Here is a 230686-nt window from a genome sequence, read left to right as displayed (position 1 = left end):
CGGTGCTGTCAAGCGCGTGGGCTTGGCATCGCAGGAGAGTCGGCGCCTGCAGGTGCTGCTCAGTGAGATTCTCGCGTTCGCCAAACCGCAATCGCTGCATCGCCATTCGCTGGATCTGGATGCGCTGATTACAGAGGCCCTTCTGCCACTGTCGGAGCTGGCGGAATCCGGCCGCCGGACCATCGATTATCGCTGCCAGGCCGACGCGACTGTCGCGCTCGTCGATCGTGACAAGTTCATCCAGGTACTCACCAACCTGGTGAGCAATGCCTTTCAGGCCACGTCAGATGACCAGTCCGTTGCGGTGACGCTGTGCGCCGAACCCGAACCCGGTTGGATCGCGCTGGAGGTGCGCAATCCTGGGCAAATCGCCGAGCGCGATCTCGACCGATTGACCGAGCCTTTCTTCACGACCCGTGCTCAGGGTACAGGCCTGGGGTTGGCGATCGTCAAGCGCATTATCGATGCGCACGAAGGGCGGCTGGAGATCAGTTCTGATCCGCTGGTCGGGGTTTGCGTGAAGGCATCGTTCCCGGCGGATGTCGGGCCGCTGTCTGCCGAGGCCGGTGATCATTCGGCAGCGGGGCCTAGCAGTCGATAGCACGTGCTTCGTATCGCTATCGACTGAAGCAAGCGAGCCGCACTGTGTGCAGCATGCCAAACAACCACGGCCGTCGGCGCGGTGTAATGCGCACGACGGAGACCAGTCCGGCTTTGCCTGGATGCCGTGCTATCGCGCGCCGTGACCGGTACCGAATCGCACTGGCTGCAACAGTCTCTTCAGCTTGATCAATGCAAGGGTTCGCGGCGGTGGATCAGGGCGACTGTTTCGGTCGTCGCCTCCCGATTGCCCACGAGTTTTTCGAATTCATCGATCGGCATGGGTTTGCCATAGAGATAACCCTGGCCGAAATCGCATCCAATCGCGAGAAGCAGCCTGCGTTGCTCGGCCGTTTCGATACCCTCGGCGATCACCCGTAGCCCCAGTTTGTGGGCCATCACTACGATAGCCTCGCACAATGCCAGGCTATCGTTCTCGGGGCCGAGGTTGCGGGTGAAGCTCTGATCGATCTTCACGTAGTCTATCGAGAACTTCTTGAGGTACGAGAGCGACGAGTAACCGGTGCCGAAATCGTCGACAGCACACTGAACGCCGGCGTCGCGTAGCAGGCGTAGCTGGTCGTCGACAATGTCGTCGCCTTGCAGCAACACGCCTTCGGTGATTTCGATAACGACGGACGGACACGGCGCTTGCTCGCGCAAGAAATCGATCCAACCGGCGCATAGCCTATCCGGGTGGCGGAGCTGCACGGGTGAGATGTTGATGCTGATCTGAAAATCGGGACAGATCAGTGGCTGCAAGACGGCTGCGTTGCGCACCGCTTCGCGAAACACCCAGTCGCCGATATCGTTGATAGTGCCTGTCTCTTCGGCCAGGGGAATGAAAGCACCGGGACTGATCATGCCGTGTTCCGGGTGACGCCAGCGTAGCAGTGCCTCTGCCTTGATGATCCTGCCCGTCTCGAGATCGACGATCGGTTGGTAGTAGATGATGAACTGCTTTTCGTCGATTGCCTGGTGCAGGGCAGAAATCAGGTGCATGCGCACTTGCGACGCCTTTTCCATGGCGGCCGTGTAGTAACAGAAACGGTTTCGCCCCGAACGTTTCGCATTGTACATGGCCTGGTCGGCGCCTTTGAGCAGATCGGTGACGCTATCGGCATCGTCAGGGAAGCAGGCGACCCCAATGCTGGCCGAGACAAAGGCGTCTTCGTCACCGAGCCGGTACGGTTCGGCCAGGGTTCTGAGAATCGCCGTAATGACCGGCTCGATATCCAGCGTCTTGGCGAGCCCGGGAAGCGTCACCGTGAACTCGTCGCCGCCTATGCGGGCAACGGTGTCATCGGTGCGCAGGCAGCGCTGCAGACGTTTCGCCGCCTCCAGCAGCAGCTCGTCGCCCAGGTCATGCCCGAGACAGTCATTGACTTCTTTGAACCGGTCGAGGTCGATGAACAGCACGGCGAGCAAGGAGTTGTCGCGTCGGCAACGATTGATGTCCTGCGCGAGACGGTCGGCGAACAGTCGGCGATTGGGGAGTCGGGTGAGTTGATCGTAGTTGGCTTGCTCCCAGATAAGGGCGTCTGCGCGTTTCTTTTCGGTGATGTCGTGAAACATCGCTACGTAGTGGCGATGTTTCACCGTCTTCATCGCGAACCACGTCAACCGACAGCCAAGCGGCGTATTCTTCGCCATCCTTGCGCTGATGCCAGGTTTCTCCCTCCCAGCGCCCGGTTTGTGCGATGGCTTCATTGATCGCGAGCAGCAGCTCACGGCCGCGTTGATTCGAGAACAATATCCCGGGAGGCCGATGACGGACGTCGTCGAATGCATAGCCGGTGATCGCGGTGAAGGCCGGGTTCACCGCAATGATCCGCAGACGTTCGTCGACAATCGCAATCGCCTGGCCGCTGTTGCGGTAGACTGCGTCGGCCAGGCGCAACGCTTTTTCGGAGGCGATCTGCTCGGTGATGTCGCGGACGACGCCATACAGGGTCGGTCGCTTGCGCGCGCTGGAGGTGCCGATCAACTCTGCCCGAAAATGGACGGTACGCCGTCGTCCGTCGATTGTGTCTATACCCAACTGCAGTTCAACCGGATGGTCCGGTTTCAGTTTTTCCATGGCTGAAAGGAACTCGATGCGTTGCTCGGTGCAGACGAAAGGCAAGAAACCACCCTCGGCGACCACCTGGTCGACCCCGCAACCAAAAATGCCGGGCGCGTCTCCTGCCATCCAGTCGAGGCGGGTCTCGCCGTTGTCGAGTTGCTGTCCGGTAAAAATCAGATCGTTTGCAATCGACGAAATAATGCGGAAGCGTTCTTCACTCTTGCGTAGTTCCTTTGCTGAACGTTCTTTGGCCGATAACAGGCCGCTTAGGTTCTCACGCATCGTGTTGAAGGCATCGTAAAGCACGCCTATCTCATCGCGCCGGGTCGATTTGAGTGAGCGTGACATGTCTCCCTTGGCAACCCGCTCGGCCGATCTTTGCAAAGTCAGCAACGGTTGAACGATGCGTCGCTCGATGAGCAGAAAGATCAGGATCGCAGATAGCAGCAGTTGGCACAGCAGAAGCAGGCCTTGCACCAGCAGCTTATTGCGCAGTGCCTGCTGGATGTTGGTCGAGGTGATTCCCAGACGAAGCGACCCGAGGCGACGCCCATCGAATGTGATATCGAATTGTGCGCTGGTCTGTGAACCGCTCTGTTCGATATCCTCGCCGAGCGCGACGATAATTTCGTCGAACTCGTCTTCGACGATGACTTCTGCAACATCCGGGTCGTTCAATACGGCGGCGGCCAGCTCGTTGGCATAAGGATAGTCAGCGGTCCAGATGGCCAGTGCGATGCCCGATTTCAGGATCTCGGAATACTGCGCCATGCGTGCCCGCACGTGTCGTTCGGTCTCCTGATCGAACTGAACATACGATTCGTACAGCGTGAAAAGCGTCGCGGGAATGAACAGGCCCAGTAGCGCGGCAACCAACAGGGCTTTGCGCAGCGAGGGCTTGCCCATCATCGATTCGCTGCGACGGATGTGGTCGTCGTTGAGATGATCCAGGGCAGCGTGACACCATCGAGTGAGTCGCGCATTGCTTGGTAGCTGCTTTGTCCCATGGCGCGGAAGTCAATCCCGACATAGCCATGCACCAGGCGGTCGTCGAGCAGGCGCTGCATTTCAGGGTCGATGTTGCCTACGCCGACGATGACGTAGGTGTCGCCACGGATCAAGCGGTCTTCGAAAGCCTGTATCGCTTGGCGGTAGCGTAGCGCCTCCACCACCGGCCAATGTCCTACCGACAGCAGGACGTCGACATCCATGGTGGACAGCGTGATCCGCGTTTGCAGCAAGGCGCGATCGATCTGGTCACCGGTATTCCATGGGCAGCGTGGATCCTCGGTCCATCCGCCCTGTCCATCGAGGGGGGTGCCGGTCGGGTAAGCCGGGTCGTTGCTCAACTCACGTCGGATGCCGGCAACCCGCTGTTCGAGGTTGGGGTCGTGTGCGGCCGTCATCAAACAGATTCGCCCGCCGCGGGGGACATGCCGTTTTGCCATCTTTGCCAGGCTTCGACCGAACTCGAAGTTGTCGATGCCGACGTAGATGCGATGCTTGCCGTCTTTTGAGGTTTTGAGTGGCGAGTCGAAGGTAATGACCGGGATCGTTGCTGATTCAAGAACCTGTTCGATCTCTCTTGATGAAGTCACCGACACGGCCAGGGCATCGAATCGTCCCGACTGCAGCGCCTCTCGAAGCGCCTCGGCCTGCAGGTGGACGTTGGCCGGGCCGGGGTTTTGGATGAGTTCGCATTCGTCACCGTTGCGCCTCGCGACGTCGTCGCAGCCCTGGAAGGTCACAACGAAATTGGGGTCGCTGGAGCTCTTGCCGACGATGCCGAATTTTTCGGCTGCGCATGGCTGCAGGATGCTCAACGCAAATACGAAGAGAGTCGTCAGAAAAGTGAATCGGGCGTCATGGGCGTCCCTGTTCGTCAAACCGGCAGCTTTGTTGCAGCGGTTGCAATGACTCGAAAGGGGCGCTTGTGCGTCTCTGTTGTCAGCCGGGTCGTTCAATGTTGAACAACCGGCTTCAGCCCTCGATGCATTTCTCACCTCAATCATGACGTCGACCATCAGTTTTCCATTGTGCCAACTGTTGGGTATACGAAGGCGGAAGGTGGCGGCGGCATCCTTCCGGCCGACGCTTCAAACGCATTGTTGGGCCTTGGCTCAAACGCCTATTCACGGTATCCGGCCTGTATGCGTTTCAACGGTAGTGAATGCCGGGTCGGATCGTCGTCGCCAAGGGCAGGGCAATCCCGGAAAAATGCGCTCTCATAAGCGTTTAGCGTTCAGCCTAGCACCGTCTTTAGGCATGCATGGCGGCGTTCGGTTCAGGACAAAGGTGGGGGCACTCAATACGAAAAAACCCTGTCGGACATACCGGCTCGGTGCGTCGAACGACCCCAGCTGACGCAACGTTAAGACTGGGTTTCGCGGCGTGTGACGTTGGCATTGCTTTTGTCGCTCGGAGCAGCCTCCCGAGCGGGGCTGGCGCTGCTAGTTGCCGGCGTGACGGCCACGCGCCCGGCGGCATTCGGGCGCGGGACTACTGCAGGCGTGTTCTCGCAGAAGGGACACCGCTGGCCGGATGTCCGCATAGGTGGATTGTCGAGCGGGCGGATACGTCGAAAAGCCGGGCACATCGCATGATGCGGCCTCCTGTGGGATTGCAATCCCATCGGGTGTATGTGCCCGCCGAAGATCGTGATCGAAGCGCCGACGTTGTTCCCGGTCGATTGTGTGCATCCCGCCCGGCCGTGTGCGCCCTCGGAAACTACCACCGGGGGGTGTTCGCCATGCGCACTGTGCAGATGGCCTTTGCATCGAGTTCGGGCCATTGTGTTCACGCGCTCTGTACTCAACGCATCGTGATCGAACCGACGGACTACATGTTGTTGCGGTAAAGACATTCACACATTGAGCAGTCACAATAGATGTATGGAAGCGACCAGCAACATCCATCGACGAAATGCCCGCTCGTGATTGAGACGCTGCCCGGAATCAGGAATGCCGTCCGCGCCTTGATCGTGCGCGATTCGCACTTGCTGGCATTGCGCAAGACAGGCGGCGGTCGTGGTGAACGATTCGCCTTGCCCGGTGGTGCGCAGGAACTGGGCGAATCCCTGACCCAGGCGCTCAACCGCGAGTGCATCGAAGAGATCGGGACCGCAGTTGCGGTGGGCGCGATGGTACAGGTGGCGGATTTCTTCAAGCTCAGGAATACCCAGCCTCCAACTCGCCGTCACGTTGTTGAGTTTCTGTTTCGTTGCGAAGTTCCGGACGGCTACCAAGCACGCAACGGTGAGCGTCCGGACAAATACCAAGTGGATGTCGTCTGGGTGCCGCTGGATGAAGTCGATGGTCTGAGCCTGTTACCGGCATTTCTTGCCGACGGCATTCGTCGACAGACTGCGTTTGACGGCAACCACACCTTGTATCTCGGTGCATTCGAAGACGATGCGATTACCAGCGAGCATTAGAGAGAATCTTCGCTTTCTCTGTGTCGAGGTCGATTCGCAGGTGGGTTATCTGCAGAACTACCTGCTTGAGCCCTCGGCCGCGGTCGGTAAACGCGTCCTGGATCGCGGGGGGTACGCCTACAATCTCAAGATGCGCATCCAGAGCAGCTGTGCAGACCAGCTGGCATCGCAGAAACCGAACGATTCAGATCCGCTGGCGCTGCGCAGCATCGAGTTCATCGCAACCAAGCTCGACCAGATTGCGGCTTTGTGTCGCGACTGTATCCGTCAGCTGCGCGATGTCGAAGGTTTGAACCGGATAGCGCCCAAGGCGTATGTGTCGATGCTGCAGCGCGTGCGCCAGGGCATGGAATGGATCGAACCGGCCATTGTGGAAAACGATACGCGACGGGCGCTGAAGATCGGTGAGTTGGAGAGCAAGCTGGATCGGGACTACGCGAAGCTGATGAAGCGTCACATCGCCGGTCTCAAGCGCAAGGGCAATACCGAAGATCTGACGCATGGCTTGCTGGCTGCACACTGTATCGAACAGATGGGCGATGCGTTGTTGGAGATGGGTGAGGCGGTTTTGTCGGTCAACCTCGGTCAGCCGGTGAACCTGGAGCGTTTTCGTTCGATGCAAGCGACGGTAGAGAAACTGGATGTCGCTGAGGACATCAGCGAAGTGCAGATTAAAACTATCGCCCAGACCCGTTCGGGAAGTGCTATCGCAGGTATTGCGTCTTCGCACCGCAAGTCGGACGGGTACGTCGGCATCTTCAAGGACGGTCATAAAGGCAAGCTCAAGGAGGAACGCGCAGGCGTGGAGAGCTGGCACGAGATCTACCCCGGGTTGGCGCCGAAGATACTGTCCTATAAAAAACGCGGCCAGTCGGCTGCGTTGCTGATTGAACACCTGCCGGGGCTGACCATCGAGCAGATCCTGTTGCACGAATCCCCGAAGCTGCTCGCCGAATCGTTAAAACGGCTCGGCAAGACACTCAATTCCGTATGGCGTGAGACGCACACCGAGCAGCCGGTGTCGGCGGGTTTCATGCATCAACTGGAGTGTCGACTGGACGATGTCTATCGCATCCATCCCGAGTTTCGCGAGGACAACAGCCGGATATGCGGGCTGGAAGTGCCGGGCTTCGATTCGCTGGTCAGGCAGGCAAACGATTACGAGGTGGCATTCGCCGCGCCTTTCTCGGTCTACATCCATGGCGATTTCAACGTCGACAACATCATCTATGATCCCATCGAGAAACGTATCAACTTCATCGATCTGCACCGCTCGCGCTACATGGACTACGTGCAGGATGTCTCGGTGTTCATGGTGTCCAACTACCGCTTACAGGTTCTCGATGCGCCGCTGCGCGATCGTATCCTGATGTCGGCGAGGGATTTCTACGGCATGGCAAGGCGATATGCGAAACAACGGGGTGACGAAACCTTCGATCTGCGACTGGCGCTTGGACTGGCGCGCTCGTTCGCCACGTCTACGCGGTTCATCCTCGATGAGTCCTTGGCACAGGGCATGTTTCTGCGTGCGCGATACCTGCTTGAACGGGTGCTGGCTACGCCGCCGCACAAGGCAGCCCGTTTTCGTACCCCGGTGAAGGAGGTCTTTGTTGGCTGATCTGCGCATTGGAGTAATCGGCATACCCGGTGCCTGGTCGACCGAGGCCTTGGCCGATGCCGTCGAGCAACGCACAGGTTTCCGCCTGGTGATCGATATGGGGCGCGTGCAACTCGATCTGGGCGCTGGGCGGCTGCGTTTCGGCGAACACGATCTGGGCGATCTGGATGGTTTGATCGTCAAGAAGATCAGCGCCGTATACAGCCCGAACACCCTCGATCGACTGGAGATGCTGCGCGTTGCCGAACACGCCGGCGTGCGCGTGTTCAGCGGTGCCGAGAACATGTTGCGTCTGATCGATCGCCTGAGCTGCACGGTGACCCTGCGCGGTGCCGCCATTCCGATGCCGGATACCCTGGTCACCGAAGACGTCGACGGTGCATTGGGTGCGGTTCGTGGTTTCGGCCAGGCCGTGTTCAAGCCGCTGTTCTCGACCAAGGCGCGCGGTATGGTGGTGCTGGATGCCGATGAACCGGAACAGCGCGCGCGGACGGCTATCGAAGATTTTCATGCCGACAATCCAATGATGTACATACAACGGAAAGTCGACCTTTCGGGGCGCGATCTGGGCGTGGTGTTTCTCGGTGGCGAGTATCTGTGCACCTATGCGCGGGTATCTGAAGGCGATGCCTGGAACACCACGATCCACAGCGGCGGACGCTACGCTGCCTATTCGCCGTCGCAAGAGATCATCGATCTCGCGACTCGCGCCCAGGCGCCGTTCGGTATGGACTATACGACGGTCGACGTCGCCGAGACGGCTGACGGTCCGATCGTGTTCGAGGTGTCGGCTTTCGGCGGGTTTCGCGGTGCGCTGGAGGGCGCCGGCGTGGATGCCGCAGCGAGCTACGTGGAATATGTTGTTGAGCGGTTGAGGGGCGTATGAACAGTTGCACTGTCTGTGAAGACTTCGCTACCCGGCTTGTCGGCAACGCCGTGCTGAAGGAGCAGGCGTTGTGCCTGCTGCTCGGTGACTGTCGCATACGTGTGCGCAGCAACGCCGACGAACTGATCGAACGGCTGCGCCGCTATTTCGGTTTCGTCGTGACAACCGACGACGGCCACGATATCGATGTGATAGCCGTCGAGCGTGATGCTCCACAACTCGATGTCGAGTTCGTTGACTGGCGACGCGAGCCGGGGAAAACGGGGCGCAAAGACAGTTGCCACGATTTTGCCGGTGGTCGCCTGGTGCGCAAGGTGCGCACTGGTATGGTGTTTCTGCAAAGTGAATCGCGGCGTATTGCTGCCGGCCCGTGCCTGGACAACGACAATCAGGTGATCAACTTCATCATCACGCAATACATGAACTGGTTGCAGGTGCGCGACTGGTTGATCTGTCATGCGGCGGGCGTGGTTCGCAACGGCAGCGCGTGGGGCCTTGCCGGTTTCTCCGGCGGTGGCAAGTCGACGCTGATGCTGCGCCTGCTCGAAGATGACGCCACCCGGTTTCTGAGCAACGACCGATTGTTCGTCTCCCGCCAACCCGGCGGCGTACAGGCCGCGGGGGTGCCCAAGCTTCCGCGAATCAATCCCGGCACCATCGTCAACAACCAGCGTCTGCACCCCTTGATCCCGGAATTAGAACGCGCTGCATTGCTTGAGCTGCCCGCGGATCAGCTCTGGGAACTGGAGCAGAAGTACGACGTGATGATCGATCAACTTTACGGGCCGGGTCGTATCCGGATGCAGGCCCCACTCGATGGATTCCTGGTATTGAACTGGGATCGGCACAGCAATGCGGCAACCCGGCTCGAACGAGTCGATCTACATGAGCAGCGGGCGTTGTTGGGCGCGATCATGAAATCGCCCGGGCCTTTCATGCAATATGCCGATGGCAGTTTTCTCGGCAATCAGTTGACCCCCGACGAGGATGTTTATCTGGTGGCTTTCGCAGATGTGCCCGTCTATGCCGCCAGTGGTGGTGTCGATTTCGACGATCTGGCGCGACAGTTGAAGAGCCTGGTGAGGTAAGCACAGGTGAGCCACGAACTTCTCCTGATGCGTCATGGCAAGGCCGATCCCGAATTCGATGGCGAGGATTTTCGGCGTCCACTGACTGACCGCGGCAAGCGCGCTGCGCAGCGAATCGGCGCGTGGCTCGCGCGTGAACGCCTGGTACCGGATTACATCATCGCGTCTCCAGCCTCACGTGCCCGGGTGACCGCAGAGAATGCCTGCAAGGTGATGGGCATCGGTGCGCAGCAGGTCCACACTGATGAACGGCTGTATCTCGCAGACGAGATCACGTTGAAGGCCGTGCTGGCCGAGGTGCCATCGAACGCACGCCGCGTGATGCTGGTAGGCCACAACCTGGGGCTCGAGCGCCTGCTCGTCGATTTGTCCGCCACACGGCTGCAGCGCAACCGCAAGGGTAGATTGCTACCGACTGCGACCTTGGCGCGGTTGCGGTTGGCGGATGGCTGGCGCGACCTGGCCGCTGGGTCGGCGAGCGTGCTGAATCTGCAATACCCGGCGGACTTGCCCGAAAAATTTCCCTTCCCCGGTCCCGACGGCGAACCCACCCGTGACCGACCCGCCTATTACTACACCCAGTCGGCCGTCATCCCTTACCGCGTGACTGCCGGGCAGGTCGAGATCCTGATCATCCGCTCGAGTCGCAATAAACACTGGGTGGTACCCAAGGGCATCGCCGACGTCGGCCTGAGCATGCGCGAATCTGCCGCCAAGGAGGCGTGGGAAGAGGCGGGCGTGGAAGGCGTCGTCGGCGACGAATCCCTCGGCAGCTATCAGTGCACCAAGTGGGGAGCCAGCTGCACCGTAACGGTGTACCCGATGGCCGTAAGCCGCGAGATCGGTGATGACGAATGGCAAGAACGGCACCGCGGTCGGCGCTGGGTACCGCCGGATCTCGCCGCCGGCCTGCTCAGGCAGCCCGAGTTGCGCCCGATGGTGGAGCGACTCGCGCGGCGTTTGGCGGTGACCGACTGATGGGCAGACTGTTCGTCGCGTTGATCCGCCACGGCGACTACCGCCAATTGCCGGGCACGCCGAGTGCCCATCAGCCTTTCCCGCTCACGGATAGCGGCCGGGCGCAGGCCGCGCAGGCTGTCGAGATGCTGCGCGAAACCTTGCGCAATGAGGCTTGGAAACTCGAACCACTGATCGAATGCTCGAACCTGCTGCGTGCCTGGCAGACCGCGCAGATCATAGCCGATGGTCTGCAGGATGCAGCGGCCGGCGGGGTGCGTCTGCGCGGCACCGATGCGCTCGCGGAGCGCGGTCTGGGCAGCGCGGCCAATCTGACCTTGCAGCAGATCGAGGCGGCTGTCGCCGAAGACCCGCGTTTCTCGCCGCTACCCAGCGATTGGAAATCGAACAGCCGATACCGCCTGCCGTTGATGGGTGCCGAGTCCCTGCTCGAAGCGGGGGAGCGCGTCGCCGCGTATATTCGTCAATGCATGGCGGACATGGCCGTACACGATACGCCGGAAGACCGCCTCAAGCTGTTCGTCGGTCATGGTGCCGCGTTTCGACACGCTGCTTATCACCTAGGGGTGCTGGAGTACGCCGACATCGCCCGCTTGAGCATGTATCACGTGCACCCGGTGTACCTTGAGTGTATCGGCGACGACTGGCGACACGTCGGCGGCGAATGGAAGGTCCGCCATGGTTCCGGATCTTCGCTGGATTAGTTGTACAGCGAGTTGAGCATGTGCCGGGTATAGATCGAAGCAAGCGGGAGACAACCCAACAAGATGTCTGAAAAGCACGGTTCGATCGATCTGCCGAACTATCGCGGCAGCAAGTGGGTACGTGAGGGATTGCCGGTGACCAGCGAGTCGTGGTCGCTCGGCAAACCTTCGCAGAAAGATGCGCGACGCCGCCATCATCATGGCCTGGTCAAGGCACTGAATCATGCGGTTTCTCACACCCCGATACAGTGGCCGAAGCGGCCGATCTATTTCTTCGCCGATCCCCACGCCGATGCGGAAGCGTTCAGCGCCTCGCTGGTCGCATCGGGTGGCGTTCGCCGGACTGGCCCGAAGGTGCGCGACTTCCGCCTGACCAAAGCCGGCCGTGATGCGCTGTTCATCATCGGTGGCGATTTCCTCGATAAGGGGCCGAGCAACCTGCATCTGCTGCAGACGGTGCGCGGCCTGATCGACAGCGGTGCGCGCGTGAAACTGCTCGCCGGCAACCACGATATGCGTTTCTTCATGGCCATACGCGCGTTGCAGCAACCGCGCGATCTGAAGACCGAGCATATGTTCGTTCGCATGGGCCCGAAGGGGGTGCCGTTGCTGCGCGAGGTGCATCGACGATACCTGCGCGGCAAACAGGCGTTGCGCGGCATACCCGACAAGAAAGAATGTCGGCGCAGGCTGTTTCCCTCACCCGGCTGGTTCGACGAGTTTCCGGAGATCGCGCAATGGTTGATGCCGCCCCGCGCGATCGAGCGTGAACTGGTGAGGATGCGCAAGAAGGTGGACGGTTTCGAACAGGCCTGTGCCGATGCCGGCCTGTCGCTGCGCGATGTCTATGCGGCCGCGATGCGCTCTCAACAATTGTTCCTCGAACCCGACGGCGAATTCGGCTGGTTCTTCGGCGACATGCAGCTTGCCCATCGTGCTGGTTCATTCCTGTTCGTCCATGCCGGGCTCGATGATCGGATCGCGACCCTGATCGAAGAGGAGAGCGTCGCCTATCTGAACGAACAGTTTCGCCAACAGATCAGACACGATCTGTTCGAGTTTTATTACGGGCCCCTGGCCAACACGATGCGCACCAAGTACCGCGGGGTGGATATGCCGCTGACCCGGCACGGTGTCGAGCGTGCCTATCGTCAGGGCCTGCACACCGTGGTGCACGGCCATCGCAACCGCACGACCGGTCAGCGTCTGACATTGCGTCGCGGCATGTTGCATATCGAAAGTGATATCACCATGGACCGCAATTCGCGGCGCAAGGAGAACATGGACGGTTACGGTGCCGGCGTCACGATCATCGATCCTGCGGGCTATGTCCTCGGCATCAGCACCGATTATCCACATGCCAAGGTTCTCAGGCCCGACGCCCTGAACAAGGAGTAAGCTGCACACCCATGCGCCAGAGCAAACAGAGCTTCAGACACGAATCCCTGCAGAACCGCAAAACGATTCAGGACATCCTGAAGGCGATCACCAAGGGCCTTGGCAAGGGCAAACTCACCTTCAGCGATGAAGACGGCGAGATCGTGCTGCAGCCGCGCGATCTGCTGAATCTCAAGGTTACGGCGAGTCAGGACGACTCGCGCAACCGGATCACGGTGCGCATCACCGCAAGGAGAACATGGACGGTTACGGTGCCGGCGTCACGATCATCGATCCTGCGGGCTATGTCCTCGGCATCAGCACCGATTATCCACATGCCAAGGTTCTCAGGCCCGACGCCCTGAACAAGGAGTAAGCTGCACACCCATGCGCCAGAGCAAACAGAGCTTCAGACACGAATCCCTGCAGAACCGCAAAACGATTCAGGACATCCTGAAGGCGATCACCAAGGGCCTTGGCAAGGGCAAACTCACCTTCAGCGATGAAGACGGCGAGATCGTGCTGCAGCCGCGCGATCTGCTGAATCTCAAGGTTACGGCGAGTCAGGACGACTCGCGCAACCGGATCACGGTGCGCATCACCTGGCAGGACGAGGACGAGGTGAAGTCGAAGAAACCGCTGGCGGTCGACTAGCCGTCAACTCCGGCTGGGCCGCCCGCTACGGCGCCGCCCGGTGTGGGAAAAAGGATCTTCAAGTCGGCGGGCGGCAGGCCGATGACCCAGGGATGAACTTAATTCTTTCGCAGAATCCGGCCCTGGCCGCAGCGTCACCTGGCGCTGAAGCTGGCCGCAGGCGATGCAGCCTCATATCCCGCATCCGGCTGGGCTGCTTGTATCTGCTGCTGATGGCGATGCTGGCGTCAGCCACGATTGCCGCCGAATCTCCGCGATTCAAGATCGGCGTTTTCGACAACAGCCCGATCGTCTTTCAGCAAGAGCCCGGCAGGTACGCCGGCCTTTCGGTCGAGTTCCTCGATTCGGTCGCAGCCAGCGAATCACTGACGTTCGATTACGTCTACGGCACCTGGAAGGACGTGCTGTCGCAACTCGAGGCGGGCGAGATCGACCTGCTTGTCGGTATCGCGTACACCGCAGAGAGGGCGCAGCAGTTCGATTTCACGACCCAGACACTGATCAACAACTGGGGCGTTGTCTACCGCAATCCATCGGTCTCGATTACCTCGCTGGCGGACCTGCAGGGGAAACGGGTGGCGATGATGGCGCGCAGCATTCACAGCCGCGTGTTCCGTCAGTTGATGGACGAATTCGGATTCGAGTTCGAACCGGTCGAGGTGTCGTCTTACCTCGACGCGCTTGCTGTCACGGAGGCCGGCGACGCCGATGCGGCGGTGATCAACCGCGTCATCAGCCTGTTGAACGGCGCCCAATACGACGTGATCGAAACCGGCGTGATGTTCAATCCCGTGGAAGTCCGTTTTGCTTCGCCGAAGGGCAGGCACGCCGCGCTGCTGGCGACGATCGATCGCCATCTCACGGCCCAGAAGCAGGACCCGGCATCGGCCTACCACCGCTCCCTGGCGAAATGGTTCAGCGCGACGGGACGGGCAGAGCTGCCGATGTGGCTGGTCTACCTGGGCGCGATGATCGCGGGGCTGCTGGTGGTGCTCACGCTGACGAACCACCTGATCCGGCGCAAGGTGGTTCAGCGCACGCAGGAACTGACCGACAGCGAGCTGCGCTTCCGCCAGTTGGCCGAGAACATCAACGAGGTGTTCTGGATCGGCTCGCCCGACTGGAACGCTGTGCACTACGTCAGCCCGGCCTATGAGCGGGTATGGGGGCGCAAGTGCGAAGAGCTGTATGCCGATCCGTTGGCCTGGCTCGAGTCGGTGCATCCCGACGATAAGGAGCAGGTCCGCAGCGATATCGAACGCAAGGTATCCGGTGATCTCTCCGATCCTGCCTTCAGGGAGTATCGCGTAATCTCTGCAGCGGGCGACACGCATTGGATCTTTGCGCGTGCCTATCCGATCGTCGACGAGCAGGGCAAGGTCGTCAAGATCGCGGGCATCGCCGAGGACATCACCAGCCGCAAACGGGCCGAGGAAAAGATCAACTTTATGGCGATGCATGATCCTTTGACCCGCATGCTGAACAGGTTTGCGTTCGAGCGCGAGCTGGTGCAACTGATCAAAGACAAGCCGTCGACGCAGGCCCGGCATGCCTTGCTGTACATAGACCTCGACCAGTTCAAGGTCGTCAACGATACCTGCGGACATACGGCCGGCGACAAGATGCTCATCAGGCTTGCGGGATTGTTGCAGGACGCGGTCGATCCGCACGGTGTGATCGCACGCCTGGGTGGCGACGAGTTCGGCGTGATCTTGCGCAACATCTCGCTGGAACGCGCCGATGCGCTGGCGCAACAGCTGCTGGAATTGATCAAGGGCTTCCGCTTCGTATGGGCGGAACAACGCTTTTCGGTCGGTGCGAGTATCGGCCTGGTGATGCTCGAAGACGATCACCTCAGCGAGCTCGATCTGTTGAGCGCCGCCGATATGGCCTGCTATGCGGCCAAGGAGCGTGGCCGCAACCGGATACACATCTACTCGCACGACGATGTCGAACTGGTGCGTCGGCATGGCGAGATGCAGTGGGTCGGCCGCATCAACCATGCCTTGGAAGAGGATCGTTTCGTCCTGCACAGACAGTGCATCGCGCCGTTGTCCGATGGCTCAGCAGACAGCACATGCCATGAGTACCTGCTGCGCTTGTTCGACGAGCAGGGAGAGCTGATCTATCCGGATGCCTTCCTGCCTGCGGCGGAGCGCTTCGAGTTGATGTCGCGACTGGATCGTTGGGTGGTCGGTCGCGTGTTCGAGTTTCTGCATCAAGACCGCGACGACAGGGCATCCGCTCGTGCCGGCATACTCGCGTTCATCAACCTGTCGGGCCAGGTATTCACCGACGATGGTTTCGTCGACTTCGTGATCGGCGAATCGCGGCGGCACGGCGTCGAACCGGCCAGTATCTGTTTCGAGATCACCGAGACCGTCGCAATCGGCAATATCGAGGTGGCGAACCGCTTCATTCGGCAACTTGCAGAGCGTGGTTTCAAGTTCGCCCTGGATGATTTCGGCACCGGCATGAGTTCGTTTTCCTACCTCAAATCGCTGCAGGTCGATTTCGTAAAGATCGACGGCGTGTTCATCAAGGATCTGTTCGGCGATCCCATGAATGCCGCCATGGTCGAAGCGATCACCCACGTTGCACACACGGCCGACCTCAAGGTGATAGCCGAGTGGGTGGAGACGGCCGACGTCGTCGATCGGCTCAGGGCGATGGGCGTCGACTATGCACAGGGTTATGCCATTGAACGCCCGGCCGCGCTGCCTGATATGCCCGGGTTGGATGCTGTGCGTTCGAACTGATCCGCTGCGTGATTGCCGGACCGAGACATTCGACGACGCTCAGGCGCGAGCTTTGATCTTCTCGCCTCGGCCCGCCAGGCTGATCGCCTGTCGCACGTAGCCCTGGTAGTTGCGCTGCAGTTGATCGACGAAGTCGAGCAACGCCGCCTTGTCGTTCGGATCGCGTACCCGTTCCGAAAGGCGAAATGGCTCGAATACGATTGCCGCGGTGGTCGTCTCGGTCAGCCGTTTATCGAAGTTGGCAACCGCAATGGGCACGATCAGCGGCTCGGGATCGACCGCGGCTGCAAGGCGGAAGGCTCCGGGGCGGAACGTGCCCGGCGATGCCTCTGTGCTGCTGCAACGGCCCTCCGGTGCGATCAGCAGGTTTTTTCCCGATCGCAGATGCTGCGCCGCACGTTCGATGAAACGGCGATTGCGGCTGTCGCGCGTCAGCGCCTGGTCTTGATCTTCCTCGTCGACGTCACCCGGATAGACGTACAGATAGTCCAGCCGATCGAAATACTGCTGATAACCGAACCAGCCCATCTCGGGTTTGCGCACGACCCTGACCGGCGCCTCACCGTAGCACCTGTACAGGATCACACTGGAGACGAAATGGCTGTCGAGGGTGAGGCGAAAGGCATTGGGCAGCATCGTGTCCATGTGGTTTTCCAGATGGTTCATGATCACGATGTTGCCGGGTTGCTCCGGTAGCAGGTCTTCGCCGGCGGTGCGCCACGACAGCGGCTCGAACAGCGCGAGAAACGCCTGCATGCTGCGGGTACGGACCTGTTCCGGCGACAGGTTGGCGGGCGCATTGGCGACGGCCTCGTAGGCGTTTTGCAGTCCCTGGTAGAAATCGAGTTCGCGATGTACGTCCTGCAACACCTCCAGCGAGAGTTCCGCGAGGTTGCGCTCCGTCGGGTCGCCATGTTCGCGGGTCAACTCGAGGGCATGGAAGGCGTCGGACAGGGTCAGGCGGTTTTCCAGCAGGTACGGAATCTTGTGCAGCGGCGAGGTCACCGGCAGCGATTCGGCGGCCTGATCGATGATCGTTCGCATGGCCTGTATCTGCGCGCCGTAGCGTTGGGCCACCATCCTGACCCGGGTGAAGCGCAGGCGAGAGCCGATGGCTTGCAGTATACGTCGCATGATCTGCAGCCCGAGCGCCGGCTCCTGGTCGCACAGCTTTTCGAGGCTATCGCTCGGCAGGGCGACCGCGTGGGTCACATCGATGGCGAATGCCGAGGTCCGGTAGCGGCGCGGATCGACCAGCGCAGACCAGCCGATGGGATCACCCACGCCTTCGAGCGCACGCAGGAAAACGCAGCGTGCACCGCCGTCGTCGCAATACGACATGCCGACCCGGCCATCGACCAGCAGGTACAGGAACTCGGCGATCTCGTGTTGACGGAACAGCTCCATGTTGGGGGCGAAGGTCTTGACGATCGCCTGGTGCGCCAGCCAGTCGAGCATGCGCGGTTCGAGGCCTTCGAACAGCTGTGAATGATTCAGAAAATCGACCATGACCTGCGACGACTGCAGGCTGCTGGGCGTCCACGGCAGGTCGGTCTGAACGATCGGCTCAGGCATGCGCTTGGGCGCCGCCTCCTGCCCGCCGGCCGTTTCGAGCAATCTCGCGCGCTCGGCTTCGAGCCGGCCTGCCAGCGATTGATTCACGCGGCGCAGCAGCGTGAGGCCGCTGGCCGGGTCGTTCGCCAGCAGGTCGTCGACGATGTGGTGCGGGATGCGTAGCAGCCGGCATGCGCCTTCGCAGCGTACATTCGTGGTGTAGCGATACGGTGGCCTGAAGATCGACCAGCCGATGATCAGCCCGGGTTCGCGGCCGACCCCCACCAGCAGGCTGCCGCTGCCTTCGACGTCGATCAGGAACTGCACATGCCCGGACAGCAACAGGAACATCGCGATCGCACGATCGTGCTGCCTGGCGACCAGCGCGTTGTGTTCCGGTTCGACGATGGATGCGGCGTCGGCCAGTGTGCCGAGCACCGACCTGGGCAGGCCGCGAAAGAACTCCAGCTCATTGAGTGTGTCGATCGTCACCATGCCCGGTATCCTCGACGCTGGCTGCCGCTCGTGTCGGCCTGGGGTAGAGTTTAGATCATGCGACGCGCCTTCAAACCGGCCACCACCCGCCCGGAAGATTTCGACATCTTCTGGGAAAGCACGCGCCTGCAGCTATCGCGGGTCGATCCCGCCGTCGAGCGCCGTCATCTGGAATCTGCCGAAGACGGCAGCGTGGATCTGGAAATCGTGTCGTTCCTGTCGCTTGGCGGTGTCCGCATTTTCGCCAATTGGCTGCACTGGAACGACGCTGTTGCTCGGCCGCTGGTCATCTCCAGTCACGGCTACGGTTCGCAATGCCGGCCGCGCTGGGACTGGGCGCGGCGCGGCGTCAATGTGCTGGCTGTCGACATCCGCGGATTCGGTATGTCGCGCGATGCCCTGCCGAATCCGTCGCGCTGGGGTTATGTGCTCACCGGCATCGAGTCGCCGGAGATGTCGGTGATCCGGCTCGCGGTATGCGACTACCTGCAGGCCGCCCGAGTTGGCCGTTTGCTGCACGGCGATCGCCTTACGCGCTGCGTGTTCGAAGGCGTGAGTTTCGCCGGGGGGCTCGCACTGATGGCGCAGGCGGTCGGCCGCGATTCGGACCTGCTGGCGATAGGCGTACCGACGTTCGGATGGGCCGAGGGCCGCAATCTGTTCGTCAAATCGGGGTCGGGCGCCGAGATCAGCAGGTATCTCGCGCAGCGCCCCGATCATGTCGAGGATGCGATGGTCGTTTTGCGCTACTTCGACGCGGTCAACTTCGCCGATCGGGTTTCCTGCCCCGTGCTGCTGGCGCTCGGGCTCGAGGACGACGTGGTTCCGGCCAAGACTGTTTACGGCATCGCCAATCACTTTAATGTCCCTTGCGAGATCATGGAATTTCCGGTCAGCCACAGCGGCGGGCCGGAAGAGGCGCAGTGGGCGCGCTTCGACGATTGTTGGTCGGGCTATGCGCTGAACGGGCTGCCTCCGGGGTTCGGCGAGCGTGACCGCTGATCGGGTGGGTGTCGGTATTCGGTGCCGCGGGTGCGGCCGAAGCGGGCTGCGAAATCTCCGATGGCCCTTGCGAAAGCGGCTCCCTGCGAGAACGGATTCGCGCCGCGGCCGGGAAATATCGATCCGGTCGGGTAGTCGCCTGCTGCCGATTGGCCGATAATTCACCTTCACCCACCGACTGACGCGACCCCGAGGGATTGGCCTTATGTTCGGAGAGCGACACGACCTACACCACGAGTTTCCAGAGCACGCCGAATTGATTCATCGGCTGTTGGGCAGCGATCAGGAATTCGCCGCCCTGTACAAGCAGTACGACGATCTGGATGCCGAAATCCTCGATCTGGAGCAGAAGGGCGAGCCGGTCAGCGACGAGGTGGCCGAGGAGATGAAGTACCGGCGCGTCCAGCTCAAGGACAAGCTGTACGCCATGCTCAAGTCACACGCCGGCTAGGCGCCGGCGAGCTTGAAACCGCCGCCGGCGGCAGGCTCGCGACACCGGCTGCGGTCGCCGCTCGGCATCGTGGCCACGCCCGAGCGCGCCGCTGAATGCCCCCGAATGGTGCGGGCTGCGAAATTCCGCCGCTGCGCGGCCGTCGAGCGGGCCTGGCCGACCTCGAACCGACCCGCCGATTCACCCGGAAACTGCGGATACTTGGGGAAATTTTGGCCAAGTACGTTTATGCTACGCACCCTCAGAATTTTGCATACCCTTTGAGATCATTGAAATGACTGACCTAAGCCTATACCGGAACATCGGCATCTTCGCCCACGTGGACGCGGGCAAGACCACCACCACCGAGCGTATTCTCAAGCTCACAGGTAAGATCCATAAGACCGGTGAGGTGCATGACGGTGAGGCCACCACCGACTTCATGGAGCAGGAAGCCGAGCGTGGTATCACCATTCAATCAGCCGCTACGTCGTGTCAGTGGGACGGTCACCGTTTCAACATCATCGACACCCCCGGACACGTTGACTTCACCATTGAAGTGTACCGCTCGCTGAAAGTACTCGATGGTGGCATCGGCGTGTTCTGCGGCTCGGGCGGTGTTGAGCCGCAGTCGGAGACCAACTGGCGCTACGCGAACGATTCGGAAGTTGCCCGCGTTATCTTCGTCAACAAGCTCGATCGTCTGGGTGCTGATTTCTATCGCGTTGTCGATCAGGTCGAGAACGTGCTGGCGGCCCGCCCGCTGGTCATGGTGCTGCCGATCGGCATCGAAGACGACTTCAAAGGTGTCGTCGATCTGATGAGCATGAAGGCCTATGTCTGGGATGAATCTGGTCTGCCGGAAAACTTCGAGATCACCGATATCCCGGAAGACATGGTCGCCAAGGCCGAGGAATACCGCGAGAAGATGATCGAGACGGCCGTCGAACAAGATGACGACCTGATGGAGGCTTACCTGGAAGGCAACGAGCCGTCGGTCGATGACCTCAAGCGCTGCATCCGCAAGGGCACCATCGCGCTCGACTTCTTCCCGACCTACTGCGGCTCGGCATTCAAGAACAAAGGTATCCAGCTGGTTTTGGATGCGGTTGTCGACTACCTGCCGAGCCCGACCGAAGTCGAGCCTCAGCCCGAGGTAGACCTCGAAGGCAACGAAACCGGTGAGAAGGCGATCGTCGATCCGGACCGGCCGCTGCGCGCCCTGGCGTTCAAGATCATGGACGACAAGTACGGCGCCTTGACCTTCACCCGCATCTATTCGGGCCGCATCAAGAAGGGTGACACGGTACTCAACACCTTCACCGGCAAGACCGAGCGTATCGGCCGTATCGTCGAGATGCATGCCGACCAGCGTGAAGAACTCGATTCAGCGCAGGCCGGCGACATCATCGCCCTGATCGGCATGAAGAACACCCAGACGGGTCACACCCTGTGTGACCCGAACAAGCCGGCTACGCTCGAACCGATGGTGTTCCCGGAACCGGTTATCTCGATTGCGGTCAAGCCGAAAGACAAGGGCTCGGTCGAGAAGATGGGCCTGGCGATCAACAAGATGGTGGCGGAAGATCCATCGTTCCGCGTCGAGACCGACGAGGAAAGCGGCGAGACTATCCTCAAAGGCATGGGCGAACTGCACCTCGATATCAAGGTCGATATCCTCAAGCGTACCCACAAGGTTGAAGTCGAAGTCGGCAAGCCGCAGGTGGCGTACCGCGAGACCATCAGCCAGCGTGTCGAAGACAGCTACACCCACAAGAAGCAGTCGGGTGGTTCGGGTCAGTTCGCGAAGATCGACTACGTCATCGAGCCGGGTGAGCAGAACTCGGGTTATCAGTTCGAATCGGCCGTCACCGGCGGTAACGTGCCGCGTGAATTCTGGCCGGCAGTCGACAAGGGCTTCAAGATGAGCATGCAGCAGGGCACGTTGGCCGGCTTCCCGTTGCTCGACGTGAAAGTCACCCTGGTCGACGGTGGCTTCCACCCGGTTGACTCCTCGGCGATCGCTTACGAAATCGCTGCCAAGGGTGCTTACCGCCAGTCGATTCCGAAGGCTGCTCCGCAATTGCTCGAGCCGATCATGAAGGTCGACGTGTTCACGCCTGACGATCACGTCGGTGACGTCATCGGCGACCTGAACCGTCGTCGTGGCATGATCCAGGGCCAGGAAGCCGGAGCGACCGGTGTGCGCGTCAAGGCGCAGGCGCCGCTCGCTGAAATGTTCGGCTACATCGGTGATCTGCGTACCATGACCTCGGGTCGCGGCCAGTTCTCGATGGAGTTCTCGCACTACGCACCGTGCCCGAACAACGTGGCCGAGCAGGTCATCAAGGAAGTCGAAGAGCGCAAGAAGAAGGGCTGATCCGCTTCTTGATCGCCTCAACGAAACGCCGGCCTCAGGGCCGGCGTTTTTTTTCGTCTTATACGAGTGCGATTCGCGGCAGCGGGCCGGCTCGCCGACAAACCTCAGGCGCGAACCCGATAAAGCAGGCTGTAGAGTACCGGCACCACGCCCAGAGTCAGCAAGGTAGAGAAGATCAGCCCAGCCATGATCGCGATCGCCATCGGCTCCCACATCTCACCGCCCCCCAGATAGAGGGGAATCAGGCCAAGCACGGTCGTTGCGGTCGTCAATAGGATTGGCCGGGCGCGCTGCATCGCCGCCGATATGATGGCTTGCGCGTGCTCCACACCTTCATCGAGTTCCGCTTGGATACGCTCCAACAGCACGATCGCATTGTTGATCACGATGCCGGCCAGCGAGATAACGCCCAGCAAGGTCATGAAGCCGAAGAACGAGTTGGCCAGTAATAAGCCAATGACCACGCCGATCAGTCCGAGCGGTATCGTCATCAGTACGATGAACGATTTTCGCAGGGAATTGAACTGAGCGACCAGCAGGATCAGTATCAGGAAACCGGCGACCGGAAGCTGCTCGCTGATCGAATCGCTGGACTTGCTCGAGGTTTCGATTTCACCGCCGAGTTCATAGCGCACCGCGCCGCCCCATTCGGTTTCCGCGGATGCGAGCCAGGGTTGAAGTTGCCGGAACTTCTCGCTGGCGGTAACCCCTTCCTCGAGTTGTGCGCCTACTGTCACCGTGCGCAGACCGTCGCGCCGATAGATGCGTGAGGCATCCCAGGCCACTTCGATATCCGCGACCTGGCGCAGCGATACCGATTTACCGGTGGCCTGGGCAAATACCGAAAGCGCCTCGAGTCGGCTGATGTCCTCTTGCTTCGACGTGTTCGAACGCAGCAGCACCGGTATCACATCCTCACCTTCGCGATACTCGGTCAGTTGCAGCCCGCTGAGGCCTGCCTGCAACGAGATCGCAATGTCCTGGCTGCTGATGTCGGCGCGCAGCGCTCTTGCCTGGTCGATGCGGATATCGAGTTGTTTGATGCGCTGCCCCCAGTCGTCGCCGATGTTGCGCAGCCCACCGATCTGTTCCATCTCGTCTTTCAAGCTGTCGACGGCGTTGAACAGTGCCGCGCTGTTCTTGCTCGACAGTCGCACCTCTACCGGGTTTTCGATCGCAGGACCGATCTCCATCTTGCGCAGTTTGATATCCAGGTCCGGATGGCGATCGAGCGCGTAGCGTCGAATCTGCGGCATCAGATCCTCAATCGCGGACACCGACGGCATGTTGACGATCAGCAGCGCATAACCCGGACGTGCCGGTTTCGGGTTGTGTGACAGGATGAAACGCGGGCCGGCATAGCCTATATAGCTGACCCAGTTTCCGATCTTGGTGGCCGGATCGGTGTCGGCGGATTGCTGCTCGAGCAGGAAGCGCTCGATATCGGTGACGACCCGGGTCGTCGTCTCGATCGAGGTGCCGGTCGGCATCTCGAGTTCGATTTTGAAATAGGTTCGGTCGGATGGCGGGAAGAACACTTTGGGCAGCAAGCCGAAGCCACCCATGCTGACCGCGAATATCACAGCCGTCAGCAACAGGGTAAGCACGCGCTGCCGAAGCATCACGCCCAGAATGCGGCGATAGGCTGAATACAGCGGCCCGTCGTAGCTCTCGGCTTTCTGTTTCACCTTCAGAAAGGCGACGCACAACATCGGGATCACCGTCAGTGAGATCAGCCATGAGCTGAGCAGCGTGATGGTGACCACCTTGAACAGCGACGCTGTGAACTCACCGACATCGGATTCCGCCAGGTAGATCGGCAGGAAAGCGGCGGCCGTGGTCAGCGATGCGGTCAGCAAAGGTGTACGTAATTCTGCCGCTGCCTCGATCGCAGCAGCCGAAGCATCCTTGCCGCCTTCCATCTGCACCATGATGTTTTCCGACATCACGATACCGTTGTCGACCAGCATGCCGAGCGCGATGATGAGTGCGGCGAGCGAAATCTGATCGAGCCCGATCGAAAATACCGACATCACCAGTACCGCCAGGAGCATGGCGAGCGGGATCAGCAGGGCGACGACCAGTCCGGTACGCAAGCCCAGCGTAAGCAGCATCACAGCCGTGACGACGGCGATCGCCTGCAGCAGGCTGCTGACGAAGTCGCTGACCTTCTGCGCGACCTCTTGCGGTGAAAAGCTCACCAGCTCGAACTCGATACCGTAGGGATAGCGTTGCTCGAAAACCTCGATCTGCCGCGAGACCTGTTCACCCAGCGCGATGTTGTTGCCGCCTTCGCGCATCGATATCGCGATCCCAAGGGCCCGCTGTCCGGTCGAGCGCAGCAACGTGCTGGGTGGGTCCACGTACCCGCGATAGACGTTCGCGATGTCTTTGAGATACACGAGCCGATCACTGCCGGGAATGCGCAGGATGGTCTTGCGAATATCGTCGATCGACTCGAAATTGCCGCTCGGTTCGAGTGTGATCGTTTCCGTACCGAGCGTTACCGAACCGCCGGACAGCACGATGTTGCGGGTCGCTAACGCCTGTGACAGTTGATTGGGGGAGTAATCCAGCTCGGCGAGAACGGCATCGTCGTACTCGACGAACACCCGTTGTTCCTGGTCGCCATGGATCTCCACCTTGGCTGCATCCGGCAGGCGTTGCAGATCGTCGCGAACCGTCTCGGCGATGTCGTTCAGCTCGGCATCGGAGTATCCCTCGCCGGTGATCGTCAGCACGATGCCGAAGACATCACCAAATTCATCGTTCACATACGGGCCGTTCACCCCCTGTGGCAGGTCGCCGGTGGCGCTCTCCATCTTGCGTCGCAGGTTGTCCCAGATCGGGCGCATCTTGTCGAAACTGTCTTTGACGTTGACTGTTACGATCGATACGCCGGTGCGCGATTCGGAGTTGATGAAGTCGACCTCGGGAATCTGCTTGATCGATTCTTCGAGCTTTGACGACACGAGCTGTTCGACACGCTCCGGGCTCGCGCCGGGGAAGTAGGTGATGACCTGCGCTGCACGCACGATATAGCCCGGATCGTAGGCACGCGGCATATTCAGGAACGTGACGATGCCAGTGGCGACGATGGTCAGAACGATCACCAGGGTCAGGCGATCGTTATCGAGGGCCAGACGGGTGATATTCACCGGCCCGCTGCATCCGTGGAGAGCCGGACTTCGAGCCCCGGTCGCATTTTGCTCATCCCCGCGGTCACGATGCGATCGCCTTCGGAGAGCCCGGATGTGATCTCGAGGCCCAGCTGAGAAAGTCGGCCGGTCTCGACTGCGCGGCGCTGTACGACGCTGTGTCCATCCGCAGCGGATTCGACCGTGAACAGATAGCGGCCGTCGTTGTCTTCGAGTACGGCATGTGCCGGCACCTGGAACACACCATCGCTAGCGGCCCTATCCGACGGCGGTTTGCCGCGCACCGTCGCCGACATGCCCGGTAGGATGTTGTACGCGCCATCGTTCTCCATTGAGAAGGTGACTGCGAAGGTGTTGGTATCCTTGTCTGCGCGGGTCGAGACCTCTTTGAGCGTCAGCGGAAAACTCTTGTCCGGTAGCTGGCTGAACTGGGCCCACACGTCGGGGCGGGCACCTTCGCGCACGCGGATCATCAGGCTCTCGGGCACGTTGATTTTGATCAGCAGGTTCGAGGTGTCCTGCAGTGTGTAAACCGGCTGTTTCGCGTTGACCTCTTCGAAATTGTCCACGTGCCGGATCGCGATGCGTCCGTCGAACGGTGCCTCCAGCTGCGTGTATTCGAGGCTTTTGCGGGCAGCGTCGAGGTTCGCCTTGGCGGTGGCGTCCTGCGCCTGGAGTTTGTTGAAATCCGATTTGGAGATGACACCGGTCTTGATCAGCTCGCTGCCACGCCGATAGTCCGCATGCGCCGACGCATATTCGGCCTCCCGGCTTTTGAGTTGAATGCGTACTTCGGCGTCGTCGATTTTGGCGAGCACGTCGTCACGCGACACATCGTCGCCTTCTTTCGCTGACAGGCTTACAAGTTTGCCTGGAATGCGAAAGCTCAAGTCCGCTTTCTTGGCGGCATCGACCACGCCGGGTAGTTCGCGCCAGCTACCCTCGATATCGCTGGAAACGACCATGGTCCGAACGAGCCGGGGCTTTGATTCTGTGGCTGCGGTTTCGTCGACCTGCTGGCAAGCAGTGAGGCTGGCCGACGTCAGGATGCCAAACAGCAGGCGAGCGATCGAATTCGGGGGCATCTGGATTCTCTGCAGCTGGCTTTGATTGTTATTTCATCTTAGCGTGTTACCTATGCAAGTACATGACGAGTCGCGCGCGATCCCCGCTGCTGCACAGCGCGGACTGTTGCCTGACAGGCCTGTGAAAAGCGTTGAATCCGGTCAGGATTGGTGCGCAGCCGCTGCGCAAGGTGGCGAGCTATTGCCGGCGTGCCTGTCATCGCCTTCGGATCCGGCGAACCGTTATACTCAGGCGCTTCGAGTCCAGTTTCGACACTGCCGAGTACGCCAGCGGCCAATTGGTGGGCAACCCGTGCCGCTTGTCGACGCCTTCTTGGACTGGTTCTATTTGGAGGAATGTCCTTGGATGATTTGAATCGATGGCTGGCGCGTGGCATGGCAGCGCTATTGGTCAGCATGTTCGTCGTGTCCGATGCCCTTGCGGATGCGTGGATCTGCACCCAGGGCGAGTTGATACGCGAGGTCACGATCGATTACCGGGCCGCACCTGCACGGTTGCCATGCAGCGTGTATTACACCAAGCGCACCGAGCGTGCCATGCCCCGAGCGGTCTGGAAGGCGAACAGCGAAGAAGGCTTTTGTGAGCGGAAGGCCGAAGAGCTTGTGGCCAAGCTCGAATCCTGGGGCTGGCAGTGCACGACCGACCCGGAAACGGATCGCGCCGAACAGAACAACGAAGCAGCTGACCTTAGGTCGCCGAGCCAGTGACGCGCTGGCCGCATGCCTTGCACGAATGGCGCGCTGTTCGGCCCGTAGGCGACGCTCCGGCACAACAGTGATTTGTTGCCTTTTGCATATTTCAGTATGTTTATTGCCGGCCTGCGAAATCCAGGGGTAGTGCGAGTCTGCTATCGATCAGCGCGACGGTCTGCGATAGGCAACCGATGTGATACGAATCCACGCTGGCCATTGGCGAATAAAACTTGACTGAATAGCAAAGGAGCCTCGATGAGACTGTCCGTATTGTGTTTGGCGTATTGTCTTTTCAGTGCTGTTGCGCATGCGCAAGACGGTGACATCACGTTGGCGGCAGGTGCCTTCGATTATCGGCATACGGGTAGCGCCATGCTCCAGGTCGAGTATCGCCCAGGCATGGATTGGTCCGGGTTCAGGCCGCAGCTGGGCGCCTTTGCAACCAGTGACAGCGCAGCCTATCTCTATGCAGGCATCGGCTACCCGCTGTCGATTACCGACCGCTGGACGTTGCAGCCGAGCATCTCGGCGGGGTTCTATCACGACGGCGCCGATATTGATCTTGGCTACGACCTTGAGTTCTATTCGCAGCTACGCCTGGCCTATCGACTCTCAGACACGACGCAATTGGGCTTGGGTATCGCGCACATATCCAATGCAAGCCTTGGCGATCACAATCCGGGCGCGCAGCTCGCCTACTTCAGCTTCAGTTTCGCTTACTGAGCGCATTCGGCGTGGTACGCCTCGCGATGCTCCACTATCGACGCCGATGGTTGGCTGGGTACATACCCTGACCGGCCGCTACGGCGAGGGCGGTTTCAATCGCTCGCGGTAGGTTGCAGTCCGTTGTGCGCAGCCGAGGCGAAGATTGCGCAGTCCACCCAATTCCTTGATTTGCATTAAGTTTATCCCTCCTATTTGTCGCACACGGTCACATGACCTGCGTCAACAGCCCGGGCAAATCGCCTATCTACACTGATTGTTCAATGCCGTGCAGATCGCAGTGGGATTCGCGCTGCCGGGTGAGCGACAGCTTAGCGCCAGGGATGGAATCACCCTGGACAACGAGGGAGCGTGAGTGCGATGCGATCGATGACCGTGGTCTGGGTGTTGTTCGGTTTTTTTGTCTTGTCACATTCGGCTGCGGCGGCCGAGGGCTGCGTAAGTTGCCACAAAGAGGCGACGCCCGGGGTGGTCGCCGATTGGCAGGCCAGCGAACACAGCAAAGAAGATGTCGGCTGTGCCGATTGCCACGGTAGCGAACATACGACCAAGCACGACATCGACCGGGCCAAGCTACCGATCGTCGAAACCTGTGCCAAATGCCATGAAGACCAGGTGAAGCAATACCGTAGCGGTAAGCACTCGATTGCCTGGGCGGCTTACAAGGCGATGCCGACAACCCATCAGCTCCCCTCTGCATTGACCGATGGTCACAAGGGCTGCGGAGGCTGTCATAAGATCGGTGAGAAGTCTGAAGAAGAGGTGTTGAAGCTCAAGCAGAGCGGCTCGCACTTCGGTCATGCCGCCTGCGATTCGTGCCACACGCGCCACCTGTTCTCGAAAGAAGAGGCTCGCCAGCCGCAGGCATGCCAGACCTGTCATATGGGATTCGATCATCCGCAGTGGGAGATGTACGAAAGCTCGAAACACGGCGTCCGCCACAAACTGAAACAGCTCAGGATCATCCCGGAACATGCGTCGGCGCCGACTTGCCAGACCTGCCATATGCAGGATGGCAATCACGAAGTGCGCACGGCGTGGGGTTTTCTTGCCGTCCGCTTGCCGTTGCCTGAAGACGAACAATGGCAGAAAGACCAGGTGACCATCTTGCAGGCACTCGGTGTGTTGGACCCGGATGGTCAGCCGACCGATCGGCTGGAAGTGGTCAAGGCCGCCGACGTGGCGCGCCTCGATCAGGAGGCGTTCAACAAGGAACGCAACAAGATGATCGGTGCCTGCAGCCAGTGTCACGCCAAGGACTTCGCCGAGGCGGAACTCGCCAAGGGCGACGACATGATTCGTCGCGCCGATCACCTGTTGGCCGAAGCGATCCGCGTGATTGCTGGACTGTATCGCGATGGCGTGCTCAGCAAGCCCGAGGGCTATGCCTATCCGTTCCCCGACCTGTTGACCTTTCACGATGCACCGCGACCGATAGAACAGAAGTTGTTCGTTATGCATCTGAGTCATCGCATGCGGGCATTTCAAGGCGCCTTCCACGGCAACCCCGATTATTCGCTGTGGTACGGCTGGAGCGCTATGGTGCGCGATCTCACGGAGATCAAGGACATGGCAGAGGAGTTGAGGCGCAGACACTCGGGCTGACGGCCGTCTTTGGCCATTGTGCCGGGGCGACTGCGAGCTTGCGTACAAACATGGCTTGAAGCAGTCGACTGCCGAAAGGTAGGGTAACGCCAAGTCGCTTTCGATCCGGGTCAATGCATGCCGCATTGCGTGTTGCGTTTCTATGCAGAACTGAACGTGTTTGTGCCGCACGCTCACCGGCAGGCCGACTGGATGCAGCCGCTTGCGGGGCACCGGTCGATCCTGCACCTGATCGAGGACTGCGGCGTACCGCATACCGAGGTTGCACTGATCTTGCGAAACGGTGCGCGTGCGTCCGGCGAAGAGACGGTCGAAGACGGTGACCGCATCTCGGTTTATCCTGCGTTTGAAGGTATCGCTGCAAGCGGTGGCTTGTCTTTTCATAACAGCGGTCCAAGGCCGCTACGCTTTGTCGCCGATGCCCACCTGGGTGAGCTCGCCCGACGCCTTCGCCTGCTAGGCTTCGACACGCTGTGGTTCAACGATGTTGGCGATCCCGAGCTTGCAAGACTCTCACACCAACAAGAGCGCGTGCTGTTGACGCGCGATCGCAAATTGCTGATGCGGCGCGAGGTAGACCTGGGATGTTATGTCTATCCCAGATCAACGGACGAGCAAATGCGTTACCTGTTGCAGCGCTATCAACTGTGTGACGAGATCAATCCGTTCACGCGCTGCACCGTATGTAACGGGCGGATCGTTGCCGCGAACGCGACGGCGGTTCGCGATATCGTCCCGCCCGGCGTGTTCGCGGTGTTCGATCGTTTTTGGTCCTGTGTCGATTGCGGCAAGGTCTATTGGCAGGGGAGTCATTGGGAGTCGATGTCGCAGTTCGTCGCTGCAGTCTGCCAGGATGCATCCCCGCAGATTGAGCATTAGCGTTCGATCGGTATGGTGACGAAGATCGGCAAGGTGTGAGCCGGGTAAGGCAACGCTCAGCCGGCCTTGTTCGCGTACGGCGGCTGTGCGGATTCGCCAGCCTCGAGCCCTTCGATACCTTTGTTAACGATGTGCAGTTCGGCGACCACCGCGTCGAGCCGGTCGTCGATATCGCCAGCGCCGTTCCTGCATGCTGCTTCGAGGGCAGCGGCAAGGCCCGTCAGGGTTCGTGCGCCGATGCTCGCAGCCATGCCTTTGAGCGAATGCGCAGCGCGTTGCGCTGCGGTCGGGTCGGCGTCGTCCTGCGCCTCGCGGAACTGCGCTTCGAACTCGCGTTTGTCATCGAGAAAGAGGCGCAAGAGTTTTCGATAGAACGCGGGCTTGCCGCGAGCCGTTACCATACCTTGGGTAGTATCGATCCCCGGCAGAGCCGGCGTGGAACCCGGCTTTGCCGGCGCTGCGGCAGACGAGGTCAACACGCTATCCGGCGCTAGCCACTTGGCGAGGGTTGCCAGCATGTGCCGCAGATCGAGCGGCTTGGCGATATGGTCGTTCATGCCTGCTGCCCGGCAGCGTTCACGATCTTCGGCCATGACATTCGCGGTCATGGCAATGACCGGCAACTGTGAGAACTTCGGATTGCGGCGCAGGCGGCGCGTTGCTTCATAGCCATCCAGTACCGGCATCATGCAGTCCATCAACACACCGTCGAACGGTTTGTGTTCGAGCGCGGCGAGGGCCTGCTCGCCATCTTTCGCGATGTCGACCGAGAGACCGAGGGATTCGAGAAGATCAAGCGCCACTTCGAGGTTAAGATCGTTGTCTTCGACTAACAAGACGCGTTTGCCACCGAGTTCGGCCCGATAGGTGGCAAACAACTCCTCTTCGCTCAGCTGCCCGTTTGTACCATCCGACTCGGTATCTTCGCTTGAGCCCTCTGTCAGTCGGACGAAGAATGCGAAGGTGCTGCCCTTGCCTGGCGTGGATTCGACCCAGATGTCGCCATGCATCAGCTCGACGAGCTTTTTCGATATCGCCAACCCCAATCCCGTTCCGCCGTATTTGCGCGTGGTAGAGCTGTCGGCCTGGGTGAACGGGCGAAACAAGGTCTTGGCCTGCTCCGGACTGATGCCTATACCGTCGTCGGCAACAGAAAACTCTACCAGGAACGCGCCGTTGGATCGTTCGCGCAAACGGCAGCCGATCGTTACATGCCCGCCGGGCGAGGTGAATTTGACCGCATTGCTGCCGAGGTTGATCAGGACCTGGCTGAGACGCAAGGCGTCGCCGGTGAAATGGGTGGGGAGGTTATCGGATACCTCGAAGTCGAGGGTCACACCCTTGCTTCGGGCCATCGTGCCCACGATGGTGTCGACCCTGCTGCACAGGGATTTCACGCTGAATCCAGTCTGTTCGATGCTCAGGTGGCCGGATTCGATCTTCGAGAAATCGAGGATGTCGTCGATGATCATGAGCAGACTATCGGCCGCCTCGTGAATCTTGTCGACATAGCCGCGCTGTTGTGGATTCAGGTTGGTGCGACGGGCCAGATGCGACATGCCGATGACGGCATTCATCGGCGTGCGGATTTCGTGGCTCATATTGGCGAGAAACTCGCTTTTCGCCTTGGTCGCAGCCTCGGCCGCACGTTTGGCCTCGTCCAGGCGTACCGACTCTTCGACCTGCTTGGTCACGTCGAGCAGGCTGCCGATAGCCTTGAGCGGTTCGCCGTTGGGGCCGGCCAGGATCTCCGATCGCTCATTGACATAGATGATGCTGTCGTCGGCCATCACCAGTCGGAACTCGAGGTCGAATGGTATGTGTGAGGTGAACAACGTGTTGTGGGCCTGCCTTACTTCCGCTACATCGTCCGGGTGCACGCGGCTGAAGAAGTATTCGAATGTCAGCACGCTGTCGTCTTCCGGCAATTGCAGCATCCGGTACGACTGATCAGACCAGGCGAGCCGCTCATCCGACAGGTCCAGTTCCCAGCTGCCGAGCCCCGCCATTTTCTGTGCCTGCACCAGCAGGCCCTGTTGGCTGCGCTGCAGCAACTCTTCGGCTGTCTTGCGCTCGCTGATATCGCGCACGACACCGGTGAAAAAGGTTTCGCCGCCAATGTTTGCTTCGCGCACGGCAAGGTCCAACGGAAACTCTTCGCCATCTTTGCGCCGACCGACAAACTCGCGAATTCCGCTAAGCACACCGCTCGGAACCGGATTGGCCACATAGCGCGCCAGATGCTGGTCGTGAACGGCAGCGAATGGAGCAGGCATCAGCATGCTGACATTCGAGCCGAGGGTCTCATCTTTGCGGTAGCCAAACATCGATTCCGCCGCGGGGCTGAACTCGTGGATGATGCCCTTGGTATCGATGACGATGATGCCGTCCACGGCGGTGTCGATGACGGCGCGCAGGCGCGCGGTCTGGTCGGTGACGTGGCGCGCCATGTCGTTGAACGAGCGCAGTATCTCGCCCAGTTCATCGTTCGGGATGTCACGTATATAAGGTGCCTGTTCGGTTTCCGGTTCACCGCGGGCCAGCGCAGCCACGGCTGCCTGGAGCCGGTCGAACGGCCTGAACAGCAGGCGATGCTGGCTGGCGAAGTTTACGGTGATGATCAGCGCAAAGATAAACAGAAAGACCTGATGCAGATTCTCGATACTCTCGAAGAGTTCAGCACGCTCAGCGGTCCAATCGATGTCGACTTCAATGCGGCCCAGCTGTGTGCCCGATACCACGAGGGCGTGTGTACGGTGAATCAGTTCAGCATCTGCCGGCGGCGCCGTTTCCTGGTCGGGGAATAGGGGGTAGATCCGTTTGCCGGTATCGTCGTATAGCGCGAGATTGTGCCAACTCTTGCCGAACAGCGAGCGCAAGGTATTCATCGCAGAGAATACGGCAGCGAGATCTCGTTCCAGAAGATGGCCGATAACATCGTTCTGGCCGGCGGCCAGCAATTGATCGCTTTGTTCTACAAATCGTTTCTTCGCCTGTTGGATCTGCAGCGGTTCCCAGTACAGGTGCAAAAATGCCGCCAGCAGCGACATGGCGAGCAACGACGGGAGAAGGATCTTGTATCGCAGTTTCATCGGCTGATCAGCGTTTGACGAAGAACCGATCCAGATGCATCTGCTTGAGCACGAGGTAGTCCTCCAGGCTTGCGATACCGACCCGTTCTATCGGGACTTGAGCCAGCAGGCGTTTTCCCTCGTTGTCCGTGCCCATTCTGAGAAATGCCGCTGCAACCTTGTCGCGAACCGTTTGTGGCACATCCGGCGACACACAGAACGGATGTGGCGGAACCGTTGTGGTGCGGTGAATGATCCTGAGACCATCACGGTACTCTGGTGGCTGGCGGTTCAGAGTGTTCTGCACACCGCCGCCCGCGGCAGTTTCGTTGAGCAGCACGTTGAGATACACCGAGTCATGCGTCTTGACGTACTGTGGCTGAAAGCTGATGCCGAACTTGTCGGTGAGCTCCTGGCGAATCTGCAGCGAGGCGCCAAGTGCATTGGCAGCCGGGAAAGCTATCGCCTTACCGTCGAGGTCGGCCGGCGATTCGATGCGGCTGTCCTTGCGTACCACCAATACACCCTGCAGCCTATGTCCGTGGTCGCGAACCAGGGGTTGATAGCCGGCAAGCCGGTTGGCGACGACGATGTGGTACGGGTTCATGTAGGCGAAGTCGAAACGCCCCGTTTCGAATTCCTCTTCGAAATCCGGGATGCTGGTGGAGCCGCGCAGTTTGAAGCGCTCCCCGGTCTCTTGCTCCAGGCGGTCCAGAATCGGTCGCCAGATGGCGTGCAGCGTGTGCGCGTCGAACTGCGGTACAACACCGACCGTGTAGACTCGTGACTCGCAGTGCGCTGGAGAACTGAGAACCAGCACTATGCAGGCGATCAGCAGGGTCAGGGACCGAGCCGATATAAGCACCAGTTTTGCGTTGAACAGCGTTGTTTTCATCCGTGTGCTTCCCAAGCGCTTGCGAAGGACCGTGAGGCATCCGGGGTCCACATCTGTCCAGCGGCTGAGGATGGCGATTCTTGACTATTCGTTCTTCAATACTGAGAGGGGGAATCGCGTGTGAACGGTATTCCCGGTGCATCAGCCCTTGGTGCCGCCGCATGGTTTGACGATCTTCAATGACGGCCCAGGCAAATTCTTTACAATTTTCCTAGGTTTTGTCCGCATCAGGGAACGCAAATGGAACCGTCAGTCGAGAAAGCGCCGAGACTGCAGCATATGCCTATCTCGTTCTTCGCCGTGGTCATGGGGCTTGCCGGCCTCACCATCGCTTGGGAGAAGGCGCAACACCTCGCCGGCGTCGATCTGCATCTGGATATCCCCTTGGCGGGCATAACGCTGGCCGTGTTTGTCGTGCTCAGCGGATTGTTCGCCGCGAAATGGGTGCGACATCGGCCGGCGGTGATGGCCGAACTGCATCATCCGATCAAGCTCAACTTCTTCCCGACCATCTCGATCAGCCTGTTGCTGCTGGCCATTGTGTTTCTGCCGCTGGCGCGGGAGGCCAGCCATGTCGTGTGGTTCGTGGGGATGGGCATGCACCTGCTGTTCACGTTGTATGTCGTGAACATCTGGATGCATCACGAGCGGTTCGAGGTCCATCACGTGAACCCGGCATGGTTCATTCCGGCGGTCGGCAACGTCCTGGTGCCGGTGGCCGGTGTACCGCTCGGTCATGTCGACATCTCGTGGTTCTTTTTCAGTATCGGCATGCTGTTCTGGGTGCTGCTGATGACGATCATCTTCTACCGCATGCTGTTTCATCACCCGATCGACGAGAAGCTCATGCCGACCCTGTTCATCCTGATCGCACCGCCGGCGGTCGGCTTCATCGCCTATATGCGCCTGGTCGGCGAGCTCGATGCTTTCGCCCGCATTCTCTATTTCAGTGCGCTGTTTCTCACGTTGCTGCTGCTTACGCAGACACCGCGTTTCTTCAAACTGCGTTTCTTTCTGTCTTGGTGGGCCTATTCGTTTCCGCTGGCGGCCATCAGCATCGCCAGCCTGCTGATGTTCGAGAAAACGGCTGCATCGGCTTATGCCTGGATCGGCGGTGTGTTGTTGCTGGTGTTGACGGCAGTCGTCGGTATGCTGATCGCGCTGACCGCAAAGGCGGTCATCGCGCATAAGATCTGCGTGCCCGAACACTGAGCAACAGGCACGGCGGTTTGGCGTCGATGCAGACGTTCAATCGTCATGCGGCAACGCGGGCGGCAACGACTGCCCGTTGGCGATGGCGCTGACGGCGGTTGCCGGGTCGGTCTCCGAGGTGGTGATCACCTTCAGCCCACGCGAGGTAAGACGTTGGCGAAAGTTATCGCCACAACCCGCCGTCACGAGCACGTCGAGCGCAAACAGTGGATGTTCGTCGCCGTGGTATTCGTGCAGGCTCATCGATTTCGGCAGGTCCAAACGTTCCACCTCGCTGAGAGCCTCACCGGCATCGGTCCGGTACACGATGAAGCGCCGTGCCTTTCCGGCATGACCGGTGATCGTTCGAAAATTCTGACTGGTTACGCCGATCAGCATCGCTGTGTCCTCGAGATCTGTGGGTATATCGGCCCGGCCGTGAAAGCCGTATCGCCGATAGCTCATCTAAGAGCAGTAATCGGTTTCGTGCATTGATAGAACGCATCTGGCTGTCACAAGCTGCCTGTGGCGAAAGCCGCGCGGTTGTCTACGGCGCTGAACCGAATTCCCGTTCCGACGTATACGTCTCGAAAGGTTAAAATGGGCGATACCTGCAATCCGGCATAGAAGCCGACAATCAACAACAGGGAAATTCGATGCGCCGTTTTTTCAATCCGCTATTGTCGTTGTTCACTGTGGTCGGCGGGCATGTTCTCAATCGCCGGCTAGACCTCGCGTTGTTATTTTTTACCGCCCTTCTCCTGCTCAGCGTGGGGTCGTTCTACTTTGTTCCGTTGTTCCTGTGGGGTTCGGACGCCGGTGCGATATTGAGCGCCGGTCCTTCGCTGAGAACCATGGCCTACGCACTACTGGCAGTCTTGGCTGTATTCATACTGACAAGCGTTGTCGTCAGTTTCGTCGGGGCCCGGCGGGCAGCGGAGCGGCCTGCGCTGAGCAAGGCCGGTGTGGTCGGCGGTATGTTGGCTTCGCTGATCAGTATTCCGCTCACGTTCTGGATCGGCGTGGCCGACCTCAGCTACCTCGAACTCTCCACGTGGCAGCCTGCCGGCGGCTTCGACGATGTCGAAGCTGACGACAGTGGCGAGCGGGTCAGAACCTACAGCTTTTCCTCCCGGTTCTTTCACCAGACGGTTCGTTTCGGCGGAGAGTGGGTGTCGGCTGCCGACCTCGAGGACCTGCCTGCCGGCGATGCCTATCTCTCTGGTCGGATACTGTTCAATGAGCGTCCCGCAGCCGGCGTTTCGCTGATGCTGATCATCGGCAGCAAGTATGTCTCGGCCTTGTTGATCACCGATGACGATGGTTTGTTTTCAGTCTCGGTGCCGCCAGGGGAATGGGTGCTGAATCGCATCGAGATCGAGGGCTGGAGCGAACGCCCGGCCGATGGCGAGTTCAGTGTTGTCGGCGGGCCGAACCCACCGCTGACCGAGCGGCAGTTCACAGAAGGTCCATCCTTCCAATCAGAGGGTCTGACCGTCGTTGCCACCGCGCGGCCCGTCCCGTTACCTGAATTGCAGCTGGCGATCCGCCCCAACGTGCAAGTTACCTCGCCCGCCGGCGAGCGTGAATCGGCAGATGGGGCGCAGCACACGATCGCCTGGGAGTCCTTCGAATCCGCCAGCCGTTATCAGCTGCAGCTGATGCAGGTTACGCGTGACGGCTCGTCCACAATCTACTCACCGGTGGCCTGGGTCAACACAGACGCACAGCAAGTACCCTTGACTGACTTTGAGATAGTCGACGACGGGGCGGGCGATGATCACGAGTACGCGGTGCAGGTGTTTGCCTTCGACAGCAGCGGAAAGTTGCTGAGTGACAGCGGGGGAGCGTCACGCCGGACAAGTCTGCTATTGAAAGGTAAACGAATCGTCGAAACCGAAACATTGCTGGCCTTGGGTAACTACGCGGACCTGACGCGCGCGAATATGGAAGAGGAACTTGAACTGAGGTATCGCGACAACAAACGTCTGAGTGCTGCCAGAACGTTGCTTGACGATGGCCTTGTCGATGCGGCCCGCACGCTGTTGGAGCGGGTCGAAGCGAGCTCGCTCGAAGAAGAGCGATTGACGGTCTCCGGGATGATTCTCGCCAGCGAGGGGCGTTGCGATGAGGCCAAGGAAGAACTGGATCGGGCGAACTCGCTGCGCGGCACCACGTGTTATCCGCAGATCTACAGCGAGCGCTGCGCCACCCAGTGAACTTTCAAACTGCGCTGATCAGCGCGATGCGCCGTCGTCGAGCTTTAGCTGCGGCGCCGGCCTTGCTTGGTGCCGGCCGGCGCTCGATACACGCTGCATCAGATCATTGGACGATCTGCAACTCGACCTCGGCCAGGGTCTCTGCACGTACCGCGGCGGTAGCCCATAGACGCTGCAGGCGCGCGACCAGGGCCAGGTCCGCATCGGTGAACAGATCCTGCAGGTAGTTCGCGGACAGCGGCTGATAACGCAATGCCGCTTTTATCGTTACCGGTCCATCGGTCTGGATCGGTACCCGGTACACCACCGTATCGCTTCCGTTGTTGAAATCATCATCAGTCATGGCCTCACCGATTACCGCGATGTCATCGGTCGCGACATGTTTGTTGAAGCCGCTGGGCGTCAGGCGGTTGTCTTTGAGATAGGCATTTGCCGAAAGCAGTGTATGAGTCAAAGCCTCGTCGGTATCGCCCATCACGGTTTCATACACCTGCACCTGGCTCGGTTCGCTGATCAGCGTATGATGCGGTTGGTAGGCGACTTGCGTGGCGTCGTCGTCGACACCCTCGATGCGCCCGTCGGCGTGCATCTCGCCCGAGCGGAACACTTGCTGCCCATCGGCATCGACAACCTGGAAGTCGATCCACACCCGGCGCGATGGGTAGCCGGTCGGGAGTTTATGGCCACTCAAGTTGATGACCTCGAGCTCGACATCGAGTATTCCGTCGCTACGTTCAGCGGAAACCAATCGCAGTTCGGCGGAGGTTTTCAGAAAGCCGCGGGCTGTTTCGACCGCGTCGGCAATGCCGGATGTGGTCACGCCCAGTTCGTCGCGGTTCTTGTCGAGCATGTCGAGCACCACGGTGTTTGCGCCAGCGAACAGGTGGCGCTTGAAATCGTCTACCGGCGCCAAGCGGCGCGGCCGGGTCGCCATGCGCACGCCATCGGCAGAGGGCATGTGGCAGTCCTGGCAACTCTGTGGATTGGTGCCGTTGTCGGCGTAATCGCTGTTCTGCCACTCGGTATACACCGCCTGTTCCGGAAACTCGTGGCCGGTCGTCGTGCTGATCACCACGCCGTCGCTGTTCACGACCGGCGTGTTCAGGTTGTGACAGGTGGCGCACATCGCCGAGTCATCCATATGCGCTGCGTGTTGCGCCGTGAATCCCGACTGGCGCTGCATCGTGTCCGTCACCGGTGACTCGTACTGGCCGTAGGAAACGCGTTGCCACTTGTCATCGATGGTCGGAATGTCGAATCCGCCGGAGAACGACGACAACTCGCCGAGCCCGTTGTCCTCGATCTGGTGGCAGGCGGTGCAACCGACACCCTCCATTGCCTGGCTGTGATAGGGATTGTCGGGGTCGAGAATGCCTTCGTCGTCGAGCAGCGTCAGCTGGTTGCCGTCATAGTCGGCGTCGACACCGGCCATCGGCGCGTGACAGCGCAGACATTTCTCGGAGATCACCTCTTCGAGTTCCGGATGACGCTTGATTTCGCTCGCGACCTTGGCCTGGAACACCGGGTCACGTGCAGCATGGGCCATCATCGTGGCAGACCAGTCTCGAACCAGGGAGACGTCTTCACCGTTCCGATCACGTAGATCGTCATGGCACGACGAGCAGTTGGCGGAACCGGAAAAATGCGTCGATTCAAATGCCTCGTCGAAATTCGGCTCGGGAACGATGGATTCGCTATGGGCAGTCGATTCAGCTGTAGGAATATTCGGCGATGCCGGATCGCTATCGGCGCGGGCGTGTGCATGGGTGAAGACTGCGGCAAATAAAACTGAACCGATCAGCGCAGTACGAACAGCAAAAGACATCTCAGGACCTCCCGTCGGCCACTCGAAATACGTGGAAATTGATGGATGCACGCGCTATCGGCGGTCGCTGCGCGAACTGATCGCGACAGACTTCTGACGTGCCTTGAATGTGCGCAGGTTAACGGGATGCGGATTTTGCCGAGAGTGTTTCAACCCCCCAGCGTGGCGCTTTTCACAACGCAAATTTATGTCGCCGGCGGCTGTTTGATTGTGCGCGCTGTGGCCGAAAAACAAACGTCGGGTGTGCTGGTGACGACGAACTCGCGTTCGGCGATGTCGAGCGGCGTGTGGCAACCGGTGGCCGGACCCGCTAAATCAGACGTGTTAACTTAGGCTAAGCTTGAGAGCTATGTGGCGGCCAATCCTGTTGGACTTTGGATTCGTGTACGGCATGTGCCCGTCTGAAACAATAACAAAGAACAACAATGGCCATGAATGCTCATACCAGATCCTCCCTGTTTCTCGTTTTTCTCGTCACGCTTGCTTCACTCAGTGGCTGCAATACTCAGCTGACCCGCGAACAGTCCGACAACTACTATGACGATTGCATGCGCGAAGGAGGTAGTCGCGCCGGCAAGGTGTTTGTCTGCCTGCGCGCGATCCATTCCGGAAATTATTCCGGCACCAATCTGGCCGACCTTTACTTCATGAAGGGCATCCACCAACAAGACGGCGGACAGCACGGCAAGGCGATATCCGATTTTACGGATGCACTGGAGATCAATCCCAACGACGCCGAGGCCTATTTCTATCGCGGTTGGTCGCAGCGCGAGCTGGGTAATCTCGGCGAGGCTCAGGCGGACTTCGATACAGCGTTGCGCTTCGGTCACAACGCAGAGTACGAGCGGGCCGCGCGTGAGACCGCGCAGGAGATCGATGATCAGTATCGATATTACGAAGAGTCGCTACGCCCGCAGCCGACATCCCTGGTGTTGAATGGGATGTGGTGCCCCAGCGTGCAACGCGACAGCGTTTTCTACCCGGCCAACGAGATTCATATCGACGTGGTGGTAACGGATGCCGGCGGTGGTTACCAGAGCACGGCGCTGCCATCGAAGAGCGGTGTCTACAAAGGGATCAAGAAGGGAGCGAAGCGTCGCATCGGCAAGACCGTCTGGCGCGGCGTCGATCAGCCGATCAACGTGCAGGTCGTGATGTGGGAGTATGACGATGGCGGACCGCTGGTTGATAGCCTGACAGAGATCGCTGTTGACTTTGCGCTTACGCGCGGCACCAAGACACTCAGCAAGGCGGCGGTGAGGCAGGGGGTGAATGCGACGGCCGCGCGTACAGGGCGGTATGCGGCGAAGCAGGCGATCGAGCAGTTCGATCTGGGCAGCCAGTTGTCGCGCCGGATCTCGTCGCTTCCCAAGGCCTTGGTCGGCGCAAACAATGACCTGGTGGGCGCTATCGGATTGGCCAACGCGTCATCCGACAGCTACGGGCCGCCTGCGACAGAAGCGAGCTTTCGCTATGATTTCTATACCCGGCTGAGGGGCGGTGGTGCGGATTGTCGTGTCTACTTCGAGTTCGCTGACTAACCTAGTGCCGGCGACTGCCCTGTTGCATCGAGGCAGATGCCTAGCGGAGCGTTGCGACCCATCGAGCCGTTCCCGCTAAACTTGTCGATCTCTGATTTCGAGCGTCTGTTGCCGTGACTGCCCCGTTTCTCGGTCCCTTGTTCATCGTTGGCCTGTCGCGCAGCGGCACCAAGCTGATTCGCGACCTGTTGAATCGTCACCCGCATATTGCGATACCGGTCGCTGAAACCCATTTTTTGCCCCATTTGTTCGAACGGATCATCGGCGACGACGTCGTGCCGACTTCGCCGAAACTGCGGCAGTTCGAAGAGTTGCTGAGCGGCTCGACATTTCTGCGACGTCTACAGCAACGGGGCAGCGTGCCGGACTGGCAGCAACTGAAACAGGCATTTGGCCGACCGACCTGGCTTGAGGTCATCGAGCAGGTACTGCGGCTGTACGCCGGCAGTGCTGACGATGCCAGGGTGATTTGGGGTGACAAGACACCACGCTACCTGGCGCACATGCGATTGCTCAAACACCGGTTTCCACAGGCCCGCTTCCTGCACATCGTGCGCGACCCGCGGGATCGTGCCTTGTCAGTCAGACAGGCATGGGGCGGTAATCTTTATCTTTCGGCAGACGATTGGCGGCAATCTCTGATGCAGGCAGCGCGCGATGCCCAGGCCCTGGGTAGTGACTATAAGACGATACGCTACGAGGATCTGCTCACATACCCGGAACAAACGATGCGCTCCGTGTGCAAGTTTCTCGACATCGATTTCTCGCCCGACACGCTGGTACTGGATCGTCCGGTTGAGAATCTAGGTGATCCCGACGACGTAACGCGCAAGCAATCGACGATCGTCGCGAGCAATGTCGGGCGGTTTCACGACCGCTTGAATACCCGCCAGCGGCGCCGAATCGAGCAGATCGTGTTCCCGATCGCGCGGCAGCTCGGCTCTGCGCCGACGGTCAATGACTTGGATCATCGACCACCACGCTGGTTCGAGCGCGCATGGTGGCTTGTTCCGCATGGCTGGAACAATGTGGCGTTTCACGTTCGTCGCTGGGGCCTGGTGGCGGGTCTGCGCCATGGCTTTCTGCGCATCCAGTCCAAGCGTTGAACGCCGTTGTGCCGTATCTGAATCAGACAGAGTCGACGCAACTCGCATGCAGTGCACCGAACAGGTGTGCAGGCCGCGCGGGTAGGTCCGTTTCGATCGAGCAAACGCAGACGCCATGAACGGTCGCTATACACGTTGGATACGGTATTTGTTGCTGGCGGTGGTGGTCTACCTGCTGGTGCGTCATGTTGTAGGGTCGTCCGACGATTATCAGTTCGTCGCCAACCTCGACTGGCGCTATCTGTTACCCGTTATCGCGTTGAGCGTCGGCAACATTCTGCTGGATGCACTGCGTCACGTGATTACGGCGCAGCACCTGGGCAAGCGTCTGCCGCTGAAGCTGGCCTTTGTCTACCTGGTGGTGGCGCGTTTTCTCAACAAGTTCGTTCCACAGTCCGGTGTGGCCTACAAGGCCCACGTGCTGCGCAAGGCCGGCGGGTTCGGTGCCGGCGAGCTGCTGACCGGGTTTGGCTCGATGGTCTGGGTGCAATTGATGGTGTCCTTGCTGCTCGCACTGATCGTGGTGTGGTCAGTGCGCCCGTCGCTCGCTATCCACGGCGTGTCGATCCTGACGTTGTTGTTGGCTGGCGTTGTTGTGTTGATTGTCTCGACCGTGGGCATTGTGCTGATCGCCGCAAAGATCGAGTCATCGCAGGCACGGCGAGAAACTTGGGGGCGCCGGCTGATGTTGCGCCTGGCGAGGTTGGTGAGATCTCTGTTGCGACTGATCCGCGATCCGGCTTTGTTCACACTGAGTTCGGGGATCATCGTTGTCGCTACGCTGGTGTCGCTGCTGCGGCTCTACCTGTGTTTTCGCATGATCGGTGTCGGGGCGGAACTGGTGTTGTTGGTGTTGTTCGTAACGCTGAACCGGGCGCTGACGATATTCACCATTACACCGGGCAATCTCGGGGTAACCGAATTCCTGTTTGGTCTGTTGGCACAGGGCGTCGGAATCGGCATGGCGCAGGGAGTGATGGCGGCCTTGATTATCAGGTTGGTGACGTTTGCCGTGTTGGCGTTGTTGGGTGCGATCTTCCTCGTGACTGCCAGGCATGCGGTGTTTGGTGACGAGCCCCCCGCGACGAGGTAAGACGGCCGATCGAGATGGCTCGGCCGGCGAGTTGGCAGGGTTGCTTAACGACGTTGCGCGAGCATGTCGTCATAGACCTCGAGATAACGGCGCGCGATCCGGTCGAACGAGAACATCTCTGCAACCTCGCGACACCCAGCGGAAAGATCGGCCAGGCTTTCCCGCCGTGCAAGGACATGGCCGAGTGTCTGTTTGATCGCTGTCGTGTCGGTATCGTCGATCAACCAGCCGCTTTTCCCTTCGTTGATTGCCCGGGGCGAGATCCCGCAACGGGTGGCCGCAACGGGCACGCCTGAGGCCAGAGCCTCGACAATGACGTTGCCGAAGCTCTCGAAGCGCGAGGGCAGGGCAAGTACGTCGCTCATGCGCATGATGGGTGCGATATCTTTTTGCTGTCCGAGATAGACGATGTCGCCATCGGAGCGTGCGACTTCATCGTTCACGCGGTCGAGTAGCGGGCCTTTGCCGGCGATCGCAAGTACGGTGTTGTGGCGATCGCCACGCATCGCCGACCATGCATCGAGCAGTTCCGGCAGCCCTTTGCGTGGCGCCAGTTGGCCACAGAACAGCACCACGGTTCTGCCATCGAGCCCATGCTGTTCACGAATTCGTGCCTTTTCTTCGGCGCTCGCGGGTTGGAAGCGGTCGAGATCGACACCGTTGTCGACGCGAATCAGGCGCTCTTGGGGTATGCCGAGCGGTTCCATGTCCGCTTCGATCAGATCGTCGAGGATCGCGAAGCGGTCGATGCGTTGCGCCGCTTTGCGCAGAATTTTTGCCGCGGGGCTGCGGGTGATGCGGGTGATCTCACCTTCGGCATGGTCGCCGCCGATACTGGGCTTGGCCAGCATGGGCGGGCCGTTTCGCCCGCGGCCCAACGCCACGCCCAGCACCATGGGGGACAGGGCATGGCCGTGGATGATGTCCCAGTCGGCAAGGCGTTTACCGACGCCGATCGATGTCGCGAAGCGGCTCGCGCCGCGCAGGCCGCGGACATCTGAAAAAGGAATCGCGCGAACGCGGATCCCATCCGGCCAGGCGACTGCTGTGCGCTGCTTCCAGGGACAGCTTGTCAGCATCTCGACGTCGACGCCGAGTTGGCCCAGGGCTCGGGTGAGATAGAGCGCCTGCAGCGGCGCGCCAGTCCGATTCAAAGGCGGAAAGGTCTGGCTGACCATCAAGACGCGCAACGGGTCCCCCAATACAGAAACGACATAGTTGTGTTAGCCTCACCAAAATTAACGTCAAATAACACTGAGGGCCAAGATGGAAAACACATCGGTCACTCTGGTCATTGTGCCGCGCGAACGCTTCAGCCTCGCTGCTGAATCTCTCAGCGACGTATTGTCGCAGATACCCGAAGACGTACCCGTCGTCTACGTCGAAGGGAATCCACCTCCCAAGGTGAAAGCAAAACTACACAAGATCGGGGCAGGGCGCGTCCACTTTGTGGCGACTGAAGGGTATGTCGCTCCCAACCAGGCGCGCAACATCGGCTTCCGCCGGGTCTCCAGCAAGTACGTGGTGTTTCTCGACAACGATGTCTGGGTCGAGCCACGCTGGTTGGAGTCGTTGGTCGACTGCGCCGAAGAAACCGCTGCAGAGGTTGTCGGCCCCTTGTACCGACAGGGCAGACGTGAAGATCGCGAAGTGCACATGGCCGGTGGCTTGGCGCACATCGTTGAGCGCGACGGCGTGCGGCGCGTGAAGTCCACGCACGACTACCAGGGGCAGCCCCTGGATGAAGTGCTGCCCAAGGTGCAGCGTGGCGAGACCGAGCTTGCCGAGTTTCATGGTGTGTTGATCCGGTCGGACGTGCTGCGCGACATCGGCGGACTCGACGAAGGCCTGATGTGTACGCGCGAGCACATCGATTTCTGCATGACGGTGCGCAACCGCGGCGGCAAGGTGATGTTCGAGCCCGCCAGCCAGATCACCTACACCCGGCCGCCACCGTTCGCGTGGAGCGACCTGGCCTTCTTCAGCCTGCGTTGGTCGGAAGACTGGTCGCGCAAAACCCTGGAACACTTCTGCGAGAAATGGGACGTGGACCGGGGGCAGATCCCCTACCTGATGATCTGGACCAAGAAACAGCGCTATCGCTTTCTCGATCCCTGGTATACGCGCACCACGCAATGGTTGGCGCGACGGTTCGGCAGGGATCGTGTCGTCAAGGTGATGAACGCGACGATCTATCCGATCGAAGGTGCGTTGAACCGCGCGATGATGCGCCTGATGCGATTGCGCGGTAACTGATCGCCGCTGCAGCGCTCAGCTGCCCAGGCGGCGTCGCACTTTCTTCATCAACACCCGCAGCGCATTCAGCCGACTGCGGGTGCGCGGTCGGATCGTGTATGAACTCTTGCGATCGATGCGCAGCGCTTCGGGTATCTCGGCGTCGCGTTCGGCGGCGTAGGCCTTGGTCAACGCATCCGCCAGGTCTGGGCAACCGAGTTGCTTGGCAATCGCCACCGTTGCCGGCATGGCCTGCGACGCCTTTCTGCCGAACAGCATCCCCAGGTCGAGGTGATCTTCCAGATCGTTGGCCAAGCGCATCAATACAATGTCGGCATCCTGTGATCGGAGTGCGTCGGGATCGCTGTGCATCGCATCGATGGTCTCGCTGTTCCATGGCATGCGCGAATACGCCTGCACCAGTCGGTCGACTGATGCCGACGCATACGCGCGAACCAGCTCGGTACGCTTAGATGTCACACCGATATCCGCATCGCCGAACTGCCCCTGCATATAGCAGGCGTGCAGCAGACCGGCGACGACAACATCGGGTGCGGCGCCGTGTGCGGCCAGGATGCTGGCGGTACCGACAAGGTGTGCGAGAAACGGTTTGCCGTTCGAACGATAACGTCCGCTGAACAACACGATCGCCAGGTCGTAGGCGCGGCGGGTGTCGCCCAGCGACGCTTCCGAATAGCCGAGGGTTCGCAACTGGGTATACAGCTGCAGATTGGTTTGCGCGTATGCGTGTGCGGTATCGACGGCCGACAACGGCGATTCACCTGTTCTCGAGTGCAGGAGTGCGGTCGAGTCTAGCAGGATCGTGTACGGCGCACAGGGCCGCGGCTGTTCGAATCATCCGGGTGGCGGCGCTGAAAGAGCAGACATGCACCGACGTCAGGGCGCTGTTAAGCGCTACCTGACCGGTGCGAGTCGATATGTCTGACGGTGGATGCTGACCGCACCCAAGCGTGAACCGTTCGGATCAGCCACCGATACCCAGCAGGCGGCCGAAAAATCCTTTCTTCTTCGGCTTGAACGTCGCCGCCTCAGCCTGTGCCTTGGTGGTGGCCTTGGCAATGATCTCCGCGAGCACGGCGTCGGCTTCCGCGGCCTGCTGGCGCTGCTCGTCGGTGAAGCGGTGTGCATCCTCGGGCAGGCCCAGGTGCGTCAGTCGTTCAATCCAGAGGCGCAGCGCTTCGCGCGCACCGAGCAGGGCGAATGCAAACGACTTGCTGGGTACCGCCAGTGCCAAGCGCGTACTCAGGCGGGTCTGCTCCTGCAGTTTGGCCAACTTCTCATCCGTAAAGTCGACGCGCTGGCCGCCCATTCGCGAGTTCTCGTTGAACGCGGTTTCGATATCGGGCAAGGACTGATACAGCGAGTAGCAAAGCAGCCCCTCGTCGGTATTGGCGCGTTCAATCGGTGCCTCGGCCCATCCCTGTCCCGGAAACCAGGCAACCAGGGTGCCGCAGGCGCCAAGGCGGTAGTCGGGCAGCTTTTCGGTCTCGCTGTAACCAGCGAGCTCGTGTTTGAGCCAAGCGGTAATGTTCTTTTGTTTGAGTGTGTTGGATAACAACACGGCGCGCGAAAACAGCCCGGCTAGATCACTCTCCGGATCCTCAACGAGCTGGCGCAGTTCTGCGATACTGGACGACATTGTCCGACCCTCCACCCTTCGGCACTTACTTTCTTTTACTTTTATCGGTCGACTTTGCCGCTTCCTGAAGGAAAACGGCACCCAAATTGGGGTTGCGCCGGTCCGAAATTAACCCATGTTGCTTAAAGCCGAATGTCGATCCCGGAGCACCGGGACGGCGCCACGATCCGGGCAACGACTTTCCGCAGGAAGAATAGTCTTCCCAAACGCGGCGGTGTGCAAATTGTTCGCGGCTCGCCGCAGGTGAATGCCGGGAGCCCGGTTCAGCGAGTGTGATCGCGTTCTCGACAAACCGCCGAGCGGGGCGCCGCAAAAATCACCGTCAGCGCTGAAAGCCCAATGCCTGCAGACCGGACTGGACGTCGGGATCCTGCAACAGCGCCACGAATCTCTGCACCACGGGCAGTTCCCAGCGGCTCTCCGGAATCACGAAATCGTAGTGTTCTTCCTGCAGCGGGATGAACTCGAGTTCGTACAGGCGGGCGACGGTATCGATTGCGATACCCCAGTCGGCCCGCCCCTGGGCTACCGCCGTGGCGACCGCGTTGTGCGATTTGGTCTGCACCGCATAGCCGGCCGGCTGGGCGCCGTGCAGTAGCTCATCGATCAGCACGCGGGTTCCGCTGCCGGCATTGCGATTGACCATGACGCAGTCGGCGTCGCCCAGCGCGGCGGCGACCGCCTGCTGGGGTGTGGCGATGCCCTTGAAGCGTGCATCGCCCCGCCGGTAAACAAAGCCCTGCATGCGGCGGTAGCCTTTCAGCAAACGCATGCCGGGTTCGAGGTAAGGCGTGTTGTATTCGCCCGATTCCGGGTCCATCAGGTGAATGCCGGCAATATCGCACTCACCACGCCTGACCGCAGCCAGTCCGCCCTGGCTGCCGACGTGCATGGATTTGGTTGCGAGCCCCTCTTTCTGCAACTGCTGCAGCAGGTAGTCGAGGCCGACGCAATGTGAGCCGATGGTGACCAGATCTGCCGGCGCAAGCGAGCGCGACAACAACTGCACCTCGACCTTGCTGCCGGCCGGCAGCAACTCGGTCTGTGCATCGACCCGAATAAAGCCGTCGGCCTTGCTGAAGGCGGTCACCGCGCCGGAACTCTTGCCCATCGGGTAGGCGGCGAATCCGTCGTCGGTGCGCATCAGGCTGACCATCGAGAACTCGGCACGTCCACGTTCCGAGCTCAGGCGCATCGGTAGCTCGGCGACCACCCGCTCATGCGTCTGCACCGGCATGCCCGCCATCGCGCGCAGCACCGGCGCGACGAACTGATGAAAGGTGAAGATCGCCGAGGTCGGGAATCCCGGCAGGATCACCACGGGCTTGCGCCCGGTCACCGCCAGGCACAATGGCTTGCCCGGTTTGATTGCCACACCATGCACGATGACGCCCGGGTCCGACAGGGTGCTGACGACGTCGTATGACAGATCGCCGGCTCCCTTGGAGGTGCCGCCGGACAAAATGACGGCATCACAGTCGAGCGCATGCCGTAGTGCCTTTTGCTGAGCCTCGTATTCGTCCGGCAGTGCGCCGAGCCTGACCGGCTCACAACCGATCTCGCGCAATGCGGAGGCGACGATCGAGCCGTTCGAATCGTAGACCTGCCCGGCGGCCAACAGTTGCCCCGGTTGTACCAGTTCGTCGCCGGTCGAGATCACCGCGACGTGCGGGCGGCGAAACACCGGCACTTCGGCCAGGCCGATCGCAGCCAACACACCGATCTCGCGTGAGGTCAGCAGCTGGCCTGCCCGCAGTACGGTTTCGCCGCGCCCGACATCGGTGCCGGCGAAAGCGATAAAGGCGCCGGCCGGTAGCGGCTTGCCGATCTGCACCCTCTGGCGGCCGTCGCGCTCGACCAGTTCGGTGTCTTCGATCAGCACCACCGCATCGGCGCCGCGCGGCACCATGCCACCGGTCGCGATCACGCTGGCAAACCCCGCCGTGACCGTGCTGCGCGGCTCGACACCGGGCGTCAGCACATCGTCGGTCAGCGCCAGTACCACCGGCGCATCCTCGCGTGCGCCGACGGTGTCTTGTGCGCGCACGGCAAAGCCGTCCACGTTGGCGCGATCGAAACCGGGCACATCGACCGGCGACTGGATGTCGCTCGCCAGAACGCGGTTGAGTGCGTCGTCGAGGCTGACCGACTCGTCGCCGAGTGGCTGCGGGTCGGCGGCCTGCCAGAAACGCTGCAATGCCTCTTCAGCGGTCGCAACGTCCAGGAACTGGCGTTGGCTGGCGGCGCGCCTGCGTTCGACGAGGGAGCTGGCGTCGGTCATGAAGTTCGGTCTCGCTGGCTGATACGGTCGAGTTTAATAGAGATGGACGGTGACCATCGTTTCCGCAGGATGGCCTTCGCTGTTCTCGGGGATCAGGATGTAGCCGTCGGCAGCAACCAGGGTCGACAGCAGCCGGTTCTCGGCGGTTGCCAAGGGCTCGGCCCCTGCGGCGTCGATTCGCACGCGGCAGATGTCGAGCTGGCCGATAGAGGAAACCACCTTCCGTTTCAGCGGCATTTGCCGGGTGTCATGTGATGCGCCACTGGCGTTGCCGGCGAGATGACGCACCAGGTACGAGCCCAAGCGGTCGTAGGCGCACAGACAGGCAAGCGGTCGTCCCGGCAGCGCCAACACGGGCCTCTCAGCAGCGAAGCCCAGGGCCGTGCTTTCGCCCGGGTTCATCGCCACGCCGTAGATGTCGATGCGGCCGACTTCGGCCAATGTGGCGATGGCGAAATCGTTCACACCCTGGCCGGTACCACCGGCGGTGATGACTGCATCGCTGTCAATCGAGGCCAATGCATTTTTGAGCGCCGCTGCGCTGTCGACTCGTGCCGCGTGCACGACGCGGCCGCCGTCACGCGCGATCGCGGCGGTCAGTGCGGGACCATTGGCGTCATGGGGTACACCACCGACGAGCAGGACCGTGATACGCGGCCGGCTGATCACATCGACCTTGTCGCGTCGGTCGAGCGCCAACCAGGCGATGTCCTGCGGTCGCAACCGGCGACCGGCGCTGAGCAGCAGGGCGCCGGTCTCGAACTCCTCGCCCGCGGCGATCACCCCGCTGCCGGGCGCGACGGTTGCGGAGACTTCCAGCGTGCGGGCGCGTTGCTCGACCTGTTCCTGCTCGATTACCGCATCGGCGTTGTCCGGTAAGGCTTCGCCGTTCGCCAATGGCACGGCTTCTGCCGATTGCAGCGGCGTCGCAGCGTCGGTCTGGCGAAACGGCAATGGACTGTAGTCGCTGGCACCGACCGTGCCGGAAGCTGCCAGGGCGTAGCCATCAAGCGTCGCAATCGTGTTTGATGGACAGGTGTGTTGCGCATGGATATCGCCAGCCAGGCATCGACCCACCGCGTCGTTCAGGGGAACCGATTCAACATCCAACCGCGGGGCCAGGCGATCGATCCAGCCGGTCGCGGTGGAGATCGATTGACGATGGAAGATTGGGGCGCCCGGCATGCTGATCGTGGTGACTGTGCAATTGCACCATCATAGAGAATATGCGGACGGCTGTGGTATCTGCGTGGCCGGTGCGGTGTTTGGCAGTGATCGATTACTGCCTGCAACCGGTCGACGCAGACATCTCTGTGCAGTCGTAGAGTGGCGTCAGCGCCGCCGTGGTCGATGACGGGTCACGCAATGCGCCGCGATACGCTGCGAGCTTGGCTTCGATCTCGCCGCCGACGAAACGCTGGGGATAGGACGCCTCGCGCCGCTCGCGTTGTTCCTTGTCGCTGACCCAGCGTTCTGCAGTGTCGAATGCCGCAACGAAATCGATCTGCGTACCCAGGGCTTGTTTGAAGTAGGCGGTACCGAAATCGGTGAAGTCGCTGGTGGCGCCGCAGCCGAACGATCGGCGGTTGGCGGCGGCCGCGGTGATGATCAGGGTTTGTGGGTTACGCAGTGGTTCGACAAAACCGCCGGAGTAGCAGCTCGATACAACAATAACGCGCCAGCGGATGCCGGCGTCATCGAGCGCCTGCCTGACCTGGCGTGGATTGAGGTCGTCGAGCTTCACCGGCCCGAAGTGCAGTGAGAAGCGGTGATCGTCGCTACCGTGCGAGGTCATGAACAGGAACAGGATGTCTTCGTCGACATCCATGCGATCGGCCATGCCGTTCAACAGTGCTTGCAGATTGTGTCCGTTGGCCAACGGGTATTGCGACGTGGTTTCTACATTGTTGACCAGGATGGCGGAATGTTGCTCGGTGTCGAAACGCTCGTCGAACAGGTCGCGCACGTACTCCACCTCGTTGAGAAACACGTTTTCGAGGCCGTACCCGCCGACTGCCAACAGGTAGAGGTCGGTGACCCCTGGGCGTTGGTCTGCCAACTGTGCGAGCGAATCGTCGACCAGGCGGTACTGATCGTAGAACAGGTCTTCGACGCTGAGTTTGCTCAATGCCTCGTACGGAGAGCTGCGTTCGCTGACGGGTTCATCCGCGTACCACAGCATCGTGTAGGGCAGTACCCACAGGCTGCCGAAGCCGATACCGGTCTGGATGGCGGCGAACAGCATCGACTTGCGAATTCGAAGATCGAGCACGACACGCAGCAGCCGCGTCAGTATGAAGAGTTGCCAAGCGATCGGAGACAGCCAGATTGCCCATGCCTGCAAGTCAGTTTCGGCGACGTACTCCTGCAGGTAGCCCGCGATGTGCAGGTACACCGCGAACAGGGGCGCGCACGCAAGGGTTGCGATGATGAGCTCGCCGGCCGCTTGCAGTTGGGCTTTGGCCAGGCGAACGACGAGCAGGATCGCAACGATGTCGACCGCGTAGACCGCAAGCAGATAGGTCAGGCCGTAGGCCGAGTAGGTCGCCGGTTGTTGCACAAAGGCGTATTCGGCCGCGATCTCGAAGCCGATGGCCGCGGCGATCAGCAGCAGGCTTTGATCCAATGAATAGACAAAGTCATCCCTGCCGATCGGGCGTCCAAAGATCAGTCGCGCACCGGCGGCGAGATTGCGGAACAGGTTATGAAGGGGGTTGTTTACTGCTTGAGCATCCATGGCGATGTACTGATTTCCTTAACTAGGTCTGGTAACGGCTGTCGTCGCGGGGTCTGAAGGCGCACGCTTGGCGAATATCACAGACTGTGCGCTGCGTCCTGGCCGGCCCCCGGAGCCGTCTGTCGGCGGTCAAACGCTGGCTTCACAGCGATTTCAGCCAGAATATCATCGGGTGTTGCGCTTCCTCGGGCTGGTCGATGTCCTTCCAGACGTACTCGGTGGTCAGGTCGGGGCGCGGCTGATAGCCGAAATGTCGCCACACGTCGTCGAGCGGTCGGTAGTCACGCGGCCTGAGCGGGTGACCCGGCGGCCGCACGATGCCGCAAAAGCAGATCGTTTCGAAACCGCCGTGGCGGCGCGCATAGTCTTCCCTGCCGGTGAAAAAGCCTTTGTAGAGGCCCTGCCCGCGATAGTCCGGCAACAATACCGATTCGCCGCAGTAGAACAGCGTCTGCGGGTCGATGCCGGCCGCGGCGAACGGGCGAACGAATTCCTCGGTCTCGCAGCGCATCGGGATGCCCGTCGACGCACCGACCACCTGTTCGCCTGGGTTTCGATCGGTATCGGTGGCCAAGATGGCCATCGCCTCACCCGAACTGACGTAGGTGGCGAGGTACTGTTGCTCGTAGGCCTCCGTACCGTCGTACAGATAGGGGTATTCGCGGAACACGCGGATGCGCAGGCGCGCCAGGTCGGGCAGGCAATCGTCGAGCGCCGCGCCGCTGACGCAGTTCAAAGTCACAGGCATGCAGATCTCCTTCGGCGCCCGCAGGGTCTATTGTTTTCGGGTGAGGCGTCAACCTGACCCGCCGGGGTGTTGTTCCGGCGTGGCGTGGCGGTTTCCGACGGGCCGGGAGATTGGCGCATTTGTTGCCCATCAAACAAACCGCCGAAATCGCTCCCCTGGGGTTGGTGACGCTGTGTAGCCTGAGGTTGAAGGGGGAATGTCGCCACGTGGCAACAGCCCTGTGCGACAGGCTCCAGTCAAGCAAACGGACGAGGAGAGCGTCATTATGAAAAGCGCTTGGATTGTTGTCGCGGACGCCAGTCGCGCCCGCTTCTTTTCGGCAGAACTGCCTGCCTCACCCTTGTGCGAGATCGAGACCCTGAGTAATCCGGAGGCGCGTCTGCACGAAGGTGACCTGATCAGCGACCGCGGCGGTCGCGACCGGGACAGCGGCGGTTCGTCGCATGGTTTTGGCAGCGCCGGTACGGCCAAAGAGGAGATCGCCGACCGGTTTGCGGCGGATGTCAGTGCGCGCCTTGAGAGTGGCCGTGAGCGCAATGCGTTTTACCGCCTGTACGTGCTGGGTTCGCCGAGTTTCCTGGGCATGCTGCGCAAGCATCAATCGCCCAGCCTGCGCCGGCTGGTAGTCGATGAGATCGCCAAGGATATGACGATGCGCACCCCGGAGCAGATCCGAGCTCAGCTACCGGACAGGCTATGAACGATATCTCGACTGACGGCGCACAGCAGGCAGGCGCCGCCAGTCTGGTGCCGTTGGACGCGGATCAGCTGGCCCATGCCTGTGACACCGAGGCCTTGTCGTTTGGCGACACCAGCGAGCTGCCGGCGCACGACGCGCCGTTGGGCCAGGACCGGGTGCTCGAAGCCGTCGAATTCGCCACCGGTATCGACCGCAGCGGGTACAACCTGTTCGTGATGGGGTCAGCGGGCGTCGGCAAGCACCGCCTGCTGAAGTCGTTACTCGACCGCAAGGCCGCACAGCAAGCCGAGGCCGCGGATTGGTGTTACGTCGCCGACTTCTCCAATCCCGATCGCCCCAATGCCCTTGAGCTGCCCGCCGGACGCGGTGTGGAACTGCGCGCCGACATGCGCCAGTTGGTCGACGATCTGCTCAACGCGTTGCCGGCGGCGTTTCAAAGCGACGAGTACCGTCGCCGATCTCAGGAGATTCAGGACGAATTCAGGCGGCGTGAAGACGATGCAGCCAAGGAGATGGGCGAGCACGCCTCACAGCGTGACGTTGCCCTGATGCACACGCCGAACGGCTACACCCTGGCGCCGCTCAAGGACGGCAAGGTGTTGAATTCCACCGAGTTCGAGGCGCTCGAAGACGAAGAACAGAATCGCATTCAGCATGCGATGGAAGAGATGAAGGACGAGCTGCGCACGGTGCTCGGGCATGTGCCCCTGTGGCAGCGCGAGTCGCGCCAGCGCTTTCGTGAGCTGGACGCCGACATCACCTCACTGGCCGTTTCGCAGCTAATGCGCGATCTCGAACGGCACTATTTCGATCTGCCGGAGGTACTCGCCTACCTCAAGGCGGTGGCCGACGACGTGATCGAGAACGGCGAGTTGTTCCGTTCTTTGAGCGAAGAAGACCCTCCCGACGCCAGTGATCCACGCTTTCTGCGTTACCGCGTCAACCTCCTGGTCAGCCGGCCGAACGGCAAGGGTGCGCCGGTGGTGGCGGTCGATAACCCGACCTACCAGAATCTCGTCGGCCGGATCGAGCACATCGCCCATATGGGCACGCTGTCGACCAATTTCACTCTGATCAAACCCGGGCAATTGCACCTTGCCAATGGCGGCTATCTGATCATCGACGCCGACAAGCTGTTGGTCCAGCCGTTCGCATGGAATGCCTTGAAGCGTGCCCTGCACGGCGAAGAGATACGCATCGAGTCGATCGAGCGGTTCATCGGCGCGATGAGTACCGCGACCCTCGAGCCCGAACCCATTCCGCTCAAGGTCAAGGTCGCGCTGACCGGCGACCGCGAACTGTATTACCTGCTCAAGGCCTACGATGCCGATTTCGGTCCACTGTTCAAAGTGGTTGCCGACTTCAGTGAAGACATGCCGCGCGAGGACGGCCAGGAGATGGCGTATTCACACTTGGTAGCGACTTTGCAGCAGCGTGAGGGGCTGCGACCGGTGAGCCGCGACGGTGTCGCGCGGATCATCGATTGGTCGGCGCGACGGGCGCGCGATGGCGAAAAGCTGTCGCTCCACCTCGGCAGCCTCAGCGATCTGTTGCTGGAGGCCGACCATTTCGCCCAGGTCGACGGTTTACAGCGCATTGACGCGCAGCAGGTGCAGACGGCCATCGATGCCCAGGTGAGGCGCAGCGACCAGGCGCGCAGCCGCCTGCATGAAGCGGTGCTGGACAACACGTTGTTGATCGACACCCGCGGTCGGCAGCTCGGCCAGGTGAATGGCTTGGTGGTCATCATGGCGGGTGACTACGCCTTCGGCAGCCCGGTGCGGATCAGTGCCACCGCGCGCATGGGCAGCGGATCGGTGGTCGATATCGAGACCGAGGCCAAGCTCAGCGGGGCGATCCACAGCAAAGGCGTGATGATTCTGTCGGCCTATCTGGCCAGCCGCTATGCCCGCCACCAGCCGCTGTCGCTATCGGCCAGTCTGGTTTTTGAACAATCATACGGGGAGATCGAGGGCGACAGCGCCTCACTCGGTGAACTGTGCGCACTGCTGTCGGCCATCGGCGACCTGTCGATCGACCAGTCGCTGGCGGTGACCGGGTCGGTCAACCAGCATGGCCAGGTCCAGGCCATCGGCGGCGTGAATGAAAAGATCGAAGGTTTCTTCGATATCTGCCGGGCGCGTGGGTTGACCGGCGGGCAGGGGGTGGTGATTCCGGCCGCCAACGTCGGCGACCTGATGCTGCGCGACGATGTGCGCCAAGCGGCCGCCGACGGGCGTTTTTCGGTCTACGCTGCCGATCACGTCGACCAGGTCATCGCCTTGCTGACCGGGCTCGCGGCCGGCAGTCCCGATGCCAATGGCCTGTATCCCGCCGACAGTTGCAACGGCCTTATCCAGCTACGCCTGCTCGAATGGACGGCGGCGCGTCAGCAGTTTTCCGGTGCCTCGGAAGCGGGTGGCTAGCGGATCGGCCCGGCGTCAAGCGCCATGCCTTGGCGTCTGCGATCAGGCCGATACGCAGCGGAAGGTCTGTGGCGCCTGGTAGCCCGACTGGTTGCAGAGCGCTTGCCCGGCGTAGGTTATCTGCACCTTGCGGCCCGAGAAGTTGTTGAATTCAAAGGCGATTGCGTCGCAACTCGTCCCTTCCTTCAGTTCCATGGCCTGTTCCTGCAGCATCGCGATGGCGACCGCTTCGCCGAGAGCGAGCGATTTGGCGTAGTCCGAGCGGTAGTTGACACCTGCGGCCATGCGCCCGATCGCAATGTTGGCCGCCAGCTTGTTGATCTCGCCTTCCACGGTCAACGCCTGCGCATGATCCTCCAGGCGGGTTGAGCCGTCCGGTGCAAGCACTGCCTGTTTCGCGTCTGCAAGCACGAAATCGTTCTTGAAAAACGCCTTCAGCAGGGTGGCGCACGCGCCCGCCACGGTGGCGTGACCTGAGGCGTACGACGGATGCATCGGGGCGCCTTCCGCATAGGCCTGCGGCAGCAGCAGGTTGTCGTTGCGGGCGAGCAGGCGCTCGGCTGCGGTCGATTCGAACACCGCGCCATCGAGCAAGTCGACCACGTCGCCCGTGCGTTGGCGTTCGGCACGTGCCGCCATGGCCTCGGGGCGGAGTCGCCGGTGGACCAGCCATTTCTGGTGCCAGGCGACGCGCAGTGCGCGGGCGCCGACCTCGGCGATGGCGCTCAAAATATGCGGCTTGCCGAACACGCCAAAGCCTTCCTGCGTTGAGGATTCGCGGTACGGGTTGGTGTCGGATAGCGGAGCGGCCATGCCGTCCAGGATCAGTGCGGCATTCATAAAGGCCTGGTGGAACACATCGAAGTGAACGTAGTGCGCCAAGTCGCGCAGGGTGACGATGTGGCGCTGCGGCTGTTGACGATCCTCGAGTTGAGCACGGCTGCGCGCGGTATCGAGGCCGTTCTGCGTGGTCAGCCATGCCTCCCAGGTGTCCAGGTAGTCGGCGCGGTCGGCCAGGCGATGCTGTTTTTGCGCGATCGTATAGGTGCCGTAGGGGATGTCTTGCAGCAGGAACTGCGAGACATAGGGGCCGACGTCGTCACCGGGAGCCGAGCCGCGAAACAGGCGCTGGGTGGTGATGTCGGCAGCCAGCTGGCCGTCGGCGCCGTAGTGTTGCGTAAAACGCTCTTCGCCGAGCCGCGGCTCCGGCGCGTTGAGGCGGTTCAGTTCCTCGGTCGCGGCACCTGCCGACTCACAGCTGTCCCACTGGGCAAACGGCGTGTCGCGCAGCAGTGCCATCCAATACAGCTCGACCAGTTCGGTGCCGGCTTGGCGACTGGCCAGTTGCGGCGCCGGCGGAAGCTTCACGTCGAATGCGTCGACGCCGGTTCCGCCGCCGGCGACTGCAGCCAGCGGATTGACGTAGCGTCGTGCGTCCTGCTTGGGGACGCTCAATGCGCGTCGCACGCTGTCGATGGAAGACAGCGCCTCCGGGTCGGGGAACTCGGTATTGGCGCGGATACCGGTCAGTATCTCGACAAGGTCGAGGTAATCGTAAGGTGTGGCGACCAGACCGGTGTCGGGGGCGTGCTCCAGCCCCTTGGAGAAACTGCCGCCGAAGTGGCTGAGTCGCTCGTCGCCATTGGGCTGTTGCGCCACGTTCTTGTTGTTGACGATGTCGACCCCGGCAAAGGGGCCGTCGCTCAGGCACACGGTGAAATTCTCCGGGGTCCTTCCCAGTGCGTTGATTCTGGTGCGATTGCGCAGGCCGACGTTACCTGAGATCACGTCACGGCGGTTGTTGCGACTGGCAGGCATGAGCATACCCCTTCGGCTGATACGGCATATTTTCTGTCTTTGCCGTGGATTGCAGCAGCAAAGCCGGTGCGTCGATGTGGGAAAACACACGGCTGGGGCATTTTGGTGGCGGGGAAGTCGTGAGCGGCGGCGGTTCGGTGCGTGAGTGTCGCAGTCTGCGAATTACATGCCCTTTACATCCTGCACCATGCGTTCGAGGTCTTCGAGGCTCTTGATGATGTGGCCCTTGGAGTCCCATTCGATCAGACCGATGGACTTCAGGCGGGATAGCTCACGACTGACTGCCTCACGGTGCGTGGCGACGCGATCGGCGATCTCGGTATGTGTCGGCGGATTCGTTATCACTACGGGGCCGGTGGTGCCGCCTTGTTTTCTGGCGAGCCTAAGCAGTTCGGCGTGGATGCGGTTCTGCACACCCAGTGTGCGGTACTCGAAGATCCGGTCGCAGTGGTCACGAATCAGCCGCGACAGGCGCTTCATGGTGTTGGCGGAGACCACCGGGTAGCGACGCATCGTCTCCCAGAATTTCTCCGCGCTGAGTGTGGCGACCTGGGTATCGGTCTTCGCGATCACGTGCGCTGAGCGCGTGCCGCCGTCGATCGCGGCCAGTTCACCGAACATCGTGCCCGGCCCGAGTTCCTCGAAATGCACCTCTTTGCCGGTGTTGGAAAAGCCTGCAGCCAGCGCGGTGCCGCTGATGATAAAGAACACGTCGGACGTGGGATCGTTCTGCGCCAGGATTTCCTGTTTCGCGGTGTACGAGCGAGACCGCATTTCACTGGCGATCTCGTCGAGCTGATGTCGCTCCAGGCCTTCGAAGACACTGATGGAGTGGAGCGTGGAGCTGTTGATTTTCATATGAGATCGCGGACGCCGTCGATACGCAAACCTGGTAAACGAAAACTTGGTACCGGCAGGCGTTCGGCTGCGCTGCAGTTACCGAATGCAGCTATTCGCCAAACGGAGAGCCGGTCGCCAGTGAGCGTCCTTACCCATAAGTGATCCATCGTAACAAGGTTTGTTTGCCAAAGTAGGGACATCTGGCCTTCATCGGCCTGTCCGGGCGCCATTTTATTAAATGACCTAATGGGTGTGGCTCGGCGTTTTATGAATACGCTCGTGATCGAGACGCTGAACCGTTCTCCAGGTTCGCAGAGTGACCGCGCCTTCGCGTGGAAATCAAGGCGATGAGATAGGCCTGTGTCAACGCGATGTGACGAGTACGCGGCAAGGCGAGTTGCAAGGGGCGCTTTAACGGGTCTTGGGTCTAAAAATTGTCGCCTGACTGGTTTATGCTCTCGCACTGCTATCAGGGGGCGCAAAAAGTTGTGACAGGGAGCGCGAGCCGGTGCGTTATTACGTGGCCGACGCGTGTTGACATCATTTCGCAAAGTCAGCGTTGGTGGGTTGGTGTTTTTTCGCGTCGTTGTTTGCGATCCGGAAGACGCTGACCGCGAAGTGCCGGTCTTTGGCGGCTCGTGCGGGCGTCGATGCGGTTGTCGTACGGCGTACTTCGGCCGTGCGAGCAAGGTGGATTGCAGTAAACGCCGTCACTCACGGAGGGTTGGCTGCGCTTCTCAATGTGGGTAATCGAGACAATAGTGGGGGCTCAATGAACTGGGGTCGAATGATGTTGGCCAGAAACGTATCTATTTCGGCATTCGTGCTCGCATTGCTGTTTTCGGTCCCTGCTGTAGTCAGCGCTGAAAACGTGATCCGCTGGGCCAGTCAGGGCGACGCCCTCACACTGGATCCACATGCCACGAACGAAGTCACGACGATATCGACGATACGCAAGATCTACGATTCGTTGGTTTACGCGGATAACGACCTGAAACTCATACCGTGGTTGGCCAAGTCATGGGAGCTGGTCGACCCGACCACATGGCGTTTCGTGCTGCGCGATGACGTCAAATGGCAGGATGGGTCGCCTTTCACTGCCGAGGATGTGAAATTCAGCCTGACCCGGGCGCTGGCGGAGACATCGGATTTCCGCAAGCAGATCGGCAGCATCAAGCAGGTTGAGATCGTCGATGACTACACGGTTCACATCGTTACCGATGGCCCCAACCCGATTCTGCCAAACCAGCTGACGACGATCTTCATGATGTCCGAGGCGTGGAGCGAGCAGCACGGCGTCAGTGAACCGCAGAACTTCGGTGGCAACGAGGAGACCTATGCGGTCCGGCATGCCATGGGAACCGGGCCTTTTGTTCTGCAGACGCGCGACCCGGGCATCCGCACGGTGATGGCAAAGAATGCCGCCTGGTGGGGGCTCGCGGATCACCCGCATGCGGTTGACGAACTGGTCTATACGCCGATCTCCAACCAGGCAACCCGTGTCGCCGCGCTGCTGTCCGGCGAGATCGACCTGCTGTTGGACCCGCCGCTGCAGGATATCGAGCGCATCAAGCGCACCCCTGGGCTCAAGGTGGTGCAGACCGCGCAGGACCGCACGATCTTCCTCGGCCTGGATCAGGCGAGCGACGAACTGCGGACCTCCAACGTCAAAGGCGCCAACCCGTTCAAGGACAAGCGGGTTCGCCTGGCGCTTTACAAAGCGATCGATATCGAAGCGATCCGCGACAAGGTGATGCGTGGCTACGCGGTCCCCGCCGGTATCGTGACCGGCCCGGTGTCGCACGGCTATACTGAGGCGCTCGACCAACGGGCCTCGTATGACGTGGAAACTGCGAAGTGGCTACTCGCCGAAGCGGGTTATCCCGACGGCTTCTCCGTGCGGCTCGATTGCCCGAACGACCGTTACATCAACGACGAGGCAATCTGTCAGGCGGTCACCGGCATGCTCGGCAAGATCGGCATCAACGTCGATTTGTCGGCTCAACCCAAGACGTTGCACTTTCCCAAGATCAAGAATCGCGAGACCGACTTCTATCTGCTCGGTTGGGGCGTGCCCACCCTGGATTCGCACTATGTGTTTTCCTACCTGGCACGTGAGAGCACCTGGAATGCCACCGGGTTCGATGATCCGCAGATCGATAAGCTGATCGATCAGATCGGCGTCGAGGTCGACTTTGCGGCGCGCGATGAGCAGATTGCGCAGGTCTGGCGACGCCTGAAAGACGACGTCGTCTATCTGCCTCTGCATCACCAGACGGTCGTATGGGCAATGAAAGACTGGTTGGATATCCCGGTGCCGGCCGATAATGCCGTTCGATTCGTGTTTGCCGAGATCAAACCGCATTGATGTTCGTCGGGTGATGACTCCGGCGGGCCGGTTCAGCGGCTGACATGGTCGCTTTCTTGGTCAAACGGGCGGCGCAGGGTGTGGTGGCATTGCTCGTTGTCGCTTTCGTCTCGTTTCTGTTGTTCAACTTCGTCGGCGATCCTGTCGACAACATGGTGGGGCAGGATGCGAGCCTGGCAGATCGCCAGGCGATGCGTGACCGGCTCGGGTTGAACGATACGCCGCTGCTGCAATTTGCGCGTTTTGTGAACAACGTGTTGCACGGCGAGTTCGGCATCTCGTACCGCTTGCAACGCCCGGTCGGCACGCTCATTCGCGAACGTCTGCCGGCCACCGTCGAGCTTGTTTGCCTTTCCACTCTCGTCGCCCTGGTGATCGGAATACCGCTCGGCGTGCACACCGGCATCAGGCGCAAATCCTGGTTCAGTCGATTCGTCATGACGATGTCGTTGATTGGTGTCTCGCTGCCGACCTTCGTCATCGGCATTCTTCTGATCTACGTGTTTTCGGTGTCGCTCGGTATGCTGCCGTCGTTTGGCCGCGGTGAGGTCACCGATGTTGGTGGATGGTCGACGGGATTGCTGAGTGTCTCCGGTTGGCAGGCGATCATCCTGCCGGCGGTGACGCTGAGCTTGTTTCAGATGGCGCTGATCCTGCGGCTCGTACGCAGTTCGATGCTCGAGGTGATCTGCTCAGACTTCATCAAGTTCGCACGTGCACGTGGCCTGCCACCGAACGTGGTTCACTACGGTCACGCCCTGAAGAACGCCATGATGCCGGTCATTACGGTGATTGGGCTGAACGTCGGCACCTTGATCGCCTTTTCCGTCGTGACCGAGACGGTCTTCCAGTGGCCCGGGCTGGGCTTCTTGTTCATCCAGGCAGTTCGGTTCGCGGATATCCCGATCATGGCGGCCTATCTGCTGCTGGTGGCCTTGCTGTTCATCAGTATCAATTTCGTCGTTGACCTGTTGTACCTCGCGATTGATCCACGGTTGAGGGGTGCTCGTAGGGTGGCGGAGCGGTAGGCTCGAAGATGGACGAATCACGAGGGGAAAGCCGCTTGGGTGTCGCCGGTGTGGTCTGGGGGCGGCTGCAGAACATCGACTTGTGGCACAGCTTCGTCGGGTCTCCGACGGCGATGGTGGCAGCTGCGGTTACCTTGACGTTTATCGTGGCTGCTGCACTGGCACCCTGGATTGCTCCGCACGAGCCGTTCACTGTTGCGACACTGGACCTCAACGATGCGTTCACGCCGCCCGTGTGGCACGGCGAGCAGGGGACCTGGCGGTATGTGCTGGGCACCGACGGGCAAGGGCGCGATATCCTGTCGACCATTCTGTATGCCGGCCGAATCTCGCTAACGGTCGGCTTTGCGGCGGTGATGCTTGCCATGCTGCTCGGGGTGAGCCTGGGCCTGCTGGCGGGGTATTTCGGCGGATGGTTCGACGCGATCGTTATGCGTCTGGCGGATATCCAATTGACGATTCCATCGATACTTGCCGCGCTGCTGATCGACGGTGTCGCGCGTGCAGTGTTGCCGCTCGAGCAGCAGCAGGTGCTTGCGATCTACGTGTTGATCCTGGCTATCGGTATCTCTGACTGGCCGAGCTACGCACGCGTGACGCGTGGTGTGGTGATGTCGGAGATTACAAAAGACTACGTGTCGGCTGCGCGGGTGATCGGCATTGGGCACCGGTCGATCATGCTGAGGCACATACTGCCAAATGTCGCCGGACCGGTAATGGTATTGGCAACCATCGGGCTCGCATTGGCGATCATGGCCGAGGCGACGCTGTCGTTTCTCGGTGTCGGCGTGCCGCCGACGACACCGTCACTCGGCACCTTGATCCGCATCGGCAACGACTACGTGTTCTCCGGAGAGTGGTGGATCGTTCTCTTTCCGTCGCTGGCCTTGGTCGGGCTCGTGTTGGCGGTGAACGTGTTGGGTGATTGGTTGCGCGATGCATTCGATCCGAAGCTGCGTGGATCCTGAATCGTGGCCTTGCTCGAAGTACAGGGTCTGCGGGTTGAGTTCGCGTTGCGCCGGCAAACACTGGTGGCGCTGGACAATGTCGGTTTCGCGGTGGATGCGGGTGAGATTCTCGGCATCGTCGGCGAAAGCGGTGCGGGTAAATCGTTGACGCTCGATGCTATCGTCGGCCTGATTGAACCACCGGGCAGGCGGGCCAGAGGTGAGATCCATCTCGCCGGAAGGCGTATCGACCACCTGTCAGACGCCGAGCTTCGCAACGTGCGTGGCAAGGAGATAGGTACCGTATTCCAGGACCCGATGACCAGCCTCAATCCGCTGTACACCGTCGGTTACCAGTTGGTACAGACCATCAGGACCCACTTGGATGTCGGTCAGCAAGAGGCCCGCAGCCGCGCCATCGAATTGCTCGCCGAGGTCGGGATACCGGAGCCGAAGAGGCGTTTCGATTTTTATCCTCACCAGTTTTCCGGCGGTATGCGACAGCGTGTCGTTATCGCCCTGGCGTTGTGTGCCGAGCCGAGGCTGATTCTCGCCGACGAACCCACCACCGCACTCGATGTCTCCACCCAGGCTCAGGTATTGGATCTGTTGCGCCGACTGTGCGACGAGTTCGATGTGGGCATGGTGCTGATCAGCCACGACATGGGGGTGATCGCACAAACGGCCGATCGCGTCGCCGTCATGTATGCCGGGCGGATCGTTGAAACCGGCGATGTACAAACCTTGATGCGATCGCCCCTGCATCCTTACACCCAGGCGTTGCTGAGTTCGGTGCCAACGATGGAATGTCGCGGTGAGCGACTCGCGTACATCGATGGCGTGATGCCGCAACTCGCCGAGATGCCCACGGGGTGCGCGTTTCATCCGCGATGCTCACGGCGTAGCGAGCGTTGCGAGTCCGAATATCCCGCTTTCTCATCGATTGAGCCATCGCACAGTGTCGCGTGCTGGTTGGTAGACCAAAGGACCGTCCATGGGTGAGTCGCAGCTGCACGAGCCGGACAGACGCCCTCTGCTCGACGTACGCGGTGTCAGCAAGCATTTCGCCGTATCCGCCGGCTGGTTAAGTCGATTGATCGGCGGCCCCCAGTCGCTGCGTGCCGTGGACGACGTGAGTTTCGCGATCGAAGCAGGCGGAACCCTGGGCCTTGTCGGTGAGTCGGGTTCAGGTAAATCGACCCTGGCGCGGGTACTGGTTGGCCTCGATCGGCCGACAGCGGGGCAGGTGTTGTTCAATGGTAGCGACATCAATGCGATCCAGGATGCCGCGACCCGGGCCGGGCTGAGACGCAACTGGCAGATGGTGTTTCAGGACCCCTATGCGAGTCTCAACCCCCGGTGGCGGGTGAGCGAAATCGTCGGCGAACCGATTCGTGCCTTCGGGTTGGCTGAAAGCCGGGCGGCGAGGAACGCCATTGTCGCGCAGCTGTTGCAGCAGGTGGGATTGTCGGCGCGCGATGCGACGCGTTACCCGCATGAATTCTCCGGCGGCCAGCGGCAGCGTATCGCGATCGCACGGGCCCTGGCCTCAAAGCCGCGATTCATTGTGTGTGATGAACCGACGTCGGCCCTCGATGTGTCGGTGCAGGCGCAGATCCTGAATCTGATGAAAGACATCCAGCGTGATGCCGGGGTGGCCTATCTGTTTATCAGCCACGATCTGGCGGTCGTGCGTTTCATGGCCGATGTCATCGGCGTGATGTATTTGGGGCGATTGTGCGAAATGGCACAGACGAATGAACTGGTAGCCAATCCAATGCACCCATATACCCGCTTGCTGATAGACGTGATGCCGAATCTCGAGGCGTCATCGCATACGCGCGAATCGTCTATCGGTGAGCGGCCGGACCCGATGTCGCCGCCGAGCGGTTGTGCATTTCACCCGCGATGTGCGCACGCCAATGAGCGTTGCCGGCGCGAGCGCCCGCAGATGCTATCGGCAGGCCGGCGGATGGTAGCCTGCCATGCCGTAAATGAAGGGCGGCTGTAAGCACGTGAGCGAGACGGCGGTGGTCGACGCCGGGGCATGTAGCAGATCGCCGTTTGCATCGGGGTGGGCCACATAATTCAGAAGAGCCGGCTCGCTACTGGCCAACTCAATCGAAGAGGAGAGTGACTATGGGCGCTGCGCCGGACTGGACTCCCCGTTATCATGCCGTTTCAGTTGTCATCCGCCCGGACCCGGGAAAGGTTGGCCCGACAACCATCTCGATTCGACACCCTTCCACACCGTGCTGTTTCAAGCTTGAAACCCCCGGTTTCGATATCGTTTCGCAATATCTTCTCCGGCTCAGAACGTTGAGCGATGCCGGCAAGATCCCGAAGATCGGGTTCAGGTTCGTGCCCTGCGGAAGGCCCGCCGACGAAACGCTGACATTTCTCGATCGTGACGATCAGCGAACGTCATGGTGCGCATCCTATGAATTCTTTCGCACGCTGCACAACACGAAGGGAAAGACGGTGGGCAGCGAGCGCACCCTGGTGTTGCTTGCCGCCTTGCATCACGGCGATTACTGCGGCGCCAAGGGCGACGATCCGACCGAACATGATGTGGAGTACCGCGATCGACGGGGCATCCGCGTTGTTGCGCAGGTAGACCAAGCCCGCAAGGAGATACGGGTTACCTCGATGTCGGCTTACCTGATGCCCGGCCGTTCGGTAACCCTGGGTTCTGCGGTCAGTCATCGCGACCACTGCACGACAGACCATGGTGTGCATTGTGATGACCCTGTCGGGAACGGAATCCTCGCTATGCAAGACCCGGCTTCGGCGAAGCCGAAAGGCAGCGATGGTGTCGTGCGCACGCTCAAACAGCGTCGGCCCAGCCGTTCCAGCGAGGTGTTGAATCAATATCTCGATTCCAATGGCGGTCATGCAGCGACCATCGAACGGTGTAAGCGGCTGCGGTGCAAAGGTAAAAAACTGGAATACCTGAACCTGCGGCGTTCGCCGTTCGTGCGCGACGATATCGAGGCGGTCACCGGCAGTGGGCGGTCCGGCGCAATCAAGCCGATTGCCGAGTACATCTTGAAGCCTGTGCCCAAGCAGGCCGAATCGGTGCGCTCGAACGCCGCCGCCCAGATAAAGGCGTATTGCAACACCAACCAGCTGTTCGAGCATCTACTGCATTTCGGCATACACCCGGAACACTACTTCGCGTCTGCAGAGCTGCCGCTTGCAGTGCACTATCGCTCCGGTATGCCCTATGGTCCGGGCAAAGACGGTCAGACCGTGAATGCCGCCGTTCAACCCAGAGACTGGAAACGCCATCAGATCGCCCCAAGTTTTTGTCAGTCACCACCCAGGCTGAACGTTCACTATGCACTGGCCGATCTTTCGCGTCGCGATCGAGAGGCAAAGTGGAGGTCGGACGATTGTGATCCGGGTAGGGCGCCGGCAATACCGCTGAGTATCGCCAACGACCCGCGATGGGTATGGCATGAGATCGGCCATATCCTTTTGGTGGCGACCACTGGCGAGCTCGAGATGCGTTTCTCGCACAGCATTGGCGACGCGTTGGCGGCGATTGCCGGCGACCCGAAGTCGGCCTTCGTACCAGGGATGCCGGTTCGCGGAAAGCTTGCAAAACGCCTGCACAAGAAAGGCTGTGACGATGTCGAAAAACGTAACCGACGTTGGCGCGGGGCGACCTTTCCCTGGGTGTTTCTACCCAGGCGACACGACCGCTGCGTGACGCAGGGTTGGAGCTGGAGCGGTGCTATGCATCGCCCGATCCTCGAACTGCCGGACGAGAAACAGCCGCGCCGCAAAGGCTATCGATCCGAGCAGATATTGTCTACGTCACTGTTTCGCGCCTATCTGTGCTTGGGAGGCGCAACGCCCAACCCCGGTGGTATGGATGCCCGGAAAACGGCATCAGAGTACGCGCTTTACCTGATCATCAAAGCGCTCGGGCTACTCGGCGACGCGCGAGTAGTCCCGGCCAACAGCCCCGATCAATTGGTTTCTGCGTTGATTGATGCCGACATCGGTACCACCAGATTCTTGTCGACGTCGGGAAAGGTGTTGCTCGGGGGGATAGCGCATAAAGCGATCCGCTGGGCGTTCGAGGCGCAGGGCTTATACGGTGATGCGGAGCATTGCGATTCGTACGCCGGTTTGCCTCCGAACGTCGACGTTTTCATTGCCGACAGTCGTCCGCACTATGAGGATTGGGGCGACTGCGCGGTTGAGTATGGTGCCGGTAACTATGTGCCGGTCGCATTGACCAAGCCGAAGAAGTCGGCAATGCGATCGCGACAGCCGCGTTGGATGACGGATCCGAAGAAAGGTGCAGTGAGCGTCACGCTCAAAGGTATCAACGTCGAGGTAGGAAATCGCGGAACGAAAAAAGCGCACGATGTCAGTGTCAGGGTTTTCTACATCGAATGGAAAGGCAAACACCTGCCGAAATGGACGCCCAAGGGGAAGCACCAATGGCACGAAGCCAAGCAAGGGCATAGAGGTAAACCGACGGTGAAGCGCGTCGGCAAACAGCCGGTGGTGTTCGGTCGTTTTGCGTGGGAGACGAAACCAAAGCCGGGTGCGACTTACCTTGTGCTCGCTCAGGCGACGTGTCCTGAGGACCGTGCCAACATCGACACCAAGACGAAGCTGCCATGCAGTCGGGGCCGGGTACCACTGCCGTCGTTGGTCGCGAACGACAACAATATCAGTCTGACCCTGTGGAAGTGTCCTTAGCGCCTCCACTGTCGGAGGCGCCTTGAGATTGGACTAACGTCGTTCCGGCCACTCGGCTTTCGCCCGTTCGATCACCATTTCAAGTGTCGGGCATGTGATGCGTTGCTTGCGCACGATGTCACGCCAAACCCCTCTGGCCAGATGCCTGCCGGCGCTGGAGTCGGACGCGTAGTGAACGCCGATTCGTTCGCGGTTCTTGGCAATCCGTTGAGCCAGCCACAACAGCGGCGAATCGATCTCGCCGCGTCCGTCCAGGTCCTCCGGCTTGGGCTTGCGGCCTTCGCTGCGGTATTTGCCGCAGCTTTTCCGGCGTGATTTCTTGGTCGCCAGATTGAATACGCCGTAGCGCTTGGCCAGTGCCGGGATTTCGAGAAGGAACAGTGCGATCAAATGTCCCTGAGAGGCGTGGCCACTGGGGAATGCCGGGTGAGCCGGTGGGCCGAAAGGCGGTACCAGCCCGGGGCACAAAAACGACGGGCGAACGCGCAGGAATCGATGTTTGTAGTACATGTGCATCACGTGACTGATCGACATGGCACACGCGATCAGTTCGATGGTCCAGGGGTGGCGCGCCCTGTTTGCGCCGAGAAAGTGGATGAAGTAGTCCGCTGTGCCATCTGCCTGTGATTCCGCTTCAGCCAGATAGCGTTGTCGATCATCCTGCATCAGTTGCTGTAGTTGAATGATCTCGGAACAGATCGCGGTGAAAGCTTTGTCCCGCGACTTCTGCGATTTTCGGGCGACCCAACATAGATCCATTTCTTCGAGCCAACCCGATTTCTTCAAACGCCGAAGCGCTTTCTTGCCGCCTTTGCCCCACTTGTCCCAGTCGTGGAACTGACTGCCGAACTCCAATGCCGCCTGCGTCGATATCGCGTTGGCATCGACCGTCTTGAGCCATTCAGTGAGGTTGGGGTCGAACGGCCGCATCCAGAAACGCAGCGCCGGATCACTGTCAGCGGTCTGCCATTTCAGTGGATGGTTCGGGTCGCGATACGGATTGACGATGAAGTCATGAGGGAAGGGAGGGTTGCCGCACTCGTCCGGCGTAACGTCCGCCGCCCATGGTCGATAGCGCAAGTCGGCCGGCGTCGCATAGTAGGCGCGACTCAATGTACCTGCTCCCGCGCCAGCCCCCGCGCCTGCACCGGCTCCTGCACCTGCACCGGCTCCCGCGCCTGCACCGGCGCCAGCCCCCGCTCCGGCGCCAGCACCCGCTCCGGCACCAGCACCCGCTCCGGCACCAGCACCCGCTCCGGCACCAGCACCCGCTCCGGCTCCAGCTCCAGCTCCTGCACCAGCTCCTGCACCAGCTCCTGCGCCGGCTCCTGCACCAGCACCCGCCCCTGCGCCTGTTCCTGTGGCCATGGTCTTATCTCCCCTTTCTCGTTCACCCTGGTTTTGCGTGCGGCACCATCGTTGTCCGACGTGTTACGCAGCCGCCCGCGATCGTTTGTTCGATGCGTCCGTGACGAGTGATTAGAGCGGCAATCCGGCAGCCAACAACCCGTCTTTAAAACGCTTCAAGTCATCGGCTCTCGCAAGCGGATACCATTCGAGCAACTCGTCGACTCGAAACCATGGTTCGGCTTGCATCAGCTCTTCGGCTTTTCTCCGTGCGTCATCTTCTTTGCCGGCCTTTGCCAGCGACGCCGCCAGCATGCGTTGGCAGGCAATGAACCTTGGGTTCGCCCGCTGTGATTTGTGCAGCCACACCACAGCTTCGGGGTACCGACCCGCGACGAATTCGGCAATCCCGGCGACAATCCAGAAATAGAAATTCAATGGGTCGAATGGGCTTAGCTGCCAGACGTTTCTCAGCCGGTCGAGTGCCTCATCGGCTTCACCCAGATAGGCTTTGGTCAGTGCGCTAAGACCCCATGCGAATGCCGAGTTCTCATCGAGTGCCAGTGCGCGGTCGAACAGCTCCAGCGACTCCCTGGCATTGCCGCCAAAGAAACTCTGCAAGTGCCCGGCTACGGCAAGCGCAAAGGCGTCTTCCTGGTCGAGTTCTATCGCACGTTGTGCCAGCTGAATGGCGCGCGCCTTGTCGCGCTTCAGATCCCGTGAGCGGCCTTCGCCGACCTGGAAGTTCAGGCGCCAGGCCGCATACGCATGTGCTTGCGCATAGAAGGGGTCGAGCGCGATCGCCCGCTCGAGCGACTGCCCGGAGCTCTCAAAGCTTTCGTCGGTGAACTGGTAGAGCTGAGACAGCGCCATCAATACGCAGTCGTAGGCGTCGAGGCTTTTGGTCGGGCGTTCCCGAATCCTGGCGACCTCGGCGGCCTGCACGCGTGATTGCAGCGAGCCGACGATGCGCGCGACGATCTGGTCCTGGAACGAGAAAAGGTCGGCATTGTCGCCGTCGAAGCGTTCGGCCCATACGGATCGATTCGCGACGACATCGATCAGCTCAGCATTGATACGCAGGCCAGCCGCCAGTCGGCGCACGCTGCCATCGAGCACGTACCGCACATCCAGTTCGCTGGCGATCTGGCGAAGATCGCGGTGTTTCTGCCGGTAGCGCAGCGTCGATGCTCTGGCGATGACGTAGAACGAACGACTGCGTGACAGGCCGGTGATGATGTCTTCGGTAATGCCCTCACCAAAGTAGTCATCGTCTTCCGCACCGGTGATGCTGCGAAAGGGAAGCACCGCTATCGTCGGTCGCGTCGACCACTGCAAGTAGGGTTGATAGGCAGCGATCTGCTGTTCCGGTTCTTTCCATTCCACCGCGAACACATGCACTGGGCGTGCGATATTCTTGAGCGGCGGGGTGCCCAGGTCGCGGAAGGTGATCGGCAGCCTGTTGATGATCAGATCACGCACGATCGAGGTCACGGCAATGCTGCCCGGCGATGCGGCGTGATGAATGCGCGATGCGATGTTCACGCCATCGGCCTGCAGCGAGCCATCTTCGTCGATCACGTCGTCGACGTTGATGCCGATACGCAGGCTCAGCGTAAACTGGTCCGACGGTTGTTCTCGCTGTTTGGTCGCGCGTTGAACATCGACCGCCCAACGCACCGCATTCACTGCGCTGGGAAACTCGAAAAGCAAAGCATCGCCGGACATCTCGACAAGACGGCCGCCCTGATGATCGGCATAGGGCTCGAGTATCGATTTGCGCAATGTCTTCCAGTTGCGCATCGTTTCGGTCTCGTTGATCGACATCAGGCGCGAGTAGCTGGCCACATCGGCAAATGCGATGGCGGCAAGGCGTCTCGTGATATTGGACGCTTCTTTATTCCCCTTTGTTGTCTCGTTGTCAGTCACTGTTCGCTCATACGTGAAACGTCGCGTTTCGTTCTTGGCAGCTGATGCGCTTTTTCTGTGTCAACGTCACCCATGCATACAGGTGCCCGGCTTACCGCGGCAGCCTGGGCGGGTGCGTCAGTGTCTTCTGGTGTCGTCCGTGGCGCTGGTCAAATCGGGTAGGTCCGACTTCCCGTGCCATCTTATAGGGTTCCTCCGGCGAACAGCGGTTCAAGCCCGTATCCGCTGGGTCGGCGCCGGCCTGGCGCTTCCGTTGTAATGCCGCTGCCGGTGCCTGTCAGTCGGGCGTACGTTCCTCCCATTCTCTACACAGTTCAATGATCACCTCGACCGCCTTGTGCATATCGTATGTCGATATCCACTCGGTTTTCGAATGGAAGTTGTGTTGGCCGGCGAACAGGTTCGGGGTCGGCAGGCCTTTGAAGCAGAGCTGCGAGCCGTCCGTGCCACCGCGCAGCGGTTCGTGACGAACGCGTAATCCGGCGCGTTCGATGGCTCTCTTCGCCCGCTCGACGACTTGCGGTTGGGCATCGAGGATCTCGCACATATTGCGGTAGCCCGGCTGCACCGCGCTTGTCAGCTGTGCGCCCGGATGCTCGGCCATGATATCGCTCGCGATGGCTTCGACCTTTGATGCGATGGTACGCAGGCCGTCGACATCGAAGCTGCGTATCAGGAGGCTGACCTTTGCATGTTCCGCGTTGCCCTCGATATGCGCCGGGTGGGCGAAGCCTTCACGGCCCTCAGTAGCCTCGGGATTGAAATCGGTGGCGGACAGGCGGTGGATGAATTCGGCTGCCAGTTTGACGGCATTGACGAGTTTGCCCTTGGCATAGCCCGGGTGTGCGCTGACCCCGGTGAACTCGATGTGCAGCGTGTCGGCGCAGAATGATTCGGTCTGCAGCTGTCCCAGGCCTTGGCCGTCGATCGTGTAGGCGCGGTATGCACCGAACCGCTCGGTGTCGAAATGCTGTGTACCCCGGCCGAGTTCCTGATCGGGCGTGATGCCGATTCTGATTTTGCCGTGCGCGATCTCGGGATGGCCCAGCAGATATTCGGCAGCAGCGAGTATCTCGGCGATTCCCGCCTTGTCGTCTGCGCCAAGCAGGGTGTCGCCCGATGCAGTGATGATGGTGTTACCGATCTGGTCGCGAAGGTCGGGATTGTCTTGCGCACGGATGCGAATCTCCGGCGCGTTCGGCAAGACGATATCGTCGCCTTGATAATTATGGTGCAGCAGGGGAGTGACCTGCTCGCTGCTGATTCCGGGCGTTGTGTCGGCATGCGCCAGCAACCCGATGCACGGGACGTTACTTTTCTGAGAGGTAGCAGGAATGGTTGCGAACAGGTACCCGTGTCGGTCCAGGTCAACCTCGGCGGCGCCCATCTCACGCAGTTCTTCGGCGAGCATCTGCTGTAAGGTCAGCTGACCCTGCGTGCTGGGAAAGCGTGTGCCGCCTTCCTGCGATTGCGTATTGATCTTCACATATCGCAGGAACCGTTCGACGCACGAAGTTTCGTAACGTGGTGACGACATGGTCCGACCCCAGGGGATGTCATACTGCCTGACAGCTTTGTTGCGGGTTATCGTTTTGTTGCGCCCTAATATACCGCGTTGGATCGTTGAATAGAAAAAGCGACCCTCATGGGATGGGGAAGGGAAAATCATCTCATTCCCTTGCGCCGCTTTGGTGCATTCAGGCGACGCCGGCAAACTGCAGAAAGTCCTCGATCGAACGAATGTCCCGCCCGCCTGGTATCTCGCTGTCGGACGGCGACCAGTTGCGGTTGAGGTACGAGTCATCATTCGAGCGCAGCAGGCCGACGATCGTTTCGACGACGATGTGGCTGCCGATCGGCCCCAGACGGTTGCCTCCTCCCAGGGTTTCGGCCTCTCTGAGCACATAGAACCACAAGGGCGTATGGGCGAGAAGAAGCTCGTTGTCTTTGAGCAGCGCATCCCTCAGTGCAGGCCGCGGGCCTGTGCCGGTGTCATCGAGGAGCTGCGCAGCGGTTAGCGGTGCGATGTCCGCCAGTGCGGCCATTGCCTGCCCGGTCGGCACGCTGAGCAGGAAGCCGCGACGCAGATTGCGTTGCGCGAGGTGCTGCATCAGGTGATGTGCCGCACCGGGTTCTTCGCCAAACGGCTCGTTCGGCAGATGGCTTAGTGGTTCGGCAAGGTAGCTGTCGATCTTTTTCGAGCGGCGCTCGGGGCCGCCGTCGTTGAACCGTCGGTTACAACCGGTCAGGCGTGACCAGTCGGCAATCCAGGTGTCGGGCAAGCGTCTGTTGCCGCCGAGAGCGGCATGCCCGGCAGCATGCGCATTGCCGGTGAGTTCAAGAACCTGTTCAAGTGATGCACGGTCGGCAACAGTGCCGCCGCGGCCGAAGTGCGCGTTGAGGTCGTAGCTTGACCTGACGGTTGCGTGACCGAAACGAAACGCCGCCGCGGTGAATTCGACCGGCATGAAGCCACCGGCAAACTTGTAGCGACTCAATCCCGAGTGGACGACGGCGTCCACGATCTGCGGGTCGGCGACGGTCTTCAGGTAATCGTTTACGACCAACCACTGGTGATGCAGCCGGGTCTGCTCGCGCGCCCGTTCGAAGTCGCCGAGCCTGTCGAGCGCTGCGTTGTGAAACCGCAGCATTGCCAGGTGAAACTGGGCAAGGATCAGGTTCTCGTCATTGCGTTGATCACCGATGATCGCGTGGCCTGAGCCATCGTTCGACCGCGGTAGATCACGGCATGGGTTTGCTCCATTGGTCGGCGTCTCGCCGCCGGCGTCTTGGTTGAGACCCGTGAGAAAGGCGCCAGGGCGCACGTTGCAGCAATGAAACGTTGGATCGCCCGGACAGTACAGCGACGGGTTGCCGCCGGGGCCACCTGCGTACACGCTGTCCAGGTTCAGGGCTTGGCTTCGCAAGTTCGCCAGGCGTTGGCTTACCTGCTGTGGCGCGACCGGGGCAAAGGCATCGGTCGTGATATCGAAGGGGCTGTCGACCGGGTTGCGGTCGGCGTTGAGCGTAATGTCATGATCGATGAACTGTCCCCAAAAAGTGTAGATCGGGGAGAAGTCGGCATCGCCGTTGTTCGGGTCGTTGCGTTCATCGACGACCATCGCAGCACCGAGGGCGTCGAGCGCGGTAATGACGGTAGCCGGGTCGCTTGTCGGAATGCGCTGAGCGCTGTCCGGAGACAGATAATCGAATGCCACGGCATTGAACGTCTTCTCCGGCGACGCGTATGGGAAGTCTCCGTGCGTTAATGATCCGGGAATCCGGAGTCGCTTCATCGACAATTCCTCCATGAACTCACTCATTGGCCAACCGCTGTGTCCCTTGCGACGAGGCGTGCGCGCGTAGATCGGCCGCGGGTTCTGCCCTGAAAATGTTGTGTCACGCATAGGCAGAGACAACAGAGTTGCGTTGAACGCGGTCTGGCAAAATCCGATCGAGTCCCGTGAGCCGGGAGAGGTGTCGGGCATTAGGTTTGATCTGCAAGCTCAGTTCCTTCCACATCTGGATAATCGCATCGTCAAGTAACAGAGTGCCGCGGTTTAAACCCGGCAACAGCATCTCTTACCGCATCTGCTGCGCAATGCAGCAGAACGGCTACCCTGGCGTGTGAGCCTCATTGCGGCGAGCAGTCGAACCTGTGGTTCATCGGGCTGCACCGGAATTTCGGCCGGTTGTTCTTGTTTTCTAGATTGTGTCGAGCGAGTCAACCGGGCGGCGGGCTAGCGGTGAGGACAACGAATGCCCCTGTAAACTGTTGTCCCGCTGCACTGCCCCTGGTGGTCCTTCGTAATCCCGGTTGCGAAAAAAGTTGGGCGTCCCTGCCCTGATGGATCCTTCAATTGCGTTCCCTGCGCACTGCATCCATTGGCAAACATCTCCTTTTTCCGGTCGGCATCCTTGTTGTTGCAACATCCGTGTTGGTGCAACCTCCCTGTTGGTCGGGCGTCCCTGTTCGCTTGGCGTCCTTGTCGGCAAAGCATCCTTGTCACAGCAACTTCCCTGGGCTTGAGTATTCGTCCGCCGCCGACGCCTTTCCACTGCCGGGGCGGGCGCGGTGTGGCATTACCCACAATCCCGGTCGACCGCCCGGGCCTCGACGAGGTAAAAGCCGGGTTTTGGGGGTGTTGTGTGCAGCCGTTGGTCGGGATCGCAACATTGATCCAGCATCGCGCAGGCGGCGCTCCCACCGGATGTTTTGCGATTTGAAGGATCTACGGCGCCGACCGGCGGGGCGGATTCAGGCGAGCAATTGGCGGCTGGGTGCGCTCACGGATGCAGGAGGTCCAGCCAGGACTGACCCAGGATCACCACCAGCGAAGCCAGGGTGCCCAGCGCCGGCACCCAGACCGGCACGCAGAAGATGCCAAGCGGGTGTGGTGCGCTGGTCTTGAGCCGCCACAGGGATAGATTGGTCATCGCAAACACGATCAGCAGCACGTAGCTGGTGGCTTTGGCCAACGACTCCGTGGCGCCCAGCAGCGCCAGTGACATGACGGTTGCAGCGACCAGCAGCGTCGCGAGCACTGGGGTGCGCGAGGCGGGGTGCACGAAGCCGAGCACCTGCGGCAGCCAGCGCCGGTCGGCCATGCCGTAGACCACGCGCGACGCCATGATGATCTGGATCAGCGCGCCGTTGATCACCGCGAACATGCCGATCAACGTGATCACCACCGGTTCGCGACCGGTCAGTGTCTGATAGATCAGTGCGAGTGGGGCCTCCGACGCTGCCAGCTGCGTAGGCGCGACGCTGCCGACGGCCACGAGAGCCACGGCCAGGTACAACACGGTCGAAAGCGCCAGGGCCCAAAGAATGGCGCGCGGAAGATTGCGCTCCGGCTTGCGCACCTCTTCGGCCACGTTGACCATGTCTTCAAAGCCAATGAAGGCATAAAAGGCGAGGAAGGCCCCGGCAAGAATACCTGTCCAGGCGCCCGCAGGCAGGATAGCTGCCTCGTTGATTACTGCGGTCGGTAGCGTCGCGAACGAGGGTGCCCCGACGCCGATAATCAGCGCGAGGCCCAGCATCTCGAATACCGTCAGCAGGGCCGCGACGGTCACGGATTCCTTGATTCCCCATGCCGCGAGCCCGCCGAGTACCGCGGCCAGGACCGGCAGTGCCAGGCCATCGGACACCGGTACGAATACCCGCAGGTAGCCGACGAAGCCGCGCATGATCGTCGCCGACGAAACGCAGCCGGCGGTGACGATCAGGAGGCCGATCACGACCGCCAGGCCGGGTATCTTGAGGCCTTGCTGGACATACACGGCCTCGCCGGCACTCAGCGGGTAGCGCGCGGAGAGCTCGGCATAACTGAAGGCCGTCAGGCAGGCGAGTAACGCCGCGAGGACAAACGACACCGGTGCGAGCACGCCGGCGTGGCCGACCACGTTGCCGATCAGCACATAGATACCTGCGCCGAGAATATTGCCCAGGCCGTAGAAGGTGATCAGCGGCAGCGACAGGGAGCGGCGCAGGCGAGGGCCGGGTTCCAGGTACGGGGGATGGCGCTGGGTTGAGGTCGTCACTGCCGATTCCTCCTCACCCACCATCCTACAACGACTGCAGGTCGCCGACCGCCTCGCCGGGGGGCCGCTCTGCTGGCCGACCGGGCAGACGTTTTGGCTTAAACGTTCTACTCGTCCCGACACTTTTCGAGCGTCGCTTGTGAGAAGGTTGTAGCAGTCGCTGTGCGAGTGCTCCCAGCGGGCCACTCAAGGGGGGCAGCTGCGGTTCGGCAAAGTAGTGGCTATGTGTCGACAAGTGATTGAATAAAAAGAAATTGGTATGGAGTCCATCAACCGGGGCGATGCCGGCGCACAGCCTGCGTGATCAGCCGGGGCGACGGTGCCTGGAAACTGGCATCCAGCGTGCATTCATTGAAGGTGCATGCATAACGATTATGAGGAGACCTACCTTGATCCTGAAGAAAGTTACCGTGCCGTTCGTGTTCGCCTTGTCGCTAGGCGTTGCCTCGGCAGCGTTCGCCGGCGGCAGCGACGTGTACATCAACGGCCAGCAATTGACGGTTCAGCAAAAGAACAATCTGCAAAAGGCGCTCGGCACCTACATCGCGCCGGGTAGCTATCTGGTCGATGCCAATACCGGCTGCTGGTACAACCAGAGTTCCGGCGCGGGCGGATGTCCGTCCGGAAGCAATGCCTACAACTCCCGCTACGGCAGCGGCTCGTACGACAACAGCGGCAACTGGAATCATTGGAGCAACGCAGCCGGCGGCGGTGTCGGTGGTACGTCCGATGGTTGCATCTACACCACCTACGGCTGGTCGAACTGCTGAACGACGTGACGCCCGCTCGCCATGCAACCGCACGGCGAGCAGGCCTCACTCGACGCTCAGGAGTGAGCGCGGCTAGTCGTGGCAGCTGTAGTCGCCGTGCGAGGCATCTCCGACCAGCTTGCGGAAGTCGGCCTGTTTCATGTGGATCAGCTGCTCGTGATCTCCGGCCTCGAAATACACGTCCGGCTGCATCAGCAGCACATCATCGATGATGGTATCCAGGTCGTAGAGTAAACCGGCCGGCGGGATCGCGCCGGTCTCACAGTCGGCGAACACCTTGGCCACTTCGTCTTCGGTCGCCAGGCAGATCGGGCGGTTCATCGAGCGGTGCAGTTCGCCGAGGTGCAAACGGCGGTCGGCCGGCAGCACCATCAACAGGTAGCGTTCGTCATCCTTGAGCAGCAGGCACTTCGCGACACGGTCAGCCGGGTGGTGCGAAGCTTCGGCGGTGTCGCGACTTGATTGGGTATGCGGATGCCGTTCGATGTCATACGGCAGGTGATGATCGTCGAGAAACTCGCGTAGGCTGATTGCGACGGCCATTGCACCCTCCTGCCCGGTGGGGCGTTGCTGGATACATCTGACTATAGTCAAGGAAGATGTCGCCGTTATATTCCCAAGTACCAGCCGTGTTCGGGCGCCCGGCTGACCACGCGATTCCGGACAGCGGTCTCATCCCTGTGCGGGCGCCTTCAGGCAGAGTTCAGGTGCGTACCTTGCCGGGGCGCCGGCACCGGAATTTCGATTCAGTGTGTTTATATGCGGCTGAAAAAAGACTAAACAAAGCTTATGTCGCGCATCATGGGTAAATTCGTCGAAGCATTACGCGGTCGCTTGTCGAGCACCTTGCCGGGTGAGGACGCGCAGTTCGTCATGGCGCCGGCCGCGCGCCTGCGCACGCGCGATGCGTTGCTGACGGCCACCGAACGCTACCAGAGCGCCGTCCTGATCTACCTGTTTCCGCGTGCCGGCGTGTGGACGACGGTGTTGATGAAGCGATCGGCCTACGACGGCGTGCATGCAGGGGAGATCAGTATCCCCGGCGGGCGGCTTGAGGCAGGTGAAGATCACAGCGAGGCGGCACTGCGCGAGTTCGACGAAGAAACCGGTGTTCGGGTGCGTGACAAGCAGGTGATCGGCGCGCTGACCGAACTGTTCATCCCGACCAGTTGTTTCTTCGTCAAGCCGTTCATCGCCTACTCGACCGAATCACCGAGCTATCGACCGGATCCGCTGGAGGTCGAGCAACTGATCGAGTTGCCATTGGATGACCTGCTGAACGAGGCAACGGTCAGGCAGGGTAGTTTCCCGGTCAGCGACGGCCTGCGTATCAGGGCACCCTATTTCGATGTCGACGGACACCGCGTATGGGGCGCGACCGCAATGATACTGAGCGAGTTCAAAACAGTCCTCAGTGACGTCGGCCTGCCTTTGCCGGCGTCGACCGACTGGCTCTGAGGAACAACAGCGGCGCGACGTCGTCGTAGGTGCCGGCGAAATGCACCTTGATCCCTTTGCGGATGTGATCGGGGATCTCGTTGTAGTCACCTTCGTTGTCGGCCGGCAGTATCAGTTCGCGAATGCCGGCGCGCTTGGCGGCGATGACCTTCTCACGGATACCGCCAACCGGAAACACCTCGCCGGTCAGGGTGATCTCGCCGGTCATCGCGATCTTGCGAACCGGTTTGCCGAGCGCCAGGGACAACAGCGCCGAGGTCATCGTGATGCCGGCGGACGGTCCGTCTTTCGGTGTTGCCCCGGCCGGCACGTGCAGATGGATGAAGGCTTCCTTGAAGTATTGCGGGTCGGCGCCCAGTCGTTCGGCGTGTCCGAGCAGGTAACTGTATGCAATCTCGGCGGATTCACGCATCACCTCGCCGAGTTGGCCGGTCAGCTTGAAGCCGCGGTTGAAGCCGTGCGCGCGTGCGGCCTCGATGTTCAACGTCGCGCCGCCCATCGCGGTCCATGCCAAACCGGTAACCACGCCAGGCCCCAGCAATGTGCGCTCGTCGCGGAAGATGCGCGGGCCGAGGTAGTCCTGCAAATCGTCGACATCGACCGTGATCGGCGTTTCGTCGCCATCGAGCACCTTGACCAGGGCCTTGCGCGCGATCTTGCCGAGTTGTTTTTCCAGGCGCCTCACCCCGGCGTCGCGTGCGTAGCCGTCGATGATCGCGCGCAGGGTTGCGGCGGACAGCTTCAATTGTGCGTTCTTCAGGCCGGCGCGTTTGATCTGGCGTGGCAGCAGATAGCGCCGCGCAATCTGCAGCTTTTCTTCGCTGATGTATCCCGATAGCTGGATGATCTCCATGCGGTCGAGGAGCGGCCCGGGGATGGTATCCAGCTGGTTGGCCGTCGCAACGAACAACACCTTCGATAGATCGAAGCGCAGATCGAGATAGTGATCCATGAAGTCAACGTTCTGCTCCGGGTCGAGCACCTCGAGCAGTGCCGATGCCGGATCGCCGTGGAAACTTGCGCCGATCTTATCGATCTCATCGAGCATCACCACCGGGTTCTGCGTGCCGGCGCTCTTCATCGCCTGGATGAACTTGCCCGGCATGGCGCCGATGTAGGTGCGGCGATGGCCTTTGATCTCGGCCTCGTCGCGCATGCCACCGACTGAGAAACGGTAGAACTCGCGGCCGAGTGCATCGGCAATCGATTTACCGATTGAAGTCTTGCCGACACCCGGTGGGCCGACCAGAAGAATTATCGAACCGCCGACTTCACCCTTCATGATGCCGACCGCGAGAAATTCGAGGATGCGCTTCTTGACGTCTTCCAGGCCGTAGTGATCGCGGTCGAGCACCTTGCGCGCACGCGCCAGATCGAGTCGGTCTTGCGAATGCCTGCCCCAGGGCAGCACGGTCAGCCAATCGAGATAGTTGCGGGTAACGGCAAACTCGGGTGAACCGGTCTCGAGCATCGCCAGTTTGTCCATCTCTTCGCCAAGTCGTGTCTTGGCCTCGTCGCTCAGCTGCAGCGATTCGACGCGTTCGCGAAACTTGTCGAGTTCGGCGGTACGGTCGTCTTTTGAGATCCCGAGTTCCTTCTGGATCTCTTTGAGCTGCTCGCGCAGGAAGAACTCGCGCTGTTGCGTCTCCATGCGTTTTTCAACGGCGCTGCGAATCTTGTGCTGCGCCCTGGCAACCTCGAGTTCACGGTGCAGGAGGTCCAGCACGCGTTCCATGCGCGGCAACAGTGCATAGGTTTCGAGTACCGCTTGCAGGTCTTCCTTGTCGGACGTTGTCAGTGCCGCGGCGAAGTCGGCGAGATGCGAGGGATCGTCCGGGCCGAAACGATCGAGGAACATGCGCAGCTCTTCCTGGTAGAGCGGATTGAGCGGCAACAGCTCCTTGATGGTGTTGATCAGGGCGACGGAGTAGGGTTTCAGCGCCGGATCCGGCGTGCCGCCAGGCTCTCGCAGATAGTCGACCTGCGCAGTGAACGGTGCTTCATTCGATAGAAAGCTCTTGATCTCGAAGCGCTCGATACACTCCACGAGAACCTGCAGGTTGTCGCTGGAATGATGTACGCGGTGAATGCGACCGACCGTGCCGACGTGGTAGATATCGTCTACCGTTGCCTCTTCGGCCTCATCCCCCGTGGTCAACACGATACCGATCATGTCGTTGCCGTGTTCGCGTGCGGCGTCGATGGTCGCCTGCCAGTACTCGGCATCCATCACCAGAGGCACACCCTGACCAGGAAAAAACGGGCGCGCAGCGACCGGCAGCAGGTGGATGACGTTGGGTAGCACGTCGTTCGGGCGTGCCAGGGTTCTTGGGGCTTCAATGACTTCGATGTTGTCGTTTGCGTCGTTCATGCTGCGATAGGTTCCACATCCACCTGGTCGGGAAGGCAGGCCAATACTGCGGCGCGTTGGCCAGAACTTTTCAATATGGGGACGACCGATAGGCCGATCAAGACAGGTCGGCCAACCCTTCACGACTGGCGAATTCGAATCAATGGGGTCGGCGGTAGCTGCTGACCCAGTGACCAGCGCCGGTCAGCAGCAGGCCACGCAGGCCATGCTATCGAACAAGGCCGGCTCGCCGGATACAGCGTGCGCGCTGTGGTTACCAGCCGCCACCGCCGCCACCGCCGCCACCACCACCGGACGAACCACCACCGCCTCCGCTGCTGCTGAAGCCGGAACCCGATGAACCGGGCGGTGTCGATGCCGATGAGATGGCGCTCGAGAAACCGCTACCCACGGCGCCGACCAAGCTGGCGGGCGTGGTGAAACGTTTGCCGTGGCCTTGGTACCAGCTCGGCTGTACATGCTTGCCCTGTTTCTCCAGGCGATCGAACAGGCTGGCGAAACGTTCCGCCCACTCGTTCTGCACGCCCAGAGCCAACGCGTAGGGTAGGTAGCGTTCAAACAGCTCAGGCGTCTTTTCCGGGGCGTGCTTCAAGTTGAGTTCGTCCTTTTCCGCAACTTCGAGATACAGTTTGAAACCCTCGAGCTTGTCCAGCAGCTTGCGTCCGGCAAGCGTCGGCGCCTTCAGCAGTTCGGCAAAAATCACCGTAATCAATACGGCGATGACGACCACGATCGCAAACGCAAGCGACGTGAGGTAGATGTACATGCCCAAGGCCATGACCTCGAAGAAGGTAAATGCGATCGCCACGAACATCGGTACGCCACTGCCTTTTGACGAGCTGCCACGGCCACGCCAGTACTCCCTCCACAGAAACAAGGTGGCAGGAGACCAGGCCGACAGCCATACCGTCAGGAAGATGACCGCGGGCCACGCCTCGGATTCTTCGATCTGCACACTGCCGATCACGATCACCGCGATGGTCAGCAGGATGCCGATGAAGAACAGACCGCGATTGGTGGCGAAATAGCGCTTCTCGTAGTCGCGCAGGATGGATTTCTTGTGAGCCGAGATCGCATCGCTAACGCTTTGGTGGTTCTTCTTTTTGAGGTCGACACGCTGTTTGCCGCTGCCGAACAATGCATCGAAGAGTGCTTTTTCGCCGGGCGCAAGCGCCGCCTGGGGCTCTCCCGGGGCTTTCAGCAGTGCATAGGCCCCTCGCTTGTCGTCGATCGTCACATAGCCTTTTACAGCGAGATTGATCACCGCCGAAGCGAACGCGTCATCGTCGTATCCCATCTTCCATATGTAGCGAATCGATGCGGGCGAGTAGCCTTTCGGTGGATCGTATTCGGGGATGATGACGCCTTTCTTGGGATCGCGTCCGTAGAGGTGCCACGCGATGGCGTAGTACGCCAGCAGCACGAGTACGCCGCCAATCATCCATAGCAGGCTTGCGTTGTCGGCCACCAGCCACTGCAAGCGGTCGGCCACAGTTGGTTCGCTGATGATGCCTTTGGACCAACCGACGACGATTGTCAGGCCTTCGCGTGCGGCCAGCGGACGGGTCGTTTCGAACGCGGCAACGCCCGGTCGGTCGGAGGCGCTGCGGTACGCCTGTTCCTTTGAACCCTGTGCGCCGGTATAGGCTTCGAGCTTGAGTCCGCTGCTGTCGATTCCTTCGGGCAGGCGAACGCTGGCACTGGCCTTGAGAATGGGAAAGTCCCAGCCGTTGCCGGTCACGTTCCAATAGAGCTCGTCGTGGTCGTCGAAGAACCCGAGTTGGCGGTTCGTCCGGTAGCGCAGGGTGTATGTGTAGATACCCGGTTGCAGGTAGATGTTCTCGCTACCGACATAGACTCGCCACCCGTTCGATTGCCGCTGCAGATGGTAGGGCTCGTCGCTACCGTCGCGCTCGACACCGACAACTTTGAACATCACCTTGTAGCTGTGGCCGTAGCGGTCTGCGTAGTCGGTCGGAAAGTCGCGATAGATGCCGCGCTTGATGTTGCGCCCCTCGGCTCTTACCTGGATGGTTTCCTCAACCAGCATCGAACCGTCAGGCTCTACGGCGATCTCACTGTGGTACGCGAGAATCTGCTCCGCGGCGCTAACCGGCAGTGCAACCAGCGTCAACAATACGAGCAACAGCCAGTGCGGTTTCATGCGTTTCTCCTACGCTTGTTCGGCGTCGAACTCGAAAAGCTGGGCGTGGCGATAGTTGAACAATCGCGCAACGATCAGGTCGGGGAAAGAATCGATGCGCGTGTTGAGATTGCGTACCGAGCCGTTGTAGTAGCGACGGGCATACTGGATGTGCTCTTCCACCTCGGTGATGTCGCGCTGTAGCTCGACAAAGTGCTGGTCGGCCTTGAGGTCGGGATAGTCTTCGGCGATTGCGATCAGGCTGTGCAGTTTCTCCCCGAGCGCCGATTCCACCGAGGCCAGTTTTTCGGGTTCACTCAGTGCGGCAGCTTGGGTGCGCAGTTCGGTGACGGCGGTCAACGTGGCCTGCTCGTAGGCCGCGTATTGCTTCACGGTATCGACCAGCTTGGGGATCAGGTCGTGGCGCCGTTTGAGCTGAACGTCGATGTCGCTCCACGCCGCGAGGACCCGGTGGCGATCGCGCACCAGTCGGTTGAAGATGAAGATCGCCCAGATCAGCAGGGCAAGGGCAAGGGTGCCGAGTAACAACTCCATTTCGCCAAGTCACGCGTGAAATCCCGGCATCATACCGGTCGTGCGCGGGTGATTCAGCTTTGGCGGCGCTTTTCGTCAGCACGTGGCCGGCGCACAAAGACCGTCAATGGTCGCTTGCTCTGTGATGGCGATGCGGCTTCAGCTGTGGTCGATCGTCGCAACGAAGTCGGTGAAGCGCTCACCCTGGATACGGACATGATCCTTGATGTGCGACTCGGCAGCCTGTTCGTCTCCATTGACGATCGCCGCGACGATCAGCCGATGTTCTTCCAGCGAGGTACTCGCCCGGTTGCGCACCCTGAGCTGCAGTCGTCGATACGGTTTGAGGCGGGTCTGAAGTTGACGCGTCTGCTGGGCGAGAAACTGGTTGTGGCTCGCGCGGTAGATGCAATCGTGGAACTGTTGGTTGATGTAGTAATAGCCGTCGAGGTCGCCCTGTTCTTTGGCCTGCGCACAGTCGTCGAGCAATGACTGCAGTTCAGCGCTTTCCTCTTCGGTGATTCGGCGTGCTGCGAGCCGTGCACACATGCCTTCGAGCTCGGCCATGACTTCGAACATCTCGACCAGCTGCGGCAATCCGACACTGGCGACGAAGGTGCCGCGGTTGGGGACGGTCTCGACCAGTCCGGAGCCGACCAGGTATTTGAAGGCCTCACGAATCGGTGTGCGCGACACGTTGAAGCGTTCAGCCAGCGCGGCTTCATCGAGCCGGTCACCCGGTTTAACCACTCCGTTGACGATCTCTTCTTCCAGTACGTCCCGCAGCTTCGATGCCTGCGAGGTACTGTTTTTAGCATTTGTCTTGGCATCTAAGACGGCAGCCACCGCGGTATCCCACCTTGTCGTTATTGAAGTTGATTTCACACCGTCTGAGGAAACAATAGCATACGTTGTTGACAAAACAATATGCTGCGCTAGGGTTAGTTGCATGCAATAAAAGCCAAGATTGCATACAAAAAGAAATCAGGAGGAGAGTTACTCATGGGCAAATCCGTTTTCAACGCGGGGCTGTTGTGCTGTGCGTCGTTTTTGTGGGCAGGCAGTGTCGCCGCCGACACCGAGCTGAAGGTTTCGCATCAGTGGTCGACGTCCGACGTGCGCCACAAGGTCGCACAGATGGTGGCCGACGAAGTCGCGGCGGCCAATGTCGGCCTGCAACTCAAGATCTATCCATCGAAATCCCTGTTCAAGCCGAAAGAACAGTATCGACCGCTGACTCGCGGGCGTCTCGATATGACCGTGGTGCCGTTGGCCTACGCGGCCGGCCAGCAACCTGCGTATAACCTGACCTTGATGCCGGGCCTGGTGAAGAACCATGACCATGCGGCGCGCCTGGTCAAATCGCCATTCATGCAAGAGCTTGAAAAGATCATGGCGAAAGACGACGTGATGGTTCTCGTGCATGGCTATCTCGCCGGCGGATTCGGCGGTAAGGAAAAGTGCATCACCAAGCCGTCCGACGTCGAGGGTCTGAGCATTCGCGCCGCCGGCAAATCGTTCGAACAGATGATGGCGGCTGCGGGTGCCTCGATCACCTCGATGCCGTCGTCCGAGATCTACAGCGCGATGCAGACAGGTGTTCTCGACGCCGCCAACACCTCGTCGTCGAGCTTCGTCTCCTATCGCCTGTATGAGCAGATCAAGTGCTACACGCCGGCCGGCGATGTGGCGTTGTGGTTCATGTATCAACCGATGCTGATCAATAAGACAACATTCGAAAACCTCACCAAAGAGCAACAGAGTGCTCTGCTCGCCGGTGCCGAGAAAGCGCAGGCCTTCTACCTCGCCGAAGCCAAGAAAGCCGACGAAGCGTCCGCCGCGAAGTTCAAAGAGGCCGGCGTCGAAGTCGTGCAGATGACGGAAGACGACTTCAATGCCTGGCGTGAGATCGCCAAGGCGTCCTCCTACAAGAAGTTCGTCGACGAAACCGAAGGTGGGCAGGCACTGCTCGATATGGCGTTGTCGGTCGAATAACACCGCCGTGGTGCGCCGGCTATCCAGTGCGATGGCCGGCGCCTGAGCTTAGCGACAGTACCGGAGGTTTGTGATGGATCGGCAAGGACGGTCCGCCACGCGACGATGCCAGCAGGCCATCGTTACCAGTGTGGCGGCGGTTTCCAGACTGTGCGGCGTGATCGCTGCACTGATGATCCTGGTGTCGGTGGTGATTACCTGCGAGATGATCTGGGTGCGTTTCGTGCTCGAGGAATCGACGATCTGGCAGACCGAGGCGGTTACCTACCTGATGATCTCGGCGACCCTGATCGGTCTGCCGTATGTGCAGTTGTTGCGTGGTCACGTCAATGTCGACCTTGTGCCGATGATGTTGCCGCCGGCGTGGAGCAAGGCACTCGCGGTGCTGGTGTTGATATTGAGCATCTGCGTCATTGCGATCATGGCGTACTACGGTTTCGAGTTGTTTCATGTCGCGCTCGAGCGCGGCTGGCGATCGGAGAGCGTGTGGGGCGTCAAGCTGTGGATTCCGTACCTGGCGTTGCCGGTGGGGCTGGGGCTGTTCGTGTTGCAGATGCTGGCCGACCTTGTCGCATCGTGGCGTTGTGATGAGCCCGTGCTGCAGCACGGCGATTTGGAAAAGGATTACTGATGGAGCCGTTGACGCTCGGCGCCCTGGTCGCGGTGGTGACGATCCTGGTGTTGTTTTCCGGTGTATCGGTGGCGGTCGGGTTGCTGATCGTTGCGACCGGCTTTCTGCTGGTATTCGATGGGCCGGCTTCGTTCGAGCTGTTGCCTGAACTGTTCTTCGGCAAGCTCGACAATTTTGCGCTGTTGTCGATCCCGATGTTCGTCATCATGGGGGCATCGATATCATCGACGCGGGCAGGCGCGGATTTGTACGAGGCGTTGGAGCGCTGGATGACGCGTGTGCCCGGCGGGCTCGTGGTATCCAACCTCGGTGCCTGCGCCCTGTTCTCGGCGATGTCTGGCTCTTCGCCGGCAACCTGCGCTGCAATCGGCAAAATGGGCATCCCCGAGATGCGCAAGCGTGGCTACCCCGATGGTGTGGCCGCCGGATCGATCGCCGCCGGGGGCACGCTCGGCATTCTCATCCCGCCGTCGGTCACGATGATCGTCTATGGCATCGCTACCGAGACATCGATCGGCCGATTGTTTCTTGCTGGCGTGCTACCGGGGCTGCTGCTGGTGGGGCTGTTCATGCTGTGGTCGATCTATAGCACCTGGCGACAGGGCGGTGGCGACACCGCGCTCGGCGCTACCCGCTACAGCTGGAAACAGAAGATCGAAGTGCTGCCACGGGTGATCCCGTTTCTGCTGATCATCCTCGGCGTGCTGTATGCGCTGTATGGCGGTGTGGCCACACCTTCCGAAACGGCGGCGGTAGGCGCCTTGTTGTGCGTTCTGGCGGCGGTGTTCATCTATCGTCTGTTCCGCTTCAACGCCTTGTGGGCGGTATTGCGTGATTCGACGCGTGAAAGCGTGATGATCCTGTTCATCATCGGCGCCGCCGGGGTGTTCGCCTTCATGCTGTCCAATCTGTTCATCACCCAGGCGATTGCCGAATGGATTGCAGAGCTCGACGTCAACCGCTGGGTATTGATGGGGGCGATCAATCTCTTCTTGCTGGTCGCCGGTTTCTTTCTGCCGCCCGTCGCGGTGATCCTGATGGCCGCACCGATCCTGTTTCCGATCGTGGTGTCTGCAGGTTTCGACCCCTATTGGTTCGCCGTGGTGCTGACGATCAACATGGAGATCGGATTGATCACCCCGCCGGTTGGCCTGAATCTGTACGTGATCAACGGCATCGCGCCGGACATCCCGTTGAAGACGATCCTGCTGGGTTCGATGCCGTTCGTGCTGTGCATGGTGCTGTCGATCGTGATTCTGTCGGTGTTTCCGTCGATCGCGACTTGGTTGCCGGATACCTTGATGGGGCCTGCCCAATGATGGCGTCGTTCGAGTTTTGTCAGAATAGGTAAGCGATCATGCCGGGTATCAAGTGGCTGGAGCGCATTACCAATACCGTCGCCGACCGCGGTCGCGAGTTGCTCGGCCTGCGCGACGACGAAGCGAAAAACTCGTTGTCCGATCTTTGTCGTCGCTTGATCGCCGGACGTGGCGAGGCATCAAATATCGCCTTGGCGCGCGAGATTCTGCGGCTGTTTGAGAATACCGACAAAGACGGCAAGGACGAATTCTTCGCCACGCTTGCCGCGCAGTTCGGTCCCGATCCGCAGGGTATCAGCGAGGCATCGGCCGCCTTTGATCGAGATAAGCCGGCTACGCTGGCGCGGCTGATCGAGGCGGTTGAGCCGCCTCGCCAGGAGTTGTTTCGGCGTCTCAACATGGCGCCGCATGGTACCGCCAGCCTGGTGGCCATGCGTTCTGAACTGCTGGACCGGTTGCGTGCGAATCCCGAACTGAGCAGCGTCGATGCCGATCTTAAGCACCTGCTCGCATCCTGGTTCAACCGCGGTTTTCTACGCCTGCAGCGCATCGATTGGCACAGTCCCGCCGCATTGCTCGAAAAGATCATGCAGTACGAATCGGTGCATTCCATCGACGGCTGGCGTGATCTGCGGCGTCGCCTGGCCGACGACCGGCGTTGCTTCGGCTTCTTCCATCCCGCGTTGCCGGATGAGCCACTGATCTTCGTCGAGGTCGCGCTAACCGGCGAGGTCACCGCCGAGATCGGTTCCTTGATCGACCCCGAGGCGCAACTGACGGATCCCTATGCCGCCGACACGGCGATGTTTTACTCGATCAACAACGCGCTACGCGGACTACGCGGTATCAGCTTCGGCAACTTCCTGTTGAAGCAGGTACTCAGTGACCTGGGCGACGAACTGCCGCAGCTGAAACGGTTCGTTACGCTGTCGCCGATGCCGCGTTTCGCCGAACGGCTGAACATGTTGCTGGCAGGTGACATCGAAGACTGGCCGCGTGAACGACTCGATCCCTTGTTGGAGGATTTCGAACCGGCGTTGGCCGAGCACAGCAACCAGGCCTCGCCAAGCGCTGCGGTATTTGAACTGTTGCAGAACTTCGACCAGCACGCCGCCGCACTGGCCGGGCCTTTGGCGCGTCTTGCTTTGTTGTATATCAGCGCGATGAAGCGTTCGCCCGGGGTTTGCTGCGATCCGGTCGCGGCGTTTCATCTGGCCAATGGCGCGGTTCTCGAACGCATCAATGTCGGCGCCGACAAGTCGGTGAAGGGCATGACGCAGTCGTACGGCGTCATGGTCAATTACCTGTATGACCCGGAACAGGTGGTGGCCAACCACGAGGCCTTCGTACAGGAAGGGCGTATCGCAATGTCGCGCGCACTCAAACGCGAACATGAAAAACATATCGTGGGAAAACGCTGATGGACCTGCCCATGCTGCTGGGTGCCGGCGCAGTTGCTGGCACGCTGGCCGGTCTGCTCGGTATTGGCGGCGGAGTGATCATCGTACCGATCGTTACCCTGTTGTTCGAGCGGCAGGGCATTCCGGCAAACCTGGCGATCAAAATGGCCGTGGGCACCTCCTTGGCGACGATTGTCGTCACGGCGATATCGAGTATCTATACCCATCATCGCAAGGGGGCTGTGGACTGGGGGCTGTTCAAGATCATGGGGCCGAGTGTGTTCGTCGGCTCGCTGGTCGGCGCATGGTTGGCCGACCTGATACCGGGCGAGATTATGTACATCGCCTTTGTCGTGTTTCTTTTCGCTGTCTCGGTGCAGATGGCGATGAGCCGGGTAGCGGCGCACCGGCCCCTACCTTCAACGCCCGGCCTGGCATCGGTCTCCACGTTCGTCGGGATCTCCTCGGCCTTGATGGGGATCGGCGGCGGGGCGATGCATGTGCCGTTCCTCAGCTACTGCGGCATACCGGTGAAACGCGCGATCGCTACCGCTGCCGCGGTCGGCTTGCCACTATCGGCAAGTGCGACGGCGGGTTTCATTATTGGTGGGCTCGACGAGCAAGGCATGCCGGCAGGCAGCCTGGGTTACGTGAACCTGCCGGTGTTCGGCGGCGTCGTCGGGGCCAGCCTGTTGTTTGCGCCGCTCGGCGCGACGCTCGCGCACAAGCTGCCGGATCTGTTGCTTCGGCGTTTGTTTTCCGTCTTCCTTTTTCTATTGGCCACCCGTATGGCTTTCAATCTTTTCTGAAGGATCTCTGAGCGATGAACGACGCGAATCTGTACCGCCTATTCGCAGCCCATTTTCCGACCGAGCCGGACGCTGTTTTTCTCGAGACCGACAGCAACCGGCGGTTGCTGTACGCCGAGGTGCCGCGCCAAACCGCGCTGATTCAGGGTTTGCTGCAGTCGTTCGGTGTGCAGAAGGGCGACCGTGTCGTTGTTCAGGTAGAAAAGTCGATCGAGGCGGTGCTGCTGTATCTTGCCTGCCTGCGCGCCGGTGCCATCTATATACCGCTCAACACCGCGTACACGGCCAACGAGGTGGATTACTTTCTAAAAGACGCCACGCCGCGCGTGTTTGTGTGTGCGCCACAACGTAAGGCGCAGCTCGAGCCGGTGGCCGCCGCGGCCGGCGTACACGCCGTGTTGACGCTCGACGCGGACGGTGGAGGCGAGCTGCGGGCCGCCCTTGAGACTGCAACAGCGATCGATGAGACCGTGCCGGTGGCACCCGAGGACCTGGCGGCCATCTTGTACACCTCCGGAACCACCGGCCGTTCGAAAGGTGCGATGCTCAGTCACGCCAACCTGGCCTCGAATGCGCAGGTGTTACATGACTATTGGCATTGGCAGCAGGCGGATGTGCTGCTGCATGCCTTGCCGATCTTTCATGTGCACGGTCTGTTCGTCGCGCTGCATTGCGCGCTGCTTGGCGGTTCCCGGGTAATTTTTCTGCCCAGGTTCGATGCCGATGCGATGATCGCCCGGCTGCCGGAATCCACGGTCATGATGGGGGTGCCGACCTTTTACACGCGGCTGTTGGATCGCGCCGACTTCAATGCCGGGTTGTGTAGCAACATGCGCCTGTTCATTTCCGGTTCCGCCCCGCTGCGCGCCGAGACACACCGCGAGTTCGAACAGCGAACCGGGCATCGCATACTGGAGCGCTACGGCATGACCGAGGCCGGCATGATCACGTCGAACCCTTACGACGGTGAACGGATTGCCGGCACCGTCGGCTATCCCTTGCCCGGCGTGAAGGCGCGTGTGGCCGATGAGCAGGGAAAGGAGTTGCCGCGAGGCGAGGCCGGCGTGCTGGAGATCAGCGGTCCCAATGTGTTCAGTGGCTACTGGCAGATGCCGGAAAAAACCGCCGAGGAGTTTCGCGACGATGGTTGGTTCATCACCGGGGACGTGGCGGAGATGGCGGAGGACGAGCGCGTAACGATCGTCGGGCGGGCCAAGGATCTCATCATATCGGGCGGATTCAATGTCTATCCCAAAGAGATCGAGTCACAGATCGATGAGCTGCCGGGTGTGAAGGAGTCGGCAGTGATCGGTGTGCCACATCCGGATTTCGGTGAAGGCGTGACCGCGATTGTGGTGCCCGAGGGCGACAGCGGGGTCGACGAACAGACCGTGGTCGATGCGCTGCGTGACCGGCTCGCGCGCTTCAAGCAGCCCAAGCGCGTATATGTCGTCGACGAACTGCCGCGCAATACGATGGGCAAGGTGCAGAAGAACGTCCTGCGCGAAAAGTACAAAGATACCTTCTCTTAACCCCGGCCCGCTCGTCGGGCGTCAATCCAGCCTGGTTCGGTGCACCCGGTTTCCCGCCGGTACGTGCGTCATACCTAAAATATTCCGAGTTCGAACCGATGATAATGACGGTTGATTTCATCGTAGCCGGTTGACTTCGATAGGTGGTTGAAACATGACGCGAGTTAAGGCCTTTGGCATTCATCTGGTCACCAGTGTGCTGGTGTTCGCCGTCGTCTCTGGTCTGTTGATTTTCGTCTGGTACCCCGCACCGCTGTTTGAGTTGGAAGGCGGATGGCAGGGCCTGCAATTGGTCGCGCTTGTCGATATCGTGCTTGGCCCGGCGCTGACGCTGATCGTGTTCAAGCCGGGCAAGCCTGGGCTGAAACTCGATATGACGTTGATTGCGCTGTTCCAGTCCGCTGCATTGGGCTATGGCATGTGGAACCTGTACGTCGCCCGGCCGGTTGTGCTGGTGCATGCCTATGATCATATCCAACCATTGACCCGGGTGGTCTTGGACGAGTGGGACCCCAGTGGAAAAGTGCTCGAACGCTGGGAGAGTACGACGCCTCAGGTCGTGCACGTTGACCTGCCCGATGACCCGGTTGAGTTCGGCAAAGAGCTGACGGCGGCATCCGAAATTCCGGGCGAGTTGCATGGTCTGTTCGACCGCTATCAGGCTTTGGACGAAGGTTGGCGACAGATGCAGCAGGACGCCACCAGGATTGAGCCATACGTAGCTCATAATCCCGCCTGGCAGCAAGCCTACGACGCTTTGTTGCACAAGCTGGACCGACCGGCGGGCGAACTCGTCTTCATCGCGTATATCGGGCGTAAGGATCGGGCGTTTCTTGTTTTCGACGGAAGCAGCAGGCAGATCCTCGATGTGCTGAAGATCCCCTTCGACGTGGCGTTGGTTCGGCCGTTAGTGCCGCGTATGAAGCGCGTTGTCACGCCGTGAATTTTTGGTGCATGTAAGTCGATTGGCGTAGCCGGTTGGACTAGCGCCGCGGAGGTTGCCGGTCGGCGGTTGGCGGTGTGGCGAATAACAGCATCAGGCCGAGCAGCAGGAACACGCTGCTGCCCATCACCGGATACCAGAAGCCGTTCCACGGCAGTGTGTGGCTGACTTCGTTGCGCGTCGGGTCGTCGGCCATATAGGTCACATCGATCTCGCGGCCGACTATCGGTTTGACTTTGAAGCTCCCGCCGACGAGATCATCGATTTGGTAGTAGGTCAGCCGGGTGGACGTCTCGAATGGGCCCTGGGGCGTATCAAACCGCGCAATCAAACGATAGGCGCCGACCGAAGTCGGCAGGTCGGACGCCAGGTTGTACCTGGACCGGCTAATAGACTCGGCGCCATCGGGAGCGGCTGCGACGATCCGCCCGGTGGTGCGTTCTCCCAACAGGCTGAGAACCAGGTGGTGCCTTGCGCCATAGATCATGGCGCCGAAGATCAGCAGCCCGAAGATGATGGACAAGACGGCGAGGGACTTACGTATCACGCCGACGAATTCGCTGGGGTGGGGAGCTTAACGTTCGGCGGCGTGTCTGCCGCATGCCGCCGTGATCCGCCGCGCACCGTCAGACCTTGCATTCACCCATCAATTCGGCGTGACCGTGTTCGTCGATACTTTCGATGCGCACGTCGTAGCCCCACAGTCGGGCGATGTGGCGCAGCATCTCGGGGGTGCTCTCACCCAGCGGACGGCGGTTGTGCATGTCGTGGCGCAGCGTCAGCGAGCGATCGCCGTAGACGTCGACATTCCACACCTGGATGTTCGGTTCGCGGTTGCCGAGGTTGTATTGGTCGGCCAGCATCTGGCGAATCTGGCGGTAGCCGGCATCGTCGTGGATCGCGCTGATCTCGAGCTTGTCGTCATGATCGTCGTCGACCACGGTAAACAGCTTCAGCTCGCGAATCAGTCGTGGTGACAGATACTGTGCGATGAAGCTCTCATCCTTGAAGTTGCGCATCGCAAAATCCAGTGTCTCGAGCCAGTTCGAGCCGGCGATCTCCGGGAACCAGCGGCGGTCTTCATCGGTGGGTTCTTCACAGATGCGCCGGATATCACGAAACATGTTGAAGCCGAGCGCATAAGGGTTGATCCCGCTGTACATCCGGCTGAAGTAAGGCGGTTGAAACACGACGTTGGTATGCGACTGCAGAAACTCCATCATGAAGCCGTCGGTCAGCTTGCCTTCTTCATACAGGTGATTGAGCAGGGTGTAGTGCCAGAAGGTTGCCCAGCCCTCGTTCATGACCTGCGTCTGGCGTTGCGGATAGAAATACTGCGCAATCTTACGCACGATGCGCACGATCTCGCGCTGCCAGGGTTCCAGCCGAGGTGCGTTCTTCTCGATGAAGTACAGCAGGTTTTCCTGCGGATCGGGTGGGAAGCGATTTTCCTTGCGCTTCTTGGCGGTCGCCTCTTTCGGCGGCAGGGTGCGCCACAAGTCGTTGACCTGCGACTGCAGGTAATCGGCGCGCTCGCGCTGTAGTGCCTTTTCCTTGGCCATCGACAGCTTGGCGGGTCGCTTGTAGCGATCGACACCGTGATTCATCAAGGCATGGCACGAGTCGAGGATGTTTTCTACCGCCTCTTCGCCGTAGCGTTCTTCGCACTCGGCAACATAGTTGCGGGCGAACACCAGGTAGTCGAGGATGCCCTCGGCGTCGGTCCAGGTACGGAACAGGTAGTTGCCCTTGAAGAATGAGTTGTGACCGTAGCTGGCGTGCGCAATGACCAGCGCCTGCATGGTCATCGTGTTCTCTTCCATCAGGTAGGCGATGCACGGGCTGGAGTTGATCACGATCTCGTAGGCCAAGCCCATCTGGCCGCGCTTGTAGTGCTTTTGCGTCGACATGAACTGCTTGCCGAACGACCAGTGGCTGTAGCCGACCGGCATACCGACCGACGAATAGGCGTCGATCATCTGCTCCGACGTGATCACTTCGATCTGGTTCGGATAGGTGTCCAGGCCGTAGTGCTGTGCGACGCGGGCGATCTCCCGGTCGTAGGTTTCGAGCAGCTCGAAGGTCCATTCCGAACCCTCGGAGATCGGTTGACGGGTATCGGCTTTGATTGCTTCGGTCACGCCGCCGCCTCCTTCTTGCGGAACAGTTTACGGAACACCGGATAGATGTCCTCGAGGTTGAGGATGCGCTGCATCGCGAAGTGACGATACATGCCCTTTACCGTTTCATATTCGTGCCACAGGGTTTGCGGATGCTCAGCCTTGATCTCGACATAGGCATAGTACTGCACCAGGGGCAGGATGCCGTTGACCAGTATCTCGCGGCAGCGTGGCGAGTCTTCGGCCCAGTTGTCGCCATCGGATGCCTGCGCTGCGTAAATGTTCCATTGGCCCGACGGATAACGTTCGGTCACGATTTCGTGCATCAGGTCGAGCGCGCTGGACACCACGGTGCCGCCGGTTTCGCGCGAGGTGAAGAAGTCGTCTTCATCGACCTCCTTGGCCACCGTGTGGTGACGAATGAACACCACGTCGATGCGCTCGTAGCTGCGTGTCAGGAACAGGTAGAGCAGCATGAAGAAGCGCTTGGCGATGTTCTTGCGTTCTTCGTCCATCGAGCCGGAGACGTCCATCAGGCAGAACATGACGGCCTGACTGGTCGGTTGCGGCTTGTCGACACGGTTGGCGTAGCGCAGATCCCAGGTGTCGATGAAAGGGACCGCCGCGATGCGCGCATTGAGTCGGTTGATCTCTTCGCGCAGCAGTTCGGCGTCTTCGCTGTCGCCTTTGCCCTCGGCCTCGAGTTTCGCCAATGCCTCTTCGGCCTCGCGCAGCGCGCGCCGCGGGCCGGCCCCCATCGCGAGCCGTCGGCCGATGGCCTGTTTCATCGAGCGCACCACGTGCAGGCTGGACGGGTTGCCGTCACTGGTGAAGCCGGCGCGCACGCGCTTGATCTCTGGGGTGGCGGTAAGCTGCTTCTTGACCAGGTCGGGCAGGGCGAGGTCTTCGAAGAAGTAGTTGAGGAACTCGTCTTTGCTTAATTCAAAGACGAACTCGTCCATGCCTTCGCCGTCGGGCGATCCGCCACCGCCGCCCTGGCCGCCACCGCCTTGCGGGCGGTCGATGCGGTCGCCTTTGACGAACTCACGGTTGCCGGGGCTGACGACGTCGCGCCGCCCGCCTTCGCCGTGATGGAATATCGGTTCGTTGAGGTCTTTCGACGGAATGGATATTTCTTCACCGCGTTCGAGATCGGACACCCCACGCTCGGATACCGCTTCGCCCACGGCCTTGCGGATCTGCGCCTTGAACCGCCGCAGGAATCGCTGCCGATTCACTGCGCTGCGGTTCTTGCCTGAAAGTCGGCGGTCTATCAACTGACTCACGATCTCACAACCTTCTCCCCAACGGGAGAAACTGATTGAGGCCGTGCATGGGGTTCGCGCCCATGCCTTGCCTCAGGATGCCTTTCTGGCTCGCAGGTACCACTCGGCCAGCAGGCGCACCTGCTTGTCGGTATAGCCTTTGGCAACCATGCGCTCGACGAACTCCTGGTGCTTCTTCTGTTCCTCGCTCGACGCCTTGGCATTGAACGAGATCACCGGCAGCAGATCCTCAGTGCTCGAGAACATGCGCTTCTCGATCACGGTACGCAGTTTTTCGTAGCTGGTCCATGTCGGGTTCTTGCCGTGGTTTTGCGCGCGCGCACGCAACACGAAGTTGACCACCTCGTGGCGGAAGTCCTTCGGGTTGGCGATACCTGCCGGTTTCTCGATCTTTTCCAGTTCCGCGTTCAGCTGGGCGCGATCGAGTATCTCGCCGGTGTCCGGATCGCGGAACTCCTGGTCCTGGATCCACATATCGGCATAGGTCACGTAGCGGTCGAAGATGTTCTGCCCATACTCCGAGTAGGATTCCAGATACGCGGTCTGCAGTTCTTTTTCGATGAACTCGGCATAACGCGGTGCCAGGTACTCTTTCAGATAGGTGATGTAGCGCTGTTCCATTTCGGGCGGGAACTGTTCCTGTTCGATCTGCTGCTCGAGGACGTACAGCAGGTGCACCGAGTTGGCTGCGACCTCGGTGTGATCGAAGTTGAACACCCGCGACAGGATCTTGAACGCGAAGCGGGTCGAGATGCCGTTCATGCCTTCGTCGACGCCGGCGTAGTCGCGATACTCCTGGAAAGACTTGGCCTTCGGATCGGTGTCTTTTAGATTTTCGCCGTCGTAGATCCGCATCTTCGAGAACACGCTCGAATTTTCCGGTTCCTTGAGGCGCGTCAGTACAGAGAACTGCGCCAGCATCTGCAGCGTGCCCGGGGCGCAGGGCGCCTCGGACAGCGAGCTGTTATGCAGCAGCTTGTCGTAGATCTTCACCTCGTCGGACACGCGCAGGCAGTAGGGCACCTTGACGATGTAGATACGATCGAGGAAGGCCTCGTTGTTCTTGTTGTTGCGGAACGCCTGCCACTCGCTCTCGTTGCTGTGTGCCAGCACGATGCCGTCGAAGGGTATCGCACCGAAGCCCTCCGTACCCTTGTAGTTGCCTTCCTGGGTTGCGGTAAGCAGCGGATGCAGCACCTTGATCGGTGCCTTGAACATTTCCACAAATTCCATCAGGCCCTGGTTGGCCAGGCACAGGCCGCCGGAGTAGCTATAGGCGTCCGGGTCGTCCTGCGAATAACTTTCGAGCTTACGGATGTCGACTTTGCCGACCAGCGACGAGATGTCCTGGTTGTTCTCGTCGCCCGGTTCCGTCTTGGACACGCCGACCTGGCCGAGCACCGACGGCCAGCGTTTGACGACCTTGAACTGGGTGATGTCGCCGTTGTACTCGTGCAGCCGCTTGACCGCCCAGGGCGACAGCGCCTTGTTCAGGTAGCGGCGCGGAATGCCGTATTCCTGCTCGAGTATGTCGCCGTCTTCTTCTGCTGAGAACAGGGCCAAGGGCGAGTCGTTTACCGGAGAGCCCTGGATGGCATAGAAGGGCGCGCGTTCCATCAGGTGCTTGAGCTTTTCAGCGAGCGATGATTTACCGCCGCCGACCGGTCCGAGCAGATAAAGTATCTGTTTCTTTTCTTCCAAACCCTGCGCGGCGTGCCGGAAGTAAGACACGATCTGTTCGATCGTCTCTTCCATGCCGTAAAAGTCTTTGAACGCCGGATAGATCTTGATGACCTTGTTGGAGAAGATGCGCGACAGGCGGGCGTCTTCCCTGGTATCGACCAGTTGCGGATCGCCGATCGCATCGAGCATGCGCTCAGCGGCCGAGGCATAGGCCATGTGGTCTTCTTTACAGATGTTCAGGTATTCCTCGAGAGAGTACTCCTCTTCCTCTCTGCGGTAGCGATCGATGTAGTGGTTAAACAGACTCATATTGCATCCCTCTTGATCAATGCGCTGAACATGCCTAGGCAGCTACGAGGCAATGCTTGTGCCAACAAGTGTCACTGCCTCCGTTTTTCTATACGACAGCAAGGCGCCAACTTGGTGCCGTCGTCTATTTTCTTTTTCTTCGTAAGACGAACCTCTCCGCCGTCCAGCACTGTAATGGAGCGCAAACGCGCGGCTGGGCGGTGTAAAAGATCGGTTCGCCATCATGTTGGTGCAGCATCCCTTGCCGCCGACGGTCGATTCCTGTGAGCGCTGGGCCCTTTGCATAAGCGTAGTCCGTGACGTGCAGTCCGTGGCTGCAAAATGCGTATGAGTGGTCAAAAAATTGGCTCGTATAGCTTGCGTTGCGCGCACTGGTGTCAGCAATCGGGTCACCAACCGAACGGGGATTTGTCGGCTTGAACAGAACAGACGACAGACGTGTCGTTAACAGCCGTCGTGTCGTGCAGCGAGTAGCTTTTTGCCGGTCTCGGGCGTTGTTCTGCTGCGAACGGTCGCCAAGTGTCGAGGCGGCGACTGCAAAAGGCAGTGAACGCCGATCAGGTCATGCTTCGAACGGCCTGCGCTTCGTGCACGATGACGTTGTTCTGTTCGCAGACCTGTGCGAGCTCCGGTGATGTCAGCCGATCCGTGAAGAAATCCGAAACCTGCGAAATGTGACCAATGCGAACCGGCGCTGAGCGCTCCAGTTTCGATTTATCGGCCACCAGGTAGCGATGCCGGGCGTTGTCCAGAATCGCCTGTGCGACCCGCACCTCGCGATAGTCGAAGTCGAGCAAAGAGCCGTCGGCATCCAGGGCCGAGGCACCGATGACCGCGTAATCGACTTTGAACTGGTTGACGAAGCCGACCGTCGCTTCGCCGATGATGCCGCGATCCGCTCGTCGCAGTACGCCACCGGCGATAATCACCTCGCAGGTCGGGTTGTTGATTAAGGTATTGGCAACATTGAGGTTGTTGGTGATCACCAGCAGGTCGCGGTGATGCAGCAGGGCGCGCGCCACGGCCTCGGTCGTCGTCCCCAGGTTGATGAACAGCGAGGTGCTGTTGGGAATCTGTTCGGCACACATCTGGCCGATCAGCCCTTTTTCCTCGGCCGCCAGGATCTGGCGTTGCTCGTACCCCAGGTTGGTTACACCGGAGGCGATCACCGCGCCGCCGTGCACCCGGGTCAGAATCTTGCGCTCGCACAGTTCGTTGAGATCCTTGCGGATGGTCTGCGGCGTCACATCGAACTGGGCGACCAGTTCATCCACGGTGACGCGACCGTTGCGTCGGGCGATTTCGGTGATTTCCTGTTGTCGAAACGAAAGCAGCATTCGAAAAATTGCCGAATCAGCGCATGAATTCGAAACATTATGACGAACTGCGCGGGTTTTGCACTGGCTTCAGGCGTATTTAATGCCTTATCCACCCCCTTTAGCGTCCTTTGGTGTTCGTTTATTCGAACGTACGAAACATCTAATAGCAAGTTAAAACAATTAGTTATCTAGATTGTGTTTCGTTTATCGCGCTATTTCGAAAAAAACCGAAGATATTAATTGACAAAACGAACCTATTCGCCAAAATCGCCAACAGGCAGCGCTCTCTTTCGGGGCATTTTCGGGCCTCTTCGACCTCTTTCGGCGCACGAGAACCAAGCGAATGGCGGACCAGACGATCTACGACATTGCCATCATCGGCGGCGGCGTAAACGGTTGCGGTATTGCGCGCGATGCCGCGGGGCGTGGCCTGAAGGTTTACCTGGCAGAACAAGGTGACTTGGCGCAAGGGACCTCATCGGCCAGCACGAAGCTGATCCACGGTGGATTGCGTTACCTCGAGTATTACGAGTTCCGCCTGGTGCGCGAGGCCTTGATCGAGCGCGAGGTGCTGTTGCGCGCTGCGCCGCACATTATCTGGCCGATGCGCTTTGTGTTGCCGCATCACGCGGGACTGCGATCGGCGTGGTTCCTTCGCCTTGGGTTATTCCTGTACGACCACCTCGGTGGCCGCAAGTTGTTGCCGGGCACACGCACCATCGATCTGCGTACCGATGCTGCCGGTGGGCCGTTGGTCGAACGCTTTGTCAAAGGTTTCGAATATTCCGATTGCTGGGTCGACGACGCCCGGTTGGTCGTACTGAACGCCATGGATGCGGCGCATAAAGGCGCGAGTATCAACCCGCGTCACCGGGTCACCGGTGCTGAGCGTGAAGGGGATCTGTGGCGTATCCGCGTTCAAGACGGTACGGAAAAGCAGGTGCTCGCCCGCGCGCTGGTCAATGCCGCCGGCCCCTGGGTGGAACAGGTGGCGGGTACCACCGGTGTGGCGGCAGAAGAGTCGCACAAACCGGCCGTGCGGCTGGTGCGCGGCAGCCATATCGTGGTGCCGCGCATGTTCGAACATGCGCGCGCCTACATCTTTCAGAACAAGGACGGCCGGATCTTCTTCGCCATACCCTACGAAACGGATTTCACCCTGATTGGAACGACCGACGTCGATCACACCGATGGCCTCGATGCGGTGCACGCCACCGACAGCGAAATCGATTACCTGTGCGACGCATCGAGCGAGTACTTCCGCCAGCCGGTCAAGCGTGAAGACGTGCTCTGGACCTATTCGGGGGTGCGTCCGCTCTACGACGATGGTGCCTCGGCTGCACACCAGGCAACTCGCGACTATGTTTTGAAGATCGAAAAAAGCGAAGGCGAAGCACCGTTGCTGAATGTCTACGGCGGCAAGATCACGACATTTCGGCGTCTGGCAGATGCCGTCCTGCAAAAGCTCGCACAACATATCGATGTGCCGGAATCGGACTGGACCCGCCATGCCGCGTTGCCGGGAGGCGACTTTCCGGTGGCGCAACGCGCCGAGTTGTTCGACCAATGGCGACGGCGTTTCGGCTTCGTGCCGTCGTCAACGATGGAGCGCCTGTTGCGCAGCTACGGTACCCGCATCAATGCCGTGCTGGCGGATGCCGAGAATCTCGAGGCGTTGGGTGAGGACTTCGGCGCCGGCCTGTATGAATGCGAGGTTCGTTACCTGATGCGGTACGAGTGGGCGCAGCAGGCCGACGATCTGCTGTGGCGGCGCAGCAAACTGGGCCTGCGTTTGGACGACGGACAAAAAGAACGGCTGGCGAAATGGATGCAGGCGCATCATGCCGAACATATCACCAACAAGAATGCCGCTGCCTGAGCCGGGGTACCGATGACATTAAGGCTGGAAAACATCGCCAAGGTCGTAGATGCGCAACAACACATCTACCCGACCGACCTGACGCTCGAGACCGGTACCTTGAACGTCTTGTTGGGGCCGACGCTGTCCGGCAAGACGACCCTGATGCGATTGATGGCTGGCCTCGACAAGCCGACAGCGGGGCGCGTTTTGTGGGATGACGTCGATGTTACCTCCCGGCCGGTACAACGGCGTAACGTCGCCATGGTGTACCAGCAGTTCATCAACTACCCGTCGATGTCGGTATACGAAAACATCGCGTCACCGCTGCGGCTGCAGAAGCACGACAAGGCCACTATCGACCGCAAGGTGAAGGAGGTCGCCGAGTTGATGAAGCTCGAGCCGTTGTTGCAGCGTGGGCCGCTCGAACTGTCGGGTGGCCAGCAACAGCGCTGCGCGCTGGCGCGTGCCTTGGTGAAAGATGCCGGTCTGGTGCTGCTGGATGAGCCGCTGGCGAACCTCGACTACAAGCTGCGCGAGGAATTGCGCGCCGAGATCCCGCGATTCTTTCGCGATTCCGGTGCCGTGTTTGTCTACGCGACGACCGAGCCGAGCGAGGCATTGCTGCTCGGTGGCAACACGGCCGCGTTGTGGGAAGGTTCGGTGCGCCAGTTCGGCGCAACACTCGATGTCTATCGCAGCCCGGTCGACGCCACGACTGCCAGCGTGTTTTCCGATCCGCCGATGAACTTCGTGACCGTCGCCAAGGTCGGCGGCAAGCTGATGTTCGGCGAAGGCCAGTCCACGGCGGCGGCCGGCGACCTGAGCGCGTTGCCGGACGGGCGCTACAAGGCCGGTTTTCGCCCGAACCACTTGAGCCTTCGCCGTCAGACGGACAACGCGCTGATGTTCAAGGCGCGGGTGACGGTGACCGAGATCACCGGCTCCGAAACATTCGTGCACCTGCAGCACGGCGAAGATGATCCGTGGGTAGCGCTCGAACACGGTGTGCATGAGCCGCCGATAGGTGACCTCATAGAGGCGTACGTCGACTCGGCAAACATCTATTTCTTCGACGAACAAGAAAGGCTTGTGGCGGCAGCAGCGGCCACCCGGGCGGCGTGAGGTAGACGACAATGGCACAGATCCACCTGCAAGGCCTGGCGCACAGCTATCACTCCAACCCCCAAGGGCCTCAGGATTATGCGCTCAAGCGTATCGATCATGTCTGGGAAGACGGCAAGGCTTACGCATTGCTCGGCCCGTCCGGCTGCGGCAAGACGACGCTGCTGAATATCATTTCCGGATTGCTGCAGCCGAGCGAAGGCGGCGTGCTGTTCGACGACCGGGATGTCACCGCTCTGCCGACCGAGCAACGGCATATCGCCCAGGTATTTCAGTTCCCCGTGATCTACGACACGATGTCGGTTTTCGATAATCTGGCCTTCCCCTTGCGCAATCGCGGCCACGACAAGGACACGATTCGTGAACGGGTTACCCGCATCGCCGAGATGCTCGAACTTACGCCGCTGCTGAAGAAGAAGGCGCGTGGGTTGACCGCCGACCTCAAGCAGACCATATCGCTCGGCCGTGGGCTGGTGCGGGAACATGTCGCCGCGATCCTGTTCGACGAGCCGCTGACCGTGATCGATCCGCACCTGAAATGGAAGCTGCGCATGCAGCTGAAGCGCCTGCATCGCCAGTTCGGCCATACCATGATCTATGTCACGCACGATCAGACCGAGGCGCTGAGCTTCGCCGACCAGGTCGTCGTCATGTACGAAGGCGATGTGGTGCAGATGGGTACGCCGCAGGAGTTGTTCGAGCGCCCGGCACATACCTTTGTCGGCTACTTCATCGGCAGTCCGGGTATGAACGTGTTGAGTGCGACGATCGAGGGGAACAGCGCCTACGTCGACGGGTGCACGATACCGTTGGCCCGCGGTTATCACGCCGTGCGTGGCGACAAGGTCGAGATCGGCATCCGTCCCGAGTTCGCCCGGCTGCTGCGCAAGGAAGACGCCGGTGACGACTGCCTGCCGGTGACGATCCGTCGCATCGAGGACGTCGGGCGCTACAAGATCGCGCGCACCGAGTTCTTCGGTCGCGAGCTCAACGTGATCATCCCTGAGGGTGTGGGTATCAGCGACGGCGCCAATCGGCTCGTGTTCGACCGGCAGCGCATCAATGTCTACGCCGACGGCTGGCTGGTCGAGGGAGAGGCCGCCTGATGAAGACCTGGAACAACAAGGCCTGGTTTCTCGTCGTGCCGGTGGTGGTCCTGGTGGCGTTCAGCGCCGTCATTCCATTGATGACGGTCGTCAACTACTCGGTGCAGGACACCTTCGGCAACAACCAATTCTTCTGGGTCGGTCTCGAATGGTTCAACGAGATCGTCAATTCGCCGCGCTTCCAGGATGCGCTCGGCCGGCAGTTTTTGTTTACTGCATTAATTCTGCTGATTGAGATGCCGCTGGGTGTCTATATCGCGCTGCACATGCCGAGTAAAGGCTGGGGCCGGCCGGTGTCGCTGGTGCTGATGTCGTTGCCGCTACTGATTCCATGGAACGTCGTCGGCACGATCTGGCAGATCTTCGGTCGCTCCGATATCGGTCTGCTCGGTCACACGCTGAGTGTACTGGGCGTCGACTATAACTACGCACAGAATCCGTTCGATGCCTGGGCGACGATTATCGTGATGGACGTGTGGCACTGGACCTCGCTGGTCGCGTTACTTGCCTATGCGGGCCTGCAGTCGATACCCCAGGCGTATTACCAAGCTGCACGTATCGATGGCGCCAGCCGTTGGGCCGTTTTCCGTTACATCCAGTTGCCCAAGATGCGCAGCGTGTTGTTGATCGCCTTTCTGCTGCGCTTTATGGACAGTTTCATGATCTACACCGAGCCGTTCGTCGTTACCGGCGGTGGTCCCGGCAACTCGACGACGCTGTTGTCGATCGATCTGGTCAAGCTGGCGGTCGGTCAGTTCGACCTGGGGCAGGCGGCGGCGTTCTCGCTGGTGTACTTCTTGATCATTCTGTTGCTGAGTTGGGTGTTCTACACCGTCATGACCAACGTCGATAAGCAGGGAGGTTGAGCGTGTCTGCACAGGATACAGTGACGATAGGCAACGCACCCAAGCCCAAGGCGTCGAGCGGTGCGCGCAGCCTTGGCATTTCGCGTTCGGCAGCGGTGATGACGGTCTATCTCACCTTTCTGCTGTTGCCGATCTATTGGCTGGTGATGATGAGCCTCAAGACCAACGACGAGATCACCTCGCGTTTCACCTTGTGGCCGGATCAGCTCACGTTTGCCAACTATGTAACCATCTTCACCGACCCGAGCTGGTATTCCGGTTACATCAACTCAATCACCTACGTCGTCATGAACACCGTGATCTCGGTGTCGGTCGCGCTGCCGGCTGCCTACGCGTTTTCTCGCTACCGCTTCCTCGGCGACAAGCATCTGTTCTTTTGGCTGCTGACCAACCGCATGGCGCCGCCGGCGGTATTTGCCTTGCCGTTCTTCCAGCTTTACAGCTCTATTGGATTGTTCGATACGCACATCGCGGTGGCGTTGGCGCACTGCTTGTTCAACGTACCCCTGGCTGTCTGGATACTGGAAGGCTTTATGTCCGGCGTGCCGAAAGAGATCGACGAAACGGCGTACATCGATGGCTACAGCTTCCCACGGTTCTTCATCAAGATCTTCACGCCGCTGATTGCATCGGGTATCGGCGTGGCCGCGTTTTTCTGCTTCATGTTCTCGTGGGTCGAGTTGTTGCTTGCACGTACGTTGACCTCGGTGGCGGCGAAACCTATCGCAGCGACCATGACGCGCACCGTGTCGGCCTCGGGTATGGATTGGGGCGTGTTGGCGGCGGCCGGCGTGTTGACCATCATTCCGGGCGCGCTGGTGATCTGGTTCGTGCGCAACTATATCGCCAAGGGCTTCGCCCTCGGCCGCGTGTAAGGAGAATGGCGGTGGAGTTCGATCTGAGCTGGATGGCGTGGACGTGGCAGACCGCCGTGTTTTTCGGCGCGATTGCCTCGGCCCTGGTTGTCATGACGGTGTGGACCTCGCTGCGTCCGCCGGTGCCGCGGGTAGGCGTATTGCGCATCGAGACCACGCCGGGCGACAGGCTGTTCATTTCGTTGCTCGGCAGTGCGTTCATCTGCCTGGGTGCCTTGTACTACTTCGGCCCGCCACTTTGGTGGGCACTCGGCGCATGCCTTGTGTATGCGCTGGCTGTGTTTCGCTGGGTCTGAAAGGAAGCGAGCCCTTCGAATAACCGTGTCCGGGCCGAACGACAGCAATAAAGCCCGGAATCGAACAACTGGAGGAGAGTGGAGATGAGAAAGAACCGGATAACGGCAATAGCCGCAGCGTTGACGATGGTGCTCGGCGGCGCATCGTCACCGGCCTTCGCTGACGAAGCGGCGGCGCAGCGCTGGGTCAATGATGAATTCCAGCCATCGACCCTGTCGAAGACTGACCAGATGAAAGAGATGGACTGGTTCATCAAAGCGGCAGCGCCTTTCAAGGGTATGGAGATAAATGTGGTCTCCGAAACCATCACGACCCACGAGTACGAGGCCAAGACCCTGGCCAAGGCGTTCTACGAGATCACCGGCATCAAGGTGAATCACGACCTGATCGGTGAAGGCGACGTGGTCGAGAAGCTGCAGACGCAGATGCAGTCGGGCAAGAACATCTATGACGCCTATATCAACGACTCGGACCTGATCGGTACCCATTGGCGCTATCAACAGGTCCGCAACCTGACCGACTGGATGGCGGGCGAGGGCAAAGACGTCACCAACCCGACGCTGGATGTCGACGACTTCATCGGCAAGAGTTTCACCACTGGCCCGGATGGCAAGTTGTATCAGCTTCCCGATCAGCAGTTCGCGAACCTGTACTGGTTCCGCTACGACTGGTTTACCGATCCGGCTATCAAGTCGAAGTTCAAGGCCAAGTACGGCTACGAACTGGGCGTGCCGGTGAACTGGTCTGCGTACCAGGATATCGCCGAGTTCTTCACCAACGACATCAAGGAGATCAACGGCGAGCGCGTCTACGGTCACATGGACTACGGCAAGAAAGACCCGTCGCTCGGTTGGCGTTTCACCGATGCCTGGCTGTCGATGGCCGGAGCGGGCGATAAGGGTGAACCGAACGGCCTGCCGGTCGACGAGTGGGGCATCCGTGTCGATGAAAACAGTCGCCCGACCGGTTCCTGCGTGGCGCGCGGCGGTGCCACCAACGGGCCAGCAGCCGTCTATTCGGTAGAGAAGTACGTCGACTGGCTGAAGAACTATGCACCGCCGAATGCGGCCGGCATGGTGTTCTCCGAGGCCGGTCCGGTGCCGGCGCAGGGCAATATCGCGCAGCAGATCTTCTGGTACACCGCCTTTACCGCCGACATGGTCAAGGACGGTATCCCGGTGGTGAACGCCGACGGCTCACCGAAGTGGCGTATGGCACCGTCGCCGCACGGGGCTTACTGGGAAGAGGGTCAAAAGCTCGGCTACCAGGATGCCGGCTCATGGACGCTGATGAAATCCACCCCGGTCGAACGCGCCAAGGCGGCCTGGTTGTACGCCCAGTTCGTTGTCTCGAAGACGGTTTCGTTGAAGAAGTCGCATGTCGGTCTGACCTTCATTCGCGAGTCGGATATCAACGACCAGAGCTTCACCGACCGCGCACCCAAGCTCGGCGGGCTGATCGAGTTCTACCGCTCGCCGGCGCGTGTGCAGTGGTCGCCGACCGGTACCAACGTGCCCGACTACCCGAAGTTGGCGCAACTGTGGTGGCAGAACATCGGCGATGCCTCGTCAGGTGCCAAGACCGCCCAGGAGGCGATGGATGCGCTGTGTAAGGCACAAGAGCGTGTACTGTCGCGCCTAGAGCGTGCCGGTGTGCAGGGTGACATCGGGCCGAAACTCAACGAAGAGAAAGACCCGGAGTACTGGTTGTCGCAACCCGGTTCACCGAAGGCCAAGCTGGCCAATGAGAAACCGCAACCGATCACCGTCGACTACGATGAGCTGATCAAGTCCTGGCAGTAAGTCGGGGCAGCTTGGACAGTGCCGGTGCAAGGCCGGCACTGTCTTACGATTTATAAAATTCAGATGCTGATCGGCGTGCGCCAACCGGAGATTGCCTGATGTCCAGCCATATCATCGCCATCGACCAGGGAACCACCTCCACACGATCGATCGTGTTCGACAACAAGCTGCGTCGGGTCGGTGTATCGCAACAGGAGTTTGCCCAGCATTTTCCGCAGTCCGGCTGGGTCGAGCACGATCCGGACGATATCTGGCGCACCGCCGAGCAGACCGTGCGCGGCGCACTGGCCGATGCATCCAAGGTCGCGAGCGACGTTGCGGCCATCGGCATCACCAATCAGCGCGAGACCATCGTGATTTGGGATCGCGAAAGCGGCAGGCCGGTGCATCGCGCCATTGTCTGGCAGGATCGGCGGACTGCCGACAGATGCGCCGCGTTGCTGGCGCAGGGATGCGAGGAACTCGTCCGGCACAAGACGGGCCTGGTGATCGACCCTTATTTCAGTGCCACCAAGATTGCCTGGATGCTGGACAACATCGACGGCCTCAGAACCAGCGCCGAAGCCGGCAGGTTGGCGTTCGGCACCATCGATACCTGGTTGATCTGGAACCTGACCGGCGGCAAGGTGCATGCGACGGACGCCAGCAATGCGGCGCGCACCCTGCTGTTCGATATCCATGCACGCCAGTGGGACGACGAACTGCTCGACTTGTTCGGCGTGCCGCGCGCGATGCTGCCCGAGGTATTGGATTGCGCGGCCGAGTTCGGTACCACCGATCCGGCATTGTTCGGTGCGGCGATCCCGATCCGCGGCGTGGCCGGCGATCAACAGGCGGCGCTGATCGGCCAGGCCTGTTTCGAGCCGGGCATGATCAAGTCGACCTACGGCACCGGCTGCTTCGCGGTGCTGAACACCGGCAGCGAGCCGGTTGTGTCGAACAACCGGCTGTTGACCACGATCGGCTATCAACTCAACGGCAAGCCGACCTACGCGCTCGAAGGCTCGATATTCATCGCCGGCGCGGCGGTGCAGTGGTTGCGCGACGGCCTGAAGATCATCACCCATGCGGGCGACACCCAGGCCATGGCACAGAAGGCGGATCAGGGTCATCACGTGTATTTGGTGCCCGCGTTTGTCGGTCTGGGTGCGCCGCACTGGGACGCCGAGGCGCGTGGGGCGATCTTCGGTCTGACGCGCAACTCGGGTCCGGCCGAACTGGCGCGCGCCGCCCTCGAAAGCGTCGGCTACCAAACGCGTGACCTGCTCGAGGCGATGCGTAAAGACTGGCCGCAGGCCGACACCAAGGTGCTGCGGGTCGATGGTGGGATGACGGCGTCGGACTGGACCATGCAATTCCTGTCGGACATCCTCGGCGTACCGGTCGACCGGCCGAAGATGCTCGAAACCACGGCGTTGGGCGCGGCCTACCTTGCCGGCCTGCAGAGCGATCTCTATCCGCAGCCCGAGCAGTTTGCCGCGATGTGGCAGCTCGACCGACAGTTTCAGCCTTCGATGCCGGAGGAAAGACGTGAGCGCCTCTATACCGGCTGGCTCGACGCCTTGCAGCGCACATTGACGCACCAGGCCACCTAAACAGGTTTTGGCTGCGTTTGTCAGCGTGCGTCGCTGTCGGTTCTAATGCAGCGCATGCAAAGCGGTGATGAACAGGCGCAAGCGGCGCACCAACTACTGGCCGGCACCTATCGTGCCGTGCTGTCGACCCATTCGCTCGATCTCGAGGGTTACCCTTTCGGCTCGGTCGTGCCCTATGCCTGCGGTCGCGACGGCCTGCCGCTGCTGTTACTTAGTCATCTGTCGCAACACACGAAAAACCTCGTTGCCGATGCGCGTTGTGGTTTTACCGTGGTGGAACATGGCGACGGTGATGTGCAGCAGTTCGCTCGCCTGAGCGGTCTCGGGCGCGTCGTCCCTTGTGAAGAGAGCGGCGATGCCGGGCGCTATTTTGCGTACTTCCCGCAATCACGCATGTACTTCGAAGAACTGAACTTTCACTTCTTTCGGTTCGTCCCCGAACGCTTCCATTGGAATGGTGGATTTGCGACTGCGCGTTGGTTCTCGCCGGATCGGATCGTGCGCACTAATCCGTTCGATGCCGCAACCGAGCAACGCATCTGCAGCCACATGAACGAAGATCATGCCGATGCCCTGCGTGGCTACCTCGGTGCCCGGCTCGCGGCGGATGCCGAGGCTGTTGTGATGTGTGGTATCGATAGTGAAGGCATGGACCTGCGCAGCGGCGATAGGCTGTTTCGCGTGCCGTTCGAGCGATCCATCGCGGATGCGAAAGACGCCAGGGAAATACTGGTCGAGATGGCCGGCGGGCACTAAGCGCCGTTTCCAGCTGCGGCGGTTGTCTGCGGCTTGCATTCCGAACAACGCTATCTACATTGCATAATGCTGCGTTATCGAAAGCCGGCGCTTTACCCATCGCACGGATTCTCTTCCTGTGTATTCGTCCCGAGTACCCAGCCTAGTTGTCACTTGCTATTCTTGCCCGCGCACCACGATGTCGGGGAAAGGGATTGCAGCAAACCATCTTGTTGATCGAAGACGAGGCGTCGATTGCCGACATGGTCGTCTACGCCCTCAAGAGCGAGGGCTTTGTCGCGCACTGGTGCCGGCTGGGCGGTGAAGGCGTTGCCTGGTTGAAGGCCAACCCCGAGGTGGCGCTGGTCATACTCGATATCGGCCTGCCGGATGGCAGCGGTTTCGAGTTCTGCAAGGAGATTCGCCGATTCTCCGAGGTGCCGATCGTCTTTCTGACCGCGCGCAATGATGAGGTCGATCGCATTGTCGGCCTGGAGATTGGTGGCGACGATTACATCGGCAAACCGTTCAGTCCGCGCGAGCTGACCGCGCGCGTCAAGGTCATCCTCAAGCGCAGCCGTATGGCGCATGCGCCGGAAGCCGCGGCTGCCGATGCCGACACCACTTTCGAGATCGACAGCGGTCGCTGTCGAATCCGCTATCTCGATACCTGGCTCGATCTTACGCGCTACGAGTATCAGGTGCTGAAGACGCTGCTGCAGCAGCCGGAGCGGGTGTATTCACGCGCGCAGGTTATGGACCAGGCGTGGAATGAACCGGAAGAGAGCCTGGAGCGCGCCGTCGATACCCACATCAAGACCTTGCGTGCCAAGCTGCGCCAGGTCAGCGACCAGGGAAGTCCGATCAAGACCCACCGCGGCCTGGGTTACAGCATCAGCGGCAGCGTGCGTGAATCTTAGCGTCCGCATCTTTCTCGGCTATTTCGTGCTGGTCGGCTTTGCGATCTGGTTCGTGATGCGCACTTTCAGCGCCGAACTGGTGCCGGGCATGCGCCAGTCGCTCGAAGAAGTGCTGGTCGATACCGCCAACTTGCTGGCCGAGCTGGTGGCCGAAGAGGTCGATCAGCGCCGCTTGCAGAGCGGGCACTTTGCCGATGCCATGGCGTCGTTCGCCGAGCGGCGTATCGATGCGCGTATCTGGTTTCTGCGCAAACGCGATCCCAACCTGATCGTCTACATCACGGATGCGAAGGGCATTGTGCTGTACGACTCGCGCGGCCGCGATGTCGGCAAAGACTATTCACAATGGAACGACGTGCTGCTGACCCTGCGCGGCAAGTACGGTGCACGCACCACGCGCGAAGACGAGAAAGACGATTTCAGCAGCGTGATGTATGTCGCTGCGCCGATCTATCGACATGATGAGCTGATCGGGGTTGTGACGGTCGGCAAACCGAGCGTCACCGTGCAGCCGTTCGTCGAGAGTGCCACGCGCAACATCAAGGAAAAGGGTGTGTTGATGATCCTGGCCGCACTGGCCGTCGGTATCATCATCACCTATTGGCTGAGCATGTCGATTCGCAAGCTCACCGCCTATGCGCGCGCGGTGCGCGACGGCGAACGGCCGAGCGTGCCCAGGCTGCGCGAGAAGGAACTGGCACAGTTGGCCGATGCGATGGACGCGATGCGTCGCGAACTCGAGGGCAAGGACTATGTCGAAAACTATCTGCATATCCTGACGCACGAAATGAAGAGCCCGCTGGCGGCGATCCGCGGCACTGCCGAGTTGCTCGATGAAGAGATGCCGCTGGCCGATCGCCAACGCTTCATTGCCAATATCCGCAGTGAGGCGAATCGCCTGCATCAGGTCGTCGAACAACTGCTTCAGCTGGCGGTCGTTGAAAAACAACAAGGCCTGAGCAACCCCGAGAGCGTCGATGTGACGGCGATGATCGAAGAGCTGTGCGAGGCGAGGCAGTGGCGTGCCGAGCAGGATGGGATAAGGTTCGAGCTCGATCTGCGGCAGGGTGTCCGGCTGGTCGCCGAACGGTTCCTGCTGCGCCAGGCGCTGGGAAACCTTATCGACAACGCGATCGACTTCAGTCCCAGGGGCGGCACTATCCGTTTTGCCGATCGCGTGCACGAAGGCGTCTGGAGCCTGTCGATAACGGACCAGGGTCCGGGGGTGCCGGAATATGCGCTCGATCGCGTCTTCGAGCGCTTCTATTCCCTGCCGCGCCCTGCGACCGACGCTCGCAGCAGCGGTCTCGGCCTGAGCTTCGTGCGCGAGGTTGCCCAGGTTCATGGCGGCGAGGTGCAATTGGCCAACGCGCCACGGCAAGGTGCGGTGGCGACCCTGTCGCTGCCGATCAAGCCGAAAAACGACCCTGTCTGAGCACGACGTTCCTGTGTGGATGAATGTGTGCGAGTCGCACACATACGCCACATCATCACCACATGCCCGTTGCGTAACGTTTCATCGACACTTAATGGGAGGTTGTCGATGAAACACACACTGTTGAAGAAAATGCTGGTGATCGGCTTGCTGGTGGGCCTGCTGCTCGTGCCGCTGATGATGATCCAGGATGTTGTCTACGAGCGCAGCGCCTATCGAAACCAGGCGAGCTACAGCATCGCACAGAGCTGGACGGGTTCGCAGAATGTGGTCGGCCCGCTGCTGGTCGTGCCTTACAAGGTTCACCGCAGCGAGAAATATTGGGATGAGAACCTGAAGCGCTACGAGAGGCGACCGGCTACCTACGAGAGCCAGTTCTACATCGCTCCACAGAAACTGACGATCGATGCCGATGTGAAGACCGAGACGCGCAAGCGCGGCATCTACGCGGTCCCCGTCTACCATGGCGATTTCGCCTTTAGCGGCCGCTTTGATCCGGCCGAACTGGACGAATTGATCAAGGCGCGAGACGACGAGCGGTTCGAGCTGCTGCCGGCCTACCTGTCGGTTGCGACCAGTGATGTGCGCGGCATCGAGTCGCAACCGATGCTGAGCTGGGGCGGTAAGACCCACGAGTTCGTTGCCGATGCACACATCAACGGCTTGCGCAGCGGCATGCATGCCAAAGTGGGTAACCTCAAGCCGGGTGACGAAGCGGTCAGTTTCAGCTTTAAGCTCAGCCTGCGCGGTATGGAAAACCTTGGCTTCTCGCCGGTCGGTAAGAGCAATACGGTTACGATGAAGGCCAACTGGCCGTCGCCGAGCTTCATGGGGCGCTACCTGCCGACCACGCGCTCGATCGACGATAAAGGTTTCACCGCAACCTGGAACGTCTCATCGTTCTCGAGCAATGTGCCGAAAATTCTCGACGCCTGCGCGACGAAATCTTGCTCCGGCCTGGCCGACGATTGGTTCGGCGTGAAGCTCTTCAACTCGGTTGACGTGTACCAGAAGAGCGATCGCTCGGTGAAGTACGGCATCCTGTTCATCCTGCTGACCTTCGTTGCGTTCTTCCTGTTCGAGGTCATGAAGGGGTTGCGGTTGCACCCGATGCAGTACCTGCTGGTTGGTCTCGATCTCAGCGTGTTCTATCTGCTGTTGATTTCGTTGTCCGAGCATATGGCCTTCGGCGCGGCCTACCTAATCGCCACGCTGGCTTCGACATCGTTGATCGCGTTCTACGTCAGCAATGTGTTGCGATCGATAAAGCTCGGAGGCGTGATCGGTGGTGCCCTGTTGCTGTTGTACGCGATGCTCTACGCGATTCTCGGCTCGGAGGACAATGCCCTGTTGATGGGAACGCTGCTGATCTTCGGCGTGCTGAGCCTGGTGATGATCGTGACGCGTCGGGTCGACTGGTATGCCATTACCGATAGCATGTCGGGCCTGGTTGCAGCGAGACGCGGCAATGGCGATGAGGTGCCTCGGCACGGCTGAGGCGGTAACTCGGGGTGGTCGGCGGCAGCCGGCCACCCTTTTGTTCGTTCTGATGTGCGGCTAAACGTGTTCCACCCGCAGTGAGTCGAACACTTCCTGTCGGTCGGCGATCAGCCCGAGATGTGCAATGAACGCCTCGCGCCCCGATTGATAGAGCAGGTAGGCATCTTCAATGTCCTTTGCCTTGGTATCGCTGATTTCGGTCAGCAGGCGATACAGCATTTTGAACAGCGTATCGACGCTCATGGCCAACCATTCATCGTTGGTAATCCATTTTTCAACGAATTGGTCGAGTCGGTCGAAGGTGCGTTTCAGTAGCGGAAATTTGGTCTTCGTCTCGCGCAGCGTCTTGAGCTCCAGGTAGGTCTCGTACGATTCGTCGCAATAGCTGCGCGGTTTGCTGATCTCGATCAGGTATTCATCGCGAAACTTGGCGTAGCGCTGATCGAAACCGGCGGCGAAGTCGTCGACGGTTTCGATGTCGAGTAGCGGCGTCAGATTGTCGATGACCACGTCATAGGTCTTGGCAAGTTCGTTGACCATGCGATCAAAGACGTCGTTGAATACCTTGCCCCGTATCTCGCGCTGGACGGTCGACGTGATGGATATCAGTTCGCTCAGCGTCACGCCGATGTTGGCAAGCTCTTTGGTGATGGTGAATTCAACGCCCATCTCGGTCCCCGGTAGCGGTGAAGACCCGGCAACGACAGGTCTGCGGCAGTGGCGCTCAGGCAGCGGCCGTCAGATCGTCGATCTCGGCGACGCAGGCATTGTCTTTGACCGTATGCAGCGCGTTGTCGAAGATCATGCGGTCGTTGTAGAGAACGCTTTTGACCAGCACGTCGCCGGCCGTGTCTTTGATGACGAAGAACGTTTCGCCGCCGGCGACGCGGCCTGCTGCGATCTGGTTGGCCGTCAATGACCCCACGCGCACGTCGTTGATCGCCGCTTCGGCCGATGCCTTTTCCGGGTATTCGGCGCTCAGCAGGATCAGCTCACCTTCGCCGTTGAGGAAGTGAAAGTAGTAGTAGTCCTCATCGTTCTTGCGTAGCTCAAACACCGGTGGCATCGACATATCTCCTCGCAATCGAAAACGTTGTCAGCGAGCGGCTGGCAACCGTATTAACCAGCGATCTAGCAAACGCTGTACCAAGGCTTTTCGGTGCGCAAACACCTGATTAGTGCGACCCGTTTGTCGAATTTCCCACAAACCGGGCCGGATCGATGTGCGGTTTAAGACCTCAGCTCGCCCCGGGGTGAGTCCTCCGGCTGCGCCTACCGATCCCGGCTGGCCGGGCAGGACGCCACGCGATGGTGCAGCGATTCGAACGGTGCTGCGCCAGATTGGCGCCGCGTTCGGAAAGCATGCTGCATGGGAACATCGCCGCCCGTCGCCTGCCCAATACAGGAACGGTGGCGACCCTGCTGGATGGATGCGGGGTTTGGCGGTTCTCGACAGAAAATCGCAAACGTTCCGGATGGTGATCGTTGCGTGGCTGTGGCACCAAGATTGCACCTGAGTTGGCAGTTGACGTGCCGTTCGGGTCGGTAGCCGGTGGGCACGCTGTCAACGTGTTCGCCGGAAGGAGGTCTTCAATGAAAGTGGTGGTGATGGGTAGCGGAGTGCTCGGCACGACCTCGGCTTACTACCTTGCCCGGCAGGGCCACGACGTTGTCGTACTCGACCGCCAACCCGGCGCAGGCATGGAGACCAGCTTCGCCAACGCCGGCCAGGTGTCACCCGGCTACTCGGCGCCCTGGGCCGCGCCCGGTATACCGCTTAAGGCCATCAAGTGGTTGTTCGCCAAACATTCTCCGCTGGTCGTTCGGCCAAGCTGGGATCCTGCGATGTGGCGTTGGGTCGGCATGATGTTGCGCAACTGCACCGAGGAACGCTATCGGGTCAACAAGGCCCGCATGTTGCGCCTGGCGGAGTACAGCAGGATGGCATTGGGCGAGCTGCGCACCCAGACCGGGATCAGCTACGACGAGCGAACGCGTGGCACCCTGCAGCTGTTCCGTACCGGGAAACAGCTCGATGCCGCGGCAACCGACACGGCCGTGCTCGATGCCTGCGGGGTGCCGTACGAATTGCTCGATCGCGACGGTTGCGTCGCGGTCGAACCGGGGATCGGCGGTGTGCGCGAAAAATTTGTCGGCGGACTGCGCCTGCCGCTGGATGAAACCGGAGATTGTTTCCAGTTCACACAAGCGCTTGCCGAAACAGCGAGTGCGATGGGCGTTGAGTTTCGCTTCGGCGTCGATATCCAGGGTCTCGATGTCGAGCATGGCCAGGTCACCGCCGTTAGAACCGGCGAGGGCAGGGTGCGTGGCGACCGGTATGTGATGGCGATGGGCAGCTATTCGACCCGCATGCTGAAGGCGGTTGGGCTGGACATACCGGTTTACCCGGTAAAAGGCTATTCGATCACCGTGGCAATCGACGATCCGGCCTGCGCGCCCGTTTCCACCATCATGGACGAGACGTACAAGGTCGCCGTAACGCGCCTGGGTAACCGTATACGTGCCGCCGGCACGGCGGAACTCGGCGGATTCGATCTGACCTTGCGCGAGTCGCGCCGGCGCACCGTGGCGCACGTGGTGTCGGATCTGTTTCCGACCGGTGGAGACGTCGAGCAGGCCGAATTCTGGACCGGGCTGCGCCCGATGACGCCGGACGGCACGCCGCTGGTCGGCGCTACCCCGATCGACAATCTGTACCTGAATACCGGGCACGGTACGTTGGGTTGGACCATGTCGTGCGGTTCGAGCCGCTTGCTGGCCGACATGATTTCCGGGCAGACGCCCGAGATCAATCCCGAGGGTTTGGATATGGCGCGCTACGCGGGGCGGCAGCAGCGTTCCGCAGCGACCGTCGGAGGCACGCCGGCACGAATCTGATTCCCGGTTGCGCTGTGCGGCGTGGGGATTGCGTCGCGGATGCGACGCTTTGGTTACCGTTGCGCGGTGCTAAGGGTTTTTCCTGATTGCCGGTGGAATTTACTCGGCTAGTTATTTAGCTTGAGAGCCTGCACCCTGTGCAGGCACGTTACGGGAGTAACGATGATGCACACTTACTGTTCTGACGTGGTTATTCATATCGACGAAGATCTGCAAGACGACGCGATCCATGCGCTGGAGAAAGACATCGGCAGCATTCCGGGCGTTTACAGCGCCTGCGTGAACGATCGTGCGCGTCACCTGATGTTGATCGACTACGACCCCGAGGGCATTCACGCCACCGATCTGTTGAGCCAGGTGCGCCAGCGTGGCGTCGGCGCCGAGTTGGTCGGACTTTAAACCCTGAACGCGCGGCCCCATCCGGCCGGAGCCGCGCTCGGCCCACCTACCACGAGAATGGGTGCAATCCCCTGATTTTAAGCGTAAAATCGCCGGCCCTTTGCAGTTGTTGAGCACGATGGCGGGCAAACTATACATTCGCACCTTCGGTTGCCAGATGAACGAGTACGACTCCCAGAAGATGGAGGATGTGCTGCGTGAATCGCATGGCCTGGAATTGACCGAGGATCCCGAGCAGGCAGACGTGTTGCTGCTGAACACCTGTTCGATCCGCGAGAAGGCACAAGAGAAGGTGTTCTCTCAGTTGGGTGTGTGGAAAGACTGGAAACGCGAGCGCCCCGATCTGGTGATCGGCGTGGGCGGTTGCGTGGCGAGCCAGGAAGGCGAGGCGATTCGCGAACGCGCACCTTACGTCGACCTCGTGTTCGGCCCGCAGACCCTGCATCGCCTGCCCGCCATGCTCGACCGAGCGCGCCGGCAACACCTGCCCAGTGTCGATGTCAGCTTTCCCGAGATCGAGAAATTCGACCGCCTGCCCGAGCCGCGTGCCGAAGGCCCAACCGCTTTCGTCTCGATCATGGAAGGTTGTTCGAAATACTGCACCTTCTGTGTCGTGCCTTACACGCGCGGCGAAGAGATCAGTCGTCCGTTCGATGATGTGATCGCCGAGGTTGCGCAGCTTGCCGCGCAAGGTGTGCGCGAGGTCAACCTGCTCGGCCAGAACGTCAACGCCTACCGCGGCCGCATGCACGATGGCGAGATCGCCGACCTGGCCCTGGTGATCCGCTATGTCGCTGCGATCGACGGCATCGAACGTATCCGTTACACCACCTCGCATCCGGTCGAGTTTTCCGACGCACTGATCGAGGCCTATGCTGACGTGCCCGAGTTGGTTAGTCATCTGCACCTGCCGGTGCAATCCGGATCGGATCGCATCCTGCTCGCGATGAAGCGCGGTCACAGCGCGTTTGACTACAAGCAGAAGATCAAGAAGCTGCGCACCCTCCGGCCCGATATCAGCATGTCGTCGGACTTCATCATCGGTTTCCCCGGTGAGACCGACCAGGATTTCGAACACACCATGAAACTGATTGACGAGATCGGCTTCGATCATTCATTCAGTTTCATCTACAGCCGCCGACCGGGCACGCCGGCCGCCGACCTGCCGGACGATGTGACGATGGAAACCAAGCAGGCGCGCCTGGCGCGTTTGCAGCATGTCATCAATGACAATGCGCAGCGCATCAGCCGCAGCATGGTCGGTACGATTCAACGTGTACTGGTCGACCGGCCGTCGCGCAAGAACCCCAACGAGATCGCCGGGCGCACCGAGAACAATCGTGTCGTGAATTTTGAAGGGCCGGCGTCGTTGATCGGACAGTTCGTCGATGTGCAGATCACCGCGGCCAATCCGAATTCGCTGCGCGGCGAGCTGCTGGCGGAACCCCGGGCCGAGGTGGCAAGCGCTTGATGAAAGGCTCGCATCACGTGCCCTTGCGTGAACTCACCGTTGCGGATGTATCGCATGTCTGACCTTCCTGAATCTGTCGATCTAGTCTTGGAGCCGGAAGACAACGAGCGCCTGCGCAATGTCTGCGGCCAGCTGGACGAGCATTTGCGCCAGGTGGAGACGCGCCTGGGTATTGAGATCAACAACCGTGGCAACTCCTTTCGTCTGCTCGGCGAGCCGCAGGCGATCGAGGCCGGCCGCGAGGTGTTGCAGGGACTGTACAAGGCCAGTGCGGAAGAGGCGTTGAGCCCGGCGCGCGTGCACCTCTTTCTGCAAGAGTCTGGTGTCGATGCCTTGCTCGATAAGGCTGACGAGGTACCGGAGACGGTCATCAAGACGCGTCGCGGCATGGTGCGTCCCCGTGGGCCGAATCAGGCGCAGTACGTGCACAAGGTGCTGACCCACGATATCAACTTCGGCGTCGGCCCGGCCGGTACCGGCAAGACCTATCTCGCGGTAGCGTGCGCGGTCGATGCACTCGAACGTGACCAGATTCGCCGCATCCTGCTGGTGCGCCCTGCGGTCGAGGCGGGCGAGCGTTTGGGTTTTCTGCCCGGCGACCTGGCGCAGAAGATCGACCCCTATCTGCGTCCGCTGTACGACGCGCTGTACGAGATGCTCGGTTTCGAGCGTGTGCACAAACTGATCGAGCGCAATGTGATCGAAGTGGCGCCGTTGGCCTACATGCGCGGGCGTACCTTGAACGAGGCGTTCATCATCCTCGACGAGGCGCAGAACACTACCACCGAACAGATGAAGATGTTTCTGACCCGCTTGGGTTTCGGCTCGACCGCGGTCATCACCGGTGACGTCACCCAGGTCGACTTGCCGCGCGGCCAGAAGTCCGGCCTGCGCCAGGCGGTCGAGATCCTGCGCGAGGTCGAGGGCATCAGTTTCACCTTCTTCAGCGCGCGCGACGTCGTGCGCCACAACCTAGTGCAGAAAGTCGTGCAGGCCTACGACCGCTTCGACCGTTCACGCGAGGGCGACGATGGCGCTGGCCGTTGAGGTGCAATGCGTCGTTGAAGACGACAGTGTTCCGTCAGCGGAGCAGGTCGCCGATTGGGTGCATGCCGCGTGGCAGGATGCAGACCCTGTCGAGGCCGAGGTCGTTGTGCGGATTACCGACGAGTCGGAAAGCCGGCAACTCAACCACGATTTTCGCGGCAAGGACAAACCGACCAACGTGTTGTCGTTTCCCTACGACCCGGTTCCGGAACTCGACCTGCACCATATCGGCGACCTGGTGATCTGTGCGTCCGTGGTCGAACGCGAGGCGGCCGAGCAATCGAAATCGGCCGAGGCACATTGGGCGCATATGGTGGTGCACGGTATGCTGCACCTGCAGGGTTTTGACCACGAGAACGATGCCGACGCCGTTCGCATGGAAGCCCGCGAGACCGAGATTCTCGCCGGGTTGGGTTACCCGGCTCCTTACGCAGATGATGAAACAACATGAACGAAGACCGATCTAGCAGCGGTTCACTCACGGCTCGCTGGTTGGAACGCCTGTTCCCCGGTGTCGTAGGTGAACCCAGGGACCGCAAGGATTTGATCGCCTTGCTGCAGCAGGCCAGGGATCGCGCACTGTTCGACAGTGAAGCGTTGGGCATGATCGAAGGGGTATTGCAGGTTTCCGATCTGCAGGTGCGCGACATCATGATTCCGCGTGCACAGATGGTGGTGATCGGGCGCGATCAGGACCTTAACCAGATCCTCCCTGTCGTCGTGAACTCGGCGCACTCCCGATTCCCGGTCATCGACGATGATCGCGCCGAAGTCATCGGCATCCTGTTGGCCAAGGACCTGCTGCAGTACTGCGGCGAAAGCGCACCGCGCTTCAAGCTGCGCGACATCGTACGCTCGGCGGTGTTCGTACCGGAAAGCAAACGTCTGAACGTGTTGTTGCGCGAGTTTCGTGCCAGCCGCAATCACATGGCCATCGTGATCGACGAATACGGCAATGCCGCCGGACTGGTGACGATCGAAGACGTGCTCGAACAGATCGTCGGCGAGATCGAAGACGAGTACGACTTCGACGAAGGCGCGTTCATCCTCAAGCGCGGTCCGAACAACTACATGATCAAGGCGCATACGACGATCGAAGACTTCAACGAGCATTTTGAAGTCGAGTTCGATGACAGCGACTACGACACGATCGGTGGATTGACGGTCAATGCCTTCGGTCACCTCCCGGTGCGCGGTGAGTCCGTGGTCGTTGGAGGTTTTCGTTTCACCGTGGTGCGCGCCGATAGTCGAAAGGTGCGCCTGCTCAACGTCGAACGTATCGAAGACAGCGATACTCCCCCCATGGAATCGCCGGACGAGAACACCTCACCGAGCAACTGATCGTGTCGTTCAATCCTGCCCACTGGCCGTTGCCCGGCCAGCTTCTGCTCGCGTTCATGCTGGGCGCCCTTGGCGTGCTTGCCTATGCGCCTTTCGGTTTCGGATTGGTCATGTTGCCGGCGATCGCGTTGCTGCTCCATCTGTGGCGCCATAGCGCCACGCCGGGCGCGAACTTCTGGCTCGGGTATGCCTTCGGTCTGGGGCTGATGGGCTTCGGCGTATTCTGGATTCGGATCAGTATCTCGCAGTTCGGTGGCGTGCCGATGGCGCTGGCGGTCGTCATCACGCTGTTGTTCGTCGCGTTCATGGCGCTGTACTACGGCCTGGCCGGATGGCTCGTCGGCAGGCTGCGCTCACGCAACCCGGTGCTGTGGTTTGTGCTGCTGGCCCCGGCGGCGTGGGTGTTGGTCGAATGGCTGCGCGGTTGGTTGTTTACCGGGTTTCCGTGGCTGGCGCTGGGTTACAGCCAGATCGATCTGCCGCTGAACGGCTTCGGCCCGGTGCTGGGTTCCTATGGCATCACCTTGGTCCTGGTGGCATCGGCGGGGCTGCTCAACCTGCTGCCGCGAGTCGGCGCCATCGCAGCGCTGGCCGTGCTGTGGGCGGCGGGTTTCGGCTTGCAGCAATGGACCTGGACGACGCCCGCGGCAGAGCCGATCCGGGTGAGCCTGCTGCAAGGCAATATCGAGCAGGCGCAAAAGTGGCAACAATCCATGCGGCAGATCACGCTGCAACGCTATCTCGACATGACCGAGTCCGTGCCCGACAGCAAGATCGTCATCTGGCCGGAAACCGCTGTACCCGCCTTTGCCGACGAGGCTGAAGCAAAGCTGCTGGCGCCGCTGCACGAACGACTGACGACGCAGGGGCGCGACGTGTTGCTCGGTATCGTTGCCGGTGACCGCCAGGGCGATTACTACAACGCTATGCTGAGTCTCGGCATCAGTGGCCGCGACCATTACCACAAGCGCCACCTGGTGCCGTTCGGCGAATACCTGCCGTTCGATGAGTGGACACGGCCGGTGCTCGACTTCATGCAGATACCGATGTCGAACTTCGCCGCGGGCGGCAACGGTAAACCGCTTGTAACACTCGCCGGACAACCGGTGGGCGTCGATATCTGTTACGAGGACGCCTATGGCGAGGAGATCATCCGCGCCCTGCCGGAGGCCACGCTGTTGGTCAATGCCAGCAACGATGCATGGTTCGGCGATTCGCTCGCGCCGCACCAGCACTTGGAGATCGCGCGCATGCGATCACTGGAAACGGGACGTTACATGATGCGTTCTACCAATACCGGAGTGTCGGCGATCATCGACGACAAGGGCCACATCGTGTCGACCTCGCCGCAGTTCAAGCAGCACGTGCTGACCGATGATGTCGTGCCGATGCGCGGCACGACACCTTTCGTTTATTGGGGCAACTGGGGAGTTGTCACGCTGGCAATCCTGCTGCTGTTGCCGGGGCTGTTCGCTCAGCGCTCGGACTGACCTTTACCGAGCAGTTCGTCGATCTGCTTTTCTTGCAGGTTGCGTTCTTCGATCGTGTGCTTGAGCGCTTCGGCCTCTTGAATGGCCTCGAGGTACTGATTGGGCACGGGCTCTTTGGCTGCCTGCTCGGGCGGTGGTTGCGAGTCGCAGGCGCCCAGCGCCAAGGTCAGGATCAGGCCCGGCAACAGGCTGGGCAGGGCAATCGGCTTTCGATAAAGTGCGTTCATGGTATTCGTCCGGTGACCGGCGTGAAACGAAATCATGCAGGGTTTATCGACCCGTGTCGCGCAAAAGTTGAATGGCGATCGGCTGCTCACCGTGCCACGATCCACAGGTTTTCACTTTGAGTTGTCAGGAGTTCCTTGCCCATGTCCCGCGAAATCATCAAGACCGACCAGGCGCCGCAGGCGATCGGAACTTATTCCCAGGCCGTCAAGGTCGGGACGACCGTTTACATGTCGGGGCAGATCGCACTCGATCCGCAAACCATGACGATGGTCGACGGCAACACCGAGAACGAGATCCGTCGCGTTCTGGATAATCTGCAGGCGGTCGCCCGTGCGGCTGGCGGCAGCCTGGACGACGTCGTCAAACTGAACGTGTTCCTGGTCGACCTGGCCAATTTCTCGCTGGTCAACGAGATCATGAGCGAGTATTTCCAGGAACCCTATCCGGCGCGTGCGGCGATCGGTGTCGCTTCACTGCCGCGCAACGCCAACGTGGAAATGGATGCCATCCTCGAACTCGGCGCATAGTCCCGCGTTCATCGACCGGGCGCGCAAGTCGTTCGGTTGGTGGCTGCTGGTTGCCGCGATGGTCGTGCTGTCGTGGCAGCTCGGCAGTATCCAGCAGCAATCCCTGCTGGACGAACTCGAGGTGAAGGGCCGACAGGAACTCGACCTGTACGTCTCGCACTTGGCCGGGCAGATCGAGCAGTTCTCGTTTCTGCCGGCTTTGCTGGGCGATGATCAACGGCTGCGCACCCTGCTGTTGCTGCCGGACGATCGACCGCTGCGCGAAGAGGTCAACCAGTTTCTCCGCCACGTCAACCAGATAACCGGTTCGCTGGACGTCTACCTGATGGACCAGCGCGGCGTCACGATCGCCGCCAGCAATTGGCAGGACGAGATCACCTTCATCGGTCGCAACTTCGCGTTTCGGCCTTATTTCAAAGAGGCGATGCAGGGCCGGCCAGGCCGCTACTACGCGCTGGGGACGACGTCCGGACGGCGCGGCTATTACTTTTCCTACCCGGTCGGGGCCAAGGGCGACACGCTCGGGGTCATCGTCGTCAAGATTCAGATCGATACCTTGGAAAACGATTGGGGCAGCAGCGATACCCAGCTGCTGGTTACCGACCCCGACGGCGTGATCTTTATCGCCACCCAGCCGGAATGGCGCTACCGCACGATTCGACCGCTCGGCGATGAGGGGACGGCGCGTGTGCGCGCGTCGCGGCGTTATCCGGACGCCGAGCTGCGGCCGATCAGTTATCAGACCGACGTGACCCGGCCGTCGGGCAGCGTGTTGGTCACCGTGGGCGAGCAGGATGGCGAAAAATACCTGAGCCTGACGCGCGACATGCCCAAGGCCGGCTGGCGCATCCACCTGCTGGTGTCGCAGGCGGTGATTTCACCGCAGGTGGTACAGACCCGCTTGTTTGCGATGAGTACCCTGCTGTTGCTGGTAACCGGCGCGCGGCTGTATACCGCACGCGACCGACGGCGACGTGAGCGCGAGACCGAACGCCGCGCCGCGATGCAGGAGGCTTTGGACGAACTCGAGCAACGCGTCGGCCGCCGCACCAAGGATCTGACCGAGGCCAACCGGCTGCTGCGCCAGGAGATCGAAGAACACGAGCACACCCGCGACGAACTGATCCAGGCCGCCAAGCTGGCGGCGCTCGGCCAGATGTCGGCGGGTATCAACCATGAACTGAACCAGCCGCTCGCGGCGATGCGGACCTATGCCGACAACGCGCGAACCTACCTGGCGCGTGAAAACCTCGAACAGGCTGCCTGGAACCTGCAACAGATCAGCGAGCTGACTGGCCGCATGGCGCAGATCAGCGGCCAGCTCAAGGTGTTCTCGCGCAAGGCCAGCGGCCAGCGCATTCGCGTATCCCTGCGCGCCTGCCTGGATGGCGCCCGACGTATCGTCATGACGCGTGTGCAGCATGTCGGTGCCGAGCTGTCGATCGAGCTGCCGGCCGACGATCTGTTCGTCGCGGCAGACCCGGTACAACTCGAACAGGTGTTGGTGAACCTGATCGGCAACGCCTGTGACGTGTTGCAGCAACAGCCGCGCAAACATATCCAGGTATGCGGCGAAGAACACGACGGGCTGGTCGTGGTTACTGTCAGCGACACCGGCCCGGGTATCGCGCCGGAGAATCTCGAACGCGTCTTCGACCCGTTCTTTACGACCACCGAGAGTGGCTTGGGCTTGGGGCTATCAATTTCACATACGATCGTGCAGCGCCTCGGCGGCACGCTGACGGTCGACAATGGCCACGAGGGCGGGGCGGTGTTCCGCCTGGTCCTGGCGGCATGGCAGGATGAGCAGGCGGATCGGGCAGCCGGTGGCGGCGTCATGCTGTCATAACGCCGCCATACCGATTGTTAGTCGGCGCCGATTTTCTGCATCAGGCCGAAGCTCTTGACGAACGGTCCGGCCATGCGCGGATCCTTGATCATCGATTTGAAGTCGCCGTGAACAAATTTCAGTTTGCCCATCGCAAAGGCTGTGCCCATGCCGGCCATGCCCAGACCTTTTTCGACCCATTTCATCCAGTCGTTGCGTGAGGCGCGCATATCCCAATCCGGGGCCTCACCGGCATAGTCGCCGGCACGCACGCATTCGCCGTTCTCGACGACGAACACACCGCGCGGCTGGTCTTCATCTTTGAAACCGCAGGTGATGGTCGAGCTGAAACCGATGTCAGCCAGTTTGCCGCGCACCTCCGGTTCTGCGTTCCACGCATCCTTGAGTTGATTCATCCAGTCGGCTGAAAACAATTCGGCCATGTTCATTTCCCCTCTGAGTTGTATTGTGATTGCAAAACGAAGCAACCCGCATGGCTCGCGAAGACGCACGGGAAGACAACACACGGGCAAGCCGGGCGCGCGCATGGAGGGCGTACTGCAACCCTCGGATGGAAAAGTGCGATGTCGTGATCGGTTGTGCAAAGTCTCCGGCGGAAGCATCGCGCGGCCATCCTTCGGGCAGCCCTGACTGCGCCGCTCTGGCTGATCGCGCGCCCCGCTTTCGGAGACGGCGCATGCACCGATCTCTTAGTGCGATATGCGAGTTGAACAACCGGCTCAGAATACCACTACCGTCGACCGAGTTTTGCGCAATTACATGATCAGTATCAAACGACACCACAGGTGATTCTGTTGCGTTCGCACAGTAAGCTCGCCCTATGAAGAAAAGTGACGCCCTGCCGGTCATGTTGATCGACGACGAAGAGCACATCCGCGTGGCGGCGAGCCAGGCGCTCGACCTCGCCGGCTACCAGGTACATGCCTTTGAAACGGCCGACCAGGCCCTGGCAAAGCTGGATGCCGATTGGCCGGGAGCGATCATCAGCGACATCCGCATGCCCGGTACCGACGGCATGCAGTTTCTGCAGCAGGCCCGATCGATCGATAGCGACCTGCCGGTGATTCTGATCACCGGCCATGGCGATGTCAGTATGGCGGTCGAGGCGATGCGCGCCGGGGCCTATGACTTCATCGAAAAGCCGTTCGCGGTCGAAGACCTGGTCGACACGGTGGGCCGCGCGCTCGACAAGCGCCGGTTGACGATGGAAAACCGCCGGCTGAAGAATGAACTGGCGGTGCAGAGCAAGCCGGGGCCGCGGATCATCGGCAACACGCCGGCCGTGCAGCGTCTGCGCCTGACCCTCGGGCAGATCGCCGACACCGATGCCGATGTGCTGGTCAACGGCGAGACCGGCACCGGCAAGGAACTGGTCGCGCGCGCCCTGCACGAGAACAGCCGCCGGCGCGACCGTAACTTCGTCGCGGTCAACTGCGGTGCCGTACCGGAGCACCTGATCGAGAGCGAACTGTTCGGTCACGAGAAAGGCGCCTTTACCGATGCGCGTTCACGACGCATCGGCAAGTTCGAGCATGCCAATGGCGGTACCTTGTTTCTCGACGAGATCGAAAGCATGCCCTTGAAGGTGCAGGTTCACCTGCTGAGGGTGCTGCAGGAGCGCGCCGTCGAACGTTTGGGCTCGAACGAGGTGATACCGCTCGACCTGCGCGTCGTCGCCGCAAGCAAGGTTGATCTGCGCGAGGCCGCCGCGCGTGGCGAGTTTCGCGAAGACCTGTATTACCGCCTGAGCGTTGTGATGATCGATATCCCGCCGCTGCGCGAGCGCCGCGAAGACATTCCCTTGCTGTTCCAGCACTTTGTGCTGGTAGCCGGTGCGCGTTACCAGCGAGAGCCTCCGCCGCCACATCCCGATCTGCTCAACCGCCTGATGATGGAAGAATGGCCGGGCAATGTGCGTGAACTGCGCAACGCCGCGGAGCGCTATGTGCTGTTGGGCGACTCTTGCGGTTACGACATCGAGGCACTGTTGAACGGCAGCGCAGACCGACCGGCGATGACCTTGCCGGAACAGGTCGAGTGCTTCGAGCGCGGTCTGATCGAACAGCATCTCAAGGCCAACAACGGCAGTATCAAGGCGACGATGGAGGCCTTGGGGCTGCCGCGCAAAACGCTTTACGACAAGATGAAGAAGTACGGTTTGGAACGTGACGACTATAAGTGAAGGGACGTCCTTTACCCCTTACTCATGGGGGTTCGGCCGATCGAAACTGGTCGGAGCACAAGGTTTGCCAAAGTAGTAACCTTGGGCGAAGCCGCAGTTCCATTCGCGCAAGGCGTCGATCTGATCGCGTGTCTCGACGCCTTCAGCCACAACCTCCAATTCCAATGCCTGGGCCATGCGGACTGCCGCTCTGACCAACTCGCGGTCATTGTTGTCGGTGCTCATGTCGCGGACGAATTCACGATCGATCTTGAGCATGTCGAACGGGTAGCGCCGCAGATAGGCGAGTGATGCATAGCCTGTACCGAAGTCGTCCAGTGCGAGCCTTACCTGCAAGCGATGTAACGCGTCGAGGATATCATCGACCTGCGGGTTGCCACTGAGTAGCACACCCTCCGTCACCTCGAGGACCAGTGCACTGGGCGGTAATTGCGCGCGCAACAGCGCGCTTTCGACATAGCATGCGAATTCGGCGTCTCTGAACTGCGATGGTGATGCATTGACGGAGATATGGAAGGGCGTGCCGAATCGCTGTCGGAACACGGTACATTGGGCCACCGCCTCTTCGAGCACGAAGGCGCCGAGTTCTTCGATCATGCCGGTTTGCTCGGCGACCGGAATGAATTCGTCCGGTGGCATTTGGCCGAGTTCGGCATCATGCCAACGCATCAGGGCTTCGGCCCCGATCAGGCGATCGCCATCCAAGCTGACTATTGGCTGGTAGTGCACCTGGATATCGCCGCGCCGCAGGGCATGGCGCAGACGCGCCTCGATGTGCAGGCGGCGTTCGATCTCTTCGTTCATCGACGATGCGAAGTATTGGTAGGTATTCGCGCCGAAGCGCTTGGCCTGGTACATGGCGATGTCGGCGCTGCGCAACAGGCTCGATGTAGTTTCTCCATCGTTCGGAAACAGTGCGATACCGATACTCACGGTCACGACGATCTCGTGTCCGTTCAGCAGAAACGGTGCCCGGAACTTGTCGAGCAGGTGCTCGGCGATCGTGCTCGCTGAATCGTCTCTCGTCGACGTACCGAGAATCACCAGAAACTCGTCTCCACCCAGTCGCGATACCGTGTCCTGATCTCTGATCGCACCGCTCAGTCGCCTTGAAGCCTCGACAAGCAGCTGGTCGCCGACCTCGTGGCCGAAGGTGTCGTTGATCTTCTTGAAATCGTCCAGGTCAAGGAACATGGCCACGACGTGATCACTGTCCCGCGCCGCCTTTTTGATGAGCTGACCGAGCCGGTCCATGGCCAGCAGCCGGTTGGGTAGACCAGTCAGGAAATCGTAGTGCGCCTGTTGAACGATCTTCTGTTCCTGCTCTTTGTACTGCGTGATGTCTTCGTCGATGCGCAACAGGTGGCAAAGTTGTTTGTTGGTATCGCAGACCGGCGCGATATGAGTCCGCACCCAGTAGCGGCTGCCGTCGCTCCGCTGGTTGTGCATCTCACCGTGCCAGCTGTGCCCGGCCTCCAGCATTCGTCGGATCTCGTCATCGGTCTGCGGGAGGTCGTTGTCGCTGCGTAGAAAGCTGGGGTCTCTGCCGACAACGTCGCCGGCCGTGTAGCCAGACACCGCTTCAAACTTGGCGTTGACGAATTCGATCATCCCTTGCGGATCGGTGATGATGACCGATACCGGACTCTGCTCGACGGCCTGCGAGAGTATGCGAATCCGTTGCTCGGCGTCTTTGTTGGCACTGATATCGACGAAACTGACGACCAGGCCGCTCACTTGCTCGTCCTGCATCATCGGTTGTATGCGGATATCGGCGGGACGCTTGTCTCCATCGCGGGTTACGATCAGTCCATCATCGAGGTGCACGCCGCAGCCGGATTCGATCACGCTGTCGACCAGGCTTCGCCGGCCTGCCGGCGCTGAGTCGGGCGTGTGATTGAGCCGCGCGATATGTTGTCTGATGTCGTTGCCCAGCATCTGTGCTTCGTCGCTGTAGGCGAGCAATGACAGGCCGGCGAAATTGGCGAATACGCAGTTGCCGTACCTGTCGGTACCGATGATGCCTTCTGCGGTCGAATCCAGCAGCAGTTCCATTCTGGAACTCGACCTGGCCAGTTCAGCGGTACGCACTGCGACCTGTTCTTCGAGATGGTCGCGATAGCGGCGCAACTGCTTGACGTGGGCGCGTTCGTGCTGAGCTTCGCGCGCGACCAACCATGCGCTGACGGCGGCAGTCACCAAGGCGACGGCGATGAACCAGATCAGGCTTGGTTGGCCGACGATATCGGCGATTGTCAGCGGCGGGTAGCGGGCAACGATCGTCCAGTAGTACTCGTTGGGTGGCACGTCGGTATGGCTGCGCCCGAAGAGATTGTTCGAGCCCGCGCTTGAATGCAAGCCCTCCCACAGCGGGTGGATACGGGCATAGATGTAGCGCGCATCCGAGGTGTCGAGGCTGCCCGCATAGTCCGCGTTGAGTCGGGCCCAGAGCGCGGCTTCGCGCGTTTTGAGTTGATCGTCTTGCCGCCCCTTGATCATGAAGCCCCAGGTATCTTCCTTATTTGGGCTTGACAGAAAATAGCCTTCTTTATTTAGCAGGTAGAGTTGGCCTTGGTCGCTGGCAAACAACGTTTGGAACCCGTCCAGTATGTTTTTCGCCAGGTAATTCAGGATGACCACGCCGGCCTTGTTACCGTTGGTGTCGAACACCGCGATTCCGAAGCGGATCGTGGGTTTCAGCGGCTGTTCGATCTTGCCGTGTTCGACATTGAGATCCAGGGGGGAGACGAATACCTGGCCTTCGGCCAGCGCCAGGGAGTCAGTGAAGTAATAGCGGTGTTTCTTGTTTTGCAGCGTATGCCTTGAAGCTTCGCGGGCTAGACCATTGTTGTAGTCGACACGGATCTGTTCATCGCCAAACTTGTCGATGAACCGGATCTGATCGTATGACGCGGCGCTCACGGCAAAATTGCGCATATCCCGGCCCAGCGCCGAACGCGATCCGGGGGCGTTGCGTAGAAGGCGATGCAGGGAATCGGCGCCGGCGAGAAATCTTAGATCGGATACCACCGCGCGAAACTGCAATTCGATATCTTTCGCGGCGAGCACGATGCGCTCTTCGGCCTTGGTGTCGCGCAGTTGCTGTTGATGCTCAAGCTCCGCCGCCGCCATGAAGTAGCCGATCGCCAGGATCGCCGCGGCAAACGGCAGAAACCAGCGAAGAAAACCCGGCACGACCAGTTGCCAGGACACGCATCGCTGCTTGAGCGAAGCGACCCCTTGCGGGGTAGCATCGACGCCATCAGCTTGTCCGATCCCGTCTTCGGGTACCACCACGGCATGACCTCTCGAGCGGTAGGCGTTGTTCGTGCCGGCCCGGGATGATCCGTGATCAGGCAGGTCTTGCCGGCGGTCTTGCTGTTCGTCCCGATTCACTGCAATCAGCGCCCATGCCCGGCGGTGCGGATAACGGTATACGACAGACTATCCAGCACGGTGGCAACGCATCGGTGCAACTGAGCGTATGAACGGCATTCTTCCTCGTTCGGTGACGGTCTATCCGGGTAACCCTACTGTGCAAGTGTAGGCGCTAATCGGCTGAGTGGTGCTGCTTGATTGGGCGGGTGAGAGCGGCGGTACTTCAGCGTACGAGGCGCCGACATGCTCGTCGGAAGACGGCGTTTATGTCGAGCTGTCGAAACCGGATTGGCTTCAGTCCAAGATGCCGTTTCTGGCGAATATCTCGAGCAAACGGGAAGTGTTCAACGCCAACAGCTCCTGCAGTTGCTCATTGTCGGTGCCGGCAATCGGCAGCTGCAGTTTGCCGCTTTGCACATCGTCGCCTAGACACGTAAGCAGGGCCGCTTGATCTTGTTTTCCATCAAGGTGCGACAGCAAACAACGGGTGAAGTCGTCGATGTCCAGGGAGTGATGCCAAACCGTGGGGATGTGTTGCCAGGCGAAGCCGAGCAGCACCTGCGCGAGCCGCCCTGTCTGCGGTAGTTCGTGTTGGGGGCTGTCGAACCGGTGTGGCTCGCTGGTCAATATCACGAGGTTGTTTGCGAACAGGCTGAAGATCTCGGTCCGCCAGGCATCGCGCTCTTCGGCGTCAGCGTGTTTCGCGATGACCTCCGCGGCCAGTTGGGCCATCGGCACGGTGCTTGGAAAGCATTGGTACAGGATACGCAACATGGCCGCGGCCAGTGGATCCCCGACCTCAACGGGCTTGCCGTTTGCGGTGTGGAAAATGGCTTTTTCATTGTCGCCCTGATCGGTCGACGACTGCGGCCGCAGATCCGACGCGCAGTGAAGGTGGTCGAGCAACTCGAGGTCGATCTCGAAATTCGGTTCGATCTGCTCGTGAACGACAAGGCTCTGGCGAAAGGTTCGTTGGCTGAAGAAGTCCAGGTACTGCTCGTGTGCGATATCACTGTCGACCGTGTCGAGAAAGTGTTCACCGGTGGTGCTGATATTGCTACCGAACATGGTGTGCAGGCGGCTGTCGCACAGATAACGCAGGCCATGTTCGGTTAGTTGGCGACGAAACTCGTCGAATGTGAAGCTGCGGTTGTTCGTCTCGAGGTACTCGTGAAAAAGGTAGCTGGGGTGGGCGTCGTCGAGCGAATGGATTTCGGCCAGTAAGGCCTGCGCCGCCGGTGTGTCGTTCGAGGCGTAGATCTCCTTGAGAAGGCCAAGAAAATCGCGGGCACGATTGAGCCGTGTAACCGGGTCTTCGAGGTCGCGCGTGTGGTAAAGGAGCATATCGCGCAGTGCGCTGCGGGCATGCCAGCCGGGGCTTACATTGAAGCTGATATAGCCGATGCCCTCGGGCCCGAGGCGATGTTGGAACAGCCTGAACAACGCCTGCTGAACGTCGGAAGGCACCCAGGACAAGACGCCATGCGCAATAATGTAGTCGAATTGACCAAAACTGTTGTCCAACTGGCGGATGTCGGCCTGGACCAGGCGGACGTTCTCAAGCCCCAACTCGCCGATGATTGCGTTGCCGGTATCGATTTGGCCCGCAGAAAGATCGATGCCGACGAACTCACTGCCGCGCAGATGCCAGGCCATAGGGATCAGGTTGCCGCCGGTGGCGCAGCCCAGTTCCAATACGCGACAACGCGTTGCCGATGCGGCATCGATACCGAACAGCCTGCCGAGCATGTTCAGTGCCGTTGGGTGGGTATCCGGAAACGGGATGCTCTCGTACGGCAGGGTGTCGTAGTGATCCACGGTGACTCCACGCAAGCAAACTCAGTGAAGCGGGTTGCTTCGAATCGCAGGCGCGCTGTGGGCGGCCGACAACCTTAGATACTCCGAGCAGCGCGTGATCGGCAAGCTTTTTCTGTCCGCGGTGGGTGGGCTCAGCACCCGCTGAAGCCATCGAGCGCCTGCCGGTGTATCGGCAAAGCCCGGGACGCGGGCCGGTTGTCGTCTACACCGATTTCCACCAGCGGTGGGCGTAGTCGTGTCGCTCATCGACAACCGGGAGCGCGCTGAACCCCAACCGCTCGAAGAATGCTTCAGCATCGCGCTGTGCCTTGACCAGGATGCCCTGAACGCCGGCCTGACGAGCGGCCTGTGCGCAGCATTCCACCAAACGTGAACCGATACCGCAGCGCTGATAGTGCGGCGCGACGTAGAGTCCATGTAACAGCAGCCCCGACTGCTTGGGCACAAGGTCGGCATCGTCAGCCGTTTCCCATGCCGCGACGCCGGCAAGCTTGCGGCTGCCTTGAACAAGCGCCGTCGCAAAGGTCAGGTGATCGACATCGGCCTCGGTATAGCGGTAACTCGGTGCGACCAGGCGTTTGACCCGGTCGGGCAGGTCCCAGGTTGCCACGCACTGCTCGACGACCGGGTTGATCAGGGACAGGTCCGGGGCGTTGTCGATCGACAGGGTGATTGCGCAGTCGCTCATTGTCGGGGGAGTGTCACGTACGGTAGATAACCGGGGCGAACGCATCGCCCCGGTGACTGTCTTCAGCTGGCGTCTTTCCACTCGACACCGCTGTCCACCACGTGATGGGTCTCGGGTTCGGGTTCCGGTGTCTTCATCGTCACCAGTTCCTCGGCGCTGACCGGGTGGATCGCGATCGTGCTGTCGAAGTCTGCCTTGGTGGCGCCCATCTTCACTGCCACGGCGAAGCCCTGCAGCATCTCGTCGACGTTGTCGCCGATCAGGTGGATGCCGACCACCTGCTGGTTCTCGCCGGCGCATACCAGCTTCATTGCGGTCGTCACACCGTGCTCCGACAGCGCGTGGCGCATCGGTGTGAAGTCGGTCTGGTAGATCGTGACCTTGGCGTGGCGCTCGCGCGCCTGTGCTTCGGTCAGGCCGACCGTGCCTACCGGCGGATGCGCAAACACCACGCTCGGGATGTTGTCGTAGTCGACGCGGCTCTCGGCTTCGCCGTTGAACAGTCGTGCTGCCAGGCGACGGCCAGCCGCGATCGCGACCGGCGTCAGCGGCGTGCGGCCGGTGATATCTCCGATGGCATAGATGCCGGGTACGTTCGTGTTCTGGAACTCGTCGGTCGGCACGACCCCGTTGGCGCGGGTTTCGACGCCGGCGACATTCAACGCCAGTTCACGCGTGTTGGGTGCACGGCCAACCGCCCAGATCACACTGTCGAAGCCGTCCAGGCGTTCGCCGTTGCTGGCATCCAGCGCAATGCCGTCATCGGTCCTGGCCAGGCCGGCGACCTGGAAACTCATATGCAGCTCGATGCCTTGCTTGCGCATCTCGGCCATCAGCACGTCGCTGATCATGCCGTCGAAGGTTTCGAGTACCCGCGCCTCCAATGCCACGACCGTGACATCTGATCCGAGTGCGCGCATCACCCCGGCCAGCTCCACGCCGATATAACCGGCGCCGATGATCGCCACCTTGCGCGGTTGCGATTGCAGTTCGAAGAAGCCGTCCGAGGTGATGCCCAGCTCGGCGCCCGGCACAGGCGGAACGATTGGGCGACCACCGGTGGCGATCACGATGTGGTCGGCGCTGTAACGTTGGCCATCGACCTCGACCGTATGGGCATCGACGAAGTGCGCCTTGCCGTTGATGCGCGTAATACCGGTATCGACGACGTAGCCGTCCCAATAGCGATTGATCATGCCGATGTAGTCCTGACGGCCCTTGATCAGCTTCTTCCAGTCGGTCGCGCCACGCTCAGCGGGGATGCCGAAGTGCTTGGCGTCGTCGACGGCATGCGCCAGATTGGCGGCGTACCACATGACTTTCTTGGGCACGCAACCGTTGTTCACGCAGGTACCGCCCATCTTGTGCGATTCGATGACGGCAACGTTTTTGCCGAACTGGGCCGCCTTTTCGGCCACGGCCAGGCCACCACTGCCGCCACCGATGGCGATCAGGTCGAAATGCGTATCCATGTTACTGCTCCAGATGTCTGCCCCGGATTGTCGGGGGTACTGCGGGAGAGAGACCCTCCCGCAGCCGCTTACGTTTCAGCCGGCAATCAGGCGGCGGCTTTATCGCGCTTGCCGAGGTACTCCTCGAGCTTGTCCGAGCCACCGATGTGTTCACCGTTGATGAACACCTGCGGCACCATCGAGGCGCCGGCCACCGCGCGCAGCGTGACTTCGCTGTAGTCCTGGTTCAGCACCAGTTCGTCGTACTGGATGCCGGCATCGCGCAGCATGCCCTTGGCACGCACGCAGAACGGGCAGCCCTCGCGGGTGAACACGGTCACGTCGAGCGGCTTGCTGGCGTTCGGCGCGATGTAGTTCAGCATGGTGTCGGCGTCCGAGACTTCGAAGGGGTCGCCCGGTACGTCCGGCTCGATGAACATCTTTTCGACCACGCCGTCCTTGACCAGCATCGAGTAGCGCCACGAACGCTCACCGAAGCCGAGTTCGTCTTTCGGCACCAGCAGGCCCATGCCGCGGCTGAAGTCGCCGTTGCCGTCCGGCAGGAAAGTGAGGTTCCAGGCCTTCTGCTCGGCGCGCCACTCGTTCATGACGAAGGCGTCGTTGACCGAGATACAGATGATCTCGTCCACGCCCTGCTGCTTGAGTGCCGGCGCGAGCTGGTTGTAGCGCGGCACGTGGGTCGAAGAACAGGTCGGGGTGAAGGCGCCCGGCAGGGCGAATACCACGACGGTCTTGCCTTTGAAGACGTCGTCGGTGCTGACGTCGACCCACTCGTGATCGCGGCGGGTACGGAATACAACGTTAGGTACGGTTTGGCCTTCGCGGTTTTCAAGTTTCATCTCGATACTCCAGAAACGGTGTTCAAATTCAGTGGGTGCAGTATCGGGATTGGACGTGAATTAGTGAAATTGTTTGTTTTCATATGTGCGATAGCACATGACTATCGATCAGGGAGCCCCGGCCGGCTCCGACCGATTTGCGATGTGAATCAACTTATCTTGCTGCCGCGGAACCAAAATGCCTGAGCGCGGTCATTCTCGGCGTAGTCGATAACCGGTAGACTGCGACATCCTCTTTTCAACGACAGGTTCCATGATGCGTAGATTGTTCTCCTCGGTTCTGCTGATTCTGGCGGGCTCACTGCTGGTCTCGCAGATGGCATTGGCGGAAGAAGAAAAAATCCCGACCTACGGGGACTGGGGTTACAAGTGCGACAAGTCGCCCGATGGCAAGCAGGAGCTGTGCTACGTGTTCCAGAACGTCACCAAGAAAGAGGGTGGACAACTGGTACTCGGCGCGCGCGTCGCCTATCGCGACGGCCAGCCCGATCCGCTGCTGGTTGTCACCGTACCCCTCGGCTCGCTGCTGCCGCCCGGCGCTGCGCTGACGATGGAAGGCGTCGAGCCGGTCAAGCTGACCTATTTCATCTGTGCGGCAGAAGGCTGCACGACCATCGCGACGGCCATTCCCACGCCGATGCTGGATGCGATGAAGAAGGGCGAGAAGGCGGTTATCCGTGTGGCCGCACCGAACAAGCAGGTCGTCGGCCTGCCGCTGTCGCTTAGCGGCTTCACCAAGGCCCTGGGCTCGCTGAAGAAATAAGCCGTATTCGGGCCCCGTCGACGGGCCCTAGTCGCGCACCGTCACCACCACCCGCCGTTCGTGCGGGTGGTGGCGGTGTTCATACAGGTAGACGCCCTGCCAAGTCCCGAGCGCACAACGTCCGTTGCTGACCGGGATCGTCATCTCCATTTTCGTCAGGATCGATCGGACATGCGCCGGCATGTCGTCCGGGCCTTCCATGGTGTGGTCGTAGATCGGATCGCCGTCGGGTACCAGCCGGTTGATGAAGCGTTCGAGGTCGCTGCGCACCGTCGGATCGGCGTTTTCACAGATGATCAGCGAGGCGCTGGTGTGTTGCACGAACAGGTGACACAGGCCGGTATCGATGCCGGCGTTGTCGACCACTTTGCGGATCTCGTGGGTGATGTCGTAGGTGCCGCGCCCGCGGGTGCGGTGATGGATGGTCTCTTGGTGAGTCATAAACGGTTTCGTGTTGGTAGTGACGGTGCGCGCCGGCGATCTAGGCTTTGCGTTTCGGGTCGCGCAGCTCAAAGTGCTTGCTCTCGTCGCGCCGGATCTCGAACAGTCCGATGGCCTCGATCAGGTCGCTGAGGCGAGCATAACCGTAGTTGCGTGCGTCGAACGATGCCTGGTTGGAGATGTGGGTGCCGACGCGCGACAGCTTCGCCCAGCCGTCGTCACCCGCAGTGCCTGCGATCGCCTCGCGGACCAGGTTCATCAGCTTCGAATCCTGGCGCAACTCGTTGGTTTTGAGTTTCTTGACGCTCTTTTCCTGCTCGTCGTCCAGGTACAGGAAAGTCGAGCAGGCGTTGACGAAGGCAGCCGGCGTTTTGCGCTCGCCAAAGCCGATCACCGATTTGCCGTCCGACAGGATGCGTGTCACCAGCGGTGTGAAATCGCAGTCCGAAGTGACGAAGCAGAAGGTGTCCACCTGCTTCATGTACAGGACATCCATCGCATCGATCGTCATCGCGATGTCGGTTGCGTTCTTGCCTTTGGTCAGATCGTATTGTTGGATGGGCTGGATGGCGTGCTCCTGCAGCACGGCTTCCCAACCTTTGAGGTTTTTCGAGGTCCAATTGCCGTAGGCGCGCCGGATATTGACCTTGCCGTGGCGCGCCAGTTCGGAGAGCACGAACTGGATCGACTTGGCGGGCGAGTTGTCGGCGTCGATCAGCAGGGCGATGTTGCTTTTGTCGGGCAAGGTGGACTCCGGATCGAATGCGCAATGATTTGCTGCCGCAGCGCGGCGAGATGTTTGCCCTAAGGCTAGCGCATAGCCGACGGCGTGCGAAGAACGGCACCCTTATTTGCAGAGGAATGACAACATGCGAGCGACTTGGTCGGCGAAGCTCATGCGGTATTTGATGGCTTCGGCATGCATGGTGCTATTTGCGGGTTGTACCGGTCTGCCTAAAGGTATCGAACCGGTACAAGGGTTTGAGATCGACCGTTATCTCGGTAAGTGGTACGAGATTGCGCGGCTCGATCACTCGTTCGAACAGGGGCTGTCGCATGTTTCGGCCGAATACAGTCTGCGCGACGACGGCGGCGTGGCCGTGCTCAATCGCGGTTACTCGACCGAAGACAGCGCATGGCAGGAGGCCGACGGCAAGGCCTACTTTGTGCGCAATGCTGACGAAGGCTATCTCAAGGTATCGTTCTTCGGCCCATTCTACGGTGCCTACGTGGTGTTCGAACTCGACAAGCCGGATTACCAGTATGCGTTCATCGCCGGCAATGATCGTTCATATCTGTGGTTGCTGGCGCGTACCCCGCAGGTTGATGAAGCGCTCAAGGCGCACTTTATTGAGCGTGCAAAGGCGCTGGGTTTTGCCGCCGACGAGCTGATTTTCGTCGAGCAAGAGAATCCGCCGCCGGCTGACTGACCAACGGTCGCTGGATGCTGATCGCCGCTTGTTGCCGCCAACGACGTTCCGTATCCTGCCGCGGTGGTCAGTTCCCCGAAAAGCCTCGCTGAAACGCCGGTTACCGCACTCAAGGGTGTCGGACCGAAGAGCGCCGAGCGCCTGCACAAGCTTGGCATCGAGAACGTGCAGGATCTGCTGTTCCATTTGCCGACCCGTTACCAGGACCGCACGCGCATTGTGCCCATCGGCAGCCTGCGGCCGGGCGATCAGGCGGTCATCCAGGGCGAGGTCGAACTGGCCGACATCCGCTACGGGCGCCGTCGCTCGCTGATGGTGAGATTGGCCGATGGCACAGGCCACATCATGCTGCGCTTCTTTCACTTCAGTAATGCGCAGAAAGACAACATGCGCCGTGGCAGTTGGCTGCGTTGCTTTGGCGAGGTGCGCAACGGGCCGCAAAGCTACGAACTGGTCCACCCCGAGGTCGAGCGCGTGGCCGAGGGTGAGCCTGCCGAGGTCGAACAGGCGCTGACCCCGATCTACCCGACCACCGAAGGCATGCATCAACTGACCTGGCGCGACCTGACCGGTCGCGCACTCGATCTGCTCGGCCAGGGCGGCTTGCAAGAGCTGCTGCCGGACAAGGTACTCGCGCAGCACGACATGCCGCCGTTGGCCGATGCTGTGCGTTTGTTGCATCGTCCGCCGCCTGATCAATCGCAGCAGTTACTGTCCGAGGCCGGCCATCCGGCGCAGCGTCGCTTGGCGCTCGAAGAATTGCTTGCGCACCAGCTCAGCCTGCGTGTGTTGCGTCAACGCCAACGGCGCAAAGGTGCGCCGGCACTGCGTGGCGACGGCGGCTTGCAGCAGGCCTTGTTGAACAGCCTGCCGTTCGAGCTGACGGCTGCGCAGCAACGGGTGGCCGATCAGTTGCGCAAAGATCTCGCGCAGCGGCATCCGGCGCAACGCCTGGTGCAAGGCGACGTCGGCTCGGGCAAGACCATTGTTGCTGCACTGGCGGCATTGATGGGCGTCGAGGCCGGGTATCAGGTGGCCCTGATGGCGCCGACCGAACTGCTGGCGGAACAACACCTGCGCAACTTCAGCAACTGGCTGGCGCCGTTGGGCGTCGAGGTCGGTTGGCTCAGCGGACGGCACAAAGGCAAACGGCGCGAGGCCACGCTGGCCGCCTTGCGCGACGGCTCGATCCAGGTCGCCGTCGGCACACACGCGCTGTTCCAGGACGACGTGGCGTTCGACCGGCTGGGGCTGGTCGTGGTCGACGAGCAACATCGCTTCGGCGTGCATCAACGTCTCGCGCTGCGCGAGAAGGGCGGTGGCAACCAGGTGCCACATCAATTGGTTATGACCGCAACGCCGATTCCGCGCACGCTGGCGATGACTGCCTATGCCGACCTGGACCTGTCGGTCATCGATGAACTGCCGCCGGGGCGCACGCCGGTCAGCACCGTGGTCGTCGCCGACGCACGCCGCGACCAGGTTGTCGAGCGGGTGGCGCTGGCCTGCCGCGATGGGCGTCAGGCTTACTGGGTATGCACGTTGATCGAAGAGTCCGAGGCATTGCAATGCCAGGCCGCCGAGGATACGGCAGCGGCGCTCACCGAGGCCCTCGAAGGCCTGCGGGTAGGGCTGGTTCATGGCCGTTTGAAGGCGGCCGACAAGGAGGCTGTCATGGCGTCTTTCAAGGCCGGTGATATCGATTTGCTGGTCGCGACCACGGTGATCGAGGTCGGTGTCGATGTGCCGAGCGCCAGCCTGATGGTGATCGAGAATGCCGAGCGCCTGGGGCTGTCGCAGCTGCACCAGCTACGCGGGCGGGTCGGCAGGGGAGCGCAACAGAGTCATTGCGTATTGATGTACCACCCGCCGCTGGGTCAGGTCGCACAGGAGCGATTGGCGGTGATGCGCGAGACCAACGACGGTTTCGAGATCGCCCGTCGCGACCTGGAGATCCGTGGACCGGGCGAGGTGCTCGGCACCCGCCAGACCGGCGAGATGCAGTTTCGCATCGCCGACCTGTTGCGCGATCAGGAACTGGTGCCGGGGGTGCAGGCGCTGGCCGATCAGTTGCTCGTCGAGCATCCTGAATCGGTCGCGCCGTTGATGCATCGTTGGATCGGCCACAAGGTGCAGTATGCCGACGTGTAGTCGTCACGCAGTTGGTGAGGAGGGCAGGCCTTGAGAGTGCTGCGCCGCCTCGCGATCCTGCTGGTTCTCTTTATGGTGCCGGTGTACCTCGTGTCGCTGGCCGAAACGCTGGAGACACCGCAACAATGGCGCGACATCGCGGTCGGCGACAGCCACGCGCAGGTGCGCGCCAAGTTGCGTGCCAGCGGTCTGCACGACGCGCAGTGTGACTGGGTGCCGGCATTGCAGTCGGTGCGTTGCACATTGCTCGGTCGGCATCACGCCGGCGGCGTCGCCGTGCGCTTTGACGGGCGCACCCAGACCTCGCGTGTGACCGAGGTGAAGGTCCACGAACCGATCTTCACCGGCCCGTTCCATCTGCATGTCCGCCTGCGTCGCTGGTTTCAATAAAGCCGGTCCGTTCGCCCCTCTCGGCGTGCGATAATCGCCGCGATGTCGAAGATCAGCAGCATAATGTTTCAACGTCGTAAGCGGCGCCCGACGGGCCTGCGCGAAGCCCCATGGTGTGAGCTCGACCTGCGTCGCCTGCCCGGCAGCTCGCCGCAGATGCAGGCCTGGCTGAGCGACCGTGGGTCATTGACCCGTTCGGTGATCGCCAGTTGTCGCGGCAAGTTCCGCATCGACCTGCTGGCGCAACAGCGCGGCGAGGCCTTGCCGAGCGAGGCCGCCATGCTGGGCAGTGAGCGCACCGCGGCCACGCTGATCCGCGAGGTGCACCTGTGCTGCGGTCGTGACGCCTATGTCTACGCCCGCACCTTGATGCCGTTGAGCAGCCTGCGCGGCCCGGTGCATGCGCTGACCCAGTTGGGTCGTCGGCCGCTGGGCGAGGTGCTGTTCTCCAACCCGACGACCCGCCGCTTGCGAGTCGAGGTCGCCTGCATCACCCCACGTCACCGACTGTTCGCGCGCGCCACCGATCATCTTGCGCGCAAGCCGGAGGCCTTGTGGGGTCGACGAACGCTGTTCGAATATGGTGGCGAACGCATTCTGGTAAACGAGATTTTTCTACCCGGCCTGCCGGAGTTGCGCGCGTGAGTGCGACCCCGCACACGGCCGACGCCGTCGACTGGCGCACCCGCTTGCGGCACTACTGGGTGCTGGTGCGCGCCGATCGGCCGATCGGTATCTACCTGTTGCTGTGGCCCGCCATGTGGGCGCTGTGGGTCGCGGCCGGCGGCATTCCACCCTGGTGGATCCTGCTGGTGTTCGTGTCGGGCACCGCGCTGATGCGCTCTGCCGGATGCGCGATCAATGATTTTGCGGACCGCGACTTCGACGGCCTCGTCGAGCGTACCGCGCAACGGCCGTTGGCGACCGGCGCAGTATCGCCGCGCGAGGCACTGGCGGTGTTTGCCGTGCTCAGCCTGATCGCCTTCGCGCTGGTGCTGACGCTCAACAGCAAGACGATTGCGCACTCGTTTGTTGCAGTGGGCCTGGCGGCGCTTTACCCCTTCACCAAGCGGGTGACCAACATGCCGCAGCTGGTGCTGGGCACGGCATTCGGCTGGGCGGTGCCGATGGCCTTCACCGCGCTGCAGAACCAGATACCGCCGGTTGCCTGGGTGATGTTCAGCGCAACCGTGATCTGGGCGCTGATCTACGACACCATGTACGCGATGGTCGATCGTGACGACGATCTGAAGATCGGCGTGAAATCGACCGCGATCCTGTTTGGCCGATTCGACCGCCTGATCATCGGTGTGCTGCAGATCGTCATGTTGGCGCTGTTGTGGCAGGTTGGCAGCATGGCCGAACGTGGTCTGCCGTACAGCATTGGCTTGGGCGCAGCAGCGGCGTTGTTCCTGTACCAGCAGTGGCTGATTCGCGAGCGCGCCCGCGCCGCTTGCTTCAAGGCCTTCCTCAACAACCACTATGTGGGCCTGTTGGTGTTTGCCGGCCTGTTAGTCGACTACCTGTTGAACCCGGCTTTATGAGTGTATTGCGCTGGTTGGTCATACCGATCGGGTTGCTGCTGCTCCTAGCCTGGGCCTGGATCGCCCTGCACGCGCCGCCGGATCCGCATCGGTTGGAAAACGGCGCCAGCATCGAGTGGGTGGATTGTTGGTTCGAGACGCCCTGGTGGCGCCCGGTGCACTGTGGGCGCTTCCACACCGCGTTCGAACAGGGTGCGCAGCCGCAGCAGTTTTCGCTTCCTGTGGTGTACATCCCGCAATGGTTCTGGCTGCGTGGCGGCCCGCCGGTACAGTACATCGCGGGCGGGCCGGGCGGCTCGGCCTGGCTGCAACCGGACGAAGCGCCGTTCTGGCTGGAATGGGCCAAGTCGAACCGCTGGAACGGTGACCTGGTGCTCTACGATCAACGCGGTGTCGGCCTGTCGAACCCGGCGCTGGATTGTCCGGAGCTGCATGAACTGCGTCGCGAGATGTTGCCGGTGCCGGTGTCGAACGAAGAGGCCTACCCACTGATCCGCGAGGCGACGCGCGCCTGTCACGATCGCCTGCAGGCCGAGGGTTGGGATCTCCGCCGCTTTACCACTCGCCACAACGCCGACGACGCCATCGACCTGATGCGTACGATGGGCCTGGAGCAATGGAACGTGTACGGCGTGTCGTACGGCACGCGCGTGGCGTTGGAGATGATGCGCATGGCGCCCGAGTCGTTGCGCGCGGTCATCCTCGATTCGCCTTACCCGCCGCACGTCAATCCCGAGCTGGCCGATGCCTGGCTGCTGCAACGCGTATTCGAACTGTTCAGCCGAATCTGCGGCCTGGCGGATCAATGTGCCGACTCGCCCGAGGCGTTGACGCAGGTGCTCGAGGCGGCGTTCGAGCGGGTGCAGCGCGAACCCGTCAAGTTGAGTGTGCGCGATCCGCTGTTCGGCGGCGATCTTGCCGTCGTCTACACCGATGACGACCTGCCTTGGCTGTTGTTCGAGGCGTTTTATCAATGGGATCTGATCCCGCGGCTGCCGGATAGCATGCGCGAGTTGGCCGAGGGTGAACTCGACAGCAACCTGCGCGACCTGATCCAGACGAGCATCGAGACCTTCCTCGATTTCGCGCTCAGCGATCCGGTGGCCACGTCCGTCGATTGCCACGACACCGCCGAGGTGACCGCCGCCGAGGCCGAACGCGAACTGCGGCGTTTCCCGCGGGCGGCGCCGTACAAAAAGCTCGATTGGGAATTCCATGCCTGCCGATTCTGGGAGTCGGGGCGGGCGCCGGCCGACTTCTTCGAACCGGTGCGTAGCGCGGTGCCGACCCTGGTGCTGGCCGGCGAGTTTGATCCCGTGACCCCGCCGGAATGGGCGGAAAGTACCGATAAATATCTGGAAAACAGCGAGTTATTTATCTTTCCGGGTATCGGGCACGGGGTACTGGACAGCCATGTCTGTGCGGCCGAGCTGTCTCGGGTGTTTCTCGCCGATCCGCAGAATCCGGCGCCTCCCCAGTGTCTCAGTGGGATCTGAATTCCTGGCCGTGATCGACGCTTTTGCATGCCTTGGGGTTGATTATGGCGGCTGGGTAGGCTAAAAACCCGCGGCCTTAATCATCAATCTTCGGAGTCAGACGAGCATGACGGTGGAACTTCCGGCCGATTACGAGCCGAGCCCGGATGAGGAGTACATGAACCCGATGCAGCTGGAATATTTCCGGCGGCAATTGATTCGCTGGCGCGAGGAGCTGATGACTGAAGCCCAGGAAACGCTCGACAACCTGCGCGACAAGTCGTACCAGGAAGTCGGCGACGAGGCGGACCGCGCCAGCCGCGAAAGCGAGCATGGCCTGGAACTGCGGACCCGCGACCGTTACCGCAAGCTGCAGCGCAAGATCGAGCAGGCGCTCGAGCGTATCGACGATGGCAGCTACGGCTACTGCGAAGATACGGGTGAGCCGATTGGCGTCATGCGTTTGAAGGCGCGCCCGATTGCCACCTTGACGATCGATGCGCAGGAACGCCGTGAGATGAAAGAGCGGGTGCTGGCCGACCGCTGATACGGCCTAACCGTCACGCGGGGTCCGGGCGACCGTCCAGACCTCGACGTGAGCGACCCCGGCGCGCTTCAGACTGTGCGCCGCCTCTTCGGCCGTTGCGCCGGTTGTCATCACATCGTCGATGACCGCCACCCGCGGTGGCAGATCTCCAACACACAGAAACATCCCGCGCGCATTGCGCCGCCGGTTCAGGCGCGACAGCTTGCGTTGTTGTCCGGCCGACCCGCTACGCACCAGGTGGCGCGACGACCATGGGATGTGCAGGTGTCGAGACAATCCACGTGCGATCTCCGCGGCCTGGTTGAATCCGCGTTCGCGCAGTCGCGCGCTGCCGGCCGGGATCGGTAGCAGCAGATCGGGCGGATCTACCGCGGTGTCGATAGCGCCGGCCAGCAGGCCGGTCAGGCTGCGTCCCAGCGCAAGACGGTGGTGATACTTGAAGCCGGCTACCAGGTCGTCAACCGGCGGGGCATAGCGTAGCGGGGCAATCACGTGATCGAACGCCGGTGGATGCGTTTGGCAGTCGGCACATAGGCTTAACCGCGGCGCGCTTGGCGGCAGTGGCAGGGCGCACTGGCGGCACGCATGGTCGTTGTATGGCATGGCGGCGATGCAGCGCGGGCAGATCAGGTCGCCGGGTTGGCGGCACAGCACGCAACTGCTGCCGAATAATTGAGCAATAATTGGCCAGTTGTTAACCATAGAAATCCATTTCGGTTGACAGCGGGCCGTCCGATCCGAATTATGGCGGCTCGATTTTGCCCACGGGACCGGATTGTAATGGAAGTCGCCCCATCAGATGCTGTACGCACGGTCAGCGGACGCTCCTCGCGCTTCGCCGCCATGCAGATGGATATAGGCAACCTTGTCAGCATGTTGCTGCCGCCACTGCCGCTGCTGTGGTTCGGTGGGTCGATGCTGATCTATGCATTGCACCGGCATCACCCGAATCCGCGGGTGGGGCATTTCACGCAGAACGCCGCCTACCGGTTCTACGGCGTGATGGGAGCGATTATCCCTATCGGCACCTTCTTCCCGGGGCGCGGCATAGAGTCCTGGCTGATCGCCTGGGGCGCCGGTTTGGCGATCATCGTGCCCTGGTCGCTGTGGTCGATTGCCCGCATCCGGCGCGAGCAATGGGATGACCTTATTGTTGATGCCGAAGATCACACTATTGAGGAGCACACTTCATGAGCGCCGCCGAGCTCCGCCATGATTGGTCGCTGGACGAAATCCGCGCCCTGTTTGCCTTGCCGTTCAACGATCTGCTGTTTCGCGCTCAGAGCGTGCACCGTCAATATTTCGATCCCAACCAGGTGCAGGTCAGCACCCTGTTGTCGATCAAGACCGGCGCTTGCGCCGAGGACTGTGCCTACTGTTCGCAGAGCGCCAAATACGACACCGGGCTGGAGCGCGAGAAGCTGCTGCCGCTCGACGAGGTGATTGCCGCCGCACAGACTGCGAAAGACAAGGGCTCGACCCGTTTCTGTATGGGTGCCGCGTGGCGCAACCCAACCGACAAGAATCTCGACAAGGTGATCGACATGATCACCGCGGTACGTGGCCTGGGCATGGAGACCTGTGTCACCCTGGGGATGCTGACCGGCACCCAGGCGCAGCGTCTGCGCGAGGCCGGCCTGGATTACTACAACCACAACCTCGACACCTCGCCCGAGTTCTACGGCAACGTCATCACCACGCGCACCTTCCAGGATCGCCTCGATACCCTCAAGCATGTGCGCGAAGCAGGCATCAACGTGTGTTCCGGCGGCATCCTCGGCATGGGCGAGAACGGCACCGACCGCGCGCGCATGTTGCAGGAGCTGTCCAATCTCGAGCAGCATCCGGAATCGGTGCCGATCAACATGCTGGTGCAGATCGAAGGTACGCCGCTGTACGGCAGCGATACGATCGACTCGCTGGAGTTTGTGCGCAGCATCGCGGTTGCGCGCATCCTGATGCCCAAGAGCTATGTGCGTCTGTCGGCCGGACGCACCGACATGAGCGACGAGACTCAGGCGCTGTGCTTCCTGGCCGGAGCCAACTCGATCTTCTACGGTGAGCGCCTGTTGACGACGGATAATCCCGACGCCGATCACGACCAACAGTTGTTCGATCGCCTCGGTATCAACCGGCAGGAGGTCGAACTGGCCGCCGATCAGCAGGTTTGCTGCGGCGCCGGTACCTGATCCAAGTCGAGGCCGGTTCACGGCATGGACGAATCATCGATGCAGTCGTTGCAGGCTGCGCTGGAACAACGTCGACGCGAGGGCCTGTACCGGCAACGCCGGGTGACCGACGGTGCACAGGGGCCGGAACTGGTCGTCGACGGCCGGCGCATGCTCAGCTTCTGTTCCAACGACTATCTTGGTCTGGCTGCCGACCCGCGTCTGGGCGAGGCAGTGAATCGCGGTGTGGCGCGCTACGGCGTCGGCAGCGGCGCGGCGCACCTGATCAGCGGCCATAGCGCTGCGCATCATGCCCTCGAAGAAGAACTTGCCGAGTTCACCGGACGCGAACGTGCGCTGTTGTTCTCGACCGGCTACATGGCCAATCTCGGGGTGCTCAGCGCGCTGCTGGGTCGTAGCGACACCGTTTTGGAAGATCGCCTCAACCACGCCTCGCTGATCGATGGCGGCATCCTGTCACGCGCACGCTTCAAGCGTTATGCGCATGCCGACACCGACGCACTGGCGGGTTTGCTGCGCGAGGGTGAAGCACGTTGCCTGGTGGCGACCGACGGCGTGTTCAGCATGGACGGCGACATTGCGCCGCTGGCTGGTCTGGCAGAGCAGTGCTCGGCCCACAACGCCTGGCTGATGGTCGACGATGCGCACGGTATCGGGGTTGTCGGCCCGCAAGGCAGAGGCAGTATTGTGGCTGCGGAACTCGGTGAATCGGATGTGCCGATCCTGATGGGCACGCTGGGCAAGGCGCTGGGCACGGCCGGTGCATTCGTCGCCGGGCCTGAGGTGCTGATCGAAACGCTGATCCAGCAGGCGCGACCCTATATCTACACCACCGCCATGCCGGCAGCGATCGCCGAGGCAACGCGTGCCAGCCTGCGCATCGTGCTCGACGAGGAATGGCGGCGTGAGCGTCTGCAGGGTCTGATCGTCCGTTTCCGTCGCGGCGCTGCGCGTATCGGGCTCGAGTTGATGGATTCGGAAACACCGATCCAGCCGATTCTGCTCGGTTCTGCGCAGCGCGCGCTGCAATGGAGCGATCGGCTTTACCGCGAAGGTATCCTGGTAACGGCGATTCGCCCGCCGACCGTGCCCGATGGTGCCGCGCGCCTGCGCGTGACCCTGTCGGCGTCGCACACGGTATCGCAGGTCGAGACCTTGCTGAGCGTACTCGAAGAGACGGCGGCTGAGCTGGCATGAGCCTGTATTGCCAGAAGACAGGGCAGGGCGCGCCGCTGGTGTTGCTGCATGGTTGGGGGATGAACGCGGCCGTGTGGGAGCCGATCCTGCCGACACTCGCTGAGCACTTCGAGGTCAACGTGATCGAGTTGCCGGGACACGGCGCCAGCCCGCCGGCGCCCGCTGCCGAGCTACGCGATTGGGCGCAGCTGTGCCTGGATGCCGCGCCCCGGCGTGCCCAGTGGATCGGTTGGTCGTTGGGTGGCCAGGTGGCGTTGCAGGCGGCGCTGATGGCCCCGGCAAGGGTGGGTCGGCTTTCGCTGGTGGGCACAACGCCGCGCTTCGTGCAAAGCGTCGATTGGCCGTGTGCGATGCCGACATCGACCTTCGAGCAGTTTGCCAGGGCGCTGGATGACGACGCCAACGCAACCCTGATGCGTTTTTTGAGTTTGCAGGTGAAAGGTGCGGAGCATGCACGTGAGACGTTGAAGCAGCTGCGCGATGAGGTCGCGCAGCGACCGCCGGCGAGCGCCGAAGGGCTGAGCCAGGGTTTGGAGCTGCTGTTGCGCACTGACCTGCGTGGCGAACTGGCGGAGCTCGCGTGTCCCACCCATTGGTGGTTCGGTGCGCGTGACACGCTGGTGCCTTCGACGATTACGGAATGCCTGGGTGACTGGTTACCGGCGAGCCGGATCGATGTGATCGACGGCGCCGGCCACGCACCGTTTCTATCGCATCCGCAGGAGAGTTTGGATTTGTTGTTGGATTTTCTACCGGTGAGTTGATCGATGGGCGACGTTGAAGAGCAACCACTGGACAAGCGCAAAGCACGCCTGAGTTTCGGGCGGGCCGCGCAGCACTACGATGAGGCGGCCGTGCTGCAGCATGAGATCGGCAGACGCATGCTCGAGCGGCTCGATTTCGTCCGCCATCAACCCGGCGTGATACTCGATATCGGCTGCGGCACCGGGGTGGCCACCGAGGCGCTGATGAAGCGTTATCCAAAGGCCCAGGTGTTTGCGCTCGATTTCGCGATGCCGATGCTGGCGCGCACCCGCAAGCGTGGACGCTGGCTGCGCCGGCCGCGTTGCCTGTGTGCCGATCTCGATCACCTGCCGCTGGCGGATCAGAGCGTCGACCTGGTATTCGCCAACGCGGCACTGCAGTGGAGCACCCGGCCGGCACAGGCGTTTGCCGATATCAGCCGGGTACTGAAACCGGGAGGGCTGCTGATGTTCAGCAGTTTCGGTCCGGATACGCTCAAGGAACTGCGCGCGGCCTGGTCGGAAGTCGACGGTCGGCCTCATGTGCATAACTTCATCGATATGCACGACTATGGCGATACGCTGATGGCAGCGGGCCTGGCCGACCCGGTCATGGATGTGGAACGTATGACGCTGACCTACACTGATGCCATGCGTTTGATGCGCGAAGTCAAAATCATCGGTGCCGGCAACGCGGACGTGAGTCGTTCGCGCGGCCTGCTCAGCCGGCAACGCCTGGTTGAGGTATGTGCCGCCTATGAACAGTTCCGCGATGCCGACGGCAGACTGCCGTTGACCTACGAGGTGGTTCACGGTCATGCGTGGGGCGCGGTACAGCGCAAGGTGGATGGCGAAACGCGTGTTTCGGTCGATGTGCTGAGAGCCGGCCGGTGAAACAGGGTGTCTTCATCACAGGAACCGATACCGACTGCGGAAAGACCGTCGTCTCGGTGGCATTGATCCGGGCCTTGCGCAAACAAGGCATCACCGCTGCGGGCTTCAAGCCGGTTGCCGCGGGAGCCCGTTGGCACGACGGAGAATTGCGTAATGACGATTCCATGGCGCTGATCGAGGCCTGCGGGTTCGACCTGCCGTATCAACAGGTGAACCCCTATTGCTTCGAGCAGCCGATCGCACCGCACCTGGCGGCACGCGAAACCGATCAGCCGATCAACATGGAAACCATCCGCCGTGCATTCACCGCGGTCAATGCAGCGGCCGACATCGTGGTGGTCGAGGGGGCGGGCGGTTGGCGTGTGCCCTTGGGCGCGAACTGGGACATGCAGTCGCTGGCGCAGTCACTGGGGCTGCCGGTGGTGCTGGTGGTCGGTCTGCGGCTTGGTTGTCTGAATCACGCGCAGCTCAGCGAACAGGTCATTCTGGACAGCGGCGTCGAACTGTTGGGTTGGATCGGCTCGCACGTCGACCCGAACATGGAGCGCTTGAACGAGAACATCGCATCGCTCGAGGCCTGTCTGCAGACGCCATGTCTCGGCGTGATCCCGAACCCGCGCAGCAACCAAGAGATCAGCCCGGCGCGACCGTTGAATCTTGGTTTATTAATAAACGCTAAATAGATTTAACCCTACAAAAATATAGACATTTAACCCGCCTCATCCGTCTCTCCTAAAGATTAATAAATTCGAATATTAGAGAGACGCCGCGCCATAAGTAGATTTTTAACTGATCTGTATCAAATTTGCTTGGATCGCGTTATGGTGCGCGATAATCTCCGGATCGAAAACTAATCAGGCGTAGCCGAACGTTTACGAACAGCTCGGCGCGGGTCACTTAAGGACCAAGCCGATGGTGACATCCAATAAACCGCCCGATAGCGATGAGCTGCGGGTGGTGATCCGGCCCAATCGTTCGTTGAGTTGGCGGCAATCGATGGTTTTTCTGGGCGCGATCTCGGTGCCCCTACTGTTGATATCCGTAGTACTCGCCGCACAGGGCTTTTGGTTGATCCTGCCGTTCGCCGGAGTTGAGTTGGCAGCCTTGTTCGCATGCATCTACCTCGTGTCGCATGCGTCATGTCGCTGCGAGGTGGTCTCGATCGGAGAATCGGTAGTCACCGTAGAAAAGGGCAGAGAGCGACGGCCGTGTTCGTCGCGTCAGGGGCCGGAAGAAAGGGTAGAGTTCGCGCGCGGCTGGGTCCGGGTCGAACTCTCCAAAGCAGCGGATCACTGGTATCCGCGCCGCCTCTGGATCGCCGCTTCGGGCAAGCGGGTTGAAATCGGCGAATTTTTAATCGAAGAAGAAAAAGCCGAACTCGCGACCGAATTGCGACGCATGTTATCCGTGTGAATAGGTGCGCATCGCGCGTTGCAGCGGTGGGCTACAAGAGATAACGACTAAGAGTTGGGGGGAGATGAGCTGTGAGAATGATGCGTAGGCTGGCGGCTGTTTCAGCGGCATACCTCGGAGGGGCATTCGCTGCAGCGCATGCCGATTACGCACTCAACATGCGTGAGGGGGTAACGCAAACCAGTCAGAGTGTGTACGACCTGCACATGATAATTTTCTGGGTGTGTTGTGCGATCGGTGTCGTCGTGTTCGGCGCGATGATCTATTCGATTATCAACCACCGCAAGTCCAAGGGCGCGGTTGCCGCCCAGTTCCACGAAAGCACGACGATGGAGATTCTGTGGACGGTCGTACCGATCGTTATCCTCGTCAGCATGGCCATCCCGGCCACGACCACCTTGTTGGCGATGGAGGATTCCAGCGATGCCGACATGTCGATCAAAGTCACCGGCATCCAGTGGAAATGGAAGTACGACTATGTCGACGGTGATGCTGCGGGCGTATCGTTCGTCAGTTCGTTGCATCCGGACCACAACGAAGCTCGCATGCTTGGTTCCGGCGCCGATCTCAGCCAGTTCGGTGACACCTATCTGCGCGATGTCGACAACCCCTTGGTTATCCCCACGGGCAAGAAGGTGCGTTTCCTGCTCACGGCGGCCGACGTTATCCATTCCTGGTGGGTTCCTGACCTGGGCTGGAAGAAAGATGCAATCCCGGGATTCATCAACGAGGCCTGGACCAAGGTCGATGAGCCGGGAATCTACCGCGGTAAATGCGCGGAACTCTGTGGCAAGGACCACGGCTTCATGCCGATCGTGGTTGTTGCAAAGTCTCCCGAAGACTACGCAATCTGGGTTGCGGAGCAGAAAGGCGCAGCAGAGGCGGCCGCCGCTTCGGCTGATCGCGAATGGACCAAAGAAGAACTGATGGCCAAGGGTGAGCAGGTCTATACGACCAACTGCGCCGCCTGTCATCAGCCGAATGGCCAGGGCGTGCCGCCTGCTTTCCCGGCATTGGCCGGTAGTGCAATCGCAACCGGTGATGCTGCGGCGCACCTCGATATCGTGATGAACGGCAAGACTGGAACTGCCATGGCTGCCTACCGCGAAGTGCTCAACGACGCCGATATGGCGGCGGTAATCACCTATGAGCGCAACGCTTTCGGCAACAGCGCGAGTGTCGTTCAACCCGCTGCAGTCAAGGCAGCCCGCTAAGAATTACATTGGGAGAGTCTACGATGAGTACCGCTACAGCAACTCACGACGATCATCACGATCACGGGCCGGCCAAGGGCCTGATGCGTTGGGTTACGACGACCAACCACAAGGATATCGGCACGCTCTACCTGCTGTTCGCCCTGCTGATGTTTTTCATCGGCGGCGCGATGGCCATGGTGATCCGTGCGGAACTGTTCCAGCCGGGTATGCAGGTTGTTGATCCGCAGTTCTTCAACTCGATGACCACCGTGCACGCGCTGGTCATGATCTTCGGCGCGGTTATGCCGGCCTTCACCGGCCTGGCCAACTGGCTGATCCCGATGATGATCGGTGCGCCGGACATGGCGCTGCCGCGTATGAACAACTTCTCGTTCTGGATCCTGCCGTTCGCGTTTTCGCTGCTGCTGTCGACCTTCTTCATGGCTGGTGGCGGCCCGGCGGCCGGTTGGACCATCTACCCGCCGTTGTCATTGCAGATGGGTGATGGCTTTCCGTTCATGATCTTCGCCATCCACTTGGCGGGTATCTCGTCGATCATGGGTTCGATCAACGTCGTGGTGACCATCCTCAACATGCGCGCACCTGGCATGACCCTGATGAAGATGCCGCTGTTCGTGTGGACCTGGCTGATCACAGCCTATCTGCTGATCGCGACCATGCCGGTACTGGCGGGCGCGGTCACCATGTTGCTGACCGACAAGTTCGCCGGCACCAGCTTCTTCAGTGCGGCCGGCGGCGGTGACCCGGTCATGTACCAGCACATCTTCTGGTTCTTCGGTCACCCCGAGGTGTACATCCTGATTTTGCCGGCATTCGGCATCATCTCGGCGATCGTGCCGACCTTCGCCCGCAAGCCGCTGTTCGGCTACAGTTCGATGGTCTACGCTACCGCGTCGATTGCCTTCCTGTCGTTTATCGTTTGGGCGCACCACATGTTCACGGTGGGTATGCCGGTGGTCGGTGAATTGTTCTTCATGTACGCCACCATGATGATCGCCGTGCCGACCGGGGTGAAGGTGTTCAACTGGGTGTCGACCATGTGGAAGGGGGCGATGACCTTCGAGACACCGATGTTGTTCGCCATCGGTTTCATCATCATGTTTACGATCGGTGGTTTCTCGGGCCTGATGCTGGCGATCGCGCCGGCCGACTTCCAGTACCACGATACCTACTTCGTCGTCGCGCACTTCCACTACGTGCTGGTGACGGGCGCCGTGTACTCGATCATGGCTGCTGCCTACTACTGGCTGCCGAAGTGGACCGGCAATATGTACGACGAGAAGCTCGGCAAGATGCATTTCTGGATCTCGACGATCTCGGTCAACGTGTTGTTCTTCCCGCAGCATTTCCTCGGGCTGGCCGGCATGCCGCGTCGTATTCCGGACTACTCCGTCCAGTTTACCGACTGGAACGTCATCTCTTCGATCGGTGGCTTCGTGTTCGGCCTGTCGCAGTTGATGTTTGCCTACCTTGTGATCAAAACCATCCGTGGTGGCGAAAAAGCCACCGACCAGGTTTGGGAAGGTGCGCATGGTCTGGAGTGGACCTTGCCGTCACCGCCGCCGTATCACAGCTTCACTGACGCTCCGCAGGTCAAGTGATGATCGCGAGATCTCTGCGCACAGGCGCAGAGATCTCAAGCAGTAGGTTCGCTATGCAACAAACTGACGACAAGTCGAAATCGAACATTCGCCTGGCATTGATTCTCGGCGCCATCGCCCTGGGTTTCTTCGTGATGGGTATGTATCTGTCCATGGGCAAAGCAGACTGACCAGATGACCGGGCAGCAGACACGTAACAACCGTTCGTTCGCACGCGTCGCCATCGTAGCCGTCGCGATGTTCGGTTTCGGTTACCTGTTGGTGCCGCTATACGATGTGTTCTGTGAGATCACCGGCCTGAACGGCAAGACCGGCAGGATCGACGAGGCCGCTGTGGTAGAGCGGTACACGCCCGATCTGTCGCGCACGATCAAAGTGCAGTTTGTTGCAAACAACAATATGGGCATGCCGTGGAAGTTCGCCCCGGTCGTCAAAACCATGCAAGTGCATCCCGGCCAGATCTATGCGACGGCGTTTACCGCGAGCAATCCGACCGGGCACAAGATGGTGGGGCAGGCCGTGCCAAGCGTCGCGCCGACCAAGGCGAGTCGCTATTTCAATAAGACCGAATGCTTCTGTTTCAATCAGCAGCCGCTCGCTGCCGGTGAAACCAAGGATATGCCGCTGCGGTTTATCGTCGATCCGAACATTCCGAAAGATGTGCATACGCTGACGCTTTCTTACACGGTGTTCGACGTCACGCAGGTTGCAATGAATTGATGCTCGAAGGGCTGTTTGTTCGGGCCGCAGTAAAAAGATCGGTAACTGAACGAATTACACAAACGAGGGGGAGACATGGCACACGCAAGTAGTGACCATTATTACGTGCCACACGGCAGTCACTGGCCAATCGTTGCGAGTGTCGCGCTCACGGTCGGTGTGATCGGGGCGGCGAACTGGTTCAACGGCAACGCGTCGGGGCAGATGACTTTGTTTGTCGGCCTGGCCATGGTCGTGTTCATGATGTTCGGCTGGTTCGGCACCGTGATTCGCGAAAGCCTCAAAGGTGCCTATAACGAGCAGGTCGACCGTTCGTTCCGTCAGGGCATGATGTGGTTCATCTTCTCCGAGGTAATGTTCTTTGCCGCATTCTTCGGCGCACTGTTCTATGCGCGTGTGCTGTCGGTGCCGTGGCTGCTCGGTGGCGATTTCTCCACGCATGAATACCTGTGGACCGGGTTCGGCGAATCCTGGCCGACCAACGGCCCCGGCAATGTCGGCGGTGAATTCGAAACGATGGGTGCGTGGGGTATCCCCGCGATCAACACCCTGTTGCTGTTGACTTCAGGTGTGACCATCACGCTGTCGCACTGGGCATTGAAGGCCAATGACAAGAGCAAAACCGTACTCTGGTTGGCGGCTACCGTTCTGCTTGGTGTGGTGTTCCTGGGTTTTCAGGCCTATGAGTACGTACACGCTTACCAAGCACTGAACCTGACGCTGGGTTCAGGCATTTACGGTTCGACGTTCTTCATGTTGACGGGTTTCCATGGTATGCACGTCACGATCGGTACCATTATGCTGATCGTTATTACCATCCGTGCGGCCAAGGGACACTTCTCGCCGGATAACCATTTCGCCTTCGAAGGCGTGGCTTGGTATTGGCACTTCGTCGACGTGGTCTGGTTGGGCCTATTTATATTTGTTTACGTGTTGTAAACGGTGTGCAGAGGAACCGGGTTGTCCGGTTCCTCGATAACCCGTTGTTCATTGTTGAGGGGCAGATGACGCTGCCGGGTTGGGTAAAACACCATGCGGCTCGATCACATCGAGACCGATCAACAACATCAAAAAGGCGAAAAGACCAACGGACAGGCCGATGCGGAGGGTGAGTGCACGCAAGGTGCGGCGGGAATCGCCTTTATCGTTGACCAGATAGTAAAGGCCGGAACCGAGACTGGCGATGATGCCGATAAATGCGAGCACGATGATGATCTTGATCCACACGATGTCTTCCCCTCTTTATGCCGCGGCAGTATAGCAGTCGCTTGATCTATGGCGTTCCTGTCGTTGCAGTTCGGACGTTACCGGTTTGCGCCAAACCTCTGGCCGAGCGTGGCCTTCGTGTTGGTCTTTCCGGTGTTGCTCGGCCTCGGCGCTTGGCAGATGGATCGCGCCAAGCAGAAGCAGAGCCTGGTCGAGCGACGCGCCGAAACCGAGGTTGCGCAAGTGTTGCGCGTCGATCGTTACACGCAGCTCGGCGAAAGCGATCGTTATCGTCCGGCCGTCGTTCGTGGACGCTATCTGCGCGAGCAGCAATGGTTGCTCGACAACCGCACCTACCATGGCCAGGCCGGATACCACGTATTCACCCCGTTTCGAGTGGATGGCGACGATCAGGCGACCTTGCTGGTCAACCGTGGGTGGGTTTCGGTTGGCGCTTCACGCCAATACCTGCCAAGGCTGGAAGTGACGAGCGAGCCAGTCACGCTGCAGGGACGATTCGACTCGCCTGCATCGGTCGGCCTGGTGATCGGCGAGGTGCCGCTCAGCAGTGTGGCCGACAGGGTTGTCGTGCAGTCGCTGGATATCGCGGCATTGGCGAATGAGAAAGGCGTCGATCTGCTGCGCTATGCGTTGGTAATCGATGAAGGGCAGCCCGGCGGCCTGCAGTACGACTGGTCGCCGATTCCCGAAATGGGGCCGGAAAAACATCTGGGTTATGCGGTGCAATGGTTCGGTCTGGCCGTTGCCTTGTTGATCATCTACATAGGAGTGAATACGCGGCGTGATCGGGACGATGGAGAAACACATGCCAATGTCTGAGCAGCACCAGCGGCGGCGTAGTCGTGTTCAGTTGGTGTTGATATTCGTGCTCTTTCTGATTCCGCCGGTATCTGCGTGGATCGCTTGGCAATACCTGGGTGAGCACGGCGTCGATGCGACCACCAACGCCGGTACGCTGGTCTCTCCTGCGCGTCCGCTGCAGATCGGTGGTCTGCACAAAGCGGATGGCACACCGTTGGTCGACCAAGACCTGCGTGGTCGTTGGACGTATGTCGTCTTCGCGCCCGGTGACTGCGACAAACGCTGCGAGGAGCAACTCTATCTGACGCGCCAGATTCGCGTTGCAATGAACAAGGATATGCCGCGTGTGCAGCGCCTGTTGGTGCTTGCCAACCAGCCGAGCGCCGAATTCGCGTCACGTCTGGCAAAGCAGCATGCCGATCTGCACTGGGTGGTGCGCGCCAGTGAAGCAGATGCCTTGATACAGACTTTTGAGGGCGATGGATTCGCGCCGTCGGGCGAGCAGTATTTTCTGGTCGACCCGTTGGGTAATCTGATGATGTTTTACGATCTCGACGTGCCGGCCAAGGGCATGATGAAGGATCTTCAGAAGCTGTTGAAGATTTCGCAGATCGGGTAACAACATGGCCTTTCATCGCTTCACCATTCTTGCCGCGCTTCTCGCCTTCGCCGTCATCCTGCTGGGTGCCTACACGCGACTGGCCGACGCCGGCCTCGGCTGCCCCGATTGGCCCGGGTGTTACGGCCACCTGACCGTGCCCGAGAGTGAAGAACACGTTGTCGAAAAACACTATCTCGAGCAGCGAGCCCTGGAGCCGGAAAAGGGCTGGAAAGAGATGGTGCACCGCTACTTTGCCGGCACGCTCGGTTTGTGCATTCTGGCAATCGCGGTCTGGGCCTGGGTGCGCCGGCGGCGCGACCCCGACCAGCCGGTGTGGCTGCCGACATTCCTGTTGGCACTGGTGGTGTTTCAGGCGGCGCTCGGCATGTGGACGGTAACGCTGCTGCTCAAGCCGGTCGTGGTGATGTCGCATCTGCTCGGTGGCTTTGCGACCTTTGCCTTGCTGGTGCTGTTGGCGTTGCGCACCGCGCCGGCGCGACCGAAACCCACTACGGGTGACTGGCGGCTCGCCGGTGCAATCGGTGTGATCGTGTTGGTCGCGCAGATCGCCCTCGGTGGGTGGACCAGTTCAAACTACGCGGCCGTATCGTGCCCGGATTTTCCGATGTGCCAGGGCAGTTGGATGCCCGACATGGATTTCAAAGAGGGCTTCGTACTGTGGCGCGGGCTCGGCGTGAACTATGAATACGGCGTGCTGGATAGCCCGGCACGTACCGCGATCCACTATACCCATCGCATCGGCGCACTGGTCACGTTCCTGTATCTGGCGTGGCTGGTGGTGAAACTGTTGCGTTCGGCCGGCGGGCTGGCCGGCTCGGCGATGTTGGTGGGTGTCCTGTTGCTGACCCAAATCGCATTGGGTATCGGCAATGTGGTAATGCATCTGCCTTTGGGGGTGGCGACGGCACACAACGGTGTCGCCGCGCTGCTGCTTGTCTCTCTCGTTTATGTGAACTACCGACTATGGCAACGACCGCACTAAAGACGACCCACCACGCCGGCTGGCGCGACTACCTGGCGCTGTGTAAACCGAACGTGGTTTTGTTGATCGTGTTCACCGCGGTAGTGGGCATGTTGCTCGCTGCCCCGGGCATGGTGCCGCTGGAAGCGCTGCTGTTCGGCACGCTCGGCATCGGTCTGGCGGCCGCGTCCGCGGCGGCGATCAACCACGTGGTCGACCGCAAGATCGACGCGATCATGGGACGCACCAGTGGGCGGCCGTTACCGCAAGGCGCGGTCAGCACCCGCGATGCGTTGACCTTCGCGCTGCTGATCGGCGCGGTGGCGATGCTGATGCTGGCCCTGCTGGTCAACACCTTGACCGCCATGCTGACGTTCCTGTCGTTGATCGGCTATGCGGTGATCTACACCATGTATCTGAAGCGCGCTACGCCGCAGAATATCGTGATCGGTGGTGCAGCGGGTGCGGCGCCGCCGGTGTTGGGGTGGACGGCGGTGACCGGCAGCGTCGATCCGGGTGCCTTGTTGCTGTTCCTGATTATTTTCACCTGGACGCCGCCGCACTTCTGGGCGCTGGCAATTCATCGCGCCGAGGAATACCGCAAGGTTGATATGCCGATGTTGCCGGTAACCCACGGTTCCGATTTCACTCGCCTGCAAATCCTGCTGTACACCGTGTTGCTGTTGGTCGTCACCCTGCTGCCGTATGGCTACGGTATGAGCGGTGGTTTGTACCTGGGGGGAGCCCTGGTGCTGGGACTGGGTTTCCTATATTACGCCGTCCGACTGTTCATCGATGACGATCCGCGGATGCCGATGCGCACCTTCGGCTATTCGATCATCTACCTGATGGCGTTGTTCGCCCTGTTGTTGATCGATCATTATGTGCCGCAGATGATTCTATTGATTGATTGACGGCGGTTTCCGTCCCAAGCTGTCACGCACTGCGTCGCGATTGGCATAGCGGCGAACAACCCGGTGTTACATAGGGCCATCTGCCCATATTTTGTATTGGGCTTCGCAACGGACAGATCGCCACTTTTCCTCTAAGCTTGCGCGCCATGGTTTTGCGGCGCGCACTACCATAAGAATTGACTAATATTCTGCCGTCGGCTACTATCCGGCCGCTTCGGGATTGCTCGTCCTCAGAATGTCGCGCTGTCGTCGACAACGGCGCTCTATCGGTAGGTTCGCTGATAGAGACCAAGTTTGCGGCTGCAGGTTCCGAAGGTCGCGCGATTCGCAAGGGTTAACGTCAATATTGTCGCTTCACGTTGGTCGCTTGGACGCAAGGGCGGTACCGGGCAGCGTGTTGGTTTTGGGTCAGCCAGAGGTGTAAACATGGTGCAATCTACCGCTGCTGCAACAACGCAGTACAACTACGACATCGTCAAGAAGTTCGCCATTATGGCGCTTGTCTGGGGTCTGCTTGGCATGACCGCGGGTACCTACATCGCCGCTGAATTGGCATTTCCCTTCCTGAATTTCGACACCGCCGAGATCACCTTCGGTCGTCTGCGTCCGGTACACACCACGCTGGTCATCTTCGGTTTCGGTGGCAGCGCGTTGTTTGCAACTTCTTATTACGTCGTTCAGCGCACCAGCCAGGCGCGCCTGTTCAGCGATGTGATGGCCAATATGACCTTCTGGGGCTGGCAGCTTTCCGTGTTGCTCGGCGTCATCGGCTACGTCAACGGCATCACCCAAGGCCGCGAGTACGCCGAATTTCCGTGGTACATCGATCTGCTCATCACCGTGACCTGGGTGATGTATGCGATCGTCTTCCTCGGTACCCTGCGTCGTCGTTCACAGCCGCACATCTACGTGGCGAACTGGTTCTACCTCGCGTTCATCCTGGCGACCGCATTGCTGCACATCTTCAACAACCTCGCGGTGCCGGTCAGCTTCTTCAGCCCGTACTCCTACAGCCTGTTCTCGGGCGTACAGGACGCCATGACCCAATGGTGGTACGGACACAACGCGGTTGGCTTCTTCCTGACGGCTGCCTTCCTCGGCATGATGTACTACTTCGTACCGAAGCAGGCGGGTCGTCCGATCTATTCATACCGTCTGTCGATCGTGCACTTCTGGGCACTGTCGTTTATGTACATGTGGGTCGGTGGTCACCATCTGCACTGGACCGCACTGCCTGACTGGACGTCGTCGCTGGCGGCTGCGTTCTCGATCCTGCTGCTGTTGCCTTCGTGGGGCGGCATGATCAACGGCATCATGACCTTGTCCGGTGCCTGGGAAAAGCTGCGTACCGACCCGATCATGCTGTTCCTGATCACTGCCTTGTCGTTCTACGGCATGTCGACCTTCGAAGGTCCGATGATGTCGCTGAAGAGCGTCAACGCCCTGTCGCATTACACCGACTGGACCGTTGGTCACGTGCATTCCGGCGCATTGGGCTGGGTGGCGATGATCTCGTTCGGTTCGTTCTATCACCTGATTCCGCGCCTGTATGAAACCCGTCTGTACAGCACCAAGCTGGTGTACGTGCATTTCTGGCTGGCGACCATCGGTATCGTGCTGTACATCGCATCGATGTGGGTGTCGGGTATCGGCCAGGGCCTGATGCTGCGTGCCTTCGATGAGTACGGCAACCTCGCGTACACCTTCATCGAATCGGTGCAGTTCATGCATTGGCCGCTGGTAGTACGTATGTTGGGCGGCGTGTTCTTCGTGTCCGGTGTTTTGATCATGGTGCTCAACGTCGCCATGACCATCCGTGCCGGCAAACAGGAACAGGCTGCATTGGAGGCGAAGATTGCCGCCAAGATGGCCAAGGCCGGCGTGTAAGGGGCTGTAACTAATGAAACTCACTCACGAAAGTATTGAAATCAATGCCGGTCTGATGACCGTGCTGACCCTGATCGCGATCTCGATCGGTGGCCTGGTCGAAATCGTGCCGCTGTTCTACATCAAGGACACGATCGAGAAGGTTGAAGGGGTGCGTCCCTACACCCCGCTGGAACAGCGCGGTCGCGACATCTATGTGCGCGAGGGCTGCTATACCTGCCATTCGCAGATGATCCGTCCGTTCCGTGACGAAGACATGCGTTATGGCCACTATTCTTTGGCAGCAGAGTCGCAGTACGACCATCCCTTTCAATGGGGTTCGAAGCGTACCGGTCCCGATCTGGCGCGCGTTGGTCGCAAGTATTCGAATGCCTGGCACACCCAGCATCTGAATAATCCGCGCGACGTCGTCGATACCTCGATCATGCCGAGCTATCCCTGGCTGTTGCAGAACGAGCTCGATTACGCCGATGTCGGTGATCGCATGCGTGCGCTGAAGGCCGTCGGCGTGCCGTACTCGGATACCGAAGAAGAGTACAAGGCGAACGTCGAACAGTTTGGTGAAGAGGTCGCTGAGAATCTCGACATCCATCGTGCTGAAATCAACCTGCTGAAGCAGGCCCAGGCCGAAAACTGGGACGGCGACCGCAGCCGCCTGACCGAGATGGATGCCTTGGTGGCCTACCTGCAGGTGCTCGGCACCATGGTCGATTTCACCAAGTACGACGAAGGCTACTTCGCGGAATTTCGTTGATTATCACGTGACCTCGTCGGTCGGTTAGGGGATACGTCAGATGCTCGAATGGTTGTCGCAGATGGAAAACACCAAGCCGTTGGCGCTGGTGATTTTCTTCGTGACCTTCGTCGGCATTCTGATCTACGTGTTCACCGGTAAGAAGCGCGCCAAGCGCCTCGAGTCGTACAAGAACATCCCCTTCCTCGACGATGACGAGGCGGGCGACAAAAGAGATAAGGATTCAGACAATGGCTGATCAAAACCAAGGTAAAGCTGTACAGACCACTGGCCATGCCTGGGACGGTGACCTGCAGGAATTCAACAACCCGCTGCCGCGCTGGTGGTTGTGGACGTTCTACGCGACCGTCGTGTTCGCCGTGATCTACTGGATCTGGTATCCGGCCTGGCCGATCGCCAGCTCCTTCACCAAGGGTATCGGTTCGGTCACCTACCAAGCCAACGGCGAAGAGGTGACCACGCACTGGAACACGCGCGCCGAGCTGATCGAAGAGATGCAGACCGGCAGCGAGACGCTCAAACAGCAGGAATACATGAAGAAGGTGGCTGCCGCTTCGTATGCGCAGATCGAATCCGACCCGGAGATGTCCGGCTTCATGCGTTCAACCGCCAAGGTATTGTTTGCGGACAACTGCGCGGCTTGTCACGGCATTGGTGGTGCGCCGCTCAAGTTGGGCCTGTACCCCAACCTCGGCGACGACGCCTGGCTGTGGGGTGGTAGCACGGAGCAGATCGAGCAGACCATCCGCGCTGGCCGCAACGGCTTCATGCCAGCGTTCGGCGAGGTGCTGAGCGATGAGCAGGTTGAGCAGGTCGCCAGCTACGTGTTGAGCCTGTCTGGCTCCAGCGCTGATATGGCCAAGGCGGAAGCCGGTAAAGCGATCTTCCAGGGCAAAGAAGGTGGCTGCTACTACTGTCATACCGAGTCGGGCAAGGGTATGCATTCGCAGGGTGCAGCCAATCTGACCGATCAGATCTGGACGGTCGCCGATGTGCCTGGTGCCGTGGATGATGCCGGCAAACTCGAAGCAGTCAAGAAAGTGATCCGTGGTGGCATTCAGCGCCAAATGCCGGCATGGAGCGGTCGTCTGGACGATACCGAGATCAAGCTACTGACCGCCTATGTGAACAGCCTTGGTGGCTGATCGTTCAATTCGGGTGATCTTGAAAAAGGCCGTTCGCGGCCTTTTTCTGGTTGTGGAGAGTGACGTTTGTCATGGCGGCAGTGGGGTTTTTGAGGCAGTTTCGCGTGCGCAAAAAACTGTAGTACAGCGTTGAACGCGCGATAACCGAGCACACCCGATGAACGACAGCGACAACCAATCCGATCTCTACGCCGCGCGTACCCATATCTATCCGCGTTCGGTCAGCGGCCGTTTTCGTCGCCTGAAATGGGGCGTACTGGCATTGGCCTATGGTGTCTACTTCCTGCTGCCATGGCTGCACTGGGAGCGTGAGGCCGGTGGTGACCAGGCTGTGCTGTTCGACCTGGTCGGGCGCAAGTTCTATCTGTTCGATCTCGTCGTCCACCCGCAGGACATCTTCTGGCTGGCCGGCCTGCTGATGATCGCTGCCTACCTGCTGTTCTTCGTGACTGGTCTGGCGGGGCGCGTGTTCTGCGGATACTTCTGTTTTCAGACGTTGTGGACCGACGTCTATATCCTGATCGAACGCCTGGTGCAGGGCGAACGGCCGGCGCGTATCCGACTCGCGAAGGCGCCTTGGGGGCCGGCCAAGATCGTGAAGCTGGGCCTCACTCATCTGCTGTGGCTGCTGGTGGCCTTCATGACCGGGCTTACCTTTGTGCTCTACTGGGGCAACGCGCCAGAGCTGGTCCAGCAGTTCTTCACCGGTCAGGCACCGTTTGCCGCTTACGCCACGACGCTGTTCCTCACCACAACCACCTATGTCATGGCGGGTATCGCGCGCGAACAGGTATGCACCTACATGTGCCCCTATGCGCGCTTTCAGGCGGTGATGTTCGACAAGGACACCTTGATCGTGTCGTACGACGCCCAGCGTGGTGAAGGTGATAAAGGGCGCTCGAAGCTCGGCAAGACGCTCAAGACCAAGGAAGCGCGCACCGAGGCGGGCGTCGGCGATTGCATCGACTGCGGCTATTGCGTGCAGGTCTGTCCGACCGGTATCGACATCCGTAACGGTCTGCAGATCCAATGCATCTCCTGCGCCCTGTGCGTCGATGCCTGCGACACCATCATGGATTCGATGGGCTGGGAGCGCGGCCTGGTGGGCTACACGTCGCAGCGCAAAGAAGACACCGGCGTGCAGGCGCGCTGGCTGCGTCCGAAGGTGATCGGTTATGCCGCCGTGCTGGTGGTGGCGATCGGTCTGTTGGGCTGGAGCGTGTCGCATCAGGTGCCGTTCGACATGACGGTGGCACAGGAGCGTCAGCCGATCTACGTGCGCCTGTCGGATGGCCGAATCCAGAACAGCTATGAGGTCAAACTCAACAACAAGACCAACAAGACGTTGACCCTGCGATTCCGCGCGGAAGGTCTGCCCGAGGGAGCGGATCTCGATTTCGGCCAGTTCACCGAGATCAGCCTGCGACCCGAACAGCGCCTGAGATTGGCAGCCAAGGTGCGTGCGATGCCGAAGGAATTCGATGGCCACAGCCATCCCTTCTATCTGATTGTCGAGCCGCAGAACGCACCCGAGCTGCAGCCGTTCAAAGCGCAAAGCGTGTTCTACGTACCCGAAAAATGACGATGTCCGCCTCAATGATGTTGGCCACGATCGGCGGTGGCGTGCTCGGCGAGGTGTTGCTGTACATTTTGCTGCACCGCGTGTTCCGCCTCGACGGCAAGGCCTCGGCCATGGCGATCGGTCTGCTGGTGGTGCTTGCCTATGTGCCGTGGGCGATCCTGACGTGGCCGGGTGCCGACATCTTCGCCATTCATCTGGCGATCTACCTGACCACCGCCTACGGCCTGGGCATGATCGGCAGCCGCGTCGGGCGCGGCTGGCACTGGGCACCGGCACTGATCGTCGGATTCTTCGTGATGGTCATCATCACCAACGTGATTTTTCTGGGTGTGGCCGAGCGCGGCATCACCGGCCTGTTCGCCAGGATCCTGCCGGAGCCGGAAGAGGCGGAGGTGGTCGACTCGCGTTTTCCCGGCACGGTGTCTCACGATTTCCAAGAGAAAGAGGCGCAGTACAACGCGTATCTGCGCCAGGTCGAGGAGCAGCACCAGCGCGGCTGGCAGGTGAGAAAGGGGTGGTTGTACAAACCCGTCGTCGGGCAGAATGCAACCTTCATGGTGACCGTTGCCGACAAGCAGGGCTCCCCAATCAGCGGGGCCGACGTTTCCGGTCGATTCCTGCGGGCGTCGAACAGCCGTGATGACTTCGAATTCGAGATGCACGAAACCGGTCCCGGCGAATACCGGGTCGATCTGAAAATGCCGCTGCAGGGATTGTGGGACCTGGTGTTGCAAGTGCGACGCGGCGAAGACCTGCACGAAATCCGGGCGGAGACCCTGGTGGGCGGCGCCGCAGGCCACGGTTGAACCGGGTGGCGTCGATGGCCGATTGTTATCACTGTGGTCTGCCGGTGCCCGACGGGGCCGACTACAAGGTCACAATCGATGGCGAGTCGCATGAGATGTGTTGCCACGGCTGCCAGGCCGTTGCGCAGGCCATCGTCGATGGTGGCCTGACGTCTTTCTACAAGCACCGCGAGTCACCTTCGCGTCGACCGGAAGACCTGGTCCCCGAGGCGCTGCAGCGTTTTGACCTGTACGACCAGCCGGCATTGCAGCAGAGTTTCGTCGAGATCGACGACGCGTCGGTCAAGACCGCCTCCCTGATCCTCGAAGGCATTACCTGTGCTGCCTGCGTGTGGCTGAACGAGCGCCATGTGAACGCGCTACCCGGTGTTGTCGACTTCGCCGTCAATTACAGCACCCACCGCGCACGCGTGCGCTGGGACGACAGCAAGATCCACCTGTCGGACATCCTCAAGGCGATCACCGAGATCGGTTACGTCGCCCATCCTTTCGATCCCGGTCGCCAGGAAGCGGTCAACAAGAAAGAGAAATCCGCTGCGCTGCGGCGTCTTGCAGTAGCCGGCCTGGGTGCCATGCAGGTCATGATGCTGGCGATCGCGATGTATGCCGGCGACTACAGTGGCATGGAAGCGGACTTGCGCGTGTTCATGCGCTGGGTCAGTCTGCTGCTTACCTTGCCGGTGGTGGCGTATTCGGCAGCCGGTTTTTTCCGCACCGCGTGGCGCGATCTGCGGCGGCGTCAATTGAGCATGGAAGTGCCGGTGTCGCTGGCGATCGGCGGCGCCTTCACTGCCAGTGTCTGGTCGACGGTATTCGGTGGCAGCGAGGTCTACTTCGACTCGGTCTGCATGTTCGCGTTTTTCCTGCTGGCCAGCCGCTACCTCGAGATGGGTGCACGTCACCGCGCCGGCGAGGCCGCCGAAGAGTTGGTCAAACTGCTGCCGGCGACCACCACGCGGCTGAACGATGCTGACGAAGAGGTCGTGGTCGCCGTTTCCGAGCTGGCCCCGGGTGATCGTGTGCTGGTGCGTCCCGGCGAAACCATTCCGGCCGATGGCAATGTCATCGACGGTCGTAGCTCGGTCGACGAGTCGCTGCTTACCGGCGAGAGCCTGCCGCGTCCGCGCCAGGTGGGCGACGAGCTGGTGGGCGGCAGTGTCAATGTCGAAAGCCCGCTGCTGCTAAAGGTCGAAAAGGTTGGGGAAGACACGCTGGTATCGGCGATCGTTCGCCTGCTCGATCGCGCGCAGGCGGAAAAGCCGAGCGTCGCGCGGCTCGCCGATCGCGTTGCCGGTTGGTTCGTCGGCGTCTTGCTGATCGTCGCGACGCTGGTGGCGACCTTCTGGTATTTCCACGCCCCGGAGCACGCGTTCGCGATCACGCTGTCGGTATTGGTCGTGACCTGTCCCTGCGCGCTATCGCTGGCGACACCGACCGCGATTACCGCGGCGTCGGGGGCGTTGACCCGGCTGGGACTGCTGACCACCCGCGGTCACGCCCTGGAGGGCCTGGCGCAGGCAACCCATATCCTGTTCGACAAGACCGGCACGCTGACCCGCGGCATCCTTCAGCTTGCCGAGGTCGAGCTGTTGAACGACCGTGGCATCGATCGTACCCGAGCGCTGGATCTGGCCGCGGCCCTGGAGAGTGGTTCGGAGCACCCGGTTGGCAAGGCCCTGGTATCGCGCGCCAGTCACAAGTTGCGACCGACCGACCTGACCAATCTTCCCGGGCACGGTATGCAGGGTGTAATCGAATCCCGCCGTTATCGAATCGGCAATGCCGCCTATGTTGCTGAATTGAGCAACTCGGCTGTGCCGCTACCGGGCGACGGGTTCGGTACCGAGGTCTACCTGGGTGACGAGCAGGGCATTCTGGCGCGGTTTGAACTGCGCGACGAGTTACGCCCGGATGCCGATGTGGCGATCCAGCGCCTGAAAGAACTGGGCCTCCAGGTAGAGATATTGAGTGGCGACGTCGCCGGCGCGGTCAAGCGCGTCGCCGATCAATTGGGCGTCAGCGAAGCATCTGCCGGTATGCGTCCGGACGGCAAGCTCGACCGGGTGCGCGAGCTGCAGGCCGCAGGACACCGGGTGGCGATGGTCGGCGATGGGGTCAACGATGCCCCGGTGCTGGCTGGTGCCGACGTGTCGATTGCAATGGGGCAGGGTGCGCAGCTGGCGCATGCAAGCGCCGACATGGTGGTGCTGTCGGAGCGGCTGAGCGCGCTTCCCGACGGGGTTCGCAAGGCGCGCGCGACGCGGACGGTCATTAAACAGAATCTGGCGTGGGCAATTCTGTATAATATTGCCGCCGTGCCGCTGGCTGCCGCCGGAATGGTGGCGCCGTGGATGGCTGCCATCGGGATGTCGTTCAGCTCGTTGGTGGTGGTATTCAACGCGCTCAGATTGAAGGCCGACTAGAAAGATGACGATTCTGTACCTGCTCATCCCACTTGCCGTGGGCCTCATGGCGGTAGCGATCGTGTTCTTTCTGTGGACGGTGCGCACCGGACAATATGATGACCTGGAAGGTCCGGCGCATCGCATCCTGATGGATGACGATGACCCGAAGATTCCGGGCAATGCAAAAAAAACGAAACAGCTCGAAAATCCGGCCGAAGCGTCGGATGACGAGCCGGTAGACAAAAAAGGGGAATGAGGGGAAATGACAACGCTACAAATGAAGGAGAGATCCAGTGTTCAGCTTTGACAATTTCGCCATGACCGTCGTCATCGCCTTGATCGTGATGGCCTGGTTGAGTTTCTTTTCGGTCATTCTCGCCGGCTGAGTTTCCCCTCGGCACAGATGAAAACGCCCGCAGGCTGCGGGCGTTTGTTTGTTGGGGTTTTGGTCTTGGCCGATCAGGCGGCGAGTTTGCTGCGCAGCTTCTTCATTGCGGCCGCCTCGATCTGACGAATACGTTCGGCCGACACGCCGTACTCATCCGCCAGCTCGTGCAACGTCTCTTTGCTTTCGTTCAGCCAGCGGCGCTGCAGGATGTCGCGACTGCGGTCGTCCAGCGATTCGAGCGCTGAATACAGGCCATCGCGCTCCGATTCGGCGCTATCCGCATCTTCGAGCATGATCGACGGCTCGTGCCGCAGGTCGGGCAGGTAGGCGGCCGGTGCAAAGCTGGTGCTGTCGTCATCGTCGGCATCTGCGCCATCGAACGCGACATCGTAGTTCAACAGGCGCGACTCCATTTCAACCACGGTTTCGGGTTTAACCCCAAGATCCTCGGCGACTTGGTTGACTTCCTGTTGCGAGAACCATCCGAGACGCTTCTTCGCACTGCGCAGATTGAAGAACAGCTTGCGCTGCGCTTTGGTCGTCGCCACTTTGACGATGCGCCAGTTGCGCAGGATGTATTCGTGGATCTCGGCCTTGATCCAGTGCACGGCGAACGACACGAGGCGTACGCCCATGTCCGGGTCGAAGCGCCGCACGGCCTTCATCAGGCCGACCGTACCTTCCTGGATAAGATCGTTCTGCGGCAGGCCATAGCCGTTGTAGCCGCGGGCAATGCGTACGACGAAACGCAGGTGTGACATGACCAATTGGCGCGCGGCGTCCAGATCCTGTTGGTCGCGCAGGCGCACAGCGAGATCGTGCTCTTCCTCCGCCGACAACATCGGCAGTTGAAAAGCCGCCCCGATATAGGCATCCATATTGCCGGTCGGTAGCGTCATCGGTATCGCAAGTTGATTGCTCATAGGTCTGTTACCCAAATCCTCTTCCTAGCCTGAATTTAGCACTCTGATTTTTCGACTGCTAGTGCATTTTAGCAGTCCGCGGGTAAGAGTGCTAACCAGGCGTCAAAGTTCCGCCGGTTGTCTAACTATTTGATATCAATATTAAATATATTGTGGCGCTCGACCCGCTCGGACGGGTATCGCGCGAACGCTCAGCGCCTTAACGGGCCCTTCTGCGAAATGTTTAGTGCGGATGTGCGAAGGATGTCACCCAGGCCGCGGCACCGCCCGGCCTAGTTATTCGGGTTGCACGTCGGCCAGATGGCGACCGACCGCCAGCCAGGCGCCGGCGAGGCCGAGCAGCGGACCGCCGAGCAACACGCCGGCCAGACTGAGTGGGTCGATCAACGCGAGGGAGAAATCCGATTCGTACAGGCCTGCGAGACGTTGCACCGGGCCGGCGAGCAGATACAGCGAGATCAGCACCAGCAACAGCGCAATCGTGGCACCCAGCAGGCCGTACCACAGACCCTCGTAGAGGAACGGGCGGCGGATGAAGGCGTCGGTGCCGCCGACCAGTTTCACGATCTCGATCTCGCTGTGCCGATTCTGGATTTCGAGGCGGATGGTGTTGCCGACGATCAGCAGCACGGCGCCGCCGAGCAAGGCGGCGAGGATCATCACCGCACGTTCGATCGTGCCGGTGATCGCAGTCAGGCGCGCAACCCACTGCAGATCGACCTGGGCGATGTCGATCTCGCGGTAGGCCTGCAGCTCATCCGCCATGCGGCCGACGGCTTCGGTACCTTGCACATTCTCGCTCGGGCGCACGATCACCACGGGCGGCAGGGGGTTGCTGTCGAGCAGTTCGATCGCTTCGCCGAATCCCGACAGGGTGCGGAACTCGGCGAGCGCCTTGTCACGGTCGATCAGGCGCGTTTCCGCCACATCGCCGCGCTGGGCGACCTGGGCACGCACGGCTTCGGCCTGTTCGTTGCTGACCGCTTCGTTGAGGAACAGCGAGATACTCGCGCTGCCTTCCCAGGTACTGCTGATGCCGCGCACGTTGTCGACCATCAGGTGCAGGCCGCTCGGCAGCGCCAGCGCGATGCCGATCACCGCTGCGGTCATCAGTGTGCTGACCGGGCTCCTGCTCAAGCGGCCGAGCGAAGCCAGCGACATCTGTGCGTGCCGCAGCAGCCAGGTGCTCGGGCTGCGGTTGCGTTTGAATCCGCTGCTCTTTTTGCGGCCGGCCATCAGTCGTCCGCCTCGTCGCCGGTATCGGCGGCAACCCGGCCGTTACGCAGGTTGACGATGCGTTTACCCAGTCGGTCGACCAGTTCGACATCGTGGGTGGCGATCAACAGCGTCACGCCGACCTGATTGAACTGCAGGAACAGTTCCATGATCTCACGCGACAAGTCGGGGTCGAGGTTGCCGGTTGGTTCGTCGGCCAGCAGAACCGGCGGCTTGCTGACCAGTGCACGCGCGATACCGACGCGCTGCTGTTCGCCCCCGGACAGGGTAATCGGGAACACCTTCTCTTTCTTCAGCAGACCGACCTTGTCGAGCGCCGCGCGAACCCGGCGCTTAATCTCGCCGTGACCCATGCCGGCGACCACCAGCGGCAGCGCGATATTGTCGAACACGGTGCGATCGTGCAGCAGCCGGTGATCCTGGAAGATCATGCCGACCTCGCGACGGTGGTAGGGCACATCGCGATTCTTGAGCTTGTTCAGGTTGCGGCCGTTGACCCAGACCTGGCCGCGCGTGGCGCGTTCGAGCAGGCCGATCAGCTTGAGCAGGGTGCTTTTGCCGGCGCCTGAATGGCCGGTGACGAAGGCCATCTCGCCGGGTTCGAGATGCAGGTCTACCCCCGACAGGCCTTCGTGGCCCGTGGCATAGCGCTTGGCGACATTATCGAAGCGAATCACTGCGTCAGTGCCCGTTCCTTATTCAAACAGCGCCTTGACGAACTCGCCCGCATCGAACGGTCGCAGGTCTTCGATCGACTCGCCGACACCGATAAAACGGATCGGCACGCCGACGCGATCGCCGATGGCGAAGATGATGCCGCCTTTGGCCGTGCCGTCGAGCTTGGTCAATGTGATACCGGTCAGGCCGACCGCCTGATGGAACTCCACCGCCTGGTTGAGCGCGTTCTGACCGGTGCCTGCATCGACCACCAGCATCACCTCGTGCGGCGCCTCGGGGTCGATCTTTTTCATGACGCGGCTGATCTTGGTCAGTTCGTCCATCAGGTTGCTCTTGGTGTGCAGGCGGCCGGCGGTATCGGCGATCAGCACGTCGACCTTGCGCGCCGTTGCAGCTTCAAGTGCATCGTAGATAACCGATGCGGCATCGGCACCCGTCGCCTGGGCGACCACCGGAATGCCGTTGCGTTCCCCCCAGGTCTGCAACTGTTCGACGGCCGCGGCGCGAAAGGTATCGCCGGCCGCCAGCATCACGCTCTGGCCTTCTTCTTTGAGGCGACGCGCCAGCTTGCCGATGGTTGTGGTTTTGCCGGCGCCGTTGATGCCGACCATCAGGATGACCTGTGGGCGTCCCGCCGCCGGCTGTTTAACCGGTGCATCGATCGATTGCAGGATATCGGTCAACTGGCTGCGCAGCGCCGCGCCGAGTGCCTCGGGGTCGGCGAGTTCCTTGCGCCGCACGCGCGCGGTGAGGTCGTCGATGATGCGCCGTGTGGCATCGACCCCGACATCCGCGGTCAGCAACAGGGTTTCGAGCTCTTCGAGCAGGTCGTCATCGATCTGCCGCTTGCCGCTGAGCAGGTCGCCGAGGGCGTCGCTGAGGTTCGCCCGCGTGCGTGCAAGGCCGGCACGCAGGCGCGAGAACAAGCCTTTAGGCTTGTCTTCTTCTGCTGCCTTTTCTGCGGGTTTTTCCGGGTTTTTGTTTCTGCCGAATCCGAACATTGTTTCCGTCTGTGGGAACTGTCGCGCAACCTGGTGGTCGATTTGCGCAGGATACTCACGCCTGGGCGGTTGATGCCGATCGGCTGACTTGCCAGAATCGCCATCCGCCACGGCGAATACAACTTAAATAAATGACGCAGCGCATCGTACCACCCGTACCGCTGCCGCCGCACCCTGGAGCCTTGATGACAACGACAGTCTTTTCCCGATTCATGTTCGCCGTGTTGGCCGTCGCCTGTCTGCCGGCCATTGCACAAGTCAGCGAGTTCAAGCTCGGCAACGGTATGAAAGTGATCGTCAAGGAAGATCACCGGGCGCCGGTCGTGGTCAGCCAGGTCTGGTACCGGGTGGGTTCCAGCTATGAGCCGGATGGCGTCACCGGCGTTTCACATGCCCTCGAGCACATGATGTTCAAGGGTACCGAGCAGGTGGGGCCGGGCGAGTTCTCGAAGACGGTATCGGCCCTCGGTGGTGAAGAGAACGCGTTTACCAGCCGGGACTACACGGCGTATTACGAAACGCTGTCGGTCGAGCACCTCGAAAAAGCCTTGGAACTCGAAGCCGACCGCATGCGTAACCTGCTGCTGAATGCCGACGAGTTCGCCAAAGAGATCGAGGTGGTCAAGGAGGAGCGTCGCCTGCGCACCGAAGACAAGCCGACCGGCAAGGTGTACGAACAGTTCAACGCCGTTGCGTGGCGCGCATCGCCTTATCGCAATCCGGTGATCGGTTGGATGAATGACCTGGATCACATGACACTGGACGATCTGGCCGCCTGGTACCGCAAGTGGTACGCGCCGAACAACGCCACGCTGGTGGTGGTCGGCGATGTTCAGCCGGACGAGGTCATGGCGATGGCGGAGCGTCATTTCGGGCCATTGCGCGGCAGCGATATCCCGCCACTGAAGCCGGCGGCAGAGCCTGAACAGAGTGGTGAGACGCGGGTCGAGGTCAAAGTGCCGGCGCAGCAGCCTTATCTGCTGATGGGCTACAAGACACCGATGGTTGGGCAGGCCGAAGAGGAATGGGAGCCCTATGCGCTGTACGTTCTGTCCAGCGTGCTCGATGGTGGCAGTAGCGCACGCTTGTCGCGTGACCTGGTCAGGGGCGGCGGTATCGCGGCTTCGGCCGGCGCCGAGTACGGCGCTTACAGCCGTCTACCCGGTATGCTGTTGCTCGATGGTACGCCGACCGACGGACACACGCTTGCCGATCTCGAAGGGGAACTGCGCGGTGAGATCGCCAAGCTACGCAATGAACTGATCGATCAGGCTGAGTTGCAGCGCGTCGTCACGCAGGCGGTTGCCGCCAAGGTGTATCAGGCGGACTCCTTGTTCTACCAGGCGACCGAGATCGGCATGCTCGAGACGATCGGCCTGGACTGGCGTCTGATCAAGACCGAGATCGATAAACTCAAGGCGGTTACGCCGGAGCAGGTGCGCACGGTGGCGCAGCGTTACCTGGTGGACAGCAACCTGACGGTGGCAACCCTGGTGCCGTTACCGATGGAGCAAACGCAGCCACGTGCGGTCACCTCGATGGGAGGTCGTCATGGTAGCTAAGCGTTGGTTGTTGGTCGCCGTAGTTTTCTTCTGCGGTTATGTCTACGCGGGACCGAAGGTCGAATCCTGGCAGACGCCGGCAGGTACCAAGGTGATGTATGTGCATGCCCCCGATCTGCCGATGGTCGACGTGCGCGTCGTGTTCGATGCCGGCAGTGCGCGTGACGGCGAACTGCCGGGTCTGGCGCAATTCACCAATGCGGTGCTGACCGAGGGTGCAGGGGAGTGGGATGCCGATGCCTTGGCGCTGCGCCTGGAAGAGCGCGGCATCGAACTCAGCAACGGTTCGCTGCGTGACATGGCATGGGTGAGCCTGCGCAGCCTGACCGACGACGCGGTATTGAATGTCGCGCTGGAGAGCGTCGCGGCGGTGCTGGCCAAACCTCGGTTCGCCGATGACGCGGTCGCGCGTATCCGTCAACAGATGCAGATCGGCCTGCGGCGTACCTTGCAGTCGCCCAGCGGCGTGGCCAAGCGACGTTTCTTCGAAGCGTTGTATGGCAATCATCCCTATGCGCATTCGCCGGACGGCGATAAAGAGTCGCTCGCCGAAATCACGCGCGATGACCTCTTAAAGTTCCATGAGAAATACTATGTCGCCGGTAATGCAATCGTCGCCGTTGTCGGCGCGGTCAATCGCGAGGCCGCAGAACAGATTGCCGAGCGTGTAACCGCCGGGTTGCCCGCGGGTGAGCATGCGCCGGCGCTGCCGCCTCCGCCGCCAGTCAACAGCACCGAACTGCGCGAGAAGTTTCCGTCGTCGCAGACACATATCTTTCTCGGCCAGGCGGGCATGGCGCGCCACGATCCGGATTACATCGCCTTGTACGTCGGCAACCACGTGTTGGGCGGCGGTTCGTTGGTGTCGACCCTCGCTGAAGAGGTGCGCAACAAGCGTGGCCTGTCGTACAGCGTCTACAGCTACTTCAGCCCGATGCGCGTCGATGGCCCGTTCCTGATGGTTGCACAGACCAAGAACGAGAAGGCCGACGAGGCATTGAAGGTGATGCGCGAGACGCTGAACCGCTTCGTCGAGCAGGGTCCGTCCGAAGAAGAACTGGAAGCAGCCAAGCAGAACCTGATCGGCGGTTTCCCGTTGCGTATCTCGAGCAACGGCAAGATCGTCGAGTATCTGGCGATGATGGGCTTTTACGACTACCCGCTCGATTGGCTGGATACGCTGACCGACAAGATGGCGGCCGTAGACGTCGAGAAAGTGCGCGACGCGTTTCGTCGTCGCATCGATGCCCTGGCGGGTATTGCGGTCATCGTCGGCGGCAGCGGCTGACGGTTGGCGAATCAGGTTCGTATCATCGGCGGCCGCCATCGCGGCCGTCGTCTGCAGTTCATTCCCGGTCGCGGTCTTCGCCCGACACCCGACCGGGTACGCGAGACGCTCTTCAACTGGCTGCAAGCGAACATCAACGGTTCGCGATGTCTCGACCTATTCGCCGGCAGCGGCGCCCTCGGATTTGAGGCAGTGTCGCGTGGTGCGGTCTATCTCTGTGCAGTTGAACAGCACCGTGCGGCGGCGCAACGTCTGCGCGGCAACGCCGAGTTGCTCGGTGAGCAAGACAGAGTCGAGGTGATCCACGGCAATGCCCTACAGCTGCTGCGGACCGCGCCCGATGCCCCCTACGACCTCGTTTTTGTCGATCCACCGTTCGCCGACGCGCTCATCGAGCCGGTTTGCGCGTTGCTCGAAACCCACGGTTGGTTGACTTCCCATGCCATGGTCTATCTTGAACAGGATGCGAAACGGCCCTGGCCAACCCTGCCGGCTGCATGGTCAATTCACCGCGAAGGAAAAGCCGGGCAATCGGCGCATAGATTGTTGCGGCGCAACATCGCGGGGTAGAATGATCAGTTCAATACTTATTAGCGAGGATTGGGAAGGGTAATCCGTTCGCGGAGCCCGTTCTGACAAAACGCAATGAAAAGAGCGGTCTACCCGGGTACTTTCGACCCGATAACGAATGGCCATGCCGATTTGGTGATGCGTGCCTCCCGACTGTTTGATCACGTGATCGTCGGGGTCGCCAAAGATACCGCGAAGAACACGGTATGCGGTTTGACTGAACGTGTTGAACTGGCGCGCGTCGCCCTCGATGCAATCCCGAATGTCGAGATCGTGCCTTTCGAGGGGCTGTTGGTGCATTTCTGTCAGGAGCATAACGCGGGCATCGTCATTCGCGGTTTGCGTGCTGTTTCAGACTTCGAGTTCGAGTTTCAGCTGGCCAGCATGAATCGTCGTCTTGCACCCGATATCGAGACGATCTTTCTGACGCCCGCAGAACGGTATGCCTTTATCTCCTCGACTTTGGTGAGGGAAATCGCGCGACTGGGTGGGGATGTGTCAGAATTCGTGCATCCCGAGGTGCAACGCATGTTGTCGAGCAAGCATTGCGCCTGACAAATCAAAAATAGATGTTTGTGGAGTAGGCAACATGGCCTTGATGATTACTGACGAATGCATCAACTGCGATGTGTGCGAGCCGGAGTGCCCCAACGGCGCGATTACGCAGGGTGATGAGATCTACGAGATCGACCCGGACCTGTGCACCGAGTGTGTCGGCCATTACGAGACCTCGCAGTGCGTGGAGGTATGCCCGGTCGATTGCATCCCGAAAGATCCGGATCATGCGGAGACGGAAGAGGAATTGATGGCGAAGTACGAACGTATTACTGCCGCCAATGCCTGACTACGCCCACCGCTTATGGTCGCGAAAGGCTCCTCTGTGGAGCCTTTTTGCGTTATGGCTCACCTGCTCGGCGGGCGCGGTCGCATCGACGCCATCGGCCGAGGCGATCGCCAGTGCACATCCCTTGGCGACCGAGGCCGGCTTGCTGGTTCTCGATGCGGGCGGCAATGCATTTGATGCGGCGGTTGCGGTCAGTGCGGCATTGGCGGTTGTCGAACCCTACGGGTCCGGTATCGGCGGTGGTGGGTTCTGGTTGCTGCACCGCGAGCGTGACGGTTACCAGGTGATGATCGATGGGCGCGAACGCGCGCCGCTGGCGGCCACCGCCGACATGTACCTCGACAGCGACGGCGAGGTCATTCCGCGCAAGTCGATCGACGGTGCCTTGGCGGCCGGTATTCCCGGCGTGCCTGCGGCACTCGACCACTTGGCAAATTACTACGGGCGACTCCCGTTGGCGGTCAGTCTGGCGCCGGCGATCGGATTGGCGGAAGAGGGCTTTCCGGTCGACAGCGCCTACCGTCGTATGGCTGGTGTTCGCCTCGAAGCGTTGCGCGCCTCCGATCAAGCTGCGGTGCAATACTTGGTGGAGGGTGACGTGCCGCCCGAGGGTTATCGCCTGAAGCAGCCGCAGCTGGCCGCCACGCTGCGCGCGATCGCCGAGGGTGGTGCGGCAGCGTTCTACACCGGGGACATTGCGGAGCGCCTGGTCGCCGGCGTCCGCGAAGCGGGTGGCATCTGGAGCCTGCGTGATCTGCGTGACTACCACACGGTCGAGCGCCGGCCGATCGTGACCGAATACCAAGGCTATCGCGTGGTCAGCGCCAGCCTGCCGTCGTCTGGCGGTATCCTGCTGGCCGAGATGCTGCAAATGCTGAACACGCAGCGCCTGCAACAAGCCCTTCCGTCACAACGCGCACATGTGCTGGTCGAGGTCATGCGACGCGCCTATGCCGATCGCGCACGCTATCTCGGCGATGCGGATCATGTCGCCGTGCCGGTAGCCTTTCTGACCAATCCGGCCTATCAACAGCGGCGTGCCCAGCAGATCGATCTGGATGCAGCGACACCGAGTGTCGAGGTCTGGTCGCCGGGTGGCGAAGGGCACGACACCACGCATTTCTCCATCCTCGATCGCCAGGGCAATCGCGTCGCGGCGACGCTCAGTATCAACTATCCCTTCGGTTCCGGAACGGTGGTCGGCGATACCGGCGTGCTGCTGAATGACGAGATGGACGATTTCGTCGCCAAGCCGGGTGTACCCAACGTGTATGGCCTGGTCGGTACCGCGGCCAATGCAATCGCGCCGGGCAAGCGCATGTTGTCGAGCATGTCTCCGACCTTCATCGAGGGTGAAGACATGGTCGCGATCGTCGGTACGCCCGGTGGTTCACGCATCATCAGCATGGTGCTGCTGGCAATACTCGATGCCGTCGACGAACGGCCGGTCGAAGACTGGGTGAGCCGGGGACGCATCCATCATCAATACCTGCCCGACAAGATCCAGGTCGAGCCCGGCAGCCTGTCGGACGCTGAGATCGCCACGCTGGAGCGCAAAGGCCACACCATCGATCGTTTGCAGCGGGGTTACGGCAATATGCAGGCCGTGAAATGGGACATGCAGGACAACACCGTCACCGCCGCATCGGACCCGCGCGGGATCGGGCACAGTGTCGTCCGGTCGGTCGCCGGGCAAACAACCGCGGATTGATCGCAAGGTCTACCGCACGCGGGTTGCGGGCGATGAGCGCGTCAGTGCTGGCAGGTCGGGCAGAAGGCGCTGGCGCGTTGACCGATCTGGCGGGTCTTGATGGTGTTGCCGCATTGCTTACATGCTTCGCCGGCACGCCCGTAGACCATCAGCTCCTGCGCAAAGTAGCCGGGTTGACCTGATTCGTTGAGAAAGTCGCGTAGCGTTGTACCGCCGCGTTCGATGGCGTACCTCAGTATCTTCTTCACCTCTACAACGAGTCGATCGAGCCGAGGGCGTGAAATGCGATGGCTGCTGCGTTGTGGATGAATGCCCGCGGCAAACAGTGCCTCGGTCGCGTAGATGTTGCCGACACCGACCACCACGTGTCCGTTCATCAACAGGCTCTTGATAGCGATGTTGCGTTTGCGCGCGATCGGGTACAGGTAGTCACTGTTGAACGCGTCCGACAGGGGTTCCGGTCCCAGGTCGCACAGACGTGGATGCTTTAGCGGGTCGCTATCGGTCCACAGCATCGCGCCGAAGCGCCGCGGATCGTGGAATCGCAGACACTGTTTACCGAATTGCAGGTCGACATGGTCGTGCGCGCGCGCAGCCGTGGCCGCGGGCAGCACGCGCAAGCTGCCGGACATGCCCAGATGGATGATCAATGTACCGTTGTTGAAGCGCAGCAATAAATACTTGCCGCGACGCTCGACGGATTGAACCCGCTGCTGCACCAGTAGCTTGGCGAGATCCGGAACGGGCCAACGCAGTTTCGGCTGGCGAACGACGGCGCCGCTGATCACCTGTCCGCTCAGGTGCGGTTCGATACCGCGACGCGTGGTTTCGACCTCGGGCAGTTCAGGCATGGCTTATTGCTGCAGAAAATGGGTTGCCGGCAATTTCAGCAGGTTGAAATACACGTCGTCGATCACGCACAACTGATCGCCGACGAGTACGTAGCGGTGACGTTGGCTTGGATCGCGATCGCCGAACAGCAGGCGTTGTTGATTGACCTGCATCACCGCCGCGGGGGCATTGAGCCCGTAGGGTTGCAGATCGTCGGGCACGGCAAAACGCTGCAGCACGGCAGCCCGGGTTACTGCGATGAGTTGTTCGACGCGTTGCAGTTCGGCTGGCGCCACCTCGGGATGCAGCAGTCGCCAGCCTCGGTCGTCGCGCTCGAACGACAAGGCAAGGCGTTCGCTGCGTTCGACACGTAGCGACGTGATGGTGTCGCGCTTGATGTCGAGCAGGCGGTCGTTGTCGGCATCCTCTTCCGGCATCAACAGCGCCGTCAACAATACGGCCGCAACGACAGCCAGCGCAAGGTTGAGTCTGCTCCAGGCATTCATGCTTTGCGACGCCTGCGGCGCAGCCACAAACCGCTGCCGATATAAACGATAGGCAACACCGCCATCAGCAGAATCGCCAGGGATGCGGCCAGTGTCGGCGACCAATGCACCTCGAGATCACGTGCCACGCGCGTATCGCCGAGTTGTTGGTTTCCGGTAAGCCAACGCAGCAGGCCGGTTGCCAGCGTCCGGTTGGCCGCGATGCCGATCTGGTCGTTGGTGAAGATCGTCGGTCCGCCGACGAACAGGGCGCGGCGCGGCGGCTGGCCTCGAGTGTCCGTCACCGCAATCGCGACGTTCAGTGGTCCCGCCTGTTCACCGGCATTCGGATCGCGCGAGATGTTGCCGTGCAGCTCGCCCGTTTCGTTCCAGCTGAGCGGACTGCTTTGCAGTACGGCCAGTTGCTGTAGGGTTTCGCTGTCCTGCATGGTCAGTGCATGGCTGCGCTTGAATACGGCGGGGCGATCCGGCACTTGGGGTAGCAGCGCCTTTGGGTAGTCGCCGACAACGGCGTTATCCGGCGATTTGAGACCGTGTTTGGCCGCCGCTGCGTCGACGATGATCCCTGGAAGCTGTTGGAGGGCGAAGCGTTCGCTGATCTGCAGGGGCAGATCGTCGCCACTCAGCCACAACAGTTGGCCGCCACGCTCGAGAAAACGCTCGATCTGCTGATAGACCTCGTCGCCGTAGGAACGCCGGGGTGCCGCAATCAACAGGACGTTGGCATTCTTCGGGATATCGTCGACATAACGCGGGTCGAGTGACACCACACGGTAGCCCAGTTCCTCGGCGTGTTCGACGAATCTCAACAGGCCGCCCGGCTCGTCCACGGCCTCGGCTTCACCATGGCCCTTGAACATCACGATCCAGTGTTCACCGCTCAATGCCAAACGATTCAATGCCTGGTCGATCGCGTTGGCGGTCGGCACGGCGACCACTTCGTGGCGTGCGCCGACGTCCAGATGTAACTCGCCGTGCTGGCCAACATCTGCAGCGCGTGCGGCCTCGGGATCTTTGATCGGATCGACGAACTGCAGCTGCGCGCCATTGGGATGATCGAGATAGGGCTTGAGCAAGGTGCGAAACTCGGCGCGTTGTACGGGGTAGTCCGGCAGGTAGGCCGTGATCTCGAGCGGCTCTTTCAATGCACTCAATGCCCGCTCTGCAGACTTGCTCAGCGAGTTGATGCGTGTGGCGCTCAGATCCCAGTGCTGGGCAAAGCGCTCGCTCACGCCGGCGCTCAGGACGACGCAGGCGATAAGCAACACGAGGAAGGCAAGCCTGCGCAGCACTAGACTTCACCTCGGCGGCGAGCGATGCCGAAGGTTGCCAGCAACAGCACGGCAATCGCGGTTACTGCGAAGTACACCAGGTCCTGCGACTGCAGCAGACCGGCGAACATCGGTTTGATGTGCGGCAACAGGGCAAGCCAATACCAGGGCGCGGTCGGCCCGCTGAACGAGTCGAGTAGCCAGAGAAACAGCAGCAGCCCATAGCTCAGCGCCAATGCCGCGGCAGGATGATCGAACAGCCCGGACAGCCAGACGTTGATCGCAGCCAACCACATCGACAATAGCACCAGGCCGAACGCCGCCAGCATGAAGCGCGGCCAATCCAGCTCCGTCGCCAGACCGAACGCCGCCAAAGTCGACAGTACGCTGATGACAATCGGTAGTGTCGCCAGCCACAGTCCCAACCATTTGCCGACAACGACCCGGCTGCTTCTCACCGGTGCCGACAGCCACAGGCTGATACGACCGCTCTGGGTTTCGCCGGCGATACTGCCCATCCCGAGGATGGGTGTGACCAACAGCAGCAGCATCACCAAGGTGTTCATGCTCGGTGCGATCACCAGGTCCATCGCGCCGAGTGGCGAGTTGCGCGCCTTGAGTTGTGGTGCGATGCGTGCGAAGGCTTCGAGTTGGGTAAAGGCCAGCCACGCGATGATCAACTGTGCAAACGCCAGCGTCAGCCAGAACATCATGCCGCTGCGCAGGCGTCGCCATTCGTGCAAGGCGATGGAGGCGATCAAGCAACAGCCTCCGCAGTCGACGTCAGGCGTTGGAAATGTTGCAGCAGGTCGGTGTCTTCGGTGACTGCCTGCTCGTCGATCTTGCGCCCACCGTCGAGCAGTATCACGCGGTTGCACAGGGCGCTGACGTCGTCGAGTACATGCGTCGCCAGGATCAGGCTGCAGGCGCTCGCCTGGGCCTTCAGCAGTTCGCGGATCTGCATCGTCTGCATCGGGTCGAGCCCGGCAGTTGGCTCATCGAGTATCAGAATATCCGGTTTGTGCAGGATCGCCTGCGCCAGGCCCAGGCGCTGCGCCATGCCGCCCGACAGCCGGCCGGCAAGGCGCTTGCGCACATCGAGCAGCCCCATCTGGCGCAACGCGTTTTCGATGGCACCGTGCAATGCGGGTTTGGCAACGGCATGCAGCTGTGCGGCCCACAGCATGTTTTCCCAGACGGTCAATTGCGGATACAGGGCAACCCGCTGCGGCAGGTAGCCGATATGCCGGCGAATCGCCGGCGATGGTGCGTGTAGCGACTGACCCTGGATCAGAACCTCGCCACCGTCGGGGCGCAACACGCCGGCCAGGATCTGCATCAAGGTCGACTTGCCGGCACCGTTGACGCCGAGTAATGCGAGGTGGTCACCGCTGTCGAGTCGCAGGTCGACATCGATCAGTCGAGGGCAGTCTTTGCTGCCGTGGCGGAGTTGCGTGGCTTTCAACAACGGATTCATGTGCGCGCAGATTACCCTGAGTCGGGCGCATTGCGAAACCGGATCAAGCCGTTTACCCGGGATTTCACAGATTTTGCCCAACGTATTGCGCGGCATGGCGTTGTTGTGACGCCGATCGGCGTGTTGCTGCCGAGTTATACTGGATAAAGACAACGCCGTAGCCCAACGATGACCATCGACCTGCCAATGTTTCGAACGCTTGTGATTCTGCTGACAGTGACTTCTGCTGTGCCCGCGTCGGCTGTCAGCTGTTATGCCGAGTCAGAGCGCTATACGCGCGATGGGGCCGCCTATTTTGACATGGGCGTCGCGCCGCGCATTCCGCCGGCACAACAACGCGTATTCTCCGGTCTGATCGAACGCTTGGAGGGCGAATGGCAGGGCGAGGGCGACGCCTTGTACTGCAAAGGATCGCAGTCGGCGCCGCGCGCCGATAGCCGGCGTTTCGAGTCGAGCCTGACGGTGCGTAAGACCGGCGAGATGGTGATACGGATCGACGAGCAACGCGGCTATAGCGATGAAGCCAGCAGCAGAGTCACGCATGTCACGTTGGCCATCGCCGACATCGAACTGCTTGAGCTCGATGCCGAGCACATGGTTGCCATCGAGAAATACCGACGGCTTGGTATGAACGATGTATCGAACCTGTGGGAGGTTGTCCACGAGCTGCGACTGGTGGCGGGCGGCCTGCAGTACACGACGACCAGATACGTAAACGGCCTGCTTTCGTCGCATGATCAGCGACGATTGCAGCGTTGATGCGGTTCGCTGGTAAGCAGATGCGCGATGTAGCAGTGCCGGGTGTGCGATGAAACGCTTGGGGGTGGACACCGGCGGCACCTTCACCGATTTCGTCCTGCTCGATGCGGCGGGCGAGTTGCGCGTGCATAAGGTGTTGTCGACGCCGCATGCGCCGGAACAGGCGATCCTGCAAGGTATCGGTGACATGGGCCTGGAAGGGGTGCCCCTGCAACTGGTACATGGTTCGACGGTTGCGACCAACGCGGTGCTCGAAGGTAAGGGTGTCAAAACCCTCTACGTGGCAAATACGGGGTTCGCCGATCTGTTGAAGATCGGCCGGCAGCAACGTGCGGCCCTATACGATTTGCAGCCGGCGTTACCGCGCATCGTTCCGGGTGAACTGAGTATCGAGATCGATTGTCGGCTGGATGCCAACGGCGAGATCGTTGAGCCGTTGACGCAAGAGACCCTGGATGCATTTGCCGCGGCGATTCGCCTGTTGCGACCCGAGGCGGTTGCGGTAAACCTGCTGTTTTCCTATCTCGACCCGGAGAGCGAGCGGCGGATCGCCGCCGTGGTGCCGGACGAGGTATTCGTGTCGTTGTCGTCGTCGGTACTGCCGGAGATTCGCGAATACGAGCGCGGCATGGCGACCTGGCTCAACGCCTGGATCGGGCCGAAGGTGGCCGGATACCTGTCGCGCCTGCGACGGGCGCTCGGTGAGATGCCAGTCTCGGTGATGCAGAGTTCGGGCGATACCGTGGCTGCCGATCAGGCAGCCGAACAAGCGGTTCGCATGCTGCTGTCCGGCCCGGCCGGTGGTTTGGCCGCAGCACGCTTCGTCGGCCAGCAAGCGGGGTTCGAGCGGCTGTTGACCTTCGATATGGGCGGCACATCGACCGATGTCGCCTTGGTCGACGCCGAACCGCGCCTGACGACCGAGGGCCGAATCGCGGCGTTCCCGGTCGCGGTGCCGATGGTCGACATGCACACCATCGGCGCCGGAGGCGGCTCGATCGCGTGGGTCGACGCCGGTGGCATGCTGCAGGTGGGACCGCAGTCGGCTGGCGCTGATCCCGGCCCGGCCTGCTACGGCCGCGGTGGTCGTGAGCCTGCGGTGACGGATGCCAACCTGATTCTAGGCCACATCCAGGCCGACGCCTTTCTGGGTGGCGACATGTCGCTCGACGTTGCGGCCGCCGAGCAGGCGATGTCGCGGCTGGCGGCGGCCATGGGTGTCGATACGGTGCACGCGGCCAACGATATCGTCGCGGTCGCCAATGAACACATGGCGCAGGCGCTGCGCGCCATCCTGATCAAGCGAGGCGTCGACCCTCACGACTACACCCTGATGTCGTTCGGTGGTGCAGGCGGGTTGCACGTCTGCGCACTGGCCGATTTGCTGGATATGGCGAGCGCCATTGTGCCGGTGCACGGCGGGGTGTTTTCGGCATTGGGGATGTTGGCGGCGCGCCCGGGTCGCCAGTTCTCGCAGACCTATGTCGGTCTGTTGGCACAGGTCCCGGTCGACAGCATCGAGGCAGCGTTCGAGCAACTGCGGGAGCAAGGGCGAGCCGCGCTGCATGAAGAGGGCTTCAGTGAAGCCCAGCTGGACGCGAGCGCCAGTGTGGATGTGCGCTATGCCGGGCAGTCGTACACGCTGAATCTGCCATGGCAGCCGGTGTCGGAACTGATCAACGCGTTTCACTGCCGGCATCGCGAACGTTACGGACACGATCTCGATCTGCCGGTCGAACTGGTCAATCTGCGTCTTGCGGTGCGTGGCCCCGAATCGCGTTTGAGTCTGCCGCCATGGCCGGAGCGGGCGGCTGCCGAGCCGTTCGGTCAGTGCCGGGTGGAGGGTGTCGGCCTAACGCCGCAGTACTGGCGTGATCAATTGGCGGCGGGGCAATGTATCGACGGGCCCGCATTAATCTTCGAGACAGTGGCTACCACCTGGGTGGCGCCGGGATGGCGATTGCGGGTCGACGCTGTCGGCAATCTGCTGCTCAGTCTTTGATGATCTCGAGCATCTTGAACGCTGCATCCGTGCTTTCGGCATAGACCTCCATCAGGTCTGCGAGCGGGACATCGCTGCACTGTTCGCCGGCCCATTCATTGCGTTCCATCTGGATGGCCAGGCGCAGCAGCTTGCCATGCGGCCCGTCGTGCAAGGTGATGGCGTCCTTGGTTTCAGCCGGCAGAGGCAGTTCGGCCATCAGCTCGTCCATCGGCTGGCCGAGCATCGCGTCGACGACCGATAGCAACCCGACGGTATAGGCGGCATCGGGCTCGCCGATGCTGCACAGCTTGGCAAGGTTCTCACACAGATTGGCGCGCAGCAGACCGATGTTGAGGATTTCCATGGGTTTATTGTCGAGCCCGGCCAATGCGAACAGCGTGGCCCAGGCGCGAATACGCTGTAGGCCCATCAGTACCACTGCACGCTGGATGGAATCGACCTTGGCGCGCAGCCCCACTGCCGCCGAGTTGATGAAGCGCAGCACCTTGTAGCTCAGCGCCGGATCCTGGCTGACCAGCCGTACAACTTCATCCATCGGCACCGACGGGTCGTTGAGGCGCGCCAGCAGCTGGATGACCATCGCTGCGTTCTCTTTGAGCCGATCAGACTTGACCAAGTCAGGGCGGGCGAAGAAGTAGCCCTGGAAATAATCGAACCCCATCGCTTTGAGCTGCTCGAACTGTTCGGCAGTCTCGACTTTTTCGGCCAGCAGCTTGGCGCCGGTCGCGCGCAATTCGGGCAGACGCCGTTTCAGCTCCGGGATGATGCCGTCGCTGATCTCGACCTTGATGTAATTGACCAGCGGCAGAATGTCGTCGAACTCACGCTGAAACGCGTAGTCGTCCATCGCCAGTTCGAATCCGTCGGCGGACATCTTGGAAACGCCCGCGATCAACGCGTCATCGACGGCGACGTCCTCCAGCACCTCCAGCACGACCCGGTTGGCCGGAAAGGGGATGGGCGGCAGGTCGACGAAGAAGCGTCGCGTCAGGTTGATGAACGCCTTGTGCGGACCGGTGATCCGTTCCAGGCCGATCTCCATGAAGGCGTTGAGTAGCGTGACCGACGTTGCGTGATCGCCGTCGCTGATGTTGCAGCGGCCGTCCGCATCGCGATAGAGCAGCTCGTAGGCGAAAACGTTCAGTTCGCGGTCCAGGATGGCCTGGCGGCCGATCTGGATCGTGTCTGAACGGTTTTCGGCCGTGCGGCTCGAAGTTTGCATTTGGGCCCCCGGATCGCGCTCTCGATTCTTCAAGAGGATAGCGTCCACCCGAACACTTGCTTGAACGGTTGTTGGCCCGGCAACGGCCCGTGAAACGCGTTATTATTCATAGTTCGGGTCGGCGGCTTGCAATCGCGCTCTGCCGCCCCAACCTGACCGTTGTTTACCACCCACCCTGTCGGAGGGAATTGAATGATCGACGGCATCCTCGGCCTGTCCTGGTGGCAACTGATCCTCGTTGTACTGGGCATGACGCATATCACCATTGTCGCCGTTACCGTTTTTCTGCATCGCAGCCAAGCGCACCGCGCGCTGGACCTGCACCCGGTGCTGTCACATTTCTTCCGCTTCTGGTTGTGGTTGACCACCGGCATGGTCACGCGCGAATGGGTGGGTGTGCATCGCCGCCATCACGCGCGCTGCGAAACGGAAGAAGATCCGCACAGCCCGCAGATCTTCGGTCTCAACAAGGTGTTGTGGGAGGGTGCCGAGCTGTACCGCGAGAGCGCCAGCAAGCAGGAAATCGTCGAGCGCTACGCCCGCGGAACGCCTGACGACTGGCTGGAGCGCAAGGTGTACGGGCATTTTCGTTATCTCGGCATCGTCATCATGCTCGTGATCGACGTGCTGCTGTTCGGCGTGCTCGGCGTGGCCGCCTGGGCGGTACAGATGATCTGGATACCGTTCTTCGCGGCAGGTGTGATCAACGGCGTTGGTCACTACTGGGGTTACCGCAATTTCGAATCACCCGACGCCGCCACCAATATCTCGCCGTGGGGCATACTGATCGGCGGTGAAGAGTTGCACAACAATCACCACGCCTTCCCGAGTTCGGCAAAGCTGTCGGCCCGCTGGTGGGAGTTTGATATCGGCTGGATGTATATCCGTCTGTTCTCGCTGCTGGGTCTGGCCAAGGTGCGCCGGGTCGCGCGCAAACCCGTTGTCGACAGCGGCAAGAGCGTGATCGATATGGATACGGTCAAGGCAGTGGTGGTTCACCGTATGCACGTGCTGGCCGACTATGCGCGCGACGTAATCAAACCCGTCACCGACGCGGAGTTCTGCAATTCGGAGCAGCATTGTCGCCGGCTGGCGCGCCAGGCGCGTCGCCTATTGCTGCGCGAAGAGGCGACCATGGATGCGTCGAGCCGCAAACGCCTGCAGAAGCTGCTCGATCGCAGCCAGGTGCTGGCGACCGTCCATCGCTCGCGCAAGCAATTGCAGGATGTCTGGGAGCGCACGGCGTCGAGCCAGGATGCGTTGTTGGCGTCGTTGCAGCAGTGGTGCAAGGAAGCGGAAGCCAGCGGTATCAAGGCGCTTCAGGATTTCGCGCGTACCTTACGCGGCTACTATCCGGCTGTAGGCTGAGCGTATCGAACGCTGCCGCAAACTGCGGTTGCGGACATAAAAAAACCGCCTGACGGCGGTTTTTTTTGTGGCAGATATCAAGTGATTACTTGATCTTGCCTTCTTTGTACATCACGTGCTTGCGTGCGACCGGATCGTACTTTTTGATTTCCATCTTGCCGGTCATGGTCTTCTTGTTTTTGGTGGTGGTGTAGAAGTGACCGGTGCCTGCACTTGAGTTCAGGCGGATTTTCTCGCGAACAGCTTTAGCCATGGTGATGCTCCTTAGACTTTCTCGCCGCGCGCACGCAGCTCGCTGAGCACCGAATCGATGCCTTTCTTGTCGATGATGCGCATGCCGGCTGCGGAGACGCGCAGACGTACGAAGCGCTGTTCACTCTCGACCCAGAAACGATGGTAGTGCAGGTTCGGCAGGAACCGGCGCCGGGTCTTACGGTGCGAGTGGGAAACGTTGTTCCCGGTGATCGGCCGCTTGCCGGTTACCTGGCAGACTCTGGACATGGTTAAAGCCTCGAAAAATCTCGTTAATTTTGCTTACGCCGGCAATCCGCCGGACGGAAAGGCGGCAATTTATACCGGAAGCCAGCGACACGGTCAAGCTCAACCGGGCTCTGATCGGCGCAGGCCGGCCACTGCACTGCCGGTCTAGCAGTCGCCGCGCTCGGCCAGCGAGCAGCAGGTGCCATCGCCGACGATGATGTGGTCGAGCACGCGGATGTCGACCAAGCCCAGGGCGTCGCGCAGGCGCTGCGTGATCGACCGGTCGGCCGCGCTGGGTTCGGCCACGCCGGATGGGTGATTGTGGCTCAGGATGACTGCCGCGGCGTTGTGTTGCAAGGCGCGCTTGACCACCTCCCGTGGGTGCACGCTGGCACCATCGATGGTGCCGCGAAACAGTTCCTCGAACGCCAACACGCGGTGCCGGTTGTCGAGAAACAACACCGCGAACACCTCGTGCTCATAGTCGCGCAGGCGCGACGCCAGGAATTGCATGGTTTGCGCGGGGCTTGTCAGGCGCTTGCCGCGGGCAAGCGTTTCGAACAGGTGACGCCGGCCCATCTCGAGTACCGCCTGCAGCTGGGCGTACTTCGCACTTCCCAGGCCCGGCGCATCGCAGAAACTGGCCTGCGGTGCCGCGAGTAGCTCGCGCAGGCTGCCAAAACGGTCGAGCAGGTCGCGGGCGAGATCCACGGCGCTGCGGCCACGTACCCCGGTGCGCAGAAATATGGCGAGTAATTGGGCGTCGCTGAGGCTTTCGGCTCCGTGTGCCAGCAGGCGTTCTCTGGGCCGCTCCTGGGTCGGCCAATCCTTGATCGACATGGTGTCACTTCCTCCTTGAAGTTGGTGAAGCCTAACCGAGAAAGCCGCTTGCCGCCAACGTTTGCTTTGCCTTGTCGGCCGACTCGGTTACTCTTGTCGGAACGTATTTCGCCATGCCGAAAAGGGAGTTTTTTTCCTCACCATGCAGCCGTTGCGCGCTCGCCGGGTATTGCTCGGTATCACTGCCGGGATTGCCGCCTACAAGGCGGCCGAACTGGCGCGTTTGCTGGTCAAGGACGGGGCCGATGTGCAGGTGGTGATGACCCGCTCGGCGACCCAGTTTATCGGGGCGATGACCCTGCAGGCGATTACCGGTCGGCCGGTACGTGACAGCCTGTTCGACGCGCAGCACGAGGCCGCGATGGGGCACATCGAACTGGCGCGTTGGGCCGAGGTGATCGTGATCGCACCCGCCACGGCGTCGACCCTGGCTCACCTGGCCGCCGGCACGGCGGACGATCTGCTGACGACGCTGTGCCTGGCCTCGACCGCGCCGCTGCTGGTTGCGCCGGCGATGAATCAGGCGATGTGGGCGCATCCGGCAACACAGGCGAACATCGGGGTGCTCAGCGGGCGCGGCACGCAGCTTATCGGGCCGGCCGTCGGCGAGCAGGCCTGCGGCGATCAGGGCGCGGGTCGCATGCAGGAACCGGCGCAGATCCGGGGCGCTATTCACGACCTGTTGATGAAGTCGGGCGCGCTGCGCGGCAAACGCGTGATCGTGACGGCCGGACCGACGCGCGAAGCGATCGACCCGGTGCGATTCGTCGGCAACCGCAGTTCGGGCAAGATGGGCTTCGCGGTGGCCTCCGCGTTGGTGGCGCAAGGCGCGGATGTGACCCTTGTCGCCGGGCCGGTGGCGTTGCCGACTCCCGGTGGCATCACCCGTATCGACGTCGAAAGTGCTGACGATATGCACGACGCCGTCTTTACATCGCTGCCGGGCGCTGCCATTTTTGTAGCATGTGCCGCGGTAGCTGATTTTCGACCGGCGCGTGCCGCCGAGCAGAAGATAAAGAAAACCGATGAAACCCTCGTCGTCGAAATGATTCGCAACCCCGACATCCTCAGCGAGGTCTCGGCTTCGCCGGCGCGGCCTTTCTGTGTCGGTTTTGCCGCCGAAACCCACGACGTGGAGAACTATGCCCGGGGCAAGTTGCTTGCTAAGGGCCTCGATATGATTGCCGCTAACCAGGTGAGCGCGTCGCAGGGTTTCGAAGTCGACGACAACGCGTTGTTGGTGCTGTGGGAAGGGGGACAACAACGTCTGCCGATGCAGTCCAAGTCGCGTTTGGCGGCACAACTGGTCGAATTGATTGTGGACCGTTTTAATGCACAGACTGCAACTGAAGATTCTTGACGATCGCCTCGGTGGCGATTTCCCGTTACCCGATTATGCGACCGAAGGCTCTGCCGGGATGGACTTGCGCGCCATGCTCGACGAGCCGCTCGAACTGGCGCCGGGGGAGACCCAGCTGATACCAACGGGTGTCGCCATACACATCGCCGACCCGGCCCTGGCCGCGGTGATCCTGCCGCGCTCGGGACTCGGTCACAAGCACGGCATCGTATTGGGCAACCTGGTCGGATTGATCGATTCCGACTACCAGGGGCAGCTCTTCGTGTCGTGCTGGAACCGTGGCAGCGACCATTTTCGCGTCGAAGTCGGGGAGCGCATCGCTCAGCTGATGCTGATCCCGGTGGTTCGCGCCGTGTTCGAGCAGGTAGACGAGTTTGATCAGAGCGACCGTGGTGCCGGCGGTTTCGGGCACTCGGGACGACACTAACAAGCCATCAGAAAACAGCACCAGCACCGGGGATAGTGTGGGTCTATTAAAAAAGAAAACGGAGAAAGCTGCGGCCGAACAGCCGGCGCCGCAGGCGGAAACCAGCAAGAAAGGGCGGTCTCTTTTCTACTATCTGCTGCCGGCACCGCTGGTCGCGATGGCGCTGATGGTCGTGCTGGCGTTCTTTGCGTGGCAGAGCATCATTGGTGCGGCAACGCTGACTGCCAAGGAAACAGCGATGAACCTCGCCGAGGGCCTCGCCCTGAGGCTCGAAGGTGAGGTGAAGGCGCGTCGCGACCTGATGGTGCTCGCCGCATCCGACGGTCCGGCGGTGAATGCCTTTTTGCGTGATGACGCGGATCAGTTGCAGACGGCGCTCGAACGCCTGCAGAGCCGGCTGCCCGGCTTGATGCAGTTGCGCCTGTTGTCGCCGGATGCCAGCCAGCCCGATACCGGTGGCCCCGCGCCGCTTGGCTACGCGGGTTTGGACCAGATCAGGCGTGCCGCGCAATCGGGCAAGGTCTCCCAGGCGGAGATTCACCAGATTGAAAGCGGCTCGCCTTACCTGGCGCTGGCCGTGCCGGTCAAGGCGGGCGGGCGTACCTTGGTGATGTTCGGTGCCTGGGATATGCGCCCGCTGATTCGCGTTGTCGAATCGTCGCCGGTTTTCCCCGGTCGCCTGCAACTCATCCAGGGCAAAGAAACGCCCTATGCGCTGGCCAAGGGCCCGGGCCACCTGGAACTCGATGATGGCGGCGACGGTGTCGTGGAGGTGCCCGGCAGCATCTGGAAAGTGGCCTACGGTGCACGCGCAGACAGCGGTGGCCTGAGCGACATGGTCACGGTGCTGGCGCTGATCGGTGGCGGCGTGCTGACGTTGATCCTCAGCGTGGCATTGCAATGGCGCATGCTCGGCCGCGATCTCAAAGAAGACGCCAGCGCGATCGTCAACCTCGGTGAAGCGATCCTGCGCCGCACCGGTTCGCAGAATCGCGAGGCGCACGTCGGGGCGAACAGCGATGCCATCGCCCTGTTGTCGCAATATGCGCGAGAGGCTCGGGTGCGCGGTGCTGCTCCCATGCCCGAAGCGCCGTTGAGCGAGGCCGTGCCGCAGGCGGCGCCGATTGCCCCACAGTCGGTCAGCGGCCTGGATGTCGAAGAGATCGATTCGGATCCTGCCGAGCTGCTGATGACGAGCGGATCGGCGCCTGAAGTGGACATCGCAGAGAGCCTGTTCCGCGCCTACGATATCCGCGGCATCGTCGGCGAAACACTGACCTCGCCGGTTGCCGAATTGATCGGCCGGGCGCTGGCGACGCTGGTGCGCGAACAGGGCGGGCTGGAGGTTGCGGTCGCCAGCGACGCGCGTTTGTCGAGCCCGGATCTGTCCACCGCGTTGATCCGCGGCCTGGTCGCCGGTGGTTGTAACGTGCTCGACGTCGGCCAGGCGCCGACGCCGTTGCTGTACTACGCCATGCAGGTACGTTCGACGCACGCCGGCGTGATGGTCACCGGCAGCCACAATCCCCCCGAGTACAACGGCCTGAAGATCGCTATCGGCGACAAGGTGCTCGATGGCGACGAGCTCAAGGCATTGCGCGAACGCATGCTCGAGGGTCGGTTCAGCCAGGGCCAGGGCACGGTCGAGCGCATCGATCTGGTCGGCCAGTATGCCGAGGCCGTGGTCAACGAGGTGCAACTGGCGCGGCCGCTCAAGGTCGTTGTCGATGCCGGTAACGGCGTGGCCGGCGATCTGGCGATTGCCACGTTCGAGATGCTTGGTTGCGAGGTCGTGCCGCTGTTCTGCGAGCCGGACGGCAACTTCCCGAATCATCATCCGGACCCGAGCCAGCCGGACAACCTCGCATCGCTGATGCTCGAGGTGCAGGCGCAGGAGGCCGACATCGGTCTCGCCTTCGACGGCGACGGTGACCGCCTGGGTATCGTCGACAATGCCGGCAATACCATCTGGCCAGATACCATTTTGATGCTGCTCGCGTCAGACATCCTCGGACGTCACCCGGGGGTCGACATCCTGTACGACGTGAAATCGTCGCGCCATCTGGCGAGCTTCATCCTCGGCCACGGTGGCCGACCGATCATGTGGAAATCCGGCCACTCGCGCATGCGGGCGAAGATGCTGGAGACCGGCGCGCTGCTCGGCGGCGAGTTCTCGGGCCACCTGTTCGTCAAGGAGCGTTGGTATGCCTTCGATGATGCGATCTACGCAGCGGCGCGCGTGCTGGAGATCTTGGCGCTGGACCCGCGCCCATCGAGCGATTTGTTCGCCGAGTTGCCGAGCAGCCCGAGCACGCCCGAGTACCAACTGATGCTCGAAGAGGGGCAGAGCCGCGAACTGATGCGCGCGGTCGATGCCAACAAGGTATTCGACGACGCGCGTCTGGTCGAACTCGACGGTCTGCGCGTGGAGTTTGGCAACGGCTGGGGATTGATCCGGCCGTCCAATACCACGCCGTCGTTGACCTTCCGCTTCGAAGCCGACGACGAAGGGTCTCTGGAAGAGATAAAGGCACGGTTCCGCGACCTGCTTGGTCGGGTCGCGCCGGATATGCAAGCACCATTCTGAAGGTTTAATACAGCTCATGAGTCTGACGGCGGAAGCGGCGAGTAACGTCGCCCACGTATTGTCCGAAGCGTTGCCCTACATTCAACGTTTCGGTGGCAAAACCATTGTGATCAAGTACGGCGGCAACGCGATGGTCGATGAAGACCTCAAGGCCGGCTTTGCACGCGACGTGGTCATGATGAAATTGGTCGGCATCAACCCGGTCGTCGTGCACGGCGGCGGCCCGCAGATCGGTGAACTGCTCAAGCGCCTCGGCAAGGAGAGCGAGTTCATCCAGGGTATGCGCGTGACCGACGCCGAGACCATGGACGTGGTCGAGATGGTGCTCGGCGGGTTGGTCAACAAGGAGATCGTCAATCTGATCAACCGTCATGGCGGTTCGGCAGTGGGCCTGACGGGCAAGGATGGTGACCTGATCCGTGCGCGCAAACTGGCGCTGACCAAGAACAACCCCGAAGCGAAGCTGCCCGAGATCATCGATATCGGGCATGTCGGCGAGGTCGAGAGTATCGACGCCTCGGTGGTCGACATGCTGGTGCACGGTGACTTCATTCCGGTCGTCGCGCCGATCGGAGTCGGTGAAGACGGTCGTTCGTACAACATCAACGCCGACCTCGTGGCCGGCAAGATGGCCGAAGTGCTGAATGCGGAAAAGCTGATTCTGCTGACCAACACTCAAGGCCTGCTCGACAAGCAGGGCAAGTTGTTGACCGGGCTGACCCTGGAGCGCGTCGATGAACTGGTCGCCGACGGCACCATCACCGGCGGTATGCTGCCGAAGATCGGTTGTGCGCTCGATGCGGTCAAGGCAGGCGTGAACTCAGCGCACATCATCGACGGTCGCGTGCCGCACGCCGTTATGGTCGAGTTGTTTACCGATCAGGGTGTCGGCACTCTGATTCGCCGTCGCTAACACCTAGCGATGCCGAGGCCGTCGCGTAAACAGGCGATTCTCGAGGCGCTGGCGAACGAGCTGGAGCTGCATCCGGGTGACCGGATCACGACGGCAGCGCTGGCGCGCGCGGTGGGCGTCTCCGAGGCGGCACTTTATCGGCACTTTCCGAGCAAGGCCCGGATGTTCGAGGGGCTGATCGGCTTCGCCGAAGAAACCGTGTTTGCTCGCATCAATCAGATCCTCGATGAAGAGAAGCACACCCAGGTGCGGGTCGCCCGGGTGATCTACCTGCTGCTCGGCTTCGCCGATCGTAATCCCGGCATCACACGCATCCTGCTCGGCGATGCTTTGGTCGGCGAACGTGAACGCCTGCATGATCGGGTGCAGCAGTTTTTCGAACGCATCGATGTGCAGTTGCGGCAGATTCTGCGCGAGGCGCAGCTACGCAACGATGCAACGCTGCGTCGCTCGCCGGAAGAGGCGGCGAGCTTGCTGACTGCGTTTGTCGAGGGTCGGATGCAGCAGTTTCTGCGTTCACGCTTCGCCAAGCCGTCGCTGACGGCCTGGGATGCCGATTGGGCGGTATTGAGTCACGGCCTGTTCGATCCGGGGCAGAACGCCCCGTCCTGAGAGCCGCTCAGGGATGGCCGCCATTGCGCGGCCAAACTGTCATTGAGCTATTTGCCGGCGATCAGCGCGTCGCGGAACTTTTCACGGATGGCCTCGACTTCCGGGCCGCGGCAGAACTCCTGGCCCTCGGTGAAGCTCACGCACTGCAAATCCATGAAGATGCGTTCACCGCCGTCGGTGCGATCGATCAGGCGTGACACGGTAATGCTGACATCGCGCGTCTCGCGCGGCGGGGCGGTCACTAAGATACGGTCGGCCGCGAGGTCGATCGGCGTGGTCGCGTTGTCGCGGGCATATTTCTGCGCGATCTCCCAAAGCTTCAGGCACTCCTGATCGCCATTGCAGCGCACCGCGGTATCCACCAGGTCCGGAATATCCGACTTGGCGACGACGTCGGCATTGGCGGCACGCACGCCGCCCTGATGCAGCTTGCGGAAACGCGCCAGATCGTAGTCGTATTGTTCCAGCGTCGACCGCTTCTCGTCTTCCTTGCTGAGGATGATGGCGTACGACTTTTCGATCGATCGCTGGGTACTATCGAGGTTGTCGCGCTGACGTTTGTTGAGCTGTCGACCCGCGCGCTCGGCGGCGGCCGCGCGTCCCTGGAACTCCGACAGGCGGGTCTTGAGGCGCCGGATCTCGTTATGCGTGAGTTTGATCTGCGCATCGAGCTGCGCGATCTTGCCGTCGCGCGCCATGACCAGGTCGTCTTCGTTGCGGTACAGATTGAGCAGGATGCGATCTCGCGCCTGCTGTTCTTCGAGGAGTTTCTGCTGTTCGGCGCGCAGTGCCGCCAGTGCCTTGTCGCGCTCGATCTCCTCGGGCGTTTTGGCGCGGTCGTGGCGTTTGACCTCAATGCCGCGGGTGTTCAGTTCGGAATGGGCCCGATCCTGGTATTCGGGCGGGATCGACGTGCCGTAGTGGGTCACGCCGTTCTCGTCGACCCATTTCTTGAAGCTCCCGGCCTGCGCTGAGCCTGCCAGCATGAGAGCGACCATCACCAAGGCGGAAAATCTCGTTGTTACAGTCATAGCCTTCTTCGAGCGTCTAGCGCGTTACTCGTCATTATAATGACTCTCAGTCCTGCTTTATCGGCCAAGTCTTGGAACATTTCATACTTTTTTTGATATCGCTGCTGGCCAACCTGTTTTCAGCGTTTGCCGGCGGCGGTGCCGGCCTGCTGCAGCTGCCGCTGCTGATCTTTCTCGGATTGCCGTTCGGCGTGGCCCTCGCGACTCACAAAATCGCCTCGGTGGCGCTGGGTGTAGGGGCCACCATCCGCCATCTGCGCGAGGGCGGCCTGCGCCGCCAGTTCGTCGTGTTCATCCTGGCCACCGGCGTCCCTGGTGTGTTGTTAGGCGCCAGTTTGATCCTCCAGGTTCCCGGGCGTTATGCCGAGATCGCGCTGGGGATGTTGACACTGGGGTTGGGCATCTATTCGGTCAGCAAGAAACAGCTCGGTCTGACCGAAGAACCGCGTAACCGCGCCGGTTCGGGGCTGTTCTGGGGTGGTTTGGGGCTGTTCGGGATCGGCGTGCTGAACGGTTCGCTGACCTCCGGTACCGGCCTGTTCGTCACCCTGTGGCTGGTACGCTGGTTCGGCGCCGACTACCGTCAGGCGGTGACCTACACCCTGGTGCTGGTCGGCATGTTCTGGAACGGCAGTGGCGCGGTTACCCTGAGCCTGCTGGGCGAGGTGCAGTGGGACTGGTTACCGGCCCTGTTGGCCGGGTCATTTCTCGGCGGCTACGCGGGCGCTCACCTGGCGATCCTCAAAGGCAATGTCTGGATCAAGCGTGCCTTCGAGGTGGTTACCGTGTTGGTCGGGATCAAGCTGATCGTCGGCTGAGCAAGGCGTCCGAGCCCAGCCGGTCGACCCTCAGACGCCATACGCCTCGCGATAGGCCTGGATATAGGCCAGGTGGTCGTCGGCGTCGCCGCGCTGTTTGACGAAGTCGATGAGTTCGGCGAGGCGCACGATCGCGGCCACGCTCAGCCCGTAGTCGCTTTCCACTTCCTGAATCGCCGAGCGTTCGCCTTTGCCGCGCTCCTGGCGATCCAGTGCAATCACCACCCCGGCCGGTTTGGCGCCTTCGGCGTTGATGATGTCCATCGATTCGCGAATCGCCGTGCCGGCAGTGATGACATCGTCGATGATCAGGATGTCGCCCTGCAGTGGGTGGCCGACGATGCTGCCGCCCTCACCGTGGCTCTTGGCCTCCTTGCGGTTGAAGGCATAAGGCACGTCGAGGCCGTGATGGTCGTACAGCGCGGCGGCGGTCACTGCAGCGAGCGGGATGCCCTTATAGGCAGGACCGTACAGCACGTCGAACTCGATACCGGAATCGACGATGGTCTGAGCATAGAAACGACCGAGTTTGGCCAACGCAGCACCGGTGTTGAACAGGCCGGCATTGAAGAAGTAAGGGCTTTTGCGTCCCGACTTGAGGGTGAACTCGCCGAACTTGAGCACGCCCTGGTCGAGGGCGAAGTCGAGAAAGTCGCGTTGGTAGTCTTGCATGCGGTCACTCCAGATTGCAGCGCTGCATTTTGCGGAACCCGTCTGGTGCTGACAAGGGCATGTCGCAGCGCCTTTCCTTATAATGCGCCGCATGCGCGTGATCAGTCTTAACTTGAATGGTATACGGGCTGCTGCACGCAAGGGCTTCTATGCCTGGCTGCGTCGCCAGCAGGCCGACGTGGTGTGTCTGCAGGAACTCAAGGCGCAGGTCGATCAGATCAACGACCGCCTGTACTGGCCGCCGAGCTTCAACTGCTACTACCATCCCGCTGAAAAGAAGGGCTACAGCGGTGTCGGCATCTATGCGAAACGCGAACCGGACGAAGTGATCGAAGGGCTCGACTGGCCCGACTTCGATGCCGAAGGCCGCTGGATAGAGGCACGCTTCGGCAAGCTCAGCGTGGTTTCGCTGTACCTGCCGTCTGGTTCGTCGAGCGAGCTGCGCCAGCAGGTGAAATTCGACATCATGGATCGGATGACGCCGCTGCTGAAAAAGCTGCGCAGCAATGGTCGCGAATACATCATCTGCGGCGACTGGAACATTGCCCACACCAAGGCCGATATCAAGAACTGGCGTGGCAACCTGAAGAACTCGGGCTTTCTGCCGGAAGAACGCGCGTGGCTCGACAAGTTGTTCGGGCCGATGGGCTGGGTGGATGCGTTTCGCGTCGTCAACCAGAACGCCGACGAGTACACCTGGTGGTCGAACCGCGGGCAGGCCTGGGCGAAGAACGTCGGCTGGCGTATCGATTACCAAGTGGTCACGCCGGGGCTGCGCGAGCATATCGTCGGGGCGAGCATCTATCGCAAGAAGCGTTTCTCCGACCATGCGCCATTGATCGTCGATTATGACGTCGAGTTCTGACACCGCAGACCGGCTGCAGGACGGCCACGGCTGGCGCGACCTGCTGTATCACCTGTTACATGACGCACGCGTGTTGCGCCTGTTTCTGTTGGGGTTCTCTTCCGGTCTCCCGTTGTTGCTGGTGTTCGGCACGCTTTCCTATTGGCTTGCCGAAGCGGGCATCGACCGTTCGACCATCGGCCACATCAGTTGGGTCGCGCTGGCCTATGGCGTCAAATGGGTATGGTCGCCACTGGTCGACCGCCTGGGTCTGGGGGCTTTGACCCGGAAGCTGGGACGCCGGCGCGGGTGGTTGCTGCTGACGCAGCTCATATTGATCGGCGGCATCCTCGGTATGGCGCTGACCGACCCGGCGGTTTCGCTGGAGCGCTTGGTATGGCTGGCCTTGCTGGTCGCGTTCACCTCGGCCACGCAGGATATCGCGATCGATGCCTACCGCATCGAAGTTGCCGAGCAGCGGATGCAGGGCCTGTTGGCGTCGGCCTATACCTTGGGCTACCGCCTGGCGATGATCAGCGCGTCGGCCGGCGTGCTGTGGATCGCTGCGGCGTTCGACCCCGATGAAAAGACCTATCAGCATGTGCCGTGGATGATAGCTTACAGCGCGATGGCCGCGCTGATGTGCGTAGGCATGTTGACGACCCTGTTTTCACCCGAGCCGGATGTACCGACCGGCGACAGCGTGACAGAGCGGCGAGGGAGCGCATCGCTGTTCGATCGCGTGAGTGCCTGGTTTGTGGCAGCCGTGGCTAATCCGTTCGTCGACTTCTTCCGTCGCTATGGCGTGCTCGCATTGCTGATTCTGACGCTGATCGCCTGCTATCGCATGTCGGATATCGTGTTGGGCGTGATCACCAACGTGTTCTACCAGAACATGGGATTCACCAAAGACGAAGTGGCGTCGGCGTCGAAGGTGTACGGCGTCATCATGCAATTGGCGGGAACCGCCCTCGGTGGCGCCGCGGTGTACCGTTTCGGCGTTATGCCGATCCTGTTCATCGGTGGCCTGCTGTCGGCTGCAACCAACCTGTTGTTCTCCGTGTTGGCCGGTATCGGTCACGATTACTGGTGGCTGATCGCGGTGGTCGGCATGGATAACCTGAGTGCCGGCGTGGCCACGGCGGCCTTTATCGCGTACCTGTCGAGTCTGACCAATGTCATGTACTCGGCAACACAGTATGCGCTGTTCAGTTCCCTGATGGTGTTGCTGCCGAAGTTCTTTGGCGGCTTTTCGGGTGACCTCGTCAATGCCTGGGGTTATCCGCAGTTCTTTACCTTTACCGCGTTGCTCGGCGTGCCGGTGTTGGTGTTGATTGCGCTCGCGTGGCGGTATGCGCCACCGGTGCCCGCACGCGCATGACGGAACTGGGCCTGTTCAGCGCGTTCGTTGTCGGCGTGCTTGGTGGTGTGCACTGCGCAGGTATGTGCGGCGGCATCGTCGGCGCCTTATCGCTGGGTCTGCCTGCCGGTCGTTCACAATGGCCGTTGTTGCTGGCCTACAACCTCGGGCGCATCGGTAGCTACACGCTGGCCGGGGCCATCATGGGGGCGCTGGGTTTCTACTTTTCAGGGCTTCTGCCGGTGCAGACCGCGCAGCACGTGTTGCTGAGCATCGCCGGCGTATTCCTGATCCTGATGGGGCTGTATCTTGCCGGCTGGTGGAACCTGTTGGCGCGTGTCGAACGCGTCGGCGGCAAGCTGTGGAAACGCATCGAACCGCTCGGGCGCGGCTTGTTGCCGGTAAGGCATGTCAGGCAGGCGTTGCTACTCGGCGCGCTATGGGGATGGTTGCCGTGCGGCCTGGTCTACAGTGCCTTGATCTGGACCGTGTCCGCGGGCGGTGCGCTCGAAGGCGCCCTGTTGATGCTGGCATTCGGCCTGGGCACATTGCCCAACCTGTTGCTGATGGGTGTGGCCGCCGCGCAGCTCAACCATTGGGTGCGTAAACCGGTGGTCCGCTCGATCGCCGGCGCAATGGTTATGTTGTTCGGGGTCTGGCTGCTGATTCAGGCCTGGGTGACTTGAAGCGGCTGCGCGCACAGGGATCGCGCGCAGTCCGCCTGGTCTTGAAACGCTCGCCGATCGCCTGGGCGATCAATCGGTATAGAACTCCTGAGTCATCTGCGCCTGTACCGGATAGTTCTCACCTTCGGGCAACACCTCCATCTGGAAGTGCAGCATCTCGCGGTGCGCCACCGGGAAGTCGGCGATGTAATAGATCGCTTTGTCTTCGACGATCTCGCGCAACTCGACCGGTTTGATCTGGCCGTACAGATTCTTGGCCGTGACATTGATCTTGGCGTGCACGGGCTCGCCGAGCATGCCGGGCTTGCCGCGTATCACACTCACATTGAGCAGCCCGCGGCTGGTGCTGCGTTGGATGCCGTAGGCGCTCGCCACCTCCGCTGGCAGGCTGTCGGTGGTCAAGGCGTTGTGGTGAATTGTGTATTCGCCTGCGCGGGTGCTGTTCTCGGCCGCTACGGCCAGCGGTAACAGCATGAACATCAATACGCTCAGGGAATGGACCAACCTAGTCATTGCATCTTCCTCCGGATCGATATTGTTGTCGTTGTTTGGTTTCTACTGACTATAGACCAGCCGCGCGCCGACTTTATGTCGAACCAGTCAATTCAAGCACGAACTGGATCGCGACCTATTGTTGGTTTCTTGGTCGTCGCGATTATCAGCGTTTAACGATATTAGGTAATCGTTTCGGAGCGCTGATCCTTAGGCGTTTAAGCTGGCTGGTGTGACCGTTCTCAATCGCGACCGCCGACTTGGCGACACCGAATTGACGCGCCAGCCATGCGATCAGGTGCGTGTTGGCCTTGCCGTCGACCGGTGGCGCAGTGATGCGCACGCGTAGGCGGTCGTTCTGGATATCCGCGAATTGATCGCGGCTGGACTTGGGCTGCAGCTTCAGCTTGAGCACCAGGTCGTCGCCGTCCCAGTGATACCAAGCTTCTTCGTTCACAGCATACGGCTGATGACGTCGGTCAACGGCGGGATAAGCAGCATCTCGAGGAGCACAAGGCCGATGATCACCACCATCGGCGAAAAGTCCAGGCCACCCATGTTGGGCATGCGGCGACGCACCGGACTGATCAGCGGTTCGGTAAGGCTGTTGATCAGTCCGACAACCGGGTTGTACGTGCCGGGATTGATCCAACTGATGATCACCTGAATGATGATTGCGAACAGGAACACGTTGATAACGAGCGCAATCAGCTCGGGTATTGCCAAGAGCATCGCCGCTACCGGGGCGAAGCCGAACCCCTTGATGGCCAGGATCAACAGTTGCTCGACCGCAATGACGATCCAGGCGAGTACGATCGATGCCGTATCCATGCCGCCGACGGACGGAATGATACGCCGCATGGGATTGAGGATCGGTTTGGTGGCTTTGACGATGAACTGTGACAGGGGGTTGTAAAAATCCGCCCGCATCAGCTGCAGAAGAAAACGCAGCACCACCAGCGTGGCGTACAGGCCGAAGATGACCTGAACGAGAAAGATCGCCGGGTTCTCAAGGTAACCGCCGCCCATTATGTGTTCCCCAAATCAGTCGAGAGTTCGATGGAGCGGTCGCGTGCCGCCTTCAGCGCGCGCGTGAAGAGCGCTTCGATGCCGCCGTCGACCAGCGTGTTGATGGCCTGCTCGGTGGTGCCGCCCGGTGAGGTCACTTTCTGCCGCAATACCTGCGGAGAATCGCTGCTCTCCAAGGCCATACGTGCGGCCCCGAGCGCCGTTTGCAAGGTCAGCAGGTGCGCCGTTTCGTCCGGCAGTCCCATCTCGCGACCGACGGCCTCCATCGCCTCCATGATCAGGAAGAAATAGGCAGGGCCACTGCCCGACAGGGCGGTAACGGCATCCATCAGCGCCTCGTCGTCGACCCACTGGGTCAGCCCGACGGCCCGCATCAGCGATTCGGCCTGTTCGCGCTGTTTCTCGCTGACCCCATCGGTCGCGTACAGCACGGTCGCGCCGCTCTGTACCATTGCCGGTGTATTCGGCATGGTGCGTACCAGTGCCAGATCGCCGCCGAGCCAGGTCGACAGACTTTCGCAACGAATGCCCGCGGCGACCGAGATTACCAGCGGGTTGTGGGTCTGCACCGTGTCGGCGATCTCTTCGGCTACCTGTTTGAGCACTTGCGGCTTGACCGCGAGTACGACGGTGGCCGCTTCGGCGATCGCCTGGCGGTTGTCCTGCGAGGTGCGGATGCCGGTGGCTTCGTGCAGCGCACGGCATTTCTCCGCCGAGGGATCGGTGGCCGTGATGTCGTGCGGCGGTACACCATCGGCAATCAGGCCGCCGATCAGGGCGCCGGCCATGTTGCCTGCGCCGATAAAGGTGATTCGCTTGCTCATGGTGTTTGCGCGATTCTCTGCTTGCGTCGATCGAGGGGGCCAAGTCTACTGGATGATGGCGGCGCCAGTCAGTTCGACGGTCGCAATTGGGTACGATTTCAGGTGCGCGCACCGAAGATGTCGGTGCCGATGCGCACGATGGTTGCGCCTTCGGCAATCGCCATTTCCATGTCGCCGCTCATGCCCATCGACAGGGTGTCGAGATCCAGCCCTTTGTCGCGCAACGCCAGCAGCCGCTCGCGCAGGCGCGCGAACACCGTGCGCTGCTCGTCCGGTGGGCTGTTCGGGTCGGGCATGGTCATCAGGCCGCGCAGGCGCAAGCGGGGCAGCTCGGCGACGCGTACCGCCAGCGTTTCGAGCGCTTCAGGGGTGACGCCGCCCTTGCTGGCTTCGCCGCTCAGGTTGACCTGCAGACACACCTGCAGCGGCGGCAGATCGTCGGGGCGCTGTTTGTTGAGCCGTTCGGCGTGTTTCAGGCTGTCCAGGCCATGTACCCAGGCGAAGTGAGCGGCGACCTCGGCGGTCTTGTTGCTTTGCAGATGACCGATGAAGTGCCACTCGATGCCATCCAGCGGCAGGGCAGCGATTTTGGGCAATGCATCCTGCAGGTAGTTCTCGCCGAAAGCGCGTTGCCCGGCGTCGTAGGCGGCCTTTACGGCCTGGATCGGCTTGGTCTTGCTGACCGCCAGCAAGGCGACGCTTTCGGCAGGTCGATCACTGGCGGCAACGGCCGCGGCGATGCGCGCCTGCACGGCCGCGAGATTGTCGGGAATTTGATTCATTGCCTCGATGCTATATAAAGAGACCCGAACGGCGCCGCCGCAGGGTGAAAATTCCTGCTTAACTCAAACGAAGCGCTGTCGCTAACTATAACCGTCTGACACATTTCTTTTTTCTCGTTGTTGCAGGAATACTAATGGATATTGCTGAGCTGCTCGCCTTTAGCGTCAAGCACAATGCGTCTGACTTGCATTTGTCTGCCGGTCTGCCGCCGATGATTCGCGTCGATGGCGACATCCGCCGCATCAATGTACCGGTGCTCGACCACAAGACCGTTCATGAACTGGTGTACGACATCATGAACGACAAGCAGCGCAAAGATTACGAAGAATTCTTTGAGGTCGACTTCTCGTTCGAGATCCCCGGCCTTGCGCGTTTTCGTGTCAACGCCTTCAACCAGGACCGCGGCGCGGCGGCGGTGTTCCGTACCATCCCGTCGAAGATCCAGAGCCTGGAAGAACTCAACTGCCCGTCGGTGTTCAAGACCATCTGCGACAACCCGCGTGGCCTGGTGTTGGTCACCGGCCCGACCGGTTCGGGTAAGTCGACCACGCTGGCGGCGATGATGGACTACAAGAACGACACCGAGTATGGCCATATCCTGACGATCGAAGACCCGATCGAATTCGTGCACCAGAGCAAGAAGTGCCTGATCAACCAGCGCGAGGTGCACCGCGACACGCTCGGTTTCGCCGAAGCCCTGCGCTCGGCACTGCGTGAAGACCCGGACATCATCCTGGTCGGCGAATTGCGTGACCTCGAGACCATCCGTCTGGCGATGACCGCGGCCGAAACCGGTCACCTGGTGTTCGGCACCTTGCACACCAGCTCGGCGGCCAAGACCATCGACCGTATCGTCGACGTGTTCCCGTCCGGCGAAAAGGCGATGGTGCGCTCGATGCTGTCGGAGTCGCTGCGTGCAGTTATCTCGCAGACGCTGCTCAAGCGTACCGGCGGCGGCCGTGTCGCCTGCCACGAAATCATGATCGGTACCCCGGCCATCCGTAACCTGATCCGTGAAGACAAGGTCGCGCAGATGTACTCGGCGATCCAGACCGGCCAGGCGCACGGCATGCAGACGCTCGACCAGAACCTGCAGGAGATCCTGAAAAAAGGTCTGATCTCAAAGCAGGACGCGATGTCGCGCGCGGTCAACAAGGAACTCTTCCACTAAGCTCTGGGCGCGCCTCGGTCCGTATGGCGGTCTGTCGATCGCCGAAATGCTGGGGGTGCGCACCAGGAATCGCAGGCGTTTTACCGCGCGATCCACTGGACGCGGTGCGCGTAATGTGGTCTTTTTCGCTAAACGCGCCGCAAAGCCCGGGTAACAAGGGCGACGCGGTACACCAGAGCGAGAGAGGCCGGTATGGATTTCAACAACATCCTGGATCTGATGGTGCGCAAAGAAGCATCGGATCTGTTCATCACCGCCGGCGTAGCGCCGAGCATCAAGGTCCACGGGCATATCAAGCCGGTCTCCAAGACCAAGCTCGATGCAGCGCAGACGCGCGAGCTGACGCTGTCATTGATGACGCCGGAACAGCGCGACGAGTTCATGCACACCAAGGAGTGCAACTTCGCGTTCACCGCCAGCAAGATCGGCCGCTTCCGCGTCAGTGCTTTCGTTCAGCGCGACGCCATCGGCATGGTGCTGCGGCGCATCGAAACCCGCATACCGACGCTCGATATGCTCGGACTGCCGAGCACCATCACTGAGCTGGCGATGGCCAATCGCGGTATCGTGTTCTTCGTCGGCGCGACCGGTACCGGTAAGTCGACCTCGCTGGCGGCCATGCTCGGTTACCGCAACCAGAACAGCACCGGCCACATCATCAGCATCGAAGACCCGATCGAGTTCCTGCATTCACATGCGGGCTGCATCGTCACCCAGCGTGAGGTCGGCATCGATACCGAGTCGTACGAGGTGGCGTTGCGCAACACGCTGCGCCAGGCGCCCGATGTGATCATGATCGGCGAGATCCGTACCCGTGAAGCGATGGAACACGCCATTACTTTCGCCGAGACCGGCCACCTGGTACTGACCACCTTGCACGCCAACAACGCCAACCAGGCGCTCGATCGCATATTGCACTTCTTCCCGGAAGATCAGCACGAGCAGATCCTGATGGATCTTTCATTGAACCTGCGCGGTATCGTTGCGCAGCAACTGGTACGTCGTCCGGACGGCAATGGCCGGCGCGCGATCACCGAGGTTTTGCTGAATACGCCGCTCGTATCCGACCTGATTCTCAAGGGCGAGATCCACAAGCTCAAAGAGCTGATGAAGCGCTCTACCGAGCACGGCATGATCACTTTCGATCAGGCCCTGTACGACGCGTTCCGCCGCGGCGAGATCACCCAGGAGGATGCGTTGCATCACGCCGATTCGGCCAATGAGGTGCGCCTGATGATCAAGCTCGGCGATACCAGCCCGAACGCGCTGAACCGCGACGCGGGCAAGATGAGCTTCCTCAACGAATAGATAGGGGAAAACGGCGGTGCGAGTGCATCGCCGCGTTCTTAGAAGACGCGATAGCCGTCAAACACCGGCCCGTCGACACAGACACGTTTCATCGCCGGGCCTTCGTCCGTAGCAACTTCGACCACACAGCCGGCACAGCCGCCGACCGCGCAGGCCATGAACTCTTCGAGCGAGACCTGTACCGGCAGGTCGTAGTCACGCGCAACACCGACAACCGCTTCGAGCATCGGGTGCGGGCCACAGGCGTAGACGCCGACCTGTGCGCGTTCGCTATCGCCCAGGCCATCCAGCCAGCGACGCGCCAAATCGGTGACATAGCCCTCGTGACAGCCGGCATAGCCCTGCAGGCTGGCCAGGCGGCTCGGTATGCCCCAGTCTTCGAGCAACGGCATAGCGGCGATCACCTCCGGCGGAACACCGGGCAGCATGAACTGCGATGGACGGGGTGTGAAAGGGAAGGGCACCTCAGAGCCGAGTACCACGAATGGCTGCTTATCGGTTTTGCGCAGGGATTCTGCGATGAAGATCATCGGCGGCATGCCGACGCCACCGCCGATCAGCAGCGGACGTTGGTGCGTAATCTCGAACGGCTTGCCGACCGGGGCGAGCAGGTTGACCGTTTCTCCCACTGCGCGCCGGGCCAGTAACTGCGTGCCTTCACCGACCGCTTTGTAGAGGAAATCCACCCAGCCTTGGTCAGCCGAGGTGCGCATGATCGAGATCGGGCGGCGCATCGGCCGCTGCGGATCGACCCTAATATGGGCGAATTGCCCGGGCAGCGCGGTCGACGCGCAACCCGGCGCCTTGACCCGCATGACGAATTGATCGCCGGGAAACGCCTCGTGGCTGAGAATCTCGGCGTCTTCGACCAGTATCGTGTCGCGGTGAGGTTTTTCCATCAGTTCGAGTCCGTAGCGCGGTAGACCACGTGGCCGTTAAATATCGTATGCGTGATGACGCCGGCAAAGTCCCAGCCGTCGAAGGGGGTATTGCGACCCTCGCTGACCATGGTCGCGGCGCTCAGCGTCCAGCGACGGTCCATATCGAAGATGCACACATCCGCCGGGGTGCCGACGCCGAGCCGGCCGTAGGGCAGGCCGAGGATATCGGCCGGGCCGCAGGTAACCCGCGCTAACGCGGTCGGCAGGTCGAGCACTTTCTCTTCGACCAGGCGCAACACCAGGCCGAGCAGGCTTTCGAGGCCGGAGATGCCCGGTTCCGTTTCCGGGAAAGGGCGTTGCTTGGCATCGGGCTCGTGCGGTTTGTGATCGGAACAGATTGCGCTGATGGTGCCGTCGGCGACCGCGCGACGCAGTGCATCGCGATCGGCCAGCGTGCGCAGTGGCGGCGACACATTGCACTCGGCGACGAAGCCGTCGACATCCATCTCGGTAAGGTGCAGTTGGTGCGCAGCGACATCGGCGGTCACCGCCAGTCCGGCGGCCTGCGCCTCGCTGATCATGCGCGCTGCGGTCTGGGTCGACAGGGTGCGGAAATGCACCTGGGCCTGGGTGTGTTCGGCCAGTGCGAGATCGCGCGCGACCGCCACGCTCTCGGCGGCCGACGGGATGGCCGGCAGACCGAGCCGGGCCGACACGACGCCCTCGTGTGCGCAGCCGTCGGCACGCAGGTGGCGGTCTTCAGGGCGCAGGAACACCGGTAGACCGAAGGTCGCCGCATACTCCAGTGCGCGCCGTTCGACCAGCGTCGAGGCCAGCGGGAAGTGGGCATTGCTGACGGCGACGCAGCCGGCCTGCTTGAGCGCCGCCATCTCGGCCAGCATCTCGCCTTTGAGGCCCTGGGTGAGGGCGCCGGTCGCCAGCACACGCGCCTGGCCGAGCTTGCGCGCGATGCGGTGGACCAGCTCGACCACCGCCGAATTGTCGATAACCGGTTTGGTATCGGGTGAGCACAGCACCGTCGTGATCCCACCGCGTGCCGCGGCCAGGGTCTCGCTGGCTAGCGTGCCTTTGTGTTCGTAGCCGGGTTCGCGCAACCCGGCCGCCATGTCCACCAGGCCGGGCGCGACCACGCAGCCGCGCGCGTCGATCACCTCTTCGGCGGCGAATTCGGCCGGTGCATCGCCGACCGCGACGATGGTCTCGCCGTCGATGTGCAGATCCAGCGTGTCGTCGATGCCGTGTGCCGGATCGATCAGGCGGCCGTTGATGATGCTGATGCTCATGCCTCACCTCCGGCCAGGTCGGCCTGCGACTGCATCGCCATCGACATCACCGCCATGCGCACCGCGATGCCGTAGCTGACCTGTTGCAGGACCACCGAGCGCGGGCCGTCGGCGACCTCCGAATCCATCTCGATACCGCGGTTCATCGGCCCGGGGTGCATGACAATGGCATCCGGCTTGGCGGCCTCGAGGCGCTCGTCGGTCAGACCGTAAAGGCGGAAGTATTCATGTTCGTTGGGCAGCAGCGCGCCGTCCATGCGTTCATTCTGCAGGCGCAGCATGATCACCACGTCGACGTCCTTGATGCCTTCCTCGAGATCGTGAAAGACATGCACGCCGAGCGCACGCGCCTCGGTCGGCAGCAGGGTGCGTGGACCGACAATCCGCACCTCACTGACCCCCAGGGTATTCAGCGCCAGGATCTGCGAGCGGGCGACGCGCGAGTGCAACACGTCACCGACAATCGCCACGCGCAGCGGTGTGAAATCGCCCTTGTGCTTGCGGATCGTGAACATGTCGAGCATGGCCTGCGTCGGATGCGAGTGGCGGCCGTCGCCGGCGTTGATCACGCTGACCCGCGGCGAGCAATGCTCGGCGATGAAATGCGCGGCACCAGACTGGGCGTGACGCACCACGAACATGTCGGAATGCATCGCCTCGATGTTGCGCAGCGTATCCAGCAGGGTTTCGCCCTTGGAGGTGGCCGAGGTGCTGATATTGAAATTGATCACGTCGGCCGATAGCAGCTTGGCGGCCAGTTCGAACGTGGTGCGTGTGCGTGTGCTGTTTTCGAAGAACAGGTTGGTGATGATACGTCCGCGCAGCAGGGGTACTTTCTTGACCGGCCGGCCCGGCAGGGCGGCGAACGATTCGGCGGTATCGAGGATCTGTACGAGCAGATCGCGGCTCAGCCCGTCGATGGTCAGGAAATGGCGCAGACGCCCGTGTTCGTTGAGTTGCAGCTTGTGCGAGGGTTGGCTAGACATCGCCCTTTAGTTTACCGCGTAGCTCAGCGTGCCGTCTGGTTATCGTGCAGAATTTCCAGGCTGAGCGGGTCAGGTCCGTTCAGTTTGATGTGGTCGTTCAATGCCAATGGAGGGCTCAGGCCGATCACATCCGGTTGCACCGGCAGTTCACGCCCGCTGCGCTCGATCAATGCGACCAGCGTGATGCTGGCCGGCCGACCGAAATCGAAGATCTCGTTCATCGCCGCGCGGATCGTTCGGCCGGTGTGCAGTACGTCGTCGACCAGGATGATGTTGCGGCCGTCCAGGTCGAAGTCGATCTTCGACGGCCTGACCTGCGGGTTGACGCCGATCTGGGTGAAGTCGTCACGATAGAAGCTGATATCCAGCAATCCGGTGGATTCCTGCAGATCCAGTTGTTCGGCAAGCAGTTCGGCGATCCAGGCACCGCCGGTATGGATGCCGATCATCGCCGGATTATCGAGTTCGCGGTCGCGCAGACGGTTGCGCAGTACCTGCGCCATACCCCCGATCAGGTCGAGGATGGCGTCGTGTTTCATGAAAAGTGTACGGTCACTCATTGAACCAGGTTTCCAGGATCAGTTTGGCGGCGTAAGAGTCTACCTTGGTTGGATCCTTGTTGGCTGCCGTACCGAGCTCGGCCCATGCCTCGCGGGTGGTCAGCCGCTCGTCCGCCATGTGCACCGGCAGATGGAAGCGTCCATGCAACTGGCGAGCGAAGCGTTTGGCACCCTCGGCGTTGTTGGCCTCGCGATCGGTCATCTCGAACGGGTGGCCGACCACCAGTGCCTGCGGTTTCCATTCGGCCAGCAGCGCCGCGATCCGTTCCCAATCGGGTTTGCGGTTGACCATGCCCAGGGTCGTCAAAGGCGTGGCGGTGCCGGTCAACGGCTGGCCGACGGCGACGCCGATTTTGTGCGTGCCGTAGTCGAATCCCAGCAGGACCTCCATCAGGCGTGGCCGGCCTCGCTGCTGAGCAGGTTCACATCGACGCCGAGCAGGCGCGCGGCGGCCTCCCAACGTTGGTCGGGCGGTAGCTCGAACAGAATGGACTGATCGACCGGACCGCTCAGCCAGGCGTTGTCCTGCATCTCGCGTTCGAGTTGTCCGGCGCCCCAGCCGGCATAACCCAGTGCCACCAGCGTACGGCTTGGGCCGTCGCCACGTGCCATGGCCTCGAGAATGTCGCGCGACGTGGTGATGCTGATGGTCTCGTTGACTGCCAGGGTCGAGTCCCAGGGCGACGTGTGCGTGTGCAGCACGAAGCCGCGTTCTTCCTCGACCGGGCCGCCGAGAAACACGATCTGCTCGCCGGCATCGCCGAAGCCGCCCTCGATCTGCATGTGCTTGAGTACGTCGGACAGGCGCAGTTCCGTTGGCCGGTTCAGCACAATGCCCATGGCACCCTGCTCGCTGTGTTCGCAGATGTAGGTGACCGTGCGCGAGAAGTTGGGGTCTTCGAGCGACGGCATCGCGATCAAAAGCTGATTCTTCAGTGACGCTGATTCATCCATGTCTACAGTATCGTGTGCCTGTTCGGTGGCGGCAAGGGGCGGTCGTCCACGGCGATTCTGCACGCCTTGCCTGGATTTCGGCGGTCGTCAGTGGGGCCGTATCGCGGTCGGCCAGTCGGGCGTGGCGTGCGGTAGCGGGTATCAGCGCGAACTGAACAGATTGTTGCCGTCGAGGAACTGCCAGGTCCGGGTGATATCGAGAATATCCACTTCCTTGCGAATTTCCGGCGGGAACGGTGCGAACGGCGACGACATGCGCACGATGCGTACTGCGGCGTCGTCCAGCAGCTTGTGGCCGGACGAACGCACCACGCGCACCCGTTCGATGGTGCCGTCGGCGCGCACTGCGACGTGCATCATTAGGTTGCCGTAGAGCTTGCGTCGCTTGGCCTCGTCCGGGTAGTTGAGGTTGCCGATCTTCTCGACCTTGCGTCGCCAGGCCTCGAGATAAGAGGCGTACTTGTACTCCTGGGTGCTCGCATTAACCGCCTTGCGCCGATGGTTGCGCGCGGCCGAGCGGTTACGACGGTCGATCTCGGCGGTCAGCCGGTCGATCTCACGCTGCGTGCTGGCCAGCAGCTGGCTGACGTCGGCGCGCGGTTTCGCCTTGACCGTGGGCTTGGGCGGCGGCGTGCTGACCACGCGTTCTTTCTTCTTTTTGGTGGCGACCACTTCCGGTTTCGGCTCCGGTTGCACCTCTGCGCCGCCGGAACGTTCGAGTTCCAGGGCGGGTTTCGGGATCGGCGTCGCCTCGGGATTGCCCAGCGGGCTGGTCTGCTTCTCCTGAATCCGTTCCTCGCCGCCGCCTTCTTGGGTCTGCTGGGCGAGAAAATCCGGGTCTTCGTTCTTCTTCGGCGTGGGTTTTGGTTGCACCAGCGTGATGTCGAGGGTGCGCTCGGGGGCCGGCGGTTTGTCGCGCGAGACATCAAAGCTCACCGCGAACAGCAAGAAGGCATGGATGGCGAGCGCGACCACCAGTGCGACCCCTAGCGGGTCGTTGGTCCGTCTCAATGCCAGGTTGCCGTTGATGTCCACAGGTACTCGGTGACTGAAGAAGTTCGAAAATTCGGCGTCGGTGCGCGATCCAGATCGGCGCCAACGCCGCCGCACTTTAGCACGGCGATCCGGTTGCGGCAGCCGCTGTACAGCGTCGCTTACCCGGCAACGCGGCGTTCGATGGCGTCCATCAGCGACCCACTGATGTTGAGGCCGAATTGCGCGTCGAGTTCCCGGATACAGGTCGGACTTGTGACGTTGACCTCGGTCAGGTAGTCGCCGATCACGTCGAGTCCCGCAAACAGGATGCCTTCTTCCTTCAATCGTGGTGCGACCGCGGCGACGATCTTGCGGTCGCCGTCACTCAGGGCGATGCCGTGTCCGCTGCCGCCTGCGGCCAGGTTGCCGCGGTTTTCGCCGACACTCGGGACGCGCGCCAGCGCGTAGGGGACGGCCTCGCCGTCGACCACCAGGATGCGTTTGTCGCCCTGGCTGATCTCCGGGATGAAGCGCTGCGCCATGGCGTACCCGGTGCCATGGCGGGTCAGGGTCTCGATGATCACATTCTTGTTGGCGTCATCGGACTTGATACGGAAGATCGACGCACCACCCATGCCGTGCAGCGGTTTGACGATCACATCCTTGTGCTGGGCGACGAAGGCGTCGAAATCGCGATGTTCGCGACTGACCAGCGTCGGCGGACAGACGTCGGAAAACCAGGCGGTGAACAGTTTTTCGTTGGCGTTGCGCAGCGCACTCGGCTTGTTGACCACCAAACAGCCGCGGGCTTCGGCCTGCTCCAGCAGGTAGGTGCTGTAGACATATTCCATGTCGAAAGGAGGATCTTTGCGCATCAGCACCGCATCGAGCTCGTCGAGTGGCCGGCTGACCTGCTCGCCGAGGGTGAACCAGCCGGCGGCATCGTCTTCCACCGTGAGCGGCCGCATGCGGGCCACGCACCGGCCGGCCTGCAAGGTCAGGTCGTTCATCTCCATGTACCACAGCTGGTAACCCCGGCGCTGTCCTTCCAGCAGCATCGCAAACGTGCTGTCTTTGTAAATCTTGATAGAGGCGATCGGATCCATCACTACGCCGAGCGCTAGGGTCATCGGTTTACTGCTCCAGATTGGGTCTTTGGCCGGCCTTCGCATGCCGGTTGCGTCGGCAAGCGCCGGGTACATCTATTGTTGCAGACCACCTGAACGCTTGCTATTTTTGTCTGCGAACTTGGTTCCTTAAGCATCCGGATGCAGTAAGGCGTGGGTAAAAACGTCGCCGGCCGTCAGCAATGCCAAGAGAGACTTAACCTCAATTCATATTAGCCCGCGACCAAGAACGGGCATAAGAGAGCGCGCCGGGTTTCGGTTGGGACAGCGGGACGTCGATTGCCGAACGCGTTTCGGGGTGCGATCGCGCGTGTCCTCCGAAACATCTCACTTACCACGATAAAGTTGAGGATTTTCCGGCCGTTAAAACTTGCAATGAGGCTGTAGAGCCGGCTGGCTCTGGGTTGTCGGACCTCTTCTGCTGTTTGCGAAGGGTCTGCAGTCGCGGATTCGCGGATTGCCCTGAGTGCATGTCAGCCGCACTACAAGTCGCACGTTGCGTACAAAAACCAGTTTGCCGAGCTCCCTAACTCGCTTAATCCACCGACATGTCATCGGATGCGCGCAGGGAGGTGCAAGTGGAGGAACAATGACCGGTGCCACCTGTTCGAGTTGCGACCGTAAGCCGCTCATCGACAAGTTGTATCGAATATTCGCTCTGTGTCTGCTGTTGGGTGCATGCGGTGTGTGCACGGCTGCGGACGAAGATCCTTACCTCGAATTGCTGAACGAAGAATCGTCTAAGGTTGGCGACGACACAGCCGATACAACCGGCGATGGGAAGTTGCGGCCTAAGCTGAATGCGACGAAATCAGCGAAGCTGGCCGAAACCCAAGAAGAGTTCGAGGAGATCCTACGCGGAAGTCACGTTGGTACTTACAGCTTTTATCACAAGCTGCCTGAACGAACGCGCGAAGAGATCTATGCGGACTACAAGAGCGGAACGGAAATGGAAGACCTGCGGCGCAAGATCATCGATCGATTTTTGCATCCGTAGTGCGTGAATTAACTGGGCTAACCACAAAGTTGTCTCTAGGGGTTGAATGATGGGATTGCTGTTTCGTCGAGGACTGTTGCTGATCTTACTGGGTGCGTCGCTGTCGGTGTTTGCCGAAGACGAGCTGAAAGTCGGCAAAGGCGAGCCGGGTATCGTGCTGCAGCCGAGCAAACCCTTCCTGCACGTCATTCACGAGGGACGTTCGGTCAAGGTCCAGCGCGTTCAGGACCCGGATTTCGAACTCAAGGGTTATTTCGCACGTACCGGTCGCAAGTGTCCGCCTTTCTGTATCCAGCCGATGACCCCCGATCCGACCGTCAAGCCGATCGGTGAGGCCGAATTGTTCGATTTCATGGAAACCCAGTTGCGCGACGGCAGTGGTGTGCTGATCGATGCGCGCACCAAGTCGTGGTTTCGCAAAGGGACGATCCCCGGTTCTGTGAACTACCCGTTCACGTTGTTCAACCGGGATCCGCATGATCCGGAGTTTGGCGCGGCGCTGCGGGCGTTCGGTGGCAAACCGCGAGGTGAGGTCGGCACGGTTGAGAAGACGTTGGAAGACTGGGGTCTGACCGACGCCAAGTACAAGACGGAAGAATGGGATTTCACCGATGCCAAAGACCTGGTTATCTGGTGCAACGGACCTGCATGTGGCCAGTCGCCGCGCGCCATCATGGGGCTGCTCGCGATCGGTTACCCGGGCGACAAAATCAAGTACTACCGGGGCGGTATGCAGATGTGGCAGATGTGGGGTTTGACCACGATCGTTCCGCATGAATGAACAAACCAAGCGTTACTTCCTAAGGGGGAACGTGTGAGTAGTGAAGAAGCGATGGATATAAACGGTTTGAAAGTGATGGTGATCGATGACAGTAAGACGATTCGTCGTACTGCCGAAACGCTGCTGAAGAAAGCGGGTTGCGAAGTGCTGACCGCGACTGACGGTTTCGAAGCCCTGTCGATCATCGCAGACAATCACCCTGATCTTATTTTCGTCGACATCATGATGCCGAGGCTGGATGGCTATCAGACGTGTGCGTTGATCAAGCACAACGAGCTGTACCGCGACATTCCAGTGATCATGCTGTCGAGTAAAGACGGTTTGTTCGACCGGGCCCGTGGTCGAATCGTCGGGTCCGAGCAGTATCTCACCAAGCCGTTCACGCGCGACGAGCTGCTCGGAGCAATCAAGAAACATGCTGCTAAAGCTGCCTGAAGGTAGTGGCAGAAGCGGACTTAAGAAAAGAAGCATCAAACCATGGCAAAGATTCTCATTATTGACGACTCTCCGACTGAACAGCATGTGCTGACCAAGATACTGCAGCAGGGTGGCCACGAGGCGTTTACCGCTTCCGATGGCGAGGCCGGCATCGCAGCGGCAAAGGAGCAAACGCCCGACGTGATCCTGATGGATGTCGTCATGCCCGGTATCAACGGCTTTCAGGCAACCCGCAAACTGAGCCGTGATCCGCAGACCCAGCACATTCCAGTGCTTATGGTAACCACCAAGGACCAGGATACCGACCGTGAGTGGGGCATGCGCCAAGGCGCCAAGGGCTACTTGGTGAAACCGGTAGACGGCAGCGAACTGTTGCAGAAGATCGGCGACCTGTTGAACTGATCGTGAAAATCGAACTCGCAGAAAACACACTCTCGCCGGTCGACGTCATGGCGTTGCTGGCGGATATCCAGAAGCGCAGCGACCTGGCGGCCAAGCGCCTGCCGAAAACCGCTGCGCAGACCGATATCTGGGATGGACTGATCTTCAACGTGGCCGGCGTGCGCGTTGCCGCGCCGATGAACGAGATCAGCGAGATGCTGCCTTTCCAGGATCGCATCACCCGTGTGCCCGGTGCCAAGCCCTGGTTGCTGGGGCTGGCCAACGTGCGCGGTGGCCTGCTGCCGGTAATCGATCTGCAGGTTTACCTGGGGTCGAAGGCGATCGTGCCGTCGAAGGCGACCCGCATCCTGGTGTTGCGCCTGCGCGGGCTGGTTGCCGGCCTGATGGTGCCGTCGGTGCAGGGCATGCGCCATTTCCACCTGCGCGATCGCCTGACCAACGCCCGGATCAAAGGCGCGTTGGGCGCCTACGTTTACGAAGCATTCAATCTCGACGACGAAGTGTGGCCTGTATTCAGCATGACCGCCCTGGCGGCCGATCCCGAATTCAGAACGGGCGCACAGTAAGTCATGAACACATATTTTCAGCGCGCAATTTCCCTTGTCGATAACGACTTCGCTGTCGCCAGCGGAAAGTGCCGTGTCGCATATTAAGGATTAGGAACCGGATCATGAAAAGCACAGCAAAAAAATCCAGTGGCGGCAAGCGCGCCATTCCAATCTTCACCGCGTTGGTCGTCATCAGCGTTATCGCGACCATTGCGGCCTTCGTGTTCGTCTCGACCATCGAGCGACACGGTGAACAGTACGTACAGCGTGTTGCCGAGCAGCAGGTGCTGTCGCAGAAGATCGCCAAGTACGCCCTCGAAGCGGCGGCTGGTGACCAGAACGCGTTCGAACAGCTGGGCGAGACGCGTGACCGCTTCACCTTGCTGCTCGATGAACTGAAGAACGGCACGGCCGATGGCGAGCCGCCGGCGTCACCGGAGTCGATGTCTGCGCCGGTCAAAGACGTCGAAGACAAATGGCTGGCCTTGCGTGCGCCGATCGACGAGATCCTCGAAAAGAAAGAATCGATCCTGTCGATCCGCGAGTTCATCGACGTCATCACCTTCGCGATTCCCGCCTTGCAGGAAAACTCTGAAGAGGTCGTGCGGATCCTGGTCAAGAACAACGCAGACCAACAACAGATCTATGTCGCTACCCGCCAGCTCATGTTGGCGCAGCGCTTGAGTGACAACGTGACCCGTGTACTGTCCGGCGGCGCCGGCACCGCGGTGGCAATCGACCAGTTCAGCCGTGACGCCGAGCGTTTCGGCCGAGTTTTGACCGGTATGCTCGCCGGCGATGCCGAGATGGGCGTTATGCGCATCAGTATTCCGGAGGCCGAGGCCAAGTTGGCGGAAGTCGCCAAGCTGTATCGTTCGGTCAACGACCACGTTACCGAGATCATCGAAACCGCACCGAGCGTGTTGCCGGCACTTGAGGCCACCGGTGAGGTCGCGTGGGCATCGGACGCACTGGACACCGCAACCGGTGAACTGGCCGAGGCCTTCAACAGCGATCTGTATGCCGTGAAGATCGGCCCGGTCGTGGTCGGCCCGCCGCTGGTAACCATCCTCGGCATCGCATCGCTGGTGTTCCTGATCCTGCTCGGTGGCGCGATGCTCGGCGACGCACGTAGCCGCACCAACGAGGCCGACCAGCGCAACCTGCGTGACCAGGCCGCTATCCGCCGACTGCTCGACGAGATGGTGGACTTGTCCGATGGTGACCTGACCATCGAGGCGACCGTAACCGAAGACATCACCGGCGCGATCGCCGACTCGGTCAACCAGGCGGTGGAAGAGATGCGTAGCCTGGTAACCACGATCAACGAAACCTCGGTGCGGGTCTCGGCATCTGCCCAGGAAACGCGAGGCACCGCACTGCAGCTGGAAGAGGCATCGGATCACCAGCGTAATCAGATCCAGACGGCATCGTCGACGGTGCGCACCATGTCCCAGGCGATGAGCGAGATGGCTACCGAGGCCGGTAAGTCGGCCGAGATCGCGCAGGAGTCGGTTGACATCGCTGCGGCCGGTGGCTCGACGGTACGTCGCACCATTGCCGGCATGGACACGATCCGCGACCAGATCCAGGAGACCTCCAAGCGTATCAAGCGTCTGGGTGAGAGCTCGCAGGAGATCGGTAACATCGTGGAACTGATCGAGGACATCGCCGACCAGACCAACATCCTCGCGTTGAACGCCGCGATGCAGGCCGCTATGGCCGGTGAAGCGGGCCGCGGCTTCGCGGTGGTTGCGGACGAGGTTCAGCGACTCGCTGAACGTTCGGCCAACGCAACCAAGCAGATCGACGCACTGGTTAAAACCATCCAGGCGGATACCAACGAAGCGGTCAGCTCGATGGAATCCAGTACCTCGGAAGTGGTCAACGGGGCCAAGCTGGCGGAAGACGCCGGTGAGGCACTGCAACGAATCGAACAGGTGTCGCAGGACATCGCAAGCGCTACCCAGCAGATTGCCGCCCGATTGGGTCAGCACTCGGCCGAGGTGGGCTCGATCAACGACACCATGGATGTCATTCAGCAAATCACCAGCCAGACCTCGCAGGGTACGGAACAAACGACCCAGTCGATCGAGACGTTGGCACAGATGGCAGAGCAACTGCGTCAGACCGTGGCGCGCTTTAAGCTGCCGGATGAAGACGCCGTAATGGCCTGAGCAAGGATTAATCGTCATGATGCCAGAAATGCGTCAGGACCGTAGCGGGCTCCGTTGGATCCGCGGCGAACTGGACCAAAACCTACGCGAGGCGCGTAATCTCCTGGAGGACTTCGTCGAAGGCCGCCAGGAAGATCTCAGCGGCTGCGTCGACCTGCTGCACCACGTGCACGGCGCCTTGGAAATGGTGCAGGTGTTCGGCGGCGCGATGTTGGCCGACGAGATGGAAAAGCTGTCGCGGGCGATGTCGCAAGGCAACGTCAAGCAGCCCGATGCTGCTGCAGAAGCACTGATGCTCGGCATGGTGCAGCTGCCGAGCTACCTCGAGAAACTCGAAGCGGGCGGTGCGGACATTCCGCTGGCCCTGTTGCCCTTGATGAACGACCTGCGGTCGGCGCGCGAGGCACCGCTGGTGTCGGAATCGTCGCTGTTCGCGCCCAAGCTCGATTCGGTGATTGCCGCCGATACCGTGCGCCCGGGTTCGGGCAACCGCGATTTGCCCGGCGTAATCAAGAAGCTGCGCAGCAAGTACCACCGCGGCCTGTTGTTCTGGATTCGCGGTCAGCAGGAAGATGCGGCGCTGGGCCAGATCATCGAAGTGCTCGACACGGTCAACAGCAATACCGGTACCAGCCGCATGCGTCGGCTGCTCGATGCCGGCGAGGCATTGGCCACCGCATTGCGCGAAGACAACGAAGAACCCGCGATAGCGGTCAAGCCGCTGTTCGGCAAGATCGACCGCGTGTTCAAGACGGTGATCGATCAGGGCGAAGAATCGGCCATGCTCGATTTCCCGGTCGATCTGCTCAAAAACCTGCTGTATTACATCGCCCGTTCGTCGTCCACCGCACCGTCGGTGGTCGCCGTCAAAGAAGCAGCCGATCTGGCCAACAGCTTCCCGGAACATGGTGATAGTGGCGACGCCACCGGCCTGCTGAGCGGACCGGGTCAGGACATGTTCGAGGCGGTCGCCGAGGCGCTCGCGCAGGATCTGCGCAGTGTCAAAGACCAGCTCGATCTGTACATCCGCGGCGACCGCGCCCAGATCGACCGTTTGACGGCGCTGGCGCAACCGATCCAGCGGATCGGCGACACGCTCGGCATGGTCGGTCGCGGTGAATTGCGTACCCGCCTGAAGCATCGGGGTGACGAACTCGCCGCTGTCGAAAATAGCGGCGAGCCGATGGCCGACGATCGGCTGATGGCGCTCGCCAGCGAGTTGCTGTACGTCGAGTCGTCACTGTCGAATCTCGCCGGTGGCGGTGAAGCGGCTGCCGATTTCGATGCACCGTCCGAAGGCGCGCTGACCCATGCGCTGTCGCAGGGCGAGATGCAGCAGCACCTGCGCGTCGCCGTCGACGAGGCCATGGTCGAGCTGGCGAAAACCAAAGACGCCATCCTCGAATACCTGGCGAAGCCGGAAAATACCGAACTGCTGAACGACGTACCGACCCGCCTTGGTTCGGTCGGCGGTGTGTTGCGCATGCTCGATCTGCCCGAGGCGGGCCAGTTGCTGGCTGCCCTGGCACCTTATATCTCAGAGTTGGCGAGCGGTGAGCGCGGCAAACCGGGCGCCGAAGAAAGCGATGCCCTGGCAGACGTCGTTATCAGTGCTGAAACCTATATGCAGTCCGCGGTCGAGCCGGGTGCCGATCGCGAGCGCATTCTGGCGTACGCCGAAGATGCGCTGGCCAAGCTGGGTCTGAGCACCGGCGAGTCGGCACGCGCCGGTGTTGAGCTGTCGGTGGTCGAAGGCGGTCTGGACAAGGCTCAGGAGGCGCAAGCTGCCGAGGCCGAAGCAGAGGTTGAACAGGTCGAATCGAACGCTCCTGTCGAATTTGAAGCGCCCGAGGCGACCAATGATTCGTCGCTGAACGTTGTCGACGAGGCTGAAGAGCAGCCTGCGCTCGAAGCGGCAAGCGATGAGTCCGACGAGATCGACGAAGATGTGCGCGGTCTGGTCGTTGAAGATGCCGACAAGCCGGTCGAAACGCCGACTCTCGAGTGGGCCGCGGCAGGCTTGAGCGTGTCCTCCGAACCCGAGGCGCAGGCCGAGGAGCCGGCGCAGGAAGACGTGGCAAGTGAGCCCGAGGCACCGGTTGCCGAGCAACCTGCAGCAGCGCCGGTTGTTGAAGAGGAAGAGATCGATCCCGAGATCCTCGAGGTGTTTGCCGAAGAGGCCGAGGAAGAGCTCAACGTCATCCAGGAACTGTATCCGAAATGGCGCGCTGACCAGGGCGACAACGAATCCCTGGCGACGCTGCGTCGTTCCTTCCACACGCTGAAGGGCAGCGGCCGGATCGTCGGCGCCAACAATATCGGCGAGTTTGCCTGGTCGGTCGAGAACCTGTTGAACCGGGTTATCGATCAGACCGTCGCGACGACGCCGTCGTTGTTCGCGCTGCTGGACGATGTCGTCGACGTCCTGCCGACGCTGGTCGAGGAAAGCACCAAGCCGGGTGCGCAGACGGATGTGTCGGCAATCTCGGCACGTGCGTTCGCGATTGCGTCCGGCGAGCCCGAGCCCGCTGCGGCAGCACCAGTGGCGGTCGCCGACAGCGCTGCGCCCAGCGAAGTCGAAACGGCGCCGGCAGCCGAGCCGGAAACGGTAGAGGCAGCGCCGGTCGCGGAAGTCACGATCGACGAAGTGCCTGTGGCTGAAGAGTCCACCACCGAGGTGCCGGTTGAAACCATCGAGATGTCGGGTGAGGCCATCGAGAGCTTCGAAATCCCGGCATCGATCGAAGGTGAATCGGAAGAGATCGATCTGAGCGCCGAGCCGGTGCCTGACGAGTCGATCCTGACCGACAGTGAGGCGGAGGATTCGCACTTCGCAGAGGCCGATGGTTCGAACGGTATCGATACCAACAGCCTGAACACGGTATTCCTGGATGAGGCGCAGCAGCATCTGGGTGTGCTGGCCGACTTCATTCAACGTTGCCGCGACAAGGCCGGCAGCTGCGAGATCGACGAAGGTGTTCGTCGCGCCATGCATACCCTGCGTGGCAGCTCGCGTACCGCCGGTGTTGCACCGATGGCGGAGCTGGCCGGCGCGCTGGAAGATTTCAGCGACATCATGGGCAACATGCAGCGCTACACCGACATCGATACGCTCGATCTGCTCGGCCGTAGCCACAAGATCCTGTCCGATCTGGTCAGTACCGTTCAGGATCCGAATACCGAAGTCCCTGGCTGGCAGTCGCTGCGCGACGAAATCAACGGCCTGATCACGGATATGTCTTCGCGCGCCGATAGCGATTCGAGCGCCCGTGACGACCTGTCGCTCGAAGACGCCATCATCGAACAGGAAACCCAGGAGACGGTGGAAATCACCGCTCCGCCGCTTGACGAAACGCCGGTCTTCGAAGAGCCGGTGGCCCACGAGCCAGCGATGCAGGAGCCGGAGCCTACGGTCGACGAGGATGCCGAGCCGCTCGATCCGGAACTGGTCGAGATCTTCCTCGAAGAGGCCAACGAACTGCTCGAAGCACTGGAAGCCGAACTGCACGAGTGGCAGGACGCAGCGCCGGGCAACATTGAGCCGGTGGCCAAGCTGCAACGCACCCTGCACACCATGAAAGGCGGTGCGCGCCTGGCCGGTGCCGCAGCGGTTGGCGATCTCAGCCACGCGATGGAGTCGGCTTTCGAGAGCATCACTGAACAGCGTATCAAGGGCGATGAGCGTTTGAAGGGCCTGGTGCGCTACGCGTCCGACCTGCTGGCGCAAGATGTCGAAACCCTGGTTCGCGGCATGGTGCCTGCGGCCCATCCCGAGGTTATCGAACGGCTGGAAGCGGCTGCGCATGGTCGCGAGTGGAGCGATCTGACGGCCGGCGAGCCGGCGGCGCCTGCACCGGCTGCACAGCCTGAGCAAGAGCCTACCGCTCAAGCGCCCGAGGCCGCAGATGCCGGCATGACGGTTGAGGAAGCGGAAAGCCTGGAGGCGCCTTCCGAGCTGCTACAGCCTGAGTCGCTGTTGCAGGAACAGGGCGCTGCGGATTCGCAATTGGTCACCGACTCGCAACTGCTGACCGACTCGGAATTGCTCGGCGACAGCAGCTTCCTGCAGACGCAGGAGGTTCCCGCCGCAGAAGCTGCGGTGGCGCGCTCTACCGTGGTTCAGTTCCCGTCCGGTAACCAGCTGGCGGAAGGCGAAGGTTTCGTACCGCGTCGGCCGTTCCCCGAGGAAGAAAAGAAGGAGGCGACCGGCAGCAGCGGTGAACGCGTTCGTGTCGCATCCGAGACGCTCGACCAGATGGTTAACAACGCCGGTGAGGTCAGCATCTACCGTGCGCGTCTCGAACAGCAGAACAGCACGTTCGGATTCAACCTGAACGAATTGCAGGCCACCATCGACCGTCTGCGCGGTCAGCTGCGTGACCTGGAGATCGAGACCGAGGCACAGGTGTTGTCGCGCCACGAGCGCGAGGTCGAAACCGATATCGACTTCGACCCGCTGGAGATGGACCGTTATTCGACCATCCAGCAGCTCTCGCGTGCTTTGTCCGAGACCGTGGAAGATTTGTCGAACCTCGGTCAGTCGCTGACCGACCTGAGTCGCGACACCGATACCCTGCTGCTGCAGCAGTCGCGTGTTACCACCGACCTGCAGGATGCCTTGCTGCGCACCCGGATGGTCAAGTTTGCCAGCCGTGTGCCGCGCCTCGAACGTGTCGTGCGCCAGACCGGCCACACGGTCGGTAAAGAGGCCAGACTCGATGTCGTTGGCGGCGCTGAGGACATGGACCGCGCCATTCTCGAGCGCATGATGGGGCCGCTGGAGCACCTGATGCGCAACTCGGTGTCGCACGGTATCGAGGATGCGAACGCCCGCCTTGCCAATAGCAAGCCGCGCGAAGGCGTCATCACGCTGTCGTTGAGCCGCGAGGGTACCGACGTCGTATTGACCCTGTCGGACGACGGCGCAGGTCTCGATCGTGCGCGTATCCGCTCCAAGGCCGTCGAACGCGGTCTGATCGATGCGGACGCCGTGGTCGAAGACGACGATCTGTTCCAGTTGATCCTGCAACCGGGTTTCTCGACGGCGCAGGAGCTGTCGCAGGTTTCCGGTCGTGGCGTGGGTATGGACGTGGTGCTGACCGAGGTGAAGCAACTCGGCGGCACGCTCGATATCGAGTCGCAGCCCGGTGCCGGCACCAGCTTCACGATTCGCCTGCCGTTTACCCTGGCCATTACCGATGCGCTGCTGGTGACACTGGGCGACGACATGTATGCCGTGCCGCACAGCAGCATGGACGGTGTCGTGCGCATCGGCGTCGATGAGCTGCGTGCCATCTACGCCGGTGAGAAAGACGTGTTTACCTACGACAACCGGGATTACACGGTGCGCTACCTGGGCTCGATGCTGGGTACCCAGGCACCGCACATCCCAGAAGGTCTGCGTTGGTTGCCGCTGTTGCTGGTGCGTTCCGGTGAACACCGTGTCGCGATCCACGTCGACAGCCTGATGGGTAACCGTCAGATCGTGGTGAAGTCGATCGGTGCGCAGTTGAGCACGGTGCGCTGGTATACCGGCGGCACCATCCTGGCAGACGGTCAGATTGCGCTGATCCTCGATGTGAACGCCCTGGTGCGTATGGATAGCGCGCAGCATCCGTCGACCGAGGTCGTCGAGACGGCCGAGCCGGAGAGCAAGGGCATCACCGTTATGGTGGTCGATGACTCGATCACGGTACGTAAGGTCACCAGCCGTCTGTTGGAGCGCCACAACATGCATGTGGTAACCGCCAAAGACGGTGTCGACGCGGTCACCGTGCTGCAGGACCATCGTCCGGACATCATGCTGCTGGATATCGAGATGCCGCGGATGGACGGCTACGAGCTGGCGCGCCACATGCGTAGTACGCCGGAACTGGCCGATATCCCGATCATCATGATCACGTCGCGTACCGGTGACAAACACCGCAATCGCGCGATGGAGTTGGGCGTCAAGCGCTACCTCGGTAAGCCTTACCAGGAAGCCGAGTTGCTTGAGAACATTTACACACTGCTTGCGGATACAACGTTGTGAGTCAGCAAGTCTCAGAGATTCGATGCCTGGTAATTCCGTTGCGTGAAGGCAGCCTGTTGCTGCCGAACACGACGGTTGCAGAGATCATCGGTTACCGCGAGCCGGATCCGATCGATAACGATGCGCCATGGCTCCAGGGGATGGTGAACTGGCACCAGCGTGAGATCCTGGTCGTCGACTTCGAGCGCATGCTCGGTCGCACTCGGGGTAGCGACAGTATTCGTCAGCGTATCGCCGTGTGCTATGCGCTCAAACCCGAAGGTGACTGGCCGTTGGTTGGCCTGGTGGCGCAGGGTATTCCGCGCCTGCTGCGTCTCAATCACGATGCGATCGATCAGGCGACCACCAGCCTGCACGGTGATTCACCGGTACGCATGACGGTCACGGTCGACGGCGATCAGTTGATGGTGCCCGACCTCGACTACCTGCAGGCACAGTTGCCGGCAGCGTAATCCGACGTCCGCGACCGATCGGTCAGCGGAAGTCCCCCCACAACAGTTGCATCGCGGCCAGAGCGGCCAGCGGTGCCGTTTCGGTGCGCAACACGCGCGGCCCCATGCGCACGCTGGTGTACCCCTGCCTTTCGGCGAGACTACGTTCGGCTTCGCTGAGCCCCCCTTCGGGACCGATCAGCAGGCGCACCTGCGGATCGGCGGGGGGTGACACGTCGGCAAACGAGCGCGGCGCCTCATGATGCAGCAGGAAACCGCCGGGATGATCTTCTAGCCAGGCAGGCAGTGGGGCAGGGGCATGCAAGCTCGGCAGCCGGCTGCGCCCGCATTGTTCGCAGGCGCTGATGATCACGCCCTGCCAATGCTGCATCTTTTTGGTGGTGCGTTCGTCGTCGAGCCGCACCACGCTGCGTTCGGTCGCCAGCGGGGTGACGGCGCCTACCCCCAGCTCAGCCGCTTTCTGCAACGCGAGATCCATGCGCTCGCCGCGCGAGATACCGATCGCCAGATGGACCGTCAGTGGTGATTCGTTGTCGACCGTACGTGAGTCACCGACCTCGGCAATACACGCCTTGCGATCGCAACGCGTCAGGCGGGCATCGAAGTCTTGCCCGCTACCGTCGAACAGAATGAGGTCATCGCCCGCACGTAGGCGCAACACCTGTTGCGCATAGCGTGCAGCGCGCTCGTCCAATTCGATGGTGTGGCCGCTGGCCAGCGAGGGTTCAACGAAGATCCGGGAGATACGCATCAGCGTATCCTACACCGCGGATCGCGATCGCACGGAACGTGCTTAGCCGATGTCGCTGAGGCCGAGTGCGTCCCAGATAGCGAGCGTGGGTTCGGTCTGGTTCATCGTATAGAAATGCAGACCGGGCGCGCCGATCGCCAACAGCCGTTCGCACAGCTTGGTGACCACGTCCCGGCCGAGCGCACGGATGCTATCGATGTTATCGCCGTAGGCTTCCATGCGTTTACGTAGCCAGCGCGGGATCTCCGCACCGCACGCATCGGAAAAACGCACCAGGTTGCTGTAGTTGGTGATCGGCATGATGCCCGGCACGATCGGGATAGTGATGTCGCGTCGGCTGCAGGCCTCGAGGAAACGTTCGTAGGCATCCGGGTTGTAGAAATACTGCGTGATCGCCGAGTCGGCGCCGGCATCTACCTTGCGTTTGAAGTTTTCCAGGTCTTTGTCGAAGTTCGCAGCCTGTGGATGCATCTCCGGGTAGGCGGCGACCTCGACATGGAAGCGTGCATCGAAGCGTTCGCGGATCAGGGCGACCAGTTCGTTGGCGTAATTCAGGTCGCCCATCGAGCCGGCACCGGCGCCCGAGGGCAGGTCGCCGCGCAACGCCACGATGCGGTCGATGCCCTGGTCGGCGTAGCGCTGCAGGATCTCGGTGATCTCATCGCGCGTGCTGCCGATACACGACAGGTGCGGTGCGGCGGCGATGCCTTGTTCGCGAATCCAGTCGACGGTGGCGAAGGTGTTGGTCTGGGTCGAACCGCCGGCACCATAGGTGACGGAGAAGAACGCCGGACTGCGTTCGTTCAGGCGGGTCACGGTATCGCGCAGCTTCTCGATACCTTTGTCGGTCTTTGGCGGGAACAGTTCGAAACTGAAGCCGGTCGCTTGTGATCGTGATGCGGTCATCTGCGGTCAATCCAGTCTTGCGAATAGGGGTGTGGTGCAACCACGGACGGGTTGCACCACACGACGCGTTACGTCAATGAATCAGTAACGATAGTGCTCGGGCTTGTACGGGCCCTCGACCGGTACGCCGATATAGTCGGCCTGCTCCTGCGACAGCACGGTCAGGTGGGCGCCGATCTTCTCGAGGTGCAGTCGCGCGACCTCTTCATCGAGCTTTTTCGGCAGGATGTATACGCCGATCGGGTATTCTTCGCGCTTGGTGTAGAGCTCGATCTGCGCCAGTACCTGGTTGGTGAACGAGTTCGACATCACGAAGCTCGGGTGGCCGGTGGCGCAGCCGAGGTTAACCAAACGGCCTTCGGCCAGCATGATGATGCGCTTGCCGTCGGGGAAAATGATGTGGTCGACCTGCGGTTTGATGTTTTCCCACTCGTACTTGTTGAGGCCGGCGATATCGATCTCGTTGTCGAAGTGACCGATGTTGCAGACGATCGCCTGATCCTTCATCGCGGCCATGTGGTCGTGACGAATGATGTCCTTGTTGCCGGTGGTGGTGACAAAGATATCCGCGATCGGTGCGGCCTCTTCCATCGTGACCACGCGAAAACCTTCCATCGCCGCCTGCAGTGCACAGATCGGGTCGATCTCGGTGATCCACACAGTTGCGCCCAGGCCGCGCAGCGACTGGGCCGAGCCCTTGCCGACATCGCCGTAACCGCAGACGACCGCAATCTTGCCGGCGATCATCACGTCGGTCGCGCGCTTGATGCCGTCTACCAGTGATTCGCGGCAGCCATACAGGTTGTCGAATTTCGACTTGGTGACCGAGTCGTTGACGTTCATCGCCGGGAACAGCAGCTTGCCCTGCTTGAGCATCTCGTAGAGACGGTGCACGCCCGTGGTGGTCTCTTCGGTCACGCCGCGGATCGATTCGGCCATCTTGTGATAGCGCTTGGGGTCTTCTTCGAGGCTGCGCTTGAGCACGCCGAGGATCACCTTCCACTCTTCGGCGTCGTCGGCCTTCGGCTCGGGTACGGCGCCGGCGTCCGCATACTCGACACCTTTATGGACGAGCAGGGTCGCGTCGCCGCCGTCGTCGAGGATCATGTTGGCTTGCTCGCCGTTCGGCCAGTTCAACACCTGTTCGGTGCACCACCAGTATTCTTCCAGTGTCTCGCCTTTCCATGCGTAGACCGGAATGCCGGCGGCAGCGATCGCGGCTGCGGCGTGGTCCTGAGTCGAGAAGATGTTGCACGAACACCAGCGCACCTGGGCACCGAGCTCGACGAGGGTCTCGATCAGCACGGCAGTCTGGATCGTCATGTGCAACGAGCCGGTGATGCGGGCGCCTTTGAGGGGTTTTTCCTTGCCGTACTTCTCGCGCAGCGCCATCAGGCCCGGCATCTCGGTTTCGGCAATGCGCATTTCTTTGCGGCCCCAATCGGCCAAAGACATGTCGGCGACTTTGTAGTCGGTGAACTCACTCATGGTTGTTGACTCCAGTTCAAAAAACGTGAGTGAGCGCCGTTCGACAAAACACCGTATTCACGTCCGAGCCTGGCCCGATCAGCGGGTTGCAGCGCCCCTCGGCGTGAAATTGTGATGAACCCGGTATCGTGATCCGGCTCAAAAACTTGAGCCCAGACGCCAGGATCGGCCGGTATTTTACACAGTTGGTGACTGCAATTCCTGGTTTGGCCGGCGGAAATGACCTGGCTTTCGGGGCGGCCGAAGATGATGCCTAACTCAATCACAGGCGCGTCATGTGCGGTGCAGCAAAAAAGCGAATTCGCGGCAAACGCCGATTTTTGCGCTATGTTCAACAACAGCGGCCTTCAAGGCCGTGGAAAAACAGATCCCGCAAACGGGACATTTGACGCACGATCGTCGTTATTCAGGAGGAGTGTGATGGCAGAACCAGGCGTGGTCCGGCACGATCCGCCGGACTCGGATATCGAGCCGCTTTTTTACCCGTCCAACAAACTTGGCTTCGACGCACCGCTGCGTTGGCTGAAGCTGGGCTGGCACGACATGAGCCGGGCCTACAAACAGAGTCTCGCCTATGGGATCGGGTTGGTCTTTTTCGGTTACCTGATCACCGGCTTGGCATGGGACGACGGCCATACCGTGGCATTGTTCACCTTGACGGTGGCGTTCATCCTCGGCGGCCCGGTGCTCGCCTTCGGACTGTATTCGATCAGTCGCCAGCTCGAGCAGGGGCGGCCACCTCAATTGGGTGTCTGCTGGCGCGAGAGCCGCAACCATTTGCGCAATGAGTTGTTGTATGCGCTGGTGATGCTGGTTGTGTTGCTGATCTGGGCGCGCGCGGCGTCGATGGTGCACGTGTTCTTCCCGATCGGCGAAGAAATGGGGTGGCTTGGCTGGCTGCAATTCCTGGCGGTCGGCAGCGCGGTTGGATCGATCTTCGCGATCATCGTGTTTTCGGCCAGCGTGGTATCGCTGCCGATGATGCTCGATCGCGGCACCGATGCGGTGACCAGTGCGCTGACCAGCGTCAACGCGGTGATCAACAATAAGGCGGTCATGGCAATGTGGGGTGCGATGATTGTCGCGCTGGTCCTGCTCGGCGTCGCGACGGCGTTCATTGGGCTGGCGTTGATCTTGCCGCTGATCGGGCACGCGTCGTGGCACGCCTATCGCGAAACGGTGGTGGACGATCAGCCCAAGGATTGAGGTTTTGAACAACGCCGCCTAGAAAAGCGGCGTGGATTGCCTGGCTTGACGGGAGGCGACGCGGTCGCCTCCCGAAATCATCAGATCGAATACCGACAGATCAGATGCCGGCGGCGCTGCGCAGCTCGTCGGCTTTGTCGGTCAGCTCCCAGGTGAAGTTCTCGTTTTCGCGACCGAAATGGCCGTAGGCCGCGGTCTTGCGGTACTTGATCTTCTCGGCGTTGAGCAGGTCGAGCATGCGCAGGATGCCGTACGGACGCAGGTCGAAGTGCTCGCGCACCAGCTCGGTAATGCGTTCGTCGGTGATGTTGCCGGTGCCGAAGGTGTCGACCATGATCGAGGTCGGCTCGGCCACGCCGATCGCATACGACACCTGGATCTCACACTTGTCGGCAAGCCCCGCCGCGACGATGTTCTTCGCCACGTAGCGTCCCGCGTAGGCGGCCGAGCGGTCGACCTTCGACGGATCCTTACCGGAGAAGGCGCCGCCACCGTGGCGTGCTGCGCCGCCGTAGGTATCGACGATGATCTTACGGCCGGTCAGGCCGGCATCGCCCATCGGCCCGCCGATCACGAAACTGCCGGTCGGGTTGATGTGGAACTTGGTGTCTTTGGTCAGCAGGCCGGTCGGGTCGAGGATCGGTTTGATGATCTCGTCCATGACCGCCTCGCGCAGCGTGTCGCCGGCGAATTCCTCGGCGTGCTGACTCGACAGTACGACCGCGTCGATCGATACCGGTTTGCCGTCCGAGTAGTGCAGGCTGACCTGTGACTTGGCGTCCGGGCGCAGCAGCGGCAGGATGCCTTTCTTGCGCACTTCTGCCTGGCGTTCGACCAGACGGTGGGCGAACTGGATCGGTGCCGGCATCAGCACCTCGGTCTCATTGGTCGCGTAACCGAACATCAGGCCCTGGTCGCCGGCGCCCTGGTCTTCCGGCTTGGCACGGTCAACGCCCTGGTTGATGTCCGGCGATTGCACGCCGATTGCGGTCATCACGGCACAGGTCACAGCGTCAAAACCCATCTCCGAGCTGGTGTAGCCGATGTCTTTGATGGTATCGCGGATGACGTGCTCGTAATCCGGCTTGGCGGTAGTCGTGATTTCACCGGCGATCATAGCCAGGCCGGTCTTGAAAACCGTCTCGCAGGCGACGCGTGCATGCGGGTCTTCGGCCAGGATGGCGTCCAAAATGGCGTCCGATACCTGGTCGGCCATTTTGTCGGGATGCCCCTCGGACACCGATTCCGAAGTGAAGATGAAGTCACGAGCCATCGGCTACTCCTTTGATAGAAAGACGTTTGCAGGAATATAGGAGAGGTTAGGTTAGCGGCGGAAATTTAACACGGTTGAGCATATCGGCGCATTCTGAAAGAATGTCGCGCCCGCAGAAGTTAAATAATTTGCACGAGGGAAACCCAATGGTTTCGTTGCAGACACCGGTTTGTGATTTTGGCGCAGCTGCTCCGGATTTCGATCTACCCGGTGTCGACGGTCGCAACTGGAGTCGAGACCAGTGCATGGGCGAGAAAGGCCTGCTCGTCATGTTCATCTGCAACCATTGCCCCTATGTAAAGGCGGTGCTCGACCGGATCGTGCGCGATGCGAATGAGCTGATCCCCCTCGGCATCGGAGTTGTGGCGATCATGTCCAACGATCCGACCGACTACCCGGAAGACTCGTTCGACAATATGCGCGCGGTCGCACAGGCCAATGGTTTTCCGTTTCCTTACCTGCTCGATGAAACCCAGCAGGTTGCCAAGGCCTACGGCGCGGTGTGTACGCCGGACTTTTTCGGCTACAACGGCGCGGGCGAGCTGCAGTATCGCGGGCGCCTGGACGAGAGCCGCAAAGAAGCGGCACCGGTTGATGTCCGGCGCGATCTTTTCGAGGCGATGCGCCAGGTTGCCGAGTCGGGGCAGGGTCCGCAAGAGCAGGTCCCGAGCATGGGCTGTTCGATCAAGTGGATCGAGTGAATTTGAAAAAAGTTTTAATAATCAGATAGTAAGCTGGATCTTGAGTGCCGATTTCCTGCGCTTATAGGTGTATTTGAATATTCGGGGAATCCCTCCTTGCCCGATTTCGACCGGGTAGGGGAGAATAGCCGACCTTTTCACAACCACAGGGCTGAGATTCGCCGGAGGCAGAACGGCGCTCTCATACAAGTGCAAAGCACCGTTCCGCTGGCCGGAGCGAGCCCGCAAAAAGCGAATCATTTCATCCGGAGAGCATTCTCCGGTGCTGAAGAATTCTTGTAGTCTTTGAAGGAGGGACTTATGTCCTCACGCAGAGAGCTTGCCAACGCCATTCGTGCGTTGAGTATGGATGCCGTTCAGAAAGCCAACTCGGGTCACCCGGGGGCGCCGATGGGTATGGCGGACATCGCCGAGGTGCTGTGGAACGACCACATGAAGCACAACCCGGGCAACCCCAACTGGGCCGACCGCGACCGTTTCGTGCTGTCTAACGGCCACGGGTCGATGTTGATCTACTCCCTCCTGCACCTGACCGGGTACGATCTGTCGATCGACGACCTGAAAAACTTCCGTCAGCTGCATTCCAAAACCCCGGGCCACCCCGAATACGGTTACGCACCCGGCGTCGAGACCACCACCGGTCCGCTGGGTCAGGGCATCACCAACGCGGTCGGCATGGCGATCGCCGAGCGCGCCCTCGCTGCCGAATTCAACAAAGACGGCCACGATATCGTCGATCACAACACCTACGTGTTCCTCGGTGACGGTTGCCTGATGGAAGGCATCTCGCACGAGGCCTGCTCGCTGGCCGGCACGCTCGGCCTGGGCAAGCTGATCGCGTTCTGGGACGACAACGGCATCTCGATCGACGGCCATGTCGAAGGCTGGTTCTCGGACGACACGCCGAAGCGCTTCGAGGCCTACGGCTGGCACGTTATCCCCGATGTTGACGGCCACGATCCGGCAGCGATTGCGAAGGCACTGGAATTCGCCAAGGCGATGACCGACAAGCCGACCATGATCTGCTGCAAGACGACGATCGGTTTCGGCTCGCCGAACAAGGCCGGCAGCCACGCCTGCCACGGCGCCCCGCTGGGCCAGGAAGAGATCAATCTGACCAAGGCCGCACTGGGCTGGGATCACGGTGCCTTCGAAGTGCCGAACTCGGTCTACCAGGGCTGGGACGCGAAAGAGAAGGGTGCCGCTGCTGAAAAGGCGTGGGACGAGAAGTTTGCTGCCTATGCCTCGG

Annotated in this window: 205 protein-coding genes, 1 pseudogene and 1 riboswitch (2 of these 207 running past the window's edge); of the genes and pseudogenes, 125 read left to right on the top strand and 81 right to left on the bottom strand. The window is 60.9% G+C overall.

Features of this window, described 5'->3' with window-relative positions:
* Nucleotides 1–601 carry the final stretch of an ATP-binding protein gene (locus tag B1781_RS19910; RefSeq protein WP_078121327.1) on the top strand. 710 nt of this gene lie to the left of the window's left edge, so the window shows 601 of its 1311 coding nt (coding positions 711–1311); its start codon lies beyond the left edge, outside the window; the stop codon is at nucleotides 599–601.
* Nucleotides 602–789: 188 nt separating this feature from the next.
* Here the strand turns inward: B1781_RS19910 and B1781_RS23345 are convergent, their stop codons facing one another.
* The 3 genes from B1781_RS23345 to B1781_RS19895 are packed head-to-tail and all read right to left on the bottom strand — an operon-like array spanning nucleotide 790 to nucleotide 4488.
* On the bottom strand, nucleotides 790–2082 hold the full coding sequence (locus B1781_RS23345) for a putative bifunctional diguanylate cyclase/phosphodiesterase (RefSeq protein ID WP_334224001.1): 1293 nt from the start codon (nucleotides 2080–2082) through the stop codon (nucleotides 790–792).
* Nucleotides 1979–3574 carry a PAS domain S-box protein gene (locus tag B1781_RS19900; RefSeq protein ID WP_078121325.1) on the bottom strand — a complete coding sequence of 532 codons (1596 nt, stop codon included), beginning with the start codon at nucleotides 3572–3574 and terminating at the stop codon, nucleotides 1979–1981. The genes B1781_RS23345 and B1781_RS19900 overlap by 104 nt, the downstream gene beginning before the upstream one ends.
* Nucleotides 3571–4488, bottom strand: a complete 918-nt coding sequence (locus tag B1781_RS19895) for a substrate-binding domain-containing protein (RefSeq protein WP_164513480.1) — start codon at nucleotides 4486–4488, stop codon at nucleotides 3571–3573. Before B1781_RS19895 ends, B1781_RS19900 begins: the two co-directional genes overlap by 4 nt.
* Before the next feature lie 1109 nt (nucleotides 4489–5597).
* Between B1781_RS19895 and B1781_RS19890 the strand changes: the two genes are divergently transcribed.
* From B1781_RS19890 to B1781_RS19845, 10 genes are all read left to right on the top strand, one after another.
* On the top strand, nucleotides 5598–6098 hold the full coding sequence (locus tag B1781_RS19890; protein ID WP_164513479.1) for an NUDIX domain-containing protein: 501 nt from the start codon (nucleotides 5598–5600) through the stop codon (nucleotides 6096–6098).
* Nucleotides 6076–7716, top strand: a complete 1641-nt coding sequence (locus tag B1781_RS19885; protein ID WP_078121322.1) for a phosphotransferase — start codon at nucleotides 6076–6078, stop codon at nucleotides 7714–7716. The genes B1781_RS19890 and B1781_RS19885 overlap by 23 nt, the downstream gene beginning before the upstream one ends.
* Nucleotides 7709–8602 carry a GAK system ATP-grasp enzyme gene (locus B1781_RS19880; RefSeq protein ID WP_078122155.1) on the top strand — a complete coding sequence of 298 codons (894 nt, stop codon included), beginning with the start codon at nucleotides 7709–7711 and terminating at the stop codon, nucleotides 8600–8602. Before B1781_RS19885 ends, B1781_RS19880 begins: the two co-directional genes overlap by 8 nt.
* Nucleotides 8599–9690, top strand: a complete 1092-nt coding sequence (locus tag B1781_RS19875) for an HprK-related kinase B (protein ID WP_078121321.1) — start codon at nucleotides 8599–8601, stop codon at nucleotides 9688–9690. The genes B1781_RS19880 and B1781_RS19875 overlap by 4 nt, the downstream gene beginning before the upstream one ends.
* A 6-nt stretch (nucleotides 9691–9696) precedes the next feature.
* Nucleotides 9697–10668: a histidine phosphatase family protein gene (locus tag B1781_RS19870; RefSeq protein ID WP_078121320.1), complete on the top strand. Its 972-nt coding sequence runs from the start codon at nucleotides 9697–9699 to the stop codon at nucleotides 10666–10668.
* Nucleotides 10668–11372, top strand: coding sequence for a histidine phosphatase family protein (locus B1781_RS19865; RefSeq protein WP_078121319.1), 705 nt, complete (start codon nucleotides 10668–10670; stop codon nucleotides 11370–11372). The genes B1781_RS19870 and B1781_RS19865 overlap by 1 nt, the downstream gene beginning before the upstream one ends.
* A 63-nt stretch (nucleotides 11373–11435) precedes the next feature.
* Nucleotides 11436–12770, top strand: a complete 1335-nt coding sequence (locus B1781_RS19860) for a metallophosphoesterase family protein (RefSeq protein ID WP_078121318.1) — start codon at nucleotides 11436–11438, stop codon at nucleotides 12768–12770.
* An 11-nt stretch (nucleotides 12771–12781) separates the two neighbouring features.
* Nucleotides 12782–13114 carry an amphi-Trp domain-containing protein gene (locus B1781_RS19855; protein ID WP_078121317.1) on the top strand — a complete coding sequence of 111 codons (333 nt, stop codon included), beginning with the start codon at nucleotides 12782–12784 and terminating at the stop codon, nucleotides 13112–13114.
* 22 nt (nucleotides 13115–13136) lie between these two features.
* On the top strand, nucleotides 13137–13403 hold the full coding sequence (locus tag B1781_RS19850; protein ID WP_078121316.1) for an amphi-Trp domain-containing protein: 267 nt from the start codon (nucleotides 13137–13139) through the stop codon (nucleotides 13401–13403).
* 197 nt (nucleotides 13404–13600) lie between these two features.
* Entirely contained in the window at nucleotides 13601–16162 is a 2562-nt protein-coding gene (locus B1781_RS19845) for an EAL domain-containing protein (protein WP_164513478.1), read from the top strand.
* A 39-nt stretch (nucleotides 16163–16201) separates the two neighbouring features.
* On the opposite strand, the gene B1781_RS19840 is transcribed toward B1781_RS19845, so the two are convergent.
* Nucleotides 16202–18211 carry a cyclic nucleotide-binding domain-containing protein gene (locus B1781_RS19840; RefSeq protein WP_078121314.1) on the bottom strand — a complete coding sequence of 670 codons (2010 nt, stop codon included), beginning with the start codon at nucleotides 18209–18211 and terminating at the stop codon, nucleotides 16202–16204.
* Between the two features lie 57 nt (nucleotides 18212–18268).
* On the opposite strand from B1781_RS19840, the gene B1781_RS19835 reads away from it, so the two are divergent.
* From B1781_RS19835 to fusA, 3 genes are all read left to right on the top strand, one after another.
* Nucleotides 18269–19213, top strand: coding sequence for an acetylxylan esterase (locus B1781_RS19835; RefSeq protein WP_078121313.1), 945 nt, complete (start codon nucleotides 18269–18271; stop codon nucleotides 19211–19213).
* A 205-nt stretch (nucleotides 19214–19418) separates the two neighbouring features.
* Nucleotides 19419–19664 (top strand): YdcH family protein, encoded by a 246-nt coding sequence (locus B1781_RS19830; RefSeq protein WP_078121312.1) that lies wholly within the window; start codon nucleotides 19419–19421, stop codon nucleotides 19662–19664.
* Nucleotides 19665–19929: 265 nt separating this feature from the next.
* Nucleotides 19930–22023 (top strand): elongation factor G, encoded by a 2094-nt coding sequence (gene fusA, locus B1781_RS19820; protein WP_456300675.1) that lies wholly within the window; start codon nucleotides 19930–19932, stop codon nucleotides 22021–22023.
* A 104-nt stretch (nucleotides 22024–22127) separates the two neighbouring features.
* Here fusA and B1781_RS19815 read toward each other — a convergent pair whose 3' ends face one another.
* Nucleotides 22128–25181, bottom strand: a complete 3054-nt coding sequence (locus tag B1781_RS19815; RefSeq protein ID WP_078121309.1) for an efflux RND transporter permease subunit — start codon at nucleotides 25179–25181, stop codon at nucleotides 22128–22130.
* Nucleotides 25178–26266, bottom strand: coding sequence for an efflux RND transporter periplasmic adaptor subunit (locus B1781_RS19810; protein WP_078121308.1), 1089 nt, complete (start codon nucleotides 26264–26266; stop codon nucleotides 25178–25180). Before B1781_RS19810 ends, B1781_RS19815 begins: the two co-directional genes overlap by 4 nt.
* 342 nt (nucleotides 26267–26608) lie before the next feature.
* On the opposite strand from B1781_RS19810, the gene B1781_RS19805 reads away from it, so the two are divergent.
* The 4 genes from B1781_RS19805 to B1781_RS19790 all read left to right on the top strand — a co-directional run bounded on the left by B1781_RS19805 (nucleotide 26609) and on the right by B1781_RS19790 (nucleotide 30166).
* A complete protein-coding gene (locus B1781_RS19805; protein ID WP_125932192.1) occupies nucleotides 26609–26974 on the top strand; it encodes a hypothetical protein in 366 nt (121 codons plus the stop codon).
* 240 nt (nucleotides 26975–27214) lie between these two features.
* Nucleotides 27215–27682 (top strand): acyloxyacyl hydrolase, encoded by a 468-nt coding sequence (locus B1781_RS19800; RefSeq protein WP_078121306.1) that lies wholly within the window; start codon nucleotides 27215–27217, stop codon nucleotides 27680–27682.
* A gap of 360 nt (nucleotides 27683–28042) precedes the next feature.
* Nucleotides 28043–29287: a multiheme c-type cytochrome gene (locus B1781_RS19795; RefSeq protein ID WP_078121305.1), complete on the top strand. Its 1245-nt coding sequence runs from the start codon at nucleotides 28043–28045 to the stop codon at nucleotides 29285–29287.
* 117 nt (nucleotides 29288–29404) lie between these two features.
* A complete protein-coding gene (locus tag B1781_RS19790; protein ID WP_078121304.1) occupies nucleotides 29405–30166 on the top strand; it encodes a Mut7-C RNAse domain-containing protein in 762 nt (253 codons plus the stop codon).
* Nucleotides 30167–30222: 56 nt separating this feature from the next.
* Here B1781_RS19790 and B1781_RS19785 read toward each other — a convergent pair whose 3' ends face one another.
* Entirely contained in the window at nucleotides 30223–33258 is a 3036-nt protein-coding gene (locus B1781_RS19785) for an ATP-binding protein (protein ID WP_078121303.1), read from the bottom strand.
* A 7-nt stretch (nucleotides 33259–33265) separates the two neighbouring features.
* Nucleotides 33266–34132, bottom strand: a complete 867-nt coding sequence (locus B1781_RS19780; RefSeq protein ID WP_078121302.1) for a phosphate/phosphite/phosphonate ABC transporter substrate-binding protein — start codon at nucleotides 34130–34132, stop codon at nucleotides 33266–33268.
* A 240-nt stretch (nucleotides 34133–34372) separates the two neighbouring features.
* Between B1781_RS19780 and B1781_RS19775 the strand changes: the two genes are divergently transcribed.
* Nucleotides 34373–35344 (top strand): SLAC1 anion channel family protein, encoded by a 972-nt coding sequence (locus B1781_RS19775; RefSeq protein WP_078121301.1) that lies wholly within the window; start codon nucleotides 34373–34375, stop codon nucleotides 35342–35344.
* A gap of 36 nt (nucleotides 35345–35380) precedes the next feature.
* On the opposite strand, the gene B1781_RS19770 is transcribed toward B1781_RS19775, so the two are convergent.
* Entirely contained in the window at nucleotides 35381–35788 is a 408-nt protein-coding gene (locus B1781_RS19770) for a NifB/NifX family molybdenum-iron cluster-binding protein (RefSeq protein ID WP_334223798.1), read from the bottom strand.
* A gap of 191 nt (nucleotides 35789–35979) precedes the next feature.
* Between B1781_RS19770 and B1781_RS19765 the strand changes: the two genes are divergently transcribed.
* A complete protein-coding gene (locus B1781_RS19765) occupies nucleotides 35980–37542 on the top strand; it encodes a hypothetical protein (RefSeq protein WP_078121300.1) in 1563 nt (520 codons plus the stop codon).
* Nucleotides 37543–37645: 103 nt separating this feature from the next.
* Here B1781_RS19765 and B1781_RS19760 read toward each other — a convergent pair whose 3' ends face one another.
* Nucleotides 37646–39367: a multiheme c-type cytochrome gene (locus B1781_RS19760; RefSeq protein WP_078121299.1), complete on the bottom strand. Its 1722-nt coding sequence runs from the start codon at nucleotides 39365–39367 to the stop codon at nucleotides 37646–37648.
* A gap of 431 nt (nucleotides 39368–39798) precedes the next feature.
* On the opposite strand from B1781_RS19760, the gene B1781_RS19755 reads away from it, so the two are divergent.
* The 3 genes from B1781_RS19755 (at nucleotide 39799) to B1781_RS19745 (ending at nucleotide 43107) form a co-directional block, all read left to right on the top strand.
* Nucleotides 39799–40908, top strand: coding sequence for a tetratricopeptide repeat protein (locus B1781_RS19755; protein ID WP_164513477.1), 1110 nt, complete (start codon nucleotides 39799–39801; stop codon nucleotides 40906–40908).
* Between the two features lie 113 nt (nucleotides 40909–41021).
* Nucleotides 41022–42014, top strand: a complete 993-nt coding sequence (locus B1781_RS19750) for a sulfotransferase family protein (RefSeq protein WP_078121297.1) — start codon at nucleotides 41022–41024, stop codon at nucleotides 42012–42014.
* 115 nt (nucleotides 42015–42129) lie between these two features.
* The gene (locus B1781_RS19745) at nucleotides 42130–43107 is read left to right on the top strand and encodes a lysylphosphatidylglycerol synthase transmembrane domain-containing protein (RefSeq protein WP_078121296.1); all 978 of its coding nucleotides are present in this window, start codon (nucleotides 42130–42132) and stop codon (nucleotides 43105–43107) included.
* 44 nt (nucleotides 43108–43151) lie between these two features.
* Here B1781_RS19745 and B1781_RS19740 read toward each other — a convergent pair whose 3' ends face one another.
* Nucleotides 43152–44297: a glycosyltransferase family 4 protein gene (locus tag B1781_RS19740; RefSeq protein WP_125932191.1), complete on the bottom strand. Its 1146-nt coding sequence runs from the start codon at nucleotides 44295–44297 to the stop codon at nucleotides 43152–43154.
* A 76-nt stretch (nucleotides 44298–44373) separates the two neighbouring features.
* On the opposite strand from B1781_RS19740, the gene B1781_RS19735 reads away from it, so the two are divergent.
* Nucleotides 44374–45363: a glycosyltransferase family 2 protein gene (locus B1781_RS19735; protein WP_078121294.1), complete on the top strand. Its 990-nt coding sequence runs from the start codon at nucleotides 44374–44376 to the stop codon at nucleotides 45361–45363.
* 15 nt (nucleotides 45364–45378) lie between these two features.
* Here B1781_RS19735 and B1781_RS19730 read toward each other — a convergent pair whose 3' ends face one another.
* The 6 genes from B1781_RS19730 to B1781_RS19705 all read right to left on the bottom strand — a co-directional run bounded on the left by B1781_RS19730 (nucleotide 45379) and on the right by B1781_RS19705 (nucleotide 52768).
* Entirely contained in the window at nucleotides 45379–46113 is a 735-nt protein-coding gene (locus B1781_RS19730; protein WP_164513476.1) for an HD domain-containing protein, read from the bottom strand.
* A 214-nt stretch (nucleotides 46114–46327) separates the two neighbouring features.
* Nucleotides 46328–47002, bottom strand: a complete 675-nt coding sequence (locus tag B1781_RS19725; RefSeq protein WP_078121292.1) for an AbiTii domain-containing protein — start codon at nucleotides 47000–47002, stop codon at nucleotides 46328–46330.
* Between the two features lie 322 nt (nucleotides 47003–47324).
* Nucleotides 47325–49283 (bottom strand): molybdopterin biosynthesis protein, encoded by a 1959-nt coding sequence (locus B1781_RS19720; RefSeq protein ID WP_078121291.1) that lies wholly within the window; start codon nucleotides 49281–49283, stop codon nucleotides 47325–47327.
* Nucleotides 49284–49316: 33 nt separating this feature from the next.
* Nucleotides 49317–50468: a molybdopterin molybdotransferase MoeA gene (locus tag B1781_RS19715; RefSeq protein WP_078121290.1), complete on the bottom strand. Its 1152-nt coding sequence runs from the start codon at nucleotides 50466–50468 to the stop codon at nucleotides 49317–49319.
* A 94-nt stretch (nucleotides 50469–50562) separates the two neighbouring features.
* Nucleotides 50563–52020: a C13 family peptidase gene (locus B1781_RS19710; protein WP_078121289.1), complete on the bottom strand. Its 1458-nt coding sequence runs from the start codon at nucleotides 52018–52020 to the stop codon at nucleotides 50563–50565.
* Nucleotides 52021–52162: 142 nt separating this feature from the next.
* A complete protein-coding gene (locus tag B1781_RS19705; protein WP_078121288.1) occupies nucleotides 52163–52768 on the bottom strand; it encodes a GNAT family N-acetyltransferase in 606 nt (201 codons plus the stop codon).
* Between the two features lie 265 nt (nucleotides 52769–53033).
* On the opposite strand from B1781_RS19705, the gene B1781_RS19700 reads away from it, so the two are divergent.
* Nucleotides 53034–53468 (top strand): host attachment protein, encoded by a 435-nt coding sequence (locus B1781_RS19700; protein WP_078121287.1) that lies wholly within the window; start codon nucleotides 53034–53036, stop codon nucleotides 53466–53468.
* Nucleotides 53465–55894, top strand: a complete 2430-nt coding sequence (locus tag B1781_RS19695; protein WP_078121286.1) for a Lon protease family protein — start codon at nucleotides 53465–53467, stop codon at nucleotides 55892–55894. Before B1781_RS19700 ends, B1781_RS19695 begins: the two co-directional genes overlap by 4 nt.
* Before the next feature lie 42 nt (nucleotides 55895–55936).
* Here B1781_RS19695 and B1781_RS19690 read toward each other — a convergent pair whose 3' ends face one another.
* Together B1781_RS19690 and B1781_RS19685 are read right to left on the bottom strand one after the other, a co-directional pair.
* The gene (locus B1781_RS19690; RefSeq protein WP_164513475.1) at nucleotides 55937–57712 is read right to left on the bottom strand and encodes a vanadium-dependent haloperoxidase; all 1776 of its coding nucleotides are present in this window, start codon (nucleotides 57710–57712) and stop codon (nucleotides 55937–55939) included.
* A gap of 162 nt (nucleotides 57713–57874) precedes the next feature.
* Nucleotides 57875–58570, bottom strand: coding sequence for a Crp/Fnr family transcriptional regulator (locus B1781_RS19685; RefSeq protein ID WP_078121284.1), 696 nt, complete (start codon nucleotides 58568–58570; stop codon nucleotides 57875–57877).
* A 754-nt stretch (nucleotides 58571–59324) separates the two neighbouring features.
* Between B1781_RS19685 and B1781_RS19680 the strand changes: the two genes are divergently transcribed.
* The 6 genes from B1781_RS19680 to B1781_RS19655 all read left to right on the top strand — a co-directional run bounded on the left by B1781_RS19680 (nucleotide 59325) and on the right by B1781_RS19655 (nucleotide 67617).
* On the top strand, nucleotides 59325–60920 hold the full coding sequence (locus B1781_RS19680; protein ID WP_078121283.1) for an ABC transporter substrate-binding protein: 1596 nt from the start codon (nucleotides 59325–59327) through the stop codon (nucleotides 60918–60920).
* Nucleotides 60921–60964: 44 nt separating this feature from the next.
* The gene (locus B1781_RS19675; RefSeq protein ID WP_078121282.1) at nucleotides 60965–61948 is read left to right on the top strand and encodes an ABC transporter permease; all 984 of its coding nucleotides are present in this window, start codon (nucleotides 60965–60967) and stop codon (nucleotides 61946–61948) included.
* A gap of 8 nt (nucleotides 61949–61956) precedes the next feature.
* The gene (locus B1781_RS19670) at nucleotides 61957–62916 is read left to right on the top strand and encodes an ABC transporter permease (protein WP_078121281.1); all 960 of its coding nucleotides are present in this window, start codon (nucleotides 61957–61959) and stop codon (nucleotides 62914–62916) included.
* A gap of 3 nt (nucleotides 62917–62919) precedes the next feature.
* A complete protein-coding gene (locus B1781_RS19665) occupies nucleotides 62920–63897 on the top strand; it encodes an ABC transporter ATP-binding protein (protein ID WP_334223797.1) in 978 nt (325 codons plus the stop codon).
* Nucleotides 63890–64906 carry an ABC transporter ATP-binding protein gene (locus B1781_RS19660; protein ID WP_078121279.1) on the top strand — a complete coding sequence of 339 codons (1017 nt, stop codon included), beginning with the start codon at nucleotides 63890–63892 and terminating at the stop codon, nucleotides 64904–64906. Before B1781_RS19665 ends, B1781_RS19660 begins: the two co-directional genes overlap by 8 nt.
* 308 nt (nucleotides 64907–65214) lie before the next feature.
* Nucleotides 65215–67617 carry a hypothetical protein gene (locus tag B1781_RS19655; protein ID WP_078121278.1) on the top strand — a complete coding sequence of 801 codons (2403 nt, stop codon included), beginning with the start codon at nucleotides 65215–65217 and terminating at the stop codon, nucleotides 67615–67617.
* Between the two features lie 33 nt (nucleotides 67618–67650).
* Here B1781_RS19655 and B1781_RS19650 read toward each other — a convergent pair whose 3' ends face one another.
* The 6 genes from B1781_RS19650 to B1781_RS19620 all read right to left on the bottom strand — a co-directional run bounded on the left by B1781_RS19650 (nucleotide 67651) and on the right by B1781_RS19620 (nucleotide 76440).
* Nucleotides 67651–68730: a phosphatase PAP2 family protein gene (locus B1781_RS19650; RefSeq protein WP_078121277.1), complete on the bottom strand. Its 1080-nt coding sequence runs from the start codon at nucleotides 68728–68730 to the stop codon at nucleotides 67651–67653.
* Entirely contained in the window at nucleotides 68727–69011 is a 285-nt protein-coding gene (locus B1781_RS23275; protein WP_164513474.1) for a hypothetical protein, read from the bottom strand. Before B1781_RS23275 ends, B1781_RS19650 begins: the two co-directional genes overlap by 4 nt.
* An 85-nt stretch (nucleotides 69012–69096) precedes the next feature.
* Complete coding sequence (locus B1781_RS19640; RefSeq protein WP_125932190.1) at nucleotides 69097–70893, bottom strand: adenylate/guanylate cyclase domain-containing protein; 1797 nt, start codon at nucleotides 70891–70893, stop codon at nucleotides 69097–69099.
* A 277-nt stretch (nucleotides 70894–71170) separates the two neighbouring features.
* Entirely contained in the window at nucleotides 71171–72430 is a 1260-nt protein-coding gene (gene pepT / locus B1781_RS19635; protein ID WP_078121275.1) for a peptidase T, read from the bottom strand.
* A 160-nt stretch (nucleotides 72431–72590) separates the two neighbouring features.
* Nucleotides 72591–74189, bottom strand: a complete 1599-nt coding sequence (locus B1781_RS19630) for a peroxidase family protein (protein ID WP_164513473.1) — start codon at nucleotides 74187–74189, stop codon at nucleotides 72591–72593.
* A gap of 991 nt (nucleotides 74190–75180) precedes the next feature.
* The gene (locus B1781_RS19620; RefSeq protein ID WP_164513472.1) at nucleotides 75181–76440 is read right to left on the bottom strand and encodes an APC family permease; all 1260 of its coding nucleotides are present in this window, start codon (nucleotides 76438–76440) and stop codon (nucleotides 75181–75183) included.
* A gap of 389 nt (nucleotides 76441–76829) precedes the next feature.
* Between B1781_RS19620 and B1781_RS19615 the strand changes: the two genes are divergently transcribed.
* Nucleotides 76830–77210, top strand: coding sequence for a hypothetical protein (locus tag B1781_RS19615; protein WP_078121272.1), 381 nt, complete (start codon nucleotides 76830–76832; stop codon nucleotides 77208–77210).
* Between the two features lie 72 nt (nucleotides 77211–77282).
* Here B1781_RS19615 and B1781_RS19610 read toward each other — a convergent pair whose 3' ends face one another.
* Complete coding sequence (locus B1781_RS19610; protein ID WP_078121271.1) at nucleotides 77283–77753, bottom strand: aminoacyl-tRNA deacylase; 471 nt, start codon at nucleotides 77751–77753, stop codon at nucleotides 77283–77285.
* 258 nt (nucleotides 77754–78011) lie between these two features.
* On the opposite strand from B1781_RS19610, the gene B1781_RS19605 reads away from it, so the two are divergent.
* Nucleotides 78012–78668, top strand: coding sequence for an NUDIX hydrolase (locus tag B1781_RS19605; protein ID WP_164513471.1), 657 nt, complete (start codon nucleotides 78012–78014; stop codon nucleotides 78666–78668).
* On the opposite strand, the gene lon is transcribed toward B1781_RS19605, so the two are convergent.
* The 4 genes from lon to B1781_RS19585 all read right to left on the bottom strand — a co-directional run bounded on the left by lon (nucleotide 78622) and on the right by B1781_RS19585 (nucleotide 84562).
* The gene (gene lon, locus B1781_RS19600; RefSeq protein WP_078121269.1) at nucleotides 78622–81039 is read right to left on the bottom strand and encodes an endopeptidase La; all 2418 of its coding nucleotides are present in this window, start codon (nucleotides 81037–81039) and stop codon (nucleotides 78622–78624) included. The genes B1781_RS19605 and lon overlap by 47 nt on opposite strands.
* Nucleotides 81040–81292: 253 nt before the next feature.
* Nucleotides 81293–83203, bottom strand: a complete 1911-nt coding sequence (locus B1781_RS19595) for a DUF2207 domain-containing protein (protein WP_078121268.1) — start codon at nucleotides 83201–83203, stop codon at nucleotides 81293–81295.
* A gap of 9 nt (nucleotides 83204–83212) precedes the next feature.
* A complete protein-coding gene (locus B1781_RS19590; protein WP_078121267.1) occupies nucleotides 83213–83737 on the bottom strand; it encodes a LemA family protein in 525 nt (174 codons plus the stop codon).
* A 138-nt stretch (nucleotides 83738–83875) separates the two neighbouring features.
* Nucleotides 83876–84562 (bottom strand): GntR family transcriptional regulator, encoded by a 687-nt coding sequence (locus B1781_RS19585; RefSeq protein ID WP_334223796.1) that lies wholly within the window; start codon nucleotides 84560–84562, stop codon nucleotides 83876–83878.
* A 156-nt stretch (nucleotides 84563–84718) separates the two neighbouring features.
* Here B1781_RS19585 and dctP point away from each other — a divergent pair, with 156 nt between their 5' ends.
* The 7 genes from dctP (at nucleotide 84719) to B1781_RS19550 (ending at nucleotide 92345) form a co-directional block, all read left to right on the top strand.
* Nucleotides 84719–85711 (top strand): TRAP transporter substrate-binding protein DctP, encoded by a 993-nt coding sequence (gene dctP, locus B1781_RS19580; protein WP_078121265.1) that lies wholly within the window; start codon nucleotides 84719–84721, stop codon nucleotides 85709–85711.
* A 73-nt stretch (nucleotides 85712–85784) separates the two neighbouring features.
* A complete protein-coding gene (locus B1781_RS19575; protein WP_078121264.1) occupies nucleotides 85785–86342 on the top strand; it encodes a TRAP transporter small permease in 558 nt (185 codons plus the stop codon).
* Nucleotides 86342–87661, top strand: a complete 1320-nt coding sequence (locus B1781_RS19570; RefSeq protein ID WP_078121263.1) for a TRAP transporter large permease — start codon at nucleotides 86342–86344, stop codon at nucleotides 87659–87661. The genes B1781_RS19575 and B1781_RS19570 overlap by 1 nt, the downstream gene beginning before the upstream one ends.
* A 38-nt stretch (nucleotides 87662–87699) precedes the next feature.
* Complete coding sequence (locus B1781_RS19565; RefSeq protein ID WP_078121262.1) at nucleotides 87700–89082, top strand: malonyl-CoA decarboxylase domain-containing protein; 1383 nt, start codon at nucleotides 87700–87702, stop codon at nucleotides 89080–89082.
* Nucleotides 89082–89870, top strand: a complete 789-nt coding sequence (locus B1781_RS19560; protein ID WP_078121261.1) for a sulfite exporter TauE/SafE family protein — start codon at nucleotides 89082–89084, stop codon at nucleotides 89868–89870. Before B1781_RS19565 ends, B1781_RS19560 begins: the two co-directional genes overlap by 1 nt.
* Nucleotides 89871–89884: 14 nt before the next feature.
* Nucleotides 89885–91402, top strand: coding sequence for a malonate--CoA ligase (locus tag B1781_RS19555; protein WP_078121260.1), 1518 nt, complete (start codon nucleotides 89885–89887; stop codon nucleotides 91400–91402).
* Nucleotides 91403–91598: 196 nt separating this feature from the next.
* Entirely contained in the window at nucleotides 91599–92345 is a 747-nt protein-coding gene (locus B1781_RS19550) for a hypothetical protein (protein WP_125932187.1), read from the top strand.
* Nucleotides 92346–92385: 40 nt separating this feature from the next.
* On the opposite strand, the gene B1781_RS19545 is transcribed toward B1781_RS19550, so the two are convergent.
* The 5 genes from B1781_RS19545 to B1781_RS19525 form a co-directional block, all read right to left on the bottom strand.
* Nucleotides 92386–92868: a hypothetical protein gene (locus B1781_RS19545; RefSeq protein WP_078121258.1), complete on the bottom strand. Its 483-nt coding sequence runs from the start codon at nucleotides 92866–92868 to the stop codon at nucleotides 92386–92388.
* A gap of 103 nt (nucleotides 92869–92971) precedes the next feature.
* Nucleotides 92972–94486 (bottom strand): SpoVR family protein, encoded by a 1515-nt coding sequence (locus tag B1781_RS19540; protein WP_078121257.1) that lies wholly within the window; start codon nucleotides 94484–94486, stop codon nucleotides 92972–92974.
* Nucleotides 94483–95751: a YeaH/YhbH family protein gene (locus tag B1781_RS19535; protein ID WP_078121256.1), complete on the bottom strand. Its 1269-nt coding sequence runs from the start codon at nucleotides 95749–95751 to the stop codon at nucleotides 94483–94485. The genes B1781_RS19540 and B1781_RS19535 overlap by 4 nt, the downstream gene beginning before the upstream one ends.
* A 72-nt stretch (nucleotides 95752–95823) precedes the next feature.
* A complete protein-coding gene (locus B1781_RS19530) occupies nucleotides 95824–97743 on the bottom strand; it encodes a PrkA family serine protein kinase (protein ID WP_078121255.1) in 1920 nt (639 codons plus the stop codon).
* Nucleotides 97744–98300: 557 nt separating this feature from the next.
* A complete protein-coding gene (locus B1781_RS19525; protein WP_078121254.1) occupies nucleotides 98301–99080 on the bottom strand; it encodes a DeoR/GlpR family DNA-binding transcription regulator in 780 nt (259 codons plus the stop codon).
* A gap of 325 nt (nucleotides 99081–99405) precedes the next feature.
* Here B1781_RS19525 and glpD point away from each other — a divergent pair, with 325 nt between their 5' ends.
* The 12 genes from glpD to creD all read left to right on the top strand — a co-directional run bounded on the left by glpD (nucleotide 99406) and on the right by creD (nucleotide 113173).
* Complete coding sequence (gene glpD / locus B1781_RS19520) at nucleotides 99406–100941, top strand: glycerol-3-phosphate dehydrogenase (protein ID WP_078121253.1); 1536 nt, start codon at nucleotides 99406–99408, stop codon at nucleotides 100939–100941.
* A gap of 12 nt (nucleotides 100942–100953) precedes the next feature.
* A complete protein-coding gene (locus tag B1781_RS19515) occupies nucleotides 100954–102045 on the top strand; it encodes an ABC transporter ATP-binding protein (RefSeq protein ID WP_078121252.1) in 1092 nt (363 codons plus the stop codon).
* Between the two features lie 11 nt (nucleotides 102046–102056).
* Nucleotides 102057–103151, top strand: coding sequence for an ABC transporter ATP-binding protein (locus B1781_RS19510; protein WP_078121251.1), 1095 nt, complete (start codon nucleotides 102057–102059; stop codon nucleotides 103149–103151).
* Complete coding sequence (locus B1781_RS19505) at nucleotides 103151–104017, top strand: carbohydrate ABC transporter permease (RefSeq protein ID WP_334223795.1); 867 nt, start codon at nucleotides 103151–103153, stop codon at nucleotides 104015–104017. Before B1781_RS19510 ends, B1781_RS19505 begins: the two co-directional genes overlap by 1 nt.
* A 2-nt stretch (nucleotides 104018–104019) precedes the next feature.
* On the top strand, nucleotides 104020–104892 hold the full coding sequence (locus tag B1781_RS19500; protein WP_456300668.1) for a carbohydrate ABC transporter permease: 873 nt from the start codon (nucleotides 104020–104022) through the stop codon (nucleotides 104890–104892).
* 11 nt (nucleotides 104893–104903) lie between these two features.
* A complete protein-coding gene (locus B1781_RS19495) occupies nucleotides 104904–105188 on the top strand; it encodes a DUF2160 domain-containing protein (protein WP_334223794.1) in 285 nt (94 codons plus the stop codon).
* 84 nt (nucleotides 105189–105272) lie between these two features.
* The gene (locus tag B1781_RS19490; protein WP_078121249.1) at nucleotides 105273–106991 is read left to right on the top strand and encodes an ABC transporter substrate-binding protein; all 1719 of its coding nucleotides are present in this window, start codon (nucleotides 105273–105275) and stop codon (nucleotides 106989–106991) included.
* Nucleotides 106992–107086: 95 nt separating this feature from the next.
* Entirely contained in the window at nucleotides 107087–108586 is a 1500-nt protein-coding gene (gene glpK, locus B1781_RS19485) for a glycerol kinase GlpK (RefSeq protein WP_334224000.1), read from the top strand.
* A 45-nt stretch (nucleotides 108587–108631) separates the two neighbouring features.
* Nucleotides 108632–109342 (top strand): HugZ family pyridoxamine 5'-phosphate oxidase, encoded by a 711-nt coding sequence (locus B1781_RS19480; protein WP_078121247.1) that lies wholly within the window; start codon nucleotides 108632–108634, stop codon nucleotides 109340–109342.
* A 194-nt stretch (nucleotides 109343–109536) separates the two neighbouring features.
* Entirely contained in the window at nucleotides 109537–110241 is a 705-nt protein-coding gene (creB, locus tag B1781_RS19475; RefSeq protein ID WP_078121246.1) for a two-component system response regulator CreB, read from the top strand.
* The gene (creC, locus tag B1781_RS19470) at nucleotides 110231–111676 is read left to right on the top strand and encodes a two-component system sensor histidine kinase CreC (protein ID WP_078121245.1); all 1446 of its coding nucleotides are present in this window, start codon (nucleotides 110231–110233) and stop codon (nucleotides 111674–111676) included. Before creB ends, creC begins: the two co-directional genes overlap by 11 nt.
* Nucleotides 111677–111784: 108 nt before the next feature.
* Nucleotides 111785–113173, top strand: coding sequence for a cell envelope integrity protein CreD (creD, locus tag B1781_RS19465; protein WP_078121244.1), 1389 nt, complete (start codon nucleotides 111785–111787; stop codon nucleotides 113171–113173).
* Between the two features lie 60 nt (nucleotides 113174–113233).
* Here the strand turns inward: creD and B1781_RS19460 are convergent, their stop codons facing one another.
* Both B1781_RS19460 and B1781_RS19455 read right to left on the bottom strand, forming a co-directional pair.
* Nucleotides 113234–113845, bottom strand: a complete 612-nt coding sequence (locus tag B1781_RS19460) for a hypothetical protein (protein WP_078121243.1) — start codon at nucleotides 113843–113845, stop codon at nucleotides 113234–113236.
* A 55-nt stretch (nucleotides 113846–113900) separates the two neighbouring features.
* Nucleotides 113901–114242: a YegP family protein gene (locus tag B1781_RS19455; RefSeq protein WP_078122150.1), complete on the bottom strand. Its 342-nt coding sequence runs from the start codon at nucleotides 114240–114242 to the stop codon at nucleotides 113901–113903.
* Between the two features lie 527 nt (nucleotides 114243–114769).
* On the opposite strand from B1781_RS19455, the gene B1781_RS19450 reads away from it, so the two are divergent.
* From B1781_RS19450 to lnt, 7 genes are all read left to right on the top strand, one after another.
* A complete protein-coding gene (locus tag B1781_RS19450) occupies nucleotides 114770–116074 on the top strand; it encodes a D-amino acid dehydrogenase (RefSeq protein ID WP_078121242.1) in 1305 nt (434 codons plus the stop codon).
* A 162-nt stretch (nucleotides 116075–116236) separates the two neighbouring features.
* Nucleotides 116237–116473: a heavy-metal-associated domain-containing protein gene (locus B1781_RS19445; protein WP_334223793.1), complete on the top strand. Its 237-nt coding sequence runs from the start codon at nucleotides 116237–116239 to the stop codon at nucleotides 116471–116473.
* 118 nt (nucleotides 116474–116591) lie between these two features.
* Nucleotides 116592–117944 (top strand): tRNA (N6-isopentenyl adenosine(37)-C2)-methylthiotransferase MiaB, encoded by a 1353-nt coding sequence (gene miaB / locus B1781_RS19440; protein ID WP_078121241.1) that lies wholly within the window; start codon nucleotides 116592–116594, stop codon nucleotides 117942–117944.
* A gap of 54 nt (nucleotides 117945–117998) precedes the next feature.
* Nucleotides 117999–118991 (top strand): PhoH family protein, encoded by a 993-nt coding sequence (locus B1781_RS19435; RefSeq protein WP_078121240.1) that lies wholly within the window; start codon nucleotides 117999–118001, stop codon nucleotides 118989–118991.
* Nucleotides 118975–119442: an rRNA maturation RNase YbeY gene (ybeY, locus tag B1781_RS19430; protein WP_078121239.1), complete on the top strand. Its 468-nt coding sequence runs from the start codon at nucleotides 118975–118977 to the stop codon at nucleotides 119440–119442. The genes B1781_RS19435 and ybeY overlap by 17 nt, the downstream gene beginning before the upstream one ends.
* Nucleotides 119439–120332 (top strand): HlyC/CorC family transporter, encoded by an 894-nt coding sequence (locus B1781_RS19425; protein WP_078121238.1) that lies wholly within the window; start codon nucleotides 119439–119441, stop codon nucleotides 120330–120332. Before ybeY ends, B1781_RS19425 begins: the two co-directional genes overlap by 4 nt.
* A 2-nt stretch (nucleotides 120333–120334) precedes the next feature.
* Nucleotides 120335–121822 carry an apolipoprotein N-acyltransferase gene (lnt, locus tag B1781_RS19420; RefSeq protein WP_334223792.1) on the top strand — a complete coding sequence of 496 codons (1488 nt, stop codon included), beginning with the start codon at nucleotides 120335–120337 and terminating at the stop codon, nucleotides 121820–121822.
* Here lnt and B1781_RS19415 read toward each other — a convergent pair.
* A complete protein-coding gene (locus tag B1781_RS19415) occupies nucleotides 121807–122049 on the bottom strand; it encodes a hypothetical protein (protein WP_125932186.1) in 243 nt (80 codons plus the stop codon). The genes lnt and B1781_RS19415 overlap by 16 nt on opposite strands.
* Nucleotides 122050–122190: 141 nt before the next feature.
* Between B1781_RS19415 and B1781_RS19410 the strand changes: the two genes are divergently transcribed.
* Nucleotides 122191–122577, top strand: a complete 387-nt coding sequence (locus tag B1781_RS19410; protein ID WP_078121236.1) for a RidA family protein — start codon at nucleotides 122191–122193, stop codon at nucleotides 122575–122577.
* On the top strand, nucleotides 122552–124426 hold the full coding sequence (locus tag B1781_RS19405; RefSeq protein WP_078121235.1) for a sensor histidine kinase: 1875 nt from the start codon (nucleotides 122552–122554) through the stop codon (nucleotides 124424–124426). The genes B1781_RS19410 and B1781_RS19405 overlap by 26 nt, the downstream gene beginning before the upstream one ends.
* A 17-nt stretch (nucleotides 124427–124443) precedes the next feature.
* Here the strand turns inward: B1781_RS19405 and B1781_RS19400 are convergent, their stop codons facing one another.
* Entirely contained in the window at nucleotides 124444–124848 is a 405-nt protein-coding gene (locus B1781_RS19400; protein WP_078122147.1) for an SCP2 sterol-binding domain-containing protein, read from the bottom strand.
* A gap of 398 nt (nucleotides 124849–125246) precedes the next feature.
* Here B1781_RS19400 and B1781_RS19395 point away from each other — a divergent pair, with 398 nt between their 5' ends.
* On the top strand, nucleotides 125247–126608 hold the full coding sequence (locus B1781_RS19395; protein ID WP_078121234.1) for a sigma-54-dependent transcriptional regulator: 1362 nt from the start codon (nucleotides 125247–125249) through the stop codon (nucleotides 126606–126608).
* Between the two features lie 18 nt (nucleotides 126609–126626).
* Here the strand turns inward: B1781_RS19395 and B1781_RS19390 are convergent, their stop codons facing one another.
* From B1781_RS19390 to B1781_RS19370, 5 genes are all read right to left on the bottom strand, one after another.
* Nucleotides 126627–129821 (bottom strand): bifunctional diguanylate cyclase/phosphodiesterase, encoded by a 3195-nt coding sequence (locus tag B1781_RS19390; protein WP_125932185.1) that lies wholly within the window; start codon nucleotides 129819–129821, stop codon nucleotides 126627–126629.
* A 459-nt stretch (nucleotides 129822–130280) separates the two neighbouring features.
* Nucleotides 130281–131804 carry a methyltransferase regulatory domain-containing protein gene (locus tag B1781_RS19385; RefSeq protein ID WP_078121232.1) on the bottom strand — a complete coding sequence of 508 codons (1524 nt, stop codon included), beginning with the start codon at nucleotides 131802–131804 and terminating at the stop codon, nucleotides 130281–130283.
* A gap of 202 nt (nucleotides 131805–132006) precedes the next feature.
* A complete protein-coding gene (locus tag B1781_RS19380; protein ID WP_125932184.1) occupies nucleotides 132007–132492 on the bottom strand; it encodes a GNAT family N-acetyltransferase in 486 nt (161 codons plus the stop codon).
* 62 nt (nucleotides 132493–132554) lie between these two features.
* Nucleotides 132555–133964 (bottom strand): glutathione-disulfide reductase, encoded by a 1410-nt coding sequence (gene gorA / locus B1781_RS19375; protein ID WP_078121231.1) that lies wholly within the window; start codon nucleotides 133962–133964, stop codon nucleotides 132555–132557.
* A gap of 86 nt (nucleotides 133965–134050) precedes the next feature.
* Complete coding sequence (locus B1781_RS19370) at nucleotides 134051–134803, bottom strand: glutathione peroxidase (protein ID WP_078121230.1); 753 nt, start codon at nucleotides 134801–134803, stop codon at nucleotides 134051–134053.
* 253 nt (nucleotides 134804–135056) lie between these two features.
* Between B1781_RS19370 and B1781_RS19365 the strand changes: the two genes are divergently transcribed.
* Nucleotides 135057–135566, top strand: coding sequence for an invasion associated locus B family protein (locus B1781_RS19365; protein WP_078121229.1), 510 nt, complete (start codon nucleotides 135057–135059; stop codon nucleotides 135564–135566).
* 27 nt (nucleotides 135567–135593) lie between these two features.
* On the opposite strand, the gene B1781_RS19360 is transcribed toward B1781_RS19365, so the two are convergent.
* Together B1781_RS19360 and B1781_RS19355 are read right to left on the bottom strand one after the other, a co-directional pair.
* Entirely contained in the window at nucleotides 135594–136007 is a 414-nt protein-coding gene (locus tag B1781_RS19360) for a secondary thiamine-phosphate synthase enzyme YjbQ (protein WP_078121228.1), read from the bottom strand.
* 40 nt (nucleotides 136008–136047) lie between these two features.
* Nucleotides 136048–136752 carry an NYN domain-containing protein gene (locus B1781_RS19355; RefSeq protein ID WP_078121227.1) on the bottom strand — a complete coding sequence of 235 codons (705 nt, stop codon included), beginning with the start codon at nucleotides 136750–136752 and terminating at the stop codon, nucleotides 136048–136050.
* Nucleotides 136753–136903: 151 nt separating this feature from the next.
* On the opposite strand from B1781_RS19355, the gene B1781_RS19350 reads away from it, so the two are divergent.
* From B1781_RS19350 to dksA, 7 genes are all read left to right on the top strand, one after another.
* Nucleotides 136904–137437, top strand: a complete 534-nt coding sequence (locus B1781_RS19350; RefSeq protein ID WP_078122145.1) for a lipocalin family protein — start codon at nucleotides 136904–136906, stop codon at nucleotides 137435–137437.
* Between the two features lie 63 nt (nucleotides 137438–137500).
* The gene (gene recG / locus B1781_RS19345) at nucleotides 137501–139588 is read left to right on the top strand and encodes an ATP-dependent DNA helicase RecG (protein WP_078121226.1); all 2088 of its coding nucleotides are present in this window, start codon (nucleotides 137501–137503) and stop codon (nucleotides 139586–139588) included.
* Nucleotides 139589–139618: 30 nt separating this feature from the next.
* Nucleotides 139619–139978, top strand: coding sequence for a hypothetical protein (locus B1781_RS19340; protein WP_125932183.1), 360 nt, complete (start codon nucleotides 139619–139621; stop codon nucleotides 139976–139978).
* 63 nt (nucleotides 139979–140041) lie between these two features.
* Entirely contained in the window at nucleotides 140042–140623 is a 582-nt protein-coding gene (locus tag B1781_RS19335) for a chorismate--pyruvate lyase family protein (protein WP_164513470.1), read from the top strand.
* The gene (ubiA, locus tag B1781_RS19330) at nucleotides 140620–141522 is read left to right on the top strand and encodes a 4-hydroxybenzoate octaprenyltransferase (RefSeq protein WP_078121223.1); all 903 of its coding nucleotides are present in this window, start codon (nucleotides 140620–140622) and stop codon (nucleotides 141520–141522) included. The genes B1781_RS19335 and ubiA overlap by 4 nt, the downstream gene beginning before the upstream one ends.
* Entirely contained in the window at nucleotides 141519–143018 is a 1500-nt protein-coding gene (locus tag B1781_RS19325; protein WP_078121222.1) for an alpha/beta hydrolase, read from the top strand. Before ubiA ends, B1781_RS19325 begins: the two co-directional genes overlap by 4 nt.
* A 106-nt stretch (nucleotides 143019–143124) precedes the next feature.
* On the top strand, nucleotides 143125–143544 hold the full coding sequence (gene dksA, locus B1781_RS19320; RefSeq protein WP_078121221.1) for an RNA polymerase-binding protein DksA: 420 nt from the start codon (nucleotides 143125–143127) through the stop codon (nucleotides 143542–143544).
* A gap of 6 nt (nucleotides 143545–143550) precedes the next feature.
* On the opposite strand, the gene B1781_RS19315 is transcribed toward dksA, so the two are convergent.
* Together B1781_RS19315 and B1781_RS23650 are read right to left on the bottom strand one after the other, a co-directional pair.
* Nucleotides 143551–144036 (bottom strand): ComF family protein, encoded by a 486-nt coding sequence (locus B1781_RS19315; protein ID WP_125932182.1) that lies wholly within the window; start codon nucleotides 144034–144036, stop codon nucleotides 143551–143553.
* A gap of 36 nt (nucleotides 144037–144072) precedes the next feature.
* Nucleotides 144073–144246, bottom strand: a pseudogene (locus B1781_RS23650) (double zinc ribbon domain-containing protein); the annotation flags it as partial.
* Between the two features lie 78 nt (nucleotides 144247–144324).
* Here B1781_RS23650 and B1781_RS19310 point away from each other — a divergent pair.
* The 11 genes from B1781_RS19310 to B1781_RS19260 all read left to right on the top strand — a co-directional run bounded on the left by B1781_RS19310 (nucleotide 144325) and on the right by B1781_RS19260 (nucleotide 154457).
* Complete coding sequence (locus B1781_RS19310; protein ID WP_078121219.1) at nucleotides 144325–144738, top strand: hypothetical protein; 414 nt, start codon at nucleotides 144325–144327, stop codon at nucleotides 144736–144738.
* A complete protein-coding gene (gene bioB / locus B1781_RS19305; RefSeq protein WP_078121218.1) occupies nucleotides 144735–145733 on the top strand; it encodes a biotin synthase BioB in 999 nt (332 codons plus the stop codon). The genes B1781_RS19310 and bioB overlap by 4 nt, the downstream gene beginning before the upstream one ends.
* 24 nt (nucleotides 145734–145757) lie before the next feature.
* Nucleotides 145758–146930, top strand: coding sequence for an 8-amino-7-oxononanoate synthase (gene bioF / locus B1781_RS19300; protein ID WP_408646285.1), 1173 nt, complete (start codon nucleotides 145758–145760; stop codon nucleotides 146928–146930).
* Nucleotides 146927–147694 (top strand): pimeloyl-ACP methyl ester esterase BioH, encoded by a 768-nt coding sequence (gene bioH, locus B1781_RS19295; RefSeq protein WP_078121217.1) that lies wholly within the window; start codon nucleotides 146927–146929, stop codon nucleotides 147692–147694. The genes bioF and bioH overlap by 4 nt, the downstream gene beginning before the upstream one ends.
* Nucleotides 147695–147697: 3 nt before the next feature.
* On the top strand, nucleotides 147698–148567 hold the full coding sequence (gene bioC / locus B1781_RS19290; RefSeq protein ID WP_078121216.1) for a malonyl-ACP O-methyltransferase BioC: 870 nt from the start codon (nucleotides 147698–147700) through the stop codon (nucleotides 148565–148567).
* Nucleotides 148564–149250, top strand: a complete 687-nt coding sequence (bioD, locus tag B1781_RS19285) for a dethiobiotin synthase (protein ID WP_078121215.1) — start codon at nucleotides 148564–148566, stop codon at nucleotides 149248–149250. The genes bioC and bioD overlap by 4 nt, the downstream gene beginning before the upstream one ends.
* Before the next feature lie 229 nt (nucleotides 149251–149479).
* Nucleotides 149480–149980: a DUF2244 domain-containing protein gene (locus B1781_RS19280; protein ID WP_078121214.1), complete on the top strand. Its 501-nt coding sequence runs from the start codon at nucleotides 149480–149482 to the stop codon at nucleotides 149978–149980.
* A 77-nt stretch (nucleotides 149981–150057) separates the two neighbouring features.
* On the top strand, nucleotides 150058–151194 hold the full coding sequence (coxB, locus tag B1781_RS19275) for a cytochrome c oxidase subunit II (RefSeq protein WP_334223791.1): 1137 nt from the start codon (nucleotides 150058–150060) through the stop codon (nucleotides 151192–151194).
* Nucleotides 151195–151217: 23 nt separating this feature from the next.
* Nucleotides 151218–152798 carry a cytochrome c oxidase subunit I gene (gene ctaD / locus B1781_RS19270; RefSeq protein WP_078121213.1) on the top strand — a complete coding sequence of 527 codons (1581 nt, stop codon included), beginning with the start codon at nucleotides 151218–151220 and terminating at the stop codon, nucleotides 152796–152798.
* Between the two features lie 174 nt (nucleotides 152799–152972).
* Nucleotides 152973–153518, top strand: coding sequence for a cytochrome c oxidase assembly protein (locus B1781_RS19265; RefSeq protein WP_078121212.1), 546 nt, complete (start codon nucleotides 152973–152975; stop codon nucleotides 153516–153518).
* A gap of 75 nt (nucleotides 153519–153593) precedes the next feature.
* Nucleotides 153594–154457 carry a cytochrome c oxidase subunit 3 gene (locus tag B1781_RS19260; protein ID WP_078121211.1) on the top strand — a complete coding sequence of 288 codons (864 nt, stop codon included), beginning with the start codon at nucleotides 153594–153596 and terminating at the stop codon, nucleotides 154455–154457.
* Nucleotides 154458–154505: 48 nt separating this feature from the next.
* On the opposite strand, the gene B1781_RS19255 is transcribed toward B1781_RS19260, so the two are convergent.
* On the bottom strand, nucleotides 154506–154745 hold the full coding sequence (locus tag B1781_RS19255) for a twin transmembrane helix small protein (RefSeq protein ID WP_125932181.1): 240 nt from the start codon (nucleotides 154743–154745) through the stop codon (nucleotides 154506–154508).
* A 48-nt stretch (nucleotides 154746–154793) separates the two neighbouring features.
* On the opposite strand from B1781_RS19255, the gene B1781_RS19250 reads away from it, so the two are divergent.
* The 12 genes from B1781_RS19250 (at nucleotide 154794) to ccoS (ending at nucleotide 166878) form a co-directional block, all read left to right on the top strand.
* Entirely contained in the window at nucleotides 154794–155564 is a 771-nt protein-coding gene (locus tag B1781_RS19250) for an SURF1 family protein (RefSeq protein WP_078121210.1), read from the top strand.
* Nucleotides 155551–156165: an SCO family protein gene (locus tag B1781_RS19245; RefSeq protein WP_125932180.1), complete on the top strand. Its 615-nt coding sequence runs from the start codon at nucleotides 155551–155553 to the stop codon at nucleotides 156163–156165. Before B1781_RS19250 ends, B1781_RS19245 begins: the two co-directional genes overlap by 14 nt.
* A gap of 4 nt (nucleotides 156166–156169) precedes the next feature.
* Nucleotides 156170–157150 (top strand): COX15/CtaA family protein, encoded by a 981-nt coding sequence (locus B1781_RS19240; protein WP_078121208.1) that lies wholly within the window; start codon nucleotides 156170–156172, stop codon nucleotides 157148–157150.
* A complete protein-coding gene (gene cyoE / locus B1781_RS19235; protein ID WP_078121207.1) occupies nucleotides 157132–158043 on the top strand; it encodes a heme o synthase in 912 nt (303 codons plus the stop codon). Before B1781_RS19240 ends, cyoE begins: the two co-directional genes overlap by 19 nt.
* Nucleotides 158044–158469: 426 nt before the next feature.
* Nucleotides 158470–159930: a cytochrome-c oxidase, cbb3-type subunit I gene (gene ccoN, locus B1781_RS19230; RefSeq protein ID WP_078121206.1), complete on the top strand. Its 1461-nt coding sequence runs from the start codon at nucleotides 158470–158472 to the stop codon at nucleotides 159928–159930.
* Nucleotides 159931–159943: 13 nt separating this feature from the next.
* On the top strand, nucleotides 159944–160684 hold the full coding sequence (gene ccoO / locus B1781_RS19225) for a cytochrome-c oxidase, cbb3-type subunit II (protein ID WP_078121205.1): 741 nt from the start codon (nucleotides 159944–159946) through the stop codon (nucleotides 160682–160684).
* A 40-nt stretch (nucleotides 160685–160724) separates the two neighbouring features.
* Complete coding sequence (locus tag B1781_RS19220; protein ID WP_078121204.1) at nucleotides 160725–160922, top strand: cbb3-type cytochrome oxidase subunit 3; 198 nt, start codon at nucleotides 160725–160727, stop codon at nucleotides 160920–160922.
* A complete protein-coding gene (gene ccoP / locus B1781_RS19215; protein ID WP_078121203.1) occupies nucleotides 160915–161829 on the top strand; it encodes a cytochrome-c oxidase, cbb3-type subunit III in 915 nt (304 codons plus the stop codon). The genes B1781_RS19220 and ccoP overlap by 8 nt, the downstream gene beginning before the upstream one ends.
* A 157-nt stretch (nucleotides 161830–161986) precedes the next feature.
* Nucleotides 161987–163411: a cytochrome c oxidase accessory protein CcoG gene (gene ccoG, locus B1781_RS19210; protein WP_078121202.1), complete on the top strand. Its 1425-nt coding sequence runs from the start codon at nucleotides 161987–161989 to the stop codon at nucleotides 163409–163411.
* Between the two features lie 2 nt (nucleotides 163412–163413).
* On the top strand, nucleotides 163414–164217 hold the full coding sequence (locus B1781_RS19205) for a FixH family protein (protein WP_164513469.1): 804 nt from the start codon (nucleotides 163414–163416) through the stop codon (nucleotides 164215–164217).
* 14 nt (nucleotides 164218–164231) lie between these two features.
* Nucleotides 164232–166640, top strand: coding sequence for a heavy metal translocating P-type ATPase (locus B1781_RS19200; protein ID WP_078121200.1), 2409 nt, complete (start codon nucleotides 164232–164234; stop codon nucleotides 166638–166640).
* 4 nt (nucleotides 166641–166644) lie between these two features.
* Nucleotides 166645–166878 carry a cbb3-type cytochrome oxidase assembly protein CcoS gene (gene ccoS / locus B1781_RS19195; protein WP_078121199.1) on the top strand — a complete coding sequence of 78 codons (234 nt, stop codon included), beginning with the start codon at nucleotides 166645–166647 and terminating at the stop codon, nucleotides 166876–166878.
* Between the two features lie 203 nt (nucleotides 166879–167081).
* Here the strand turns inward: ccoS and rpoH are convergent, their stop codons facing one another.
* From rpoH to ftsY, 4 genes are all read right to left on the bottom strand, one after another.
* Nucleotides 167082–167933, bottom strand: a complete 852-nt coding sequence (gene rpoH, locus B1781_RS19190; RefSeq protein ID WP_078121198.1) for an RNA polymerase sigma factor RpoH — start codon at nucleotides 167931–167933, stop codon at nucleotides 167082–167084.
* A 276-nt stretch (nucleotides 167934–168209) separates the two neighbouring features.
* The gene (ftsX, locus tag B1781_RS19185; protein ID WP_078121197.1) at nucleotides 168210–169169 is read right to left on the bottom strand and encodes a permease-like cell division protein FtsX; all 960 of its coding nucleotides are present in this window, start codon (nucleotides 169167–169169) and stop codon (nucleotides 168210–168212) included.
* Entirely contained in the window at nucleotides 169169–169846 is a 678-nt protein-coding gene (gene ftsE / locus B1781_RS19180) for a cell division ATP-binding protein FtsE (RefSeq protein WP_078121196.1), read from the bottom strand. Before ftsE ends, ftsX begins: the two co-directional genes overlap by 1 nt.
* An 18-nt stretch (nucleotides 169847–169864) precedes the next feature.
* Nucleotides 169865–170848, bottom strand: a complete 984-nt coding sequence (ftsY, locus tag B1781_RS19175) for a signal recognition particle-docking protein FtsY (RefSeq protein WP_078122141.1) — start codon at nucleotides 170846–170848, stop codon at nucleotides 169865–169867.
* Between the two features lie 185 nt (nucleotides 170849–171033).
* Between ftsY and B1781_RS19170 the strand changes: the two genes are divergently transcribed.
* From B1781_RS19170 to ggt, 6 genes are all read left to right on the top strand, one after another.
* Nucleotides 171034–172410, top strand: coding sequence for a M16 family metallopeptidase (locus tag B1781_RS19170; RefSeq protein WP_078122140.1), 1377 nt, complete (start codon nucleotides 171034–171036; stop codon nucleotides 172408–172410).
* Nucleotides 172400–173698: a M16 family metallopeptidase gene (locus B1781_RS19165; protein WP_078121195.1), complete on the top strand. Its 1299-nt coding sequence runs from the start codon at nucleotides 172400–172402 to the stop codon at nucleotides 173696–173698. The genes B1781_RS19170 and B1781_RS19165 overlap by 11 nt, the downstream gene beginning before the upstream one ends.
* Nucleotides 173699–173701: 3 nt before the next feature.
* Nucleotides 173702–174268, top strand: a complete 567-nt coding sequence (rsmD, locus tag B1781_RS19160; RefSeq protein WP_078121194.1) for a 16S rRNA (guanine(966)-N(2))-methyltransferase RsmD — start codon at nucleotides 173702–173704, stop codon at nucleotides 174266–174268.
* 75 nt (nucleotides 174269–174343) lie between these two features.
* A complete protein-coding gene (gene coaD / locus B1781_RS19155) occupies nucleotides 174344–174823 on the top strand; it encodes a pantetheine-phosphate adenylyltransferase (protein WP_078121193.1) in 480 nt (159 codons plus the stop codon).
* Between the two features lie 34 nt (nucleotides 174824–174857).
* A complete protein-coding gene (locus B1781_RS19150) occupies nucleotides 174858–175112 on the top strand; it encodes a YfhL family 4Fe-4S dicluster ferredoxin (RefSeq protein ID WP_078121192.1) in 255 nt (84 codons plus the stop codon).
* Complete coding sequence (ggt, locus tag B1781_RS19145; RefSeq protein ID WP_078121191.1) at nucleotides 175105–176823, top strand: gamma-glutamyltransferase; 1719 nt, start codon at nucleotides 175105–175107, stop codon at nucleotides 176821–176823. The genes B1781_RS19150 and ggt overlap by 8 nt, the downstream gene beginning before the upstream one ends.
* A 41-nt stretch (nucleotides 176824–176864) precedes the next feature.
* On the opposite strand, the gene mutM is transcribed toward ggt, so the two are convergent.
* From mutM to B1781_RS19120, 5 genes are read right to left on the bottom strand one after another with little or no spacing between them, the layout of a single operon-like run.
* On the bottom strand, nucleotides 176865–177674 hold the full coding sequence (mutM, locus tag B1781_RS19140; protein WP_078121190.1) for a bifunctional DNA-formamidopyrimidine glycosylase/DNA-(apurinic or apyrimidinic site) lyase: 810 nt from the start codon (nucleotides 177672–177674) through the stop codon (nucleotides 176865–176867).
* 3 nt (nucleotides 177675–177677) lie between these two features.
* Nucleotides 177678–178160: a hypothetical protein gene (locus B1781_RS19135; protein WP_125932178.1), complete on the bottom strand. Its 483-nt coding sequence runs from the start codon at nucleotides 178158–178160 to the stop codon at nucleotides 177678–177680.
* Nucleotides 178157–179452 carry a DUF4350 domain-containing protein gene (locus B1781_RS19130; RefSeq protein WP_078121188.1) on the bottom strand — a complete coding sequence of 432 codons (1296 nt, stop codon included), beginning with the start codon at nucleotides 179450–179452 and terminating at the stop codon, nucleotides 178157–178159. The genes B1781_RS19135 and B1781_RS19130 overlap by 4 nt, the downstream gene beginning before the upstream one ends.
* Nucleotides 179452–180192: an ABC transporter permease gene (locus B1781_RS19125; protein WP_078121187.1), complete on the bottom strand. Its 741-nt coding sequence runs from the start codon at nucleotides 180190–180192 to the stop codon at nucleotides 179452–179454. Before B1781_RS19125 ends, B1781_RS19130 begins: the two co-directional genes overlap by 1 nt.
* Nucleotides 180189–180908: an ABC transporter ATP-binding protein gene (locus B1781_RS19120; RefSeq protein WP_164513468.1), complete on the bottom strand. Its 720-nt coding sequence runs from the start codon at nucleotides 180906–180908 to the stop codon at nucleotides 180189–180191. Before B1781_RS19120 ends, B1781_RS19125 begins: the two co-directional genes overlap by 4 nt.
* 186 nt (nucleotides 180909–181094) lie before the next feature.
* Between B1781_RS19120 and B1781_RS19115 the strand changes: the two genes are divergently transcribed.
* Together B1781_RS19115 and B1781_RS19110 are read left to right on the top strand one after the other, a co-directional pair.
* Nucleotides 181095–181667: a hypothetical protein gene (locus tag B1781_RS19115; RefSeq protein ID WP_164513467.1), complete on the top strand. Its 573-nt coding sequence runs from the start codon at nucleotides 181095–181097 to the stop codon at nucleotides 181665–181667.
* Between the two features lie 49 nt (nucleotides 181668–181716).
* Nucleotides 181717–183669: a hydantoinase/oxoprolinase family protein gene (locus B1781_RS19110; protein WP_078121184.1), complete on the top strand. Its 1953-nt coding sequence runs from the start codon at nucleotides 181717–181719 to the stop codon at nucleotides 183667–183669.
* Here the strand turns inward: B1781_RS19110 and B1781_RS19105 are convergent.
* Nucleotides 183659–184894: an EAL and HDOD domain-containing protein gene (locus tag B1781_RS19105; RefSeq protein ID WP_078121183.1), complete on the bottom strand. Its 1236-nt coding sequence runs from the start codon at nucleotides 184892–184894 to the stop codon at nucleotides 183659–183661. The genes B1781_RS19110 and B1781_RS19105 overlap by 11 nt on opposite strands.
* 192 nt (nucleotides 184895–185086) lie before the next feature.
* On the opposite strand from B1781_RS19105, the gene B1781_RS19100 reads away from it, so the two are divergent.
* Nucleotides 185087–186262, top strand: a complete 1176-nt coding sequence (locus B1781_RS19100; protein ID WP_078121182.1) for a DesA family fatty acid desaturase — start codon at nucleotides 185087–185089, stop codon at nucleotides 186260–186262.
* An 85-nt stretch (nucleotides 186263–186347) separates the two neighbouring features.
* Here B1781_RS19100 and rpmG read toward each other — a convergent pair whose 3' ends face one another.
* The 3 genes from rpmG to radC form a co-directional block, all read right to left on the bottom strand.
* A complete protein-coding gene (rpmG, locus tag B1781_RS19095; RefSeq protein WP_078121181.1) occupies nucleotides 186348–186515 on the bottom strand; it encodes a 50S ribosomal protein L33 in 168 nt (55 codons plus the stop codon).
* 11 nt (nucleotides 186516–186526) lie between these two features.
* Entirely contained in the window at nucleotides 186527–186763 is a 237-nt protein-coding gene (gene rpmB / locus B1781_RS19090; RefSeq protein ID WP_078121180.1) for a 50S ribosomal protein L28, read from the bottom strand.
* A 144-nt stretch (nucleotides 186764–186907) separates the two neighbouring features.
* Complete coding sequence (gene radC, locus B1781_RS19085) at nucleotides 186908–187582, bottom strand: RadC family protein (RefSeq protein ID WP_078121179.1); 675 nt, start codon at nucleotides 187580–187582, stop codon at nucleotides 186908–186910.
* Nucleotides 187583–187724: 142 nt separating this feature from the next.
* Here radC and coaBC point away from each other — a divergent pair, with 142 nt between their 5' ends.
* The 5 genes from coaBC to slmA are packed head-to-tail and all read left to right on the top strand — an operon-like array spanning nucleotide 187725 to nucleotide 193481.
* Complete coding sequence (gene coaBC / locus B1781_RS19080) at nucleotides 187725–188942, top strand: bifunctional phosphopantothenoylcysteine decarboxylase/phosphopantothenate--cysteine ligase CoaBC (protein WP_078121178.1); 1218 nt, start codon at nucleotides 187725–187727, stop codon at nucleotides 188940–188942.
* A complete protein-coding gene (gene dut / locus B1781_RS19075; protein ID WP_078121177.1) occupies nucleotides 188914–189369 on the top strand; it encodes a dUTP diphosphatase in 456 nt (151 codons plus the stop codon). Before coaBC ends, dut begins: the two co-directional genes overlap by 29 nt.
* A gap of 37 nt (nucleotides 189370–189406) precedes the next feature.
* Nucleotides 189407–191956 carry a phosphomannomutase/phosphoglucomutase gene (locus tag B1781_RS19070; protein WP_078121176.1) on the top strand — a complete coding sequence of 850 codons (2550 nt, stop codon included), beginning with the start codon at nucleotides 189407–189409 and terminating at the stop codon, nucleotides 191954–191956.
* Between the two features lie 16 nt (nucleotides 191957–191972).
* Nucleotides 191973–192869: an acetylglutamate kinase gene (gene argB, locus B1781_RS19065; protein WP_078121175.1), complete on the top strand. Its 897-nt coding sequence runs from the start codon at nucleotides 191973–191975 to the stop codon at nucleotides 192867–192869.
* A gap of 9 nt (nucleotides 192870–192878) precedes the next feature.
* Nucleotides 192879–193481, top strand: a complete 603-nt coding sequence (slmA, locus tag B1781_RS19060; protein WP_078121174.1) for a nucleoid occlusion factor SlmA — start codon at nucleotides 192879–192881, stop codon at nucleotides 193479–193481.
* A 47-nt stretch (nucleotides 193482–193528) separates the two neighbouring features.
* Here the strand turns inward: slmA and B1781_RS19055 are convergent, their stop codons facing one another.
* Nucleotides 193529–194512 (bottom strand): DUF4124 domain-containing protein, encoded by a 984-nt coding sequence (locus tag B1781_RS19055; RefSeq protein WP_078121173.1) that lies wholly within the window; start codon nucleotides 194510–194512, stop codon nucleotides 193529–193531.
* A gap of 59 nt (nucleotides 194513–194571) precedes the next feature.
* On the opposite strand from B1781_RS19055, the gene B1781_RS19050 reads away from it, so the two are divergent.
* Nucleotides 194572–195330, top strand: a complete 759-nt coding sequence (locus tag B1781_RS19050) for a sulfite exporter TauE/SafE family protein (protein ID WP_334223999.1) — start codon at nucleotides 194572–194574, stop codon at nucleotides 195328–195330.
* A 30-nt stretch (nucleotides 195331–195360) separates the two neighbouring features.
* Here the strand turns inward: B1781_RS19050 and pyrE are convergent, their stop codons facing one another.
* On the bottom strand, nucleotides 195361–196002 hold the full coding sequence (gene pyrE, locus B1781_RS19045; protein WP_078121171.1) for an orotate phosphoribosyltransferase: 642 nt from the start codon (nucleotides 196000–196002) through the stop codon (nucleotides 195361–195363).
* A 91-nt stretch (nucleotides 196003–196093) separates the two neighbouring features.
* Here pyrE and B1781_RS19040 point away from each other — a divergent pair, with 91 nt between their 5' ends.
* Genes B1781_RS19040 through B1781_RS19030 form a run of 3 tightly spaced genes read left to right on the top strand, consistent with a single transcriptional unit; the run spans nucleotide 196094 to nucleotide 198892 of the window.
* Nucleotides 196094–196867, top strand: a complete 774-nt coding sequence (locus B1781_RS19040) for an exodeoxyribonuclease III (RefSeq protein ID WP_078122138.1) — start codon at nucleotides 196094–196096, stop codon at nucleotides 196865–196867.
* A complete protein-coding gene (locus B1781_RS19035) occupies nucleotides 196851–198227 on the top strand; it encodes an AmpG family muropeptide MFS transporter (protein ID WP_078121170.1) in 1377 nt (458 codons plus the stop codon). The genes B1781_RS19040 and B1781_RS19035 overlap by 17 nt, the downstream gene beginning before the upstream one ends.
* On the top strand, nucleotides 198224–198892 hold the full coding sequence (locus B1781_RS19030; protein WP_078122139.1) for a sulfite exporter TauE/SafE family protein: 669 nt from the start codon (nucleotides 198224–198226) through the stop codon (nucleotides 198890–198892). Before B1781_RS19035 ends, B1781_RS19030 begins: the two co-directional genes overlap by 4 nt.
* A 69-nt stretch (nucleotides 198893–198961) precedes the next feature.
* Here B1781_RS19030 and B1781_RS19025 read toward each other — a convergent pair whose 3' ends face one another.
* From B1781_RS19025 to B1781_RS19005, 5 genes are all read right to left on the bottom strand, one after another.
* Nucleotides 198962–199405, bottom strand: coding sequence for a DUF4426 domain-containing protein (locus B1781_RS19025; RefSeq protein WP_078121169.1), 444 nt, complete (start codon nucleotides 199403–199405; stop codon nucleotides 198962–198964).
* Nucleotides 199406–199550: 145 nt separating this feature from the next.
* Nucleotides 199551–199841 carry a DUF167 family protein gene (locus tag B1781_RS19020; RefSeq protein ID WP_078121168.1) on the bottom strand — a complete coding sequence of 97 codons (291 nt, stop codon included), beginning with the start codon at nucleotides 199839–199841 and terminating at the stop codon, nucleotides 199551–199553.
* The gene (locus B1781_RS19015; RefSeq protein WP_174575419.1) at nucleotides 199838–200413 is read right to left on the bottom strand and encodes a YggT family protein; all 576 of its coding nucleotides are present in this window, start codon (nucleotides 200411–200413) and stop codon (nucleotides 199838–199840) included. The genes B1781_RS19020 and B1781_RS19015 overlap by 4 nt, the downstream gene beginning before the upstream one ends.
* On the bottom strand, nucleotides 200413–201237 hold the full coding sequence (gene proC, locus B1781_RS19010) for a pyrroline-5-carboxylate reductase (RefSeq protein ID WP_078121166.1): 825 nt from the start codon (nucleotides 201235–201237) through the stop codon (nucleotides 200413–200415). Before proC ends, B1781_RS19015 begins: the two co-directional genes overlap by 1 nt.
* A gap of 98 nt (nucleotides 201238–201335) precedes the next feature.
* Nucleotides 201336–202019 carry a YggS family pyridoxal phosphate-dependent enzyme gene (locus tag B1781_RS19005; protein ID WP_078121165.1) on the bottom strand — a complete coding sequence of 228 codons (684 nt, stop codon included), beginning with the start codon at nucleotides 202017–202019 and terminating at the stop codon, nucleotides 201336–201338.
* Nucleotides 202020–202153: 134 nt separating this feature from the next.
* Between B1781_RS19005 and B1781_RS19000 the strand changes: the two genes are divergently transcribed.
* Together B1781_RS19000 and B1781_RS18995 are read left to right on the top strand one after the other, a co-directional pair.
* The gene (locus B1781_RS19000; RefSeq protein WP_078121164.1) at nucleotides 202154–203191 is read left to right on the top strand and encodes a type IV pilus twitching motility protein PilT; all 1038 of its coding nucleotides are present in this window, start codon (nucleotides 202154–202156) and stop codon (nucleotides 203189–203191) included.
* Between the two features lie 192 nt (nucleotides 203192–203383).
* Nucleotides 203384–204499 carry a PilT/PilU family type 4a pilus ATPase gene (locus B1781_RS18995; RefSeq protein ID WP_078121163.1) on the top strand — a complete coding sequence of 372 codons (1116 nt, stop codon included), beginning with the start codon at nucleotides 203384–203386 and terminating at the stop codon, nucleotides 204497–204499.
* Nucleotides 204500–204537: 38 nt separating this feature from the next.
* Here the strand turns inward: B1781_RS18995 and B1781_RS18990 are convergent, their stop codons facing one another.
* The 8 genes from B1781_RS18990 to gshB form a co-directional block, all read right to left on the bottom strand.
* Nucleotides 204538–205398, bottom strand: a complete 861-nt coding sequence (locus B1781_RS18990; RefSeq protein ID WP_078121162.1) for a dihydroorotate dehydrogenase electron transfer subunit — start codon at nucleotides 205396–205398, stop codon at nucleotides 204538–204540.
* Nucleotides 205398–206684, bottom strand: a complete 1287-nt coding sequence (locus B1781_RS18985; RefSeq protein WP_078121161.1) for a dihydroorotase — start codon at nucleotides 206682–206684, stop codon at nucleotides 205398–205400. The genes B1781_RS18990 and B1781_RS18985 overlap by 1 nt, the downstream gene beginning before the upstream one ends.
* Nucleotides 206681–207670 carry an aspartate carbamoyltransferase catalytic subunit gene (locus B1781_RS18980; RefSeq protein ID WP_078121160.1) on the bottom strand — a complete coding sequence of 330 codons (990 nt, stop codon included), beginning with the start codon at nucleotides 207668–207670 and terminating at the stop codon, nucleotides 206681–206683. Before B1781_RS18980 ends, B1781_RS18985 begins: the two co-directional genes overlap by 4 nt.
* Before the next feature lie 23 nt (nucleotides 207671–207693).
* Nucleotides 207694–208230 (bottom strand): bifunctional pyr operon transcriptional regulator/uracil phosphoribosyltransferase PyrR, encoded by a 537-nt coding sequence (gene pyrR / locus B1781_RS18975; RefSeq protein ID WP_408646280.1) that lies wholly within the window; start codon nucleotides 208228–208230, stop codon nucleotides 207694–207696.
* Nucleotides 208223–208621 carry a Holliday junction resolvase RuvX gene (ruvX, locus tag B1781_RS18970; RefSeq protein WP_078121158.1) on the bottom strand — a complete coding sequence of 133 codons (399 nt, stop codon included), beginning with the start codon at nucleotides 208619–208621 and terminating at the stop codon, nucleotides 208223–208225. The genes pyrR and ruvX overlap by 8 nt, the downstream gene beginning before the upstream one ends.
* On the bottom strand, nucleotides 208621–209184 hold the full coding sequence (locus B1781_RS18965) for a YqgE/AlgH family protein (RefSeq protein ID WP_078121157.1): 564 nt from the start codon (nucleotides 209182–209184) through the stop codon (nucleotides 208621–208623). The genes ruvX and B1781_RS18965 overlap by 1 nt, the downstream gene beginning before the upstream one ends.
* A gap of 141 nt (nucleotides 209185–209325) precedes the next feature.
* On the bottom strand, nucleotides 209326–210219 hold the full coding sequence (locus B1781_RS18960; protein ID WP_334223790.1) for an energy transducer TonB: 894 nt from the start codon (nucleotides 210217–210219) through the stop codon (nucleotides 209326–209328).
* 119 nt (nucleotides 210220–210338) lie between these two features.
* Nucleotides 210339–211289, bottom strand: a complete 951-nt coding sequence (gene gshB, locus B1781_RS18955; RefSeq protein WP_078122136.1) for a glutathione synthase — start codon at nucleotides 211287–211289, stop codon at nucleotides 210339–210341.
* 586 nt (nucleotides 211290–211875) lie between these two features.
* Between gshB and B1781_RS18950 the strand changes: the two genes are divergently transcribed.
* From B1781_RS18950 to B1781_RS18915, 8 genes are all read left to right on the top strand, one after another.
* Nucleotides 211876–212283, top strand: a complete 408-nt coding sequence (locus tag B1781_RS18950; RefSeq protein WP_078121156.1) for a hypothetical protein — start codon at nucleotides 211876–211878, stop codon at nucleotides 212281–212283.
* A gap of 46 nt (nucleotides 212284–212329) precedes the next feature.
* Nucleotides 212330–213064, top strand: a complete 735-nt coding sequence (locus B1781_RS18945; RefSeq protein WP_334223789.1) for a rhodanese-like domain-containing protein — start codon at nucleotides 212330–212332, stop codon at nucleotides 213062–213064.
* A 75-nt stretch (nucleotides 213065–213139) separates the two neighbouring features.
* Entirely contained in the window at nucleotides 213140–213499 is a 360-nt protein-coding gene (locus tag B1781_RS18940; protein ID WP_456300667.1) for a response regulator, read from the top strand.
* A gap of 42 nt (nucleotides 213500–213541) precedes the next feature.
* Nucleotides 213542–213904: a response regulator gene (locus B1781_RS18935; RefSeq protein WP_078121154.1), complete on the top strand. Its 363-nt coding sequence runs from the start codon at nucleotides 213542–213544 to the stop codon at nucleotides 213902–213904.
* A 2-nt stretch (nucleotides 213905–213906) separates the two neighbouring features.
* Complete coding sequence (locus B1781_RS18930; protein ID WP_078121153.1) at nucleotides 213907–214470, top strand: chemotaxis protein CheW; 564 nt, start codon at nucleotides 213907–213909, stop codon at nucleotides 214468–214470.
* Nucleotides 214471–214574: 104 nt separating this feature from the next.
* Nucleotides 214575–216629 (top strand): methyl-accepting chemotaxis protein, encoded by a 2055-nt coding sequence (locus B1781_RS18925; RefSeq protein WP_078121152.1) that lies wholly within the window; start codon nucleotides 214575–214577, stop codon nucleotides 216627–216629.
* Between the two features lie 16 nt (nucleotides 216630–216645).
* Entirely contained in the window at nucleotides 216646–222660 is a 6015-nt protein-coding gene (locus B1781_RS18920) for a hybrid sensor histidine kinase/response regulator (RefSeq protein ID WP_078121151.1), read from the top strand.
* Nucleotides 222657–223112, top strand: coding sequence for a chemotaxis protein CheW (locus B1781_RS18915; protein WP_078121150.1), 456 nt, complete (start codon nucleotides 222657–222659; stop codon nucleotides 223110–223112). Before B1781_RS18920 ends, B1781_RS18915 begins: the two co-directional genes overlap by 4 nt.
* Nucleotides 223113–223134: 22 nt before the next feature.
* Here B1781_RS18915 and B1781_RS18910 read toward each other — a convergent pair whose 3' ends face one another.
* The 3 genes from B1781_RS18910 to ahcY form a co-directional block, all read right to left on the bottom strand.
* Nucleotides 223135–223863 (bottom strand): 16S rRNA (uracil(1498)-N(3))-methyltransferase, encoded by a 729-nt coding sequence (locus B1781_RS18910; protein ID WP_078121149.1) that lies wholly within the window; start codon nucleotides 223861–223863, stop codon nucleotides 223135–223137.
* Nucleotides 223864–223905: 42 nt separating this feature from the next.
* Nucleotides 223906–224769, bottom strand: coding sequence for a methylenetetrahydrofolate reductase [NAD(P)H] (metF, locus tag B1781_RS18905; RefSeq protein WP_078121148.1), 864 nt, complete (start codon nucleotides 224767–224769; stop codon nucleotides 223906–223908).
* Nucleotides 224770–224850: 81 nt separating this feature from the next.
* The gene (ahcY, locus tag B1781_RS18900) at nucleotides 224851–226257 is read right to left on the bottom strand and encodes an adenosylhomocysteinase (protein WP_078121147.1); all 1407 of its coding nucleotides are present in this window, start codon (nucleotides 226255–226257) and stop codon (nucleotides 224851–224853) included.
* A gap of 24 nt (nucleotides 226258–226281) precedes the next feature.
* A riboswitch (S-adenosyl-L-homocysteine riboswitch) is annotated at nucleotides 226282–226363 on the bottom strand.
* 314 nt (nucleotides 226364–226677) lie between these two features.
* Here ahcY and B1781_RS18895 point away from each other — a divergent pair.
* Nucleotides 226678–227463 (top strand): DUF2189 domain-containing protein, encoded by a 786-nt coding sequence (locus tag B1781_RS18895; RefSeq protein WP_164513466.1) that lies wholly within the window; start codon nucleotides 226678–226680, stop codon nucleotides 227461–227463.
* A gap of 100 nt (nucleotides 227464–227563) precedes the next feature.
* Here B1781_RS18895 and metK read toward each other — a convergent pair whose 3' ends face one another.
* Nucleotides 227564–228736: a methionine adenosyltransferase gene (metK, locus tag B1781_RS18890; protein WP_078121145.1), complete on the bottom strand. Its 1173-nt coding sequence runs from the start codon at nucleotides 228734–228736 to the stop codon at nucleotides 227564–227566.
* Between the two features lie 146 nt (nucleotides 228737–228882).
* Here metK and B1781_RS18885 point away from each other — a divergent pair, with 146 nt between their 5' ends.
* Both B1781_RS18885 and tkt read left to right on the top strand, forming a co-directional pair.
* Nucleotides 228883–229437 carry a thioredoxin family protein gene (locus B1781_RS18885; RefSeq protein ID WP_078121144.1) on the top strand — a complete coding sequence of 185 codons (555 nt, stop codon included), beginning with the start codon at nucleotides 228883–228885 and terminating at the stop codon, nucleotides 229435–229437.
* Nucleotides 229438–229737: 300 nt separating this feature from the next.
* Nucleotides 229738–230686, top strand: the beginning of a protein-coding gene (gene tkt, locus B1781_RS18875) for a transketolase (protein ID WP_078121142.1). It continues 1040 nt past the right edge of the window; only the first 949 of its 1989 coding nucleotides appear in the window; it begins with the start codon at nucleotides 229738–229740; the stop codon falls past the right edge of the window.

This window comes from Thiosocius teredinicola (genome assembly GCF_002009425.1).
GTDB lineage: Bacteria > Pseudomonadota > Gammaproteobacteria > Chromatiales > Chromatiaceae > Thiosocius > Thiosocius teredinicola.
Note: the sequence above shows the minus strand (reverse complement) of the source record. Positions and strands in the feature narration are given on the sequence as shown.

Bases quoted from the DNA above. Each gene is read 5' to 3' on its own strand.
- B1781_RS19170 (WP_078122140.1), top strand. From the start codon at position 171,034: ATGACAACGACAGTCTTTTCCCGATTCATGTTCGCCGTGTTGGCCGTC.
- ahcY (WP_078121147.1), bottom strand. From the start codon at position 226,257: ATGAGTGAGTTCACCGACTACAAAGTCGCCGACATGTCTTTGGCCGAT.
- B1781_RS19405 (WP_078121235.1), top strand. From the start codon at position 122,552: ATGCCATCCTCGAACTCGGCGCATAGTCCCGCGTTCATCGACCGGGCG.
- B1781_RS19570 (WP_078121263.1), top strand. From the start codon at position 86,342: ATGGAGCCGTTGACGCTCGGCGCCCTGGTCGCGGTGGTGACGATCCTG.
- pepT (WP_078121275.1), bottom strand. From the start codon at position 72,430: ATGTCGTCACCACGTTACGAAACTTCGTGCGTCGAACGGTTCCTGCGA.
- B1781_RS18980 (WP_078121160.1), bottom strand. From the start codon at position 207,670: ATGTCTAGCCAACCCTCGCACAAGCTGCAACTCAACGAACACGGGCGT.
- coaBC (WP_078121178.1), top strand. From the start codon at position 187,725: ATGCAGCCGTTGCGCGCTCGCCGGGTATTGCTCGGTATCACTGCCGGG.
- B1781_RS19120 (WP_164513468.1), bottom strand. From the start codon at position 180,908: ATGAATCCGTTGTTGAAAGCCACGCAACTCCGCCACGGCAGCAAAGAC.
- B1781_RS19810 (WP_078121308.1), bottom strand. From the start codon at position 26,266: ATGCCCCCGAATTCGATCGCTCGCCTGCTGTTTGGCATCCTGACGTCG.
- B1781_RS19200 (WP_078121200.1), top strand. From the start codon at position 164,232: ATGGCCGATTGTTATCACTGTGGTCTGCCGGTGCCCGACGGGGCCGAC.
- B1781_RS18965 (WP_078121157.1), bottom strand. From the start codon at position 209,184: ATGGATGAATCAGCGTCACTGAAGAATCAGCTTTTGATCGCGATGCCG.
- B1781_RS19610 (WP_078121271.1), bottom strand. From the start codon at position 77,753: ATGGCCGTCGCAATCAGCCTACGCGAGTTTCTCGACGATCATCACCTG.
- B1781_RS19670 (WP_078121281.1), top strand. From the start codon at position 61,957: ATGGACGAATCACGAGGGGAAAGCCGCTTGGGTGTCGCCGGTGTGGTC.
- pyrR (WP_408646280.1), bottom strand. From the start codon at position 208,230: ATGAGTGACCGTACACTTTTCATGAAACACGACGCCATCCTCGACCTG.
- B1781_RS18995 (WP_078121163.1), top strand. From the start codon at position 203,384: ATGGATTTCAACAACATCCTGGATCTGATGGTGCGCAAAGAAGCATCG.
- B1781_RS19735 (WP_078121294.1), top strand. From the start codon at position 44,374: ATGGAAAACACATCGGTCACTCTGGTCATTGTGCCGCGCGAACGCTTC.
- B1781_RS19765 (WP_078121300.1), top strand. From the start codon at position 35,980: ATGCGCCGTTTTTTCAATCCGCTATTGTCGTTGTTCACTGTGGTCGGC.
- B1781_RS19760 (WP_078121299.1), bottom strand. From the start codon at position 39,367: ATGTCTTTTGCTGTTCGTACTGCGCTGATCGGTTCAGTTTTATTTGCC.
- B1781_RS19510 (WP_078121251.1), top strand. From the start codon at position 102,057: ATGGCACAGATCCACCTGCAAGGCCTGGCGCACAGCTATCACTCCAAC.
- B1781_RS19785 (WP_078121303.1), bottom strand. From the start codon at position 33,258: ATGAAACTGCGATACAAGATCCTTCTCCCGTCGTTGCTCGCCATGTCG.
- coaD (WP_078121193.1), top strand. From the start codon at position 174,344: ATGAAAAGAGCGGTCTACCCGGGTACTTTCGACCCGATAACGAATGGC.
- ftsX (WP_078121197.1), bottom strand. From the start codon at position 169,169: ATGGCCGGCCGCAAAAAGAGCAGCGGATTCAAACGCAACCGCAGCCCG.
- B1781_RS19860 (WP_078121318.1), top strand. From the start codon at position 11,436: ATGTCTGAAAAGCACGGTTCGATCGATCTGCCGAACTATCGCGGCAGC.
- B1781_RS19725 (WP_078121292.1), bottom strand. From the start codon at position 47,002: ATGTCGTCCAGTATCGCAGAACTGCGCCAGCTCGTTGAGGATCCGGAG.
- B1781_RS19560 (WP_078121261.1), top strand. From the start codon at position 89,082: ATGGACCTGCCCATGCTGCTGGGTGCCGGCGCAGTTGCTGGCACGCTG.
- B1781_RS19220 (WP_078121204.1), top strand. From the start codon at position 160,725: ATGCTCGAATGGTTGTCGCAGATGGAAAACACCAAGCCGTTGGCGCTG.
- B1781_RS19795 (WP_078121305.1), top strand. From the start codon at position 28,043: ATGCGATCGATGACCGTGGTCTGGGTGTTGTTCGGTTTTTTTGTCTTG.
- B1781_RS19530 (WP_078121255.1), bottom strand. From the start codon at position 97,743: ATGAGTCTGTTTAACCACTACATCGATCGCTACCGCAGAGAGGAAGAG.
- B1781_RS19335 (WP_164513470.1), top strand. From the start codon at position 140,042: ATGTTTCAACGTCGTAAGCGGCGCCCGACGGGCCTGCGCGAAGCCCCA.
- B1781_RS19410 (WP_078121236.1), top strand. From the start codon at position 122,191: ATGTCCCGCGAAATCATCAAGACCGACCAGGCGCCGCAGGCGATCGGA.
- dut (WP_078121177.1), top strand. From the start codon at position 188,914: ATGCACAGACTGCAACTGAAGATTCTTGACGATCGCCTCGGTGGCGAT.
- slmA (WP_078121174.1), top strand. From the start codon at position 192,879: ATGCCGAGGCCGTCGCGTAAACAGGCGATTCTCGAGGCGCTGGCGAAC.
- ccoO (WP_078121205.1), top strand. From the start codon at position 159,944: ATGAAACTCACTCACGAAAGTATTGAAATCAATGCCGGTCTGATGACC.
- B1781_RS19480 (WP_078121247.1), top strand. From the start codon at position 108,632: ATGCAGCGCATGCAAAGCGGTGATGAACAGGCGCAAGCGGCGCACCAA.
- B1781_RS19525 (WP_078121254.1), bottom strand. From the start codon at position 99,080: ATGCTGCTTTCGTTTCGACAACAGGAAATCACCGAAATCGCCCGACGC.
- B1781_RS18985 (WP_078121161.1), bottom strand. From the start codon at position 206,684: ATGAGCATCAGCATCATCAACGGCCGCCTGATCGATCCGGCACACGGC.
- bioF (WP_408646285.1), top strand. From the start codon at position 145,758: ATGGACGAATCATCGATGCAGTCGTTGCAGGCTGCGCTGGAACAACGT.
- ccoG (WP_078121202.1), top strand. From the start codon at position 161,987: ATGAACGACAGCGACAACCAATCCGATCTCTACGCCGCGCGTACCCAT.
- B1781_RS19265 (WP_078121212.1), top strand. From the start codon at position 152,973: ATGACCGGGCAGCAGACACGTAACAACCGTTCGTTCGCACGCGTCGCC.
- B1781_RS19775 (WP_078121301.1), top strand. From the start codon at position 34,373: ATGGAACCGTCAGTCGAGAAAGCGCCGAGACTGCAGCATATGCCTATC.
- metF (WP_078121148.1), bottom strand. From the start codon at position 224,769: ATGACCGCATCACGATCACAAGCGACCGGCTTCAGTTTCGAACTGTTC.
- B1781_RS19555 (WP_078121260.1), top strand. From the start codon at position 89,885: ATGAACGACGCGAATCTGTACCGCCTATTCGCAGCCCATTTTCCGACC.
- B1781_RS19885 (WP_078121322.1), top strand. From the start codon at position 6,076: ATGCGATTACCAGCGAGCATTAGAGAGAATCTTCGCTTTCTCTGTGTC.
- B1781_RS19710 (WP_078121289.1), bottom strand. From the start codon at position 52,020: ATGGATGCTCAAGCAGTAAACAACCCCCTTCATAACCTGTTCCGCAAT.
- B1781_RS19855 (WP_078121317.1), top strand. From the start codon at position 12,782: ATGCGCCAGAGCAAACAGAGCTTCAGACACGAATCCCTGCAGAACCGC.
- B1781_RS19005 (WP_078121165.1), bottom strand. From the start codon at position 202,019: ATGAATCAAATTCCCGACAATCTCGCGGCCGTGCAGGCGCGCATCGCC.
- bioC (WP_078121216.1), top strand. From the start codon at position 147,698: ATGGGCGACGTTGAAGAGCAACCACTGGACAAGCGCAAAGCACGCCTG.
- argB (WP_078121175.1), top strand. From the start codon at position 191,973: ATGAGTCTGACGGCGGAAGCGGCGAGTAACGTCGCCCACGTATTGTCC.
- rpmG (WP_078121181.1), bottom strand. From the start codon at position 186,515: ATGGCTAAAGCTGTTCGCGAGAAAATCCGCCTGAACTCAAGTGCAGGC.
- rpmB (WP_078121180.1), bottom strand. From the start codon at position 186,763: ATGTCCAGAGTCTGCCAGGTAACCGGCAAGCGGCCGATCACCGGGAAC.
- B1781_RS19040 (WP_078122138.1), top strand. From the start codon at position 196,094: ATGCGCGTGATCAGTCTTAACTTGAATGGTATACGGGCTGCTGCACGC.
- coxB (WP_334223791.1), top strand. From the start codon at position 150,058: ATGATGCGTAGGCTGGCGGCTGTTTCAGCGGCATACCTCGGAGGGGCA.
- B1781_RS19720 (WP_078121291.1), bottom strand. From the start codon at position 49,283: ATGACCGACGCCAGCTCCCTCGTCGAACGCAGGCGCGCCGCCAGCCAA.
- B1781_RS19415 (WP_125932186.1), bottom strand. From the start codon at position 122,049: ATGAACGCACTTTATCGAAAGCCGATTGCCCTGCCCAGCCTGTTGCCG.
- B1781_RS19260 (WP_078121211.1), top strand. From the start codon at position 153,594: ATGGCACACGCAAGTAGTGACCATTATTACGTGCCACACGGCAGTCAC.
- B1781_RS18990 (WP_078121162.1), bottom strand. From the start codon at position 205,398: ATGGAAAAACCTCACCGCGACACGATACTGGTCGAAGACGCCGAGATT.
- pyrE (WP_078121171.1), bottom strand. From the start codon at position 196,002: ATGCAAGACTACCAACGCGACTTTCTCGACTTCGCCCTCGACCAGGGC.
- dctP (WP_078121265.1), top strand. From the start codon at position 84,719: ATGGGCAAATCCGTTTTCAACGCGGGGCTGTTGTGCTGTGCGTCGTTT.
- glpD (WP_078121253.1), top strand. From the start codon at position 99,406: ATGGCGGACCAGACGATCTACGACATTGCCATCATCGGCGGCGGCGTA.
- proC (WP_078121166.1), bottom strand. From the start codon at position 201,237: ATGAGCAAGCGAATCACCTTTATCGGCGCAGGCAACATGGCCGGCGCC.
- B1781_RS19425 (WP_078121238.1), top strand. From the start codon at position 119,439: ATGAACGAAGACCGATCTAGCAGCGGTTCACTCACGGCTCGCTGGTTG.
- B1781_RS18885 (WP_078121144.1), top strand. From the start codon at position 228,883: ATGGTTTCGTTGCAGACACCGGTTTGTGATTTTGGCGCAGCTGCTCCG.
- radC (WP_078121179.1), bottom strand. From the start codon at position 187,582: ATGTCGATCAAGGATTGGCCGACCCAGGAGCGGCCCAGAGAACGCCTG.
- B1781_RS19770 (WP_334223798.1), bottom strand. From the start codon at position 35,788: ATGAGCTATCGGCGATACGGCTTTCACGGCCGGGCCGATATACCCACA.
- ccoS (WP_078121199.1), top strand. From the start codon at position 166,645: ATGACGATTCTGTACCTGCTCATCCCACTTGCCGTGGGCCTCATGGCG.
- B1781_RS19435 (WP_078121240.1), top strand. From the start codon at position 117,999: ATGTCTGACCTTCCTGAATCTGTCGATCTAGTCTTGGAGCCGGAAGAC.
- B1781_RS19115 (WP_164513467.1), top strand. From the start codon at position 181,095: ATGTTTCGAACGCTTGTGATTCTGCTGACAGTGACTTCTGCTGTGCCC.
- B1781_RS19595 (WP_078121268.1), bottom strand. From the start codon at position 83,203: ATGAAACCGCACTGGCTGTTGCTCGTATTGTTGACGCTGGTTGCACTG.
- B1781_RS18940 (WP_456300667.1), top strand. From the start codon at position 213,140: ATGGTGATCGATGACAGTAAGACGATTCGTCGTACTGCCGAAACGCTG.
- B1781_RS19695 (WP_078121286.1), top strand. From the start codon at position 53,465: ATGAACGATATCTCGACTGACGGCGCACAGCAGGCAGGCGCCGCCAGT.
- bioB (WP_078121218.1), top strand. From the start codon at position 144,735: ATGAGCGCCGCCGAGCTCCGCCATGATTGGTCGCTGGACGAAATCCGC.
- B1781_RS19565 (WP_078121262.1), top strand. From the start codon at position 87,700: ATGCCGGGTATCAAGTGGCTGGAGCGCATTACCAATACCGTCGCCGAC.
- cyoE (WP_078121207.1), top strand. From the start codon at position 157,132: ATGGCAACGACCGCACTAAAGACGACCCACCACGCCGGCTGGCGCGAC.
- B1781_RS19605 (WP_164513471.1), top strand. From the start codon at position 78,012: ATGGGTAAATTCGTCGAAGCATTACGCGGTCGCTTGTCGAGCACCTTG.
- B1781_RS19370 (WP_078121230.1), bottom strand. From the start codon at position 134,803: ATGAAACTTGAAAACCGCGAAGGCCAAACCGTACCTAACGTTGTATTC.
- B1781_RS19745 (WP_078121296.1), top strand. From the start codon at position 42,130: ATGAACGGTCGCTATACACGTTGGATACGGTATTTGTTGCTGGCGGTG.
- B1781_RS18925 (WP_078121152.1), top strand. From the start codon at position 214,575: ATGAAAAGCACAGCAAAAAAATCCAGTGGCGGCAAGCGCGCCATTCCA.
- B1781_RS19205 (WP_164513469.1), top strand. From the start codon at position 163,414: ATGTCCGCCTCAATGATGTTGGCCACGATCGGCGGTGGCGTGCTCGGC.
- B1781_RS19830 (WP_078121312.1), top strand. From the start codon at position 19,419: ATGTTCGGAGAGCGACACGACCTACACCACGAGTTTCCAGAGCACGCC.
- B1781_RS19755 (WP_164513477.1), top strand. From the start codon at position 39,799: ATGAATGCTCATACCAGATCCTCCCTGTTTCTCGTTTTTCTCGTCACG.
- B1781_RS19450 (WP_078121242.1), top strand. From the start codon at position 114,770: ATGAAAGTGGTGGTGATGGGTAGCGGAGTGCTCGGCACGACCTCGGCT.
- rpoH (WP_078121198.1), bottom strand. From the start codon at position 167,933: ATGAGCAATCAACTTGCGATACCGATGACGCTACCGACCGGCAATATG.
- B1781_RS19395 (WP_078121234.1), top strand. From the start codon at position 125,247: ATGAAGAAAAGTGACGCCCTGCCGGTCATGTTGATCGACGACGAAGAG.
- B1781_RS19280 (WP_078121214.1), top strand. From the start codon at position 149,480: ATGGTGACATCCAATAAACCGCCCGATAGCGATGAGCTGCGGGTGGTG.
- B1781_RS19240 (WP_078121208.1), top strand. From the start codon at position 156,170: ATGGCCTTTCATCGCTTCACCATTCTTGCCGCGCTTCTCGCCTTCGCC.
- B1781_RS19030 (WP_078122139.1), top strand. From the start codon at position 198,224: ATGACGGAACTGGGCCTGTTCAGCGCGTTCGTTGTCGGCGTGCTTGGT.
- B1781_RS19350 (WP_078122145.1), top strand. From the start codon at position 136,904: ATGCGGTATTTGATGGCTTCGGCATGCATGGTGCTATTTGCGGGTTGT.
- B1781_RS19055 (WP_078121173.1), bottom strand. From the start codon at position 194,512: ATGACTGTAACAACGAGATTTTCCGCCTTGGTGATGGTCGCTCTCATG.
- B1781_RS19715 (WP_078121290.1), bottom strand. From the start codon at position 50,468: ATGCCGGGCGCCCCAATCTTCCATCGTCAATCGATCTCCACCGCGACC.
- B1781_RS19835 (WP_078121313.1), top strand. From the start codon at position 18,269: ATGCGACGCGCCTTCAAACCGGCCACCACCCGCCCGGAAGATTTCGAC.
- mutM (WP_078121190.1), bottom strand. From the start codon at position 177,674: ATGCCTGAACTGCCCGAGGTCGAAACCACGCGTCGCGGTATCGAACCG.
- B1781_RS19135 (WP_125932178.1), bottom strand. From the start codon at position 178,160: ATGAATGCCTGGAGCAGACTCAACCTTGCGCTGGCTGTCGTTGCGGCC.
- B1781_RS19690 (WP_164513475.1), bottom strand. From the start codon at position 57,712: ATGCCTGCCAGTCGCAACAACCGCCGTGACGTGATCTCAGGTAACGTC.
- lon (WP_078121269.1), bottom strand. From the start codon at position 81,039: ATGAACGACGCAAACGACAACATCGAAGTCATTGAAGCCCCAAGAACC.
- gshB (WP_078122136.1), bottom strand. From the start codon at position 211,289: ATGACCCTAGCGCTCGGCGTAGTGATGGATCCGATCGCCTCTATCAAG.
- B1781_RS19875 (WP_078121321.1), top strand. From the start codon at position 8,599: ATGAACAGTTGCACTGTCTGTGAAGACTTCGCTACCCGGCTTGTCGGC.
- B1781_RS19865 (WP_078121319.1), top strand. From the start codon at position 10,668: ATGGGCAGACTGTTCGTCGCGTTGATCCGCCACGGCGACTACCGCCAA.
- B1781_RS19325 (WP_078121222.1), top strand. From the start codon at position 141,519: ATGAGTGTATTGCGCTGGTTGGTCATACCGATCGGGTTGCTGCTGCTC.
- B1781_RS19780 (WP_078121302.1), bottom strand. From the start codon at position 34,132: ATGAAAACAACGCTGTTCAACGCAAAACTGGTGCTTATATCGGCTCGG.
- B1781_RS19000 (WP_078121164.1), top strand. From the start codon at position 202,154: ATGGATATTGCTGAGCTGCTCGCCTTTAGCGTCAAGCACAATGCGTCT.
- B1781_RS19460 (WP_078121243.1), bottom strand. From the start codon at position 113,845: ATGGGCGTTGAATTCACCATCACCAAAGAGCTTGCCAACATCGGCGTG.
- ftsY (WP_078122141.1), bottom strand. From the start codon at position 170,848: ATGTTCGGATTCGGCAGAAACAAAAACCCGGAAAAACCCGCAGAAAAG.
- ybeY (WP_078121239.1), top strand. From the start codon at position 118,975: ATGGCGCTGGCCGTTGAGGTGCAATGCGTCGTTGAAGACGACAGTGTT.
- B1781_RS19380 (WP_125932184.1), bottom strand. From the start codon at position 132,492: ATGAGCGACTGCGCAATCACCCTGTCGATCGACAACGCCCCGGACCTG.
- B1781_RS19105 (WP_078121183.1), bottom strand. From the start codon at position 184,894: ATGCAAACTTCGAGCCGCACGGCCGAAAACCGTTCAGACACGATCCAG.
- B1781_RS19365 (WP_078121229.1), top strand. From the start codon at position 135,057: ATGATGCGTAGATTGTTCTCCTCGGTTCTGCTGATTCTGGCGGGCTCA.
- B1781_RS19675 (WP_078121282.1), top strand. From the start codon at position 60,965: ATGGTCGCTTTCTTGGTCAAACGGGCGGCGCAGGGTGTGGTGGCATTG.
- gorA (WP_078121231.1), bottom strand. From the start codon at position 133,964: ATGGATACGCATTTCGACCTGATCGCCATCGGTGGCGGCAGTGGTGGC.
- B1781_RS19790 (WP_078121304.1), top strand. From the start codon at position 29,405: ATGCCGCATTGCGTGTTGCGTTTCTATGCAGAACTGAACGTGTTTGTG.
- B1781_RS19850 (WP_078121316.1), top strand. From the start codon at position 13,137: ATGCGCCAGAGCAAACAGAGCTTCAGACACGAATCCCTGCAGAACCGC.
- B1781_RS19590 (WP_078121267.1), bottom strand. From the start codon at position 83,737: ATGGAGTTGTTACTCGGCACCCTTGCCCTTGCCCTGCTGATCTGGGCG.
- B1781_RS19150 (WP_078121192.1), top strand. From the start codon at position 174,858: ATGGCCTTGATGATTACTGACGAATGCATCAACTGCGATGTGTGCGAG.
- ggt (WP_078121191.1), top strand. From the start codon at position 175,105: ATGCCTGACTACGCCCACCGCTTATGGTCGCGAAAGGCTCCTCTGTGG.
- dksA (WP_078121221.1), top strand. From the start codon at position 143,125: ATGACGGTGGAACTTCCGGCCGATTACGAGCCGAGCCCGGATGAGGAG.
- ccoN (WP_078121206.1), top strand. From the start codon at position 158,470: ATGGTGCAATCTACCGCTGCTGCAACAACGCAGTACAACTACGACATC.
- bioH (WP_078121217.1), top strand. From the start codon at position 146,927: ATGAGCCTGTATTGCCAGAAGACAGGGCAGGGCGCGCCGCTGGTGTTG.
- B1781_RS18945 (WP_334223789.1), top strand. From the start codon at position 212,330: ATGATGGGATTGCTGTTTCGTCGAGGACTGTTGCTGATCTTACTGGGT.
- B1781_RS19015 (WP_174575419.1), bottom strand. From the start codon at position 200,413: ATGGGCGGCGGTTACCTTGAGAACCCGGCGATCTTTCTCGTTCAGGTC.
- B1781_RS19840 (WP_078121314.1), bottom strand. From the start codon at position 18,211: ATGGTGACGATCGACACACTCAATGAGCTGGAGTTCTTTCGCGGCCTG.
- B1781_RS18950 (WP_078121156.1), top strand. From the start codon at position 211,876: ATGACCGGTGCCACCTGTTCGAGTTGCGACCGTAAGCCGCTCATCGAC.
- ctaD (WP_078121213.1), top strand. From the start codon at position 151,218: ATGAGTACCGCTACAGCAACTCACGACGATCATCACGATCACGGGCCG.
- B1781_RS19110 (WP_078121184.1), top strand. From the start codon at position 181,717: ATGAAACGCTTGGGGGTGGACACCGGCGGCACCTTCACCGATTTCGTC.
- B1781_RS19660 (WP_078121279.1), top strand. From the start codon at position 63,890: ATGGGTGAGTCGCAGCTGCACGAGCCGGACAGACGCCCTCTGCTCGAC.
- B1781_RS19035 (WP_078121170.1), top strand. From the start codon at position 196,851: ATGACGTCGAGTTCTGACACCGCAGACCGGCTGCAGGACGGCCACGGC.
- ruvX (WP_078121158.1), bottom strand. From the start codon at position 208,621: ATGGAGGTCCTGCTGGGATTCGACTACGGCACGCACAAAATCGGCGTC.
- B1781_RS19310 (WP_078121219.1), top strand. From the start codon at position 144,325: ATGGAAGTCGCCCCATCAGATGCTGTACGCACGGTCAGCGGACGCTCC.
- B1781_RS19800 (WP_078121306.1), top strand. From the start codon at position 27,215: ATGAGACTGTCCGTATTGTGTTTGGCGTATTGTCTTTTCAGTGCTGTT.
- B1781_RS19700 (WP_078121287.1), top strand. From the start codon at position 53,034: ATGAAAAGCGCTTGGATTGTTGTCGCGGACGCCAGTCGCGCCCGCTTC.
- B1781_RS19630 (WP_164513473.1), bottom strand. From the start codon at position 74,189: ATGAAGCGACTCCGGATTCCCGGATCATTAACGCACGGAGACTTCCCA.
- B1781_RS19515 (WP_078121252.1), top strand. From the start codon at position 100,954: ATGACATTAAGGCTGGAAAACATCGCCAAGGTCGTAGATGCGCAACAA.
- B1781_RS18895 (WP_164513466.1), top strand. From the start codon at position 226,678: ATGGCAGAACCAGGCGTGGTCCGGCACGATCCGCCGGACTCGGATATC.
- B1781_RS19490 (WP_078121249.1), top strand. From the start codon at position 105,273: ATGAGAAAGAACCGGATAACGGCAATAGCCGCAGCGTTGACGATGGTG.
- B1781_RS19445 (WP_334223793.1), top strand. From the start codon at position 116,237: ATGATGCACACTTACTGTTCTGACGTGGTTATTCATATCGACGAAGAT.
- B1781_RS19025 (WP_078121169.1), bottom strand. From the start codon at position 199,405: ATGACTAGGTTGGTCCATTCCCTGAGCGTATTGATGTTCATGCTGTTA.
- B1781_RS19250 (WP_078121210.1), top strand. From the start codon at position 154,794: ATGGCGTTCCTGTCGTTGCAGTTCGGACGTTACCGGTTTGCGCCAAAC.
- B1781_RS19100 (WP_078121182.1), top strand. From the start codon at position 185,087: ATGATCGACGGCATCCTCGGCCTGTCCTGGTGGCAACTGATCCTCGTT.
- B1781_RS19360 (WP_078121228.1), bottom strand. From the start codon at position 136,007: ATGACTCACCAAGAGACCATCCATCACCGCACCCGCGGGCGCGGCACC.
- B1781_RS18910 (WP_078121149.1), bottom strand. From the start codon at position 223,863: ATGCGTATCTCCCGGATCTTCGTTGAACCCTCGCTGGCCAGCGGCCAC.
- B1781_RS18935 (WP_078121154.1), top strand. From the start codon at position 213,542: ATGGCAAAGATTCTCATTATTGACGACTCTCCGACTGAACAGCATGTG.
- B1781_RS19455 (WP_078122150.1), bottom strand. From the start codon at position 114,242: ATGCCACCGGTGTTTGAGCTACGCAAGAACGATGAGGACTACTACTAC.
- B1781_RS19505 (WP_334223795.1), top strand. From the start codon at position 103,151: ATGAAGACCTGGAACAACAAGGCCTGGTTTCTCGTCGTGCCGGTGGTG.
- B1781_RS19685 (WP_078121284.1), bottom strand. From the start codon at position 58,570: ATGAAAATCAACAGCTCCACGCTCCACTCCATCAGTGTCTTCGAAGGC.
- B1781_RS19680 (WP_078121283.1), top strand. From the start codon at position 59,325: ATGAACTGGGGTCGAATGATGTTGGCCAGAAACGTATCTATTTCGGCA.
- B1781_RS19705 (WP_078121288.1), bottom strand. From the start codon at position 52,768: ATGCCTGTGACTTTGAACTGCGTCAGCGGCGCGGCGCTCGACGATTGC.
- B1781_RS18920 (WP_078121151.1), top strand. From the start codon at position 216,646: ATGATGCCAGAAATGCGTCAGGACCGTAGCGGGCTCCGTTGGATCCGC.
- B1781_RS19900 (WP_078121325.1), bottom strand. From the start codon at position 3,574: ATGATGGGCAAGCCCTCGCTGCGCAAAGCCCTGTTGGTTGCCGCGCTA.
- B1781_RS19400 (WP_078122147.1), bottom strand. From the start codon at position 124,848: ATGGCCGAATTGTTTTCAGCCGACTGGATGAATCAACTCAAGGATGCG.
- miaB (WP_078121241.1), top strand. From the start codon at position 116,592: ATGGCGGGCAAACTATACATTCGCACCTTCGGTTGCCAGATGAACGAG.
- B1781_RS19165 (WP_078121195.1), top strand. From the start codon at position 172,400: ATGGTAGCTAAGCGTTGGTTGTTGGTCGCCGTAGTTTTCTTCTGCGGT.
- B1781_RS19245 (WP_125932180.1), top strand. From the start codon at position 155,551: ATGCCAATGTCTGAGCAGCACCAGCGGCGGCGTAGTCGTGTTCAGTTG.
- creD (WP_078121244.1), top strand. From the start codon at position 111,785: ATGAAACACACACTGTTGAAGAAAATGCTGGTGATCGGCTTGCTGGTG.
- B1781_RS19575 (WP_078121264.1), top strand. From the start codon at position 85,785: ATGGATCGGCAAGGACGGTCCGCCACGCGACGATGCCAGCAGGCCATC.
- metK (WP_078121145.1), bottom strand. From the start codon at position 228,736: ATGGCTCGTGACTTCATCTTCACTTCGGAATCGGTGTCCGAGGGGCAT.
- ccoP (WP_078121203.1), top strand. From the start codon at position 160,915: ATGGCTGATCAAAACCAAGGTAAAGCTGTACAGACCACTGGCCATGCC.